This is a genomic window from Pseudomonas algeriensis (assembly GCF_048847255.1).
Taxonomy (GTDB): domain Bacteria; phylum Pseudomonadota; class Gammaproteobacteria; order Pseudomonadales; family Pseudomonadaceae; genus Aquipseudomonas.
Genome location: NZ_JBKKRK010000007.1, coordinates 56,182 through 280,464, shown reverse-complemented (window position 1 = coordinate 280,464; position 224,283 = coordinate 56,182). Strand labels below are relative to the sequence as shown.

At 59.3% G+C, this 224,283-nt stretch carries 226 protein-coding genes, 1 tRNA gene and 7 pseudogenes (2 of these 234 cut by a window edge); 113 read left to right on the top strand and 121 right to left on the bottom strand.

All coding sequences use genetic code 11. The annotated features are described in order from the left end of the window. From tusC to ACLK1G_RS13640, 5 genes are all read left to right on the top strand, one after another. Positions 1-252: the 3' portion of a sulfurtransferase complex subunit TusC gene (tusC, locus tag ACLK1G_RS13660; RefSeq protein WP_420765888.1), read on the top strand. It extends 111 nt beyond the left edge of the window; only the last 252 of its 363 coding nucleotides appear in the window; its start codon lies off the left edge, out of view; the stop codon is at positions 250-252. Further along, on the top strand, positions 252-545 hold the full coding sequence (gene tusB, locus ACLK1G_RS13655; protein ID WP_420765887.1) for a sulfurtransferase complex subunit TusB: 294 nt from the start codon (positions 252-254) through the stop codon (positions 543-545). The genes tusC and tusB overlap by 1 nt, the downstream gene beginning before the upstream one ends. Continuing rightward, positions 542-877: a TusE/DsrC/DsvC family sulfur relay protein gene (locus ACLK1G_RS13650; RefSeq protein WP_420765886.1), complete on the top strand. Its 336-nt coding sequence runs from the start codon at positions 542-544 to the stop codon at positions 875-877. Before tusB ends, ACLK1G_RS13650 begins: the two co-directional genes overlap by 4 nt. Then, positions 874-1,875 carry a glycosyl transferase family protein gene (locus tag ACLK1G_RS13645; RefSeq protein WP_420765885.1) on the top strand — a complete coding sequence of 334 codons (1,002 nt, stop codon included), beginning with the start codon at positions 874-876 and terminating at the stop codon, positions 1,873-1,875. The genes ACLK1G_RS13650 and ACLK1G_RS13645 overlap by 4 nt, the downstream gene beginning before the upstream one ends. Before the next feature lie 88 nt (positions 1,876-1,963). Beyond that, complete coding sequence (locus ACLK1G_RS13640; RefSeq protein ID WP_420765884.1) at positions 1,964-2,950, top strand: glutathione S-transferase family protein; 987 nt, start codon at positions 1,964-1,966, stop codon at positions 2,948-2,950. A 138-nt stretch (positions 2,951-3,088) separates the two neighbouring features. Here the strand turns inward: ACLK1G_RS13640 and cysG are convergent, their stop codons facing one another. From cysG to ACLK1G_RS13610, 6 genes are all read right to left on the bottom strand, one after another. Continuing rightward, positions 3,089-4,483, bottom strand: coding sequence for a siroheme synthase CysG (cysG, locus tag ACLK1G_RS13635; protein WP_420765883.1), 1,395 nt, complete (start codon positions 4,481-4,483; stop codon positions 3,089-3,091). Beyond that, positions 4,484-5,764 (bottom strand): serine--tRNA ligase, encoded by a 1,281-nt coding sequence (gene serS / locus ACLK1G_RS13630; RefSeq protein ID WP_420765882.1) that lies wholly within the window; start codon positions 5,762-5,764, stop codon positions 4,484-4,486. A gap of 15 nt (positions 5,765-5,779) precedes the next feature. Further along, complete coding sequence (gene crcB / locus ACLK1G_RS13625; protein ID WP_207961507.1) at positions 5,780-6,154, bottom strand: fluoride efflux transporter CrcB; 375 nt, start codon at positions 6,152-6,154, stop codon at positions 5,780-5,782. After that, complete coding sequence (locus tag ACLK1G_RS13620) at positions 6,151-7,476, bottom strand: replication-associated recombination protein A (RefSeq protein WP_420765881.1); 1,326 nt, start codon at positions 7,474-7,476, stop codon at positions 6,151-6,153. Before ACLK1G_RS13620 ends, crcB begins: the two co-directional genes overlap by 4 nt. A gap of 173 nt (positions 7,477-7,649) precedes the next feature. Next, a complete protein-coding gene (gene lolA, locus ACLK1G_RS13615; RefSeq protein ID WP_420765880.1) occupies positions 7,650-8,273 on the bottom strand; it encodes an outer membrane lipoprotein periplasmic chaperone LolA in 624 nt (207 codons plus the stop codon). Positions 8,274-8,331: 58 nt separating this feature from the next. Beyond that, positions 8,332-10,740, bottom strand: coding sequence for a DNA translocase FtsK (locus ACLK1G_RS13610; RefSeq protein WP_420765879.1), 2,409 nt, complete (start codon positions 10,738-10,740; stop codon positions 8,332-8,334). Between the two features lie 319 nt (positions 10,741-11,059). Here ACLK1G_RS13610 and trxB point away from each other — a divergent pair, with 319 nt between their 5' ends. From trxB to infA, 4 genes are all read left to right on the top strand, one after another. Next, entirely contained in the window at positions 11,060-12,019 is a 960-nt protein-coding gene (gene trxB / locus ACLK1G_RS13605) for a thioredoxin-disulfide reductase (protein ID WP_420765878.1), read from the top strand. A 69-nt stretch (positions 12,020-12,088) separates the two neighbouring features. Continuing rightward, a complete protein-coding gene (gene aat / locus ACLK1G_RS13600) occupies positions 12,089-12,769 on the top strand; it encodes a leucyl/phenylalanyl-tRNA--protein transferase (protein WP_420765877.1) in 681 nt (226 codons plus the stop codon). Between the two features lie 56 nt (positions 12,770-12,825). Then, on the top strand, positions 12,826-13,533 hold the full coding sequence (locus ACLK1G_RS13595) for an arginyltransferase (RefSeq protein ID WP_420765876.1): 708 nt from the start codon (positions 12,826-12,828) through the stop codon (positions 13,531-13,533). 157 nt (positions 13,534-13,690) lie between these two features. Then, positions 13,691-13,909, top strand: coding sequence for a translation initiation factor IF-1 (gene infA / locus ACLK1G_RS13590; RefSeq protein WP_002553999.1), 219 nt, complete (start codon positions 13,691-13,693; stop codon positions 13,907-13,909). A gap of 237 nt (positions 13,910-14,146) precedes the next feature. Here the strand turns inward: infA and clpA are convergent, their stop codons facing one another. Both clpA and clpS read right to left on the bottom strand, forming a co-directional pair. Then, a complete protein-coding gene (gene clpA / locus ACLK1G_RS13585; protein ID WP_305495539.1) occupies positions 14,147-16,417 on the bottom strand; it encodes an ATP-dependent Clp protease ATP-binding subunit ClpA in 2,271 nt (756 codons plus the stop codon). A gap of 29 nt (positions 16,418-16,446) precedes the next feature. Then, positions 16,447-16,809 carry an ATP-dependent Clp protease adapter ClpS gene (gene clpS / locus ACLK1G_RS13580; RefSeq protein WP_030141336.1) on the bottom strand — a complete coding sequence of 121 codons (363 nt, stop codon included), beginning with the start codon at positions 16,807-16,809 and terminating at the stop codon, positions 16,447-16,449. A 227-nt stretch (positions 16,810-17,036) separates the two neighbouring features. Here clpS and cspD point away from each other — a divergent pair, with 227 nt between their 5' ends. After that, positions 17,037-17,351, top strand: a complete 315-nt coding sequence (cspD, locus tag ACLK1G_RS13575; protein WP_420765875.1) for a cold shock domain-containing protein CspD — start codon at positions 17,037-17,039, stop codon at positions 17,349-17,351. 73 nt (positions 17,352-17,424) lie between these two features. Here cspD and icd read toward each other — a convergent pair whose 3' ends face one another. Next, complete coding sequence (icd, locus tag ACLK1G_RS13570; protein WP_030141334.1) at positions 17,425-18,681, bottom strand: NADP-dependent isocitrate dehydrogenase; 1,257 nt, start codon at positions 18,679-18,681, stop codon at positions 17,425-17,427. Positions 18,682-19,161: 480 nt separating this feature from the next. Here icd and ACLK1G_RS13565 point away from each other — a divergent pair, with 480 nt between their 5' ends. From ACLK1G_RS13565 to ACLK1G_RS13440, 26 genes are all read left to right on the top strand, one after another. After that, positions 19,162-21,387, top strand: coding sequence for an NADP-dependent isocitrate dehydrogenase (locus ACLK1G_RS13565; protein ID WP_420765874.1), 2,226 nt, complete (start codon positions 19,162-19,164; stop codon positions 21,385-21,387). 212 nt (positions 21,388-21,599) lie between these two features. Continuing rightward, positions 21,600-22,046 (top strand): NUDIX hydrolase, encoded by a 447-nt coding sequence (locus tag ACLK1G_RS13560; RefSeq protein ID WP_420765873.1) that lies wholly within the window; start codon positions 21,600-21,602, stop codon positions 22,044-22,046. Between the two features lie 59 nt (positions 22,047-22,105). Then, complete coding sequence (gene mnmA, locus ACLK1G_RS13555) at positions 22,106-23,230, top strand: tRNA 2-thiouridine(34) synthase MnmA (RefSeq protein ID WP_420765872.1); 1,125 nt, start codon at positions 22,106-22,108, stop codon at positions 23,228-23,230. After that, positions 23,227-23,850, top strand: coding sequence for a high frequency lysogenization protein HflD (gene hflD / locus ACLK1G_RS13550; protein ID WP_039592880.1), 624 nt, complete (start codon positions 23,227-23,229; stop codon positions 23,848-23,850). Before mnmA ends, hflD begins: the two co-directional genes overlap by 4 nt. A gap of 124 nt (positions 23,851-23,974) precedes the next feature. Then, a complete protein-coding gene (gene purB, locus ACLK1G_RS13545; RefSeq protein ID WP_420765871.1) occupies positions 23,975-25,345 on the top strand; it encodes an adenylosuccinate lyase in 1,371 nt (456 codons plus the stop codon). Between the two features lie 84 nt (positions 25,346-25,429). Further along, on the top strand, positions 25,430-26,596 hold the full coding sequence (locus ACLK1G_RS13540; RefSeq protein ID WP_420765870.1) for a ribosomal protein uL16 3-hydroxylase: 1,167 nt from the start codon (positions 25,430-25,432) through the stop codon (positions 26,594-26,596). Beyond that, positions 26,589-27,014, top strand: coding sequence for a GNAT family N-acetyltransferase (locus tag ACLK1G_RS13535; protein WP_420765869.1), 426 nt, complete (start codon positions 26,589-26,591; stop codon positions 27,012-27,014). Before ACLK1G_RS13540 ends, ACLK1G_RS13535 begins: the two co-directional genes overlap by 8 nt. Before the next feature lie 293 nt (positions 27,015-27,307). Continuing rightward, on the top strand, positions 27,308-28,069 hold the full coding sequence (locus tag ACLK1G_RS13530) for a secretin N-terminal domain-containing protein (RefSeq protein WP_420765868.1): 762 nt from the start codon (positions 27,308-27,310) through the stop codon (positions 28,067-28,069). Positions 28,070-28,525: 456 nt separating this feature from the next. Continuing rightward, entirely contained in the window at positions 28,526-29,851 is a 1,326-nt protein-coding gene (gene aceA, locus ACLK1G_RS13525) for an isocitrate lyase (protein ID WP_018925513.1), read from the top strand. Between the two features lie 662 nt (positions 29,852-30,513). Next, positions 30,514-30,927 (top strand): NADH-quinone oxidoreductase subunit A, encoded by a 414-nt coding sequence (locus ACLK1G_RS13520; protein WP_030141323.1) that lies wholly within the window; start codon positions 30,514-30,516, stop codon positions 30,925-30,927. A gap of 10 nt (positions 30,928-30,937) precedes the next feature. After that, complete coding sequence (locus ACLK1G_RS13515; RefSeq protein ID WP_039592874.1) at positions 30,938-31,612, top strand: NuoB/complex I 20 kDa subunit family protein; 675 nt, start codon at positions 30,938-30,940, stop codon at positions 31,610-31,612. Between the two features lie 72 nt (positions 31,613-31,684). Beyond that, a complete protein-coding gene (nuoC, locus tag ACLK1G_RS13510; RefSeq protein ID WP_420765867.1) occupies positions 31,685-33,466 on the top strand; it encodes an NADH-quinone oxidoreductase subunit C/D in 1,782 nt (593 codons plus the stop codon). Between the two features lie 2 nt (positions 33,467-33,468). Next, positions 33,469-33,966, top strand: a complete 498-nt coding sequence (nuoE, locus tag ACLK1G_RS13505) for an NADH-quinone oxidoreductase subunit NuoE (protein ID WP_092196990.1) — start codon at positions 33,469-33,471, stop codon at positions 33,964-33,966. Beyond that, a complete protein-coding gene (nuoF, locus tag ACLK1G_RS13500) occupies positions 33,963-35,321 on the top strand; it encodes an NADH-quinone oxidoreductase subunit NuoF (RefSeq protein WP_420765866.1) in 1,359 nt (452 codons plus the stop codon). The genes nuoE and nuoF overlap by 4 nt, the downstream gene beginning before the upstream one ends. A 142-nt stretch (positions 35,322-35,463) precedes the next feature. Next, on the top strand, positions 35,464-38,178 hold the full coding sequence (nuoG, locus tag ACLK1G_RS13495) for an NADH-quinone oxidoreductase subunit NuoG (RefSeq protein WP_420765865.1): 2,715 nt from the start codon (positions 35,464-35,466) through the stop codon (positions 38,176-38,178). After that, entirely contained in the window at positions 38,175-39,182 is a 1,008-nt protein-coding gene (nuoH, locus tag ACLK1G_RS13490; protein WP_039592869.1) for an NADH-quinone oxidoreductase subunit NuoH, read from the top strand. The genes nuoG and nuoH overlap by 4 nt, the downstream gene beginning before the upstream one ends. An 11-nt stretch (positions 39,183-39,193) precedes the next feature. Continuing rightward, complete coding sequence (gene nuoI, locus ACLK1G_RS13485; RefSeq protein WP_215005602.1) at positions 39,194-39,742, top strand: NADH-quinone oxidoreductase subunit NuoI; 549 nt, start codon at positions 39,194-39,196, stop codon at positions 39,740-39,742. A gap of 9 nt (positions 39,743-39,751) precedes the next feature. Beyond that, entirely contained in the window at positions 39,752-40,252 is a 501-nt protein-coding gene (gene nuoJ / locus ACLK1G_RS13480) for an NADH-quinone oxidoreductase subunit J (protein WP_420765864.1), read from the top strand. Positions 40,253-40,256: 4 nt separating this feature from the next. Then, the gene (gene nuoK / locus ACLK1G_RS13475) at positions 40,257-40,565 is read left to right on the top strand and encodes an NADH-quinone oxidoreductase subunit NuoK (RefSeq protein ID WP_003180046.1); all 309 of its coding nucleotides are present in this window, start codon (positions 40,257-40,259) and stop codon (positions 40,563-40,565) included. Further along, positions 40,562-42,415 carry an NADH-quinone oxidoreductase subunit L gene (nuoL, locus tag ACLK1G_RS13470; RefSeq protein ID WP_420765863.1) on the top strand — a complete coding sequence of 618 codons (1,854 nt, stop codon included), beginning with the start codon at positions 40,562-40,564 and terminating at the stop codon, positions 42,413-42,415. The genes nuoK and nuoL overlap by 4 nt, the downstream gene beginning before the upstream one ends. Before the next feature lie 39 nt (positions 42,416-42,454). Further along, a complete protein-coding gene (nuoM, locus tag ACLK1G_RS13465) occupies positions 42,455-43,987 on the top strand; it encodes an NADH-quinone oxidoreductase subunit M (protein ID WP_420765862.1) in 1,533 nt (510 codons plus the stop codon). Positions 43,988-43,994: 7 nt separating this feature from the next. Further along, positions 43,995-45,458, top strand: a complete 1,464-nt coding sequence (gene nuoN / locus ACLK1G_RS13460) for an NADH-quinone oxidoreductase subunit NuoN (RefSeq protein WP_186609337.1) — start codon at positions 43,995-43,997, stop codon at positions 45,456-45,458. Positions 45,459-45,710: 252 nt separating this feature from the next. Further along, positions 45,711-45,983: a CopG family ribbon-helix-helix protein gene (locus ACLK1G_RS13455; RefSeq protein WP_030141313.1), complete on the top strand. Its 273-nt coding sequence runs from the start codon at positions 45,711-45,713 to the stop codon at positions 45,981-45,983. Continuing rightward, positions 45,983-46,258, top strand: coding sequence for a type II toxin-antitoxin system RelE/ParE family toxin (locus ACLK1G_RS13450; RefSeq protein WP_420765861.1), 276 nt, complete (start codon positions 45,983-45,985; stop codon positions 46,256-46,258). The genes ACLK1G_RS13455 and ACLK1G_RS13450 overlap by 1 nt, the downstream gene beginning before the upstream one ends. A gap of 63 nt (positions 46,259-46,321) precedes the next feature. Beyond that, the gene (locus ACLK1G_RS13445; protein WP_420765860.1) at positions 46,322-47,431 is read left to right on the top strand and encodes an NAD(P)/FAD-dependent oxidoreductase; all 1,110 of its coding nucleotides are present in this window, start codon (positions 46,322-46,324) and stop codon (positions 47,429-47,431) included. Between the two features lie 202 nt (positions 47,432-47,633). After that, positions 47,634-48,110: a PA2171 family ribosome-binding persister protein gene (locus ACLK1G_RS13440; RefSeq protein WP_420765859.1), complete on the top strand. Its 477-nt coding sequence runs from the start codon at positions 47,634-47,636 to the stop codon at positions 48,108-48,110. Between the two features lie 51 nt (positions 48,111-48,161). Here the strand turns inward: ACLK1G_RS13440 and ACLK1G_RS13435 are convergent, their stop codons facing one another. Next, positions 48,162-49,040, bottom strand: a complete 879-nt coding sequence (locus ACLK1G_RS13435) for a LysR family transcriptional regulator (protein ID WP_420765858.1) — start codon at positions 49,038-49,040, stop codon at positions 48,162-48,164. A gap of 288 nt (positions 49,041-49,328) precedes the next feature. Here ACLK1G_RS13435 and ACLK1G_RS13430 point away from each other — a divergent pair, with 288 nt between their 5' ends. From ACLK1G_RS13430 to ACLK1G_RS13415, 4 genes and pseudogenes are all read left to right on the top strand, one after another. After that, entirely contained in the window at positions 49,329-50,051 is a 723-nt protein-coding gene (locus ACLK1G_RS13430; protein ID WP_420765857.1) for a pirin family protein, read from the top strand. 94 nt (positions 50,052-50,145) lie between these two features. Continuing rightward, positions 50,146-50,364 (top strand): annotated as a pseudogene (locus ACLK1G_RS13425) (MFS transporter); the annotation flags it as partial. A 139-nt stretch (positions 50,365-50,503) separates the two neighbouring features. After that, the gene (locus ACLK1G_RS13420; protein ID WP_420765856.1) at positions 50,504-50,905 is read left to right on the top strand and encodes a hypothetical protein; all 402 of its coding nucleotides are present in this window, start codon (positions 50,504-50,506) and stop codon (positions 50,903-50,905) included. Between the two features lie 177 nt (positions 50,906-51,082). Beyond that, positions 51,083-51,289, top strand: coding sequence for a hypothetical protein (locus ACLK1G_RS13415; RefSeq protein ID WP_420765855.1), 207 nt, complete (start codon positions 51,083-51,085; stop codon positions 51,287-51,289). Positions 51,290-51,295: 6 nt separating this feature from the next. Here ACLK1G_RS13415 and ACLK1G_RS13410 read toward each other — a convergent pair whose 3' ends face one another. Next, positions 51,296-52,339, bottom strand: coding sequence for a GlxA family transcriptional regulator (locus ACLK1G_RS13410; RefSeq protein ID WP_420765854.1), 1,044 nt, complete (start codon positions 52,337-52,339; stop codon positions 51,296-51,298). A gap of 267 nt (positions 52,340-52,606) precedes the next feature. On the opposite strand from ACLK1G_RS13410, the pseudogene ACLK1G_RS13405 reads away from it, so the two are divergent. Together ACLK1G_RS13405 and ACLK1G_RS13400 are read left to right on the top strand one after the other, a co-directional pair. Beyond that, a pseudogene (locus tag ACLK1G_RS13405) lies at positions 52,607-53,689 on the top strand (cache domain-containing protein); the annotation flags it as partial. Between the two features lie 6 nt (positions 53,690-53,695). Continuing rightward, entirely contained in the window at positions 53,696-54,550 is an 855-nt protein-coding gene (locus ACLK1G_RS13400; RefSeq protein ID WP_420765927.1) for a methyl-accepting chemotaxis protein, read from the top strand. Between the two features lie 138 nt (positions 54,551-54,688). On the opposite strand, the gene ACLK1G_RS13395 is transcribed toward ACLK1G_RS13400, so the two are convergent. Both ACLK1G_RS13395 and ACLK1G_RS13390 read right to left on the bottom strand, forming a co-directional pair. Beyond that, a complete protein-coding gene (locus ACLK1G_RS13395; protein ID WP_420765853.1) occupies positions 54,689-55,552 on the bottom strand; it encodes a DMT family transporter in 864 nt (287 codons plus the stop codon). Between the two features lie 182 nt (positions 55,553-55,734). After that, entirely contained in the window at positions 55,735-56,634 is a 900-nt protein-coding gene (locus ACLK1G_RS13390; protein WP_420765852.1) for a glycine betaine ABC transporter substrate-binding protein, read from the bottom strand. Between the two features lie 481 nt (positions 56,635-57,115). Between ACLK1G_RS13390 and ACLK1G_RS13385 the strand changes: the two genes are divergently transcribed. Then, a complete protein-coding gene (locus tag ACLK1G_RS13385; RefSeq protein WP_420765851.1) occupies positions 57,116-59,152 on the top strand; it encodes an oxidoreductase in 2,037 nt (678 codons plus the stop codon). A 157-nt stretch (positions 59,153-59,309) separates the two neighbouring features. Here the strand turns inward: ACLK1G_RS13385 and ACLK1G_RS13380 are convergent, their stop codons facing one another. Continuing rightward, positions 59,310-60,095: a pyrroline-5-carboxylate reductase family protein gene (locus ACLK1G_RS13380; RefSeq protein WP_420765850.1), complete on the bottom strand. Its 786-nt coding sequence runs from the start codon at positions 60,093-60,095 to the stop codon at positions 59,310-59,312. Then, the gene (locus ACLK1G_RS13375; RefSeq protein WP_420765849.1) at positions 60,092-60,793 is read right to left on the bottom strand and encodes a TetR/AcrR family transcriptional regulator; all 702 of its coding nucleotides are present in this window, start codon (positions 60,791-60,793) and stop codon (positions 60,092-60,094) included. The genes ACLK1G_RS13380 and ACLK1G_RS13375 overlap by 4 nt, the downstream gene beginning before the upstream one ends. 458 nt (positions 60,794-61,251) lie before the next feature. Here ACLK1G_RS13375 and ACLK1G_RS13370 point away from each other — a divergent pair, with 458 nt between their 5' ends. Both ACLK1G_RS13370 and ACLK1G_RS25860 read left to right on the top strand, forming a co-directional pair. After that, positions 61,252-61,515: a hypothetical protein gene (locus tag ACLK1G_RS13370; RefSeq protein WP_420765848.1), complete on the top strand. Its 264-nt coding sequence runs from the start codon at positions 61,252-61,254 to the stop codon at positions 61,513-61,515. Positions 61,516-61,617: 102 nt separating this feature from the next. Continuing rightward, the gene (locus ACLK1G_RS25860; RefSeq protein ID WP_442087941.1) at positions 61,618-61,704 is read left to right on the top strand and encodes a small membrane protein YohP; all 87 of its coding nucleotides are present in this window, start codon (positions 61,618-61,620) and stop codon (positions 61,702-61,704) included. A gap of 36 nt (positions 61,705-61,740) precedes the next feature. Here ACLK1G_RS25860 and ACLK1G_RS13365 read toward each other — a convergent pair whose 3' ends face one another. Further along, entirely contained in the window at positions 61,741-62,310 is a 570-nt protein-coding gene (locus tag ACLK1G_RS13365; RefSeq protein WP_420765847.1) for a TetR family transcriptional regulator, read from the bottom strand. Between the two features lie 202 nt (positions 62,311-62,512). On the opposite strand from ACLK1G_RS13365, the gene ACLK1G_RS13360 reads away from it, so the two are divergent. The 5 genes from ACLK1G_RS13360 (at position 62,513) to ACLK1G_RS13340 (ending at position 66,771) form a co-directional block, all read left to right on the top strand. Beyond that, positions 62,513-63,295: an SDR family NAD(P)-dependent oxidoreductase gene (locus tag ACLK1G_RS13360; RefSeq protein WP_420765846.1), complete on the top strand. Its 783-nt coding sequence runs from the start codon at positions 62,513-62,515 to the stop codon at positions 63,293-63,295. A gap of 136 nt (positions 63,296-63,431) precedes the next feature. Further along, the gene (locus tag ACLK1G_RS13355; RefSeq protein ID WP_420765845.1) at positions 63,432-64,040 is read left to right on the top strand and encodes a LysE family translocator; all 609 of its coding nucleotides are present in this window, start codon (positions 63,432-63,434) and stop codon (positions 64,038-64,040) included. A 130-nt stretch (positions 64,041-64,170) separates the two neighbouring features. After that, a complete protein-coding gene (gcvA, locus tag ACLK1G_RS13350) occupies positions 64,171-65,076 on the top strand; it encodes a transcriptional regulator GcvA (protein WP_420765844.1) in 906 nt (301 codons plus the stop codon). 76 nt (positions 65,077-65,152) lie between these two features. Further along, the gene (locus ACLK1G_RS13345) at positions 65,153-65,980 is read left to right on the top strand and encodes an EamA family transporter (protein WP_420765843.1); all 828 of its coding nucleotides are present in this window, start codon (positions 65,153-65,155) and stop codon (positions 65,978-65,980) included. Between the two features lie 29 nt (positions 65,981-66,009). Then, positions 66,010-66,771: an SDR family oxidoreductase gene (locus tag ACLK1G_RS13340; protein WP_420765842.1), complete on the top strand. Its 762-nt coding sequence runs from the start codon at positions 66,010-66,012 to the stop codon at positions 66,769-66,771. An 81-nt stretch (positions 66,772-66,852) separates the two neighbouring features. Here the strand turns inward: ACLK1G_RS13340 and dctA are convergent, their stop codons facing one another. After that, positions 66,853-68,160: a C4-dicarboxylate transporter DctA gene (gene dctA, locus ACLK1G_RS13335; protein ID WP_420765841.1), complete on the bottom strand. Its 1,308-nt coding sequence runs from the start codon at positions 68,158-68,160 to the stop codon at positions 66,853-66,855. A gap of 100 nt (positions 68,161-68,260) precedes the next feature. Further along, positions 68,261-69,430 (bottom strand): mandelate racemase/muconate lactonizing enzyme family protein, encoded by a 1,170-nt coding sequence (locus tag ACLK1G_RS13330; RefSeq protein ID WP_420765840.1) that lies wholly within the window; start codon positions 69,428-69,430, stop codon positions 68,261-68,263. Positions 69,431-69,529: 99 nt separating this feature from the next. On the opposite strand from ACLK1G_RS13330, the gene ACLK1G_RS13325 reads away from it, so the two are divergent. Further along, positions 69,530-70,405 (top strand): LysR family transcriptional regulator, encoded by an 876-nt coding sequence (locus ACLK1G_RS13325; RefSeq protein ID WP_420765839.1) that lies wholly within the window; start codon positions 69,530-69,532, stop codon positions 70,403-70,405. Positions 70,406-70,514: 109 nt separating this feature from the next. On the opposite strand, the gene ACLK1G_RS13320 is transcribed toward ACLK1G_RS13325, so the two are convergent. The 9 genes from ACLK1G_RS13320 to thrS all read right to left on the bottom strand — a co-directional run bounded on the left by ACLK1G_RS13320 (position 70,515) and on the right by thrS (position 77,971). Then, positions 70,515-70,591: transfer RNA gene (locus ACLK1G_RS13320), tRNA-Pro, on the bottom strand. A gap of 90 nt (positions 70,592-70,681) precedes the next feature. Further along, entirely contained in the window at positions 70,682-71,038 is a 357-nt protein-coding gene (locus ACLK1G_RS13315; protein ID WP_003179985.1) for a MerR family transcriptional regulator, read from the bottom strand. Continuing rightward, on the bottom strand, positions 71,019-71,321 hold the full coding sequence (gene ihfA / locus ACLK1G_RS13310) for an integration host factor subunit alpha (protein ID WP_002553164.1): 303 nt from the start codon (positions 71,319-71,321) through the stop codon (positions 71,019-71,021). The genes ACLK1G_RS13315 and ihfA overlap by 20 nt, the downstream gene beginning before the upstream one ends. 3 nt (positions 71,322-71,324) lie before the next feature. Continuing rightward, the gene (gene pheT, locus ACLK1G_RS13305) at positions 71,325-73,703 is read right to left on the bottom strand and encodes a phenylalanine--tRNA ligase subunit beta (RefSeq protein WP_420765838.1); all 2,379 of its coding nucleotides are present in this window, start codon (positions 73,701-73,703) and stop codon (positions 71,325-71,327) included. A gap of 26 nt (positions 73,704-73,729) precedes the next feature. Continuing rightward, positions 73,730-74,746 (bottom strand): phenylalanine--tRNA ligase subunit alpha, encoded by a 1,017-nt coding sequence (pheS, locus tag ACLK1G_RS13300; RefSeq protein WP_207964006.1) that lies wholly within the window; start codon positions 74,744-74,746, stop codon positions 73,730-73,732. 109 nt (positions 74,747-74,855) lie between these two features. Next, complete coding sequence (gene rplT / locus ACLK1G_RS13295; RefSeq protein WP_039592831.1) at positions 74,856-75,212, bottom strand: 50S ribosomal protein L20; 357 nt, start codon at positions 75,210-75,212, stop codon at positions 74,856-74,858. 30 nt (positions 75,213-75,242) lie between these two features. Further along, on the bottom strand, positions 75,243-75,437 hold the full coding sequence (gene rpmI / locus ACLK1G_RS13290; protein ID WP_002553160.1) for a 50S ribosomal protein L35: 195 nt from the start codon (positions 75,435-75,437) through the stop codon (positions 75,243-75,245). Positions 75,438-75,497: 60 nt separating this feature from the next. Then, a complete protein-coding gene (infC, locus tag ACLK1G_RS13285; protein WP_169432615.1) occupies positions 75,498-76,049 on the bottom strand; it encodes a translation initiation factor IF-3 in 552 nt (183 codons plus the stop codon). Continuing rightward, complete coding sequence (gene thrS, locus ACLK1G_RS13280; RefSeq protein WP_420765837.1) at positions 76,049-77,971, bottom strand: threonine--tRNA ligase; 1,923 nt, start codon at positions 77,969-77,971, stop codon at positions 76,049-76,051. The genes infC and thrS overlap by 1 nt, the downstream gene beginning before the upstream one ends. 373 nt (positions 77,972-78,344) lie before the next feature. Here thrS and ACLK1G_RS13275 point away from each other — a divergent pair, with 373 nt between their 5' ends. Next, positions 78,345-78,647 (top strand): hypothetical protein, encoded by a 303-nt coding sequence (locus tag ACLK1G_RS13275; protein ID WP_420765836.1) that lies wholly within the window; start codon positions 78,345-78,347, stop codon positions 78,645-78,647. A gap of 289 nt (positions 78,648-78,936) precedes the next feature. Then, positions 78,937-79,149, top strand: coding sequence for a cold-shock protein (locus ACLK1G_RS13270; protein WP_003179963.1), 213 nt, complete (start codon positions 78,937-78,939; stop codon positions 79,147-79,149). Positions 79,150-79,214: 65 nt separating this feature from the next. Here the strand turns inward: ACLK1G_RS13270 and ACLK1G_RS13265 are convergent, their stop codons facing one another. Next, positions 79,215-79,529, bottom strand: coding sequence for an I78 family peptidase inhibitor (locus tag ACLK1G_RS13265; protein WP_420765835.1), 315 nt, complete (start codon positions 79,527-79,529; stop codon positions 79,215-79,217). 163 nt (positions 79,530-79,692) lie between these two features. Then, positions 79,693-79,998: a hypothetical protein gene (locus ACLK1G_RS13260; protein WP_420765834.1), complete on the bottom strand. Its 306-nt coding sequence runs from the start codon at positions 79,996-79,998 to the stop codon at positions 79,693-79,695. Between the two features lie 131 nt (positions 79,999-80,129). Between ACLK1G_RS13260 and ACLK1G_RS13255 the strand changes: the two genes are divergently transcribed. Continuing rightward, entirely contained in the window at positions 80,130-80,327 is a 198-nt protein-coding gene (locus ACLK1G_RS13255) for a hypothetical protein (protein ID WP_420765833.1), read from the top strand. A 42-nt stretch (positions 80,328-80,369) separates the two neighbouring features. Here the strand turns inward: ACLK1G_RS13255 and ACLK1G_RS13250 are convergent, their stop codons facing one another. The 8 genes from ACLK1G_RS13250 to ACLK1G_RS13215 form a co-directional block, all read right to left on the bottom strand. Beyond that, positions 80,370-81,398, bottom strand: coding sequence for a nucleoside hydrolase (locus ACLK1G_RS13250; RefSeq protein ID WP_420765832.1), 1,029 nt, complete (start codon positions 81,396-81,398; stop codon positions 80,370-80,372). A gap of 29 nt (positions 81,399-81,427) precedes the next feature. Then, positions 81,428-81,832 carry a D-ribose pyranase gene (gene rbsD, locus ACLK1G_RS13245; RefSeq protein ID WP_420765831.1) on the bottom strand — a complete coding sequence of 135 codons (405 nt, stop codon included), beginning with the start codon at positions 81,830-81,832 and terminating at the stop codon, positions 81,428-81,430. After that, positions 81,829-82,743 carry a ribokinase gene (gene rbsK / locus ACLK1G_RS13240; RefSeq protein WP_420765830.1) on the bottom strand — a complete coding sequence of 305 codons (915 nt, stop codon included), beginning with the start codon at positions 82,741-82,743 and terminating at the stop codon, positions 81,829-81,831. Before rbsK ends, rbsD begins: the two co-directional genes overlap by 4 nt. Before the next feature lie 23 nt (positions 82,744-82,766). Next, positions 82,767-83,786 (bottom strand): LacI family DNA-binding transcriptional regulator, encoded by a 1,020-nt coding sequence (locus tag ACLK1G_RS13235; RefSeq protein ID WP_420765829.1) that lies wholly within the window; start codon positions 83,784-83,786, stop codon positions 82,767-82,769. A 3-nt stretch (positions 83,787-83,789) separates the two neighbouring features. Then, a complete protein-coding gene (locus tag ACLK1G_RS13230; protein WP_039592822.1) occupies positions 83,790-84,767 on the bottom strand; it encodes an ABC transporter permease in 978 nt (325 codons plus the stop codon). Then, complete coding sequence (locus ACLK1G_RS13225; protein ID WP_420765828.1) at positions 84,764-86,317, bottom strand: sugar ABC transporter ATP-binding protein; 1,554 nt, start codon at positions 86,315-86,317, stop codon at positions 84,764-84,766. Before ACLK1G_RS13225 ends, ACLK1G_RS13230 begins: the two co-directional genes overlap by 4 nt. A gap of 55 nt (positions 86,318-86,372) precedes the next feature. After that, positions 86,373-87,332 carry a sugar ABC transporter substrate-binding protein gene (locus tag ACLK1G_RS13220; protein ID WP_420765827.1) on the bottom strand — a complete coding sequence of 320 codons (960 nt, stop codon included), beginning with the start codon at positions 87,330-87,332 and terminating at the stop codon, positions 86,373-86,375. A 134-nt stretch (positions 87,333-87,466) separates the two neighbouring features. After that, positions 87,467-87,913: a hypothetical protein gene (locus ACLK1G_RS13215; protein ID WP_420765826.1), complete on the bottom strand. Its 447-nt coding sequence runs from the start codon at positions 87,911-87,913 to the stop codon at positions 87,467-87,469. Positions 87,914-88,227: 314 nt separating this feature from the next. Here ACLK1G_RS13215 and ACLK1G_RS13210 point away from each other — a divergent pair, with 314 nt between their 5' ends. The 3 genes from ACLK1G_RS13210 to ACLK1G_RS13200 all read left to right on the top strand — a co-directional run bounded on the left by ACLK1G_RS13210 (position 88,228) and on the right by ACLK1G_RS13200 (position 90,466). Further along, positions 88,228-89,316: an asparaginase gene (locus ACLK1G_RS13210; RefSeq protein WP_420765825.1), complete on the top strand. Its 1,089-nt coding sequence runs from the start codon at positions 88,228-88,230 to the stop codon at positions 89,314-89,316. Positions 89,317-89,471: 155 nt separating this feature from the next. After that, on the top strand, positions 89,472-89,771 hold the full coding sequence (locus ACLK1G_RS13205) for a DUF1654 domain-containing protein (RefSeq protein ID WP_420765824.1): 300 nt from the start codon (positions 89,472-89,474) through the stop codon (positions 89,769-89,771). Between the two features lie 5 nt (positions 89,772-89,776). Then, the gene (locus ACLK1G_RS13200; RefSeq protein ID WP_420765823.1) at positions 89,777-90,466 is read left to right on the top strand and encodes an endonuclease; all 690 of its coding nucleotides are present in this window, start codon (positions 89,777-89,779) and stop codon (positions 90,464-90,466) included. Positions 90,467-90,598: 132 nt separating this feature from the next. On the opposite strand, the gene ACLK1G_RS13195 is transcribed toward ACLK1G_RS13200, so the two are convergent. Beyond that, positions 90,599-90,961, bottom strand: a complete 363-nt coding sequence (locus ACLK1G_RS13195; RefSeq protein WP_420765822.1) for an SPOR domain-containing protein — start codon at positions 90,959-90,961, stop codon at positions 90,599-90,601. Positions 90,962-91,208: 247 nt separating this feature from the next. On the opposite strand from ACLK1G_RS13195, the gene csrA reads away from it, so the two are divergent. Further along, positions 91,209-91,403, top strand: a complete 195-nt coding sequence (gene csrA, locus ACLK1G_RS13190; protein ID WP_003179932.1) for a carbon storage regulator CsrA — start codon at positions 91,209-91,211, stop codon at positions 91,401-91,403. Between the two features lie 194 nt (positions 91,404-91,597). Here the strand turns inward: csrA and ACLK1G_RS13185 are convergent. The 3 genes and pseudogenes from ACLK1G_RS13185 to ACLK1G_RS13175 all read right to left on the bottom strand — a co-directional run. Continuing rightward, positions 91,598-91,684: pseudogene (locus ACLK1G_RS13185) on the bottom strand (DUF2214 family protein); the annotation flags it as partial. Positions 91,685-91,961: 277 nt separating this feature from the next. Continuing rightward, positions 91,962-93,344: a cysteine--tRNA ligase gene (gene cysS / locus ACLK1G_RS13180; RefSeq protein WP_420765821.1), complete on the bottom strand. Its 1,383-nt coding sequence runs from the start codon at positions 93,342-93,344 to the stop codon at positions 91,962-91,964. Between the two features lie 21 nt (positions 93,345-93,365). Further along, positions 93,366-95,063: a glutamine--tRNA ligase/YqeY domain fusion protein gene (locus tag ACLK1G_RS13175; protein WP_420765820.1), complete on the bottom strand. Its 1,698-nt coding sequence runs from the start codon at positions 95,061-95,063 to the stop codon at positions 93,366-93,368. A gap of 248 nt (positions 95,064-95,311) precedes the next feature. Between ACLK1G_RS13175 and ACLK1G_RS13170 the strand changes: the two genes are divergently transcribed. Both ACLK1G_RS13170 and ACLK1G_RS13165 read left to right on the top strand, forming a co-directional pair. Next, a complete protein-coding gene (locus ACLK1G_RS13170; RefSeq protein ID WP_420765819.1) occupies positions 95,312-95,815 on the top strand; it encodes a peptidylprolyl isomerase in 504 nt (167 codons plus the stop codon). Continuing rightward, entirely contained in the window at positions 95,812-96,579 is a 768-nt protein-coding gene (locus ACLK1G_RS13165; RefSeq protein ID WP_420765818.1) for a UDP-2,3-diacylglucosamine diphosphatase, read from the top strand. Before ACLK1G_RS13170 ends, ACLK1G_RS13165 begins: the two co-directional genes overlap by 4 nt. A gap of 115 nt (positions 96,580-96,694) precedes the next feature. Here ACLK1G_RS13165 and ACLK1G_RS13160 read toward each other — a convergent pair whose 3' ends face one another. The 7 genes from ACLK1G_RS13160 to ACLK1G_RS13130 all read right to left on the bottom strand — a co-directional run bounded on the left by ACLK1G_RS13160 (position 96,695) and on the right by ACLK1G_RS13130 (position 107,848). Further along, a complete protein-coding gene (locus ACLK1G_RS13160; RefSeq protein WP_420765817.1) occupies positions 96,695-98,224 on the bottom strand; it encodes a DHA2 family efflux MFS transporter permease subunit in 1,530 nt (509 codons plus the stop codon). A gap of 112 nt (positions 98,225-98,336) precedes the next feature. Continuing rightward, positions 98,337-99,533: an efflux RND transporter periplasmic adaptor subunit gene (locus ACLK1G_RS13155; protein ID WP_420765816.1), complete on the bottom strand. Its 1,197-nt coding sequence runs from the start codon at positions 99,531-99,533 to the stop codon at positions 98,337-98,339. Between the two features lie 15 nt (positions 99,534-99,548). After that, positions 99,549-101,018 carry an efflux transporter outer membrane subunit gene (locus ACLK1G_RS13150; protein ID WP_420765815.1) on the bottom strand — a complete coding sequence of 490 codons (1,470 nt, stop codon included), beginning with the start codon at positions 101,016-101,018 and terminating at the stop codon, positions 99,549-99,551. Then, the gene (locus ACLK1G_RS13145; protein ID WP_420765814.1) at positions 101,015-101,488 is read right to left on the bottom strand and encodes a MarR family winged helix-turn-helix transcriptional regulator; all 474 of its coding nucleotides are present in this window, start codon (positions 101,486-101,488) and stop codon (positions 101,015-101,017) included. The genes ACLK1G_RS13150 and ACLK1G_RS13145 overlap by 4 nt, the downstream gene beginning before the upstream one ends. A gap of 239 nt (positions 101,489-101,727) precedes the next feature. Continuing rightward, positions 101,728-105,414 (bottom strand): translocation/assembly module TamB domain-containing protein, encoded by a 3,687-nt coding sequence (locus tag ACLK1G_RS13140; RefSeq protein WP_420765813.1) that lies wholly within the window; start codon positions 105,412-105,414, stop codon positions 101,728-101,730. Further along, positions 105,411-107,138, bottom strand: coding sequence for an autotransporter assembly complex protein TamA (locus ACLK1G_RS13135; protein ID WP_420765812.1), 1,728 nt, complete (start codon positions 107,136-107,138; stop codon positions 105,411-105,413). Before ACLK1G_RS13135 ends, ACLK1G_RS13140 begins: the two co-directional genes overlap by 4 nt. A 65-nt stretch (positions 107,139-107,203) precedes the next feature. Next, the gene (locus ACLK1G_RS13130) at positions 107,204-107,848 is read right to left on the bottom strand and encodes a GNAT family N-acetyltransferase (protein ID WP_420765811.1); all 645 of its coding nucleotides are present in this window, start codon (positions 107,846-107,848) and stop codon (positions 107,204-107,206) included. Positions 107,849-108,023: 175 nt separating this feature from the next. Here ACLK1G_RS13130 and xthA point away from each other — a divergent pair, with 175 nt between their 5' ends. The 6 genes from xthA to ACLK1G_RS13100 all read left to right on the top strand — a co-directional run bounded on the left by xthA (position 108,024) and on the right by ACLK1G_RS13100 (position 114,034). Further along, positions 108,024-108,836, top strand: coding sequence for an exodeoxyribonuclease III (xthA, locus tag ACLK1G_RS13125; RefSeq protein WP_420765810.1), 813 nt, complete (start codon positions 108,024-108,026; stop codon positions 108,834-108,836). A 224-nt stretch (positions 108,837-109,060) separates the two neighbouring features. Further along, positions 109,061-110,395 (top strand): substrate-binding domain-containing protein, encoded by a 1,335-nt coding sequence (locus ACLK1G_RS13120; RefSeq protein ID WP_420765809.1) that lies wholly within the window; start codon positions 109,061-109,063, stop codon positions 110,393-110,395. Between the two features lie 382 nt (positions 110,396-110,777). Further along, complete coding sequence (locus ACLK1G_RS13115) at positions 110,778-111,707, top strand: alpha/beta fold hydrolase (RefSeq protein ID WP_420765808.1); 930 nt, start codon at positions 110,778-110,780, stop codon at positions 111,705-111,707. 137 nt (positions 111,708-111,844) lie between these two features. Next, the gene (gene hglS / locus ACLK1G_RS13110; protein ID WP_420765807.1) at positions 111,845-113,239 is read left to right on the top strand and encodes a 2-oxoadipate dioxygenase/decarboxylase HglS; all 1,395 of its coding nucleotides are present in this window, start codon (positions 111,845-111,847) and stop codon (positions 113,237-113,239) included. A 10-nt stretch (positions 113,240-113,249) separates the two neighbouring features. Next, entirely contained in the window at positions 113,250-113,420 is a 171-nt protein-coding gene (locus tag ACLK1G_RS13105; RefSeq protein ID WP_420765806.1) for a hypothetical protein, read from the top strand. Between the two features lie 95 nt (positions 113,421-113,515). Further along, positions 113,516-114,034, top strand: coding sequence for an Hcp family type VI secretion system effector (locus tag ACLK1G_RS13100; RefSeq protein WP_420765805.1), 519 nt, complete (start codon positions 113,516-113,518; stop codon positions 114,032-114,034). 168 nt (positions 114,035-114,202) lie between these two features. Here the strand turns inward: ACLK1G_RS13100 and ACLK1G_RS13095 are convergent, their stop codons facing one another. The 5 genes from ACLK1G_RS13095 to ACLK1G_RS13075 form a co-directional block, all read right to left on the bottom strand. Further along, entirely contained in the window at positions 114,203-114,376 is a 174-nt protein-coding gene (locus ACLK1G_RS13095; protein WP_420765804.1) for a hypothetical protein, read from the bottom strand. A gap of 30 nt (positions 114,377-114,406) precedes the next feature. Beyond that, a complete protein-coding gene (locus ACLK1G_RS13090) occupies positions 114,407-114,649 on the bottom strand; it encodes a hypothetical protein (protein WP_420765803.1) in 243 nt (80 codons plus the stop codon). A 62-nt stretch (positions 114,650-114,711) separates the two neighbouring features. Then, positions 114,712-115,782 (bottom strand): lipocalin-like domain-containing protein, encoded by a 1,071-nt coding sequence (locus ACLK1G_RS13085; protein WP_420765802.1) that lies wholly within the window; start codon positions 115,780-115,782, stop codon positions 114,712-114,714. Continuing rightward, on the bottom strand, positions 115,772-118,240 hold the full coding sequence (locus ACLK1G_RS13080; protein WP_420765926.1) for an FtsX-like permease family protein: 2,469 nt from the start codon (positions 118,238-118,240) through the stop codon (positions 115,772-115,774). Before ACLK1G_RS13080 ends, ACLK1G_RS13085 begins: the two co-directional genes overlap by 11 nt. Further along, positions 118,240-118,908, bottom strand: a complete 669-nt coding sequence (locus tag ACLK1G_RS13075; RefSeq protein ID WP_420765801.1) for an ABC transporter ATP-binding protein — start codon at positions 118,906-118,908, stop codon at positions 118,240-118,242. The genes ACLK1G_RS13080 and ACLK1G_RS13075 overlap by 1 nt, the downstream gene beginning before the upstream one ends. Positions 118,909-119,156: 248 nt before the next feature. Here ACLK1G_RS13075 and ACLK1G_RS13070 point away from each other — a divergent pair, with 248 nt between their 5' ends. Then, a complete protein-coding gene (locus tag ACLK1G_RS13070; protein WP_420765800.1) occupies positions 119,157-121,076 on the top strand; it encodes an acyltransferase family protein in 1,920 nt (639 codons plus the stop codon). A gap of 8 nt (positions 121,077-121,084) precedes the next feature. Here ACLK1G_RS13070 and ACLK1G_RS13065 read toward each other — a convergent pair whose 3' ends face one another. Further along, on the bottom strand, positions 121,085-122,782 hold the full coding sequence (locus ACLK1G_RS13065; RefSeq protein ID WP_420765799.1) for a sulfatase-like hydrolase/transferase: 1,698 nt from the start codon (positions 122,780-122,782) through the stop codon (positions 121,085-121,087). A 376-nt stretch (positions 122,783-123,158) separates the two neighbouring features. On the opposite strand from ACLK1G_RS13065, the gene ACLK1G_RS13060 reads away from it, so the two are divergent. From ACLK1G_RS13060 to ACLK1G_RS12985, 16 genes and pseudogenes are all read left to right on the top strand, one after another. Beyond that, complete coding sequence (locus ACLK1G_RS13060; RefSeq protein WP_420765798.1) at positions 123,159-124,517, top strand: UDP-glucose dehydrogenase family protein; 1,359 nt, start codon at positions 123,159-123,161, stop codon at positions 124,515-124,517. Next, entirely contained in the window at positions 124,514-125,572 is a 1,059-nt protein-coding gene (locus tag ACLK1G_RS13055) for an NAD-dependent epimerase (protein ID WP_420765797.1), read from the top strand. The genes ACLK1G_RS13060 and ACLK1G_RS13055 overlap by 4 nt, the downstream gene beginning before the upstream one ends. Further along, positions 125,569-126,315, top strand: a complete 747-nt coding sequence (locus ACLK1G_RS13050; RefSeq protein WP_420765796.1) for a sugar transferase — start codon at positions 125,569-125,571, stop codon at positions 126,313-126,315. The genes ACLK1G_RS13055 and ACLK1G_RS13050 overlap by 4 nt, the downstream gene beginning before the upstream one ends. Beyond that, positions 126,316-126,960 (top strand): CpsD/CapB family tyrosine-protein kinase, encoded by a 645-nt coding sequence (locus tag ACLK1G_RS13045; protein ID WP_420765795.1) that lies wholly within the window; start codon positions 126,316-126,318, stop codon positions 126,958-126,960. Positions 126,961-126,980: 20 nt separating this feature from the next. Continuing rightward, entirely contained in the window at positions 126,981-128,003 is a 1,023-nt protein-coding gene (locus ACLK1G_RS13040; RefSeq protein ID WP_420765794.1) for a polysaccharide biosynthesis/export family protein, read from the top strand. Between the two features lie 16 nt (positions 128,004-128,019). Beyond that, on the top strand, positions 128,020-129,612 hold the full coding sequence (locus ACLK1G_RS13035) for a GumC family protein (RefSeq protein ID WP_420765793.1): 1,593 nt from the start codon (positions 128,020-128,022) through the stop codon (positions 129,610-129,612). Beyond that, positions 129,609-130,712 (top strand): glycosyltransferase family 4 protein, encoded by a 1,104-nt coding sequence (locus tag ACLK1G_RS13030; protein ID WP_420765792.1) that lies wholly within the window; start codon positions 129,609-129,611, stop codon positions 130,710-130,712. Before ACLK1G_RS13035 ends, ACLK1G_RS13030 begins: the two co-directional genes overlap by 4 nt. After that, the gene (locus tag ACLK1G_RS13025; RefSeq protein ID WP_420765791.1) at positions 130,709-132,079 is read left to right on the top strand and encodes an O-antigen ligase family protein; all 1,371 of its coding nucleotides are present in this window, start codon (positions 130,709-130,711) and stop codon (positions 132,077-132,079) included. The genes ACLK1G_RS13030 and ACLK1G_RS13025 overlap by 4 nt, the downstream gene beginning before the upstream one ends. After that, positions 132,076-133,035 (top strand): glycosyltransferase, encoded by a 960-nt coding sequence (locus ACLK1G_RS13020; protein WP_420765790.1) that lies wholly within the window; start codon positions 132,076-132,078, stop codon positions 133,033-133,035. Before ACLK1G_RS13025 ends, ACLK1G_RS13020 begins: the two co-directional genes overlap by 4 nt. After that, positions 133,028-134,164 (top strand): glycosyltransferase family 2 protein, encoded by a 1,137-nt coding sequence (locus tag ACLK1G_RS13015; protein WP_420765789.1) that lies wholly within the window; start codon positions 133,028-133,030, stop codon positions 134,162-134,164. Before ACLK1G_RS13020 ends, ACLK1G_RS13015 begins: the two co-directional genes overlap by 8 nt. 12 nt (positions 134,165-134,176) lie before the next feature. Further along, the gene (locus tag ACLK1G_RS13010) at positions 134,177-135,181 is read left to right on the top strand and encodes a polysaccharide deacetylase family protein (protein WP_420765788.1); all 1,005 of its coding nucleotides are present in this window, start codon (positions 134,177-134,179) and stop codon (positions 135,179-135,181) included. Beyond that, a pseudogene (locus ACLK1G_RS13005) lies at positions 135,178-136,479 on the top strand (lipopolysaccharide biosynthesis protein); the annotation flags it as partial. The gene ACLK1G_RS13010 and the pseudogene ACLK1G_RS13005, both read left to right, overlap by 4 nt. A gap of 230 nt (positions 136,480-136,709) precedes the next feature. After that, complete coding sequence (locus ACLK1G_RS13000; RefSeq protein WP_420765787.1) at positions 136,710-138,605, top strand: hypothetical protein; 1,896 nt, start codon at positions 136,710-136,712, stop codon at positions 138,603-138,605. Further along, positions 138,602-139,291, top strand: coding sequence for a GNAT family N-acetyltransferase (locus tag ACLK1G_RS12995; RefSeq protein ID WP_420765786.1), 690 nt, complete (start codon positions 138,602-138,604; stop codon positions 139,289-139,291). Before ACLK1G_RS13000 ends, ACLK1G_RS12995 begins: the two co-directional genes overlap by 4 nt. A gap of 5 nt (positions 139,292-139,296) precedes the next feature. Then, entirely contained in the window at positions 139,297-140,472 is a 1,176-nt protein-coding gene (locus tag ACLK1G_RS12990; protein ID WP_420765785.1) for a GNAT family N-acetyltransferase, read from the top strand. Continuing rightward, complete coding sequence (locus tag ACLK1G_RS12985; protein ID WP_420765784.1) at positions 140,444-141,238, top strand: ChbG/HpnK family deacetylase; 795 nt, start codon at positions 140,444-140,446, stop codon at positions 141,236-141,238. Before ACLK1G_RS12990 ends, ACLK1G_RS12985 begins: the two co-directional genes overlap by 29 nt. Positions 141,239-141,287: 49 nt before the next feature. Here ACLK1G_RS12985 and ACLK1G_RS12980 read toward each other — a convergent pair whose 3' ends face one another. Then, positions 141,288-141,830: a hypothetical protein gene (locus ACLK1G_RS12980; protein WP_420765783.1), complete on the bottom strand. Its 543-nt coding sequence runs from the start codon at positions 141,828-141,830 to the stop codon at positions 141,288-141,290. A gap of 94 nt (positions 141,831-141,924) precedes the next feature. Further along, positions 141,925-142,152 (bottom strand): hypothetical protein, encoded by a 228-nt coding sequence (locus ACLK1G_RS12975; RefSeq protein ID WP_420765782.1) that lies wholly within the window; start codon positions 142,150-142,152, stop codon positions 141,925-141,927. A gap of 186 nt (positions 142,153-142,338) precedes the next feature. On the opposite strand from ACLK1G_RS12975, the gene ACLK1G_RS12970 reads away from it, so the two are divergent. The 5 genes from ACLK1G_RS12970 (at position 142,339) to ACLK1G_RS12950 (ending at position 146,888) form a co-directional block, all read left to right on the top strand. Next, a complete protein-coding gene (locus ACLK1G_RS12970) occupies positions 142,339-143,277 on the top strand; it encodes an alpha/beta hydrolase (protein ID WP_420765781.1) in 939 nt (312 codons plus the stop codon). Between the two features lie 374 nt (positions 143,278-143,651). Further along, the gene (locus tag ACLK1G_RS12965; protein WP_420765780.1) at positions 143,652-143,795 is read left to right on the top strand and encodes a hypothetical protein; all 144 of its coding nucleotides are present in this window, start codon (positions 143,652-143,654) and stop codon (positions 143,793-143,795) included. A 45-nt stretch (positions 143,796-143,840) separates the two neighbouring features. Beyond that, positions 143,841-145,070, top strand: a complete 1,230-nt coding sequence (locus ACLK1G_RS12960; RefSeq protein ID WP_420765779.1) for a YcaO-like family protein — start codon at positions 143,841-143,843, stop codon at positions 145,068-145,070. After that, positions 145,063-146,022 carry a class I SAM-dependent methyltransferase gene (locus ACLK1G_RS12955; RefSeq protein WP_420765778.1) on the top strand — a complete coding sequence of 320 codons (960 nt, stop codon included), beginning with the start codon at positions 145,063-145,065 and terminating at the stop codon, positions 146,020-146,022. Before ACLK1G_RS12960 ends, ACLK1G_RS12955 begins: the two co-directional genes overlap by 8 nt. After that, the gene (locus ACLK1G_RS12950; RefSeq protein WP_420765777.1) at positions 146,019-146,888 is read left to right on the top strand and encodes an alpha/beta fold hydrolase; all 870 of its coding nucleotides are present in this window, start codon (positions 146,019-146,021) and stop codon (positions 146,886-146,888) included. Before ACLK1G_RS12955 ends, ACLK1G_RS12950 begins: the two co-directional genes overlap by 4 nt. A 44-nt stretch (positions 146,889-146,932) precedes the next feature. On the opposite strand, the gene ACLK1G_RS12945 is transcribed toward ACLK1G_RS12950, so the two are convergent. The 6 genes from ACLK1G_RS12945 to ACLK1G_RS12920 are packed head-to-tail and all read right to left on the bottom strand — an operon-like array spanning position 146,933 to position 152,878. After that, positions 146,933-148,675: an ABC transporter substrate-binding protein gene (locus ACLK1G_RS12945; protein WP_420765776.1), complete on the bottom strand. Its 1,743-nt coding sequence runs from the start codon at positions 148,673-148,675 to the stop codon at positions 146,933-146,935. A gap of 42 nt (positions 148,676-148,717) precedes the next feature. Further along, positions 148,718-148,990: a DUF2160 domain-containing protein gene (locus ACLK1G_RS12940; protein WP_030142071.1), complete on the bottom strand. Its 273-nt coding sequence runs from the start codon at positions 148,988-148,990 to the stop codon at positions 148,718-148,720. A 10-nt stretch (positions 148,991-149,000) separates the two neighbouring features. Further along, complete coding sequence (locus tag ACLK1G_RS12935; protein WP_420765775.1) at positions 149,001-149,801, bottom strand: carbohydrate ABC transporter permease; 801 nt, start codon at positions 149,799-149,801, stop codon at positions 149,001-149,003. Positions 149,802-149,811: 10 nt separating this feature from the next. Next, complete coding sequence (locus ACLK1G_RS12930) at positions 149,812-150,678, bottom strand: carbohydrate ABC transporter permease (RefSeq protein WP_420765774.1); 867 nt, start codon at positions 150,676-150,678, stop codon at positions 149,812-149,814. Beyond that, positions 150,675-151,784, bottom strand: a complete 1,110-nt coding sequence (locus ACLK1G_RS12925; RefSeq protein ID WP_420765773.1) for an ABC transporter ATP-binding protein — start codon at positions 151,782-151,784, stop codon at positions 150,675-150,677. The genes ACLK1G_RS12930 and ACLK1G_RS12925 overlap by 4 nt, the downstream gene beginning before the upstream one ends. Next, positions 151,784-152,878, bottom strand: coding sequence for an ABC transporter ATP-binding protein (locus ACLK1G_RS12920; RefSeq protein WP_420765772.1), 1,095 nt, complete (start codon positions 152,876-152,878; stop codon positions 151,784-151,786). Before ACLK1G_RS12920 ends, ACLK1G_RS12925 begins: the two co-directional genes overlap by 1 nt. A 396-nt stretch (positions 152,879-153,274) precedes the next feature. Here ACLK1G_RS12920 and ACLK1G_RS12915 point away from each other — a divergent pair, with 396 nt between their 5' ends. Then, complete coding sequence (locus ACLK1G_RS12915) at positions 153,275-155,125, top strand: sigma-54-dependent Fis family transcriptional regulator (protein WP_420765771.1); 1,851 nt, start codon at positions 153,275-153,277, stop codon at positions 155,123-155,125. A 40-nt stretch (positions 155,126-155,165) separates the two neighbouring features. Next, positions 155,166-155,297, top strand: a pseudogene (locus ACLK1G_RS12910) (metal ABC transporter ATP-binding protein); the annotation flags it as partial. A gap of 16 nt (positions 155,298-155,313) precedes the next feature. Here the strand turns inward: ACLK1G_RS12910 and ACLK1G_RS12905 are convergent. Then, positions 155,314-155,802, bottom strand: a complete 489-nt coding sequence (locus tag ACLK1G_RS12905; RefSeq protein ID WP_420765770.1) for an anti-virulence regulator CigR family protein — start codon at positions 155,800-155,802, stop codon at positions 155,314-155,316. Between the two features lie 129 nt (positions 155,803-155,931). Between ACLK1G_RS12905 and ACLK1G_RS12900 the strand changes: the two genes are divergently transcribed. Both ACLK1G_RS12900 and ACLK1G_RS12895 read left to right on the top strand, forming a co-directional pair. After that, entirely contained in the window at positions 155,932-157,143 is a 1,212-nt protein-coding gene (locus ACLK1G_RS12900) for an MFS transporter (protein ID WP_420765769.1), read from the top strand. A 232-nt stretch (positions 157,144-157,375) separates the two neighbouring features. Beyond that, complete coding sequence (locus tag ACLK1G_RS12895) at positions 157,376-157,582, top strand: hypothetical protein (protein WP_420765768.1); 207 nt, start codon at positions 157,376-157,378, stop codon at positions 157,580-157,582. Positions 157,583-157,630: 48 nt separating this feature from the next. Here the strand turns inward: ACLK1G_RS12895 and ACLK1G_RS12890 are convergent, their stop codons facing one another. Beyond that, the gene (locus tag ACLK1G_RS12890; protein ID WP_186707518.1) at positions 157,631-157,939 is read right to left on the bottom strand and encodes an AzlD family protein; all 309 of its coding nucleotides are present in this window, start codon (positions 157,937-157,939) and stop codon (positions 157,631-157,633) included. Then, positions 157,936-158,646, bottom strand: a complete 711-nt coding sequence (locus ACLK1G_RS12885; protein ID WP_420765767.1) for an AzlC family ABC transporter permease — start codon at positions 158,644-158,646, stop codon at positions 157,936-157,938. The genes ACLK1G_RS12890 and ACLK1G_RS12885 overlap by 4 nt, the downstream gene beginning before the upstream one ends. A gap of 304 nt (positions 158,647-158,950) precedes the next feature. On the opposite strand from ACLK1G_RS12885, the gene ACLK1G_RS12880 reads away from it, so the two are divergent. Next, a complete protein-coding gene (locus tag ACLK1G_RS12880; protein WP_420765766.1) occupies positions 158,951-159,379 on the top strand; it encodes a DUF2628 domain-containing protein in 429 nt (142 codons plus the stop codon). Positions 159,380-159,462: 83 nt separating this feature from the next. On the opposite strand, the gene ACLK1G_RS25855 is transcribed toward ACLK1G_RS12880, so the two are convergent. The 4 genes and pseudogenes from ACLK1G_RS25855 to ACLK1G_RS12855 all read right to left on the bottom strand — a co-directional run bounded on the left by ACLK1G_RS25855 (position 159,463) and on the right by ACLK1G_RS12855 (position 162,119). Next, complete coding sequence (locus ACLK1G_RS25855) at positions 159,463-160,050, bottom strand: PACE efflux transporter (RefSeq protein ID WP_489685932.1); 588 nt, start codon at positions 160,048-160,050, stop codon at positions 159,463-159,465. Positions 160,051-160,262: 212 nt separating this feature from the next. After that, positions 160,263-160,452, bottom strand: a pseudogene (locus tag ACLK1G_RS12865) (P-loop nucleotide/nucleoside kinase family protein); the annotation flags it as partial. A gap of 103 nt (positions 160,453-160,555) precedes the next feature. Next, the gene (locus ACLK1G_RS12860) at positions 160,556-161,167 is read right to left on the bottom strand and encodes a hypothetical protein (RefSeq protein WP_420765765.1); all 612 of its coding nucleotides are present in this window, start codon (positions 161,165-161,167) and stop codon (positions 160,556-160,558) included. 391 nt (positions 161,168-161,558) lie between these two features. After that, complete coding sequence (locus ACLK1G_RS12855; RefSeq protein WP_420765764.1) at positions 161,559-162,119, bottom strand: TetR/AcrR family transcriptional regulator; 561 nt, start codon at positions 162,117-162,119, stop codon at positions 161,559-161,561. Between the two features lie 126 nt (positions 162,120-162,245). On the opposite strand from ACLK1G_RS12855, the gene ACLK1G_RS12850 reads away from it, so the two are divergent. Further along, on the top strand, positions 162,246-162,890 hold the full coding sequence (locus ACLK1G_RS12850; protein WP_420765763.1) for a DJ-1/PfpI family protein: 645 nt from the start codon (positions 162,246-162,248) through the stop codon (positions 162,888-162,890). Positions 162,891-162,914: 24 nt separating this feature from the next. Beyond that, the gene (locus ACLK1G_RS12845; RefSeq protein WP_420765762.1) at positions 162,915-163,439 is read left to right on the top strand and encodes a DUF2867 domain-containing protein; all 525 of its coding nucleotides are present in this window, start codon (positions 162,915-162,917) and stop codon (positions 163,437-163,439) included. A gap of 1,009 nt (positions 163,440-164,448) precedes the next feature. Here the strand turns inward: ACLK1G_RS12845 and ACLK1G_RS12840 are convergent. Continuing rightward, positions 164,449-164,865: pseudogene (locus ACLK1G_RS12840) on the bottom strand (PACE efflux transporter); the annotation flags it as partial. A gap of 107 nt (positions 164,866-164,972) precedes the next feature. On the opposite strand from ACLK1G_RS12840, the gene ACLK1G_RS12835 reads away from it, so the two are divergent. Beyond that, positions 164,973-165,857 (top strand): LysR substrate-binding domain-containing protein, encoded by an 885-nt coding sequence (locus tag ACLK1G_RS12835; protein WP_420765761.1) that lies wholly within the window; start codon positions 164,973-164,975, stop codon positions 165,855-165,857. Positions 165,858-165,981: 124 nt separating this feature from the next. Here ACLK1G_RS12835 and ACLK1G_RS12830 read toward each other — a convergent pair whose 3' ends face one another. The 6 genes from ACLK1G_RS12830 to ACLK1G_RS12805 all read right to left on the bottom strand — a co-directional run bounded on the left by ACLK1G_RS12830 (position 165,982) and on the right by ACLK1G_RS12805 (position 171,609). After that, positions 165,982-166,185 (bottom strand): hypothetical protein, encoded by a 204-nt coding sequence (locus ACLK1G_RS12830; protein WP_420765924.1) that lies wholly within the window; start codon positions 166,183-166,185, stop codon positions 165,982-165,984. 100 nt (positions 166,186-166,285) lie between these two features. Further along, positions 166,286-166,516 (bottom strand): hypothetical protein, encoded by a 231-nt coding sequence (locus tag ACLK1G_RS12825; RefSeq protein WP_420765760.1) that lies wholly within the window; start codon positions 166,514-166,516, stop codon positions 166,286-166,288. Positions 166,517-167,312: 796 nt separating this feature from the next. Continuing rightward, positions 167,313-167,918 (bottom strand): hypothetical protein, encoded by a 606-nt coding sequence (locus tag ACLK1G_RS12820; RefSeq protein ID WP_420765759.1) that lies wholly within the window; start codon positions 167,916-167,918, stop codon positions 167,313-167,315. After that, the gene (locus ACLK1G_RS12815) at positions 167,915-168,295 is read right to left on the bottom strand and encodes a winged helix-turn-helix transcriptional regulator (RefSeq protein ID WP_420765758.1); all 381 of its coding nucleotides are present in this window, start codon (positions 168,293-168,295) and stop codon (positions 167,915-167,917) included. Before ACLK1G_RS12815 ends, ACLK1G_RS12820 begins: the two co-directional genes overlap by 4 nt. Before the next feature lie 780 nt (positions 168,296-169,075). Further along, entirely contained in the window at positions 169,076-170,326 is a 1,251-nt protein-coding gene (locus ACLK1G_RS12810; protein ID WP_420765757.1) for an MFS transporter, read from the bottom strand. Then, positions 170,323-171,609 carry a 3-keto-5-aminohexanoate cleavage protein gene (locus ACLK1G_RS12805; RefSeq protein WP_420765756.1) on the bottom strand — a complete coding sequence of 429 codons (1,287 nt, stop codon included), beginning with the start codon at positions 171,607-171,609 and terminating at the stop codon, positions 170,323-170,325. Before ACLK1G_RS12805 ends, ACLK1G_RS12810 begins: the two co-directional genes overlap by 4 nt. Before the next feature lie 239 nt (positions 171,610-171,848). Between ACLK1G_RS12805 and ACLK1G_RS12800 the strand changes: the two genes are divergently transcribed. Continuing rightward, positions 171,849-172,823, top strand: a complete 975-nt coding sequence (locus ACLK1G_RS12800; protein ID WP_420765755.1) for a LysR family transcriptional regulator — start codon at positions 171,849-171,851, stop codon at positions 172,821-172,823. Between the two features lie 429 nt (positions 172,824-173,252). Here ACLK1G_RS12800 and ACLK1G_RS12795 read toward each other — a convergent pair whose 3' ends face one another. Then, a complete protein-coding gene (locus tag ACLK1G_RS12795) occupies positions 173,253-173,897 on the bottom strand; it encodes a hypothetical protein (protein WP_420765754.1) in 645 nt (214 codons plus the stop codon). A gap of 365 nt (positions 173,898-174,262) precedes the next feature. On the opposite strand from ACLK1G_RS12795, the gene ACLK1G_RS12790 reads away from it, so the two are divergent. Beyond that, on the top strand, positions 174,263-174,472 hold the full coding sequence (locus ACLK1G_RS12790; RefSeq protein ID WP_420765753.1) for a hypothetical protein: 210 nt from the start codon (positions 174,263-174,265) through the stop codon (positions 174,470-174,472). Positions 174,473-174,912: 440 nt separating this feature from the next. Here ACLK1G_RS12790 and ACLK1G_RS12785 read toward each other — a convergent pair whose 3' ends face one another. Next, the gene (locus tag ACLK1G_RS12785) at positions 174,913-175,293 is read right to left on the bottom strand and encodes a response regulator (protein ID WP_420765923.1); all 381 of its coding nucleotides are present in this window, start codon (positions 175,291-175,293) and stop codon (positions 174,913-174,915) included. Positions 175,294-175,313: 20 nt separating this feature from the next. Further along, positions 175,314-175,643: a hypothetical protein gene (locus ACLK1G_RS12780; protein WP_420765752.1), complete on the bottom strand. Its 330-nt coding sequence runs from the start codon at positions 175,641-175,643 to the stop codon at positions 175,314-175,316. Between the two features lie 891 nt (positions 175,644-176,534). On the opposite strand from ACLK1G_RS12780, the gene ACLK1G_RS12775 reads away from it, so the two are divergent. Next, a complete protein-coding gene (locus ACLK1G_RS12775; RefSeq protein ID WP_420765751.1) occupies positions 176,535-177,350 on the top strand; it encodes an alpha/beta fold hydrolase in 816 nt (271 codons plus the stop codon). Further along, the gene (locus tag ACLK1G_RS12770; RefSeq protein WP_420765750.1) at positions 177,340-178,506 is read left to right on the top strand and encodes a PAS domain-containing sensor histidine kinase; all 1,167 of its coding nucleotides are present in this window, start codon (positions 177,340-177,342) and stop codon (positions 178,504-178,506) included. The genes ACLK1G_RS12775 and ACLK1G_RS12770 overlap by 11 nt, the downstream gene beginning before the upstream one ends. Positions 178,507-178,859: 353 nt before the next feature. On the opposite strand, the gene ACLK1G_RS12765 is transcribed toward ACLK1G_RS12770, so the two are convergent. Beyond that, positions 178,860-179,786 (bottom strand): AraC family transcriptional regulator, encoded by a 927-nt coding sequence (locus tag ACLK1G_RS12765; RefSeq protein ID WP_420765749.1) that lies wholly within the window; start codon positions 179,784-179,786, stop codon positions 178,860-178,862. A gap of 138 nt (positions 179,787-179,924) precedes the next feature. On the opposite strand from ACLK1G_RS12765, the gene ACLK1G_RS12760 reads away from it, so the two are divergent. The 3 genes from ACLK1G_RS12760 to ACLK1G_RS12750 are packed head-to-tail and all read left to right on the top strand — an operon-like array spanning position 179,925 to position 182,063. Beyond that, entirely contained in the window at positions 179,925-180,668 is a 744-nt protein-coding gene (locus ACLK1G_RS12760; protein WP_420765748.1) for an SDR family NAD(P)-dependent oxidoreductase, read from the top strand. Between the two features lie 19 nt (positions 180,669-180,687). Then, on the top strand, positions 180,688-181,089 hold the full coding sequence (locus tag ACLK1G_RS12755; protein WP_133337999.1) for a VOC family protein: 402 nt from the start codon (positions 180,688-180,690) through the stop codon (positions 181,087-181,089). Beyond that, positions 181,086-182,063, top strand: coding sequence for a saccharopine dehydrogenase family protein (locus tag ACLK1G_RS12750; RefSeq protein ID WP_420765747.1), 978 nt, complete (start codon positions 181,086-181,088; stop codon positions 182,061-182,063). The genes ACLK1G_RS12755 and ACLK1G_RS12750 overlap by 4 nt, the downstream gene beginning before the upstream one ends. Before the next feature lie 31 nt (positions 182,064-182,094). On the opposite strand, the gene ACLK1G_RS12745 is transcribed toward ACLK1G_RS12750, so the two are convergent. Then, on the bottom strand, positions 182,095-182,697 hold the full coding sequence (locus tag ACLK1G_RS12745; protein WP_420765746.1) for a TetR/AcrR family transcriptional regulator: 603 nt from the start codon (positions 182,695-182,697) through the stop codon (positions 182,095-182,097). 155 nt (positions 182,698-182,852) lie between these two features. Between ACLK1G_RS12745 and ACLK1G_RS12740 the strand changes: the two genes are divergently transcribed. Together ACLK1G_RS12740 and ACLK1G_RS12735 are read left to right on the top strand one after the other, a co-directional pair. Continuing rightward, the gene (locus ACLK1G_RS12740) at positions 182,853-183,593 is read left to right on the top strand and encodes an SDR family NAD(P)-dependent oxidoreductase (RefSeq protein WP_420765745.1); all 741 of its coding nucleotides are present in this window, start codon (positions 182,853-182,855) and stop codon (positions 183,591-183,593) included. Between the two features lie 152 nt (positions 183,594-183,745). Next, a complete protein-coding gene (locus tag ACLK1G_RS12735) occupies positions 183,746-184,156 on the top strand; it encodes a VOC family protein (RefSeq protein WP_420765744.1) in 411 nt (136 codons plus the stop codon). 376 nt (positions 184,157-184,532) lie between these two features. On the opposite strand, the gene ACLK1G_RS12730 is transcribed toward ACLK1G_RS12735, so the two are convergent. Next, entirely contained in the window at positions 184,533-185,963 is a 1,431-nt protein-coding gene (locus ACLK1G_RS12730) for an IS1182 family transposase (protein WP_420765922.1), read from the bottom strand. Positions 185,964-186,658: 695 nt separating this feature from the next. Here ACLK1G_RS12730 and ACLK1G_RS12725 point away from each other — a divergent pair. Further along, on the top strand, positions 186,659-187,447 hold the full coding sequence (locus ACLK1G_RS12725; protein WP_420765743.1) for a hypothetical protein: 789 nt from the start codon (positions 186,659-186,661) through the stop codon (positions 187,445-187,447). A gap of 1,968 nt (positions 187,448-189,415) precedes the next feature. Here ACLK1G_RS12725 and ACLK1G_RS12720 read toward each other — a convergent pair. The 30 genes from ACLK1G_RS12720 to ACLK1G_RS12575 form a co-directional block, all read right to left on the bottom strand. After that, on the bottom strand, positions 189,416-189,673 hold the full coding sequence (locus tag ACLK1G_RS12720; RefSeq protein ID WP_420765742.1) for a hypothetical protein: 258 nt from the start codon (positions 189,671-189,673) through the stop codon (positions 189,416-189,418). Continuing rightward, on the bottom strand, positions 189,670-190,044 hold the full coding sequence (locus ACLK1G_RS12715; protein ID WP_420765741.1) for a hypothetical protein: 375 nt from the start codon (positions 190,042-190,044) through the stop codon (positions 189,670-189,672). The genes ACLK1G_RS12720 and ACLK1G_RS12715 overlap by 4 nt, the downstream gene beginning before the upstream one ends. Next, complete coding sequence (locus ACLK1G_RS12710; RefSeq protein ID WP_420765740.1) at positions 190,041-190,466, bottom strand: cell wall hydrolase; 426 nt, start codon at positions 190,464-190,466, stop codon at positions 190,041-190,043. Before ACLK1G_RS12710 ends, ACLK1G_RS12715 begins: the two co-directional genes overlap by 4 nt. Before the next feature lie 70 nt (positions 190,467-190,536). Further along, positions 190,537-191,199 carry a hypothetical protein gene (locus tag ACLK1G_RS12705; RefSeq protein ID WP_420765739.1) on the bottom strand — a complete coding sequence of 221 codons (663 nt, stop codon included), beginning with the start codon at positions 191,197-191,199 and terminating at the stop codon, positions 190,537-190,539. Positions 191,200-191,513: 314 nt separating this feature from the next. Next, a complete protein-coding gene (locus ACLK1G_RS12700; protein WP_420765738.1) occupies positions 191,514-194,597 on the bottom strand; it encodes a TipJ family phage tail tip protein in 3,084 nt (1,027 codons plus the stop codon). A 60-nt stretch (positions 194,598-194,657) separates the two neighbouring features. Then, positions 194,658-195,233 (bottom strand): tail assembly protein, encoded by a 576-nt coding sequence (locus tag ACLK1G_RS12695; protein ID WP_420765737.1) that lies wholly within the window; start codon positions 195,231-195,233, stop codon positions 194,658-194,660. 461 nt (positions 195,234-195,694) lie between these two features. Further along, positions 195,695-196,588 (bottom strand): hypothetical protein, encoded by an 894-nt coding sequence (locus ACLK1G_RS12690; protein WP_420765736.1) that lies wholly within the window; start codon positions 196,586-196,588, stop codon positions 195,695-195,697. A 242-nt stretch (positions 196,589-196,830) separates the two neighbouring features. Then, positions 196,831-197,616, bottom strand: coding sequence for a C40 family peptidase (locus tag ACLK1G_RS12685; RefSeq protein ID WP_420765735.1), 786 nt, complete (start codon positions 197,614-197,616; stop codon positions 196,831-196,833). A gap of 3 nt (positions 197,617-197,619) precedes the next feature. Then, positions 197,620-198,303: a phage minor tail protein L gene (locus ACLK1G_RS12680; protein WP_420765734.1), complete on the bottom strand. Its 684-nt coding sequence runs from the start codon at positions 198,301-198,303 to the stop codon at positions 197,620-197,622. A gap of 40 nt (positions 198,304-198,343) precedes the next feature. Further along, the gene (locus ACLK1G_RS12675; RefSeq protein WP_420765733.1) at positions 198,344-198,718 is read right to left on the bottom strand and encodes a hypothetical protein; all 375 of its coding nucleotides are present in this window, start codon (positions 198,716-198,718) and stop codon (positions 198,344-198,346) included. Next, a complete protein-coding gene (locus ACLK1G_RS12670; RefSeq protein WP_420765732.1) occupies positions 198,715-200,070 on the bottom strand; it encodes a pyocin knob domain-containing protein in 1,356 nt (451 codons plus the stop codon). Before ACLK1G_RS12670 ends, ACLK1G_RS12675 begins: the two co-directional genes overlap by 4 nt. Further along, positions 200,067-200,399 (bottom strand): phage tail protein, encoded by a 333-nt coding sequence (locus tag ACLK1G_RS12665; RefSeq protein ID WP_420765731.1) that lies wholly within the window; start codon positions 200,397-200,399, stop codon positions 200,067-200,069. The genes ACLK1G_RS12670 and ACLK1G_RS12665 overlap by 4 nt, the downstream gene beginning before the upstream one ends. Positions 200,400-200,438: 39 nt before the next feature. Then, a complete protein-coding gene (locus ACLK1G_RS12660; protein ID WP_420765730.1) occupies positions 200,439-203,405 on the bottom strand; it encodes a phage tail tape measure protein in 2,967 nt (988 codons plus the stop codon). 10 nt (positions 203,406-203,415) lie between these two features. After that, a complete protein-coding gene (locus ACLK1G_RS12655) occupies positions 203,416-203,664 on the bottom strand; it encodes a DUF1799 domain-containing protein (RefSeq protein ID WP_420765729.1) in 249 nt (82 codons plus the stop codon). A 62-nt stretch (positions 203,665-203,726) separates the two neighbouring features. After that, positions 203,727-204,110: a phage tail assembly chaperone gene (locus ACLK1G_RS12650; protein WP_165887409.1), complete on the bottom strand. Its 384-nt coding sequence runs from the start codon at positions 204,108-204,110 to the stop codon at positions 203,727-203,729. A 3-nt stretch (positions 204,111-204,113) separates the two neighbouring features. After that, the gene (locus ACLK1G_RS12645; protein ID WP_420765728.1) at positions 204,114-204,767 is read right to left on the bottom strand and encodes a phage tail protein; all 654 of its coding nucleotides are present in this window, start codon (positions 204,765-204,767) and stop codon (positions 204,114-204,116) included. Between the two features lie 393 nt (positions 204,768-205,160). After that, a complete protein-coding gene (locus ACLK1G_RS12640; RefSeq protein ID WP_420765727.1) occupies positions 205,161-205,577 on the bottom strand; it encodes a phage tail terminator-like protein in 417 nt (138 codons plus the stop codon). Then, positions 205,574-205,996, bottom strand: coding sequence for an HK97 gp10 family phage protein (locus ACLK1G_RS12635; RefSeq protein ID WP_420765726.1), 423 nt, complete (start codon positions 205,994-205,996; stop codon positions 205,574-205,576). The genes ACLK1G_RS12640 and ACLK1G_RS12635 overlap by 4 nt, the downstream gene beginning before the upstream one ends. Beyond that, on the bottom strand, positions 205,993-206,358 hold the full coding sequence (locus tag ACLK1G_RS12630) for a hypothetical protein (protein ID WP_420765725.1): 366 nt from the start codon (positions 206,356-206,358) through the stop codon (positions 205,993-205,995). The genes ACLK1G_RS12635 and ACLK1G_RS12630 overlap by 4 nt, the downstream gene beginning before the upstream one ends. Before the next feature lie 3 nt (positions 206,359-206,361). Further along, positions 206,362-206,865: a DnaT-like ssDNA-binding protein gene (locus ACLK1G_RS12625; protein ID WP_030141970.1), complete on the bottom strand. Its 504-nt coding sequence runs from the start codon at positions 206,863-206,865 to the stop codon at positions 206,362-206,364. 4 nt (positions 206,866-206,869) lie between these two features. Then, positions 206,870-207,178: a hypothetical protein gene (locus ACLK1G_RS12620; RefSeq protein ID WP_420765724.1), complete on the bottom strand. Its 309-nt coding sequence runs from the start codon at positions 207,176-207,178 to the stop codon at positions 206,870-206,872. 52 nt (positions 207,179-207,230) lie between these two features. Further along, positions 207,231-208,178: a major capsid protein gene (locus ACLK1G_RS12615; RefSeq protein WP_420765723.1), complete on the bottom strand. Its 948-nt coding sequence runs from the start codon at positions 208,176-208,178 to the stop codon at positions 207,231-207,233. A gap of 11 nt (positions 208,179-208,189) precedes the next feature. Continuing rightward, entirely contained in the window at positions 208,190-208,918 is a 729-nt protein-coding gene (locus tag ACLK1G_RS12610) for a hypothetical protein (protein WP_030141973.1), read from the bottom strand. 78 nt (positions 208,919-208,996) lie between these two features. Next, a complete protein-coding gene (locus tag ACLK1G_RS12605; protein ID WP_420765722.1) occupies positions 208,997-209,461 on the bottom strand; it encodes a DUF6998 domain-containing protein in 465 nt (154 codons plus the stop codon). Positions 209,462-209,493: 32 nt separating this feature from the next. After that, a complete protein-coding gene (locus ACLK1G_RS12600) occupies positions 209,494-210,579 on the bottom strand; it encodes a phage minor head protein (protein WP_420765721.1) in 1,086 nt (361 codons plus the stop codon). Next, complete coding sequence (locus ACLK1G_RS12595) at positions 210,554-211,972, bottom strand: DUF4055 domain-containing protein (protein WP_420765720.1); 1,419 nt, start codon at positions 211,970-211,972, stop codon at positions 210,554-210,556. Before ACLK1G_RS12595 ends, ACLK1G_RS12600 begins: the two co-directional genes overlap by 26 nt. Continuing rightward, complete coding sequence (locus ACLK1G_RS12590; protein WP_420765719.1) at positions 211,969-213,270, bottom strand: terminase large subunit domain-containing protein; 1,302 nt, start codon at positions 213,268-213,270, stop codon at positions 211,969-211,971. Before ACLK1G_RS12590 ends, ACLK1G_RS12595 begins: the two co-directional genes overlap by 4 nt. Then, positions 213,257-213,718, bottom strand: a complete 462-nt coding sequence (locus ACLK1G_RS12585; RefSeq protein WP_420765718.1) for a DUF2280 domain-containing protein — start codon at positions 213,716-213,718, stop codon at positions 213,257-213,259. Before ACLK1G_RS12585 ends, ACLK1G_RS12590 begins: the two co-directional genes overlap by 14 nt. 32 nt (positions 213,719-213,750) lie before the next feature. Further along, complete coding sequence (locus tag ACLK1G_RS12580) at positions 213,751-214,374, bottom strand: putative metallopeptidase (RefSeq protein ID WP_420765717.1); 624 nt, start codon at positions 214,372-214,374, stop codon at positions 213,751-213,753. A gap of 301 nt (positions 214,375-214,675) precedes the next feature. Beyond that, positions 214,676-215,008, bottom strand: coding sequence for a phage holin, lambda family (locus ACLK1G_RS12575; protein ID WP_420765921.1), 333 nt, complete (start codon positions 215,006-215,008; stop codon positions 214,676-214,678). A gap of 219 nt (positions 215,009-215,227) precedes the next feature. Between ACLK1G_RS12575 and ACLK1G_RS12570 the strand changes: the two genes are divergently transcribed. Then, complete coding sequence (locus ACLK1G_RS12570) at positions 215,228-215,530, top strand: DUF6555 family protein (protein ID WP_420765716.1); 303 nt, start codon at positions 215,228-215,230, stop codon at positions 215,528-215,530. A gap of 76 nt (positions 215,531-215,606) precedes the next feature. After that, positions 215,607-216,191: a hypothetical protein gene (locus tag ACLK1G_RS12565; protein WP_420765715.1), complete on the top strand. Its 585-nt coding sequence runs from the start codon at positions 215,607-215,609 to the stop codon at positions 216,189-216,191. 112 nt (positions 216,192-216,303) lie between these two features. Here the strand turns inward: ACLK1G_RS12565 and ACLK1G_RS25850 are convergent, their stop codons facing one another. The 9 genes from ACLK1G_RS25850 to ACLK1G_RS12525 form a co-directional block, all read right to left on the bottom strand. After that, positions 216,304-216,525, bottom strand: coding sequence for a phiTE_015 family protein (locus ACLK1G_RS25850; RefSeq protein WP_489685931.1), 222 nt, complete (start codon positions 216,523-216,525; stop codon positions 216,304-216,306). Between the two features lie 187 nt (positions 216,526-216,712). Further along, on the bottom strand, positions 216,713-217,258 hold the full coding sequence (locus ACLK1G_RS12560) for a hypothetical protein (RefSeq protein ID WP_420765714.1): 546 nt from the start codon (positions 217,256-217,258) through the stop codon (positions 216,713-216,715). Beyond that, positions 217,255-217,830, bottom strand: a complete 576-nt coding sequence (locus ACLK1G_RS12555) for a recombination protein NinG (protein ID WP_165887392.1) — start codon at positions 217,828-217,830, stop codon at positions 217,255-217,257. The genes ACLK1G_RS12560 and ACLK1G_RS12555 overlap by 4 nt, the downstream gene beginning before the upstream one ends. A gap of 214 nt (positions 217,831-218,044) precedes the next feature. Beyond that, positions 218,045-218,515: a NinB/YbcN family protein gene (locus tag ACLK1G_RS12550; RefSeq protein ID WP_420765713.1), complete on the bottom strand. Its 471-nt coding sequence runs from the start codon at positions 218,513-218,515 to the stop codon at positions 218,045-218,047. After that, positions 218,512-219,294: a hypothetical protein gene (locus tag ACLK1G_RS12545; protein WP_420765712.1), complete on the bottom strand. Its 783-nt coding sequence runs from the start codon at positions 219,292-219,294 to the stop codon at positions 218,512-218,514. Before ACLK1G_RS12545 ends, ACLK1G_RS12550 begins: the two co-directional genes overlap by 4 nt. 4 nt (positions 219,295-219,298) lie before the next feature. Then, the gene (locus ACLK1G_RS12540; RefSeq protein WP_420765711.1) at positions 219,299-220,204 is read right to left on the bottom strand and encodes a helix-turn-helix domain-containing protein; all 906 of its coding nucleotides are present in this window, start codon (positions 220,202-220,204) and stop codon (positions 219,299-219,301) included. A 246-nt stretch (positions 220,205-220,450) separates the two neighbouring features. Next, entirely contained in the window at positions 220,451-220,651 is a 201-nt protein-coding gene (locus ACLK1G_RS12535; protein ID WP_420765710.1) for a hypothetical protein, read from the bottom strand. 19 nt (positions 220,652-220,670) lie between these two features. Beyond that, positions 220,671-220,877: a hypothetical protein gene (locus ACLK1G_RS12530; protein WP_030141993.1), complete on the bottom strand. Its 207-nt coding sequence runs from the start codon at positions 220,875-220,877 to the stop codon at positions 220,671-220,673. A 30-nt stretch (positions 220,878-220,907) separates the two neighbouring features. Beyond that, the gene (locus ACLK1G_RS12525) at positions 220,908-221,102 is read right to left on the bottom strand and encodes a Cro/CI family transcriptional regulator (RefSeq protein ID WP_420765709.1); all 195 of its coding nucleotides are present in this window, start codon (positions 221,100-221,102) and stop codon (positions 220,908-220,910) included. 109 nt (positions 221,103-221,211) lie between these two features. Between ACLK1G_RS12525 and ACLK1G_RS12520 the strand changes: the two genes are divergently transcribed. The 5 genes from ACLK1G_RS12520 to ACLK1G_RS12500 all read left to right on the top strand — a co-directional run. Then, on the top strand, positions 221,212-222,027 hold the full coding sequence (locus ACLK1G_RS12520; RefSeq protein WP_420765708.1) for a LexA family transcriptional regulator: 816 nt from the start codon (positions 221,212-221,214) through the stop codon (positions 222,025-222,027). 751 nt (positions 222,028-222,778) lie between these two features. Continuing rightward, positions 222,779-223,204, top strand: a complete 426-nt coding sequence (locus tag ACLK1G_RS12515; RefSeq protein WP_420765707.1) for a hypothetical protein — start codon at positions 222,779-222,781, stop codon at positions 223,202-223,204. Beyond that, the gene (locus ACLK1G_RS12510) at positions 223,201-223,392 is read left to right on the top strand and encodes a hypothetical protein (protein WP_030142000.1); all 192 of its coding nucleotides are present in this window, start codon (positions 223,201-223,203) and stop codon (positions 223,390-223,392) included. The genes ACLK1G_RS12515 and ACLK1G_RS12510 overlap by 4 nt, the downstream gene beginning before the upstream one ends. Beyond that, the gene (locus tag ACLK1G_RS12505) at positions 223,389-223,586 is read left to right on the top strand and encodes a hypothetical protein (protein ID WP_420765706.1); all 198 of its coding nucleotides are present in this window, start codon (positions 223,389-223,391) and stop codon (positions 223,584-223,586) included. Before ACLK1G_RS12510 ends, ACLK1G_RS12505 begins: the two co-directional genes overlap by 4 nt. 161 nt (positions 223,587-223,747) lie before the next feature. Then, positions 223,748-224,283, top strand: the 5' portion of a protein-coding gene (locus tag ACLK1G_RS12500) for a hypothetical protein (protein ID WP_198795953.1). Its footprint extends 199 nt past the window's final position; the window shows 536 of its 735 coding nt (coding positions 1-536); the start codon lies at positions 223,748-223,750; the stop codon falls past the right edge of the window.

Below are 224,283 nucleotides of genomic sequence, written 5' to 3'. Positions count from 1 at the left end.
CTGCTGTTTCTCGATGACGGCGTGTTCCAGCTCGCCGCCGGTCAGGATGCCAAGGCCGTCCGGCAAAAAGACTTGAGCGCCAATTTGCAAGCGTTGCCGATGTTTGGCGTCGAAGACCTGTTCGTCTGCGCCGACAGCGCCGCACAGCGCGGTCTCGCCGTCGATGCCCTGGCGCTGGACGACCTCAAAGCGCTGGGCGTTGCGGACATCGCCGCGCTCATTGACCGTTACGACCAGGTGATTACCCTCTGATGTCGACTTTGCATGTGTTGTCTCATTCCCCTTTCGGCGACAGCCGCCTCGCCAGTTGCCTGCGGATCCTGGCAAGCCAAGACGCGCTGCTGCTGTGCGGCGACGCAACGTATGCGCTGCGAACCGGTACCGTGCCGTTCGACACGCTGCGGGCCGGCGGCGCCAAGGTGTTCATCCTGGCCGAAGATGCACAGGCCCGCGCCCTGCCCGTTCCGGACTGGGCCGAGGCCATCGATTATGCGGCCTTCGTCGAGCTCTCGATCCAGCACGACAAGGTCAACAGCTGGCTATGAAGACCCTGAACGTGGGCGAGCACAGCATTGCGCTGGACAAGGATGGCTACCTGGCTGATCTCAACGAGTGGTCCGTCGACGTGGCCACGGCCCTGGCCACCGCCGAAGACATCGAGCTGAGCCCCGAACACTGGGAAATCCTCGAACTGCTGCGCGCGTTCTACGCTGAGTTCCAGTTGTCTCCGGCCACCCGCCCGCTGATCAAGTACACCGCGCTGAAACTGGGAGCGGATAAAGGCAACAGCCTGCACCTGAACCGATTGTTCAAAGGCACTCCCGCCAAACTCGCCGCCAAGCTGGCGGGCCTGCCCAAACCGACGAATTGCCTATGACCGATTTTCCAGCATTGACCCTCCAAACCCCTGCCGAACACCCGTTCGCCCAGTTCGTGCGCATCCTTGGCAAGGGCAAGCGCGGCGCCCGTAACCTCACCCGTGACGAAGCGCGGGAGGCCATGGGCATGGTGCTGGATGAGCGGGTCGAAGAAACCCAACTGGGCGCGTTCCTCATGCTGTTGCGGCACAAGGAAGAAAGCGCTGAGGAAATGGCCGGGTTTACCGACGCCCTGCGTCAGCGCCTGGTTATCCCGGCCATGGCGGTAGACCTCGACTGGCCAACCTACGCCGGAAAGAAGCGTCATCTGCCCTGGTATCTGTTGGCCGCCAAATGCCTCGGGCAAAACGGTGTGCGAATCTTCATGCACGGCGGCGGCGCCCACACGGCGGGCCGGCTCTACACGGAACAGCTGCTGGATTTGCTGGCCATCCCCTTGTGCCGCGACTGGCAGCAGGTCGGCGCGGCGCTGGACAACGGCGGCCTGGCCTTCATGCCGCTGGTGGACTGGGCGCCGCAAATGCAGCGCATGATCGACCTGCGCAACACGCTGGGCTTGCGCTCGCCGATTCATTCCCTGGCGCGCATTCTCAACCCGTTGGGTGCGCGTTGCGGCCTGCAAAGCATCTTCCATCCCGGCTACCAGGCCGTGCATCGCGAGGCCAGCGGACTGCTGGGCGACACCAGCATCGTGATCAAGGGCGACGGCGGCGAGATCGAGATCAACCCCGACGCCGACAGCCATTTGTACGGCACCACCGGCGGCGCCAGTTGGGATGAAGAATGGCCGCGACTGTCCGAACAGCGCCACGTCAAGCCCGAGAGCCTCGACCCCGAGCATTTGAAAGCGGTATGGCGCGGTGACCTCGAGGACAGTTATCCGCAGCTGGCGCTGATCGCCACCATGGCCCTGGCCTTGCGCGGCTTGGGCCTGACCCGAGAAGCAGCGTTCGACAAGGCCCGGCAGTATTGGGATGCGCGCGATAGATCGATTTAGTCGATCATCGACGCCCAACCTTTGCGCTATTAGTTCGAACCTATCGGAATAGACTCGTCTCCAATGATTATTGAGAGAGGACGTTCAGATGGGTTTGTTGGTCGAGGGTCGCTGGCAGGACCAGTGGTATGAAAGCAAGGACGGCAGTTTCCAGCGTGAGCAGGCGCAACGCCGCGACTGGATCACCGCCGACGGCAAAAGCAGTTTCCCCGCCGAGGCCGGGCGCTACCACTTGTATGTCTCCCTGGCCTGCCCCTGGGCGCACCGCACGCTGATCTTTCGCAAGCTCAAGGGCCTGGAAGCGCTGATTGACGTTTCAGTGGTCAGCTATCTGATGCTGGAAAATGGCTGGACGTTCGACAAGGCCCACGGCTCGACCGGCGACAACCTGGACAACCTGAGCTTCCTGCACCAGCGCTACACCGCCGACACGCCGGACTACACCGGTCGCGTGACCGTTCCGGCCTTGTGGGACAAACAGCAACGGCGCATCGTCAACAACGAATCGGCGGAGATCATCCGCATGTTCAACAGCGCGTTCGATGGCCTGACCGGCAACGACCTGGACCTGTATCCCGAGCACCTGCGCCACGAGATCGATGGGTTGAACGAGCGCATCTACCCAGCGGTGAACAACGGCGTATACCGTGCGGGGTTCGCGACGACCCAGGCCGCTTATGAAGAAGCCTTCGATCAATTGTTTGCCGAACTGGACCGAGTGGAAGCCTTGCTGCAAACCCGTCGCTACCTGGCGGGTGAATACCTGACCGAAGCGGATATCCGCTTGTTCACTACGATGATTCGTTTCGACGCGGTGTATTTCGGCCACTTCAAATGCAACCTACGCCGCATCGCCGATTACCCGAACCTGTCGAACTGGCTGCGCGAGCTGTATCAGTGGCCGGGCGTTGCCGAGACCGTGGACTTCACCCATATCCAGCGGCACTACTACGGCAGCCACAAGACCATCAACCCGAATGGGATCGTGCCCAAGGGGCCGGAGCAGGATTTCACGGTGGCCCACGATCGAGAGAGGTTGAGCGGGAAAGGGATTTGGCTTCGGGCTGAAAGCTGATCCGCAATCTTTATTGCCTCTGAAGGCCAATCGCGAGCAGGCTCGCTCCCACATTTGATTCGTGTTGAACCACAATCTGTGGCTGCATACAGCCCTCCTGTGGGAGCGAGCCTGCTCGCGAAGGAGGCGACGCGGTCTTCAAACCTGCCCCTGAGCCCCTTCAAACCAAGCCAGCTTCTCGCGTAACTGCACCACTTCGCCAACAATCACCAACGTCGGCGCATGGACTTCATGCTCCGCCACCAGCCGTGGCAGGTCCGCCAACGTGCCGGTGAAAACGCGCTGGTTTGAAGTCGTGCCTTGCTGGATCAACGCCGCCGGCGTGTCCGCCGCGCGACCGTGCTTGATCAGCTCGTTGCAAATCACCGGCAGCCCCACCAAGCCCATATAGAACACCAGCGTCTGTGCTGGCGAGACAAGATCGGCCCATGGCAAGTCGCTGGTGCCGTCCTTTAGATGACCGGTAATGAAGCGCACCGACTGGGCATAATCGCGATGGGTCAGCGGAATCCCGGCGTAGGCCGCGCAGCCACTGGCGGCAGTGATGCCCGGGACCACCTGGAACGGGATGCCATGGGCCGCCAGCTCTTCGATCTCTTCGCCACCACGACCGAAGATAAAAGGATCGCCGCCCTTCAACCGCACCACACGTTTACCTTGCCGGGCCAGGTCCACCAGTTGCTGGTTGATCTGGTCCTGGGGCACGGCGTGCTCGGAGCGGCGCTTGCCGACGTAGACCCGTTCGGCGTCGCGGCGGCACAGTTCGAGGATGGCCGGCGCCACCAGACGGTCGTACAGCACCACGTCCGCCTGTTGCATCAGGCGCAGGGCGCGGAACGTCAGCAGGTCGGGATCACCCGGCCCGGCGCCCACCAGATAGACCTCACCCGGCGCATTCGGCGCCTGGCCGTCGATCTTTTCCCGCAACAGCCGCTCGGCTTCGGCGCCCTGCCCGGCCAATTGGCGGTCGGCGATGGGGCCTTGGAACACTTCTTCCCAGAAGGCCCGCCGTTGCTGGACATCGGGAAACAAGCCTTTGACCTGATTGCGAAAGCGCGCCGCCAAACCGGCCAACTGCCCGTAGGTCGACGGAATCCAGGTTTCCAGCTTGGCGCGGATCAGCCGCGCCAGCACCGGCGCATCGCCGCCGCTGGACACCGCGATCACCAGGGGCGAGCGATCGACGATCGCCGGGAAGATCACGCTGCACAGCGCCGGCGCGTCCACCACGTTGACCGGCACGCAGCGCTTGTGGGCGTCCGCCGAGACCTGGGCATTGAGCGGTTCGTCATCCGTGGCGGCGATGACCAGGCCACAGCCGTCCAGGTCCGCTTCCACGTAGCCCCGCAGGACACATTCGCCGCCGCTGCCACCGACCAGTTCCCGCAACTGCGGTTCGATCTCGGGTGCGACCACCCGCAACAATGCGCCGGCATCGGCCAGCAGGCGAGACTTGCGCAAGGCAATCTCCCCGCCGCCAACCACCAGTACGCGGCTGCCGCGCAGGTTGTGGAACAGTGGCAAATAGTCCATTTAGCCGATGACCTCGATGCCGCCCATGTACGGTTTCAGCACCTCGGGCACACGGATCGAGCCGTCGGCCTGCTGGTAGTTCTCCAGCACCGCCACCAGCGTACGACCCACCGCCAGGCCGGAGCCGTTGAGGGTGTGGACCAGTTCCGGCTTGCCGGTTTCCGGGTTGCGGAAACGCGCCTGCATGCGGCGGGCCTGGAAGTCGCCACAGTTGGAGCACGACGAAATCTCGCGGTACTTGTCCTGGCTCGGGATCCAGACTTCCAAGTCATAGGTCTTGACCGCGCTGAAACCCATGTCGCCGGTGCACAGCGCCAGGGTGCGATACGGCAACTCCAGCAGTTGCAGAACCTTTTCGGCGTTGGCGGTCAGGCTTTCCAGGGCTTCCATGGATTTGGACGGCTCGACGATCTGCACCATTTCGACCTTGTCGAATTGGTGCTGGCGAATCATGCCGCGGGTATCACGGCCCGACGCGCCGGCTTCGCTGCGGAAGCACGGCGTATGGGCAACGAACTTGATCGGCAGTTGCTTGGCATCGACGATTTCGCCCGCGACGATGTTGGTCAGCGACACTTCGGCAGTGGGGATCAGGTACAGGTCGGCTTCGCCGTCGCGACCGATCTTGAACAGGTCTTCCTCGAACTTTGGCAACTGGCCGGTGCCTTGCAGGGCCGGGGCCTGGACCAGGTACGGCGTGTAGGCCTCTTCGTAGCCGTGCTCGGTGACGTGCAGATTGATCATGAACTGCGCCAGCGCCCGATGCAGACGGGCGATCGGCCCGCGCAACAGGGCAAAACGCGCGCCCGACAACTTGGCGGCGGTTTCAAAGTCGAGCCAGCCGAACTTCTCGCCCAGGGCCACGTGGTCCTGCACGGGGAAATCGAAGGTTTTCGGCGTACCCCAGCGGCGTACTTCGACGTTGCCGTCTTCGTCTTGACCGACCGGCACCGACTCGTGAGGCAGGTTCGGAATGCCCAACAGGATCGAATCCAACTCGGTCTGGATCGCGTCCAGCTCGACCTTGCCGGCGCTCAACTCGCCCGCCATGCGCTCGACATCGGCCATCAGCGGCGCGATGTCTTCGCCACGCTGCTTGGCCTGGCCGATGGACTTGGAGCGCGCGTTACGTTCTGCCTGCAGGGCCTCGGTGCGGGTCTGGACGGTCTTGCGCTGTTCTTCCAGCGCTTCGATGCGCGCGACGTCCAGGGCAAAGCCACGGGAAGCCAGGCGGTCCGCTACGTCCTGAAGGTTGCTACGTAACAGTTTGGAATCGAGCATGTCGGTCTCTCGTTATCAAAGTTTGGTCAAGGACAGGCCGGCCCAGGTGGCGAGCAGCCCGCCGAACACGCTGATGGCCGCATAGCCCAGGGCCAGCGGCACCTGCCCGCTTTCCAGCAGGCGCACCGTATCCAGTGAAAAAGATGAAAAAGTCGTCAGGCCGCCAAGAAAGCCGACCATCAACCCCGCGCGCACCTCGATGGGCACCTCGGGACGAATCAAAAACAGGCCGTAAAGAACGCCGATCAGCAGACAGCCCACGATATTAACGGCCAGCGTCGCGGTATAGAAGTGCCGCGGCCAATTTGCACTGATCCAGTTACCCGTGGCGAAACGCAACAACGTACCGGCAACGCCCCCAGCGGAGACTGCGAGAATCAAGGGGATCACGGTTTTCTCCGCTGTCGTGGACTCAATCGGTCCAGCTGGGCCAAATGGTTGAGCTTTTCGCCAATCTTCAACTCAAGGCCTCGAGGTACGGGCTGGTAGAAGCGCTGGGGTTCGAGTTCTTCGGGAAAATAGTCTTCGCCGGCGGCATAAGCGTCGGGCTCATCGTGGGCATAGCGGTATTCATCGCCATAACCTAACTGTTTCATGAGCTTGGTCGGTGCGTTGCGCAGGTGCAGCGGTACTTCGAGGGAGCCGTGTTCGGTGGCGCTGCGCATCGCGGCCTTGAAGCCTATGTACACGGCGTTGCTCTTCGGTGCGCAGGCCAGGTAAGTGATGGCCTGGGCCACGGCGAGCTCGCCCTCCGGGCTGCCGAGGCGCTCCTGCACGTCCCAGGCCGCCAGGCACAGGCTCAGGGCCCGAGGGTCGGCGTTGCCGATGTCCTCGCTGGCCATGCGCACCACCCGCCGAGCCAGGTACAGCGGATCGCAACCACCGTCGATCATCCGCGCAAACCAATACAACGCGGCATCGGGGTTGGAACCGCGGATGGACTTGTGCAGCGCCGAGATCTGGTCGTAGAACGCCTCGCCGCCCTTGTCGAAACGTCGGCGGGTATCGCCCAGCAGGCTTTGCAGCAGCTCGACGCCGATCTCGCTGTTGTCTTCGGCCAGGTCCGAGGCGTTTTCCAGCAGGTTAAGCAAGCGCCGGCCATCGCCGTCGGCGGCGCTGAAGAGTATCTGGAAACCTTCATCGCTGAGGCTGAGCTGGCGCTTGCCCAAGCCCCGCTCTTCGGTCAGCGCGCGATGCACCAGCTTGCGCATCGCGGTTTCATCGAGGCTCTTGAGCACATAGACCCGCGCCCGCGACAGCAAGGCGTTGTTGAGTTCGAACGAAGGGTTTTCGGTGGTGGCGCCGATGAATATCAGCGTGCCGTCTTCCACATAGGGCAGGAAAGCGTCCTGCTGGGATTTGTTGAACCGGTGTACTTCGTCGACGAACAGGATGGTGCGCTTACCGTACTGGCCGGCCTGTTGCTTGGCGATTTCCACGGCCTGGCGGATCTCCTTGACCCCGGCCAGCACCGCCGAGACCGTTTCGAAATGCGCGTCAGAAACCTCCGCCAGCAGCCGCGCCAGGGTGGTCTTGCCCACGCCCGGCGGCCCCCAGAAAATCATCGAGTGCAAGGCACCCTGCTCCAAGGCTTCGCGCAGAGGCTTACCGCGAGCGAGCACGTGTTCCTGACCGACATACTCATCCAGGTTGGTCGCGCGCAAGCGGGCGGCCAATGGCTGGGCAATCGGGGCGCTTCGAAACAGGTCCATGATTACTACAAAACCTCCGCAGGGTCCTGTTGCCGATCAGTTAGTTGATTGAACACCACAATCCCTTGTGGTAGCGAGCCTGCTCGCGAAGGCGGCGGACCAGTTGGATTATCCCCACTGACACACCGCCTTCGCGAGCAGGCTCGCTCCCACAGGTACTGTCCCAGGTTTTTTTATTCCTGGATCACATCCGCACCCTTGGGGATGTCGAACTTGAACTTGGACGCGGCGATCGGCGTATTGGCCTTGACCCCGGTGAACAGGATGTTGGTGCGCTGGCCAACGCTGTCGATCAGCTGCATGTCGTTGACAAGGCCGTTGCGGAACGACAGGCGCAGGCTGTCGAACAGGCTGTCCTTGGTCTTGGGCTTGAGGGTGAAGTCGATCACCCCGCCGGCTTCCTTGGAGGTAATGTCGAAGCTCTGGCTGATCTCCGAGATGTCACCGGACAGCAGCAACGCTGGCGTCTGGGTCAGGCGCTGGTCAAGAGTCTTGATGGTCACCTGCTCCAGGTCCGGGTCCCACAGCGAGACTTTCTTGCCGTCGGAAACCATCAGTTGTTCGGCGGGAGCATCGGTGTGCCAATAGAACAGGCCAGGACGCTGAAGGGCCATTTCACCGGCGGTTTCCTGCAGCTGGGTGCCACTGCCGTCGAGGGTCAACTGGGAAAAACGCGCAGTCAGGGTCTGGGAGCCGCCCAGCAACTGGGTCAGGCGGGCCACGTCCTTTTCGCCGGCGTGGGCCGAAAAAGTAGACAAGGCCAGTACGGGCAACAGCAACATGCGAATCAGGCGCATGGGAGTCCTCATGAATTCGTGGGGGTTCGAGCGACGCATCGTCACGTCGCCCGGGTAATCAGTCGCGCATCGGGCCAGGCGCGAGCACTTCGCGCGAACCGTTGGTGTTCATGGCCGTCACGACCCCAGCCATTTCCATGGCCTCGATCATGCGAGCGGCACGGTTGTAGCCGATCTTCAGCTTGCGCTGCACGGCGGAAATCGAGGCACGGCGGCTTTCGAGCACGAACTGCACCGCTTCGTCATAAAGCGCGTCGGTCTCTGCGTCATCATCACCGCCTCCACCGCTGCTGCCTTCAAAACCGCTGCCTGCTTCTTCGACACCGTTGAGGATGTCGTCGTTGTATTCAGGCGCGCCGCGCAATTTCCAGGCTTCCACCACGCGGTGTACTTCATCGTCGGAGACGAACGCGCCGTGGACACGGATCGGCAGGCTGGTGCCGGGCGGCATGTAGAGCATGTCACCGTGACCCAGCAATTGCTCGGCGCCGCCCTGGTCGATGATGGTCCGCGAGTCGATCTTGCTCGACACCTGGAACGCCATGCGGGTCGGGATGTTGGCCTTGATCAGGCCGGTGATCACGTCCACCGATGGTCGCTGCGTAGCGAGGATCAGGTGGATACCGGCCGCACGGGCCTTCTGGGCGATACGGGCGATCAGTTCTTCGACCTTCTTGCCGACGATCATCATCATGTCGGCGAATTCGTCCACCACCACGACGATGGTCGGCAGCTTATGCAGCAGCGGCGCTTCGTCGTGGATGCTTTCGCGGTGATACAGCGGGTCGCTCAGCGGTGTACCGGCTTCCTCGGCTTCCTTGACCTTGGCGTTGAAGCCCGAGAGGTTGCGCACGCCCATCTTCGCCATCAGCTTGTAGCGGCGCTCCATCTCGGCAACGCTCCAGCGCAAGGCGTTGGCCGCGTCCTTCATGTCGGTGACCACCGGGCACAGCAGGTGCGGGATGCCTTCGTAGATCGACAATTCGAGCATCTTCGGGTCGATCATGATCAGCTTGGCGTCTTCCGGGCCTGACTTGAACAGGATCGAAAGGATCATCGCGTTCACGCCCACCGACTTACCGGAGCCGGTGGTACCGGCCACCAGCAGGTGGGGCATTTTCGCCAGGTCGGTGATGACCGGCTTGCCGCCGATGTCGTGACCCAAGGCCAAGGTGACCGGCGACTTGTGGTTGTCATATTCCGGCGTCGACAGTACTTCGGAGAAGCGCACAATCTGCCGGTCTTCGTTGGGAATCTCGATGCCCACGGTGGTCTTGCCGGGAATCACCTCCACCACCCGCACGCTGGTCACGGCCAGGGAGCGCGCCAGGTCCTTCGCCAGGTTGGCGATACGGCTGACCTTCACGCCGGCGGCCGGCTGGATTTCGTAACGGGTGATGACCGGACCCGGGTGGATCGAATCCACCGAGACCTCCACACCGAACTCCTTGAGCTTGATTTCGAGCAAATGCCCGACGGCCGCCAAGGACTCGGGGGAATAGTTGAGCTGTTTCTTCTCGGCCGGGTCGAGGATCGAGATCGGCGGCAAGGTGCCTTCCACCGCGCTGTCGACAAACAGCGGTGCCTGTTTCTCTTTCTGCACGCGCTTGCTTTGCTCCGGCGGCTTGGCCGGGGCCATGGTGATGACCGGCGGCACCTGCTTTTCGCGCTCGGACATGTGCTTGCTCAGGGCCTGCTCACGTTCGATCAGGCGCTCCTTGACCTTGGCCTGCTCGCGTTTGTCAGTCACCGTCGGCGCCACAACGTCATGGACGCGGTCGTCGACTTCACGCAGTTGCGCCACCAGTTGCTTGCGTTCGTTGCGCGCTGCCCACCAACGGTTCAGCGCGCCCTGGATCAATTCAATGAGGTCAAGGGTGATCTTGCCGGTGACGTCCATCACCTTGAACCACGACAGGTCGGTGAACACCGTCAGGCCAAACAGGAACAAGGCGATGAACAGCAGCGTGCTGCCCTGGATGTTCAGGGCATTGCGGGCCAGGTCGCCGAGGCTTTCACCCAGTGCGCCACCCGCCCCTGCGGGCAGGCCAGTGGGGGCGTGGAAATGAATATGGGCCAGCGCGGCTCCCGACAGCACCAGGAAGACCAGGCCGATCAGGCGCCAGGAGAACAGCCAGCCGCTCCACTGCCAGGGCTCATGGCGCTGGCGGAATATCTGGTACGTCTTGATCGCCAGCAGCAGCGGGAAGATATAGGCGAAATAGCCCAGCACCATGAACAGGATGTCGGCGCTGTAGGAACCGGCCGGACCGCCGAAATTCTGCACGTCTTCGATTTTGCTGTTGTGGCTCCAGCCCGGATCGTCCTTGCCGTAGGTCAGCAAGGCCATCATCAGGAACAGGCACAAGGCACCGATGGCGATCAACGCACCTTCCTTGAGCCGGTAGTGCAATTGTTGGCGCCAGAGCGGAACGACTGTCTTGGGTGCTGCGGTGGATTTCTTCAAAACGCTTCTTTTCCTGCGCCCAAGGCGCGTCCATCTGTTGAATGACTATGAAAAACTGCCCATGACGAGCAGGTAAAAAAAGTGAATGTGCCCAACCGGTACTACTTTTACCACTGTGGCATGCGTCCGGAAAACCACAGGAGTCGCTGAAGATTTGATCTTTTACTCATCCTGCGTTCAAAACCCAAGCATTGTACGGGTTTGTCATGCCCAAGGCATTGCCCGCACGCTTGGCGACAGCATAGCCATGATCAGGGGGTCTTGGGCGCCAATTTGAGCATGCATTCTCTTTTGTGACAAAGGCTTATGAGGTGTTTTTATGAGCGAAGCGAAGCATTCACGCCTGATTATTCTCGGTTCCGGCCCTGCAGGGTACAGCGCTGCTGTCTATGCGGCCCGTGCCAACCTCAAACCCGTTGTCATCACCGGCATACAGGCCGGTGGCCAGCTCACCACCACGGTCGAAGTCGATAACTGGCCCGGCGACGTCGAAGGCCTGACCGGCCCCATGCTGATGGAGCGCATGCAACGGCACGCCGAGCGCTTCGACACGCAGATCGTCTACGACCATATTCACACCGCCAAGTTGCAACAACGTCCGTTCGAATTGATCGGTGACAGCGGCACCTACACCTGCGACGCACTGATCATCGCCACCGGCGCCTCAGCCCAGTACCTCGGCCTGCCGTCGGAGGAAACCTTCGCCGGCAAAGGTGTTTCAGCCTGCGCGACCTGCGATGGTTTTTTCTACCGAAACCAGGTGGTGGCGGTGGTCGGTGGCGGCAACACCGCCGTGGAAGAAGCCCTGTACCTGTCGAATATCGCCAAGGAGGTGCATTTGATTCACCGGCGGGACAAGTTGCGCTCGGAAAAGATCTTGCAAGACAAACTCTTCGAGAAAGCCGCCAATGGCAATATCCGTTTGCACTGGAACCAGAATCTGGACGAGGTCCTGGGCGATGCCAGCGGCGTGACCGGCGCGCGCCTGCGGCACAGCGAGACCGGTGAAACCAGCACGTTGTCCCTGGCCGGCGTCTTCATCGCCATCGGGCACAAACCCAATACCGATCTGTTCCAGGGCCAACTGACGATGCGCGATGGTTACCTGATCGTGCGCGGCGGCAGCGACGGCAATGCCACGGCCACCGACATCGAAGGCGTGTTTGCCGCTGGCGATGTGGCCGATCATGTCTATCGCCAGGCCATTACTTCGGCCGGCGCCGGGTGCATGGCCGCCCTGGACGCAGAGAAGTATCTCGATGACATCCCGGCCGTTTGACGGTTAACCTCTAGGCGGGCTCTGGCTGATCCGGAGCCCCGCCCTCCCCTTCTGCAAGCCCGGACAACGATGCTGACTTGGTTACAACGCAACACTTTCGATTTTCCGCCACTGGAAAAAGCCATGCGCGACCCCAACGGCCTGCTCGCCGCCGGCGGGGACCTGTCCGCCGACCGCTTGATCCAGGCCTATCGCCACGGTTGCTTTCCATGGTTCTCCGAAGGCCAGCCGATCCTGTGGTGGTCGCCGGACCCGCGCACGGTGCTGTTTCCCGACGAGCTGCATGTATCGCGCAGCCTGGGCAAGCTATTGCGCAAGCAGCGCTATGAAGTGACGTTCGACCGGGATTTCGCCGGGGTCATCCAGGCCTGCGCCGCGCCCCGGGATTATGCCGATGGCACCTGGATCACCGACGCCATGCAGACCGCCTATCTGGAACTTCACCGACGCGGCTTCGCCCATTCCGTGGAAGTCTGGGATCAAGGCACGCTGGTCGGCGGCCTGTATGGCTTGGCAATGGGTCAGTTGTTTTTTGGCGAGTCCATGTTCAGTCGCGCCGACAATGCGTCGAAATTCGGCTTCGCAACCTTGGTCCAACACCTCAAGGAGGCGGGTTTCGTCCTGATCGACTGCCAGATGCCCACCGAGCACTTGCATAGCCTGGGCGCGCGGCCGATTCCGCGAACCGAGTTCGCGGCTTACTTGAAGGCCCATCTGGACCAACCCAACCATGCCACCTGGGTTTGCTGAGCGATATTCGCGCTCCTGGCTTACACTTGAATTGAAGTTTATCCCGAGGGTTGATCATGACCGAGTTGGCGCGCTTGAAGTTTTATGCCACTCAACCTCACTCTTGCAGCTACCTGCCAGAGGAGCAGGCCACGACCCTGTTCCTCGATCCCAGCCAGCCCATGGATGTGCATGTCTATGCAGACCTGTCGGAGATGGGGTTTCGTCGCAGCGGCGATCACCTCTACCGGCCCCATTGCCAGCATTGCAATGCGTGCGTGCCGGCGCGCATTCCCGTGGCCCGCTTTACCCCGAACCGGCAGCAGAAGCGTATTTTCAAGCGCAACGCCGATTTGCAGGTGCGCCCGGCCAAACCGCAGTTCAGCGAAGAATATTTCGACCTGTACCAGCGCTACATCGAACAGCGCCACGCCGATGGCGACATGTACCCGCCCAGCCGGGACCAATTCTCGACCTTCCTGGTACGCGACCTGCCGTTCTCGCGTTTCTATGAGTTCCGCCTCGACGGGCGGCTGGTGGCCATCGCCGTCACCGACCTGCTGCCCAACGGCCTGTCGGCGGTCTACACCTTTTATGAGCCCAACGAGGAAAAGCGCAGCCTGGGACGGTTCGCGATCCTTTGGCAGATCAACGAATGCCGGCGCCTGGGCCTGGAAGCGGTGTACCTGGGCTACTGGATCAAGAACTGCAAAAAAATGAACTACAAGACCCAATATCGGCCCATTGAATTGTTGATCAACCAGCGGTGGGTTGTCCTGAACTAGGGGCCGCTCGTAGTTTGCGCCTTATCCATGCGCCGCATTCATTGAGTTACTCCTAAGAACCCCTTGGCTTGCCCCCCCTTTTTCGGGCACAATGCACGCCGCTTTTGCCTGGCGCAGTTGCACCGGGCCATTCACTGGATACCGAGGGCTTTACTGCATGTCGAAAGAAGACAGCTTCGAAATGGAAGGCACTGTCGTCGACACCCTGCCCAACACCATGTTTCGTGTGGAGTTGGAAAATGGGCACGTCGTAACCGCGCATATCTCCGGCAAGATGCGCAAGAACTACATTCGTATTCTTACCGGTGACAAAGTGCGCGTCGAGCTGACGCCCTATGACTTGAGCAAAGGGCGCATCACTTACCGCGCTCGCTAACAAGTCAATACAAAACGCCCGGCTCATGTCGGGCGTTTTTGTTTGCCTGGGTTTTGCTCCAACCATCCACATTACACAGATCCTGTGGAAGCGAGCCTGCTCGCGATAGCGTCGTCACAGTCGGTATTGATGTTGACCGATCCTCTGCCATCGCGAGCAAGCTCGCTCCCACAAGGATTTGAGCTGGACAGCAAAAAGGCGCCTTTCGGCGCCTTTTTATTTTGCTGCAGCTAACGATCAAGCCATCTCGGCCGTGGTTTCGAAGTCGAAGGTCAGCTCGCCGTCCTTGATGTCGATGTGTACCACACCGCCATGCTCGGCCAGTTCGCCAAACAGGATCTCCTCGGCCAGCGGACGCTTGATCTTGTCCTGAATCAAGCGAGCCATCGGCCTTGCGCCCATCGTCACATCGTAACCACCTTCCGCCAGCCAGCTGCGCGCCGCATCGGTGACCTCCAACAGCACACGCTTGTCTTCGAGCTGCGCCTGGAGTTCGGTAAGGAACTTGTCCACCACGCTTTTGATGACCTCATGGCTGAGGCGACCAAACTGGATAATGGTGTCCAGGCGGTTGCGGAATTCAGGCGTGAAGCTCTTCTTGATCACTTCCATCGCATCGGACGAGTGGTCCTGATGGGTGAAACCGATCGAAGCGCGCGCGGCGGTTTCGGCACCGGCGTTCGTGGTCATGATGATGATCACGTTGCGGAAATCCGCCTTGCGCCCGTTGTTATCGGTCAGCGTACCGTGGTCCATGACCTGCAGCAGCAGGTTGAAGACTTCCGGATGCGCCTTCTCGATCTCATCGAGCAACAGCACGCAGTGAGGCTGCTTGGTGATTGCCTCGGTCAAGAGACCACCCTGGTCGAAACCGACATAGCCTGGAGGCGCACCGATCAGACGCGATACGGTATGACGCTCCATGTACTCGGACATGTCGAAGCGCACCAACTCGATCCCCAGCGCCTTGGCCAACTGCCGCGCCGCCTCGGTCTTGCCGACACCGGTAGGCCCGGCGAACAGGAATGAACCGACCGGCTTGTCCGGCGACTTGAGTCCCGCGCGGGACAGTTTGATCGCGGTCGACAGCGAGTCGATGGCCGCATCCTGGCCGAACACCGTGAGCTTCAGGTCACGCTCCAGGTTACGCAGCAATTCCTTGTCGGAGCTGGTGACGTGTTTTGGCGGAATCCGCGCGATTTTCGCGACGATGTCCTCGACTTGCGGCACGTCGATGCGCTTGACTCGATTCTCCACCGGTTGCAGCCGCTGATAGGCGCCCGCCTCGTCGATGACATCGATGGCCTTGTCCGGCATGTGCCGATCGTTGATGTAGCGCGACGCCAGTTCGGCGGCAGCGCGCAATGCCTCGTCACTGTATTCGATGCTGTGGTGCAACTCGAAACGCCCTTTCAGGCCACGCAGGATACCGATGGTGTCTTCCACCGAAGGCTCCGACACGTCGACCTTCTGAAAACGCCGGGCCAATGCACGGTCCTTCTCGAAAATCCCACGGAATTCCTGGAACGTGGTCGAGCCGATGCAACGGATATCGCCCGAGGACAGCAGTGGCTTGAGCAGGTTGGAGGCATCCATCACGCCCCCCGACGCAGCACCGGCACCAATGATGGTGTGGATCTCGTCGATGAAAAGGATCGCCTGCGGCCGCTTCTTCAGTTCGCCGAGCAACGCCTTGAAGCGCTTCTCGAAATCGCCCCGGTATTTGGTACCGGCCAGCAAGGCACCCAGGTCGAGGGAATACACCACGCTGTTGGCCAGCAGGTCTGGCACCTGGTTATCGACGATGCGCTTGGCCAGGCCTTCGGCGATCGCGGTCTTGCCCACGCCCGCTTCGCCTACAAGCAATGGGTTGTTCTTGCGGCGCCGGGCCAGGATCTGCGCAACGCGCTCGACTTCCGCCTCGCGCCCGACCAGCGGGTCGATACGCCCCTGGCGAGCCAGTTCGTTCAGATTGCTGGCATACGCGTCCAGCGGATTGCCTGATGAAGAAGACTCGCCGCCCTCGTCATCCTGCATGTCCTGCTCACCTTCGGAATGATCGCCATGCCCCGGCACTTTCGAGATGCCATGGGCGATGTAGTTGACGACATCGATACGCGCAACGCTCTGTTGCTTGAGCAGGAACACCGCTTGGCTTTCCTGCTCGCTGAAAATGGCAACCAGCACGTTGGCGCCGGTGACTTCGCGCTTGCCCGAGCTCTGCACATGAAAGACAGCACGCTGCAGCACACGCTGGAATCCCAGGGTTGGCTGGGTTTCGCGATCCTCGTCGTGGACGGGGATCAGTGGCGTGGTGGAGTCGATGAACTCCTGCAGGTCATGCTTGAGTTTGTCGAGGTTCGCGCCGCAGGCACGCAAAACGGTGGCGGCAGCCTCGTTATCCAATAGGGCCAACAGCAGGTGCTCGACGGTCATGAATTCATGACGCTTCGAACGAGCCTCCTTGAAGGCAAGATTGAGGGTGACTTCGAGCTCGCGGTTTAACATGGCTTCACCTCATACCCAAGTGGTCGGCGTTAACCGTCCTTCTCGATTTCACAGAGTAGCGGATGCTGGCTTTCCCGGGCGTACTGGTTGACCTGCATGGCCTTGGTCTCCGCAATGTCGCGGGTAAACACACCACATACTGCCCGTCCCTCTGTATGAACGGCCAGCATGACCTTGGTCGCCAGCTCGCGATTCAGGTTAAAAAACACCTCGAGCACTTCGACGACGAAATCCATCGGTGTGTAGTCATCGTTGAACAAAACCACCTTGTACATCGGTGGAGCCTGTAAAGCGGGCTTTGATTCCTGAACAGCAATGCCCGCTGAATCGTCATCATGTTGATCCGGGCGATCCTGATTGAATGTTAGTCGAATCTGGCTGATTGCATGCATGGAAAGAAAGGTTCGTTTAGTTGGCAAATACAGTGATGGGGCCGCTTGCGAGCGATTTCAACCGCTACCGCCCGATCACCTTGACTAACGGTGAATCGGTGTTACAACCAATAGAGCCCACCGTGGGTTAAAAAGGTCCGCAAAGTCAATCCGATTTCTTATTTGATCGACAGCGGATGATCAGGATGATACTCCGTTGCAGGAGTGTGTTGCAGAGGGAAAATGGTATGTCAGGTACCACCAGTATGCGAGTCAAGGGAAAGGTCAAGTGGTTCAACAACGCCAAAGGCTATGGTTTTATTATCCAAGACGGGAAGGACGAAGACCTCTTCGCTCACTACTCTGTAATCCAGATGGAAGGTTATAAAACCCTGAAGGCAGGTCAGCCGGTGACGTTCTGCATGATACAAGGGCCAAAGGGTACACATGCCGTTGAGATTTGCCCGGTTGCCGTGGACGTCGACCCCAACAGCACCGAGGCCAGCGTAAAGCCAGCACCGATCAAGGTCCGCTTCAAGCCGCGGGTAACCGAAGGCCACTAGAGCCCGGCACCAACCCATAAAAAATGCCCGGTTTCGATCACTCGAACCGGGCATTTTTGTGTTCAGGCTTCGCTTACATATGGGAAATCAGCGCATCGCCGAAGCCGGAAGACGACACCAGCTTGGCACCGTCCATCAGGCGTTCGAAGTCATAGGTCACGGTCTTGGCCGAAATCGCGCCGTTGGTGCCCTTGATGATCAGGTCGGCCGCCTCGGTCCACCCCATGTGGCGCAGCATCATTTCCGCCGAGAGGATCAACGACCCCGGGTTGACCTGGTCCTTGCCCGCATATTTAGGCGCGGTGCCGTGGGTGGCCTCGAACATTGCCACGGTGTCGGACAGGTTGGCGCCCGGCGCGATACCGATACCGCCCACTTCAGCCGCCAGGGCATCGGAGAGGTAGTCGCCGTTGAGGTTCAGGGTCGCGATCACGTCGTATTCGGCCGGGCGCAGCAGGATCTGCTGGAGCATGGCGTCGGCGATGGCGTCCTTGACCACGACATTCTTGCCGGTCTTCGGATTCTTGAACTGCATCCATGGGCCGCCGTCGAGCAGGGTCGCGCCGAACTCTTCGGCCGCCACCTCGTAGGCCCATTCCTTGAAGGCACCTTCGGTGAACTTCATGATGTTGCCTTTGTGCACGATAGTCAGCGAATCGCGGTCATTGTCGACGACATATTGCAAGGCCTTGCGTGCCAGGCGCTTGGTGCCCTGCTTGGAGACCGGCTTGACGCCGATGCCGCAATCTTCGTCGAAACGGATCTTGGTGACGCCCATTTCCTCTTTGAGGAACTTGATCACCTTGGTGGCTTCGGCCGAACCGGCCTTCCACTCGATACCGGCGTAGATGTCCTCGGAGTTCTCGCGGAAGATGGTCATGTCCACATCGCCCGGTTTCTTGACCGGGCTCGGGACGCCTTCAAACCAGCGCACCGGGCGAAGGCAGACATACAGGTCGAGCTGCTGGCGCAATGCAACGTTCAGCGAGCGGATACCGCCACCGACCGGCGTGGTCAGCGGGCCCTTGATGGAAACCACGTAATCCTTGACCGCGTCCAGGGTTTCCTGGGGTAGCCAGGTGTCCTGGTCGTAGACCTGGGTCGCTTTTTCGCCCGCATAGACTTCCATCCAGGAAATCTTGCGCTTGCCGCCGTAGGCCTTTTCGACCGCGGCGTCCACCACCTTGATCATGACCGGACTGATATCAACGCCAATGCCGTCGCCTTCAATGAAAGGGATGATCGGATTGTCGGGAACATTAAGAGAATGGTCTGCATTGACGGTGATTTTGTCACCGACGGCCGGAACCTGAATCTTTTGATACCCCATGCTGAACTCCATTGCTTGGATTGAACATCTGGCTGCGTTCGAGCGTACCCCAGTTGTATCGGCACGCAAACCCTACGTTCGGCCCATCCCCGGCAATTTAATCAAGTTCGCCGCGTACAAGCCTGAAAACCAAGGGAAAAGCGCCAAATTCGAGCATAGTCCAACTCCCCGGCCTGCGACGTTTAGACCAATGGACGTGTACGGAAGTCTATGAACCGTCGGCAGATCGCCAGCTACCTATGTATAATGCCGCCGCTGACCACAGGGTCACGACGGCTGACGGCTCTATCACGAGACTTTCCGCCACTTTAAAGCCGGACCGTTACCGCGGCCCGACCGCTTGACGCTCGACTGATGCACCCAACATCACCGCGAAGAAACCTCGACATTCGGCTCACGGATGACTTTGAACGAACGCGCTTACCCGGCGCCCCTCGAGTTTCTGCGCATGCTTTAGCAAAGAAGAGAGTTAATCCGAATATGCCCACCCGCTCGAAGATCATCTATACCTTCACCGACGAAGCGCCTGCCCTCGCCACCTATTCGCTGCTGCCGATCGTCGAAGCCTTCACCGCTTCGGCCGATATCGCCGTGGAGACCCGCGATATCTCCCTCGCAGGACGCATCCTGGCCAGCTTCCCCGAGCAACTGGGTGACAAAGCCGTAGCCGACCACCTCGCCGAATTGGGCGACCTGGCCGTCACGCCTGAAGCCAACATCATCAAGCTGCCGAACATCAGCGCCTCGGTGCCGCAACTGCAGGCCGCGATCAAGGAATTGCAGGCCCAGGGCTACGCACTGCCGGACTACCCGGAAACCGTGACCACCGACGCCGAGAAAGACGCTCGCGCCCGTTACGACAAGGTCAAGGGCAGCGCCGTGAACCCGGTCCTGCGCGAAGGCAACTCCGACCGCCGCGCGCCGCTGTCGGTCAAGAATTATGCTCGCAAGCACCCGCATAAAATGGGCGCCTGGGCTGCCGACTCCAAGTCCCACGTCGCTCACATGAGCGCCGGCGATTTCTACGGCAGCGAAAAAGCCGCCCTGATCGACGCCGCGGGCACCGTGAAGATCGAGCTGATCGCCAAGGACGGCACTGCCACCGTCCTCAAGGAAAAAACCACCGTACAAGCCGGTGAGATCCTCGATTGCGCCGTGATGAGCAAAAACGCCCTGCGCAACTTCATCGCCGCTGAAATCGAAGACGCCAAGCAAAAAGGCGTCCTGCTGTCGGTCCACCTGAAAGCGACCATGATGAAGGTCTCCGACCCGATCATGTTCGGTCAGATCGTCGCCGAGTACTATAAGGACGCGCTGGCCAAGCACGCCGAGGTGCTGGAGCAGATCGGCTTCAACCTGAACAATGGCATCGGCGACCTGTACGCGCGCATCAAGGCCCTGCCGGCCGAGCAGCAGGCCCAGATCGAAGCCGACATCCAGGCGGTCTACGCCGTTCGTCCGGCGCTGGCGATGGTCAACTCCGACAAGGGCATCACCAACCTGCACGTACCGAGCGACGTCATCGTCGACGCCTCGATGCCGGCCATGATCCGTGACTCCGGCAAGATGTGGGGCACCGACGGCCAACTGCACGACACCAAGGCTGTGATCCCGGATCGCTGCTACGCCACCATCTACCAAGCGGTGATCGAAGATTGCAAGCAACACGGCGCCTTCGACCCAACCACCATGGGCAGCGTGCCGAACGTTGGCCTGATGGCCAAGAAAGCCGAAGAGTATGGCTCCCACGACAAGACCTTCCAGATCAAGGCTGACGGTGTGGTTCGTGTTTCGGACAACAACGGTCAAACCCTGCTGGAGCAGACCGTCGAGGCTGGCGATATCTTCCGCATGTGCCAGACCAAGGACGCGCCGATCCAGGATTGGGTCAAGCTGGCGGTCAACCGTGCCCGCGCCAGCGCCACCCCGGCGATCTTCTGGCTCGACCCGATGCGCGCCCACGACGGCGTGATGATCGAGAAGGTCCAGGCGTACCTGAAGGACCACGACACCAGCGGCCTGGACATCCGCATCATGTCGCCTGTCGACGCGATGAAGTTCACCCTGGCTCGCACCCGCGAAGGCAAGGACACCATTTCGGTGACCGGCAACGTACTGCGCGACTACCTGACTGACCTGTTCCCGATCATGGAACTGGGCACCAGCGCCAAGATGCTGTCGATCGTGCCGCTGATGAACGGCGGTGGCCTGTTCGAAACCGGCGCCGGCGGCTCGGCACCCAAGCACGTGCAGCAGCTGCTGGAAGAAAACTTCCTGCGCTGGGATTCCCTGGGCGAGTTCCTCGCCCTGGCCGCATCCCTGGAACACCTGGGCGTGACCTACAACAACCCCAAGGCGCTGGTGCTGGCCAAGACCCTCGACCAGGCGACTGGTGAGTTCCTGGACCGCAACAAGTCGCCTTCGCGCAAGGTCGGCGGCATCGACAACCGCGGCAGCCACTTTTACCTGACCCTGTTCTGGGCCCAGGCACTGGCCGCTCAGGATGACGACGCAGCCCTCAAGGCGCAATTCACCACCCTGGCCAAGACCTTGACCGACAACGAAGAAAAAATCGTTGCCGAACTCAATGCCGTGCAAGGCAAGCCCGTGGACATCGGCGGCTACTACTTCGCCAACCCCGAGCTGACCAGCAAGGCCATGCGCCCAAGCGCCACCTTCAACGCGGCGATTGCTGCGCTGGTGTAAGGTTGTAAGCAAGCACCACAAACCCCGGCCTTGTGCCGGGGTTTGTGTTTCTGGCATACCCTATTTACCTTGACAATATATTCCCCTGTGGGAGCGAGCTTGCTCGCGATTGCGATGTAGCATTCGACATTGATATTGACTGACCCACCGCTATCGCGAGCAAGCTCGCTCCCACAGAGGCCGGCATTCCAACCTGAAATCGAGGACTCCCCATGGACTGGAACCCCCACATCACCGTCGCCACCATTGTCGAAGACAACGGCCGCTTCTTGATGGTCGAGGAATCCAAGGGCGGGCGCGCCGTGCTCAACCAGCCCGCCGGCCACCTGGATCCGAACGAAACACTGATCGAGGCCGCCGTGCGCGAAACCCTGGAAGAAACCGGCTGGGACGTAGAGCCCACCAGCGTAACAGGCATCTATCTGTACACCGCCCCCAGCAACGGCGTGACCTACCAGCGGGTCTGCTTCGCCGCCAAGGCCCTGAAACACCACCCCGAGTATCAACTGGACGATGGCATCCTAGGCGCCAAATGGCTGACCCGCGACGAACTGCTCGAGCAGCGCGACCGCTGGCGCAGCGAGCTCATCATCCGTTGCATCGACGATTACCTGGCCGGCCATCGCCATAGCCTGGAGCTTATCCGCCCTTCTCTTTAGCCTTGCGCGCCCGGGCCTGATAGAATCGCGTCCTTTTTCAAGACACTCATTGAATTCCTATGCGTGATCCAGCCTCTTCGAACACCCCAAAGCAACGCGTCATCGTCGGCATGTCCGGTGGCGTGGACTCTTCCGTTTCCGCCCTTCTGCTGATCGAGCAGGGTTATGAGGTGGAAGGCCTGTTCATGAAGAACTGGGAAGAAGACGACGGAACCGAATACTGCACCGCCATGGACGACCTGGCGGACGCCCAGGCCGTGTGCGACAAGATCGGCATCAAGCTGCACACCGCGAATTTCGCCGCCGAGTACTGGGACAACGTGTTCGAGCATTTCCTGGCCGAATACAAGGCCGGTCGCACACCGAACCCGGACATCCTCTGCAACCGCGAAATCAAGTTCAAGGCGTTCCTCGACTACGCCATGATGCTAGGCGCCGACCTGATCGCCACCGGCCACTACGTGCGCCGCCGCGACATCGACGGCCGTACCGAACTGCTCAAGGGCCTGGATCCGAACAAGGACCAGAGCTACTTCCTGCATGCCGTTGGCGGCGAGCAGATCGCCAAGACCCTGTTCCCGGTCGGCGAACTGGAAAAGCCCGAAGTACGCGCGATCGCCGAGAAGCACCAACTCGCCACCGCCAAGAAAAAGGACTCCACCGGGATCTGCTTCATTGGCGAGCGCCGTTTCAGCGACTTCCTCAAGCAATACCTGCCGGCGCAGCCGGGCGAGATCAAGACGACCGAAGGCGAGGTCATCGGCCGCCACCATGGCCTGATGTACCACACCATCGGCCAGCGCCAAGGCTTGGGCATCGGCGGGTTGAAGGACGCCGGCGAAGAGCCGTGGTACGTGCTGGTCAAGGACCTGGAGCACAACGAGCTGATCGTTGGCCAGGGTAACGACCACCCGTGGCTGTTCTCCGGCGCCCTGCTCGCGTCGGACATCTATTGGGTCAACCCGATCGACCTCAGCGAACCGCGCCGCCTGACGGCCAAGGTTCGCTATCGCCAGAGCGACCAGGCCTGCACCCTGGAAAAAACCGCCACAGGCTACCGCGCCACCTTCGATGACCCGCAGCGCGCGGTCACGCCCGGCCAGTCGGTGGTGTTCTACGACGGCGAAATCTGCCTGGGCGGCGGCGTGATCGAAGTCGCCGAGCCATGGAGCAGCAAGGCATGACGCCAATCCAGGAACAACTGACGGCGCTGGGCGGCGTCTTCCTGGCCGCCGTGCTGGTGGACCGGATCGCCAAGACTGGCCAGGCCACCGAGGCCGGCCTGGGCTGCATGCTCGGCAGCCTGCTGGTACGCGACCCCAAGGACACCCTGGAGGTCTACGGTGGCGACGACTTGAACCTGCGCGAAGGCTACCGCGCCTTGATCGGCGCCCTGGAGCGCGATCCCAGCGCCCTGCAACGCGAACCGCTGCGCTACGCCCTGTCGATGCTGGGCCTGGAGCGCCAGTTGGCCAAGCGTGACGACCTGCTGGAAACCATCGGCAATCGTTTGCCGCAGATCCAATCCCAGGTCGAGCATTTCGGCCCGTCCCACGAAAACGTGATCGCCGCATGCGGCGCGCTGTACCAGGACACCTTGAGCACGCTGCGCCAGCGCATCCAGGTGCATGGCGACATGCGCAACCTGCAGCAACCGAGCAACGCCTCGAAGATCCGCGCCCTGCTGCTCGCCGGGATCCGCTCGGCACGGCTGTGGCGGCAGCTGGGCGGCCATCGTTGGCAACTGGTGATCAGCCGACGCAAATTATTGAAAGAGCTTTACCCGTTGATGCGCAACGAATAAGTCGCCTCGACCTGCTTTTGTACCTCTTTACGCGTAACACGCCGGTCAGTTGGCGACGGACCGGCGCTGATTTTCATGTATGATACGCGCCCCATTTCGTTGCCCGACTGTCCGAGAACACCCCATGCAGCTCTCTTCGCTCACTGCGGTTTCCCCTGTAGACGGCCGCTACGCCGGCAAAACCCAGGCCCTGCGCCCTATTTTCAGCGAGTACGGCCTGATCCGTGCCCGTGTCCTGGTTGAAGTGCGCTGGCTCCAGCGCCTGGCCGCCCACCCTGGCATTGGTGAAGTTCCGGCCTTTTCCGCCGAAGCCAACGCTGTGCTGAACGCTCTGGCCGACAATTTCGCCCTGGAGCACGCTGAGCGCGTCAAAGAGATCGAGCGCACCACCAACCACGACGTCAAGGCCATCGAGTACCTGCTCAAGGAGCAGGCGGCCAAGCTGCCGGAACTGGCCAACGTCAGTGAGTTCATCCACTTCGCCTGCACCAGCGAGGACATCAACAACCTGTCCCACGCCCTGATGCTGCGCGAAGGCCGTGACGATGTGCTGCTGCCTCTGATGCGCCAGATCGCCCAGGCCATTCGCGAGCTGGCGATCCGCTTCGCCGACGTGCCGATGCTGTCGCGCACCCATGGTCAACCGGCTTCGCCGACCACCCTGGGCAAGGAGTTGGCAAACGTCGTCTACCGCCTGGAGCGCCAGATCACCCAGGTGGCCGCCGTGCCCCTGCTGGGCAAGATCAACGGCGCCGTGGGCAACTACAACGCCCACCTTTCGGCCTACCCGGACATCGACTGGGAAGCCAACGCCCGCGCCTTCATCGAAGACGAACTGGGTCTGAGCTTCAACCCGTACACCACCCAGATCGAACCGCACGACTACATCGCCGAGCTGTTCGATGCGATCGCACGCTTCAACACCATCCTGATCGACTTCGACCGCGATATCTGGGGCTACATCTCCCTGGGTTACTTCAAGCAGCGCACCATCGCCGGCGAGATCGGTTCCTCGACCATGCCGCACAAGGTCAACCCGATCGATTTCGAAAACTCCGAAGGCAACCTGGGCATCGCCAACGCGCTGTTCCAGCACTTGGCGAGCAAGCTGCCGATTTCCCGCTGGCAGCGCGACCTGACCGACTCCACCGTGCTGCGCAACCTGGGCGTGGGTTTTGCCCATAGCGTCATCGCCTACGAGGCCAGCCTCAAGGGCATCGGCAAGCTGGAACTGAACGAGCAGAAGATCGCCGCCGATCTGGATGCCTGCTGGGAAGTCCTGGCCGAGCCGATCCAGACCGTGATGCGTCGCTACAACATCGAAAACCCGTACGAGAAGCTCAAAGAGCTGACCCGTGGCAAGGGCATCAGCCCTGAAGCGCTGCAGACTTTCATCGATGGCCTGGACATGCCTGCCGAAGCCAAGGCCGAGCTGAAGAAGCTGACCCCGGCCAGCTACATCGGCAACGCGGCGGCACAAGCCAAGCGCATCTGACACATCGCTTTACCTTTGAGACGCCCGGCCGCGCCGGGCGTTTTTATTCGCGTCTGAAAAGTATATTTTTTCAATAGGTTACACATGAATCCTGACATTCCACTGCAACTCCTGGGCGGCATCACGGCACGGGAGTTCCTGCGCGATTACTGGCAGAAGAAACCCCTGCTGATCCGCCAGGCGATTCCTGACTTCGAAAGCCCGATCGATGCCGACGAACTGGCCGGCCTTGCGCTGGAAGAAGAGGTTGAATCGCGCCTGGTGATCGAGCACGGCGAGCGTCCCTGGGAGTTGCGTCGCGGCCCGTTCGCCGAAGATGAATTCAGCAAGCTGCCGGAGCGCGAGTGGACGCTGCTGGTGCAGGCGGTCGACCAGTTCGTCCCCGAAGTCAGCGAGCTGCTGGAGCATTTCCGCTTCCTGCCGAGCTGGCGCATCGACGACGTGATGATCAGCTTCGCCGCCCCGGGTGGCGGTGTCGGTCCGCACTTCGACAACTACGACGTTTTCCTGTTGCAAGGCCATGGCAAGCGCAACTGGAAAATCGGCCAGATGTGCGACTCCGAAAGCCCGCTGCTACCCCATGCGGACCTGCGCATCCTCGCCGATTTCGAGGCCACCGACGAGTGGACCCTGGAACCCGGCGACATGCTCTACTTGCCACCGCGCCTGGCCCACTGCGGTGTCGCCGTGGATGATTGCATGACCTACTCGGTCGGCTTCCGAGCGCCGAGCGCGGCCGAAGTGCTCACCCATTTCACCGACTTCCTCAGCCAGTTCTTGCCGGACGAAGAGCGTTACACCGACGCCGACGCACGCCCCGTCGCGGACCCGCACCAGATCCAGCACGACGCCCTGGACCGCCTCAAGGGCCTTCTGGCCGAGCACATGAGCGATGAGCGTTTGCTGCTGACCTGGTTCGGCCAGTTCATGACCGAACCCCGCTACCCGGAACTGGTGGTAGGCCCGGAGCTGGAAGAAGACGACTTGCTGGCCGGCCTGGAACAAGGCGCCGTGATCATCCGCAACCCGAGCGCGCGCCTGGCCTGGTCGGAAGTCGATGACGACCTGCTGCTGTTCGCCAGCGGCCAGAGCCGTTATCTGCCGGGCAAGCTGCGGGACCTGCTGAAGATGATCTGCGCCGCCGACGCGCTGCACATCGAAAACCTCGGCCCATGGCTGGACGATGAAGAAGGCCGCGGCCTTATCCACGAATTGGTCAAACAAGGCAGCCTGGGGTTCGCCGATGAATAAAATTCACGTTCGTGTCGCAGACTGGCAAAAGGATAACGCCGAGATCCGGCGCATTCGTGAAACGGTGTTCATTGCCGAGCAATCCGTACCTCCAGAGTTGGAGTGGGATTCGGATGACCAGGACGCCGTGCATTTCCTGGCCTTCGAAGGCGACTTCCCCATCGGTACCGCGCGGCTGCTGACTGACGGCCATATCGGTCGCGTCTCGGTCCTCAAGGACTGGCGCGGCCTGAAGGTCGGCGATGCGTTGATGCATGCAGTGATCGCCGAGGCCGAGAGACGCGGATTGCAACAGCAGATGCTCAGCGCGCAGGTCCATGCCACGCCGTTCTACGAGCGACTGGGGTTTGCGGTGGTCAGCGAGGAATTCCTCGAGGCCGGCATTCCCCATGTGGACATGGTGCGGCGCTCGGCCTGAAACCGCTGGAAGCAGCAACACAATACCCTGTGGCGAGGGGATTTATCCCCGCTGGGTTGCGCAGCAACCCTCAAATCAGTCACTGCGGTGTGTCAGGTTGACGAAATTAGCTTGATTGGGGTTGCTTCGCAGCCCAGCGGGGATAAATCCCCTCGCCACAAGTACATTATCAGCATCACAAAACGCCCCGCCATCCACCGATGCCGGGGCGTTTTGCCGTCTACCATTCAACTTGCCCCACCCGGGGCCGACAAACTGGCAATATCTAGCCTTTGTCTCGCGGAGAAATGGACATGTCCCTACGCACCTTGCTGACCACCCTGCTGCTCGGCTGCAGCCTGTCAGTCATGGCCGCTACCGAAATCGTACCGCTGAACTACCGCACCAGCGCGGATCTACTGCCGGTGGCACAGAATTTCCTCGGCAAAAATGGCCAGGTCAGCGCCTACGGCAACCAACTGATCGTGAATGCCGAACCGGGCAAGATCGAAGAACTCCGGCAATTCCTGGCGCAACTGGACACCGCTCCCAAGCGCTTGCTGATCACCGTCGACACCAACGAGAACAACCTGCAAGGCGACCAGGGCTACTCGATCAACGGCGCCGCGCCCAGCCAGACACGCATCATCAACCGCAGCACCGCCAGCCGTGAGGGCGGCGTGCAGCAGATCCAGGCCAGCGAAGGCCAGCCGGCGCTCATCCAGGTCGGTCAGAGCGTGCCATTCACCAGCAACCAGACCGACGGCTACGGTCGCATGCAAAGCCAGACCGAATACCGCAACGTCACCCAAGGTTTTTATGTCACCGCCAGTGTCACTGGCGAGACCGTTCACCTGAGTATCAGCACCAACCGTGACCGCATGAGCCAGGAACGTCCAGATGTAGTGAACGTGCAAAGCACCGACACAACCGTCAGCGGGCGCCTCGGCGAATGGATCACCCTCGCTGGGGTGAACCGCCAGACTCAAGCCGACAAACAAGGCCTGACCCGCAGCTACTCGACCCAAGGCCGGGATGACATGATTCTGCGGGTGAAGGTCGACACCCTGAACTGAAGCACCAAAAACTGACTGATGAGTCGTATTAGACCAAAGATGTAGTGCTTGAAAAAACGCACTACAAAACGTTTGACGAGCCAAAAAACCGAAGGCATGATGGCCTCGCTCCCGCTAATCAGGGGCCCTGGCAAGGGCCTTCGGGTCGATGCTTGCAACCACCCTGCGAGCCGATTCGTGTCTGTACCGCCCACAAGGTGTGTTTGACGAGGTTGCGACTGGAACGAAGTTGTCCCGAGGGACGGAAGCGTAACTAGGTAACCCGGCATCACTCTGAGTTCGTATAAAGGCCCACGACGCCCGAATGCGCCCGCAGTTCGCCTCTACCTGCTCACTTTCCCCTCGAGCCCATCGTTCATCCCGTCGCCTCCCCGCCTGAACCGACTTGTACGCCAACCCCTGGTCGGCAGGAGCAGGAATTTTCCACCCCAGACCTATGCGACGAGGTTTATCTCCATGGCACTGACACGCGAACAGCAAATTGCAGCCCTTGAAAAAGACTGGGCTGAAAACCCGCGCTGGAAAGGCGTGAAGCGCAATTATTCCGCTGCTGACGTCGTCCGTCTGCGTGGTTCGGTTCAACCTGAACACACCTTTGCGAAAATGGGCGCCGAGAAGCTGTGGAACCTGGTCACCCAGGGCGCCAAGCCTTCCTTCCGCCCCGAGAAAGACTTCGTCAACTGCATGGGCGCCCTGACTGGCGGCCAGGCTGTGCAGCAAGTCAAGGCCGGTATCCAGGCGATCTACCTGTCGGGCTGGCAAGTGGCCGCGGACAACAACTCCGCCGAATCCATGTACCCTGACCAGTCGCTGTATCCAGTGGACTCGGTTCCAACCGTGGTCAAGCGCATCAACAACTCGTTCCGTCGCGCCGACCAGATCCAGTGGAAAGCCGGCAAGAACCCGGGCGACGAAGGCTACATCGACTACTTCGCACCTATCGTGGCTGATGCCGAAGCCGGTTTCGGCGGCGTACTGAACGCCTACGAACTGATGAAGAGCATGATCGAGGCAGGTGCCGCCGGCGTTCACTTCGAAGACCAATTGGCCTCGGTGAAAAAATGCGGCCACATGGGCGGCAAGGTACTGGTTCCTACACAGGAAGCCGTACAGAAACTGACCGCCGCTCGCCTGGCGGCCGACGTTGCAGGCGTACCGACCATCATCCTGGCCCGTACCGACGCGAACGCCGCTGACCTGCTGACCTCGGACTGCGACCCGTACGACCAGCCGTTCGTCACCGGCACCCGTACCCAGGAAGGCTTTTACAAAGTACGCGCTGGCCTCGACCAGGCCATCGCCCGCGGCCTGGCCTACGCCCCGTACGCCGACCTGATCTGGTGCGAAACCGCCAAGCCGGACCTGGACGAAGCCCGTCGCTTCGCCGAAGCGATCAAGAAGGAATACCCGGACCAACTGCTGTCGTACAACTGCTCGCCTTCCTTCAACTGGAAGAAGAACCTGGACGACGCGACCATCGCCAAGTTCCAGCGCGAACTGTCCGCCATGGGCTACAAGCACCAGTTCATCACCCTAGCCGGCATCCACAACATGTGGCACAGCATGTTCAACCTGGCGCACGACTACGCCCGCAACGACATGACCGCCTACGTGAAGCTGCAAGAGCAGGAATTCGCTGACGCCGCCAAAGGCTACACCTTTGTGGCCCACCAGCAGGAAGTCGGCACCGGCTACTTCGACGACATGACCACCGTGATCCAGGGCGGCACCTCGTCCGTGACCGCGCTGACCGGGTCGACCGAAGAAGAGCAGTTCCACTGATCTATCGCGTAAACGGCCCTTGCGGACCGAATAAAAACTAACCGCAAAGCCGACGATTTGAAGCCCCGACTGGTTCGGGGCTTTTTTTTGCCTATGCTTTGGCAGCAATGTCGTCACATGAAAGGATTTTGTGGCGAGGGAGCTTGCTCCCGCTGGCTGCGCAGCAGCCTTTTTGTGAGCGCTTCGCACTCAAGCGGGAGCAAGCTCCCTCGCCACAGGGATCCAGACAAGCCTTAAGGAAGCGCCCCACAGGAAAAGCAAAAAAATTGATCGAACGCAGTATCGGGCAGTCAGAAAAAGAGTAAAACGGCCAGCGCTGACAACTGCCATCACAGCTATATAAGACAAGTTCTCAGTTGTTGCATCGACTACCTGCGGTGCCGCGCAGCCAAACAGTAATAATTATCATTTGAAGGCGCTTTCATTGTTACATATGAAACGAAATTCTTTTGAGGTATCAACAGCCAATCCCCATGGGGCCGGGGCTGCGGGGCGGTGGAGACGTACTATGTCCTTATTCCAATAAATAATTTCGCCATTGGAATTTTACTTGCCCGGTGTTTAGCCATAAAATCACCGCGATTGATTGCTGCGACATATCGTCACTGCGTTATTTCTTTTTGAAGCTCAGAGACCTTTGCTCTCTGTTAAGGATTTCCAGCATGCCCGAAGCGACAGGACTCATGGCCCACAATTGGGGCTTTGCCATTTTCCTTCTGGGCGTCGTCGGCCTGTGTGCCTTCATGCTCGGCGTGTCGAGCCTGCTCGGGTCAAAAGCCTGGGGCCGCAGCAAGAATGAACCGTTCGAGTCCGGCATGCTGCCTACCGGTGGCGCCCGCTTGCGGCTCTCAGCCAAATTCTATCTGGTCGCGATGCTCTTCGTGATCTTCGATATCGAAGCCCTTTTTCTCTTTGCCTGGTCTGTGTCCGTCCGCGAAAGCGGCTGGACCGGATTCGTCGAAGCTCTCGTTTTCATAGCAATTCTGTTGGCAGGTCTTGTCTACCTTTACCGGGTGGGAGCTCTTGATTGGGCTCCGGAAGCTCGGCGCAAGCGGCAAGCGAAGCTGAAACAATGAGGCTTTGGCAATGCAATACAATCTCACCAGGATCGACCCCGATGCTCCTAACGAGCAATATCCGATCGGCAAACGGGAAACCGTCGCCGATCCGTTAGAAGATCAAGTCCACAAGAACATCTTCATGGGCAAGCTCGAAGACGTGCTGAACAGCACGGTCAACTGGGGTCGCAAGAACTCCCTTTGGCCGTACAACTTCGGCCTTTCGTGCTGCTACGTGGAAATGACCACCGCCTTCACGGCGCCCCACGACATCGCGCGCTTTGGCGCCGAAGTGATCCGGGCATCGCCGCGCCAGGCGGATTTCATGGTTATCGCCGGTACGCCGTTCCTGAAAATGGCCCCCATCATTCAGCGCCTGTACGAACAGATGCTGGAACCCAAGTGGGTCATTTCCATGGGCGCCTGTGCCAACTCCGGCGGCATGTATGACATTTACTCCGTGGTCCAGGGGGTCGACAAATTCCTCCCCGTGGATGTCTACGTGCCCGGCTGCCCGCCCCGCCCCGAAGCGTTCCTGCAAGGCTTGATGCTGCTGCAGGAATCCATCGGCCAGGAGCGTCGCCCACTGTCCTGGGTCGTCGGTGATCAAGGCGTCTATCGCGCCGACATGCCGTCGCAAAAGGAACAGCGCCGCGAACAGCGAATCGCAGTCACGAATCTGCGCAGCCCCGACGAAGTCTGATCCAGCTCTGCTCTGTAGAAGAAACGAGAACCTGGCTTCATTCTTTACGTTGACCGAAAGCGATAAATAACCATGACTACAGGCAGTGCTCTGTACATCCCGCCTTACAAGGCAGACGACCAGGATGTGGTCGTCGAACTGAACAACCGTTTTGGCGCAGAGGCGTTCACGCTCCAGTCGACCCGCACCGGCATGCCGGTGCTTTGGGTTGCCCGCGCCAAGCTGATCGAAGTCCTGACCTTCCTGCGCAACCTGCCCAAGCCGTACGTCATGCTCTATGACCTGCATGGCGTGGACGAGCGTCTGCGCACCAAGCGCCAGGGCTTGCCTGGTGCCGACTTCACCGTGTTCTACCACCTGTTGTCGGTGGAGCGTAATAGTGACGTAATGATCAAGGTCGCCTTGTCCGAAAGCGACCTCAGCGTGCCGACCGTGACCGGCATCTGGCCGAACGCCAACTGGTACGAGCGTGAAGTCTGGGACATGTTCGGCATCGATTTCCCCGGCCACCCGCACCTGACGCGCATCATGATGCCGCCGACCTGGGAAGGTCACCCGCTGCGCAAGGACTTCCCGGCCCGTGCCACGGAGTTCGACCCGTACAGCCTGACCCTGGCCAAGCAGCAACTCGAAGAAGAGTCCGCGCGCTTCAAGCCTGAAGACTGGGGAATGAAGCGTTCCGGTGCCAACGAGGACTACATGTTCCTCAACCTGGGCCCGAACCACCCTTCGGCCCACGGTGCGTTCCGCATCATCCTGCAGCTGGACGGCGAAGAGATCGTCGATTGCGTTCCGGACATCGGCTACCACCACCGTGGCGCCGAGAAGATGGGTGAGCGCCAGTCCTGGCACAGCTACATTCCATACACTGACCGCATCGACTACCTCGGCGGCGTGATGAACAACCTGCCGTACGTGCTTTCGGTCGAGAAACTCGCCGGGATCAAGGTACCGGACCGGGTCGATGTCATCCGCATCATGATGGCCGAGTTCTTCCGCATCACCAGCCACCTGCTGTTCCTGGGCACCTACATCCAGGACGTGGGCGCGATGACGCCGGTATTCTTCACGTTCACCGACCGCCAGAAAGCCTACACCGTGATCGAAGCGATCACCGGTTTCCGCCTGCACCCGGCCTGGTACCGCATCGGCGGCGTGGCCCACGACCTGCCGCGCGGCTGGGAAAAGCTGGTCAAGGATTTCGTCGAGTGGATGCCCAAGCGCCTGGACGAATACACCAAGGCCGCCCTGAAGAACAGCATCCTGCGCGGCCGAACCGAAGGCGTGGCCGCCTACAACACCAAGGAAGCGCTGGAATGGGGCGTTACCGGACCGAGCCTGCGCGCCACCGGCCTGGACTTCGACCTGCGCAAGGCGCGCCCGTACTCCGGCTACGAAAACTTCGAGTTCGAAGTTCCGCTGGCCGCCAACGGCGACGCTTATGACCGCTGCATGGTTCGCGTCGAGGAAATGCGCCAGAGCGTCAAGATCATCGAGCAGTGCATGCGCAACATGCCGGAAGGCCCGTACAAGGCGGACCACCCGCTGACCACGCCGCCACCCAAAGAGCGCACGCTGCAACACATCGAGACCCTGATCACGCACTTCCTGCAAGTTTCGTGGGGCCCGGTCATGCCGGCCAACGAATCCTTCCAGATGATCGAAGCGACCAAGGGCATCAACAGTTATTACCTGACGAGCGACGGCGGCACCATGAGCTACCGCACCCGGATTCGCACCCCAAGCTACCCGCACCTGCAGCAGATCCCTTCGGTGATCAAAGGCAGCATGGTCGCGGACTTGATCGCGTACCTGGGTAGTATCGATTTCGTTATGGCCGACGTGGACCGCTAAGCATGAACAGCACGCTTATCCAGACTGACCGTTTCGCCCTGAGCGAAACCGAGCGCTCGGCCATCGAGCACGAGCTGCATCACTACGAAGACCCGCGCGCGGCGTCGATCGAAGCCTTGAAGATCGTCCAGAAGGAACGTGGCTGGGTGCCTGACGGCGCACTCTACGCCATCGGCGAGATCCTCGGCATCCCGGCCAGCGACGTCGAAGGCGTCGCTACCTTCTACAGCCAGATTTTCCGCCAGCCCGTAGGCCGCCACATCATTCGCGTCTGCGACAGCATGGTCTGCTACATCGGCGGCCACGAATCGGTGGTCGGCGAGCTCCAGAGCAAGCTGGGCATCGGCCTGGGCCAGACCACCGCCGACGGCCGCTTCACCCTGCTGCCCGTGTGCTGCCTGGGCAACTGCGACAAGGCGCCGGCGCTGATGATCGATGACGACACCTTTGGTGACGTCAAGCCGGATGGCGTCGCCAAACTGCTGGAGGGCTACGTATGACCCTGACTTCCTTCGGGCCCGCCAACCGCATCCAGCGTTCGGCCGAAACCCATCCCCTGACGTGGCGTCTGCGTGACGACGGCGAAGCGGTATGGCTGGACGAATACCAGGCGAAGAACGGCTATGCCGCCGCGCGCAAGGCATTCGCCGACATGGCCGCCGATGACATCGTCCAGACCGTGAAGGACGCCGGCCTCAAGGGCCGTGGCGGCGCGGGCTTCCCCACCGGCGTGAAATGGGGCCTGATGCCAAAGGACGAGTCCATCAACATCCGCTACCTGCTGTGCAACGCGGACGAGATGGAACCCAACACCTGGAAAGACCGCATGCTGATGGAGCAACTGCCCCATCTGCTGATCGAAGGCATGCTGATCAGTGCCCGCGCGCTGAAGACCTACCGTGGCTACATCTTCCTGCGTGGCGAATACACCACCGCCGCCAAGCACCTGAACCGTGCCGTGGAAGAAGCCAAGGCCGCTGGCCTGCTGGGCAAGAACATCCTGGGCTCAGGCTTCGATTTCGAGCTGTTCGTCCACACCGGCGCCGGGCGTTACATCTGCGGTGAAGAAACCGCGTTGATCAACTCCCTGGAAGGCCGCCGCGCCAACCCACGCTCCAAGCCGCCCTTCCCCGCCGCCGTCGGCGTGTGGGGCAAGCCGACCTGCGTGAACAACGTCGAGACCCTGTGCAACGTGCCGGCGATCATCGCCGACGGCGTCGACTGGTACAAATCCCTGGCCCGTGACGGCAGTGAAGACATGGGCACCAAGCTCATGGGCTTCTCCGGCAAGGTCAAGAACCCTGGCCTGTGGGAACTGCCGTTCGGCGTCACCGCGCGCGAGCTGTTCGAGGATTACGCCGGCGGCATGCGCGACGGCTACAAGCTCAAGTGCTGGCAACCCGGCGGCGCCGGCACCGGTTTCCTGTTGCCGGAACACCTGGACGCACAAATGTATGCCGGCGGCATCGCCAAGGTGGGCACCCGGATGGGTACCGGCCTCGCGATGGCGGTGGACGACAGCGTCAACATGGTTTCGCTTCTGCGCAACATGGAGCAGTTTTTCTCGCGCGAATCCTGCGGTTTCTGCACCCCTTGCCGCGACGGCCTGCCCTGGAGCGTCAAGCTCTTGATGGCCATCGAGAAAGGCCAAGGCCAACCCGGCGACATCGAGACCCTGCTGGGCCTGGTGGGTTTCCTCGGCCCAGGCAAGACCTTCTGTGCTCACGCACCGGGTGCCGTGGAGCCGTTGGGCAGCGCCATCAAATACTTCCGCCCTGAATTCGAGGCCGGCATCGCGCCAACCCGCGCGGACGATCTCAATCAGGTGGTCTCGCCGACCATGGTCGGCGCGTAACGACGCTTAAAAAGGCGAAGGGTCCGTGCCCTTCGCCTTTCGTTCGATGACGCCTCTTTACCGAGGCTGTTTGGATTCGGACGAACGACAAGATTCCATTAGCCACGCCCGCTGACACCGGGCCAACGAAGAACTTTGAACCATGGCCACTATCCACGTAGACGGCAAAGAGCTCGAAGTCGATGGCGCAGACAACCTGTTACAGGCATGTCTGTCGCTGGGCCTCGACATTCCTTATTTCTGCTGGCACCCCGCCCTTGGCAGCGTTGGCGCCTGCCGCCAGTGCGCGGTCAAGCAGTACACCGACGAGAACGACAAGCGTGGTCGGATCGTCATGTCCTGCATGACCCCCGCCACCGACGGCAGCTGGATCTCCATCGACGACGAAGAAGCGAAAGTATTTCGCGCCAGCGTCGTCGAATGGTTGATGACCAACCACCCTCACGACTGCCCGGTCTGTGAGGAAGGCGGCCATTGCCACCTGCAAGACATGACCGTGATGACCGGCCACAACGAGCGCCGTTATCGCTTCACCAAGCGTACCCACCAGAACCAGGATCTCGGCCCGTTCATTTCCCACGAGATGAACCGCTGCATCGCCTGCTACCGTTGCGTGCGTTTCTACAAGGACTACGCCGGCGGTACCGACCTGGGCGTGTTCGGCGCCCACGACAACGTCTACTTCGGTCGCGTTGAAGACGGCACCCTGGAAAGTGAATTCTCCGGCAACCTCACCGAGGTCTGCCCGACCGGTGTGTTCACCGACAAGACCCACTCCGAGCGTTACAACCGCAAGTGGGACATGCAGTTCGCGCCAAGCATCTGCCACGGCTGCTCCAGCGGTTGCAACATCAGCCCGGGCGAGCGTTACGGCGAACTGCGCCGTATCGAAAACCGCTACAACGGTTCGGTGAACCAGTACTTCCTGTGCGACCGTGGCCGTTTCGGCTATGGCTACGTCAACCGCAAGGATCGCCCGCGCCAGCCGCTGCTCGCAAACGGCGCCAAGCTGAGCCTGGACGAAGCCCTGGACAAGGCCGCCGAGCTGCTGCGCGGACGCAACATCGTCGGCATCGGTTCGCCTCGCGCCAGCCTGGAAAGCAACTACGCCCTGCGTGAGCTGGTCGGCGCCGAGCACTTCTACAGTGGCATCGAGGCCGGCGAGCTGGAACGCATCCGCCTGGTGCTGCAAGTGCTCAAGGACAGCCCACTGCCCGTGCCGACGATGCGCGACATCGAAGACCACGACGCAGTGTTCGTCCTCGGCGAAGACCTGACCCAGACCGCCGCCCGCATGGCCCTCGCCCTGCGCCAGTCGGTCAAGGGCAAGGCCGAGGACATGGCCGACGCCATGCGCGTCCAGCCATGGCTCGACGCCGCCGTGAAGAACATCGGCCAGCACGCGCTGAACCCGCTGTTCATCGCCAGCCTCGCTGAAACCAAGCTCGACGACGTGGCCGAAGAATGCGTCCACGCCGCTCCGGACGATCTGGCGCGCATCGGTTTCGCCGTGGCCCACGCCCTGGACGCCAGCGCCCCGGCCGTCGACGGCCTGGACAGTGAAGCAGCCGCCCTCGCCCAACGCATTGCCGACGCCCTGCTGGCCGCCAAGCGACCACTGATCATCGCCGGCACCTCCCTGGGTTCCAAGGCGCTGATCCAAGCCGCGGCCAACATCGCCAAGGCACTGAAGCTGCGCGAGAAAAATGGCTCCATCAGCCTGGTTGTACCTGAGGCCAACAGCCTCGGCCTGGCCATGCTTGGTGGCGAATCGGTCGACGCGGCGCTGCAAGCGGTGATCGACGGCAACGCCGACGCCATCGTCGTGCTGGAGAACGACCTGTTCACCCGCACCGACAATGCCAAGGTCGATGCCGCCCTGAGCGCCGCCAAGGTCTTGATCGTCGCCGACCATCAGAAAACCGCCACCACCGACCGCGCCGACCTGGTGCTGCCGGCGGCAAGCTTCGCCGAAGGCGACGGTACGCTGGTCAGCCAGGAAGGCCGCGCCCAGCGCTTCTTCCAGGTTTTCGACCCGCAGTACCTGGACGCCAGCATTCTGGTCCACGAAGGCTGGCGCTGGCTGCACGCCCTGCGCGCCACCCTGCTGAACCAGCCGATCGACTGGACGCAACTGGACCACGTCACGGCCGCCGTTGCCTCGAGCACTGCGCAACTGGCCGGTGTGGTCGACGCCGCGCCGTCCGCCGCGTTCCGCATCAAGGGCCTGAAACTGGCTCGCGAACCGCTGCGCTACTCCGGTCGCACCGCGATGCGCGCCAATATCAGTGTCCACGAACCGCGTACTCCGCAGGACAAGGACACCGCGTTCGCCTTCTCCATGGAAGGTTACTCGGGCTCCGCCGAACCGCGCTCGCAAGTGCCGTTCGCCTGGTCGCCGGGCTGGAACTCGCCGCAGGCCTGGAACAAGTTCCAGGACGAAGTCGGCGGCCACCTGCGCGCCGGTGATCCGGGCACTCGCCTGATCGAAAGCCAGGGCGATGGCCTGGGCTGGTTCGCCAGCGTCCCACGTGCCTTCAACCCGGCACCGGGCACCTGGCAGGTCGTGCCGTTCCATCACCTGTTCGGCAGCGAAGAGAACTCTTCCAAGGCCGAGCCTGTGCAGGAGCGCATCCCGGCCGCCTACGTGTCGCTGGCCAAGTCCGAAGCCGATCGCCTGGGCGTCAACGACGGTGCCCTGCTGAGCCTGAACGTGGCCGGTCAGACCCTGCGTCTGCCGCTGCGCATCAATGAAGAACTGGGCGCCGGCCTGGTGGCCCTGCCGGCTGGCCTGGCGGGTATTCCACCGGCGATTTTCGGCAAAACCGTCGACGGTCTGCAGGAGGCAGCGCAATGAGCTGGTTCACCCCTGAAGTGATCGCCGTGATCCTGACGGTCCTCAAGGCCATCGTGGTCTTGCTGGCCGTGGTGGTCTGCGGCGCGTTGCTGAGCTTCGTCGAACGTCGCCTGCTGGGCTGGTGGCAGGACCGCTACGGTCCGAACCGCGTCGGCCCGTTCGGCATGTTCCAGATCGCCGCCGACATGGTGAAGATGTTCTTCAAGGAAGACTGGACGCCACCGTTCGCCGACAAGGTGATCTTCACCCTGGCACCGGTCGTGGCCATGAGCGCCTTGCTGATCGCCTTCGCGGTCATCCCGATCACCCCGACCTGGGGCGTGGCGGACCTGAACATCGGCCTGCTGTTCTTCTTCGCCATGGCCGGCCTGTCGGTGTACGCGGTGTTGTTCGCCGGTTGGTCGAGCAACAACAAGTTCGCCCTGCTCGGCAGCCTGCGGGCCTCGGCCCAGACCGTGTCCTATGAAGTGTTCATGGGCCTGTCGCTGATGGGCATCGTGATTCAGGCCGGCTCGTTCAACATGCGCGACATCGTCGAGTACCAGGCCCAGAACCTGTGGTTCATCATTCCGCAGTTCTTCGGCTTCTGTACTTTCTTCATCGCTGGCGTGGCCGTGACTCACCGTCATCCCTTCGACCAGCCGGAAGCGGAACAGGAACTGGCCGACGGTTACCACATTGAATATGCCGGCATGAAATGGGGCATGTTCTTCGTTGGCGAGTACATCGGCATCATCCTGATCTCGGCACTGCTGGTGACGCTGTTCTTCGGTGGCTGGCACGGTCCGTTCGGCATCCTGCCGCAACTGTCCTTCGTCTGGTTCGCCCTGAAGACCGCGTTTTTCATCATGCTGTTCGTTCTGTTGCGCGCCTCGATCCCGCGCCCACGCTACGACCAGGTGATGGATTTCAGCTGGAAGTTCTGCCTGCCGCTGACCCTGATCAACATGCTGGTGACCGCTGCGATCGTTTTGATGAACGCGCCCGCGGCCGCGGTTCAGTGAGGATTTGACCCATGTTCAAATATATTGGCGACATCGTTAAGGGTACCGGTACCCAACTGCGAAGCCTGGTCATGATCTTCGGCCATGGCTTTCGCAAGCGCGACACCCTGCAATACCCGGAAGAACAGGTCTACCTGGCGCCGCGTTATCGCGGGCGCATCGTCCTGACCCGCGACCCTGACGGCGAAGAGCGCTGCGTGGCCTGCAACCTGTGCGCCGTGGCGTGCCCGGTAGGCTGCATCTCGCTGCAGAAAGCCGAGACCGAAGACGGTCGCTGGTACCCGGACTTCTTCCGCATCAACTTCTCGCGCTGCATCTTCTGCGGCTTGTGCGAGGAAGCGTGCCCGACCACCGCGATCCAGCTCACGCCGGATTTCGAAATGGCTGACTTCAAGCGTCAGGACCTGGTGTACGAGAAAGAAGACCTGCTGATTTCCGGTCCCGGTAAAAACCCTGATTACAACTTCTATCGTGTTGCAGGTATGGCCATTGCCGGTAAGCCGAAAGGCGCCGCGCAGAACGAAGCCGAACCGATCAACGTGAAGAGCTTGCTGCCTTAAGGAAGAAAGATGGAATTCGCTTTCTATTTCGCATCGGGTATCGCGGTGGTGTCCACGCTTCGTGTGGTCACCAACACCAACCCCGTGCACGCCCTGCTCTACCTGATCATTTCGCTGATCGCCGTGGCCATGACCTTCTTCGCCCTCGGCGCGCCGTTCGCCGGTGCCTTGGAAGTGATCGCTTACGCCGGCGCCATCATGGTGCTGTTCGTGTTCGTGGTGATGATGCTCAACCTCGGCCCGGCGGCGATCCAACAGGAACGCGCCTGGCTCAAGCCTGGCATCTGGGGGGGGCCGGTGATTCTCGCCGCCCTGCTGCTGGGAGAACTGCTGTATGTGCTGTTCGCCCACCAGAGCGGCCAGGCCATCGGCCACACCACCGTAGACGCCAAGGCCGTGGGCATCAGCCTGTTCGGCCCGTATCTGCTGGTGGTCGAACTCGCCTCGATGCTGCTGCTTGCCGCAGTCGTCACGGCGTTCCATTTGGGCCGTAATGAGGCGAAGGAGTAATCACATGCCTGCTATCCCTCTCGAGCATGGTCTGGCGGTTGCCGGCATCCTGTTCTGTCTCGGTCTGGTCGGCCTGATGGTCCGCCGCAACATTCTGTTCGTGCTGATGAGCCTGGAGGTGATGATGAATGCCTCCGCCCTGGCCTTCATCGTTGCGGGCGCTCGCTGGGCGCAACCGGATGGACAGATCATGTTCATCCTGGTGATCAGCCTGGCAGCCGCCGAGGCCAGTATTGGCCTGGCGATCCTGTTGCAGCTGTATCGCCGCTTCCACACTCTCGATATTGACGCTGCCAGCGAGATGCGCGGATGAACCTTCTTTTCCTGACTTTCATATTTCCCCTTATCGGTTTCCTGCTGCTGTCGTTCTCCCGTGGACGCTGGTCGGAAAACCTTTCGGCGCTGGTTGGCGTGGGCTCCATCGGCCTGTCTGCCATCGTTACCGCGTATGTGATCTGGCAATTCAACGTCGCCCCGCCGGAAGGTGGCGCGTACGTGCAGGTGCTGTGGCAGTGGATGGCGGTGGAAGGCTTCACGCCGAACTTCGCCCTTTACCTGGACGGCCTGTCGGTGACCATGCTCGGCGTGGTGGTCGGCGTGGGTTTCCTGATCCACCTGTTCGCCTCGTGGTACATGCGCGGTGAAGCCGGTTACTCGCGCTTCTTCGCCTACACCAACCTGTTCATCGCCAGCATGCTGTTCCTGGTGCTCGGCGATAACCTGTTGTTCCTGTACTTCGGCTGGGAAGGCGTGGGCCTGTGCTCGTACCTGTTGATCGGTTTCTACTACAGCAACCGCAACAACGGTAACGCCGCGCTCAAGGCTTTCATCGTGACCCGCATCGGCGACGTGTTCATGGCCATCGGCCTGTTCATCCTGTTCCAGCAGCTGGGCACGCTGAATATCCAGGAATTGCTGGTCAAGGCGCCCGAGCACTTCAAGGCCGGCGACTTCTGGATCGTCCTGGCGACCCTGATGCTGCTGGGCGGCGCTGTCGGCAAATCCGCGCAACTGCCGCTGCAGACCTGGTTGGCGGACGCGATGGCGGGCCCGACGCCGGTTTCGGCGCTGATCCACGCCGCGACCATGGTCACCGCCGGTGTCTACCTGATCGCCCGTACCCACGGCCTGTTCGCCCTGGCGCCGGACATCCTGCACCTGGTCGGCCTGGTTGGCGGCGTGACCCTGGTGCTGGCCGGTTTTGCCGCGCTGGTACAGACCGACATCAAGCGCATCCTCGCCTACTCGACCATGAGCCAGATCGGCTACATGTTCCTGGCCCTGGGCGTCGGTGCCTGGGAAGGCGCGATCTTCCACCTGATGACCCACGCCTTCTTCAAGGCCCTGCTGTTCCTTGCCTCCGGTGCGGTGATCGTTGCCTGCCACCACGAACAGAACATCTTCAAGATGGGCGGCCTGTGGAAGAAACTGCCGTTGGCCTATGCCAGCTTCATCGTGGGTGGCGCGGCCCTGGCGGCCCTGCCATTGGTCACCGCTGGCTTCTACTCCAAGGACGAGATCCTCTGGGAAGCGTTCGCCAGCGGTAACCAGGGTCTGCTTTATGCCGGCCTGGTGGGTGCGTTCATGACCTCGCTGTACACCTTCCGCCTGATCTTCATCGCATTCCACGGTGAAGCCAAGACCGAAGCCCACGCCGGCCACGGCATTGCCCACTGGCTGCCGCTGTCGGTGCTGATCGTGCTGTCGACCTTCGTCGGCGCCATGATCACCCCACCGCTGGCCGATGTGCTGCCGCAAAGCGTCGGCCATGCCGGCGGCGAAGCCAAGCACAGCCTGGAGATCGCCTCGGGCGCCATCGCCCTGGCGGGTATCCTGCTGGCTGCCCTGCTGTTCCTCGGCAAGCGTCGCTTCGTCACGGCCATCGCCAACAGCGGCATCGGGCGTTTCCTCTCGGCCTGGTGGTTCGCTGCCTGGGGCTTCGATTGGATCTACGACAAACTGTTCGTCAAGCCATACCTTGCGATCAGCCACATTCTGCGCAAAGACCCGCTCGACCAGACCATTGGCCTGATCCCGCGCATGGCCAAGGGTGGCCACACTGCCCTGAGCCGTACCGAGACCGGTCAACTGCGTTGGTATGCGGCTTCCATGGCGGCTGGCGCCGTGCTGGTTATCGGCGCCATCGTGCTGGTAGCGGTCTGATATGAACCTTGCGAACTTGCGAAAGGAAACGAGCCCGTCATGATTCTGCCCTGGCTAATCCTGATCCCCTTCATCGGCGGCCTGCTGTGCTGGATGGCGGAGCGTTCCAGCTCTACCCTCCCGCGCTGGATTGCGCTGCTGACCATGTCCCTGGAACTCGCGCTCGGCCTCTGGCTGTGGGCGACCGGCGACTATTCATTCGCACCGGCCCCTGGCGCCGATCCGACCTGGGCACTTGAATTCAAGCACGCCTGGATCGAGCGCTTCGGCATCAGCGTGCACCTGGCCCTCGACGGCCTGTCGCTGCTGATGATCCTGCTGACCGGCTTGCTGGGTATTCTCTCGGTGCTCTGCTCCTGGAAAGAGATCCAGCGTCACGTCGGTTTCTTCCACCTGAACCTGATGTGGATCCTGGGCGGTGTCGTCGGCGTGTTCCTGGCGCTGGACCTGTTCATGTTCTTTTTCTTCTGGGAAATGATGCTGGTGCCGATGTATTTCCTCATCGCGCTCTGGGGTCACAGTTCTTCGGACGGCAAGAAGACGCGGATCTACGCAGCGACCAAGTTCTTCATCTTCACCCAGGCTTCCGGCCTGATCATGTTGGTGGCGATCCTTGGCCTGGTTCTGGTGAACTTCAACAACACCGGCGTGATTACCTTCAACTACGCCGACCTGTTGAAAGTGCAGATGTCCAAGGCCACCGAGTACGTGCTGATGCTGGGCTTCTTCATCGCCTTCGCGGTGAAGCTGCCGGTGGTGCCATTCCACTCCTGGCTGCCCGACGCCCACGCCCAGGCGCCGACGGCCGGTTCCGTGGACCTGGCCGGTATCTTGTTGAAGACAGCGGCCTACGGCCTGCTGCGCTTTGCCTTGCCGCTGTTCCCGAACGCCTCGGCCGAGTTTGCGCCGATCGCCATGACCCTGGGCCTGATCGGTATTTTCTACGGTGCGTTCCTGGCCTTCGCCCAGACCGACATCAAGCGCCTGATCGCGTTCTCCAGCGTTTCGCACATGGGCTTCGTGCTGATCGGGATCTACTCCGGCAGCCAGTTGGCCCTGCAAGGCGCGGTGATCCAGATGCTGGCCCACGGCCTGTCGGCTGCGGCGCTGTTTATCCTCAGCGGCCAGTTGTACGAGCGCCTGCATACCCGGGACATGCGTGAAATGGGCGGCATCTGGTCGCGCATCGCCTACCTGCCGGCCATCAGCCTGTTCTTCGCAGCCGCTTCCCTGGGCCTGCCAGGCACCGGCAACTTCGTCGGCGAGTTCCTGATCCTGATCGGCTCGTTCGTCAGCGCGCCATGGATCACCGCGATTGCCACGTCCGGCCTGGTGTTCGGTTCGGTCTACTCGCTGATCATGATCCACCGCGCCTACTTCGGTCCGGCCAAGTCCGATGAAGTGCTGCGCGGCATGGACGGTCGCGAACTGATCATGGTGCTTGGCCTTGCGGTGCTGCTGGTTTACCTCGGCGTCTATCCGCAGCCATTCCTCGACACTTCCGCCGCCACGATGCATGGCGTGCAGCAGTGGCTCGGCACCGCCTTCTCTCAACTCGCTTCGGCCCGGTAAGAGCGCTATGGAATTCACGATTCAACACTTTATCGCGCTTGCGCCGCTGTTGATCACCAGCGCCACGATCATCGTGGTGATGCTGGCGATCGCCTGGCGCCGCAATCACGCACAAACCTTCCTGCTGTCGGTGGCGGGGCTGAACCTGGCCCTGCTGTCGATCCTGCCGGCCCTGAAAGTCGCGCCCCTGGCGGTCACGCCACTGATACAGATCGACAGCTTCGCCTGCCTGTATATGGCGCTGATCCTGGTCGCCACCCTCGCCTGCGTCACCCTCGCCCACGCCTATCTGGGTGATGGGGGCTCGGGTTACCCGGGCAACCGCGAAGAACTGTACCTGCTGATCCTGATGGCCGCCGCCGGTGGCCTGGTCCTGGTCAGCGCACAGCACCTGGCGAGCCTGTTCATCGGCCTGGAACTGCTGTCGGTGCCGGTCTATGGCCTGGTGGCCTACGCCTTCTTCAACAAGCGCTCCCTGGAAGCCGGCATCAAGTACATGGTGTTGTCGGCCGCCGGTTCCGCGTTCCTGTTGTTCGGCATGGCCCTGCTCTACGCTGAAGCCGGCACCCTGAGCTTCGTCGGTATCGGCCAGGCCCTGGCGGCCACCGGCCTGCCTAGCCCGATCGCTCAACTGGGCCTGGGCATGATGCTGATCGGCCTGGCGTTCAAGCTGTCGCTGGTTCCGTTCCACCTCTGGACCCCGGACGTCTACGAAGGCGCCCCGGCGCCCGTGGCGGCGTTCCTCGCCACCGCATCGAAGGTGGCGGTGTTCGCGGTCATGGTGCGTCTGTTCCAGATCTCGCCAGTGGCCAGCAGCGGCGTGTTGAGTAACGTGCTCACCATCATCGCCATCGCGTCGATCCTGTTCGGTAACCTGCTGGCGCTGACCCAGAGCAACCTCAAGCGTCTGCTGGGTTACTCGTCCATCGCCCACTTCGGCTACCTGCTGATTGCTCTGATCGCCAGCAAGGGCCTGGCCGTGGAAGCCATTGGCGTGTACTTGGTCACCTACGTGATCACCAGCCTCGGCGCTTTCGGCGTGATCACCCTGATGTCCTCGCCGTACAACGGCCGCGACGCCGATGCCCTGTACGAATACCGTGGCCTGTTCTGGCGCCGTCCGTACCTGACCGCCGTGCTGACCGTGATGATGCTGTCCCTGGCCGGCATCCCGCTGACCGCCGGCTTCATCGGCAAGTTCTACATCATTGCCACCGGCGTCGAGGCTCACCAATGGTGGCTGGTCGGCTCCCTGGTGCTGGGCAGTGCCATCGGCGTGTTCTACTACCTGCGCGTCATGGTCACGCTGTACCTGATGGAACCGAACCTGCGTCGCCACGATGCCGAGTTGCACTGGGAACAAAAGGCAGGCGGCGTCATGCTGCTGGCCATCGCCGTATTGGCGTTCTTCCTGGGTGTGTACCCGCAGCCGTTGCTGACCCTGGTTCAGCAGGCTGGGTTAACCGGCTGATTGCCTGAGCGTCATTGGTAACAAAAATGCCCGTATCGTGAGATGCGGGCATTTTTTTTGGCTGCTCTATCACAAGGCGTGATAGCGGGCCGGCCTTGGCTCAGCCAGACTCAGGCGATTGATACTGACACCTTATTCAATATGATTTATTTTGCTGCTCATAGCATCAAAACTAATCACCTATACTCAGCCTTCGAGAGTGACCGCTTCAGAAGACTGGCTCTACTATCGATTGCCAAGGAGAAATCCACCATGACTACCACTGCGAAGACCCGATCGGTCACGGCTCATGTCCCGGTCCACCTGGCCGAGAAAGTCGACTTGATGGCCGAGCGACTCGAGCGCTCTAGGAATTGGATCGTCAAACAGGCGTTATCTGCCTGGATCGACCAGGAAGAGGAGCGAAGCCGGCTGACCCATGAGGCGTTGGCGGACGTCGACGCTGGCCGAGTGATTGATCATCAGGCTGTCCAGGCTTGGGCCGACAGTCTCAGCACCGACGCCCCGTTACCGGTACCGCGCTGATGGAGTTGAAGTGGACCAGCAAGGCGCTTTCCGACATTGCTCGACTTTATGAGTTTCTGGCTTCGGTAAATCAACCCGCCGCCGCGCGGACCGTGCAACAACTCACGGCAGCGCCCAGCTCTCTGCTGGTTAACCCGCGAATTGGTGAACGCCTGGAAGAGTTCGACCCTCGAGACGTACGCAGAATTCAGGTCGGCCATTACGAAATGCGCTATGAAATAGTCGGTTCTACCCTTTACCTGCTACGCCTTTGGCACACCCGTGAGGATCGATGACTTGGGCTTGACCAACCAGACCACCGTCGCGCAGAAACTGTTTTCATTTTGGAAGCCGCTGCGTTGAGCGCAGATATCGAGTGCGTAGTGGTCGGCGCAGGCGTCGTCGGCCTGGCCGTGGCGCGGGAGATGGCGCGCGCCGGGCATGAAGTGCTGGTGATCGAAGCAGGCGATGCCATCGGCGCGGGCATCAGCTCGCGCAATTCGGAAGTGATCCATGCCGGGCTGTATTACCCGCCGGGCAGCCTCAAGGCGCAGCTGTGTGTCGAAGGCCGGCGACGACTGTATGACTACTGCGCCAGCCACGGCGTCCAGACTCGCCGGCTCGGCAAACTGATCGTGGCGAAGGATCAAGCACAACTGGCCGAGCTTGAAAAGCTTCTGGCGCGCGGCCTGCTCAACGGGGTGGATGACCTGCGCCTGCTCGATAAAAAGCAGGCACAGGCGCTGGAGCCGGAGCTGTCCTGTGTTGGCGCGCTGTACTCGCCCTCTACCGGTATCGTCGACGCCCACGCCTTGATGTTGGCATTGCAGGGGGATGCCGAGGCGGCGGGCGCCAACGTGGTGTTTCGCACGCCCTTGCTAGAGGCTCGTGTTGTCGACGAGGGCTTCAGCCTGACATTGGGCGGCACGGCGCAGATGACGTTGTCGTGCCGCCGCCTGATCAACGCCGCCGGCCTCCAGGCCCCTGCCCTCGCCCGCCGGATCGAGGGTCTGGCCCGGCAGTGGATTCCCGATGGTTATCTGTGCAAGGGCAACTACTTCCAACTGGCCGGGCGGGCACCATTCCGCCATTTGGTCTATCCGGCGCCAGAAGCCGCTGGCCTGGGCATTCATATGACGCTCGATCTGGCGGGCCAGGCGCGTTTCGGTCCTGACACCGAATGGGTCGAAGCAGAAGACTACCGAGTGGATCCGGCCCGGGCCGAAGCGTTCTACCAGGCCATTCGAAACTACTGGCCGGGCTTGCCCGACCGGAGCCTGCAACCCGCCTACAGCGGCATTCGCCCGAAAATCTCCGCCCCGGGGGAACCGGCCCGGGACTTTCTTATCAGCGCTGAAACCGAGCACAAGGTGCCGGGGCTGATCAACCTGTTCGGTATCGAATCCCCGGGGCTGACGTCCTGCCTGGCACTGGCGGAACGGGTCAGGCAATCGATCGACAACCGCTGACGGCCTTGGCAGCGCAAAGTGCAACGCGTTTTGATGGTGACTCTTGCAGCCTGCACGATAGCGAAACTGGCAGAAAAGATAAGCCACTGATTTTTAAGTAATTAATAAAGCGGCTCGGCTGGCACGACGGATGCACCTGTCATGTTACGTGGCGTCGGCGCTCGAAGCCGGCCCGCATCCGTGAATGACCGAGGAGCAGCACATGAACGCCATCGACCTGTTGAAAGCCGACCATGAACGCGTCAAAGCCATTCTCACTCAACTGAGTGAGTCCACTGATCGCGCGGTCAAGAAACGCACCGAGCTACTGGCGAAGCTGGAAATGGAAGTCACCATCCACACCCGCCTGGAAGAAGAAATCCTGTACCCGGCCTTCAAGCAGGAAGGCGGCAAGGAAGAAGCCGAGATGTATTACGAAGCCAAGGAAGAGCACCGCACCGTCGATTCGCTGGTGCTGCCCGACCTGAAAGCCACCGACCCTTCCCAGCCTGAATTCGCGGGCCGCGTCAAAGTTGTGAAAGAGCTGCTGGAGCACCACATCGAGGAAGAAGAGAAAGAAATGTTCCCTCAAGCCAAGAAGGTGCTGGGCAAGGCCAAGCTGGACGCTTTGGGCGAGCAAATGGAAACCATGAAAGCGCAGTACAAGAAAGAACTGAGCAGCGCCAACCTCGCCGCTTGATCCATGGCCGCGAACGCTTCAACCACCGATCGGGTTGAAGCGTCGCGGCCTTCATATCATCTGCTCGCGCAAGAATTCCACCAACGCCTGCACCGGTCGCGAAGCCTGGCGGTGTTGCGGATAGACCGCCGACAGCGTCAACGGCTCGGTTTCGAACCCCTCCAGCACCTTGACCAGGCGACCATCCTTTAGCGCATCGCCGACGATGAAGGTTGGCAGATACGTGATCCCCATCCCGGCAATCGCCGCATCCCTGAGCAGGTCGCCGTTATTGGCCCGCATCCGTCCCACCACTTCCAGGACCAGCGGCTTGCCATGCCCCTCGAAACGCCACTGCACCTGACGGCTGTGTCCATAAGGCAAACAGTCGTGATTGCGCAGGTCTTCGGGTCGTATGGGTGTGCCTTTGTCTGACAGATAAGCCGGGCTGGCGCAGTACACGCGTTCGATGCTCGCGATGCGCCGGGCGATCAGCGTTGAATCCTCCAGCACGCCGATCCTCAGTGCCAGGTCATAGCCTTCCCCCAAAAGGTCAACCGAGCGGTCGCTCAGGTCCACCTCGACGCTGACATCCCGGTAGCGTTGCAAGAACAGCGGCAGCAGGCTGCCCAGGTGCGCCACGGCGAATGACAACGGCGCGCTGAGCCGAATGGTCCCACGCGGCTCGCTGGTCTGGCCGCTGATGCCCTGCTCCACTTGCTCGACTTCGCTGAGCAGGCGCAACGCCGCTTCGTAGTAGCGCTGGCCGAGCGGCGTGACATCCAGCCGACGGGTCGAGCGATTGAGCAGGCGCACCCCCAGGCGTTGCTCCAGCTCCATGAGCTTGCGGCTGACGAATTGCTTGGACAGCCCGAGCTTGTCCGCTGCGGCGGTGAAACTGCCAGACTCCATGACCTGGGCAAAGATGCGCATCTCTTCGAAGGGGTTCATTGTCATTCCGTGGGTGGACAGTCTGCCGGTTCAGGTGAGCATTGTGATCCGGGTGAGTCAGGTTGCATAGCGGTTGGATGGGCCGACCGTATCGCGAGCAAGGCGCTCCCACAGGGAGTTTAATCGGTTGGCATCATGACCAAGCGAAGCATCCGCTGCGAGATTGTCCACTCAAAACGGACAGTGTTTCCCTATTCCCCTGCTTATTGAACAACCCAATTACCATTAACCTTCTTCTGAACCCGGCGAACGGCCACGGCCACCGCCCACTGAACCAGGAGAACTTCCATGCTCACCCTTCGCAAAGCTTCTGATCGCGGTATCGCCCGTCACGGCTGGCTGACGTCGTTCCACACCTTTTCGTTCGCCAGCTACCGCGACCTCAATCAACAGGGTTTTTCCGACCTGCTGGTGATCAACGACGACCGGGTCGCCGCCGCCAAAGGTTTCGGCCAGCACCCACACCGCGACATGGAGATTTTCTCCTACGTGCTCGAAGGGGCACTGGAGCACAAGGACACCTTGGGCACCGGTTCGGTCATTCGCCCCGGTGATGTGCAATTGATGAGTGCTGGCAGTGGCGTAGCGCACAGTGAATTCAATCACAGCGCCGACGAGCCGGTGCATTTCCTGCAGATCTGGATCGTGCCCAACGTGGTGGGCGCCACGCCGCGCTACCAGCAGGAACATTTCAGTACCGAGCAGAAACGTGGCCGCCTGCAATTGATCATTTCGCCGGACGGGGCCCAGGGATCGCTCCACGTTCGCCAGGACGCGCGGGTTTATGCCGGGCTGTTCGACGGCCAGGAAAGCGCCACGCTGACGTTGGCTGCCGATCGCTATGCCTATGTCCACGTGGCCCGGGGCAGCGTAGAGCTCAATGGCGTGCCGTTGCACGAAGGCGATGGCGTGCGGGTGCGCCAGGAACAGGTACTGATGCTGGGCAATGGCCAGGATGCCGAAGTGCTGGTATTTGACCTGCGGCCGCAGGAACTGCCGCAAATGCCGTGAGGCCAGTGCCCCATGCAACCTGTGGGAGCGAGCCTGCTCGCTCGCACATTTTGCTTATCCGCAGCTATTGGTTTTCCTGGGAAAACGCGACGCTGAACTGGTACCGAACCATCATGGCCAGCAAGTCGCCTGGAGCCGGGCGACCGTTTCATTCGCCACATTTCAGGCGGTGGCGGGTTTTGCGTATTCGGCGCTGTTCAACGCCAGCGGCGGGCATCATGGGCTGCTTTTTTTGATTTCCGCGGGCGCGATTGCCATCGCCTTGCTGGTGGAATGTGTTCCTTCCATTGCGAGTTATGTATCAAAAGATTAAAGTTCCAGATGATCGTCTCCACCCGACCAACGGTAAGCTTTTGTCATCGTCTTGCAATGTTGACTCGGGCCGACAAGCCAAGCAGAATGATCTCACTTGGCCATCACTCTTTGTTGCAGGCCAATCACGGAAGAAAGAAATGAAAAGGATTGTTTCGCTGGTCGCGGTCCTGACGGCTTACCCAGCCGCAGCGGACGTACAAAAAATTCAGTACAACTACGATGATTCGAATGCCGAATACGCCATTGTTTCGTTCGTTGAAAGTGGTTCGGCTGTACAGGCCACGGTAAAAAGAACCGGTGCCTATTTCACCAGTTACACAAAGCTTGAACTTGATTGCGCCGGTCGCAATGTCCGTCACATGGGCATGTATAACAGCGTCGAGGGATTGGAAAAGGCTGATTTCGACCAGATGCAGGGCCGCATCGTCGAGGGCTCGATCGCTGGCGAAGTGGGCAAGGTGCTCTGCAAAGGCACTACCCTGACCGCCTCGCAAATGGAAGAAGTGCCAATCGAAAATCTGCTGGACGACCAGGGCTGAACCAAAGCCGTTTCCTGGAAGCTTTCTGACATGGAATGTCTGCGCAGTTGATCGACGAGGCTCGCAACCGCTCGCCATCCGCCGCCTTAAGACTCTTTTATTTCTGCCCAGACAGAAAAAAAGCCAACCTGACCGATAGCTTGAACACCCGTCTTTCACGACGGGCGGGGAATTGCAATGCACGCAAGAAAGATCTTCGAACTCCTGATGTCGTCCCTGGCCTATGTCCTCATCTCCTTGCTTTGGTTCGCCTACGCCGTGCCGGGGATGGTCGAGCTCGACTCTGACTTCTCCCTGATAACGGCCGCCTGCGGCTCGATTATCTGGCTGTGCGCCACGGGTTGTATCGCCTTGTACTTCGTTCAGAAAATGCGTACCGCCTGACAAGGCTCACGGCGATATCTGCTTGCGTCCAAACGTCGAGCGATAGCTGCCAGGCGGTACGCCGAAAAAATCCCGGAAGCGTCGCTGGAAATGCGGTGAGCTGACGAAACCCGTCGCGACGGCGATCTCGGTGACGGAGCGGTTGGTCTGTTGGATCAGCTGGCGTGCACGGGTCAGGCGCAGCTCCAGGTAATAACGCGTCGGGGTCGCGCCGAGAAACCGGCAGAACCGCCGTTCCAGCTGGCGTTTGGAAACCTTGACGCACGCCGCCAGCTCATCGATCGTCAACGGCTCCTCGACGTTCTGCCACATCAGTTCCAGCGCCAGCTTGAGGCTTTCCGGCAGCGTCGGGTCCGTCTCGACGAAGATTGGCGGCAGGTCCGAGGCGTCATCCCCTGACTCATCGCAGCGAAGGATCTCTTCGATGGCTCCCACCAGCGTCTCCCCGCCCGTGCGGCGGATCAGTTGGAGCATCATGCGCAGCGAACTGTTGGCGCCCGCGCAACTGACCCGCTCACGGTCCACGACATAAGCGCGACTGGACACTTTCACGCCAGGGAACATCTCAGCCATCGTTGCGCGACTTTCCGGGTGGACCGCACATTCGAAACCGTCGAGCAGGTTCGCCTCGGCCACGAAAAACACGCCATTCCACAACCCGCCCAACAACGCCCCGCAAGCCGCATTGGCGCGCAGCTTGCGCCGCAGTAATGGCGTACCCGCAAGCTTCACGCGAAAGCCGCCGGCGACAATCAGCACGTCCAGGTTGTCCGGCAACTGCGCCAGCTCAAGATCGGTTGAGATGACGATTCCCAGGTCGCTCGTCACCTGCCCGCCCGAAGCGCCTACCGTCAGCACTTCATACAGTGGCGTGTCGTTCATCAGGTTGGCGGTGACCAGTGCGTCCACCGCCCCGGTGAAGGACATCATCGAGAAGTTGTCCATCAGCACAAACGCGACGCGCACCGGCGCCTGGCTGACCGACGCAGTCCCTTGGGGCCGATAAGCCATGTTCTTGTTCTTGAGTACGCTTTCGAATGCGCTTGGCATGGGGCCTCGGATGCAGGAAGGCGATCTGGTGGGGAGCCGGCGCAAAGCCCGGAGCATGCCATCTTGCGGATTAACCGCAGGAGCGGCTTGCGTTCCCGCGACATAACCATCGGCATTAACGACGTCCGACAAATGGTGCTCTCAAGGGAATACAACCTTGGTCGATAGCGTGGATGTAGGCATGGGCGCTTTCCGTTTCAGAGTTCGCAATGCTCACCGCTAATGTTTCCGCCGTTCCAATACCGATAAATACCCGCGGGAGAAGTCATGAATATCAAACAGAAGCTGACCTGGGCGTTCGCAACCATTGCCTGCCTCCCGGTTATCCTGGTGGCGGTGCTCGTGGTGATGAACCTGCGCGATGCGGCACAAGCCAACTTCCTGGACAGCAGCGGCCGCGAAATCCGCCAGATCGACAACGGCATGAAGCAGTTCTTCGACGGCATCATGCAGAACGTTGAATTCTTCGCCAAGGACCCGCGGATCGTCGCGGCCAAGGACCTGAAGAACTACTCCGGCGCTGATGCTGCGCAAATTCCTCTTACCGAGAACAACAAACAACTGCTGGATATCTTCGATCGGTTCGCCAAGAGCCACCCGACCACCGCCTACCTATCCCTGGGCCTGGCGGACGGTGGCTACGCCAGTTGGCCGGATGATCCGAAAATCTCCAACTACGACCCGCGCCAGCGCCCCTGGTACAAGGCTGCCGTTGCCGCGCCGGGCACTACCGTGAAGACCGATGCCTATTACTGGGCCCCCGACGACGTGTCGCTGATCGGCATCGTGCACACCGTCGCCGATGCCAGCGGCAAGCTGGTTGGCGTGGTGGGCCTGGACGTGTCGCTCAAGCAACTGACCGAACTGGTGAAGAACATCAAGCTGGGCGACAGTGGCTACCTGATGCTGGTGGAAGGCAGCGGCAACGTCTTGGTGGACCCCGCCGACGCCAAGCACAACTTCAAACCCTTGGCCGACCTCGGTCCCAACTACGCAGCATTGGCCAAGAGCAGCGATGGCGCTACCCAGATCGAGATCGACGGCGTGCCGTACATGGCCAACATCGTCACCTCTAAAAGCCTGGGCTGGCGGTTCATCGGCCTGATCAAGCGTGACGAGGTGATGGCCGAAGCCGCGAGCCTGACCTGGTTGATCGCTATCATCGCCGCCGCGCTGGCCGTGGTCTTCGCAATCGTCGGCGCCAGCTTCGCCAGCGTTATCGTCCGGCCGATCCGCGGCGTTGCCAACGGCCTGCAGGAAATCGCTGAAGGTGAAGGCGACCTCACCCGCCAACTCGCTGTACAGGGCAAGGATGAAACCGCCACCCTGGCAAGCTGGTTCAACCAGTTCCTGGGCATGATTGCGCAACTGGTTCAACGCATCGGCAGCGCCTCCTCCGACCTGCAAACCGCAGCCGCGGACACCCGCGACGTCGCACAGAACATGAACGAAGCCGCCGGGCGCCAGCGCCAGGCCGTGGAGCTGGTGAGCACCGCGTTCAACGAAATGGTCGCCACCGCCAACGAAGTGGCCCGCTCGTGCAGCCAGGCCGCCGTCAGCGCGGACACCGGTTATCGGGATGTACACGACGGCCAGCACCACATCGGCGAAGCCACGGGCAGCGTGTTGAGGCTCAGTGAAGAATTGCAGCAGTCGACCCAGACCATGCAGGCGCTGGAACAGGACAGCAAGAACATCAACACGATCCTGGACACCATTCGCTCGATCGCCGAACAGACCAACCTGCTGGCCCTCAACGCGGCGATTGAAGCCGCACGCGCCGGCGACCAAGGCCGCGGCTTTGCCGTGGTGGCCGACGAAGTACGCGCCCTGGCGCGGCGCACCGCTGACTCCACCGGCGAGATCGACAGCTTGCTCGGCAACCTCGCCCGGCGCACCCAGGAAGTGACGCAACAGATGCAGAACAGCCTGCACGTGTCGCAAACCAGCGTCGAGCGCATCCAGCAGGCCCGCGACAGCTTCGACAAGATCCGCACCTCGGTGGACTCGATCCGCGACCAGAACACGCAGATCGCCACCGCCGCGGAACAACAGCACCAAGTGGCCGAAGACATCAACCGGCACATCGCGCAGATCCACTCCGATGCGCAGCTGGTTGAAGAGTTTGCTCACACCGCACAAACCGGTTCGGGGCGTTTGACGGATATCTCCGGACAGCTCAAGGGCTTGGTGGGACGCTTCAAGTTCTAAACTGGGCTTAAGTCCACTGAAGATCAAATGTGGGAAGCCTGCTCGCGAAAGCGTCGTCACAATCAGCGAAGAAGCTGAATGTGCCGACCTCTTCGCGAGCAGGCTCGCTACCACAGGATTATGGGTTTGATGGAATCACTACCCTTTTGCCTTGATCGCATACATCCCGCCGGCAATTACCAGACAGGCCCCTACGACTGTCCATGTGTCGGGCAGCTCGCCGAATACCAATAGGCCAATCAGCGTAGCGAACATCAGAAGAGAATAATTGAACGGTTGAAGTGTGGCTGCCGTTGCAACCTTCAGCGCCTGAAGCAATAACAGCTGGGCCACCACACCGGTCATGGAGAGCACCGCGATCAGGCCCCATTGCGCCGGGTTCGGTGCTACCCAACTTGGAAGACCCAACAAGGTAATCGCTATCGCGCCGAAAAAACCCATGTGAAGCATGTTCGTGGCGAACGAGTCTCCCCGGCTGATTCGACGGGTCAGCACGCTGAAGATGGCGAAACCCAGGGCAGACAACAGCGGAATCAGCGCCGCCAGTTCGAAAACACTGGAGCCGGGACGAAGGATAACCAGCGTCCCCGTGAAGCCAATGGCGGCGGCAACCCATCGACGCACGCCAATGAACTCCCCCAGGAACGCCCCCGCCAACGCCAGTGTCATCAAGGGGAATACCGCGTACAGGGCATGCATTTCAGCGAGTCCCAGATAGCGCAGCCCCAATCCGAACAAGGCGCTCTCACCCACGCCAATGAGCGCACGAATGATCTGCTGGTAGGGATGGCGGCTTCGGCACGCGGTCCACAGGCTGCCCTGATAGGCGCTATAACCGACAGCAAAAGCCAGGAACACCCAATAACGCACCATCACCAATTGTGCGATCGGGAACTCCTTGACCAGCACTTTGGTGACCCCATCCTGAGCTGCAAAGATCAGCATGGACAGAAGGCAAAGGACGATACCTAAGCGCGGTCGCGGGGCGTCATGATCATGCACCGCGCGCACCAGCCTCGGTCGAGGCTGACTTCAACCTGACGGGCGGTTCTTCATCCGGTTTGATATCCCATGTCGTGACCGTCATCGCTCAGCCTCTGAATAGAACAAGGACTCATCCAGCAGCGCCCTTGGCTCTCGACCAAGGGCACCGGACTGCAACAGCTATCGGACAGCAACGGCCATCACTGGGCTGGTGTCGCGGACGCCGTCTGGCTGCCAAACATCGCTTCGAAACGCGGTTTGTTGGCTGCGTAATATTCTGCCACCACCTTGTCCGCCGAGCTGTCACGGGCGTCCGCCATCAACTTCTCAAGGTCCGCTTTCGGAATCTTGAAGCTGGCGAAGAATCGGGCCACATCAGGGTGCTCCGCGCTGAAACCTTTGCGCGCGACGGCGTGGATCTGCTCAGCGCCACCGAAAATCTGCTTCGGATCATCCAGGTAGCGCAGCGGCCATTTGGCGAACATCCAGTGCGGGCTCCAGGCGTTGACCAATGACCATTTGTCACGCTTGAGGTTGCGATCCAATTCACTCAGCATCCCGGACTCTGAAGAAGCGACCATCTTGTAGCCGTCGAGCTTGTATTGCTCGATGGCTTTTTCCGTCAGCTTGTACTGACCATTGCCCACTTCCGAAGTGAGGATCTTGCCGCCGAGTTTTTCCCGCACTTCAGGCTTGTTGAGGTCTTCGACGCTGGCGATCTCGCTGGTTGGAATGGAGGTGGGCACCGCCATGCCGATCCGGCCTTCGTACAGCACGCCGAGGTCTTCGAGCCTGTCCTTGTACTTGTCATAGAACGACTTGTGGGTACTGGGCAGCCAGACCATCGGGATCAGGTCGATATTGCCGTTGGCCAGGGCCTGGAACTGGATGCCGATATCGGCCAGCACCAACTTGACCGGTTGCTTGAGGTGATCCTGCAACGCGGTGTTCGCCAGTTTCACCGCGATCTCCGTATCCGACCAGTTCACCCAGCCAATGCGGATGGGCGCGGGCTCATCGGCCTGAGCGATCAGACTGCCGCAGGCAAATGCAAGGCCTGCAAACCAGCCGATAAAATTTTTACTGGATAACGTCATCATGTGCATCTCCGCAGACTGTATTAATAGTTATTGGCAGGGCAGCAGAAGCATTCATTTTCCATCACGACCGCACGCGGCCATCCGGTGAGTTCTAGTTATCAAAATACAGGGACTTGTGTTTTCGGCCCTCCTCCGCCCTTTGGCGTTTCCAACCGCAATGACCGGCTCATTCACAACGCTTTCTCGCGTGCCGGCAAAGCCTTGAACGAATCCGCCCTCAGCAGGTAATCCGCCCAGCCTCCAGACCGTTGGGGGCAAACCCTGAATCCACCGCTGCGCGGGAGGCACCCATCGCGCCACCACGCTGATGCAGGCGAGCGGCCGCACGTGCCGAATCCCCCTGTTTCGACTGGATGGTAATCCTGGCTTTCCTGCCACGCAAGAAAAATGTACACCCGTGTCTCACTCGTTGACACACCTGAACATTCAACATACCGTTATGTCAAAACCCAGCCTGATGTTCTGTTCCCGGAGCAACACCATGTCCAGCGATCCTCTGCTGCAGCCCTACAAAATCAAGCATCTGACGCTCAAGAATCGGATCATGACCACCTCGCATGAGCCCGCGTATCCCGTCGATGGCATGCCGAAGGATCTGTACCGTGCCTATCATGTCGAGCGGGCGAAGGCCGGCGTGGCGCTGACCATGACTGCCGGCTCCGCTGCCGTTTCTCGGGATAGCCCGCCGGTATTCAACAACGTGCTGGCGTACAAGGACGAAGTGGTCAAATGGATGAAAGACCTGACCGATGAGTGCCACGAACACGGCGCGGCGGTGATGATCCAGCTCACCCACCTGGGACGCCGCACGCGCTGGGACAAGGCCGACTGGCTGCCGGTTGTCTCGCCGTCCCATCGCCGCGAAGCGTCCCACCGGGCGTTTCCGAAAAAGCTGGAAGACTGGGACATCGACCGCATCATCAAGGATTACGTCGATGCCGCCGAGCGCATGAAAGCCGCGGGGCTCGATGGCCTGGAGTTGCAGGCCTACGGGCACCTCATGGATCAATTCTGGTCGCCACTGACCAATGATCTTGATGGGCCCTACGGCGGTTCCCTGGAAAACCGAATGCGCTTTACCTTCGATGTGTTGCGCGGGATCCGCCAGCGTTGCGGCGAGGACTTCCTCCTTGGTGTGCGCTACACCGGCGACGAGGATCTTCCCGGCGGTTTCGGTTTCAGCGACGGCATCCAGATTTCCCACATGCTCAAGGACAGCGGCCTGGTGGATTTCCTAAACGTCGTGCGCGGTCATATCGATACCGATGCGGGCCTCACCGACGTGATACCGATCCAGGGCATGCGCAACTCGCCGCACCTGGATTTTGCCGGGGAGATCCGCTCGGCAACCGGTTTCCCGACGTTCCATGCGGCCAAGATTCCGGACGTCGCCACGGCGCGACACGCCATCGCCTCTGGCAAGGTGGACATGATCGGCATGACCCGCGCCCACATGACCGACCCGCACATCGTGCGCAAGATCATCGAAAAACGTGAAGAAGAGATCCGCCCTTGCGTTGGCGCCAACTACTGCCTGGACCGTATCTATCAGGGCGGCGCGGCGTACTGCATCCACAACGCCGCCACCGGCCGCGAAACCACCATGCCCCATGAGATTCCCAAGGCATCGGTCAAGCGCAAGGTGGTGGTGATCGGCACCGGCCCGGCGGGCCTGGAAGCAGCACGGGTGGCCGGCGAACGCGGCCATGACGTCACGGTGTTCGAAGTGGCGGATCAGCCCGGGGGGCAGATCCGCTTGACCGCGCAAAGCGAACGGCGGCGCGAGATGATCAGCATCATCGATTGGCGCATGACGCAGTGCGAACGGCTGGGCGTAAGGTTCCACTTCAACACCTGGGCCGAAGCCGAGACGGTCCTGGCCGAAGAACCGGATGTGGTGATCGTTGCCACAGGCGGCTTGCCCCATACCGAGGTGCTCAAGCTAGGCAATGAGCTGGTGGTGTCGACCTGGGACATCATCTGCGGCGACGTCAAGCCTGGCCAGAACGTGCTGATCTTCGATGACGCCGGCGACCACGCGGCGCTCCAGGCCGCCGAGGTCATCGCCAACAGCGGCGCGAAACTGGAGATCGTCACGCCGGACCGGTCGTTTTCGCCGGAGGTGATGGCGATGAACCTGGTGCCGTACATGCGCAACCTGCAAGACCTGAACGTCACGTTCACGGTCACGTATCGGGTCGACTCGGTGGAGCAACGCGACGGGCAGCTGGTTGCCCACTTCGGTAGCGATTACGGCCAGGTGCACAAGCAGCGCGTGGTCGATCAGGTGGTGGTCAACCATGGCACCCTGCCGCTGGACGATCTGTATTTCGAACTACGCCCATATTCGAGCAACAACGGCGCGGTCGAACAGCACAACCTGATCGCAGGGACCCCCCAGAACATCGTGACCAACCCCGAGGGCCGCTTCCAGTTGTTCCGGATCGGCGACGCGGTGTCGGCGCGTAATACCCACGCGGCCATCTATGATGCGCTGCGGCTGGTCAAGGACATCTGAAGCCGTGCCCAACATGATCGTTTCAATTGCTGAAAACTGAAGTGGGAGCGAGCTTGCTCCCGATAGCGGTGCCTCAGTCACAGGATGTAGGACCGGCTGCCGTCATCGCGAGCAAGCTCGCTCCCACAAGGGTTTTGCGGATGCGGGACTCTTGGGGTCAGGTTTGAAGCCCTTTGCGCGCCACGGCGGCGCCCGCTTGCAATGCCCTTCCCACCTGCGCCTCGAAATGCCCCTGGGTCATCGATTGCAAGGCGGCGGCTGTCACGCCGCGGTAGGCAACCAGAGTATCGATCATTTGCTGGGCGTCGCGGGTGGCCAGCAACTGGCTGCTGTTGATCACGACATTGCTTGCGGCAAGCTGCGCAATCTCGCCGGGGATACCGGCTGCCATCGCCTGATTCGCCAACGCTGTCATCAACAAGGCAGGAAAGGCCGGGCCGGTGCCCGAAAGCGCGGAGAGATAATCGATAAAGTCTTCCTGCTGGACCTCCGCAGCAGTGCCCACGCATTCGAACAACTGCTGAATGAGGGTCTTCGTCATCGGTTCCACCGCGCCAGCGCAATACCAAGGCGTAAAGGACTGCCCGATTTCCACCGCCGCGTTGGGCATCGCCCGCACGACTCTTGAGGCCAAGGTCCGTGCGGCGATTGCCTGCGCCGTGATCCCGGCCATCAATGAGATCACCGTCTTGCCCGATGCGTCGAGGGTCAGGCTGGCGAATTGCTCGGGTCTTACTGCGATGATGATGACGTCGCTGCGATCCGCCAGTGCCTGGTTATCGGTGACCAGGCAAACGCCTTGCTTCGCCAATGGATGGGCACCTGAGCGATTGGAAATAACCAGATTACCCGCCGGCAACCAGGCCTTCGCCAACACGGCCTTGGCAATCGCCGCGCCCAACCACCCCGTTCCGCCGACGATTCCCAGCGTCACGTCATTCATTTTTCAGCCGTTTCTTCAAAGGTTTCCATCAGCGGCACGAACACCCCTGGCTCTTTTTCGGCATAGCCGAATTTGCCATAAAACCGATCCAGCTCACGCTGCTTGGGCACCTTGCCAGTGAAAATGCTCACGTAATGCGGGATGCGCTGGAAGCGCACGGTGATCAGCTCGCTGGTGTTCATGGTGATGTAGCCGATCTGCGTCAGATAAATCGTCCGAGCCCGTGCGTCGGCCCCCTGGCTGTCGTAGCCGAAGCGCTTGAACATGCTCGCCAGGGCGCCCATACGTTGCTCGTCGACAATGGCGACCTGTTGCGCGACGTCTGCGGACTGGAGCGCCCAACTGCGCACCGCAAATTCAAACTGAGAATCGAACAATTGCGGATTGAGCCAACATTCAAAAACATTCAGGATCGCCTCGGAGATGCTCTCGGCGTAGCTTTCGCTTTGCCGGATCAAACCCCCGGTGTTGGTTTCGCGCCAGCGCGACAGCAAGGCCGCCAGCAACTGTTCGCGATCCTCGAAAAACCAATAGAAGCTGGTGCGTGACAAACCTAGGCGTTTGGCCAACGGCATGACCCGGACCGCATCGATGCCGGACTCCTTCAAAGCCTCATAGGCCGCTTCCAGCCACCCTTCGGGCGACCCTCGCCAACCCGCGTCCTGGGCCTTGCCACGCGCCTTTCCCACCTGGGGCATCTTGCATCCACCTTATCGAACATACGTAACGCGAATGTACTCGGATGCCCGCTAAATGTACACCTAAGTACATTTGATTGACGAGCCGTTCCCTCCTCTCCCCGAGGTCGCGAAAGGACCAATGAGCGCAAGTCATGGGTCGCCCAAAGTGTCGCCCTGGCCTGGTCGCGGTTGCTCCGCGATCATTTGCAGACGAGCAACCTGGTCCGTCCTACCCCAACCCTCTTACGCACCGATGCCAAACTCTGCCTGCTGGGCCCGTTGGGCCGGACGTCTGAGCGGCAAAGTGTCAGGCGTTTTCGCGAATGGCTGATGACACCTCTGGCCCAAACGAAGGATGTTTGATCGGTGGCGCCTCGACCCGTTTTTTATCAATCTGCTTAAAAAACCGGGCCTGCGGCCGATACCCATGACAAGAGCCCAGCGACTGGGTAGCTGGATGGCGGCGGGAACCGGTAATGACAGACATATATCTGCTGATAGCGAGCGGTACGGACCAGAGCGATGCGTACGTCCTGGGTTGGTTCGATGACCGAACCAAGGCCCGGGAAGTGGCAGAGCAGAAGGAATGGGAAGCTTATCGAGCCAGTCTGAAGGCGGAACACCCTTGGTCAAGCCATAAACCACTGGCACCGGACAAGACCGAATACCGGCGCTACTGGATCAAGACCGTTTCGAAATTCGAACACGTTTCCATCCCGAGGTCCCTCGCGGTGCACTGACAGCCCTGCCCCTCATAGCATCGATTCATTGCGAAAATTTAACGAACCGCGCGCGCTCGCCAAGGGTCTAGAAAACTAAGCCCATCCGATGAGAGCGTTCCTATGTTGAAATTTCTTGGTGGTACCGTTGGGATCATTTTCCTGATCGGCCTGATCGTGGTCATTGCCTTGTTCAAGTTCATTTTCTGATCCGGCCAGCGGTAGCGCATTGCGCTACCGCTGGCTTTACACGGGTTCGGACGCGGGCAATAACGCCAGGATCCGATCACGGCAGACTTGCAGTATCTCATCCGCCAACGGAGCATCATCCGGACAGGCCCGCGACAGCATGACCGCGCCGACGGCCTGGGCGAACAGGTTGATCATCGCTGCCCGGCCCCCTTCTTCTGTCGACCCGAGCTTTTCCTCCAGTGCAGCCAGGGTGCCCTCCAATCCAGTGGCAAACGTGGTTTTCACCTCATCGTCCTGACGCGCCGCGTCGCCGCACAACGCCGCCATCGTGCAGCCGTTGCCCCGCGCATCGCGGTGCTCGCGCGAGACATACATGGCGAAAAAACCCGCGACATTCAGTTTGCTTGCGCTGGTCAATGAGCGCGAAAGACTGTCTGCGGCGGCTTCCGCCATCAGGTCGGCTTTCGAACCGAAATGCTTGTAGAAACCACCGTGGGTGAAGCCGGCGGCGGCCATCAGGTCCGCCACACCGATGCCGTCAAAGCCACGTTCACGAAACAGAACAGACGCCGTCTCGACGATATGTTGCCGGTTTGCCTGTGCCTGAGCCTTAGTCACTCTCATTTTTCATTACCTCGTACCGCTCGAATCATGCCTCGCATCATACATAGATGCCGACCATAATCAAATTCATTGACATCTTAGATTTCGGTCATCATCCTAACAACCAGCCCACACGCCCCCCCTAAGCTCGATGTGGAACGCCAACGGCGGCGAAAAACCCCGCCGTTGATCGCACGTCTTAATCCCTGAAGAGACCGACACCATGACCACTCGCAAAACCGTCCTCATCACTGGCGCTTCCACCGGTATCGGCGCTGTCTATGCCAAGCGCTTTGCCCAACGCGGCCACGATCTCGTGCTGGTGGCCCGTGACAACGCCCGGCTGGAAGCATTGGCAACCGAGCTGCGCAACGAACACCATATTACCGTCGATGTGCTCCAGGCCGACCTCACCCAATCCGCTGACTTGAACCAGGTCGAAGCGCGCCTGCGAGATGACGACCGTATCGGCATCCTGATCAACAACGCGGGCGCGGCCCAATCCGGCAGTTTTATCGAACAGACCACCGACAGCGTCGCGCACCTGGTTTCGCTCAACACCACCGCGTTGGTACGGCTCGCCAGCGCCGTCGCTCCACGCCTGGCAAAGGCCGGCGACGGCGCGATCATCAATATTGGCTCGGTGGTCGGCTTGGCGCCGGAATTCGGCATGTCGGTATATGGCGCGACCAAGGCATTCGTGTTGTTCCTCTCCCAGGGGCTCAGCCTCGAACTCAACCCCAAGGGCGTCTACGTCCAAGCCGTCCTGCCGGCGGCTACCCGGACCGAAATCTGGGAACGCGCGGGCATCGACGTCAATACGCTGAGTGAAATCATGGAAGTGGGCGATCTGGTCGACGCGGCGCTGATCGGCTTCGATCGTCGCGAACCGGTGACCATTCCGCCACTGCAGGACGGCGCTCGCTGGGATGCGTTGCAGGCCGCGCGCCAAGGGTTGCTGGGGCAGATCAAGCAATCGGCGGTGGCTGAGCGGTACAAGGCCTGACGGTTCCAAGGTCACCGCTGCGCCGCCGCGGTTCCCTCTATTGGTTAGCCAAATGGCGGTGAAGTGGATTAAGCGCTTTCCATGATCGCTGTTCACCCGCAGGATGTGCTCGGGATCACCACACCTGGACTGGATCATGCCATTTGAGACTTGGTTGCTCTATCTGCTCACCTGCTGCGGCATTGCGGTAGCGCCAGGCCCCAATGCGTTGTTGGCGCTTACCCATGGGGCAATCCATGGAACCCGCAAGACGTTGTTCACTATCGCAGGCGGCGTACTCGGCTTTTCAGTCGTCCTTTCGCTTTGCGCATTGGGGCTGGGTGCGCTGATCCAGGCATCCGCCACTTGGTTCACAGCACTGAAGATCGTTGGCGGGCTCTACCTGATCTGGTTGGGCTTCGGTCTGTGGCGATCCCCGCCCGTCAGTCTCGACGCGACGAGTAACGAAGGCTTTCGACGGTGGTCGCTGTTCCGCCAAGGCTTGGTATCGGCCATCTCCAATCCCAAGGCGCTGCTGCTGTTCACCGCGTTCATCCCGCCCTTCCTTGATCCGCACCGCAATATCATTGCGCAGACACTCACTATTGCGCTGACTTACGCCGTGGTCGAATTCATCGTTGAATACTTTGTCGCCAGCGCAGCTCACCGGGTCAGGCCTTGGCTGGCTCGAACCGGGCGCCGGTTCAACAAAGTCTGCGGCGGCTTTTTTGTGGCTTTTGGGGTGAGCTTGCCCATTCATAGCTGAATACCTAAACCGCAATCATTGCCTACCCATCGGACCATCGCGTAGAAAGCGCCCCCGACTCCAGGCCTGGCTCTATCATGAGCTAACGTTCATGATTTGCTTTTGCGCCGAATCGCCGGGATACCTATACATGAGAGACCTGCCGCCGACCGCCACATTGCGTGCCTTTGAAGTCGCCACCCGACACCCCACGTTCACCGCGGCCGCGCAGGAGCTGCACGTGACGCAGAGCGCAGTCAGTCACCAGCTCAAGCACCTGGAGGCGCTTTGGGGGTTGCAGTTGTTCGAGCGTGGCAAGTCACTCACCCTCACGGCAGCGGGGGCTACGCTGGCGCCCATCGTGCGGGAGTTTTTCATGAGCCTGGAAGCGACCCTTGGCGATCTGCGCGAGCAGAAAGGCAGGGTCAGGCTCGAAGTCAGCACCACGTACTCCTTCGCGCTGAAATGGCTGCTGCCGCGCTTGCCGGGGCTTTCCCGCCATTATCCGGAACTGTTGGTCGCGCTGGACACCACCGATAAGATCATCCATTTCTCCAACGCCCAAGCCGATGTTGCGATCCGGCTTGGCAAAGGCAACTATCCCGGCCTGTATTCGGAATTCCTGTTCGGCGAGCAGGTGTTTCCAGTGGCGAGCCCCGATCTGCTGCAGCGCTTGGGCATGCCACACAGCCCCGCCGAACTGCTGCATTACCCGCTGCTGACCCGTGACGGCGCCGAGCTGGTACCAAAATGGGAGGACTGGTTTCAGAAGGTTGGGTTGGAATTGTCGCCGCTCAAGGAGAGCGTCAGGTTCGGCGACACCAACATGACAGTGGAGGCCGCGTTGCTCGGCCAAGGTGTTGCCTTGGTGCGTAGCGGCCACGTTGAAACCGAAATCAGCGACGGCCGCCTGGTACGGCTGTTCGATGTGCCGTTTGCGTCACCGCTTGCCTATTATTTTGTCTGTCCCAAGGGCATCGAATCGCAACCGCACATCGTCAGCTTCCGCCAATGGCTGGCCAGCGAGGCGTTGAAGGTTCAACACGTCTACGACTGATACATGAGATTTTGCTCATGAACCAATGAGGAGACTTCTCTGTCGCCCGGCCGTCGCGCTGCCTAGAATGGCGACCATGCCTACCCATATCGTCCTGCTGGTCCTGTTCGCCGCGCTCCTGCATGCCAGCTGGAACGCCTTGCTGCGTGGCGGCGCCGATCGACTCTGGTCAATGACGGTCATGTGTATCGTCATCGCCATCGTCTGTGCCATCGCCGCGATATTCATGGTGCCACCGGCGCCGGCCAGCTGGGGCTATGGGTTGCTTTCGGCGTTGCTGCACGTGGGCTACAACCTGTTTCTGGTGCGCAGCTACCGGGTCGGCGACTTGGGGCAGATCTATCCGATTTCCCGCGGATCATCACCGGCGTTGATCACCCTGGGGGCGGCGATCTTTGCCGGAGAAAACATTACCCCCGGTGAGCTGCTCGGTATCGGCCTGGTGTCCGGCGGCATCATTTCCCTGGCCTTCCGTGGACGCAGCCTGTCGGTTCCCAGCCTGCCCTATGCGCTGGGAACGGGTTGCTTCATCGCGGCCTATAGCGTCGTCGACGGCATGGGCGCCAGACTTTCCGGCGCGCCGCTCGCCTACACGGTGTGGATGTGCGCCGCGTGGGGTGTGCTGATGCCTCTCGTGTACATCGGCCTGCGCGACGCCCGCAGCTTATTCTCCGTCCGGCCCGGGATACTCGCCGCGTCGGTCGGCGGGCTGGTCTCGCTGATCGCCTATGCAATTGTCATCTACGCCATGAACGAAGCGCCTCTGGGCGCGGTATCGGCATTGCGCGAGACCAGCGTGTTGTTCGCGGTATTGATTGGCTACCTGTTTCTTGGCGAGACGCTCACCGCCCGCCGGGTCTTGGCGTGCACCGTGATCGCCAGCGGCACCTTCATCATCGGCTGACCCATCAACTGCCCAGGAGAATATTCCCAATGGCTGACATCCCGCAGGCGCCCTTGATCCTGATAACCGGTGGAAGCCGCGGCGTGGGTGCCGCCACCGCGCGGCTGGCCGCCGCACAAGGCTACGACGTCGCCATCAGCTATATCGCCAACGAGACCGCGGCACTGACCGTGGTGGCGGATGTGGAGGCATTGGGACGGCGCGCGCTGGCCATGCGCGCCGACAGCTCGGACCCCAAGCAGGTCGCCGATCTATTCGCAGCCATCGACCGCTCGTTCGGACGCATCGACGTCCTGGTCGATAACGCCGGGGTACTGTCGGCTCAGTCACGCCTGGAGGACCTCGGCTTCGAGCGCATGCAGCGCATCTTCGCAGTCAATTCCATCGGCCCGATTCTCTGCGCCCAGCAGGCAGTGAAACGCATGTCCCACCGGCACAACGGCCCCGGCGGAGTCGTGATCAATATCTCCTCGGCATCGGCGCGCCTCGGCAGCCCCAATGAATACGTCGACTATGCGGCATCAAAGGGAGCATTGGAGACGTTCACTATCGGGTTCGCCAAAGAGGTGGCCCGAGAAGGCATACGCGTCAACTGCATCCGCCCCGGGCATATCTACACCGAAATGCATGCCAGCGGCGGCGAGCCGGGACGGGTCGATCGGGTCAAGGATTCCATCCCCATGGGGCGTGGCGGTCAGCCGGAGGAAGTGGCGCGGGCCATTCTATGGCTGGCCAGCGCGGAGGCGTCGTTTGTGACCGGGACATTTCTTGATGTGACGGGGGGCAAATGACGTGGATGGCCTCATTGGAACGAAGCCTGGAGGCCAGAGCCGGTCATGCCGCTGAAGCGGAATGACCGGAGGCCTTATCGATTATTTTTGCGCCAACAATGCCTTTCTCGCAGCCTTGTCTTGCTTCATTGCGGCGATTTCACGCTCGCAGGCCTCGACGTCGAAAGAGTTGTCCCACTTGGCAATGGCGATGGTGCCGATGCCGTTACCAATGAGGTTGGTCACAGCCCGCGCTTCGTTCAGGAACCGGTCAATCCCCAAGAGCAAAACGAGGCCTACCAACGGGATGGAGTGGATGGTCGTGAGCGTTGCCGCCAATGTCACAAACCCAGCGCCCGCCACGCCAGCCGAGCCTTTGGACGTCAGCAGGAACACGCCAAGCAGGATCATTTGGTCGACGAAAGTCAGCGGCGTATTGGTGGCTTGGGCAATAAAAATGGCGGCCATGGTGAGATAGATACAAGTGCCGTCAGCGTTGAAGGTATATCCCGTAGGCAGCACCATCCCCACTACTGATTTTTTGCAGCCAAGCTTTTCAAGCTTCACCATCATTCGCGGCAACACAGCCTCGGTTGAACAGGTGCCCAGCGTGATGAGGATTTCATCCTTGAAATAACGCAAAAACTGCATCAGCGGCATGCCCGACCATCTCGCCACCGTACCCAGCACGACCACGATGAATATCAACGTCGTGACATAGAGCGCGACAAGCAGTTGTCCGAGTGAGAACAAGGTCCCAATTCCGTATTTGCCGATAGTGAATGCCATACCGGCCCCAGCACCAATCGGCGCCAAGCGCATGACCATCGCAACTATCTTGAAGAGACCTTGCAAGAACAGGTCAATGGTGTTGATCAACGGCTTGCTGGTTTCGCCCATTTGAACCAGGGCGACTCCCATCAATACCGAAAGCAGGATGACCTGAAGCATGACGCCATTGGAGAACGCACCAATGAAAGTCTGCGGGATGATATTGAGGAAGAACTCAACGGTGCCGCCCTGTTCATTCGCAACTTGGCTGTATTTGCCAATAGCACTTGCATCAAGCGCGCTGGCATTGATGTTCATACCCACGCCAGGCTTCACGATGTTGACGACGATAAGACCGACAACCAGAGCAATGGTGGACAGGATTTCGAAGTAGATCAATGCCTTCACACCGATCCGGCCGACTTCCTTGATGTCGCCCATCTTCGCTATGCCGACCACGACAGTGCCGAAAATAATGGGTGCCAATAGCATCTTTATCAGTTTGATGAAGCCATCGGCAAAGGGTTGGAGCTTGGCTCCGATATCAGGAACGAAGTAACCGATTGCTGCGCCGATCACGATACCGATCAGCACTTGCACGTACAGCTGGCTATACCAGCGGGACTTGGAATTTTCCACGGAAGCACCTCATTTTATTTTTGTGATGGGCTGTGGGCTGGCGCCGGTGGTCGGCGCCTGGTTCTGCGGCCTGCTCTCGCAGGCCGCAGCTTGAGGGTGATCAGCCTTCGCCCAGCTCACGCATGACTGCATACAAGGCAGACTTGGCTTCGAATCCCACACCCGGAATATCCGGCAGACCGACGTAGCCGTTTTCCACCTTGATCCCATCGGCGAACCCACCGAATGGCTGGAACACGTCTGGGTATGATTCGTTACCGCCCAGGTGCAGGCCGGCTGCGATGTTCAGGGACATCTGATGACCGCCATGGGGCACTACGCGACGGGAAGACCAGCCCAGCTCTTCCATGACTTCAAGGGTGCGCAGGTATTCCACGAGGCCATAAGACAGTGCGCAGTCGAATTGGAGGAAGTCGCGATCGGGCCGCATGCCACCGTGGCGCAACAAGTTGCGAGCATCCTGGTGGGAGAACAGGTTTTCACCGGTTGCCATGGGCAATTCATAGTGATTGGCCAGCTCAGCCTGCAATGCGTAGTCAAGCGGATCACCGACCTCTTCGTACCAGAAGAGGTTGTACTTTTTGATGGCTTGCGCGTAAGCGATACCCGTCTGAAGATCGAAGCGACCATTGGCGTCGACCGCCAATCGACGACCGTCCCCCACCACTTCAAGTACCGCTTCGATGCGACGGATGTCTTCGTCCAGTGGCACCGCACCGATCTTCATCTTGACCACATCGTAGCCACGATCCAGATAGCTCTGCATTTCCGCCTTGAGCTTTGTCTGATCCTTGCCAGGGTAGTAGTAGCCACCCGCTGCATAGACCCAGACCTTGTCATCCGCCACGCCATTGCGGTAGCGGTCAGCCAGCAGACGATAGAGCGGTTTGCCTTCAATCTTGGCGACGGCATCCCATACGGCCATGTCGATGGTGCCAACTGCGACGGAGCGCTCTCCGTGTCCGCCTGGCTTCTCGTTAGTCATCAGGGTCTTCCAGATCGCGAACGGATCCAGGTTGTCGTTTTCATGATCGACAAGGGAGTCGGGCTCAGCTTCGGTGACACGCGCCAGGAAACGATCACGCATCAGGGCACCCTGGCCGTAGCGGCCATTGGAGTTGAAACCGTATCCGATCACGGGTTTGCCATCGCGAATCACATCCGTGACCACAGCGACGACCGAGCAGGTCATTTTGGAGAAGTCGATGTAGGCGTTGGCGATTGGGGACGCAATGGAAACGGTTTTTTCACGAATATCGACGATGCGCATGAGAGGTTCCTCTTGTTGTTTGTAGCCCCACGTTAGGCTTTGCGACCTTTCCAGCCCAATGCTATTAATGCCGCACCCTATGCACAGGAGGCATGGCCCTTGGAACTCGTTTGGCTCGAAGACCTTTCAGCACTCGCGGAATATGGGAGCTTTGTTCGGGCGGCTGAAGCGCGGCACGTCACTCAGCCAGCGTTCAGTCGCAGAGTGCGCTCGTTGGAAAATTGGATGGGCGTACAGTTGTTCATCCGCACGCCTCATGGCGCGACGCTGACCGAAGCGGGGAGGCAAATATTGCCGAGCGCCCAGGAAGCCGCGCGGCGCTTGTACCGAATGCGCAACGAGGCTCAGGAAGTGGCGGGAATGGCCGCCAGATCACTGCAGTTCGCTGCAACCCATTCCCTGTCGTTTACCTTTTTCCCAAGATGGCTTCGCGGCGCAGAACACGGCGCCCCCATCGAGGCCGTGCAGTTGCATTCAGGTAGCATGGCCGTCTGTGAGCAAATGCTGATACACGGACAGGTTCAGTTTCTGCTCTGTCACCGCCATCCCGACGTTCCCCCGTTGCTGGCGCCTGACCAGTTCACGGGTAAGAAAGTTGGCGAAGACGTCCTGGTTCCCTTGGCGAGTGCTTCTGCCAACTTTGGCACCTCCCCAGCGGCACTGCCCTACCTCGCCTACACCCATGAATCAGGATTGGGGCGCATCGTTGCTCATCGATTGCAGGGCAAGGAAGACTACCTCCACCTCAAGCCCCTCTTCAGCAGCCACCTCGCGGCGGTGCTGATGTCGATGGCACTGGAAAGCAAAGGAGTCGCGTGGCTACCCAAAAGCCTCACCGAGCAGGAGATACTGGACGGGCGCTTAGTCAGGGCATTGGACGAGAGTTGGGATATCCCACTGGAAATTCACCTGACCCGCCCGACGGCGCCACTTAGCCAATCCGCGGAAGAGTTCTGGTCCAGGGTGGGCGTCTAGGCTTATCACGCATGGCCTGAGATTCATCTGAAGCCGTTGTATTGAGGGGTTGGGAACAACCATAAAAAAAGGGTCGCGAGATTAAATCTCGCAACCCTTTTGGATTGTATGGTCGGGACGGAGTGATTCGAACACTCGACCCCTAGCACCCCATGCTAGTGCGCTACCGGACTGCGCTACGCCCCGACTAGGCGTGAATCTTGTTCCGCTTCTCAACGGAACGCTCAGGAATATATCGCAAGCTTTTGAAAACTGGAAGTATTTAAAAGCAGAAATTTATTTCTTGAGCACCACCAGTACATCTTCGAGCTCGGCGATCATCTGGCGGATCATCTGTTTGTACTGGGTTGTATCGTCCTTGGCCTCGTCACCGGAGAGGCGCAGGCGCGCTCCGCCGATGGTGAACCCCTGGTCGTACAGCAGCGCGCGGATCTGCCGGATCATCAGCACGTCCTGGCGCTGATAATACCGTCGGTTTCCGCGGCGCTTGACCGGATTGAGTTGAGGAAACTCCTGCTCCCAATAGCGCAGCACGTGCGGTTTAACCGCACACAGCTCGCTGACTTCACCAATGGTGAAGTAGCGTTTGCCCGGGATGACGGGTAGTTCGTCGTTATGACTTGGTTCCAGCATAAGCCTCAACTCGGGCCTTCAACTTCTGCCCTGGACGAAAGGTGACCACACGGCGAGCCGTGATCGGGATTTCTTCTCCCGTTTTCGGATTGCGGCCAGGCCGCTGGCGTTTGTCCCGAAGGTCGAAATTGCCGAATCCGGACAATTTGACCTGCTCGTTGTCTTCGAGAGCGTGCCTGATTTCTTCGAAAAACAGTTCGACCAATTCTTTGGCCTCCCGTTTATTCAGGCCCAACTCCTCATACAGACGTTCCGCCATCTCAGCTTTCGTCAGAGCCCCCATACGTCACTTCCTTAACGTGGCGTTCAACCTGTGTTCGAGCGAGGTGAGGATATTCTGCGTTGCGGTATTCACCTCATCGTCATTAAGAGTGCGCGATGGATGCTGCCAGGTCAAGCCGACTGCAAGGCTTTTTCTATGCGGATCAATGCCTTTACCTTGATACACGTCAAATAGCCTGAGGTCCGTCAGCCATTCGCCTGCATTTTCACGGATTACTGCCAGTACGGCACTGGATGCAACGCCGACATCGGCTATCAAGGCAAGGTCGCGACGCACTTCAGGAAAGCGCGATAACTCCTGGAATTTCGGCATTTTTCCTTGGGCGACTTCAGCCAGGACCAGCTCGAAAACGAAGACTGGACGATCAAGACCCAGCGTCTTCGACAACTCAGGGTGGATCGCGCCGACATAACCGACTTCACGACCGTCTCGCTCGATGCGCGCGGTCTGACCCGGGTGCAGCGCCGGATGCTTGCCAGGCACGAAGGTGAACGCGCCGAGCGCACCAGCAAAGCCCAGCACCGCTTCCACGTCGGCCTTGACGTCGAAGAAATCCACGCCATCACGCCCTTGGGCCCAGCCTTCCGGCAGGCGGCTGCCGCAAACGACACCGGCCAGCATTGGCTCTTGCTTCAGGCCGTCCAATTGACCGACAAAACGCAGACCGCTTTCGAACAGGCGTACGCGGTCCTGCTGGCGATTCAGGTTGTGCTGGAGCGACTTGATCAGGCCCGGCCACAGGGAGGAGCGCATCGCGGCCATGTCATTGGAGATCGGGTTGGCCAACAGCAGTGGCTCAACACCTGGGCTGAACAATTCGAACTGACGCGGATCGATGAAACTGTAGGTGATCGCTTCCTGATACCCACGAGCCACCAGCAGGCGACGCAGCTCCGGCAGGTCACTGCGGGCCTCTGCCTTGGCTTGCGGGGCCAGGCGAGCCTGGGGATAGCGGACCGGCAGGCGATTGTAGCCGTACAAGCGGGCCAGCTCTTCGATCAGGTCGACTTCCAGGCTGATATCGAAGCGATGGCTTGGCACTTCGACCTGCCACTGCCCTTCCCCCTCGGCCCGGACGGTCAGGCCCAAGGCGTTGAGCAGACGCTCGACTTCGGCCGGGTCCATTTCCATGCCGAGCATCTGGGTGATGCGCTGGGCACGCAGCGTCACCGGCGCGATCTTCGGCAGGTGCTGTTCGCTGACGGTTTCGATGATCGGGCCGGCTTCGCCACCGGTGATTTCCAGCAGCAGGCCAGTGGCGCGTTCCATGGCTTCACGGGCCAGTTGCCAATCCACGCCACGCTCATAGCGGTGCGAGGCGTCGGTGTGCAGGCCGTAGGAACGAGCCTTGCCGGCGACGGCGATCTGGTCGAAGAAGGCGCTTTCAAGGAATACATCACGGGTCGTGGCGGAGACGCCACTGTGCTCGCCGCCCATCACGCCTGCAATCGCCAGGGCGCGGGTATGGTCGGCAATCACCAGCGTATCGCTGCGCAAGGCCACTTCCTGGCCATCGAGCAGCACCAGCTTTTCACCTTCTTCAGCCATGCGCACGCGGATGCCGCCGTTGATTTCGGCGAGATCGAATGCGTGCAGCGGCTGACCCAGCTCAAGCATTACATAGTTGGTAATGTCGACAGCCGCGTCGATGCTGCGCACGTCGGAGCGTCGCAGGCACTCGACCATCCACAGCGGGGTCGGCTTGGACAGGTCAACATTGCGGATCACGCGGCCCAGGTAACGCGGGCATGCGCTCGGCGCCAAGACTTCGATCGGACGGACTTCGTCATGCACGGCCGGGACACTCGCAACCACCGGGCGAGTGACCGGGGTGGCGTACAACGCGCCGACTTCACGGGCCAGGCCAGCCACTGACAGGCAGTCGCCACGGTTCGGCGTCAGGTCGACTTCGATGCTCGCATCGTCCAGGCCCAGGTATTCACGAAAATCCTTGCCGACCGGCGCATCCGCCGGCAACTCCATCAGGCCGTCGTTGCCTTCGCCAACCTGCAATTCGGCTTGGGAGCACAACATGCCGTTGGACTCGACACCGCGCAGCTTGGCTTTCTTGATCTTGAAGTCACCCGGCAGTTCTGCACCGATCATGGCAAACGGGATCTTCAGGCCGGGACGCACGTTTGGTGCACCGCATACGACCTGGAACGTTTCCCCGCCACTGCTGACCTGGCAAACCCGCAGCTTGTCCGCGTCAGGGTGTTGTTCGGTGCTCAGCACCTCCCCCACCACCACGCCACTGAATGCGCCGGCGGCCGGCGTCACGCTATCGACCTCAAGACCGGCCATCGACAGGCGAGCAACCAGCTCGTCCTGGCTTACCTGCGGGCTAACCCAGCCGCGCAGCCATTGTTCACTGAATTTCATCCTGCTCTCCTAAAGGTTCGTTACGACTAGCGAAATTGCGCGAGGAACCGCAAGTCGTTGTCGAAGAACAGACGCAAGTCGTTCACGCCGTAACGCAGCATGGCCAAGCGTTCCACGCCCATGCCGAAGGCAAAGCCCGAGAATTCTTCCGGATCGATCCCGGACATGCGCAGCACGTTCGGGTGAACCATGCCGCAACCCATGACTTCCAGCCAGCCCGTCTGCTTGCAGACGCGGCAGCCCTTGCCGCTGCACATCACGCATTCCATGTCGACTTCGGCCGATGGCTCAGTGAACGGGAAATACGAAGGGCGGAAGCGCACGGCCAGTTCTTTTTCGAAGAACACCCGCAGGAACTCTTCGATAGTCCCTTTCAGGTCAGCGAAATTGATGTCGCGATCCACCAGCAGGCCTTCGACCTGATGAAACATCGGCGAATGGGTGATATCGGAGTCGCTACGGTACACACGGCCTGGGCAGACGATGCGGATCGGCGGCTGCTGCGACTCCATGGTGCGGACCTGTACCGGAGAGGTATGGGTGCGCAACAACATGTTCGCATTGAAATAGAAGGTGTCATGCATCGACCGGGCCGGGTGGTGGCCTGGGATGTTGAGCGCCTCGAAGTTGTGGTAATCGTCTTCGACCTCAGGACCCTCGGCAATGCCATAGCCGATGCGGGTGAAGAACTGCTCGATGCGTTCCAGCGTCCGGGTCACCGGATGCAGGCCACCGGAAGTCTGGCCACGGCCAGGCAGGGTCACGTCGATGGATTCGGCCGCGAGCTTGGCCGCCAGGTCCGCCTCCTCGAACAGCGCCTTGCGCGCATTGAGGACTTCTGTGACACGTTCCTTGGCGACGTTGATCAGCGCACCAACCTGCGGACGCTCTTCGGCCGGCAGGTTCCCCAGGGTCTTCATCACCTGAGTCAACTCGCCTTTCTTGCCAAGGTAGTGAACCCGGATTTGCTCCAGGGCATTGATATCTTCAGCGCTTTGCACAGCCTCTAGTGCTTGAGCGACCAGCGCGTCCAGGTTTTCCATGTACAGACTCCAGATACAAAATAGGGGAAGAGCTTTAAGGCTCTTCCCCTATTTATGACGTTTGGCACCCGGGCCCACAGAGGTGAGCCCCGGTGACTGCCGGGGGTACTTAAGCCAAGGTGGCTTTAGCTTTCTCGACAATCGCAGCAAACGCCGCTTTTTCGTTCACTGCCAGATCAGCCAGAACCTTACGGTCGATCTCGATGGACGCTTTTTTCAGGCCGGCGATGAAACGGCTGTAGGACAGACCGTAGGTACGAGCACCAGCGTTGATACGAGCGATCCACAGAGCGCGGAACTGACGTTTTTTCTGACGACGGTCACGGTAGGCGTATTGGCCTGCCTTGATTACGGCTTGCTTGGCAACACGGAATACGCGGGAACGCGCACCGTAGTAGCCTTTAGCAAGTTTCATAATTTTCTTGTGACGCTTACGGGCAATGACGCCACGCTTTACACGAGCCATGAGTTACTTCCTCTATTCTTGATCCAAAAATTAACGAAGGCGCAGCATGCGCTCGACTTTTGCCACGTCAGACGGATGCAGCAAGCTGCTACCGCGCAGTTGACGCTTACGCTTGGTCGACATTTTGGTCAGGATGTGGCTCTTGAAAGCGTGCTTGTGCTTGATGCCGTTAGCAGTTTTCAGAAACCGCTTAGCAGCACCACTTTTAGTTTTCATCTTTGGCATGTTCGGATACTCCGCATTCAGTTGATAAACATAATCGCAAGGCCTGCCGTGCCCTGGTGATTACTTCTTCTTTTTCGGGGCGATGACCATGATCAGCTGGCGTCCTTCCATCTTAGGATGCTGTTCGACCGAACCGTACTCGAGCAGGTCTTGTTCAACCCGCTTGAGGAGTTCCATCCCCAGCTCCTGGTGGGCCATCTCACGGCCGCGGAATCGCAAGGATACCTTGGCCCTGTCCCCGTCACTCAGGAAACGTACCAGGTTGCGCAGTTTTACCTGGTAATCCCCTTCCTCCGTCCCTGGACGAAACTTGATTTCTTTTACCTGAATCTGCTTCTGGTTTTTCTTCGCCGCGGCAATCTGCTTCTTCTTTTCGAAGATCGACTTGCCATAGTCCATCACCCGGCAAACGGGTGGGACTGCGTCCGCGGAAATTTCCACCAGATCAAGCTTGGCTTCTTCAGCAATACGAAGCGCTTCATCAATCGAGACGATGCCAATCTGCTCGCCATCAGCGCCAATTAACCGAACCTCGCGTGCCGAGATATTCTCGTTGATCGGGGCTTTCGGTGCAGCTCGTTTATCTTGTCTCATTTCACGCTTAATAATAATTACTCCGAATCTGGGCGACCACGCCGGGAAACCGCTTGCGCGAGAAACTCGGCGAATTCGGCGACGGGCATCGAGCCCAGGTCAGCACCTTCACGAGTACGCACAGCGACAGTCTGCATCTCGACCTCCCGATCTCCAATAACCAAGAGAAAGGGAACCTTGAGCAAAGTATGCTCGCGGATTTTAAAGCCGATCTTTTCATTTCTCAAGTCGGACTTGGCACGAAATCCGCTTTGATTGAGAGTTTTTTCGACTTCGGCGGCAAAATCTGCCTGTTTATCAGTGATATTCATGATCACTGCCTGGGTCGGCGCCAGCCACGCGGGGAACGCACCCTCGTAATGCTCGATCAGGATCCCGACGAAACGCTCGAAGGAACCGAGGATCGCGCGGTGAAGCATGACCGGGTGCTTGCGGCTGTTGTCTTCGGACACATATTCAGCGCCCAGACGGATCGGCAGGTTGAAATCGAGCTGCAAGGTACCACATTGCCAGACGCGGCCAAGGCAATCTTTCAACGAGAATTCAATCTTCGGACCGTAGAATGCGCCCTCGCCCGGCTGCAGCTCGTACGCAAGCCCCGCGCTGTCGAGGGCGGCGGCCAGGGCGGCCTCGGCGCGATCCCACAGTTCGTCGGAACCGACGCGTTTTTCCGGACGAGTGGACAGCTTCATTTCAACTTCGGTGAAGCCGAAGTCCCGGTAGACGTCCATGGTCAGCTTGATGAACGCGGCGGATTCAGCCTGCATCTGCTCTTCAGTGCAGAAAATGTGCGCGTCGTCCTGAGTGAATGCCCGCACGCGCATGATGCCGTGCAGCGCACCCGATGGCTCGTTACGGTGGCAAGCACCGAACTCGGCCAGGCGCATCGGCAGCTCGCGATAGCTCTTCAGGCCCTGGTTGAATACCTGCACGTGGCACGGGCAGTTCATTGGCTTGATGGCGTAGTCGCGGTTTTCCGACTGGGTGGTGAACATGTTGTCGGCGTAGTTGGCCCAATGCCCGGATTTCTCCCAGAGGCTGCGGTCGACCACTTGCGGCGTCTTGATTTCGAGGTAGCCGTTCTCACGCTGGACCTGGCGCATGTACTGTTCCAGCACCTGGTACAGAGTCCAGCCGTTCGGGTGCCAGAACACCATGCCCGGGGATTCTTCCTGGGTATGGAACAGGCCCAGGCGCTTGCCGATCTTGCGGTGATCGCGCTTCTCAGCCTCTTCGATACGCTGGATGTAGGCCGCCAGCTGCTTCTTGTCCGCCCAGGCCGTGCCGTAGACGCGCTGCAACTGTTCGTTCTTCGCGTCGCCACGCCAGTAGGCGCCGGACAGCTTGGTCAGCTTGAAGGATTTCAGGAAACGCGTGTTCGGCACGTGCGGGCCGCGGCACATGTCGACGTATTCTTCGTGGTAGTACAGGCCCATGGCCTGCTCGTCCGGCATGTCTTCCACCAGACGCAGCTTGTAGTCCTCGCCACGGGCCTTGAAGACTTCGATGACTTCGGCGCGCGGGGTGACTTTCTTGATGACGTCGTAATCTTTCTCGATCAGCTGCTGCATGCGCTGCTCGATCGCGGCCATGTCGTCCGGGGTAAAAGGACGCTCGAAGGCGATGTCGTAATAGAAGCCTTCGTCGATGACCGGCCCGATGACCATCTTCGCGCTCGGGTACAGCTGCTTGACCGCATGACCGACCAGGTGCGCGCAGGAGTGACGAATGATCTCCAGCCCCTCTTCATCCTTGGGCGTGATGATTTGCAGCGTGGCATCGCTGTCGATGACATCGCTGGCGTCGACCAGTTTGCCGTTGACCTTGCCGGCCAGGGTGGCCTTGGCCAGGCCCGCGCCAATGGATGCGGCGACCTCGGCTACGGAAACCGGGTGGTCGAATGAACGTTGACTGCCGTCGGGAAGAGTAATAGTTGGCATGGCGCCTCCTCTCCTAGTGGTGACCCCTACCAAAGGTCACGTGGGTTGGGATGAGCCAGTACAAGATCCAGTCCAGGCCATTCAATGACGAACGCCTGCCTTACAGCGGCAGGAGCCTTGCGGCCAACCGGGAAAACCGAACCAGAGTGACTGGGATTCAAATCAGGGTTAATCGAACATTTGCCGCCGCCGGGACCTGTCGTCATCCGGAGCCTGAAAATACCCGACCCCGGCATGCTAACACAGATGAACGGTCATCGCCGCGCTCGCGTTGAAGCGAACGTAAAAGCGGGGCTTTTATGCCAAAGTGCTGAACTGAAGCGCCCGCAACCCCTCAGATACCAAGACATCGACCCGAAAGGAGCATCTCAGCATGCGTCTGAATACGTTATTCGCAGTAGTCGCCCCCCTCGCCCTGCTGCTCCCGATTGCCGCCCATGCCGACTGGCCAAAGGGCGAGCGCGAAAAATACATGGCCCAGTGCACCCAGGCGGCAACGCCACAGATCGGCGCGGCAGCGGCCAAGTCACACTGCGCCTGTGGCGCCGACGCCATCAAATCCTATCCGGCCAGTGATATCCAGGCTCTGATGGACAACAAGGCCACCCCTGAACTGCAACAGAAAGCCCTCGGCCAGATCGCCAAATGCAAGGCGAATCCGCCTGCGAAAAAATGACGGTTTGGGCGTCAGGAAGGCGCCCGACAGGGGTAAAAAGGCTTGAATAAGCGCTTTTTCCTACGATTTTTGCAGGTTTTTCAGCTTTTTTTATCGTCTTTACGTTCGGCTGAAAGCCTTTGAAACCGGGGCTTCCAGCCCGTTCAGACGGTAAAGAAAACACGACTGATTGGCAAACAGCTCGTCCGGGGGGCTCCCAAATCGAACATTTCGACTATGATACCCGGGTGTGCCCAGTTGGCCTGAGCAGCACAGTACACTGAAAATATATGTTTCTTGGAGATACACCATGTCTAATCGCCAAACCGGCACCGTTAAATGGTTCAACGATGAAAAAGGCTTCGGCTTCATCACTCCTCAAGGTGGCGGTGACGACCTGTTCGTACACTTCAAAGCTATCGAAAGCGACGGTTTCAAAAGCCTGAAAGAAGGCCAGACTGTTTCCTTCGTGGCTGAGAAAGGCCAAAAGGGTATGCAAGCTGCACAAGTTCGCCCAGAGTAATTTCCCGGCGCGCTAAAAAAACCCCGTCCATGTGACGGGGTTTTTTATGGTCAGCTTAAAACCAATCAGCCGCAATTGACCCGGTTGACCACCAGGTTGGCATCGGTATTGAGGTTCAAGCGATCGGAGCGGTACTCAAGCGTCACCATGTCGTTGGGCTTGAGAATACGGGCGTTTTGCGCGCCGGAACGGCTCCGCGCCTGCTCCAGCAACTGGGGCGAGGCCTGCTTGCCAATCGCGAACTCGGCAGCCTTCGCCTCGCAGCGACTATGCCCGGTTTCGGCCGTCACGGGATCAGGGGTCGATTCAGAGGTGCTGCTGCAACCGCTCAAGAGCGCAGCGGCCAGCAAAGTACTCAGTGACGCGAGCTTCCAAGGCATGAAGCCTCCTTTTTCAGTGAAATAGCAGAGAGCGTGCGACAACCCAAACGAAACTTGGTTTCAACGCCAAGGCCATCATGGTGCCCTCATCTGGAAAAACGGCAGTTTGCCTGAGCCCTGCCCAGCTGTTCACCGCTCAATCGTGACTGAATATGAATGGCGCTCAGTAGATGTCGATGTAATCGAAGGGCGGGTTCGGCCAGTTGTCTTTCAATGCATTGTAGATTTGCATCACCCAAACCTCATCGCTCGCCGCAACGTTTCCGACATACCCCGAACCCTTCGCCCAGGTTTCAAGCCGAAACAACAAACCTGCGATGTCGGCACCGCCTACGACACCCGAGGAAAGATAGGCAATGCCAGCCTTGGTCACACGCAACTGGGTATGTTCGTCATCACTGGCGGACGCGAGCAAATCACGCACGGCCTCAAGGGTGAACGCCTCAGGATCCTTCAAATCGATCTGCACGTAGGAGCCCCCGGGAAAAATAAAAAACCGAGTGTCGCACAGTGCTCGCCTGATGCCTAAGTCGCACTGCCAAACCCACTCCAAAAATGCTTAACTCAGCCTACAGATTTCCCAACCTGCGAGCCCCCGACATGAGCATCGTCAGCATCGAAGCCACCATCAATGCAAAATGGGCGCAGGGCCACAGCTCGTACAGCCCAGGCAGCCCGGAAGAACTGGCGATCCTCAGCATCGAGTTGCTGGTGAAAGAACTCGGGACGCAGGCCGCGCAGAACTTCGTCAAGCAAGCGTTCGAGCGCTATCCGAGCATCATCGAGACAACTGTATAAGGTTCCCGCAGGCAGACGCCTGCGGGGTTGCCTTGAGATGCGTTACTTGAGCCGCGCCAATCGCTCGGTCAGCAGATCGAAGAACCCCTGGGCATCGCCATCCTTCACCCAAAAAGCGTTTTTTGGCGCTTTCAGGCCGTCGTACCAATCGACGACGGTCTGGCCGAAAGTCAGGCCTTCACGGCTGTCCACCACAAGGTTGACCGCGCGCCCGCTAAACAGCTGCGGCTTGAGAAGGTAGGCGACCACGGTTGCATCGTGCACCGGCCCGCCCGTCATGCCGTAGTGCTCCATGTCGCCCTTGACGTATTCGTTGAGAATATCGCCGACCAACTTGCTCGCGTTGTTGTTCAGCGCAGCGATCTGCTTCAGGCGTGTCTCGCTGGTAAGGATCTTGTGAGTCACGTCCAAGGGCAGGTAGGTCAGCTTCACACCGCTTTTGGCGACGATCTCCGCCGCCTGAGGATCGGCATATAAATTAAATTCGGCCACCGGCGTGATATTGCCGCCGTTGAAGTGCGCGCCACCCATGATCACCACCTCCTTGATCCCCTGAACGATCCCGGGTTCCTGGACCAACGCCAAGGCCAGGTTCGTCTGCGGGCCGAGCATGGCAATGGTGATGCTGTGGGGCTTGGCCGCCTTAAGCGTGTCGATCAGGTAATTGACGGCATTACCCTCGGCCAAGCCTTTCTTCGGCTCGTGCACCGTGACACCCGACAAACCCTCCTTGCCGTGGATGTTTTCCGCGTAGATGGGCGTGCGCATCAACGGTTTCGGCGCGCCGGCATAGACCGGCACCTCTTCGCGACCCGCCCACTCACGGGCCAGGCGCGCATTGCGGGAAGTCTTGTCCAGGCGCACGTTCCCCGCCACGGTGGTCAACGCGCGAACGTGCAACTCCTCGGGGGATGCTAGCGCGAACAACAGCGCAACCACATCATCGGCGCCCGGATCGGTGTCGATGATCAAGTCGATCTTCTCCGCCGCCTGGGCGCTTGTAGCCGTGATGAATGACAAAAGCAGCAGACTCCGCAACAGTTGATGCATTTTTTGAGCATAGCGGTGCATGGCGCACTCCTTGTGCAGGTTGTGAATATCTAGAACGTGACGCCTGCGATCAGCACCACGTTGCAGTACGGTGAGCATTCTCCGGTGCGAATGACCGCCCTCGCTTCGCGAGTAAGCACCTTGAACTGCTCATGGCTGACCAACGCCCGCGCGCCTAAGACGCCTTCGGCATTCAACGCCTCCAACGTCGCCAGGGCTGACGGTTGCTTGTCGATAATTTCCTGCGCCAATACATGGCTTTCGACCTGCATCTCGCTGAGCAGCACGTTCAAGGTACTGACAAAATCGGGGACGCCATGGGTCAACGCAAGGTCGATAAGTTCGACGTGTGGCGGCACCGGCAGCCCGGCATCACCAATCACCACCTTGTCGCCATGCCCAAGGGAAGCGACCAGGCGTGACAGGGCGATGTTCAACAAAGGAGTCTTTTTCATGATTCGAACGCCTGAACTTCCGACAATGCAGGAATAGAGGGCTGGGCGCCCGCGCGAGTGACCGACAGCGCAGCGGCGACCTGCCCGAAACGAATGGCCTCGACTTCGTCCTTACCGTTCGCCAGGGCCGCCGCGAAACCGCCGACGAACGTATCGCCTGCCGCGGTGGTGTCAACCGCCTTGACCCGCGGCGCGGGGAAGTGTTCGAAGCTCGCTCCGTTGGCGAACAGCAACCCTTGGGCACCCAGCGTTACGATGACTTTGCCGGCACCCGCCGCGAGCAACTGCGTCGCGGCGGCTTCGGCGGTCTCCAGGGAATCCACGGCCAGGCCACTGAGGACCATCGCTTCGCTTTCGTTGGGGATCAGGTAGTCGACATAGGCGTACCAGTCGCCCGGCAGGGCACGGGAGGCCGGCGCCGGATTGAGAATGACAATCTTGCCAAGCTCATGGCCGCGCTTGAGCGCATGCCCTACGGTGGCGTCCGGCACTTCCAGTTGGCAGATAATGACATCGGCGCCTTGCAGCACCGCATCAAAACCATCGAGGACGCCGGGCGTCAGCTCACCGTTGGCGCCGGCAACGATGACGATCGCGTTCTGGCTGTTGTCATCGACCACGATCAGCGCCACGCCACTGGAGCCCTCCACCACGCTGACCGCCTGGCAATCGATGCCCTCGGCGAGCAGCGCGCCACGCAACTGCTGTCCATAGGCGTCATTGCCGACGCAACCGACCATGGACACTTGCGCACCCAGGCGCGCGGCGGCCACCGCCTGGTTGGCGCCCTTGCCCCCCGGGATGGTGGAAAACGACTCGCCAATCAGGGTTTCCCCACCACGAGGCAGACGCGGCGCGCGCGTCACCAGGTCCATGTTCAGGCTGCCTATCACCACTACTTTTGCTGGCATACATCATTACTCATCAATTCGGTTCAGCGGTATTGGGCGAATGTACCGGGCACCGGTGCAGTCGATTCTCGCAAGACAATGCTGGGCGTCACGATCCGCTGGTCAGTGGCAAGCCCCGGCGTTGCGATGCGCCGCAGCAACACCTCGGCCGCCATCTCGCCCAGGTCCAGGATCGACTGCCCCACAGTGGTCAGCGCCGGGTAGACATAACGGCTCATCTGAATATCGTCGAAACCGATGATCGACAGCTCACTGGGCACGCGCACATTGCGTTCGGCGGCGGCGCGCAATGCACCGATGCCGATCATGTCGTTGGCCGCGAAAATCGCGCTGGGCGGCCGTTGCCCAAGCAATTGGGCCGCCGCACGGTAACCGCCGATGCTGGTGAAATCGCTCTCGAGCATGCGCTCGACGGGCAGCTCGATCCCCGCCTCCTTCAGCGCACGGCAATAACCCGCCAGGCGCATCTGTGCCACGCTGGTGTCCGCCGGCCCGCCAATGAAGGCAATGTCGCGATGGCCCAGGTCCAGCAGATGCCGGGTGGCCAGGTACGCGCCATATTCATGGTCGATACGGACCAGGTCCGCATCGACGCCATCGAGGCCACGGTCAACGATCACCATGGGCGTACGCACGTTGGTCAGGCCCTCGGCCAGGCCGACATCGCCCCCGGCCGACGCCACGATCAATCCGTCGATACGTTTTTCCAGCAGCACCCGCAGATAACTGCGCTGCTTGTCCGGGTTGTCGTCGGAATTGCATAGGATCACGCAGTAGCCATTGCGCTCGCAGTAATCCTCGATTCCCCGAGCCAGCTCGGCAAAGTACGGGTTGAGGCTGTTGGGCACCAGCAGGCCAATGGTGGCCGTGGTCTTGGCCTTGAGCGAGCGCGCCACGGCGCTGGGCACATAGTCCAACCGTTCGATGGCGGCCTCGACCTTGCGCCGCACCTCGTCACTGACCGGCCGCGTCTTGTTCACCACATGGGACACGGTCGTGTAGGAAATCCCGGCAAGCGCCGCCACATCCTTGATCGTCGCCATGGTTCAAGCCCGCCGACTGGCGCGCTGGCTGCGGTACGTATCGAGCACCACTGCAATCACGATCACCGCGCCGGTGATGATGCGTTTGGTCGGCTCGGTCGCGCCGATCTGGGCCAGGCCTGCCGCCAGCACCGAAATGATCAGCACGCCGAAAAAGGTGCTGATGACCGAGCCGCGCCCGCCCATCAGGCTGGTGCCGCCGATGACCACGGCGGCGATGACTTGCAGCTCGAGCCCCGAGCCTGCGTTGGGGTCCGCCGCTTCCAGGCGAGAAATCTGGAACAGCGCCGCAACACCGGCCAACAAGCCCATCAGGCTGAACACCAGGATCTTGTAGGGCTTGGGGTTGATGCCGGCCAAGCGCACGGCTTCTTCATTGGTGCCGATGCCAATCAGGTAGCGCCCGAACACCGTGCGGGTCAACACCGCTTGGGCAACGAAGATCACCAGTAAGGCGATGATGAACGAAGGCGAAATACCGAAGGCAATCGGATTGGACAGCCAGGCGAAGGAGTCGCCGATATAGGCGGTCCGCGAGCCGGTCATCTGGTACGCCAGGCCCCTGGCCATTTCCAGCACACCCAGCGAAACGATGAACGACGGGATACGCCATGCCACGGTAATCGAACCGGTGACCGTGCCCGCCAATGCGGCCACGGCCATGCCAAGCAAGGCCGATGGCCAGACGCTCCAGCCCCAGCCCAGCACCGCCACGCTGACCGTCGAAGCCGCCAACGCCAGCACCGAGCCCACCGATAAATCGATGCCGCCGATGATCAGGATAAAGGTCATGCCGACCGCCAGCACCATGAGATCGGGGATCTGATTGGCGAGGGTGCTGAAGGTGTCGTAGGAAAGAAAGTGGCTGCTCAGGACCGAGAACAGCGCGACCATGGCGAGCAAGGCGCCAGCCAGGCCCAGGTAAGTGCCCAGACCATAAAAGTTGCCATTGGATTTGCCGACGGCAGGTGCGGTTTTCATGAGAGATCCCTAGGCGCCGCTTCGTTGAGCAGCGCATCACGTTTCTGGTAGCCGGCGAACGCGGCGGCAAGCAAGTCATCCTGGGTCCAGCTGTCGCGCTCGAATGTGTCGATCAGCCGCCCGGCGGAAAGCACACCGATCCGGTCACAAATCAACATCAGTTCCCGCAGGTCACTGGAGACCACGACCAGCGCCTTGCCCTGGCGAGTCAGTTCACCCAGCAACGCATAAATATCGAACTTGGCGCCGACGTCGATGCCACGGGTCGGCTCGTCGAACAGCAGTACTGAGCAATCGCGTTCGAGCCAACGGCCGATCACCACTTTCTGTTGGTTGCCGCCAGACAATTCGGACACCAGCTGCGTCGGGCTGGAACTGCGGATGCGCATGGCGTCGATCTGCCGCTGCGCCAAGGCCTGCTCCGCGCTGGCATTGACCAGGCCCGCACTGGATATCTCCGGCATGTTGCCCAGCGCGATGTTGGCGGCGATGGATTGGCTCAACAGCAAGCCCTCGCCCTTGCGATCCTCGGTGATCAAGGCAATGCCGTGGGCCACCGCATCGGCCGGGGAACGGATGCTGACCACATTGGCTGGCGAGCCCAGTGCCACCGTACCGCTGTCGGCTACATCCGCGCCGAAGATCAACCGCAACAGCTCTGTGCGCCCTGCCCCGATCAGCCCGGAAATACCGAAGATTTCACCGCTGCGAACTTCGAACGACACATCGCGGACCTTGTCGGAACGGGTCAGGCCCTTCACGGTCAGCGCGGGGGCGCCGATCTGGCGCGGGCCCAGGTCGATATGCTCGCCCAGCTCCCGACCGACCATCAGCGTCACCAACTGCTCACTGTTGTAGTTGGCCATCGGCTCGACGCAGACCAGGTTGCCGTCGCGCAGCACCGCAATGCGCTGGGCCACCCGCGCCAGTTCCTCAAGGCGATGGGAGATATAAATGATCGAGACGCCGCGGGCCTGCAAGCGGGTGATCTGCTCGAAGAGCATTTCGACTTCGCGGGCCGTTAGCATCGCGGTCGGCTCATCGAGAATCAGCACATGGCAATCGCCGATCAGGTTGCGGGCGATCTCGACCATCTGCTGATGACCGATGCCCAGTTCACCGACCAGCGTGTCGGGATCGATTGCATCGAGCCCCACCTGGGCCATGGCGTCGATCGCCGCTTTGCGTAATTGCTTGCGACTGATCCAGCCGCCGTGGCTGGGCAGGTTGTCGAGGAACAGGTTCTCGGCCACGGAAAGAGTCGGCAGCAGGTTGAGTTCCTGCATCACCATGCGCACGCCCAGCTCTTCCGCCTGGGTCCGGCTGCCGGGACGGTAATCCTGCCCGTGGAACTGCATCTGCCCCGTCGTCGGCGTGACCAGCCCACCGATGATCTTGGACAAGGTACTTTTGCCGGCGCCATTTTCACCGGTCAACGCCAGCACTTCACCGCGCATCAACGTCAGGTTGATATCGCTCAGTACCGGCTGGGCATAGGTCTTGCCGATACCGCTGACGCACAGGACAGCGTTCGGGTCGCGAACGGACATAACAAACTCTCCAATGCGCCCGCCCGGACGGGCGAGCGCCGTTGTGTCGCCAGGATTACTGCTTGGTCACCAGCTCGACCGGAGTTTCGATAACGCCGTTGGCGCCGCTGTCGACTTTTTCGCCCTTGAGCATTTTCAATGCGGTCTCGATGCCGAACACAGCCTGCTTGGCAGCGAACTGGTCGGCTGTGGCCAGGACACGGCCGTCCTTGAGCATCGGCTTGATGGCGTTGATATTGTCGTAGCCGACCACTTGCACCTTGCCCGCCTTGCCAGCAGCGCGCACGGCCGAGACCGCACCTACCGCCATGCTGTCGTTGCCGGCCAGCAGCGCCTTGATGTTCGGGTATTCGCTGAGCATCGACGAGGCAACCTGGTTGCCCTTGTTGATCTCCCAATCGCCCGATTGCAGGGAAACGACCTTGATCTGCGCGGCCTCCATCGCATCCTTGAAGCCCGCGGTGCGCGCCTGGGCGTTGGTGGTGGTCGACACGCCTTCGATGATACCCACCTCGTCACCAGCCTTGAGCTCCTTGGCCAGGTATTCGCCCACCAGGCGAGCGCCCTTGCGGTTGTCAGGGCCTACGAAAGGCACGGTGATGTTCTTGCTCTTGACCACCGCTGGATCGAGTTGATTGTCGATATTGATCACGGTGATGCCGGCATCGACGGCTTTCTTGATCACCGGCACCATGGCCTTGGAATCGGCAGGCGCGATGATCAGCGCGTCGACCTTGGACACGATCATTTGCTCGACGATGCGGATCTGGTTGGCGGTGTCGGTTTCATCCTTGATCCCGTTGGAGATCAGGTCGAAGTCGGCGGAGTGTTCTTTCTGATAAGCCTTGGCGCCATCCTCCATCGTCAGGAAGAATTCGTTGGCCAGGGATTTCATGACCAGGGCAACCTTGGGTTTTTCGGGAGTCTGGGCGAGCGCCGAGGAGAAAGGCAGCGCAGCGGATGCGGTCGCGAGCATGGCAACGGCGAGCAGGCGACCAGCGAATGGCAGCTTCATGGGTTCACTCCGATTTTATGATTATTGTGAGCAAAAATCGTCATACGACGACTGCGCAAACGTTTGCGTGGAATGAACTATGGTAAAGCATCGGCGTTTTGTCAACGCTCCGATTTTATCCGGAACATTGTGGATCAAGCCGTGGTGTTGACCAGCGTCCCCGAACTGGAATCCTTCGCCAATTCCTTGATCAAGCTGCCCGTGACTTCCTGCAGCGCACCGGTGGTATCGGCGATCTGTCCCTGGATGGCCATGACCGCGGCAGTCTTGGCTTCAGGCGTGGAATAAGGACGCGCCTGCGCAGCGGCGAGCTGCTGCTGTTGCTCACGCAGTTGCTGCTGTAGCTCTTGCATGCGCTTGAGCAGGACTTTCATGGCGATGCTTTGGGTGCTGTCGCTTTTTTCGGTCTTGCTCTCGGCGTCGGTATGCAGGTTCGCGCGCACCTTACCGGGCGCTTGCGTTTCGCCAAGGGCTTGGTCGGCAGCATCGGCGGTTGCCTCGCTCAAGGCATTCAACGTCGCTGCGGATTTACCGCCGATGGTGACGGCGGCGGCATTTGGAAAGCCGATTGAAAAGCTCATGTCTCGCTCCATGAATGAATTCCTACAAGGTAGATCGTCCATTGGCGCGTTTTCTTTAGCCTCACAACCCAACCTTCCTTCAGACCGTTCTGCTCCGGTTAACCGAACAGCAAACAGCATGATGTTCGGAAATCCGGCCATGCATCCACCGAAGGGGCATCTCGTTAAATACACATCGTTTTGATTTTCAAGGCGTTAGAAGGGAGACCCACGCTTGCGCAGCAGTGGTACGGATCGTGCTCTGAGAGGAGTGCTCTCGGCATTCAGGTCTGCCAGAGCATCTAGATGAATCCTCATGACTAGAGAGAAAAATAATGACATCTGCCTTAAAGACTCTTGTTCCGGGCGCTTTGGCCCTCTTGCTGCTCCTGCCCAGCGCCCTTCAGGCGAAAGAAAACCCGGTTGAGCAAAAGCTCTCCAACGTCGTCATCCTCGCCACGGGCGGCACCATCGCCGGCGCCGGCGCGAGCTCCGCCAACAGCGCCACCTACCAGGCAGCCAAGGTCGGTATCGAACAACTGATCGCCGGCGTACCGGAGCTCAGCCGGTTGGCCAACGTGCGCGGCGAACAGGTGATGCAGATCGCATCGGAGAGCATCACCAACGAAAACCTTTTGCAACTGGGACGCCGTGTCGCCGAGCTGGCCGACAGCGAGGATGTGGACGGCATCGTCATCACCCACGGCACCGACACGCTGGAGGAGACCGCTTATTTCCTGAATCTTGTCGAGAAAACCGACAAACCGATCATTGTCGTCGGCTCGATGCGGCCCGGCACCGCAATGTCTGCCGATGGCATGCTCAATCTCTACAACGCCGTGGCGGTCGCCAGCAGCAAGGAAGCGCGCGGTAAGGGCGTACTGGTGACCATGAACGATGAAATCCAGTCGGGCCGTGATGTGAGCAAGATGATCAACATCAAGACCGAGGCATTCAAAAGCCCGTGGGGCCCGCTGGGCATGGTGGTGGAAGGCAAATCCTACTGGTTCCGCCTGCCGGCCAAGCGCCACACCTCCGGTTCGGAGTTCGACATCAAGACCATCAAGAGCCTGCCGGACGTGGAAATTGCCTACTCCTACGGCAACGTCAGCGACACCGCGTACAAGGCCCTGGCCCAATCCGGCGCCAAGGCGATCATCCACGCCGGCACCGGCAACGGTTCGGTGTCTTCGCGCGTCGTCCCTTCGTTGCAGGCCTTGCGCAAGGAAGGCGTGCAGATCATTCGTTCGTCACACGCCAACGCAGGTGGTTTCGTACTGCGAAACGCCGAACAGCCTGACGACAAATACGACTGGGTCGTAGCCCACGACTTGAATCCTCAAAAGGCCCGTATCCTGGCAATGGTTGCCCTGACCAAGACCCAGGACAGCAAGGAGTTGCAGCGAATTTTCTGGGAATATTGATTTCCCCCGCCCGACCGAGCCCGGTCGGGCACCGCTTTTTTCATCGTCCGCCCCACGGGCCCATTACCAGGTCCGGTAAAAAATCACCTTCGTCCTACATCAAAATGAAAAAAGCGCTGTCAGACGATTTTCTTGAAATTTAAGCAGTTGCGTAAATGCCTACGGTTAAATACTGTATGCACGTACAGCTTAATAAGGATAATCCTGTGGCCATGCCCTCCGCTGCAACTGCCCCCTTAGATTCCTATACACGACTCGGTCTACGGGTCTCGAAGATCATCAACGCGCCCACCGCACAAAATGCCAAGGCCGCTCTGATCTTTCGCCTGCCCGATGAGCCGGTGGAGGAATGGGAACGCCTGCTGGCAGAAATCGACGAGAACGACAACGTCACCCTCGCCTATCGCGACGATGGCGGCGTGCAGGTTTTCTGGGTTGTGCCGAAGGAAGATTGAGCATAATGAATTTCCGCTGTCTGGTTTTATTGCTCGTCTTCGTTGCCATGGGCGCACAGGCTGGAGCGCCCCGTACCTTCAACGAAGCCAAGAAAGTCGCCTGGAAGCTCTATGCCCCCCAATCCACCGAGTTCTACTGCGGCTGCAAATACACCGGCAACCGCGTGAATCTCGCCGCCTGCGGTTATGTACCCCGCAAAAACGCCAGTCGCGCCGCCCGCATCGAGTGGGAACATATCGTTCCGGCCTGGCATATCGGCCATCAGCGTCAATGCTGGCAACAAGGTGGGCGCAAGAACTGCACTCGCTACGACCCGGTCTACCAACGGGCCGAGGCCGACCTTCACAACCTGGTGCCCAGCATTGGCGAGGTCAATGGCGATCGCAGCAACTTCAGCTTCGGCTGGTTGCCGGTGCAGAAGGGCCAATACGGCTCGTGCCTCACCCAGGTGGACTTCAAGGCCAAAAAAGTCATGCCCCGCCCTTCCATCCGCGGGATGATCGCCAGGACCTATTTTTACATGAGCAAACAATATGGCCTGCGGCTCTCCAAACAGGACCGGCGCCTGTACGAAGCCTGGGACAAGACCTACCCGGTGCAACCGTGGGAGCGCCAGCGCAACCAGAGCGTGGCATGCGTGATGGGGCGTGGAAACGAATTCGTCGGACCGGTGGACCTGAAGGCCTGCGGCTGACCTGGCCTATACGAACGGCACAGCTCAACTGTGGGAGCGAGCTCGCGACGGCGGTGGACCCGCAACATTGACGCTGACTGGCAATGGCTCTATCGCGAGCAAGCTCGCTCCCACAGGTTTGGTTTTGTCTGATTATCGTGCTGGCGGAAAGTCCACGACCAAGGTCTCGATGTTGCGCTTCTTGGCTCGTACCAGCGCAGCATTGATCTGCTCCTGTTTCGCCTGAGCTTCAGCCTCGGAACCCAACGGCCCGACTAGGACCCGATCCTTGCCATTTTCCCTGACGACACTGGACATGAAGCTGTGCTCGATCAGCCAGCCCGTCAGGTCGCTGACGGCCTGGGGCGTCTGGCCTCGCACCTCGACAGCCCACTGCGGCGCCGCGACTGCCGGCGTGGAGGTCGCCGCCGGCTTCGGCTTGGGTGCTTCGACGTCGCGCCCTTCCCCACATCCCGCCAGCGCCAGTACCGCAATTACCCAAGCCAATTTACGCACAACGATTCCCCCGCAAGACATGAAGCGAGGATTTTAGCATCCAGTTTCGCCGGAAACGCCCTAAACAGTGCGCAAAACACGAGAATCCTCTCCAACGTCTCTGTATAGTCGCACCCTGGGAATTAATGCAGCATCTGCACGTCAGAAAGAGGCACCCACATTGTGACACTTAGCACTAATCTATAAGCAGTACCGACATCTGCACTGTCTGAATCAGGTGCCCTATAAAGCAATCAAGGAGAACACCATGCTGATACTCACCCGCAAAGTCGGTGAAAGCATAAACATTGGTGACGACATCACGATCACCATTCTGGGCGTTAGCGGCCAACAGGTCCGGATCGGCATCAACGCCCCGAAAAACGTTGCGGTGCATCGCGAAGAAATTTATCAGCGCATCCAGGCCGGCCTCACTGCCCCTGACAAACCGCAAACGCCCTGAGCCCTGCCGCAGTCCGCAGCCAGCCCGTTTGCATCGCCGCAATGGCTGGCTAAAGATGCATGCCGACCGAGCCGCACCCTGTCCAATCCCGCCTTGTAAATCCAATCAACCCGGAACCGATACTACTGGCATGCCCCACACCATGGCTGTCAGACGTTTCGTTTTAATGGCGATGAAGCAGGCGCTAGCGCCGGTCAGCCCAAGCGCACGCCACGGGTCATGCCCGTGGCCGCCACGACCATCACGATCAGCAACAACGCTTGCAGGTGGCTGATCCGCGCCACCTGCCAGCGCCGCAGCGCCATGCCGAAGGTCAGCACTGCCCAGAACTCGAAGGCAAACGCCAGCAGATGGGTGGCCGCGACAGATCAACGGAAAAGCATGGGAAGGCTCCCGTCAGGGATGTCGAGCGATCGGTCAGAATCAATTGAAATGCAAAAAACTGTGGGAGCGAGCTTGCTCGCGATGGGATGTATCAGTCGACAAAATTTTCGTCTGACACTTCGCCATCGCGAGCTTGCTCGCTCCCACAGTGGGTATTGCGCGTTCTAAGAGATGTTAGTCCGCCAAACGCCAGGTCGTCCCGCCCTTCCCGTCTTCCAGCACCACGCCCATGGCAGTGAGCTGGTCGCGGATGCGGTCGGATTCGGCCCAGTCCTTGTTGGCCCGCGCCGCGAGCCGTGCTTGAATCAGCGCGTCGACCTCGGCAGCGTCGACGCGGCCTTCGGCACCGGCCTGCAGGAAGTCATCGGCTTCGAGCTGCAACACACCCAGAACGCTGGCCAGTTCCTTCAAGCGCGCCGCCAAGCCGGCCGCCGCATCGAGATCGCTCTCGCGCAGGCGGTTGATCTCACGCACCATCTCGAACAGCACCGCGCACGCTTCCGGCGTGCCGAAGTCATCGTTCATCACTTCGGTAAACCGTGCCACGAACGCTTCACCACCGGCAGGTGGCACGCTCGGCAGGCCTTTCAACGCATGGTAGAAACGCTCCAGGGCACCCTTGGCATCCTTGAGGTTATCTTCCGAATAGTTGATGGCGCTGCGGTAGTGGCTCGACACTAGCAGGTAACGCACGACTTCCGGATGGTACTTATCGAGCACGTCGCGGATGGTGAAGAAGTTGTTCAAGGATTTGGACATCTTCTCGCCATTGATGCGAATCATGCCGCAATGCATCCAGGCATTGGCGTAGGTCTTGCCGGTGGCCGCTTCACTCTGGGCGATTTCGTTTTCGTGGTGCGGAAATTCCAGGTCGCTGCCGCCGCCATGAATGTCGAAAGTCTCGCCCAGGCAGCAGGTGGACATAACCGAGCATTCGATGTGCCAGCCCGGACGCCCGGCGCCCCACGGCGACTCCCAGCTCGGCTCGCCCGGCTTGGCGCCTTTCCACAGCACGAAGTCCAGCGGGTCTTCCTTCGACTCGTCGACCTCGATGCGTGCGCCGATGCGCAAATCTTCGATCTTCTTGCGCGACAGTTTGCCGTAGCCCATGAACCTGGCGACGCGGTAGTACACGTCGCCATTTCCCGGTGCGTAGGCATAGCCCTTGTCGATCAAGGTCTGGATCATCGCCAGCATGCCCGGGATGTGATCGGTGGCACGGGGCTCCAGGTCCGGCTTCTGGATATTGAGGCGCGCCTCGTCCTCGTGCATGGCCTTGATCATGCGCTCGGTCAGCGCATCGAACGCTTCACCATTCTCGTTGGCGCGATTGATGATCTTGTCGTCGATGTCGGTGATGTTGCGCACGTAGGTCAGGTCGTAGCCGCTGAAACGCAACCAGCGGGTCACCAGGTCAAAGGCGACCATGCTGCGGCCGTGACCCAGGTGGCAATAGTCGTACACGGTCATGCCGCAGACGTACATGCGCACCTTGTTGCCATCCAGCGGCTTGAAGACTTCTTTGCTCTTGGTGAGCGTGTTGTAGATCGTAAGCACAGGGTTTCCCTTAAGACTTGATCACTGACCCCAGGAGTCGCGCAAGGTCACGGTACGGTTGAACACCGGAGCACCGGGTTTCGAGTCCTTGATATCCGCGCAGAAGTAACCTTCCCGCTCGAACTGGAAACGGTCTTCCGGCTGTGCGTTGCCCAGCGAAGGCTCGGCACGACAACCAGTGAGTACTTGCAAGGAGTCAGGGTTGATGTTGTCCAGGAAGCTGGCGCTGTCTTCGGCCTTCTCCGGGTTCGGCGAACGGAACAGGCGATCGTACAGGCGCACTTCGCACTCGACGCTCGCGGCGGCCGGCACCCAGTGGATCACGCCCTTGACCTTGCGACCTTCCGGGTTCTTGCCCAGGGTGTCGGGATCATAGGAGCAACGCAGCTCGACGATATTGCCGTCGGCGTCCTTGATGGCCTCGTCGGCGCGGATCACGTAGCTGCCACGCAGGCGCACTTCGCCGGCAGGTTCCAGGCGCTTGTAGCCTTTGGGCGGCTCTTCCATGAAGTCTTCACGGTCGATGTAGATTTCCCGGGCGAACGGCAGGACGCGTACGCCCATGTCTTCCTTCGGGTGGCACGGCAGTTCGAGGTTCTCGACCTGGCCTTCCGGGTAGTTGGTGATGACGACTTTCAGCGGACGCAACACGCACATGGCGCGCGGCGCGCTGTGGTCGAGGTCGTCACGGATGCTGAATTCCAGCATGCCGAAGTCCACCACGCCGTCGGAACGGTTGGTGCCGATCATCTCGCAAAAATTGCGGATCGACTTCGGCGTGTAGCCACGACGGCGGAAGCCCGACAACGTCGACATGCGTGGGTCATCCCAACCGTTGACGTGCTTTTCGTCCACCAGTTGCTTGAGCTTGCGCTTGCTGGTGATGGTGTAGTTCAGGTTCAGGCGGCTGAATTCGTACTGGCGCGGGTTGGCCGGCACCGGCAGGTGCTCCAGGAACCATTCGTACAGCGGACGGTGGCTTTCGAATTCCAGCGTGCAGATCGAGTGCGTGATGCCTTCGATGGCGTCCGACTGGCCGTGGGTAAAGTCATAGTTCGGATAGATGCACCATTTGTCGCCCGTCTGGTGGTGATGGGCATGACGGATGCGGTACATGATCGGGTCGCGCAGGTTCATGTTCGGCGAGGCCATGTCGATCTTGGCGCGCAGCACGCGGGCGCCGTCCGGGAACTCACCGGCGCGCATGCGGGCGAACAGGTCCAGGTTCTCTTCCACGCTGCGGTCGCGGAACGGGCTGTTCTTACCCGGTTCGGTCAGGCTGCCACGGTATTCCTTGGCCTGCTCCGGGGTCAGGTCGCACACGTAGGCGTTGCCGGACTTGATCAGCTCGACCGCCCAGTCATGCAACTGGTCGAAATATTGCGAGGCATAGCGCACTTCGCCCGCCCATTCGAAACCCAGCCACTTGACGTCGCTCTTGATCGCGTCGATGTATTCCTGGTCTTCCTTGGCCGGGTTGGTGTCATCGAAACGCAAGTGCGTGACGCCACCGAACTCCTCGGCGAGGCCGAAGTTCACGCAGATTGATTTGGCGTGACCGATGTGCAGGTAGCCGTTGGGCTCCGGCGGGAAGCGGGTGACGATCTGCGTATGCTTACCCGAATCCAGGTCCGCCTGGATGATCGGGCGCAGGAAATTGACCGGCACGGCCGGGCCGGTCTTGGAATTCGAGGTAGGGTCGACAGTGGGCTTGCTCATAGGATCCTTGAACGTACAAGTGCGCGGCCGGGTGCGGCCTGATAAATCAAAGCCCGTATCATAGCCGATGCTGTCAAGCACCTGACAGGCCGAGCCGGCAAACGATTGAATTTAATCGATGACCCGATGAAAAACAGCCTCGAAATTCGTGCATGGCACGCTAAACTGCCCAACCTGGCGATCGCGGCCAGACCGGTTGCGGGCGCCCGCGCCCCCCAAACCCACGAATTCCTTGAAGAGTAGTAATCATGACCCAAGTCAAACTGACCACCAACCATGGCGACATCGTCCTGGAACTGAACGCCGAAAAGGCACCGATCACCGTTGCCAACTTCGTCGAATACGTCAAGGCCGGCCACTACGAAAACACCGTTTTCCACCGTGTCATCGGCAACTTCATGATCCAGGGCGGTGGTTTCGAACCGGGCATGAAGGAAAAGAAAGACAAGCGCCCAAGCATCCAGAACGAAGCCGACAACGGTCTTTCCAACGACAAATACACCGTCGCCATGGCCCGCACCATGGAGCCGCATTCGGCCTCCGCGCAGTTCTTCATCAACGTGGCCGACAACAGCTTCCTGAACCACAGCGGCAAGAACGTCCAGGGCTGGGGCTATGCGGTATTCGGTAAAGTCACCGCCGGCACCGATGTGGTCGACAAGATCAAAGGCGTGTCCACCACCTCCAAGGCCGGCCATCAGGACGTCCCGGCAGAAGACGTGATCATCGAGAAAGCCGAGATCATTGAGTGATATTGCTGATTTCAGACTTGCATCTGGAAGAGGAGCGCCCGGACATCACCCGGGCGTTTCTGGATCTGCTCGCCACACGCGCCCGTGCGGCGCAAGCGTTGTACATCCTGGGCGACTTTTTCGAAGCCTGGATCGGCGACGATGCCATGACGCCGTTCCAGCGTTCCATCTGCCAGGCCCTGCGCGAATTGAGCGACAGCGGCACGGCCATTTTCCTCATGCACGGCAATCGCGACTTCATGCTCGGGCAGGCGTTCTGCAAAGCGGCTGGCTGCACCTTGCTCAAGGATCCGAGCGTCGTGCAGTTCAACGGTGAACCTGTATTGCTGATGCACGGCGACAGCCTCTGCACGCGGGATATCGGCTACATGAAGCTGCGCCGCTGGCTGCGCAACCCGGTCACGTTGTTCGTCCTGCGCCACCTGCCACTGGGCACCCGCCAGAAACTGGCGCGCAAACTGCGCAGCGAAAGCCGCACGCAGACGCGGATGAAAGCCAACGACATCGTCGACGTCACGCCCGAAGAGATCCCGCTGATCATGCAGCAGTACGGTGTGAAGACCCTGGTCCACGGCCACACCCACCGCCCCGCCATCCATAAGCTGCAACTGGGCGAACACGCAGCGAGACGCATCGTGCTGGGGGATTGGGACAAGCAAGGGTGGGCGTTGCAGGTAGATGAACAAGGGTTTGCGTTGGCGCCGTTCGGGTTTGCCCCGCCGCCACAACTGCCGGCACCCGACGCAATCCCCGATCCGATATAAATCCCCTGTGGGAGCGAGCTTGCTCGCGATAGCGGTGCATCAGCCAACGAAAATGTTGGATATGAGTCCGCAATCGCGAGCAAGCTCGCTCCCACATTGAAACTGCATTACCCAGTCAATGCCCTGCCGAAGCAGGCCCCGCCTTCGCCGTGAACGGCGGTTTCGCCAGCCACACCAGCAGGATCAACCCCATGAATGCCCAGCCCAGCAACGTGAAGTAATCCACGGTGGAGAGCATGTACGCCTGGCTGGTGAGGATCTGGTCGAGCTGGGCATAGACCGGCGTGCTCGCCCCGCCGAGCTGGTTGATCGTCTCGCGCGTGGCCGGCTCGAAGGTGCTGATGCTTTCGCTCAGGTACGCGTGGTGTTGGTCGGCCCGACGGATCCAGATCCATGTGGTCAAGGATGCGGCGAAGCTGCCGCCCAGGGTCCGCAGAAACGTCGCCAGCCCCGCGCCATCGGCGATCTGGTGAGGCGGCAGGTCGGACATGAGGATGCTCAAGGTCGGCATGAAAAACAGCGCCACGCCGATGCCCATGAACAACTGCACCAGGGCGATGTGCTGGAAATCCACTTCGTTGGTGAACCCGGCGCGCATGAAGCAACTCAGGCCAATCGCCAGGAAGGCCAGCCCGGCCAACAGGCGCAGGTCGAACTTGTGGGCGTATTTGCCGACGAAGGGCGACATCAACACCGGCAGGATACCGATCGGCGCTACAGCCAGGCCGGCCCATGTGGCCGTATAGCCCATCTGGGTCTGCAGCCATTGCGGCAGGATCAGGTTGATGCCGAAGAAACCGGCGTAACCGCCCACCAGCACAATGGTGCCGATGCGAAAGTTGCGATAGGCGAACAGCCGCAGGTTGACCACCGGGTGGCCGTCGGTCATTTCCCAGATCACGAACACCGCGAGGGCGATCACCGAAATCAGTGCGCCAATGATGATGAAGTTCGACTCGAACCAATCCAAGTCATTGCCCTTGTCGAGAATCACCTGCAACGCGCCGACACCAATGATCAGCGTGATCAAGCCGACATAGTCCATCGGCTGGCGGCTGGTGACCACCGGCCGCGCCTTGAGCTGCTGGCGCACGACCATCACCGCGAAGATGCCGATGGGCACGTTGATGAAGAAAATCCAAGGCCAGCTATAGCTGTCGGTGATCCAGCCGCCGAGGATCGGCCCGGCGATCGGCGCCACCACCGTGACCATCGCCAGCAACGCCAGGGCCATGCCACGCCTGGCCGGTGGGTACACGGCGATCAGCAAGGTCTGGGTCATCGGATACAACGGCCCGGCCACCAGCCCTTGAAGCACACGAAAGCCGATCAGCTCAGGCATCGATGTCGAGATTCCGCACAGGAACGAGGCCAGGACGAACAACATCGTTGCCCACAGAAACAGCTTCACCTCGCCAAACCGCCGGCTCAACCAGCCGGTCAATGGCAGCGCGATGGCGTTGCTCACCGCGAACGAAGTGATCACCCAAGTGCCCTGCTCCGAGCTCACGCCCAGGTTGCCGGAAATGGTCGGCAAGGCGACGTTGGCGATGGTGGTGTCGAGCACCTGCATGAACGTCGCCAGCGACAACCCGATGGTGCTGAGCAACAGGCTGGGCGGCGTGAAGGACGCGTTATTGCTCATTGCGAGAATCCTATGAAGCGGTGGTGGTGAATCACTGGCGCACCGATGGAATGGAATTACGCCCTGTGGCGAGGGGATTTATCCCCTCGCCACAGAGGCCGATAGCGCTGCTTCAGCGCTGCGCGGTCTTGCCCGCCGCCGCGCTGTTTTCATGAATCAGGCGCGTGATCATCGCGTCGGCGTCGGCCAGCTGGCGGTCGTAGACCTGGGTGCTGAACGTGGCTTTTTGCGGTGGCTGCTGGGCCAGAACCGGCCCGCTCTGGTCATGCAGGTTGACGTCGACCTGGGTCGACAGCCCCACCCGCAGCGGATGCTTGGCCAACTCTTGGGCGTTGATATGAATGCGCACCGGCACCCGCTGGACGATCTTGATCCAGTTGCCGGTGGCGTTCTGTGCCGGCAGCAAGGCGAATGCGCTGCCGGTCCCGGCGCCCAGGCTGTCGACCGTGCCGCTGTACTTCACATCGCTGCCATACAGATCGGTCTCGATGTCCACCGGTTGGCCGATGCGCATGTCGCGCAGTTGGGTTTCCTTGAAGTTGGCGTCGATCCACAACTGGTCCAGCGGGATCACGGCCATCAACGCGGTGCCCGGTTGCACCCGTTGGCCGAGCTGAACGGTGCGTTTGGCGACGTAACCGGTCACTGGCGCGATCAAGGTGCTGCGAGCATTGGTCAAGAACGCCTGGCGCAGTTGCGCGGCGGCCGCTTGCACGTCGGGATGGGACGACACCACGGTGTCATCCACCAAGGCGCTGGTGGTCTTGAGCTGCTGCCGGGCATTGGCCAGGGCGTTCTGCGCCGAGGTCAGGTCATCCCGGGCATGGGACAGCTCTTCCTGGGAAATCGCCCCGCCCGCCGCCAGGTTTTTGCGTCGGTTGTAGTTCTCCTGGGCCTTCTGCACTTCGGCTTCTTGCGCATGGACTTGCGCCTTCATGCCATCGACATTGCTGTACAAGCCACGCACCTGGCGCACGGTGCGGGCCAGGTTGGCCTGGGCACTTTGCAGCGCAACTTCGGCATCGTTCGGGTCGAACTGCACCAGCACCTGGCCTTCGCGCACCAGGTCGCCGTCATCGGCGCCGATGCTTATCACGGTCCCGGTGACCTGCGGGGTGATTTCCACGACGTTGCCGTTGACGTAGGCATCGTCGGTGCTTTCGCTCCAGCGCCCATACAGTTCGTGCCAGGCCCAGACGCCCAGGCCACCGAGAATGACGATCACGGCCAGGGCCAGCAGCATGACCTTGCGTTTGCGTGGGTTGCCGCTGTCCTGTGGCGTTTGTTGCGTTGTTTCGGCAGTTGCCATGACAAATACCTCGAATCAGTGAGCCGGCGCGGTGGCGGCCGGTGCGGCCGAAGCCACGGTTTGGGTGTCGAAGCCGCCGCCCAGGGCCTGCATCAGTTGGATCGACAAATCAATCTGCTCGGCATTGAGCGTTGCCAGTTGGCGCTGGGCCTGGAGCAACTGCTGCTCGATGCTCAATACGTCCAGGTAATTGCCGATGCCGGAGCCGTAGCGCTGGACCACGGTGTCATAGGAGTTCTGTGCGATATCCACGGCGTGCTGCTGGGCGCCGATCTGCCGGCCGATGTCACGCAACTGATTGATGGTGTCGCTGACATCGCCAAGTGCCGCGACCAGGCTCTTGTTGTATTGCGCCACCGCCAGGTCGTAGTCGGCGTCCCGGGCGTCCAGGTCCGCCCGCAAACGTCCACCGTCGAAAATCGGCAGCGACACCGTCGGCGCCACGTTGAAGAAGCGACTCGCTGAACCAAACATCGCGTCACCCAGCAGCGATTGCACCCCGGCCGCCGCGCTCAGGTTGAGGTTGGGGTAGAAGTTCGTCTTGCCGGCCTCAATGTTCTTGCTAGCCGCCTCCACCCGCCACCGCGCGGCGACCAGGTCCGGACGACGGCCCAGCAACTCGGCCGGCAGGTTCGACGGCAAGGCGACCGCGCTGGCCTGCAACACGTGGGGCCGGGCGATTTCGTTGCCACGATCCGGCCCTTTGCCCAGCAGCACCGCCAAGGCGATCTTGGCGCTTTGCAAACGTTTCTCCGCGTCGATCAATGTCGCATCGGCGCTGGCCTCCAGGCTTTCGGTCTGCTGGAACTGATATTCGCTGTCGATCCCGGCGCTGAGACGGCGCTTGCCCAGGTCGAGCATTTGCCGCGTGCGCTTGAGATCTTCGTTGGCCAGGTCATAAATGATATGGGCCTGGCCCAAGTCGCTGTAGGCCCGGGCCACGTCAGCGGCCAGGGTCAGCTGTGCGGCCTGGCGGTCAATCTCGGCGGCGCGGGCCTGGCCGAGGGCAGCTTCCCAGGCAGCGCGCTGGCCACCCCACAAATCGAAGTCGTAGTTGAAATCCACGCTCAGCGAACGCAAGGTGCTGTAGGCGCCGCCCTGCCCTTGCGGGTCCTGGTCGCGAGCCAGGCGCGAACGGCTCACGCTGCCGCTGGCGTCCAGGGACGGCAGACGCGCGGCATTGGCGGCGTAGGCAGCGGCGCTGGCCTGGTGAACACGGGCGCTGGCGATCTGCATGTCAGGGCTGTCACGCAGCGCTTCGCGGATCAGGCTATCGAGTTGCGGATCGCCGAGGCTCTTCCACCAATCGCTTTTGGGCCACGAGGCCGGCGACAACGTGACGCCATTCAGCGATTGTCCTGCCTGGAGGCTTTTGGCCTCGAGGCTGACACCTTCGGTATTCAGGCCACTGTAGCTGGCACAACCGGCCAGGCTCATGGCCAATAGCACCAGGCTCAGGCCGGTACGCAAGGTTTGACGCTTCATTTTTCCCCCAATCGCAGGACGGTGAAGGGATCACCGGCGGCGAGCAGTATTTTCTTGAGGATGTTCTCGAGGGTTTGCAGCTCCTCGCGGCTGATGGCACCGGCCAGTTGATTCATGGCGTCGGCCCCGATGAATGGCAGGCGGTCAGCCAGCGCTTGGCCGGCCTCGGTCAACACCAGGCGGACCTGCCGTCGGTCCTGGGCCGAGCGTTGGCGAACCAGGAAGCTCTTCTGCTCCAGGCGGTCGAGCATTCGTGTCATCGAGCCGCTGTCCAGCGACAGGTAACGACACAGCTCCACCGGCGTGTCGATGCCGTGCTGGGCCATGATGATCAACACCTTGAACTGCGCGGCAGTGATGCCGACGGGCTCCATGTGCGTGTCGATGATCCGATCCTTGAGCATCGCGGCACGGCCGAGCAGCATGCCGAGATGGCAATTGTGGAATTCGTCGGGGGTGAAATGCTTCATCTGACCACCTTTTGCTGCCTAGGCAGTGAATGTATGACGAGATGTTACTGCCTAGGCAGCAAATGTCAAACAAATAGTTAGTTAGCTACGCATGAACACGCAAGGTGCAGGAAGGTGACCCAATGTGGGAGCGAGCTTGCTCGCGATAGCGGTGTATCAGTCAACGAACATGCTGAATCTGATGGCGCTATCGCGAGCAAGCTCGCTCCCACAAGGGGATTCTGTTTTTTGGGAAGGAATCAGAAATCGCGCTTGTAGAAGATATCCAGCGAACTGGCGACGCCGCTCGCGGCTTCGAGGTAGACCTTTTTGCTCAGCTTGTAGCGCAACGCGATGGTATTGGCCGGTTCGAACACACCCACGCCATAGCGCAGGCTGAGTTTTTCCGACAGGTTGCCGCTGGCGACCACGCTGGTGTCGTTGCCACTGCCTTGGGTGTCGAGCTGGAAATCTTCGATCCCCAGATTGTTGGCCAGGCTGGTGGTCACTCCGGAGCTGCCCATCAAGCCCAGGCCCAGCGCTGCCTGGGCGAGCATGTTGTTGTCCTCCCCCGTGGTGCTCAACGGCCGGCCCAGCACCAGGTAGGACAACGCCTGCTCCTGGCTCATGGCCGGCTCCGAGAAAATCTGCGTGGCTGGCTGTTCGGCGCTGCCGCTCAGGCGGATGCCGGCGATCACATCGTCGGTCTGGCGGATCGCCTCGATGTCCAGGTACGGCTGGTCAATCGGCCCGGCGAACAACAATCGCGCCCGACGCACCGTCAGCCGTTGCCCATAGGCTCGGTATTTGCCGTCGTTGAGCCACAGCTCGCCGCGTGTGTCCATGTTGTCGCCGATGTGGACCTGCCCTTGCACATTGGCCGTCAGGCCGAAACCTGAGAAGGCGAGTTTTTCCTGGCCGACGATCACATCGATGTCCATCGCCATGGCCATCGGCACCTCGCCCTGTTCGGTCTGGTGGCCGACGATCACCGTGTCATCCGAGACCTTGACCGTAGACGGCGGCAGCTCGCGTATGGTGATCTCGCCCTTGGGCACCAGGACCTTGCCCGCAACCGAAAGCCGCTCCCCTTGCATCGTGATGTTCAGGTCTGGCGCGACATCCAGCACCGCGTAAGGCTCGACGGTGACCGGCAGTTGCGAGCCCTTGAGCGCCAGGTCCAGGGTCAGGGCCTCGCCCCAGCCGATGTTTCCCGTCAGTCGCCCTTGCCCGCTCTTGCCACTTTTCCAATCACCATCGAGCCGTACGGTTTCGCCAGCGATCATCGCTCGCATTTGCAGGGCTTCGAGGCTGACCGGCAGCTCCGGGCCGGAGACTTCGCCGTCACTGAGCACGAGGTTGCCGTTGACCTGGGGCGCGAGCAAGCCACCGGACAGCGTGCCGCTGCCGTTCAAACGACCGGTCAGGGTTTCCACCATCGGCACGAACGGCCGGGCTACCGACAGGTCCAGACCGCTCAGCCGGAAGGTGCCGCTCAACGGTTTGCTGGCCGGCAACGGATTGATTCGCGCCTGAAGCGTCAGTTCACCCAGCCTCTCGCCGACGAAATTGACGTCCGTATCGATGCGCGTGGGCGTCAGGCGGCTGTTGAGCGTCAGGGTCTGATAGGGGAAATCCAACCATTGCCCCTTGCCCTGCTCTTTGTCTCGAATCCGTAACGTACCGCCGCTGGCATCCACCAACACTCGACCGCTTGGGCCGCTGGCCGGCAAGTCCAATTGCAGGTCGGCATTGAGCCGGCCCTGCCAGCCGAAGTCCTTGGGCATCCACTGGGCCAGGCTTTCGATGGGGAATTGCTTGAGGTGATAGCGCAGCTTCGGCTCCGGCATCAGGCGCTGATCCTCGCCGCAGAGGCTGGCCGGGCCGGATCGCCAACAGTGAGCACCGAAGTTCAGCGTGCCGTTGGCCAGGCGCTCCAATTTGGCCGGCGCCTGCAAGCGCCAGGTTTGCCCGCCGACTTGTACATCTCCCTTGGCAAGGCGTCCGCGCCAGTTGCCTTGGTCGAGCGAACCATCAAGAGCCAAGTTGGTTTCCAACTGGGGCCCTTGCAGGTCGAGATTGAGCCTCTGTTGCTTGATGTCGCCCTGTCCGCTGACCGTCAACACGCCCAGCGATGTTTCGCCGGCCCGGATGCCGCTTGCCTTCAGGTCGACCTTGCCCCGCTGCGCACTGTCGAGCGTCGCGTCCAGGTTCAGGCTTTGCAGGCGGTTGTCCTGAAAAGCCAATTGCGTGCCTTGCACACCGAGCTTGCCTTGGGGCGCCTTGAGCGTTCCGGCCAGGTCGACGCGTCCGAAGACTTTGCCACGCAATTGCGGCCAGAGTTGGGCCAGCCGTGACAGTTTGATGTCGATCTGACCGCTGAGCTTCTGTTGCAGGCTTGCGGTGCCGTTGATGCGATTGTCGCCCAGGCGAATGTCCAGGGCGCCGAGGTTCCATTGCTCGCCTGCACCGTTTGCCTTGGCCTGGAACATCGCCGGTTGGCCGCGCAGCTTGCCCTTGAGGTCCAGGTCCGCGTCGAGTTCGAGGCGGTCGTTTTTCATCGCGCCTTTACTGCGCAACGGCCCAGCCAGCGTGCCGGGAAGCTCGCCAAGCCAATACGCCGGGTTGATGGCCGACAATTGCAGCGCCGTATCCCAAGCGATGCCGTCGGCAAATTGCAGGCTCAAGTGCCCCTCGGCCTTGCCCTCCCCGGCGGCGACCTTGAGCTGCGGCAGGTGGATTTGCGTCAGGTCGCCACTGAACGGGCTGTCGAGGCTGAACGCCCCGGCCGGACCGTCCAACGCCGCCTGGAAGTTGCCGAGGTATTGGCCATCGGTGTACGAGACCTCGCCATTGAAACTGCGCAGCGTGACTTGCGGTTCTTCGATCAGCGGATAGAGGCGATGCCAGGGGAAATCCAGCCAAGCCACTTCCGCTTCGGCGCTCAGGCCCTCGCGCCAATCCAACCGCCCGGTGAGCTTGAGGCTTTGCTGGTCGCCGGCGTCAAGATCAAGGCCGGCGATCTGCGCACCATTGGCGTCCACCTTGCCCTGCAACAGCAACGCCACCGGTTTTTTTTCGGCGCGAAGGCTCGCCTTGCCATGCAACTGGTAACCCTTTTTGAGGTCACCTTCGCCGGTCAATTCCACCTGGTCGAGCAGCAGCGTGTCCGGTAAATCGGCGCTGGCCTTGAAGCCATCGGCAGTGATGCGCACCTTGGCCGGCAGGTTATCCGCCAGGGGTTGCAGCTCGCCGGTCAGGCGGCCTTGCAGATAGCCGCTGCTGTCGGCGGCCAGATTGAGGGTCTTGAGCAACTCGCCATCGACTTTCAGATCCAGCGCCCAAGGCGTCGCACCCGGTGCCGGCAACGTCAGCTGGCCCGCGGCACTCAGCGGCCAATCACCATGCGGCTGCAACAGGCCGGAGAGTTTCAGGCTCAGTTCGTCGCGTTGCAGTTGCACCGAGTCGATCTGCAAACCCTCGGCGGTCCAGTGCGCCGCCAGTTGCAGGCCCTTGAGTTGCTCGCTGCCGTTGAACGACAGGCTGCCCACCTGGACGTCACCCAGCTCGATCGCCAGGGGCAAGTCCAGGTCCGGCAGGCTGATCGGACCGCTGCTCGGCTCGTCGGTAGAGGCCGGCAGTTGCACCGCAACGTTGTCGGCCTTGAGCTGATCGATGCACAGGGTCATGCGCAGCAGGCACGACGGCGACCAGGCGAAGATCGGCTGATGAAGCTCCACCCGGCTGGCGTCCTGCTGCCACAGCACCCGGTCGGCACTCCATTGCCCGCCCAACCGCCCCTGGAAATTCTCCACGGTCAGGCCCGGCACCAGGCCGAGTGCCCAGCGGCTTCCGAACGCCGTGCCCAACACGATGCTCGACACGAGCACGAGCGCCGCCAGCAGCCCGCCGAGGGCCAGCAACGTTATCTTCAAACCGCGATTCACAACTCTGGCCCCATGGAAAAGTGCAATCGAATGCCGCCGTCGTCGTCCAGCGCGTGGGCCAGGTCGAGGCGGATCGGGCCGACCGGCGACACCCAGCGCACGCCGACGCCGACGCCGGTCTTCAGGCTCGGCAGCTCGAGACTGTTGAAAGAGTTGCCCTGATCAACAAAGGTTGCGACCCGCCATTTTTCCGCGACTGAATACTGATACTCGAGGCTGCCGGCCACCATGTAGCGGCCGCCGATACGGTCGCCCTCGGAGTTCTCCGGCGACAGGCTCTGGTAGTCGTAGCCGCGCACGCTCTGGTCGCCGCCGGCAAAGAACCGTAGGGACGGCGGAATCGATTTGTAGCCATTGGTGGCGCTGCCGCCAATCTGGGCGCGCGCCAGCAGGCGATGCTTGTCGAACACGGTGGTCAGGCCCTTGACCATGGCGGTGCCGTACAAAAGGTTATTGTCCGACCCCAACCCCTCCTTGGCGACCTTGGTGTCAAATTGCAGCCGATAGCCATTGTGCGGGTCGATACGGTTATCGCTGCGCAGGTACGAATAGCTCACACCCGGCATCAGCAACGTGCTCAGGCCCGAATCGTCACCGAGACGGTACTCCTCGCGCTGCCATTTGAGCGACACCACCCGCTGCCAGCCGCTGGGCAACTTGCTGTGCCATTCCGGCCCGACGGTCAGCAGTTTGCTGAGGGTGTCGGTGCCGGCCAGTTCTTCATATTGATAGCCGCCGGCGTAGCGCAGCTTGTCGGTCAGCGGCGGGTCCAGCGGCACGTCATACCAGAGGCCGACGTTCTGCCGGGGCGCCGAGACTTCCGCTTCCCAGCCGTAGCTGTGCCCCTGCGGGTTGACCCAGTGACGCGTCCAGTTGGCCTTGGCCCGTGGCCCGACGTCAGTGGAGAAACCCAGGCCCAGGCCCATGGTGCGCGGCTTGCGAGTATCGAGTTTGACCGCCACCGGGATCACGTTGTCGGTGGCCGCGGTGGGTGCTGCATCGACGCGAACACCTTCGAAATAGCCGCTCGATTGCAAAGCCTGGTTGAGTTCGGCAATGAGCTCGGAGTCGTAGGGCGCGCCCGCCTTGAACGGCACCATGCGTTGCAGCAGGTCTTCGTCGAAGGGCGTGTCGCCTTCGAAACTGACCGGCCCCAGGGCGTAGCGCTGGCCGCTGTCGTAGATCAACTCGATATCGGCAATACCGGCCTGCGGATCCACGCGCAACGTCTGGCTGACGAAGCGTCCGCTGAAAAAACCATAGCGCGAGGCCTGGTTCTGGATCGTCCGCTTGGCGTCTTCATATCGACCGTGATTGAGCACAGCGCCTGGCTTGAGGCCCGCGCCGCCGGGCACGCGAAACCCCTCGAGCGATGACGCTGGGCCGTCGATGCGGATCGTGACATGACGCAAGTGCACCGGCTCGCCGGGGTCGATGGTCAGGATCAGGCGCGGCGCCTTGCCCGCCTTGACCTCGCTGTCGATCTGCGGCTGGTAGTAGCCCAGCGCCTGGGCCGCTTTGCGCGCCTGCTCTTCGGCGCCGCGACTGAAGCGCAGCAACGCTTCTTCATCACGGTCGCCCACACCACCGATGTAGCCTTCTATGTTGGCCTTGAGTTCATCATTGGACGGTTTGACCCGCACATCCAATTCACTTTGTGCCAGCGCCACGCAGCTGAGAGACAGCAAGAGCGCGCCACCGGTCATTCGTCCTGGGAAGTTCATGGCGCGGATGCTATCACGAGGTTGGGAGCCTGATAGAGCCAGACGATTCCCAAAAGTTCGTCTGATTAAGCCGTCGCGCTCCGCAGAACCTGCGGGTTCGCATGAAAGAACACATGCTCGCGGATCGGTCCTACGGCGACTTCGCCAATTTCCTCGTAACCCTGGCGTTTATAAAATTCGAGGTAACGGGAGTTTCCCGTGTCCAGCACCACGCCTTGGGAATGCTCGTCCACGGCGCACCAGTTATGCACTGCTTCGAGTAACTGCTCACCGTAGTGTTTGCCCTGGAATTGCGGATGAACCCCCAACAACGGCAATACGTGCACCGCCTCCGACGGCAGGCAGGCCAGCACCGCGGCGTGGTACTCCAAGTACCGCCGGGTACAGCGAAATCCGGTGCTCAAGACCATGCGCAGGCGCCAGGCCCAGCTTTCGGTAATACCCAGGCGGCGCTGCGGTGGGGCAATCAGCGCGATGCCGATCAAGCGATCGTCCACCAACAGACCGATCGCCGGCAGATCCTGGAAGAAATGCTGTTTGACCAGCTCTCGCACGGTCGCCCGCACCCGCTGCTCGTAACCGGGACGCTCGGACTCGAACAGGTAGCTGAAGGTCGGCTCGTGGCGATAAGCCTGATACAGCAATGAACGCGCTTCGCGGGAATAACCGCTGTCGAGCATGTGGATATCAGCAGTGGCGGTTTCAGGCATGGCGTTGCGTCTCCTGGGCGGGCTCGGTGAGGCCCTGCTCTTATTGACTACGAACCCGGCAGGGTTGCGATCGTTCCTACATGCCAAGGACATTAGCAGTGCATTTGTCCTACTGCCACGCTGGCTCCGCTCCCACATGTCAGCTAGCATCGCAGTTTTGCCAGGACAGCCGACCATGAAGATCGTCTCCTTCAACATCAACGGCCTGCGAGCCCGTCCCCATCAGTTGGCGGCACTGATCGACAAGCACCAGCCGGACGTGATCGGGTTGCAGGAAACCAAGGTCCACGATGAACAGTTCCCACTGGCCGAGGTGCAAGCCCTCGGTTATCACGTGCACTACCACGGGCAAAAAGGCCATTACGGTGTCGCCCTGCTCTCTCGCCAGCCTCCGCTGAGCTTGCACAAAGGCTTCGAGACCGACGACGAAGACGCCCAGCGGCGCTTCATCTGGGGCACGTTTGCCGATGCCAACGGTGCGCCGGTGACCATCATGAACGGCTATTTCCCACAAGGTGAAAGCCGCGATCACCCCACCAAGTTCCCAGCCAAGGAGCGCTTCTACAGCGACTTGCAACAACTGCTGGAAGCCCGCTTCAGCAACGACCAACCGGTCGTGGTGATGGGCGACGTGAACATTTCCCCCGAGGATTGCGACATCGGCATCGGCCCGGACAACATGAAGCGCTGGTTGAAAACCGGCAAATGCAGCTTCCTGCCGGAAGAGCGCGAATGGATGGCTCGCCTGAAGAACTGGGGCCTGGTGGACAGCTTCCGCCACTTGAACCCGGACGTCACCGACCGCTTCAGTTGGTTTGACTATCGCAGCCGTGGTTTCGAAGACGAACCCAAGCGCGGCCTGCGCATCGACCTGATCCTGGCGTCCCGGGGCTTGCTGCCACGGGTCAAGGACGCCGGCGTGGACTATGAACTGCGGGGCATGGAAAAGCCGTCGGACCATGCGCCGATCTGGTTGGAATTGAACTGAATCCCAGCCTTCGGATTCCCTCCAAAGGCTGCCCTGTGGAAGCGAGCTTGCTCGCGATAGCGGTTTATCTGCCACATCAATACTGACTGTGCTGCCGTCATCGCGAGCAGACTCGCTGCCACAGTTGCTGCGCCGGTTATTGGCCGGCGTCGCACCGCTGTCATCTTTCAGTAACCCGACTGACTTAATCTTCCGGCATTTCCCAAGGTCAGAAGGTGGCCGGCATGCGGCTGTGCGTTGTGTTTTTCCTGGGCCTCTGGCTGCCGTGCGTGGCATGGGCCGGCCGTTTGCCCATTCCTGAACACGGCCCCGCCCTGCGCCTGCAGGGCTCCAACACCATTGGCGCGGCGTTGGGGCCGGCCCTGGTCCGAGGCCTGATGGAAGACCAGGGATTGCTCAAGGTCAGCACTGAAATTACCGGCCGCGACAACGAGCAACGCATCGTCGGACAAACCGCCGAAGGCCAGCGAGTCTCAGTCGAGATCGCCGCCCACGGCTCCAGCACCGGATTCACCGCCCTCAAGCAAGCCAACGCCGACCTGGCCGCCTCTTCCCGGCCGGTCAAGGACAGCGAACTGCACGACCTGGCGGCCCTTGGAGACCTGAAAAGTCCTACCGCCGAGCAAGTCATCGCCATCGACGGCCTGGCGATCATTCTTCATCCACAAAACCCGTTGCGACAGCTCGACACCCGGCAACTGGCGCGCATTTTCAGTGGCGAGGCGAAAACCTGGGAAGCCGTGGGGAGTGTCGGCGGGGCAATCCACCTGTATGCGCGGGACGAGCAGTCCGGGACCTACGATACCTTCAAGGAACTGGTACTCAACCGACAAGGGAAAAAGCTGGATCCTACAGCTCGGCGCTTCGAATCCAGTGAGCAGTTGTCGGACGCTGTCAGCCAGGACCCGCAGGGTATCGGTTTTATCGGTTTGCCCTACGTAAGGCAGGCCAAGCCCCTGGCAATTGTCGACGGCGATTCCCAGCCGATGTTGCCGCTGAACAACCTGATTGCCACCGAGGACTATCCCCTGTCCCGACGATTGTTCTTTTACCTACCCCCTCTGCAGAGCAATCCCTGGGCCGAGGCTCTGGTCGATTTCACCCAAAGCGAACAGGGCCAGGCCATCGTTGCAGCGAACGGGTTCATTGCCCAGACCGTACAAGCGATGTCCGTCACCCCCAACGCGCTGATGCCAGAGGGTTATCAGGCCCTGAGCCGCCATGCCCAGCGCTTGACGGTGAATTTTCGTTTCGAAGAAGGCAGTGCCAGCCTGGACAACAAGGCCCAACAAGACCTGGGCCGCGTACTCGATTACATCAAGCAGCACGGCAAGGCCGACCGGCGCGTGACCCTGGTAGGTTTCGGCGATCTCAAGGACGACCCGGCGCGAGCCGACCTGCTGTCCAGGCTTCGGGCCATGGCGGTGCGGCGCGAACTGGTCAAATACGGCGTGACCTTGCGCGAGGTACGCGGATTCGGCGCGTTGATGCCGGTGGCGGCCAACAGCGAAGACGAAGGAAGGGTCCGGAATCGGCGGGTGGAGGTTTGGGTATATTAAACGCCACAATCAAAAAGCGAACTCGGTTTTGTGGCGAGGAGCTTGCTCCCGTTCGGCTGCGCAGCAGTCGTTGAACGGCCGACGTGGTGTTCCTGATCACCACGCCAGCCCCTTTTGGGGCCGCTGCGCAGCCCAGCGGGAGCAAGCTCCCTTGCCGCAAAAGCCAGTGCGCTACCGCCGGCCGACTCGACCACTGACGCTTTCAACGTTCTCCATGAATCTTGGCTATACATGAAAAAGGAGATTCGCTGGCCGACATCGCGTGTTTCACAGCAAACCCGCCCCGTCGTCGCGGTATCCCCAGGTTTGAGCTTCACTTACGTAATGACGCCGCCGACTCAGGAGGCGGGTCGAATCCACCATGACCCATGGAGGTAAAGACATGCTGGTGTTGTGGGTGGTCCTCGCCGTGTTCATCGTCTGGAGCTGGCTGACGTATCCAGGCATCGGACATGTGTTGTACGACCTGGGTATGGCCTTGGAAGCGCGCCTTTATCGGCTGCACAAAATCACCGTGCCCATCAGCGAAATGACCGTGTCGACCTGGCAAGGCGGGCCTTACGAAGCCTCCGGCAGCATCCTGATGTTGCATGGCTATAGCGCCGACAAGAACCTGTGGCTGCGCTTCGCCCGGCACTTCGTCAACCAGTACCGGGTAGTCATACCAGACTTGGCCGGCCATGGCGAAACCGGCTTCAAGGCCGGCGGCGGCTACGACATCCCGACCCAGGCCCGGCGAGTCATCGAACTGCTCGATGCCTGCGGCCTGGACAAGGTCCACGTCATCGGCAACTCCATGGGCGGCCACCTTGCGGCGTGGCTGGCGGCGACTTCGCCTGAACGAGTGCTGACCCTCGCGCTGATCGACCCGGCCGGCGTCACTGCTCCCGAGCCCAGCGACATGGAGCGTCACCTTGCCGCCGGCCACAACCCGTTTCTGGTCCACTCCCGGGATGATTTTGCGCCCTTCTATGCCATGACCATGGCATCCCCGCCGTGGCTGCCCAGCGTTGTACTCGCGGCGTTGGCCCAGCGTTACGAGCAGCGCCGGGAGGAATTGGCGGAGATTTTCGTCGACTTGCGCGCCAGCCCGGCGATGGAGCCTCGCCTGGACGATATCCGCGCACCGTCATTACTGCTTTGGGGACGCAAGGACCGGCTGATCGACGTCAGCAGTGTGCCGGTGTGGAGCAAGGGCATCGCCGACCTGCGAGTGGAAATCTGGGAAGGCGTGGGGCACATGCCCATGGTTGAAAAACCCGGCAAGACCGCGGCGCTGTATCGGGACTTTCTTGAGGGATTAGGGCAGTGAGGAAGATGCAGGGCTGAAATGAGCCACCCATCAGTCCTTGGCAGAATGAAGTCCTGAAGATTCTTCGTTTGCCGGCACTGGCGAAGGCTGCGATCTTTCGTCCAACTTTCCCACAGCCCTCGCCAGGAATCCTTACGATGAGCTTCGTCAGCCCCGACTTGATCCGCCAACGCTTCTCCAAGGCGATGTCCGACATGTACCGCGACGAGGTCCCGTTGTATGGGGCATTGATGAACCTCGTGGAGCAAACCAACGCCCAGGCACTGGCCAACGACCCATCACTGGCCGAGCACCTGAGCAGCACCGGCGAACTTCAACGCCTGGACATGGAACGCCATGGCGCGATCCGCGTCGGCACCGCCTCGGAACTGGCGATGCTGGGCCGGCTGTTCGCGGTCATGGGCATGCAGCCGGTGGGTTACTACGACCTGACGCCGGCTGGGGTGCCAGTGCACTCAACGGCCTTCCGCGCCGTTCATGAAAAGTCGCTGCAAATAAGCCCGTTCCGAGTATTTACGTCGCTGTTGCGCCTGGAATTGATCGAAAACAGCGAGCTGCGGACCTTTGCCGAGTCGGTGCTGGCCAGACGGAAAATCTTCACCCCGGGCGCCCTTGAACTGATCGATCTGGCCGAACGCCAGGGCGGCCTGACGCAACCCCAGGCTGACGATTTTGTCCTGCAAGCGCTGGAGACTTTTCGCTGGCATCACAGCGCCACCGTTACCGCCCATCAATACCGACAACTCAGCGCCCAGCATCGCCTGATCGCCGATGTCGTGGCGTTCAAGGGGCCGCACATCAACCACCTCACGCCGCGGACGCTGGACATCGACGTCGTCCAGGCCCAGATGCCGCTGCATGGCATCACGCCCAAAGCGGTGGTCGAGGGGCCACCGCGTCGTCGGTGCCCGATCCTGCTGCGCCAGACCAGCTTCAAGGCGCTCGATGAACCCGTCGCGTTCACTGACCAACCCCAATCCCAGGGCAGCCACAGCGCCCGTTTCGGGGAAATCGAACAACGTGGCGCGGCTCTTACGCCAAAAGGACGGGCGCTCTACGACCAACTGTTGAATGCTGCGCGGGATGCCTTGGGCGGATTTCCCAATGAAGCCAATGCCGAACGCTACAACGCGCTGATGGCCGAACACTTTGCTCAGTTTCCCGATGATCACCAATCATTGCGCCGACAGGCGCTGGCTTACTTCCGCTATTTGGTGACGCCGGCGGGGCTTGCCGCCAAAGGCGCGATGGAACCGAATGTCTCGCTGGAACGCCTGTTGGAACAGGGCTATCTGCGCGCCGAACCGCTGGTCTACGAAGATTTCCTGCCGGTCAGCGCCGCCGGGATATTCCAGTCGAACCTTGGCGACGCCGCCCAGAGTCACTACGCAGGGCAATCCAATCGACAAGCGTTCGAAACTGCACTGGGACGGCCGGCCATCGATGAGTTGGGGTTGTACGCCGAGACACAAAAGCGCTCCCTCGAGGAATGCCTGTTGGCGTTGGGCGCTCAGCAAGCGAGCCACGAATAAAGAGCAGGAAATGGCACAACAGCTCATCGGCCATGCCCTGTCGTTGCTGTTCGTTGCCCGAGGCAGGCGCCCTGCGCTGCGTGGGCAATGGAACGTGGAGCGCGGTGCAACCTTCTGCGTGAATTTCGCGACTTTGTCGCTATACCCAATCGCAGAAAACCTACAACTGATTGATTTTTAAATATTTTCTAAAGATGGCATAGCTCTTGATAACGGTCAGCCGCCTCGGGACGATTCCCGCCCCGGCATCCCGTTATCCAGGAAGGAGAGCATCCATTGGCTACCCCCGCTTACATGTCCATCGAAGGCACCAAACAAGGTCTGATCACCGCCGGAGCGTTCACCGCCGACTCGGTGGGCAATACTTATCAGGAAGGTCATGAAGACCAGATCATGGTGCAGGGTTTCCAGCACCAGGTGACTATCCCCCGCGACCCTCAGTCCGGGCAGCCAACCGGCCAGCGCATACACAAACCCTTGGTCATCACCAAGGTGTTCGACAAGGCCTCGCCGCTGCTCCAGGCAGCCCTGACCAGCGGCGAACGGCTGACAAAAGTCGAAATCCAGTGGTATCGCACCTCGGCCGCGGGCACCCAGGAACACTACTACACCACCACTTTGGAAGACGCGATCATCGTTGATATGAACGACTACATGCTTAATTGCCAGGACCCTGGCAACAGCCACTTCACCCATTTGGAGGACGTCCACTTCACCTACCGCAAGATCACCTGGACTCACGAGGTGAGCGGCACTTCGGGCTCCGATGACTGGCGCACCCCCGTCACAAGCTAAGCCTCACGGGTGTTCGCCCAGTGCGACGGCCTCGGCATTCCATGCACTGGTAAAGAGCCTGGCACTGGGCGAACGCAAACAATGATAGTGGAGCTTGCGAGGGATGTGCGTGAGCCAGGCTTAAATTATTCTTTATGAGGATGGCAAGGCAGCCTGATCCCGGCAGCGTTATTTGCGCCTTGCTGTTTTCTGCGCGTCGGTTTCCTGCGCATCGGGGTTGCCCTGCTGCTGTTCGCGCTTGGCCGGGTCGTTGGGCCGCAAAGCGTCGTTGTCACGCTCCACTTCACCGGGCAAGGCCGGGGCGTCGGGGTTCTGCTGGGTTTGATCATGGCTGGACTTCATCACGAACTCCTTGGGTTGGCTTGAAAGGTATCAAGCGTCGGGGTCTGCCATTTCCTCGGCAACGTTGGCATCTGGCGAGCGTTGGTGGAGCTCCTCAGCCTTGGTTTTCAAATCTTGCCACCGGTCCAGGTCAATCTCTCCCAGGCCGAACAGGTCGTCGGCGAGCCGCATCAGCTCAGTGAAATGAGCATCAGGCGACTCCTGCCAATAAGCCTTGTCGTCGAATAGCCGCTGCCAGTTGGCCAGCGACGGTTGTTTGATGTCATCGCTCATGACGGACTCCCGCGAGGCATTCATAGGTATGAGGGGCGATGAACGCAGGGAGTTCCGACGAATCAATACCCCGTCATTTCCAGATAACCGGTGCCACCATGGCTGCCGCTCAGTTGCACCGGCCCCTCCCAATACGGGATGCGAAGGTTCATCCAGGCATTGGGGTTCAGGGCTCGCGTGGTGATATCGAATTGCTTGCCGGGAATCCTGATTGACCAGCTCACTGGCATGGGCCTTCCCGCAACTTCGGCGGTGTCCAGCGGTGTGAGGCTGATTTGGCTGGCGGCCAGTGTCGTCGCCTGGCCTTGGGCGTCAATCCAGGTGCCGGTGAGGTACGGCTCACCGTCCTTGTGGCGCATGCGGTAGAGCATCACGTGCTCGCCTTTGTCCAGGTGCAAGGAAAACCAGTCCCACCCGGTCTGGTTTTCCGTCAGGGGCTGGCTGCTCCATTCCCGGTCGAGCCAGGCCGGGCCACTGACCTGATAGCGCTGGCCATCGATTTCCAAGTGACCACCGGCTCGAAAAAACGGTTGGCTGTAATAGTACGAGGCCTGGCCTTGCTCGGATTTCTGACTGAAGCCTTGGTTGCCCTGCAGCACCAGTGGACGGCTCGACGTCAGCCGCAGGTCGTAGCTGAAGCGCGGCCCGCGCGCCTGCAACTGCATGTCTGCGAGCGGGTCCGGGCCAGCGGCTTGAGTACCGAATCGCCAGTCGTCGATCCAGGCCTCGAAGGGCGTGGTACGCACCCCGGCCTGCCCCACTCCACCCCGGGCGTAGCGCTCGGCGGCGTGATGGACGGTGGCGGACGTGACGGCGGCGTGGCCGAGCCAGATCGTCTGGTTGCGCCAACCGCTGGCCGGAGGCGAGGCATCCAGGGCGCTGCGGAACAGCGTCCACTGCACACCGAAATCCCGCCCCTCGACGTCCTTGAGATTGGCGGTGACGTACCACCACTCGATGCGAAAGCCTTCATGCGCACCATGATCGGCTGGAAAGCTGAACACGCGCCCAGGTACCACCGGCGTAAAGGCGACAGCCTCGGTACCCAGCCCTGCAAAGCCCTTGTCCGGAGGCGTTGCGTTGTCACAACCGCCGAGCAGTGCCAGCAACACCAGGCCGATTCTAATCCTCATGGGCGAAAGTCCTCAGCAGGTCCGCCGGCCGCGTGCGGTACAACGCATAGAGCGGCCAGGCCGATGCCAGCAGCGTGGCGAACATCGCCAGGCCCAGCAACTGCGCCAATTGCATCGGAAAGATGCGCAATGGCAGGCGCCAACCAAAGGCCTGGACATTGATGACCGCGTCCAGGCACCAGGCCAGGGCAATGCCCAGCGGCAGGGCCAGCAGCAGCGTCAGCAACGCCAGCAGCCAGGTCTGTCCGAGGTTGAGCAGCATTAATTGCCGCCGCGTGATTCCCAATGCCCATAACGGCGCCAACTGACTGAGGCGACTCTGGCTCTGGGTCAGCAGGCTGATGAACAGCGCAACGCCAGCCACCGCCAGCGTCAAGCTGTTAAGCGCCGCCGTGGCGGCAAAGGTGCGTTCGAACACTTGGGTAGACCAGCCCTTGAGTCGAGCCTGATCGACAATGCGGTTGTCATCCAGATTGAAGCGGTCTTGCAACGCCGCCAGCATCGGGGGAATCGCCGACGGCTCGATACGCAGATTGAAGCGATTGGGTGCCAACTGCGGCCAATGCGCCCGTAAATGTTCGGCGTTGATGAGCACATGGCCCTTGGGGTTGCCGTAGTCGGCATAAATCCCGACAACCCTTGGGGTCCAGGGCCCTTGCGGGGTCGGCAAGCTCAAGCGGTCGCCGATCCGCACCTTCAGGCGCCGAGCCAGCTGTTCGCTGAGCATCAGCGTGTCGGCTGTTGCCAGTTGCTGCCAGGCTTGGTCACCGGCGGACTCCAGCAACGGCCAGTGCTGGCGATAGGACGAGTGATCGATAATACCGTAGATGTCCGTCGGCCAACCTTGCAACGGCATCGACACCTGCCAGTTGGGCAACACGGCGGTGATCGTGGGTTGCTGGTTGAGCCAGTCGTGCAGTTCGGCCGCCTGGGCCGGCGTTTGCGGGTTGATGTACAGCTCGGCGGTCAGTCGCTGCTCGAGCCAGTCACTGAACGTCTGGCGAAACCCCGACGTCATGCTGCCAGCGCCGATGTTCGCCGCCAACGCCAGTAGCAGCGCCATCAGTGCCAGGCTCAGCGTCGGCAGTTGTTGACGGCAATCGGCGAGGAACCATTGGCCGAGCACCGAACGGCTGCGGCGCAGCAGTCGGTTCAATACGGCGTTGAGCAACACCGGCAAGGCCAACGCCGCGCCCAGCAACAATGCGGCCATCAGGACAAAACCGCTCGCCAGGCTGTCGCCCCAGGCAAGCGCCAACGCGGCGACCAGCGCCGCCAACAGCGCCACCCCACCTTGGCGCCGCAACCAACGCGCATGGGCCTGGTGCCAGGCCTGGGGATTGGCCAGGGCCAACAACGGCAGGCGAGCGGCGCGCAACAGGCTCTGGGCGCCGGCCAGTACAGCGCCGAGCAGGCCCAGGCCGATACCGCCCAGCCACCACCAGGGACTGAGGTTCAGTTGTCCGGGGACTTCGGCGCCGTACAAACCTCGCAGGCTCGCCGCTACATCAGGCAACAACAGGCTGGCCAGCCAATAACCACTGAGCACGCCGGCGATCCCGCCCAGCAGGGCCAGTGCGCCCAGTTCCAGCGCCAGGCTGCTGATCAGCACCCGCGCGCTGACGCCGCAGGCCCGCAGGGTCCGCAGCAGGCCGCGGCGTTGCTCCAGGGCCAGGCCAATGGCGGCATGGACGATGAACAGGCCCACCACGAAGGACAAAAACCCCAGTGCGTCGAGATTCAAGTGGAAGCTTTCGGTCAGGCGCGACAGGTTGTTTTCGTCCTCGGCGCGCTTGAATTGCAACAGCCCGTTGAAGGCCTCGGGCAAGGCGGCGGTGTAGGTGCTGGGCAGTACCAATCGTGAAAGCTGGTCCGGCATCCGAAGTAGCGCTTGAGCAAAACCGATGTCCATCAGCAGCACGCCCGGGGCCATGTCCGGCTGCACGTGCAAGGGTGGCAGGGCCTGGCCATCAACGGTGCGGGGGCTGTCGCCTTCCTTCAACCCCAGGGCCTGCAATGTCTGCGGTGCAATCCAGGTGTGGCCGGCACCTGTGAAAAATTCCACCACCTCGGCAATCTCCCGCGCCTGCCCCGCCACAGCCGAACCCGGCGGCAGCGACACCGGGTCGATCCCCATCAATTGCAGGCGTAGGTCTTCGTGCCCCTGGAGCGTCACTCGCGCCTGCAACACCGGCGACACCGGCCAGCCCTGGCGGCGCAGGTCGATGAACCATTGCTGCGCGAACGTGCCACCGCCGGGGGCGCTCAAGCTGGCCTGGGGTTCGCCGCCGATCAACTGACTGGCCCGGGCGTAGCTGTCGCGGGCCTGACTGTTCAACGCCTGCACACCAGTCAGCAGGCTGGTGGCGAGCCAAAGCCCGGTCAATACACTGAAAAACTGCACCGGGTGCCGGCGCCAATGGCTGAGCAGCGCCTTGAGGGTCTGGCGAACGATCATCACCCCTGGGTCGCCTCTGCCAGGCGCCCGCCCTGCAATACCACCCGATGGGCCAGGCGCGCCGCTACCCGCTGGCTATGGGTGACCATCAACAGGCTGGTCGGGCTGCCGTCGAGCAATTCCAGCAACAGCTTCAGCACTTCGTCGCTGGTGGCTTCGTCCAGATTGCCAGTGGGTTCGTCGGCCAACAGTAACGGCGGACGTGACGCCAGCGCCCTGCCCAGGGCGACCCGTTGTTGCTGCCCGCCGGAAAGCTGCTCGGGATAACGCCGCAGCAGCTGCGACAGCCCGAGCCGCTGCACCAGATGCGTTTGCCAGGCCGCGTCGAAACGCCCACACAGGCGCGCCTGGAACGCCAGGTTGTCTTCCACCGGCAAGCTGCTGATCAGGTTGAACTGCTGGAACACCAGGCCGATTTCCGTGCGCCGCCAGTTCGCCAACTCATGTTCACTCATGCCGTCGAGCCGATACCCGCCGCTGCGAATACTGCCGCGATCGACCTTGTCCAGGCCGGCAACCAGGTGCAACAAGGTGCTCTTGCCACTGCCCGATTCGCCCATCAGCGCCAAGCTGCTGCCGGGGGGCAAGGTCAGGTCGATGCCTTGCAACACCGGCAAAAGACCTTGGGGGGTTGGGTAGCTTTTGAATACTTCTCGAACTTCAAGCATTGAAAGGCTCATTGGGTAAAACCATTGGCTCTCAGGATAGCGGAATCGAGGGCCACGGCCATTGGCCGACGCCATCGGCAGTTTCCGTTACCACTGGTCGCCACCCCTGCCTGACGCGCCGGATAATCTTGCGCTTCATCAACTTTCTGCTATTGATCAATAACTAACGCGCGCCGTTAAAGGCTGTCGGCGCAATCGTCATTAACATGACGCATCAAGGATTCCTCCTTTCACGGACGATCGCCGCCATGCCTCACACCCAATATCGCCCCGATATCGATGGTCTTCGCGCTGTTGCGGTGATCGCCGTGTTTATCCATCACCTCAACGCCAGCCTCTTACCAGGCGGCTTCGTCGGGGTGGACATTTTTTTCGTCATCTCGGGGTTCCTCATCACGTCCCAGGTGTTCAGCGAGATCCAACAGAACACCTTCTCCATGAAGCGTTTTTATCAGCGGCGCATCAACCGCATCGTACCGGCGCTGACGACGGTGGTGGTGGCGAGCGTGATCGCCGGGATCTTCATCCTGTCTCCGGTCGACCTGACCCGACTGAACATCAGCGCGCTGTCTTCCCTGCTCGGTGTTTCGAATATCTATATCTGGATGAAGTACGGAAATTATTTCGCGGCGGACGCCAGCGAAGCCCCACTTATGCATACCTGGTCACTGGGCATCGAAGAACAGTTCTACCTGCTCTGGCCGCTGCTGATGCTGATGCTGTGTCGATGGGCACCCCGCTACTTGCTGCCGCTGATGTGCATCGGCGTTGTCGTGACGGTTGGCGTTTCGCAGTACGCCACGACCCTCGTTCCCTCTGCCTCCTACTATCTGCTGCCCACACGTTTTTTCGAACTGCTGCTGGGGGCGACGTTGGCGATTTATCTCGCGCAGCCACGTACGTTCAGTGACGGGGTGGGCCGGATCTGGGCGCTGGCGGGAGCCGGATCGATTGCCTATTCATTGTTTGCACTGAGTCCGGAAACAACCTTTCCCGGCCTCAATGCGCTTATACCTTGCCTGGGGGCGGCGCTGTTGATCCTCGCTGGCAGCGGCGGAACACGCTCGCGCTGGCTGACCAACCGGCCGATGGTATTTGTTGGTCTGATTTCCTACTCGCTTTACCTCTGGCATTGGCCCTTGATTGCGTACCTGAGATATCTGGATGTCAACATCACGCTCCCGCTGGGGCTGGGCCTGATGGCAGTGGCGACGCTACTGGCCTGGGGTTCCTGGCATTTTGTCGAAGTCCCCTTTCGACGAACCGGGGCGCTGTTGCCGTTCACCCGCGCATTTGGCCGTCGGTTCATGGTTCCAGCGTTGGGGCTGGCCGTGCTGGCTGTACTGAGCGTGCAATGGCAGGGGTTCCCGCAGCGTTTCGTACCGCAGGTGTCGATCCTTGAAGCGATGAGCCTGACCGAACCGAACAAACTGCGTGAGCGCTGCCACATGCCCAATGCGCGCTACAACGCCGCGCCCGATCCGGCGTGCCACCTCGGGGCACGCAAGGCGCAGATCGACGGCGTGATGGTCGGAGACTCTTTCGCCAACCATTTCACCGGCATGGTCGATGTCCTGGCCGAACCCAACGGCATCGCCTTGATGGATTACACCCTCGACAAGTGCCCACCCATCTTCGGCCACGCCGCCGAGATGTCGGCGGGTTACGGGGCACGCTGCGTGGCGCGCAATGAGCAAGTGTTGCAGTTGATCGAGCGGAACCGGTATCCCTACGTGGTGCTCGCCGGCGCCTGGCCCCGGGACCCGGCAGCAGGAGCTGTCATCGAGGCAAGCATCCGGCAAGTGGCGGACCGGACCGGCCAAGTCATCGTCGTTCTCAGCAATCAGCCAATCGACAACGCCGCGACGTGCCCGGTGCGCCGCTTGATGTTCGCTCCTCTTCGGCAGTGTTCAACGCGGTTGGACGCCGCGGCGCCCTATTGGACGCAGATACGCGCCAGGCTGCCCCAGGTGCGCTTCATCGATCCCAACCAGGTGATTTGCCCGGCCGGCCTGTGCAGCCCGATCATCGACGGACAACTGCTCTACCGGGATGACGCGCACTTGAACGATGTCGGCTCGCGTTTCATTGGCCGCGCGCTCCGCGACCTGGGCTTCACGCTGCTGTACGACCCAGCGCCAACCACGCCGATCGCTACCACCCGATAGGCGCTCGCTCAATGCCCCGCCGCCATCTCGGTCTGGGCCGGTTTCGGTATGACGATGTTGCCCAGATCGATGTGCTTCCAGGCTGGCTTGGCCCCCAGCCGCGCGTTGAAGCGGTAGTTGAACGTGAAGTCGTCCTCGGTGGGTTGGCTCAGGGGTTTTCCATAGCGCGCCACGACCGCCGCCGGGTCGTAGCCCATCAACTCAAGCAGCGTCGCAAAGATGTTGTAGTGGCTGGAACGATCCTTGTTTTGCGCCCAGGCGCCGCGCCAGTCCAAGGTGCGCAGCTGACTGCCCTGGATGACCACCAACGGCACCAGCCCCTCCTCCTCCACCGGGTCGCCGCCGCAATGCGTATTGAGCCCGGGATTGCCACGCTCATGCAGATCCTGGCCATGATCGGAGGTATAGATCAGCACCGCATTCTGAAGATTGCCTTGACGCAACAGGCGCCGGAAGAACTCGCCGACGTTCCATAGGAGCGTGTTCTGGTACGCATTGCGATACAGCAACCAGTCATATTGCTGGCCGTTGAAGCCGTCGCGCTGGCCGGTGTCGGCCACGTCCTGGAACCGCCCCCGGGGCAAGGCCGGACGGTGTTTCATGAATTCGTCGGGGTACTTGTCGTGGACCGGAAAATGCGCCCCCACTTTATTCACCACCACCAGTTCGGCCCGGTCATTGCCCAAGAGCTCGATCAACTGCGCCGCGGCTGCCATGTCGCGATCCAGCACTCGGACCTGGTCGAATTGGATGAATTGGTCGATGTCTTGTTTTTCCTGTTCGGTCATCAGGTTCTGCAAGTTGCCGCCGGTGCGCTGGGCATCGATATAGACGGTATGCAAGCCCGCGACATGGGCGTACTGCCAGATTGACGGCTGCGTGCTGTTGATACGCACGTAATCAGCCCGCGTACCGCCATAACGCAGGGTAATGTTGGTGTCGGCGCTGCAATTGGCGATGGAAGCGGCATAACCGTAATTGAAGATGTCCACCCCAGGCGGCGGGGTCTTGAGGCCGCTGTTCACACCGAACGGGGTGTTGATATCGAGGTAGTTGCCACCGATGCTTTCGTCGATGATCAACACGATATCGTGCTCGATCGCAGGAGAACGGCGAGCCAAGCTGACCGGCTCGCGGACGCCGACGGTGTCGTGCAGCGCCTCGTAGGCAAACAGGTTCAGATAGGCCAGCGGCGTATACATCGCGGGTAGACCACGGGCGCCCTCGCCCGCCCTTGCGAACAGCACACCACTGAGCAGCAATACCCCGAGCAACGGCGCGGCGACCGGTACATAACCGGGCAATGGTAAACGCCGCCGAGGCTTCAGCCCGATGCCCAACAGCAGCAACAGGCCGCCCGCCATCGCGCTGAGGATCACCTCTCGATACTGATAAGCCGCCTCCTGGATAAAGCCGCCCGAATACACCAGCGACACGAACTGGCTGTAGGTCAGGTAACTGTCGGTGACCCGGGTATACACCTCGAAGAACACCGCCGAGGCAAACAGTGTCAAGGCAAACAGATGCCGGACCAACGTCTGGCGGATGTAGGCGCTCATCCACAACGCAAGCACCAGCACAAGGAACATCGCACCGAACAGCACCGTTGCAAAACCAAGACCCAGCGCAGCGAGACGCTCCAGGTAATAGTCATGCCCCCTGAAAAGGTACAGCAACAGCAGCAGTTCCTTGAGGTATCGGGTCATGTTTTTCTCGGCGGTGGCGCGGCGGATGGAAGGTTCGTTTTCTGCACACTAGCAGCGGGATTTCAAAGCGCAAGAAAGAGACTGATCGGTCGCAGCGTCAAAAAAAAGTTACCTCAAAAATGACACCTTTGACGCATCAAAAACATAAAAATCTATGGATATATACCGTTCATCGGTTACTTAAACGTCTCCAAAGCCCTTTAAAAATGGCGCTTTTCCAAGTCAGTCAATGACTTGATATCAAAAAGCCCTAATCCGTCGAGATTTGCCAACACTGACAACTGTCATTTTGCTGACACGTTTTTTTGAAGCTGCGCTATACCCTCTAAACAGTTTCATCCGAGTTACATCAACCGGTTTGCGAGGCGCGCCTAGAATGGACGTGAGCGTATTTGGCACGGGGTATGTGGGGCTGATTCAGGCAGCGGCATTGGCCGACGTCGGGCACCGCGTCCTGTGCGTCGATATCGACCCGAACAAGATCCGTCAACTGCAACAAGCCGTACCGCCCATCAGTGAGCCTGGGCTGTCCGTATTGCTGGAAGACAACATCAAGGCCGGCCGGCTTTTGTTCAGTTGCCAGGCCAGCGATGCGGTCAACCATGGCGAGTTGATTTTTATTGCCGTCGGCACGCCAGCCGACGAAGACGGCTCGGCGGACCTGAGCCATGTGCTGGCGGTGACCCGCCAGATCGCCGACTTCATGGACAGTGACCGCACCCTGATCATCAAGTCGACCGTACCGGTCGGAACAGCCGATAAAGTCGCGGAGTGCGCCCGCCAGGCGCTGGCTCGTCGGGGCCTTAAACAGCTGAATGTGCGTGTGGTATCCAACCCGGAGTTCCTCAAGGAAGGCAGCGCTCTCGCCGATTGCATGCGCCCGGACCGCATCATCATCGGCGCCAGCGATCAACTGGCGCGGGATCAGATGGGCGAGCTCTACGCGCCGTTCTGCCGCAACCACGAAAAACTGATGTTCATGGACAACCGCAGCGCGGAGCTGACCAAGTACGCCGCCAACGCCATGCTCGCCACCCGCATCAGTTTCATGAACGAACTGGCCAACCTCACCGAACGCCTGGGCGCCGACATCGAAGCCGTGCGCAAAGGCATCGGCTCGGACCCACGCATCGGCTATCACTTCATCTATCCGGGCTGCGGCTTCGGCGGCTCGTGCTTCCCCAAGGACCTGCGCGCCCTGCTGCACACGGCCGAACAGAGCGGCATGCCGCTGCGCCTGCTGCGCAGCGTCACCGATGTGAACGACAGCCAGCGGCACATCCTTTTCGAGAAGCTGGCGCAGCAATTTCCTGACGGCTTGGCCGGCAAGTCGATTGCCATCTGGGGCCTGGCCTTCAAGCCCAACACCGACGACATGCGCGAAGCCCCGAGCCGCTACCTGATGGAAGCCCTCTGGCGCGAAGGCGCGCGCGTGCAGGCCTACGACCCGGAAGCCATGTCCGAATGCCGGCGCCTATACGGTTATCGCAAAGACCTGAACCTGTGCGCCACCCGCGATGACACGCTTGAGGACACCGATGCCCTGGTGATTTGCACTGAGTGGAAGAATTTTCGCGTGGTGGATTTCGACCTGCTGGCGAGCAAGCTGCGCGCCCGGGTCATCATCGATGGCCGCAACCTCTACAACCCCGAGCACCTGGCTGCCGCCGGGCTGCTGTACCGTGGCATCGGCTTGCGCCACACCGTGCCCAGCGCCCCGGAGCCACAAGCGTGAACGTCCTGGTGACCGGCGCCGCCGGATTCATCGGAGCCCACTGCGTCTTGCGGTTGATGCGCGATGGCCATCACGTGTACGGGCTGGACAACTTCAACGATTACTACGACCCGCAGCTCAAGCACGACCGCGTGGCGTGGGTGCGTGACCAGGTCGGCGCATTTCCCTTGGCGCGTATCGACCTGGCCGACGCCTCGGCGATCGACGGACTTTTCCAGAGCCATCGCCCGGAGGTGGTGATCCACCTCGCCGCCCAGGCCGGCGTGCGCTATTCGCTGGACAATCCCCGCGCCTATGTCGACAGCAACCTCGCCGGGTTTCTGAACATTCTCGAAAGTTGCCGCCGTCATCCGGTCAAGCACCTGATCTACGCCTCTTCCAGTTCGGTGTACGGCGCCAACCAGCGCACGCCCTATTCGGTACGGGACGGCGTCGATCATCCGCTGTCGTTGTATGCGGCAACAAAGAAGGCCAACGAATCGATGGCCCACAGCTACAGCCATCTGTTCGGCATCCCGTGCACCGGCCTGCGCTTTTTTACCGTGTACGGCCCGTGGGGCAGGCCAGACATGTCGCCGATCCAGTTCGCCACGGCCATCGCGCAAAACCAAGTGTTGCGGCTGTTCAACCATGGCGAGCACGAACGCGACTTCACCTACATCGACGACATCGTCGAGAGCATCGCCCGGTTGATCGAACGTGCGCCGCAGCCAACGCCCCACTGGGATCGCGAGCAACCGGACCCGGCCACCAGCCTGGCGCCATGGCGCATCTACAACATCGGCGGACAGCACCCGGTGGCGTTGCGAACCTACGTGGCGCTGCTGGAAAAACATCTGGGCCGCACCGCCCGGATCGAGCTGCTGCCCCTGCAACCGGGGGACGTGCTCAACACCTGCGCCGATGCCAGCGACCTGGCCCGGGCCACCGGTTTCCAACCGTGCATTGCACTGGATGACGGCCTGGGTCGCTTCGTCGACTGGTTCCTCGATTACTACGCGCAACCCATCGTTAACACGCCGCTTGCGGCCGTACCTCAGCGGAGGAGTCTATGACCCGACACGAACAAGACATTCCGATCAGCACCTCCGGACGCGACAAACGTGTCGACCCCGAGCATCGCCGACGCCTGGATGCCGCCATCCACCGCCAGGGCCGTGGCTGGCTCACCGGTCGGGACGGTGGTCGGCCCTGGACGGTTTCGCGGACCAATCGGGTCGTGGCTTGCCTCGGCGCGCTGGCGATCCTGGTACTGCTCACCCCGCTGCTGCTGGGTCTGGCATTGCTGATCAAGTTTTCCAGCCCTGGCCCGGTGTTTTTCGTGCAGAAACGCACCGGTTATCGCGGGCGCGTGTTCGGCATGTACAAGTTTCGCACCATGGTCGTCGATGCCGAGGCCCTGAAAGAGTCGCTGCGCCACCTCAACAAGCACGGCGCCGACGCGATCGACTTCAAGATCGACAACGACCCGCGCATTACCCCGATCGGCAAGTTCCTGCGACGCAGCAGCCTCGATGAACTGCCGAACCTGATCAATGTAGTGACCGGCGACATGCGCCTGGTAGGCCCGCGGCCCACCTCGTTCAACGCCTATCGCTACAAGGACAACCATTTGGTGCGCCTGAGCATCTACCCCGGCCTGACCGGCCTGTGGCAGATCTCCGGGCGCAGCAATATCGACTTCGACCAGCGCGTGGAACTGGACCTCAGCTACATCGCCGAGCAGAGCCTGCTGTTGGATCTGAAGATCCTGATGATTACCCCCTTCAAAGTGTTCAGCGGCCACGGAGCGAGTTAAATGGACGGTTCGACGAATATCCTGACCATAGCCAGCCCGAGCGAGACCAACCTGACCTCGACCGTGCTCGACCCGGATCTGCGGATCCTTCTCATGACAGCGGCCAACACCGGCACCGGCACGAGCACCAGCGCCATGGCGCTGTCCGCCCAGCTGGCGCAGATGAGCAATGGCCGGGTGTTGCTGGTGGACGCCAGCCAGTCGCCGCGCAACCTCAGCCAGCAGCTCTCGCTGCAAAAAGAGCGCGGCTTCAGCGACCTGTTGTTCAACAGCCTGTCCCCACCGTTGTTGCAGGACTGCGTAGTACAGGTGTCGAGCCTGCCCTTCGACGTGCTGCCCCACGGCCGCCTCGGCCACAACGCCGAACGCCTGAGCCCCGAGCGATTGCGCCCGCTGTTCCGGCAACTGGCGGCGCAGTACCGCTTCGTGGTGATCGACGCCGACGCGGTGTATTCGGCCACCGACACGCTGGTGATCAGCACCCAGGTGGACGGCGTGGTGCTGGTGGTGCGCGGCGAAGACACCCGCTGGGAAGTGGCCCAGGCCACCCGACAAAGGTTGGCCCAGGCCGGCGCGAAAGTGGTCGGCAGCGTGTTCAACCGCCGCAAGTACTACATGCCCAAATGGCTCTACAACAACCTGTAAGCCTGCAAAAGGATGACGAGATGAACGCTAGAATGCTTGTCCTGCTGTTGCTGCCGCTTGCCGGTTGCTCCAGCAACACCGATACCCGCTCGATGCCGGTGCAGATCCTCACCGCGGCGCCGGCCAATGCCCAGGCCACCGACATGCCCAAGGTCGAGCAGACCTTGCGGCCCCAGGATGTGCTGGACGTGATATTCCACATCGGCACCACCTCTTCCCAGGCTTATCGCGTGCAGCCGGGCGACCAGGTTGCCCTGAACTTCACCGCCGCCAGCCAGCTCAACGGCACGCAACAGGTGATGCCCGACGGCAGTATCGAACTGCCGGGCGCCAACACCTCGGTGAAAGTCGGCGGCCTGACCACCGACGAGGCGCGCCTGGCGGTGCAGCGCGCCTATGACCAGAAGATGTTGTTCCAGCCCAATCGCAACCAATTGACCGTACTGGTGACGAGCCCGCTCTCCGGCGAGACGAAGCTGCGCAACACCCTGACTCACCCTGGCACGGGCATGAGCCGGGAAATCACCGTGGGCAGGGATGGCTACGCCAGCTTCCCGGAAATTGGCGCCGTGCCTTTGCAAGGCATGACTGTCAGCCAGCTGGAGACTTTCCTCAACGAGCGCTACGCCCAACTGCCCGGCCACATGACGGTGGACGTGCTGCTCAAGTCCACCGCCGGCAACGAAATCTATGTCCTCGGCGAAGTGGCCCAGCCCGGCTCCTACCCGATCCGCCGGCCGATCTCGGTACTCGAGGCCCTGACACTGGCCAGGGGCACGAACGTCAAGGCCCGGCTCGACTCCGTGGTGATCATGCGCCGCAACGGCAATCAGGTCGAAGCCCGCCACTACGACGTGGAGAAAGCCTTGAGCGGCGACGCGTCGCAGATCGCCTATCTGCAACCGGAAGACATGCTGTTCGTGCCCAAGACCAAGCTTGCAAGTGCCGGTGAACTGGCCAGGCAATTGGCCGATGTGGTGCTGTTCCAGGGCACGGGGTTGAGCTTCGGCTACCGCGTCGACAACAAAGGCAGCGACAACTGAGACTCAGGTGACCGACATGAACCCCAAGGAAAATTATCTGCACGAGTTTTTCAGGATCTTCTTCGCCAACAAGCAGTGGGTGAAGCGCGTCTTCCTGGTTTTCGCCGTGATCGCTCTGGTGTTGCCGTTGATGCTCAAGCAGAGTTTCGACATCACCGCCCAAGTGATCGTCCAGTCGAAAAAACTCTCCCAAGGCGACGCCACTACCTCGTTGAACCAGGAAAACGCGACTTTCATTCCGCCGTCCCTGGCGGACATGGAAACCGAGAGCAACATCCTGCGCTCACCGGCGTTGATTCGCGAAACCATCAAGACCCTGCGCGACCAGGGTGAATACACCCCGAGCCCAGGGGCCCTCAATAAATGGGTGAGCGAACCGCTCAAGCGCTACATCACCCAGCCACTGCGTGAATACGTCATCAATCCGCTGCGCGACGGCCTCGGGCTGGAAGTCGATCCGGTACGCGACACGATGCTCGACACCCTCACCGACGAGGCCATCGCGAACCTGAAAATCGAGACCCTGCCCGGCTCGAACGTCATCTCCATCATCTACAGCTTCGGCGATCCCGCCCAGGGCACCCGGTTCGTCGCGCAGCTGCTGGAAAACTACCTCACCGGCCGCCAGGACCTGCAATCGATCGAATTGCCCCAGACCTTCTACGAGCAGAAAAAAGTCCAATACCAGACGCGCCTCGACGGTCTGGAAGGCACCCGGCTCGGCCTGCTCGAAGGCGTCGGTTCCTCCGATCCCAAGGAAGAAATCACGTTTCGCCTGAACGCCATCAATACCGAAGAACAGGCCCTGAACCTGTACCAGGATCGCCTGCTGCAAAGCCAACGCTGGCTCGATTACCTCAAGACCAGCCTGGCAGCGGCGAACAGCTCGCGGTTCAACGACTACACGTTCCCGTTCACCTTCACCACGACCGTGGACAACATCGCCTTCGAGGACCGGGAAATCAGGCAACTGGGTGAACAGCTGACCAGCCAGGTCAGCCGCTACATGAACGACCTGGCGATCTTCCAGCCCAGCAGCGAACCGATGCTGCTGGCCCGCGAACAGATCATGCGCACACGCCAGCAGTTCCTCAAAGTGGTGAACAACCGCATCCAGGAACGCACCACCGACCTGGCCGTCGTCAGCTCGGTGATCAACCAGAAGGTCGAGCGCATCGCGGCCTTCAAGGAACGCATCCACCAGTTACAGGAAACCCAGAGCAAGCTGCGGCAGATGGACACCGAGATCAACGCACTCCACGCGGCGTTCTCCACCTATGCCCAACGGTTCGCCGAAGCCAGTTCCGCGCGCTCGCTGGACAATGACCTGTCCAACGCCCGTGTCCTGAGCCCCCCGTTCGAACCCACCGCCGCGGTATTCCCCAAGCCGATGCTGATTATCCCGTTCGGCTTGTTCTGCGGCCTGCTGCTGGCGATCGCTCTGGTCTACGTGCGTGAGTTCTTCGACCATCGCTTCAAGCATCCTGCGCAAATCAGCCAGCAACTGGACCTGCCGGTCTTGCTGGTGATCAATGAGCAGTCGCCCGAACAGGTCAATCCGCACCGCAACTGGAGCCTGCCAAGCCTTGTCCATTGGGTGAAAAATTGAACGCGCCGTTCGGCCCGTCCCACCGCAGCAGCCCCCTGTCGATCATTCATCTGCTCGACAGCGGCGGCTTCTATGGGGCCGAGCGGATGCTGCTCGATCATTGCCTGGCGACACCGGGGCAGCACCAAGTGCTGTTCCTGGCGGCGCCGCCGACCTTGATCACGCGGTTTCGCCAGGCCGGGGTGGATTGCCGACACTGCGCCAGCTTGGGCGAATTGTTGCAGCATCTGCGGCAACGTCGCGCGGACCGGCCGCTGATCAACACCCACAACTTCAAAGGCTTGCTGTTCGGCTGGGCCGCGGCCACGCTGTTGCGCCTGCCCCTGGTGATTACCCAGCACGGCTTCACGCCGCGCAGCACCAAGCAGCGTTTCTACACCTGGTTGAGCCTGCAACTGTGCCGCACCGCGCCGGTCAAGCGCGTGGTCTGCGTCGCCGAAAGCATCGCGGCATTGCACCGCAAGGCCAGCGTCAAGGCGGACAAGCTCGACGTCATTCCCAACGGTTTGCCGGCCGTCACGACACCGCTGCCCCATCGCGACGACAGGCAGCGCTGGCGGGTCGGGTACGTGGGTCGCTTGAGCAGCGAGAAAGGCCCTGACCTGTTCCTCGACGCGATGATCCCGCTCTGCCAGCGCCATGGTTCGCTCCATGCGGTCATGCTCGGCGACGGTCCGGAACGCCAGCCGCTGCTCAAGCGCATCGCCGACGCGGGGTTGCCGACGCGCATCGAGTTGCCCGGTTATCAAACCGACATGAATGATTGGTGGAGCCGCCTCGACGCGTTGGTGATCAGCTCACGCACCGAAGGCACGCCGATGATCCTGCTCGAAGCCATGCAAGCCGGGGTGCCGGTGGTGGCGTTTGGCGTCGGCGGCATTCCCGACATCCTGCAGGACCGCCACAACGGCCTGCTGGCCACGCCGGCCGACAGCGACGAATTGGCCCGCCAGATCGAAACGCTGTTCAGCGAACCGCCCCTGGCGCGGATCCTCGCCGACAACGCCCGGCGCACCCAACGCGACCGCTACGATCTGCGCACGCTGGCCGAACGCTGGTCGCAACTTTATATCCGCACGGCACGGGAGGCTCGACCATGATCGTCCCGCTCTCGATCATCAGTTTGCTGGGGCTGGTCTGCCTGGCATTGCTGGCCAGTCCTTATCCGTTCCTGGCGCCCGGCGCGGTGTTCGGCCTGGTCGGCGTCGCCGTGCTGTACCGCAAGCCCGGCTGGGGCCTGCTGGGCATCGCCGCGCTGGTGCCATTCGAAGGGCTGTTCAAGGAAAACGGATTGTCGGGCAGCAAGTTCTTTGGCCTGGCGCTGATTCTGATTCTGGCACTGCAACTGGCCCTGCACCAGATTCCGGCGACGCGCCTGCGCAGCAATATCTGGAAGCCGCTGGTCGGCTTCATGGCGCTGTATGGCCTGAGCCTGCTGCTGTCGGAAAACATGGACCTGTCCCAGACCCATCTGCGGGAACTGACGGTAGGGCTGATTCTGTTCGTGATCACCTTGTTGATCGGACGCGAGCTGAACCTGGACCTGTTTGCCCGCTTGATGACCGTGAGCGTGTCCACCACGTGCGTACTCGCGATGTTCTCGGCCAAATACCAGGACCAGGGCCGCGCGTCCGGACTGCTGGAAGACCCGAACTCCTTTGCGCTGCTGATCGCGTTCACCATACCGCTGGCCTTGTTGCTGGTACTGCGCAGCCCGAACCTGTTGCACCGGCTGTTCTGGGGCGGCGGTTTCATCCTGCTGCTGGGCGGCATGACCAAGACCGAATCGCGTTCCGGGCTGGTGGTGTTGCTGCTCAGCCTGATGATCGGCTTGTACCACTACCGCGCGCAGCTACCGCGGATTCGTCCACGGCACCTGGGCTTCGCCATGCTCGGGCTGGCACTGATGATTCCCCTGGCGATCGCGGTGATGCCCGCCGGCTACGTGGCACGCATCCAATCGTTGAGCATCCTCAGCGCCGGCGCCAGCGCTCACAAGGATGAATCCCTGGGCCGCCGCGCCTCCTACATCCTGGTGGGCAGCCAGATGATCCGCGAGAACCCCATCCTCGGTTCAGGGCCCGGGACGTTTCCCCTGCACTACGCGCCGACCGGTTATGCCAAGGCCTTCTCGGCCAACCGCAAACTGGGCGACCTGTACCGTCGCGCTCACAACACCTACCTGGAAATATTCAGCGAGATCGGCGTACCGGGCGGGTTGATGTTTGTCGGCATGATCGGTCTTGGCCTCTACAACCTGGTGCGCGCGCGCCAACTCTGGCTCCAGCGTCGGGACTGGGCCCAGGCCGACCTGCTCACACATTTGGGGATGAGTTTCCTGGCGCTGGCCTTGTTCCTGATGTTTCTCAGCGCGCCGAACCACAAGTTGCTGTGGATCATGCTCGCCTTGACCAGTGTGTTGCGCTACGACGCCGAACAATCCGCGCCACGGGAGGCCCGCCCATGAGCCGCGTCAGTATCGTCATCCCGATGTTCAACGAGGCCCGCCACATCGGCCGCACCCTGCTGGCCGCGCAGCAAGCTGCTCGCCAGGCGCAACTGGAATGCGAACTGATCGTGGTCGACAACGGCTCGGACGATCATGGCCCGCGCATCGCCAATGAACTGGGCGCCCGGGTGCTGATTGTGCCCGGTGTTCACATCGGCGCCCTGCGCAACCGTGGCGCGGCCGTTGCCAGCGGTGAGTGGCTGGCATTCATCGACGCCGACATGGAAATGCCCGCCGACTGGCTCAAATTGTTGGTCGAAATGGAGGGCCGTCAGGGCGATGTGTTGGGACTGGACCTGGACACGCCCCGACACGCGCCTTGGTTCGCCCAGGCCTGGCAACGCCGCAGCCAACGTCCGGGCGCCCGTCCGCTGCATCGAGTGCAGTGGCTGCCCAGCGCCAATCTGTTGATGCGCCGCCGTTGGTTCGAACAGGTCGGCGGCTTCGACGAGACCCTGCGTACCGGTGAAGACAAGGATTTTTCCCTGCGCTTGCGCCAAGCCGGTGCGCAGTTGTTGCTGGTGAACGAAAGCCTGGCCCTGCATTGGGGTTACGAAGGCAGCTGGCGCGAATGGATGAGCAAGGAGCTGTGGCGCCAGGGCAGCCATTGGCAGTTGCTGCGCAGCCATGGGCCGAGCCTGCGCTTGCTGCGCTTTCCCGCCTTGTCCGTTGGCGCCTGGGGCCTGGATCTGCTGGCGCTCACCGCCCTGCTCCAGGGCCAGGTGCGCCTCGGGTTGACGCTACTGTTCATCAGCACGTTGCCGGCCTTGTTTCTCAGCCTGCGCCAGAGCCAGCGCGACCCGCGCCTGGCGTTGCAACTGTGGGCCTTGCACGGGGTGCGCCTGCACCTGACCGGCGCCGCGTTGCTGCTCAATCTTTTTCAATGGAACGTCAGGAGACCCGCCCGTGGCTGAATTCATCTATTGGTCTTGCCTGTTGCTGCCGGTGTACGCCTACCTCGGCTACCCCGTGCTGTTGACCTTGCTGACACCGTTGTTTCCGCTACGGCGCTATGGCAAGCCCCTGCCGATGGACGTCAGCATTGTTATCGCCGCCCACAACGAGGCACGGCACATCGAAGCGAAATTGCGCACGCTGTTGGCCCAGGATTATCCGGCACGCTCGCTGCAAATCATCTTGGCCAGCGACGGTTCCACCGACGACACGGTGGCCTGTGCGCGCAAAATCGGCGACTCACGCATCACCGTGCTCGACCTGCCACGCCAGGGCAAGGCCGCCGCCCTCAATACCGGCGTGGCCCATAGCTACGGCGAGATCCTGGTGTTCACCGATGCCGACAACCAATGGGCCCACGACACCCTCGGCCACCTGCTGGCGCCGCTGGGCGATCCTGAAGTGGGCGCCTGTGCCGGGCACATGGTCATCCCCGTGCCCGGCAAGGGCCTGAGCCTCGGCGACAGTCTGTATCGGCACTACGAAGGGTGGCTGCGCCGGGTGGAAAGCCGCACTGGCTGCATGGTCTCGGCCGACGGTGCCTTGCTGGCCTTGCGCAGGGCTTTGTTCCAGCCGATTCCGGCCCAGGTCAACGATGATTTTTTCCTCAGCACCTGCGCGCCGGCAGCCGGCAAATCCATTGTTTATGCACCCAAAGCGCGGGTGACCGACCAGGGCGTGGACGAAGCCGACAAGCAGTTTCGTCGTCGTCAGCGCGTCACCGTCGGCGGGTTGCAGAGCCTGGCCCAGCGCCGGGAACTGCTCAACCCGCTTCGCCATGGGCTCTACGCCATTGGTCTGATCAGCCACAAATTGATCCGCCGCCTGGCGCCGGTGCTGCTGTTGCCGTTGCTGCTGAGCAACGCCTGGCTGTGGAATGACCATCCGTTCTATCGCCTGACGCTGGTGGCGCAACTGCTCGGTTATGCCACAGCGCTGATCGGCTTGCTCGACGCAGGCCACCGCTTGCCTCGGCCATTTCGGTTGGCCGCGTTCGTGCTGGTAACACTGGCCGGCATGAGCATCGGGCTCTGGCAATTCCTGCGAGGCCAGCGCTACAGCCAATGGAACCCCGACCAAAACCGCTAAGGAGTGTGGCCGATGTCGATCAAACATGTTTTCAAGCGCACCGGCGGCTGGCTGTACCTGAACACGTCCATGGGTCGCCATCCATTGCGTGGCGCAGGCGTCATCCTGATGTTGCACCGGGTATTGAACAACGACCGCGCCGCCGAGCTGCCCCACCGCAACGAGCTGTGCGTGGGGCCCGAAGCGTTCGAACACCTGTTGATCTGGTTGCAACGGCATTTTGAATGCGTGCCCTTGATGACCTTGCTGCTGGCCGACCCGGAAAGCGTTCCGGACCGTCCTCGGGTGGCCCTGACGTTCGATGATGGCTGGCGTGACAACGCCATGAACGCCTTTCCCCTGCTGCGCCAGTACCAGGTGCCGGCGAGTATTTTCCTGTCCACCGATTTCGTCGGCAGTCGCCAGCATTTCTGGTGGGAAAGCATCGGCGAAACCCTGTGGGGCAGCCACGGGCAAGTGGCGCGGCATTCGCTGATCGAGCACTTGCAGCACGTCGGCCGGCCGTTGCCGGTGCTGCTCGACGACATCGACGACGAGCGCCGCAGCCTGGCGCTGCTGCATTACCTGCAAAGCCTCAAGACGCTCGAACCAAGCACGTTGAGCGATCTCACCGAAGCCTGCCCGCAAGGCTCGCAACCCCAGGCACTGGATTGGCCCCAGGTGCGCATGCTCGAAGATTCCGGGCTGATTCGTTTCGGCCCCCATGGCGCCAGCCACGCGATTCTGACCGGGCTGGACGATCAGCGCCTGCATGAAGAACTGACCCGCAGTTGGACCGCGCTGGAAAATGGCTGCGCCCAGCCGCTGCCGGTGTATTGCTACCCCAACGGTGACAATGATGTGCGCGTGCGCGAGCAGGTGGCGGCCCACGGTTTTCCGTTCGCCCTGGGCACCGAGGCCGGGCTGTATCGCCACGACGGCGACCCGTTGAACCTGCCGCGTTTCGGCGTCAGCCAGCGCAACGCCCATCACCCTGAATTGCTCGCCTGGCGCATTCGCCGAGGAGCCCGTCCATGAGCCGTGCACACTATCTCAAGCATTTGGCGCTAAGCATGGGCACGCGCCTGGCGATGATCGGCCTGCGGCTGTTGCGCAATGTGTTGCTGGCACGAATCCTGGGGCCCAGCGAACGCGGACTGTTCGCGCTGCTCAGCACCCTGCCCGACCTGATCAGCGCCGCCACCAGTGGAGGCCTCAATTCCGCGGTGGGTTACCAGGCGGCGCAGCAGCGCTCCATGGGTCTGTTGCTTTGCCAGGTGTTGGTTTTCGGGTGTCTGCTGGCCGGGTTGCTGACACTGTTGGTGGTGGCGCTGGCGCGTGAGTTCGGCGCTGAGCTGGACATCACCGCGCAGCTGGGATTGCTGGCTTGGCTGTTGTTGCTGGCCGTCCCCCTGACGGTGCTCAAGAGCGGCCTGCTGACATTGCACAATGCTTCCGGCGGCGTAGGCGCGTTCAATGCGCTGCGACTGATGGAATCCCTGGCGCCGTTGCTGCTGTTTGTAGCGCTGTTCTGGATGTGGCAAGACACGGCGCTGGAGGCGGCGCTGATCAGTTGGCTGGCGGGCCTGAGCCTGGTGGTGCTGGCCGGCTGGATGTGGTTGCGGCGCGATCATGTGGTCACCCTGCGCTGGGATCGCACCGGCCAGAACGAACTGTTGCGTTATGGCGCCCGTAGTCATCCGGACCTGTTGTTCCAACAAGTGATGCTGCGCTCGGATTTTTTGTTCATTGGCGCATTGCTGGGCAGCACGGCGCTGGGTCACTACGCCATGGCCAGCGCCGCGGCCGAACTGCTGCTGATCGTGCCCGAAGCGGTCACCACGCCGCTGATGAAACGCCTGCTCCAGCAAGACACCGACATGCAGCGCCTGACCCCGCTGGCCTTGCGCCTGACTGCTACGGTGATGCTCGGTGCCTGCCTGGGCATGGCGCTGATTGGCGAATGGCTGATCATCACCCTGTTCGGCACCGCCTATCAACCGGCGTACCCGGCGCTGTTGGCGTTGCTGCCGGGATTGTTCGGCCTGTGCTACGCCAGCATCTTGCGCCTGGACCTGCTGGGCAAGAACCGTCCCGGCACCGTTTCACTGCTGATGGGCGTGGGCGCGCTGCTGAATCTGGCCCTGAACCTGATCCTGATCCCGCGCTACGGCATCGTCGGCGCTGCCGCCGCTTCCTCGATCGCCTACCTGGGCGTGACCCTGGCGCTGCTGACAATGTACTGCCGTCTCAGCGGTGTGGCGCTGTGGCAGACACTGATCATCCTGCCCAGCGATTTGTTGCCGATGCGCCAGATGTTGTTGGGTAAATCCGCTTTAATAGCGTCGCCCGCCAGCCCGCCAGCGCGAGCAAGCTCGCTCCCACAGGCGCCGGTTGCGTCCAGCCGAGTTCCCCTGTGGGAGCGAGCTTGCTCGCGATGGCGGTGGGTCAGCTTGCTGTGATGATGAAGCTAACCGCCTCTTCGCGAGAAGGCTGGCTCCCACAGAGGAAAATGGCCGCGGGTCTATGTCTTCTGGTATTGGCCACCTCGGCCCATGGCGCGTCCATGCACTGGACCAACATCCGCGACGGCAGCCTGTATCTGCAAACCGATCGCCCGGACCAAGTGACCGTCCGCTGGGTTCCGGCCTGGCAGGCCGAGGCCAATACCGAACACCTGTATCTGCTCAACGGCCAAGGCCGGTTAGTGGGTGAGCGCCTGGTCAAGGCTGCCCAAGTGCGCGGCGAGCAGCAATGGCCGCTGTTGCCCGGGGCGGCCAGCTATAGGTTGGAGATTCCCGGCTACAGTTTCCGGCGCTATACGGTCGAACACGATGCCCGCACCCGCGCGCTGTTCGCCCCGGCCAAAGTGCACTTCAGCTCGGAAACACACGATGGTGATGAGCTTTATTTCAAAGTCGCAGCCGGTGAACAGGCTGTGCTGGCCGGCAAATTCCACGGCGGCGTACGTGCGCTGCAAGCCCGGCGCGTTGCCGATGGCAAGCAGGTGCAACTGAACCTCAAGCCCTACCGGGCCTATTGGCAATTCGACACAGTGGCCCTGCCGGTGGCGGACGCGGACCAGGTCTGGCGCCTGCATCTGCAAGGCAACGGCAAGGCGGCGTTCTGGCTGGACGGCACCGCCAACCTTTTCGCCCAGGACCCGGCGCAACTGCAACCGCTGCGCCAGGATCCGGGGCGAACCCACCTGACGCTTCACGCCGATGTACTCGGCACGACTCCAAAGCTGGGGATGTCCCTGCCCTACGTACTGCCTCCGCCCTCCAGCTACGCCGTGCTCGATGCGCTCAACCCCCGGGCGGCCAGCTATTACAGCCTCGTCGATGTCACGGCGGCCAAGGCCGATCATGAGGACGCGTTTCGACGTCTGTACCAGGATCGCTTTGGCATCACCCAAGACATCACTCTGCTCGCTGGCAGCCAGCGCAGGGCCGATCTGCAAGCCGACCGGACCAGCGGCAACGGCCTGCAAGCCTGGCTCGAATCGACCCGCGCCCTGGGCGGCAAAGGCATCCACTATCTCAGCTTTGCCGATGAGCCGAACCTCAACTATCCCGACTTCGACAGTTTTCAGCAGGTGTTCCAAAGCCTGTCCGCCCAGGTCCGCGCCAACCCTGCCAACAGCCGCGCCGGCGTCCGCATCGCCATACCGGCCAGTTCGCGGTTCACCAACGGTCCATTGGCCGAGAACGCCGCAGACAAACGTGGCATCGACTGGGCACGACGGCTGCTGGAAACATCGAGCGCCCAGATCGACGCCCTGGCCTGGCATGAATGGATGATCCGCGACCTGCTGGCGACCCGCGTCTATCGCAACAGTGTTCGTCGGGCCGCCAACCTGGTGGGACTGGACAACCAGGGCCGGCCGCGCAAAGCCTTGCTGCTGGACCAGACCAATATGTCCAGCGGATCAAGCCTCAGCCCTTACGACCAGGAAACCCATTACGCCGCCCTGTGGTGGACGTCGGTGGCCATCAACGCCTCGGCCGACGGCTGGCTGGACATGCTCAACTGGTTCATGTCCGCCGACGAACCGGAATACCCCAAGGGCATGGTGCGGATACTGGACAATCAACGCTTCGAGCTCAAGCCGGTGGGGTTGGTCCAGCAATTCATCCAACAGCATTGGCTCGGCCAGGTGCTGCGTCTGGACAACGATGCGTTTGAGGTCGATGCACTGGCCATGGCCAACGGCCTGGAGCGCAGCCTGCTTGGCGTGAACAAAAGCGTCCGGGCCCATCAAGTCAGCCTCGACGGCATGACCTGTCCGCAGCCCGGCGCTGCCCTGGTTTATTTCGGCCCGGACAACATCAGCCGCAACGTCCCATTCGAATGCAAAGCCGGCCAACTCGGTTTCCTTTTGCCAGGTGAAACCGTCTTCGCCCTGAGTTGGACGGCCTCTGTTTTTCCTCAACCCGCCACCCGTCAGGAGGCACCATGAAAGCTCTGCAAAAATTGCGCGACCGCATTCAGAAAAAAGGCTTGCGCTCGGTTATCAAACTGCTGGTACGCCGCTTCGTGTTCTTCCATTCGCGACTGGTATGGCTCGAACACGATGTAAGGATCCCGCTCAAACCGCATAACCTGCGGCCCTACCCACCGGTGCGCCGCGAGTTCATCACCGTCAGCAATGCCGATGCCTTCGCCACGCATTTTGGCGACCGTGTCGAAACCATGCGCGAGTTGGCAGCCGAAGGCTATACAGGGTTCATGTACCTGGATGACAAGGGCAATACCGTGGGGTTTGCCTGGGCGAGCACGCGAGACTATTTCGATCGCCATTTCTATCGCTGCTGGTTTCCGGTCAAGCCCGGTGAATACTTTCAGTTCGGTGGAGAGATGACCCGTGCCTACTGGGGTTCGCAGCTGTCGGCGGATGTCCAGGCCGACGTTTGGAAAGTCATGGCTGACCAGGGTTGCAACAAGATGGTCGATGTCTGCGACCTGGAAAACACCCCGGCGATCAAGATGCATATACGCATGGAGTTCGTGGAGCGTGGGCAGATCACCCATGTGTACTGCCTGTTTGGACGCTTTCGGTTTTTCCGCGATACGTTCTACACCGGCTCGGTACTGGACGCCTTCCGTAAACCGGCTCGGCCGGTTGCATCGACTGCGACGGCTTGATGCTCATGGCGATCCGGTTCCAATGGTATGGCTCTCTGAGCGCGGCGGATTTCCCTGTAACGGCTTTTGAACAGCTGCGCGCACAGGTGACCGACGCAACGCCGTTCAACACCTTGGCCTGGCTGCAAGCATCGGAGTTCGCGCTCTTGCCCGACCAGCAGTTGCATGTGCTGCTGGGCTGGCAGGACCAGGACCTGCTGCTGTGCCTGCCATTGATCAGCGGAAAGGAGCGTGTCGGCGGCCTGCGGTTCCGGGTCTTGCATCACCTGGGTTACCCCTTGGCCGACCGTATCGCCTTACTGGCGCGCCTGGACGCCGACGGCATGGGCCAGGCGCTGACGCAGATCCGCCAGTATTTACCGCATGCACTGCTGCAATTGAACGAAGTGGTCGAGCCGGTGGGCGAGCAAAGCGTGCTCAGTGCATGGATGGCGATGAGCTCAACCGGGGAGCGGCGGCTCAGTTGCCGGGTTCCGGTGCACTTGATCAGTGCCAGCGATCACCAGGAAATTTCCGGCGACCCACGCTACAAGTTGCGCCGGGCGCGCAAGCGAATCGCCGCGTGTGGTGCACAGATTCGCCGCATCACGCCGGACGCCATCGGCATGGGGCCGCTGCTGCGGACCCTTGCCGAGGTGGAGGCCGCCAGCTGGAAAGGCGAGGAAGGCGTCGGCATCTTCGCCGACCCCAGGCGTCGGCAATGGATGAACCATGCCTTCACCGCCCTCGCCGCCCAAGGCCTGGTGCGGGTGGTGACGCTGGAGCTGAACGGCGAATGCATCAGCTATCGCCTGGGCCTGTTGGATCAAGGGCGACTATATGACTACAACCTGGCGTTCCTGCCACAGCACGCCGACCTGGGCAGCGGCCGCGTATTACTCGAGGAATGGATTCGCTGGGGGCTGGACGACAACTGGCGGTGGATCGACGCTTCACGGGTCAGCCTGGAAAATTCGAGCCATCAACTGCACGAACGCATGACCGGACAACTGGAACATTGGCGTTGGAGTTTCTATTCCTGGCAGCCCGATGGCCTGCTCATGGGATTCGCCTTGCGGCTATGGAAAAGCCTGAAGCCTTGGCTAGGCAAGCGCCGGGCCAGACCGACCGCGACGACGGCCTCGTCCTCTTCCAAGCGCCAGGAAAACACACATGCCTCGCCAAGTGATCATCAACGCTGACGATTTCGGACTCAGCCTCAGTGAAAACGAACTGATCCTGCGGGCGTTCGAAGCAGGCGTCATCAGCTCCGCCACCGCCATGGCCAACATGCCGGCCTTCGACCAGGCCTGTGAACTGTCCCGACACCCGTTGCTTGAAGGACGCATCGGGTTGCATTTCAATCTCAGCTACGGACCGCCACTAAGCCAGGCAATCAGGGCGCGACGGAGGTTTTGCAATGCCAACGGCGAATTCGACCTCAACCTGTCACGCTACTGCCTGCACTTGGGAGCGGCCGATCTGGCAGCGGTGCAAGCAGAACTTCAGGCGCAATGGCAGCATTGCCTGGACCGCGGCCTGCGCCCCAGCCACCTGGACTCGCATCAACACGTGCATAACATCTGGCCCGTCGGAGAACTGGTGGCACGCTTCGCAGCGCGACAAGGCGTGCCTATGCGCCTGGCACGCAACCTCGGCCCCAACCTGAGCGTGCCCAAGCGCATCTTCAAGATGCTGCTCAACCATCGTCTGCGCCAGCTCTGCGGCGCAACCGCCGATTACGTCTGCACCCCGGCGGACCTGCACTACGCCGCACCGCCGGTCCATGGCTCGCTGGAAGTGATTGTCCATCCACTGGAACTGGACGGGGATTTTGGCGATGCCAGCCTGGCGCCTGGCAATTCATTGACCCAAGTGCTTCAGCGGCGCCTGGCGGGGGTGCCAAAGGTCGGGTATGGCGAGAATGGCCGCAGGTTGGCGCTGGTTGAATTTGGGGATGTGCACTGAAGGGGCACGTGGCGAGGGAGCTTGTTCCCTCGCCACGGAGGGGCGTGTGTCAGTGGTCCAGGCTTGCCCGCGCCAGCGAGGCGCGGCGATCGATGGCTTCGCGCAGTCGACGTTTTTGCTCCTCCCATACGTCGGCGTCGACCCGGGCCGAACGCATCAATGCGAGCATCGCTTGCTTGGCGTTGACGTATTCAGCCCATGCATCCCGAGCCTTGAGCCGGAGTCGTTCTTCATCGCTCATGTCCATGCGACGCAGGGCCAAGGCGCATTCGTCCTTGATCAGGGGGCCCAGGGTCGTCTGGATCTTGTGCGGTGCCTTGAAGCCTGCCGTACCGGCGACGATTTCCCGCGCCCGGCCCAAGCCCCACTCCAACGCCTGGCACAGCGGCTCGCGCATGCTCCGGTCATGGAATTGCTCGACCCAAACGGCGCCGTTTGGACGATAGACACAGACGAAGACCTGCGTGACGGACTGGTGATTGATCCTCGCCTGGACCTCGACATGGGTGCCGTCGTCGAGGATTTCTTCATGGTTGCGGCCCGGCAGCCGACTGTTCACCCAAAGCCAATACTGTGCGCTTCTACGTCGCATCCCGTCGCCCTCCCCTAAGGAACAGGCAGTAAGGCACACGGGTGGAGTAATTTCCAGTTGCGCAAAGGGCCCTCCGGACGAATGACAGGCTTGCCTAGCGGTCGAGCTTTTTCTCCACTTGAGCCACCTCGTCCTGCAGTTTTTCGGCATCCTGCTCGTGGCTTTTGATCGACTTGGGCGTGATGGTCTTATCTACCTTGTCGGTCGCCGGATCGGGGTGGTGAACGTCGCGCTCCACCACTGGCACCGGGGCGCCGGTGGCATCCTTGGCGGGTGCATGATTGTCGGCTTGGGTTTGTCCTTTGGAATGTTCGTTCGTCATGGCGTCGTCCTCGGTAAGGATGGATATTGAGTTTCGAGTGGGACGAAACGGCGAGAGTTCGATCGGCTTGCACTCGCCCTCCCAAGGCAGAGCGAGGCACCCAGTGGCAAGTTGTCCGAAACTCCTGCGCGCCCCTGCGCGAATCTGCTAAAAGGCAACTTCTGTTACCCGTAGCGAATCGCATCGATGCCTTCTTTATTCTCTCGTCTCAAACAGCGCTGGCTGGCCTGGTCGTTCATGGTCGCGATAGTGGCCGGTTTGCCGGTCGGCTGTGCAGTGTTGCAACACAAGGAGCGCGAGCTGGTGTTTCGCATCGAGCCGGGGACGGCGAGCTGGTTCAGTGGCCTTCCCAGCGGTGTGCAGGAATTCGATCTCAAGCCCAAGCAGCTCAGGGCCGGGGAAAACATTCACGGCTGGTGGTGGCCGGCCGAACGCAAGGACGCGCCGGCCATCCTGTACCTGCACGGCGTGCGCTGGAACCTGACGGGCCAGTTGTTTCGCATCCAGCAGCTGAGGGCCTTGGGCTATTCGGTGCTGGCGATCGATTACCGTGGCTTCGGCAAAAGCCAGGGCGACCTGCCATCGGAATCCAGTGTCTACGAGGACGCGCGAATCGCCTGGGAGCGCCTCGAAACGCTGCAACCGGACCCGGCCTTGCGGCTGATCTACGGTCATTCACTGGGCGGTGCCGTCGCGGTTGATCTCGCTGCGGATCTGGCTCAGAAAGCCGCGAGCAGTGGCAGCGCCGTACCGGCCAGGGGCCTGGTGATCGAATCCACGTTTACGTCGTTGGGTGATGTCGCCACTGCGATGGCGGACACATCCTTGCCGGTGCGCTGGTTGCTGTCGCAGAAGTTCGATTCCATCGACAAGATCGGCCAGATCAACATGCCGCTGCTGATTGTCCATGGCGCCGCCGACCGCTACGTACCGCCGCGTTTCAGCGAGCAGTTGTTCAACGCCGCCCGTGAACCCAAGCGTTTGCTGTTGGTGCCAGGAGCCACGCACAACAACAGCATGAGCCTGGCGGGCCGCACGTATCGCCAGGCGCTGGATGCGTTGATGAAATCCACGGCGTCGCCAATTGCCGGACACTCCGGGGCGAGCCCAGCCAAGGCGGGCTGACCGTTTCCGCTCGATTTAACTTTGTAGGAAACGGCTTCAGTTTTCCGCTTAATATCCCCGACGAACGCACGATGCTGGGCCCTGGATTACAACATCCGAAGAAATCACCTCCCCGTACGCCTGGCAGTGTCTTGCTTCGTAGCTAATACAACCCTACATCCAAATCCTTATTCAGCCCCAATCGCATCCTCGCACCAGGGCCCGATAGCGGGATTCACTCTTTCAAGCACCACAATGAAAGCGGATGTGTTCGCCGTGCCCCGCTCCTGCCCTGCTTACAAATCGTCATGTTTGACCCCACCCCCCGTGCTTCATAAGGTTTCCCTGCGCCGCGGAGACGGCGTTCCCTATCCCCTTCAAAAAGGAAATGACTCATGGGCTATATGGCCAGTTGGAATGCTAACGAACTCACCGACCTGGGTAACGAGCTGGACAACCCGGACGCTCTCGTCCCAGAACAACTGATGGAGGACCTGCAACTGAGCCCGGGCGAAAAAACCGAACTTGACGCCGAGTAAATAAAAACGGGGGCACGAAGTGTCCCCGTTCCAGGAGCGAAGACAATGAATGCACCTCCTATACCAGAACGCGAGTTGACCTTGACTCAATCAGCCCGGCAAATCGAAGCGGAGCTGCGAGCCCTTGGACTGGAAAGCAGCCTGCGCACCTTGGGTAGCTGGATCGTGTCGGTTCAGGCTGAAGTCGGCGACTCACGGCGAAAAGCCATGGGTTGCGGCAAGGGACATGCCGAACAGGCCCGGGTCGGCGCGCTGTACGAAGCATTGGAGCACTACCTGAGCGACCCGGCCCTTGTCATGGACCTCGACGTGTTGCCTCTCCGCGACCTGATCGCTGCCCTATCGGGCAAAGAGGATCTTTTGGAAACGCTGCGGGAGCAGCCCGATTGTCGGATCGCGTGCCGCACGTACAGGGCCATCAATGACGGCACCTCGTTTCACTATCCCATCGCCTTGTCGATGCCCCGCTACGCCAACGACCCGTTGCCAACCGATACGACCGATTACCGTTCGTTACGTCGGTACTCCAGCAGCAGCGGGACCGCCATTGGAGCGACCCATGATGAAGCCGTGCTCCATGGTCTCAACGAGTGCCTGGAGCGGGACGCGGTTTCCATATTCCTGTTGGATCACTTTTATTACCGCAATGCCACCGCCCTGCGCATCGTTCACCCCTTGCCCACCGATGAGGCGCTGGGGCGATTGTGGGCCGAAGCCCAGGCAGAGATCGGCGCGCAGATCGTACTGCTGGACATCAGTACTCAATTCGCAGCGACTTCTTGCCTGGCTGTCGCCAAAACCTGCGGCGGACCGCCCAATGTCTTTGGCTCAGGCACCTCATTGGATCCCCATCACGCGGCTTCGCGAGCCCTTGCCGAGCTGGTGCAACTGCACCTTAACGCCAGCGAGGCGCCATTTCGTCAGCACCTGACCAATGCCGAGCGCCATTTGGCGGGATTCGCCCGGTTGCAACGCTGCATGCGTTTTGATTCGAGCCATCTACTTGATACCCGACCGCAAACCGTTGTCACCCTGCCCAAAGCCCTGGAAGCCCGTCCGTTGAAGGCGCAGATTCAGCAGCTGGCCGGGGACTTGGAACAACACGGATACACCGCCGGCTGTTCGACAATTTACCGATCCGAGGCGGGCACCACGCTCGCCAGCGTGGTAGTGCCTGGGCTGGAGCGTTTCTACATCGTATCCAGCGGTAACGTCGTCGTGCCCATGGCCCGGGGAAGACAACGCGCCCTGGGGGGGCCTGCGCCCCATGCATAACCATACGACGCGGCTGCGCCTGCGGCGCGAACTAGGTCTGGAAGCACTCTTGCAAGCCGAACCTCTGGCGCCTGGTTCGTGGGGGCGTTTCGTCGAACCCCCAGGCGCGGGTCTCAACCACATTTTCATCCTGCGTTGCCGGGGCCGCGATTGGGTTGGCCGCAAGACGTTGCAGCAGCACGAACGGGGACGCCCACGCTCGGACAGTCGGATCGAGCCCTGGATGTTGCTCGGCCCACTCGGTCAGTTTCATTGGGGCAATGACGGCCTGCAGCTCGACTATCAAGCAACCCGGCGGGCCGACAAGGTCGCAGCATTCGCGGATGCGCTGGATGACCCGGACGGTGAAATCCATTTTCCTTTTCCCGCGTTTGACAGCGACGGGCGGGAATTCGTATGCCCTGAAAATCACTGGGCGTTCACTGACGCGCTCGCCCGCGAACTCGATGATAGCGAAGCGCACATACGGCATCACTGCTCCACGTTGCTGCGGTCATCGCTGAAGCCTGGCGCGGTGATCCACGATCCAGCGTGCTCCACCGGGACGTTCATCCATCATCTGGCCCAGGCCTTGCCGGGCAGCCGTTGTATCGGGTCGGATCGTTCGTTCTCGATGATAGAAGCTGCGCGCGATCGTTATGGACGCCTGGTGGATTTTCGGCTGGCCGATGCCGCCAACGACGAACCCGTCATCGATTATTGTGATGTATTGGTGCTTCGGTTCCTCAACGCCGAGGTCATGACCCGCGCCCAAGCCGAACAGTTACTGCGCCGACGGGTGTCGACACTCGTCCCCGGCGGCAAGCTTATCGTGTTTGGGCACACGCCCGTACTGCCGGCGATGCGCTATCTGGCTCAACAATGTGCGTTGTCAGTTGTTTCCAGCCTCGCTTCGTGTGGCACCACCGGACAGCTCTTTCAGTTTTATGTACTGGAGAGGGATCGGCCATGACGCGCCCGCTGAACAGCGGTTACTACCCCACGGACGATGGCCACCGGCTGTATTGGGAACGTCATGGCACACCCGGGCGAGAGCCAATGATGGTGCTGCATGGAGGCCCGGGGGGCCGCTTCAATCATCGGTATCTGGAGCTGGTGCATCTGCATGATTTCGACGTCATTGTGTTTGACCAGCGTGGCTGCGGTCGCTCGACGTCGGAAGGTGATCACCTGCACAACAACACGTCGCTGTCCGTTCTTGACATCGAGGCCCTGCGCGAGCACTTCGGTTTCAAGCGAATCAACCTTCTGGGCGTTTCCTGGGGCAGTTGGCTGGCGATCCAGTACCAACGTCGCTTTTCCCATGCGGTGCTCAGGGTGCTACTTGCGTCGGTATTCGTGCCCAGCGCCGTCATCGTCAAGGCGTATGACCGCGACCTGTGCCAATGGCTGGCAAGTGTCGGGCCAGTCAGCCGCGCCACGGACCCACGGCAGATTTTCGACGAGCTTGGTCATGCAGACTCAGACCGCCAACGACAAGCCGCCGTGCATTGGCTACTAACCGTGCTCAAGCCCAGCGGCGTGGGCGTGTGTCCAACTGCCTTGGCGCGATGTGTCGACCACAGTGTCCTGCGAGCCCTGCGCCTGGAGCTGCACTTTCATCTTGAGGGATATTTTTTCACGCTCGCCGATACGCGCCTGGATTCCCAGGCCACCGTGACGGTGGTACAGGGCCTGAAGGACCGCCATGGCATTGAAAGCCTGCGCTGGCTCAAGCAGCACCTGAACGTGCGCAGCATATTGGTCGAGGCGGGCCACAATGCCTTGGAGCCCGCGATAGCCGAGGCCATGCGTCGCGCTTTGACGACTGGAAAATAAAAACGGCACCTTTCGGTGCCGTCTCCTTATTTGCCAGTGCAACGTTATTTACGCGCCGCTTCCCACGATTTCAGCAGCTCGGTGTAGCTCACGGTTTCACCTTTAGGCTTCTCGTTCGCCAGTTTCGGCTTCGGTGCGCCCGGCTGATCGAACCAGTATTGCGCGTCGCGCTCAGGGTTCATCTTAGGTGCGCAGGTGGCTTGAGCCTTGGAGCGTTCCAGACGCGTCATGATGGCGTCCTGGTCCTTGGCCAAGCCATCGAGGGCTTGCTGCGGAGTTTTCTCGCCGCTGGCCGCTTCGGCGATGTGGCTCCACCACAACTGCGCCAAGCGTGGGTAGTCCGGCACGTTGGTCCCGGTCGGCGACCATTGCACGCGGGCTGGGCTGCGGTAGAACTCCACCAGGCCACCGAGCTTCGGCGCCAGGTCGGTCATCGCTTGGGAGTTGATGTCCGATTCGCGAATCGGCGTCAGGCCAACGATCGTCTTTTTCAGCGACACGGTCTTGGAGGTTACGAACTGTGCGTAGAGCCAGGCCGCGAGGCGCTGTTTCTCAGGCGTGGACTTCATGAACGTCCAGGAACCCACGTCCTGATAGCCCAGCTTCATGCCCTCTTCCCAATACGGACCGCGTGGCGAAGGCGCCATGCGCCATTTCGGCGTGCCGTCGGCGTTCACCACCGGCAGGCCCGGCTTGGTCATGTCGGCCGTGAAAGCGGTGTACCAGAAAATCTGCTGGGCGATGTTGCCCTGGGACGGCACCGGGCCGGATTCGGAGAAGGTCATGCCAGCCGCTTCCGGTGGCGCGTACTTCTTCATCCAGTCCACGTACTTGGTGGTGGCGAACACGGCCGCGGGGCCGTTGGTGTCCCCGCCACGGGTCACGCTAGAGCCCACTGGATGGCAGTCCTCGACGCGGATACCCCACTCGTCCACTGGCAAACCGTTGGGCAGGCCCTTGTCGCCGCCGCCGGCCATGGAGAACCAGGCATCGGTGAAGCGCCAGCCCAGGGACGGGTCTTTCTTGCCGTAGTCCATGTGGCCGTAGACGCGCTTGCCGTCGATCTCTTTGACGTCCTCGGAGAAGAACTTGGCGATGTCTTCATAAGCCGACCAGTTCACTGGCACACCCAGCTCGTAGCCGTACTTTTCCTTGAACTTGGCCTTCAGGTCCGCACGCTCGAACCAGTCGGCGCGGAACCAGTACAGGTTGGCGAACTGCTGGTCCGGCAGTTGATAGACCTTGCCGTCCGGCGCGGTGGTGAAGGAAATGCCGATGAAGTCTTTCAGGTCCAAGGTTGGCGAAGTGAAATTCTTGCCTTCGTTGGCCATCAGGTCGGTGATCGACTCGGTCTTGCCGTAGCGAAAGTGCGTACCGATCAGGTCCGAGTCGTTGACCCAGCCGTCATAGATATTCTTGTCCGATTGCATCTGGGTCTGCAGCTTCTCCACCACGTCGCCTTCCTGCAGCAGGTCGTGGGTCAGCTGGATCCCGGTGATTTCGTTGAAGGCCTTGGCCAGCACCTTGGATTCATACTCGTGGGTGGCGATGGTTTCCGACACCACGTTGATTTTCATCCCGCGAAACGGCTCGGCCGCCTTGATGAACCACTTCAACTCTTCGAGCTGCTGCTCGGCTGTCAGCGTCGACGGCTTGAATTCACTGCCGATCCATTTTTTAGCGGCGTCTTCATAGGCGTCGGCCCAGGCCGTAGCGCTCAGCCCGCTGAGTGCCAGCGCGGCTGCCAATGAAACGCTATGTCGCAGCTTATTGTTTTTATCGAACATAGAGACCTCCTGTTTGGGTTTAAGAGCCTGATCGTCGAGCGACTAGCCCCACCGCATCACTGCCAACAGCCACACCAAAGACAACGCGAACGCTATCCAGATGCTCCAGTCGGTGGCGCCGATCACCAGCAGATGCAGGTAGGCGCTACCGAGAAGACCGATAAACAACCGATCGCCACGGGTGGTGGCAATCGGCAGGAAACCACGCCGAGGGATACTCGGCGAACGCAGTTCCCATGTGGTCATGCCTATCAACAACAAGGCGATGACACCAAAAAACGCCGCCGTCGGGACGGTCCAGTTCATCCATTCCATCATCGACTCCTCAGACCCGGCCCAGGGCAAAGCCCTTGGCCACGTGGTTGCGAACGAACCAGATCACCAGCATGCCCGGCAGGATGGTCAACACCCCCGCCGCCGCCAGCACGCCCCAGTCGATACCCGACGCCGACACCGTGCGCGTCATGACCGCCGCGATCGGCTTGGCATTGACCGAGGTGAGCGTGCGCGCGAGCAACAGTTCGACCCAGGAAAACATGAAGCAGAAAAACGCCGTGACACCGATGCCGGAGCCGATCAACGGGATGAAGATCTTGACGAAGAACTTGGGGAAACTGTAGCCGTCAATGTAGGCGGTCTCGTCAATTTCTTTTGGCACCCCGGACATGAACCCTTCGAGGATCCACACCGCCAGCGGCACGTTGAACAAGCAGTGAGCCAGGGCCACGGCGATGTGGGTGTCGAACAGGCCGATGGACGAATACAGCTGGAAGAACGGCAACAGGAACACCGCCGGTGGCGCCATGCGGTTGGTCAGCAGCCAGAAGAACAGGTGCTTGTCCCCCAGGAACCGATAGCGGGAAAACGCATAGGCCGCCGGCAACGCAACGCCCAGGGAAATCACCGTGTTCAGGCTCACGTAGTACAGCGAGTTGAGGTAACCGGTGTACCAGCTCGGATCGGTGAAGATCACCTTGTAGTTCTGGAAGGTGAAATCCTGCGGCCACAGGGACAGGCCGCCGAGGATCTCGGTGTTGCTCTTGAACGACATGTTCAGCAGCCAGTAGATGGGCACCAGCAGGAACAGGATGTAGATCAGCAGTGGAATCAGCTTTCTCTTGCTCATTTTGCGGGCCTCAACGGTTGGCGTCGGCGTGCGTCATGGCGGTATAGAACAGCCAGGACACCAACAGAATGATCAGGAAGTACACCAGGGAAAACGCCGCCGCCGGGCCCAGGTCGAATTGACCGATGGCCATCTGCGTCAGGGTCTGGCTGAGGAACGTGGTAGCGTTGCCCGGCCCGCCGCCGGTGAGGACGAACGGCTCGGTGTAGATCATGAAGCTGTCCATGAAGCGCAGCATCACGGCGATCAGCAGCACGCTTTTCATCTTCGGCAGCTGGATGTGCCGGAACACCGCCCAGTTGGACGCCCGGTCGATCCGTGCCGCCTGATAATAGACGTCGGGAATTGCCCGTAGCCCCGAATAGCACAGCAGCGCCACCAGCGACGTCCAGTGCCAGACGTCCATCACCAACACGGTGACCCAGGCATCCATGGTGTTGGCCGCGTAGTTATAGTTAATGCCCAGCCCATTGAGCGTCGAGCCCAGCAAGCCGATGTCGGCGCGGCCGAAAATCTGCCAGATGGTGCCGACCACGTTCCACGGAATCAGCAGCGGAATCGCCAGGATGATCAGCACCAGGGACGACCACTTGCCTTTGGTCGGCATGGTCAGGGCAATGGCGATACCCAGGGGAATTTCAATCAGCAGCACGCACGCCGAGTAGATGAACTGGCGCAACAGCGAATCGTGCAGCCGTGGATCGAGCAGCACCTGCTTGTACCAGTCGGCGCCGACGAAATATCGGCTGGACTGGTCGAAGATGTCCTGCACCGAATAGTTGACCACGGTCATCATCGGGATCACGGCACTGAAGGCCACCAGCAGGAACACCGGCAACACCAGCCACCAGGCCTTGTTGTTCTGCACCTTGTTCATGGCTGCACCTCGCCCACCGGTTCAAGCAAATATTCATCGGCATAGACCATCAGCCATTGGCCCGGAAAACTGATGTACGCGGTGCCTTCCGGCACCGGCTTGTCTTCGGCCAGGCGCACTTTCAGCGGAGCGCCATCGAGGTTGAGGGTCAGGATCTTGTAGGTGCCCAGGTCTTCGACGTGGACCACGTCAGCGCGCATCGCGTCGTCGTAAGGGCCATCCCAGACGTGGACGAACTCCGGACGGATGCCGACCTTCAGGCTTTTGCCCTCGGCTTCGGCGACACGCCGTTGCAAGGTTTGCGACAGGGGCAAATGGGTCGACCCGAAGCCAACGCCACCGGGCTGCGCCGTGACCTCTATCAGGTTCATTCCCGGGCTGCCGATGAAGTAGCCGACGAAGGTGTGGCTCGGGCGCTCGAACAAGTCCCGGGGTGTGCCGAACTGCACGATCTGCCCGCCGTACATCACGGCGATCTTGTCGGCGAACGTCGAGGCCTCCAACTGATCGTGGGTGACGTAGACCATGGTGATGTTGAACTGCTCGTGGATCTGCTTGAGCTTGCGCCGAAGTTTCCATTTCAGATGCGGGTCGATCACCGTCAGCGGCTCGTCGAACAGAATTGCCGACACATCGTCGCGCACCAACCCACGGCCCATGGAGACTTTCTGTTTCTCGTCGGCGGTGAGGTTGCGAGCCTTTTTATCCAGTAGATTCTGCAGGTCCAGGACCTCGGCGATTTCCTGCACCTTGGTGTGGATCCGCGCCTCGGCCATGCCCTGGTTGCGCAGCGGGAATGCCAGGTTGTCGAACACCGTCATGGTGTCGTAGACCACCGGAAACTGGAACACCTGGGCGATGTTGCGCCGCTCCGGGGACAGTTCGTTGACGACTTTGCTGTCGAACATCACTTGCCCTTCGGAAGGGCTGAGCAAGCCGGAAATGATGTTGAGCAAGGTGGACTTGCCGCAGCCCGAAGGCCCGAGCAGCGCATAGGCACCGCCCTGCTCCCAGATGTGGTTCATCTCGCGGATCGCGTAGTCCTCGGGGCTCGCCGGGGTGCTGGTGTAGCTGTGGGCGAGGTTCTGCAAACGAATTTCGGCCATCAGGCAACCCTCGCAATACGCTGACCCGGGGCTTGGACCAGCTTGCCCTCGGCGTCGAAGACAAACAGTTTGTGGGTCGGAATGTAGATGCGGATCGGCGCGTCCACGTCGTATTCATGCACCCCCGGCAAATGCAGCACCAGCAGGAAATGTTCGTTGCGCACGTGCAGGAATGTCTCCGAGCCGCTGATCTCGGCCACCTCGACGGTCACCGCCAGTTCAAGGTCATCGTCGTTGCTCGGCACCAGGGAAATATGGCTGGGGCGCACGCCGAAACGGAACTCGCCCTCGCCCACCGGGCGAAGGTCGACGTTCAGCGGGAAATGCACGAAATTGGCGAAGCTGACCTCATTGCCGGCGATACGCCCCGGCATGAGGTTGATCGGTGGTTCGGAAAACAGTTCGGCGGCCAGCACGGTTTGTGGCTGGTGATAGACCGAAGAAGACTTGCCGCTCTGGATCACCCGGCCTTCGTGAAGAATGGTCGTGGTGCCGCCCAAGGCCAGCGCTTCGTTAGGCTCGGTGGTGGCGTAGACGGCGATGGTATGACGGGCCTCGAACAGCTCGCGCATTTCCTGGCGCAGCTCTTCGCGCAACTTGTAGTCCAGGTTCACCAGCGGCTCGTCGAACAGGATCAACTCGGCGTCCTTGACCAGGGCCCGCGCCATGGCCGTGCGCTGCTGCTGGCCTCCGGACAATTCCAGAGGATGGCGCTTGAGGAATTTCTCGATCCGCAGCATTTTCGCGGTTTCCAGGACCTTGCCCTGGATGATCTCCTCGGCCACGCCTGCCTGGCGCAACGGCGAGGCGATATTTTCGAAAACGGTCATGGTCGGGTAATTGATGAACTGCTGGTAGACCATCGACACGTTGCGCAACCGCACCGGGCGCTGGGTGACGTCGACGCCGTTCATCAGGATGCGGCCGCTGTCGGGCTTGTCCAGCCCGGCCATCAAGCGCATGAGGCTGGTCTTGCCGGATAGCGTGCGGCCCAGCAAAACGTTGAAGGATCCGGGTTCGAAATTCAGATTGGCATCGTCGATCCAGGTCTGGCCTTCGACGGTGCGACAGATGTGCTCAAGCTTTAATGACATGGCTCGGCCTTTTTATTATTTGGAGTCAAGCGACCCAAGTAAGAAAGCGAAAGCCGTGCCAGAAATCATAAGTCACTGATCAGGCTGGTATTTCGTTTGATTCACTGAAAAAAGACGTTCACTGATGAACACAAGTGAACAACCATGAATGAACAACTGAACAACCAGTCGGTTGACAATGAACATTTTGGAACACCACTTAATAGAACCTGTGGGCGCGAGCCTGCTCGCGAAAGCGATGTGTCAGTTAAATCCATCTGACTGATCCACCGCCTTCGCGAGCAGGCTCGCTCCCACAAGGGCCGTACACCTATGTGGTGTTAGGGCCTGCCCCAGCACAAGGACTCTGTGCGAGACTTGCCACAACAATAAAAACAGCACCTGCGAGAGTGCCCCATGGCCGCACCTGCTCCTGCCTTGTCCCACGAGGCCATCATCCAGGCTTCCTGGTCCCGTTGCCGTGCCTTTGGCCTGAACCACCAGAGCGTGCCCGCGTTCGACCAACTGCCGGCCGAAGGTATTGCCCAGTTGTTGGAGAGTCAGCATTCACTGGTGCAGACCACTCACCAGGAAGTGCTGCCGTACTACGAGAACATCCTGAGCAACTCCAACTGCCTGATCATGCTGGCCGATAATCAAGGACAGGTCCTGACGTCCTGGGGCACCCAGCGCTTCATCGAACCGAAACTGGCCCATGGCTTCAGCGCCGGGGCGAGCTGGATGGAGCGCTGCATCGGGACCAACGCGATCGGCACAGCATTGGCCTGCGAGCAGGCCGTTCACATTGAACACGATGAACACTTCCTCAAGGCCAACCGGTTCATGACCGGCTCCGCCGCCCCGATCTTCGATGCCGAGCGCAAGGTCATCGCCGTGCTGGACGTCTCCAGCGACAGCTACCTGCCGCCCTCCCATACCCTGGGCATGGTCAAGATGATGAGCCAGACCGTGGAAAATCGGCTGATCCTCAACCTGTTTCGCGGTGAACATTTCCAGCTGACGTTCAACACCGGCCTGAACAACCTCGACAGCCAATGGGCCGGGCTGCTGATCTTCGATGAAAGCGGCCAAGTGCTCTCGGCCAACCGCCGCGCAGACAACCTGTTGGGCCTGAGCCTGTCGCGGGTGAGCATTGAAAGCCTGTTCAAGGTTTCACTGATGGAATTGCTGAACCAGCCCGACGGCCTGCCGTTCGCCTTGCAGGCCTCCGGACGCAATCGGTTCCAGTGTGTGCTCAGGCGACCGAAACAGGTTTCGGTCAAGCCGCGCATCTTCGCCGAACCGGCGCCCTCGCCCACGCCAGCACCGGCCAATACCGGCATCAGCCTCAACTCGCTGCACTTCGGCGACAGCCGCGTGGAAAAAGCCGTGCGGCAGGCCGAGCGTTTGCTGGAAAAAGATATTCCGCTGCTGATCCACGGCGAGACCGGTGTCGGCAAGGAAGTGTTCGTCAAGGCTCTGCACCAGGCCAGCTCGCGCTGCCAACAGCCGTTCATTGCGGTCAACTGCGCGGCCATTCCAGCGGAGCTGGTGGAATCGGAACTGTTCGGGTATGAAAAAGGCGCCTTCACCGGCGCCAATCAAAAAGGCAGCATCGGCCTGATCCGCAAAGCGGATCGCGGCACGTTGTTCCTCGACGAGATCGGTGACATGCCCCTGCCGACCCAGGCCAGGCTGTTGCGGGTCCTGCAGGAACGTTGCGTGCAACCGGTGGGCAGCGCCGAGCTGTTCCCGGTGGACATTCGCATCATCTCCGCCACCAACCGTTCGTTGCGTGAACAGGTGCAACTGGGGCGTTTTCGTGAGGACCTGTACTACCGCATCGGCGGCCTGACCCTCGAACTGCCGCCCCTGCGCGAACGCAGCGACAAGCAGGCGCTGTTCAAACGCCTTTGGGAACATCACCGCGAACCGACCCAATGGGCCGGCCTGAGCCGTGAAGTGACGGATTTATTCGAGCGGCATCCTTGGCCCGGCAACCTGCGGCAAGTCAGCAGCGTGCTGCAAGTCGCCTTGGCGATGGCCGAGGAACAACCGATCCGCCCAGAGCACCTGCCCGACGATTTTTTTGTCGACCTGGACATGGAGCCGGTGGAAACGCCCGAACCACTGACGGTGGACCTCAACGATGCTGAAGACTTGAACCGCCAGTTGCAGGCCGTGGGCGGGAATATTTCGCATCTGGCGAGACGGCTGGGAGTCAGCCGCAATACCTTGTACAAGCGCTTGCGGCAGCTGGAAAGCTGATATAAATCCTGTGGGAGCAAGCTCACTCCCGCAGGGGGAAATGCGCTACCCGAGAACACCTGGAAAAAATGTGGGAGCGAGCCTGCTCGCGAAGGCGTCGGGTCAGCCAACCTCAATGCTGAATGACACACCGCTTTCGCGAGCAGGCTCGCTCCCACAGGTTTCATTTCCTAACTGGAAGCTCCGGCTCAGTCGAACGCACCGTTGAGCACTTCATAAATGATGCCAGTGGCAATCGCCACCAGGATCAGGTCCGAGCCGACCTGCTGCCATTCATAACCGTCATAGTGCGGCAAGCGTCCCAACAGCCGGCCATCGAGCTTCTTCGCAATGCCGGGGGGCACCGGCTTGCCTCGGGCCAGGTTTTTCTGAATGCCCGGCGGCAATGCCGGGCCGGGGCTCCAATAATCGCGATAACCGCCAATCACACCCAGGATGCCGCCACGATCGATGCTGGGGCCGTTATGCCAATCGCCACCACCTTGGTTGCCCTTGTTCCCAGGATTCCCTTGCCGCCCCTTGTTGCCCTGCCCGCCCTTGCCTCCTTGCCCTTGACCGGGACCTTGATCAAATTGAGCGTTTCCCTTGCCGTTTCCCGGGTCCGCGACAACAATGCCAGGGCTGGCCGCCAGGGCAAAACAGGTCACTGCGGCAATCAACGAGCGCGATTTGAACATGGCAGTTCTCTCGAAGAAGGGACATCCCCTGTAAAGATATAGAGACTGACGGTGATATTAGTTCCATATCACGCTGCGCGTCGCTTGCCTGGACCGGACAACCCCTGAACACCGCAATCAAGGAGCTTCATGCGCAAGGATTACCTGGCTTTTTTCGTCTCGATGTTCCTCTCGCGGTTGGCCGATCAGATCTTGTTGTTCATCGTCCCGCTGATTGTCTTCCAGACCACCAATAGCGTCTCCTGGGCGGGCCTGGCGTTCTTTGTCGAATCCTTGCCACGCTACCTGGCGTTCCCGATCTGCGGCGCGCTGTGCGACAAGTTTCCGCCGATTCGCATCCTGCATATCAGCCAGGTCTATCGCGCCGCAGCCTGCGGCGTCGCAGTCTTGCTCTATGGCGTCTTTGGCGGTGTTTATTGGATCGTGGCCCTGTCGGCCCTCTGTGGCGTGTTGACTACCCAAGGCATCATGGCCCGCGAAGTGGTCATGCCTTACATCTTCAAGCACTACACCTACACCAAGACACTGTCCTATTCGCAAATCGCCGACCAGACCGGCTTGGTACTGGGCCCGCTGGTCGCAGCGCTGCTGCTTGAAGTGTGGGCGTGGCACTGGGTGCTGCTGGCGATCGCCGGACTGTTCCTGCTGGCAGACCTGGCCATGTTGTACTGGCAACGCACCAGCTCGGTCACCCTTGAGTCCTTCGAGCAACACCACGACCTCTGGTTGAACCCGCTGCGCATTGCCCTGGGTCACATCCGCAACTTGGCGGAACTGAAAAAAGTCATCAGCCTGGCGGTGGGCGTCAACCTGATCATCGGCGTCACCCTCGCCACGTCGGCGGCCATGGTCATCGGCCACTATGGCGCCGGAAAAGATGATTACGCCGGGTTGCAGGCGGCCGGTGCCGTGACCACCATCGTCATCCTGTTTCTCCTGGCCCGGGTCACCTTGCCTCTGAAACTTCTCGGCGCCCTCTCCTACATGCTGATTGCCCTCGGCGCTTTCATCACCGCGCTCAGCCCGAACATCTGGGGCTACGTCGTCGGTTTCCTGCTGATCGTCGGTTTCGACAAGATGTTCAACGTGTACATGCGCAGCATCCGTCAGCAGGTCATTCCCCCACAGGACTTTGGCAAGACCGTCGGCGTGATTACGCTGCTCAACAACCTGTCGCAACCGTTCGCGGGCTTGCTCGTCGCGGTGTTGGCGGCACCGGTTGGGACGCAGGAGGTCATTGTGCTGCTGGCGGTGGTCACCAGCCTGATCGGCATCGGTGTGGTCGTGATGAACAGGCAATCAGCACAGGGGACAAGCGTCTACCGCACCGATTCAGATTAACCCCGCCGGAGCCTCGGCTTGTATTATCAGTGACTTATTCTTGAGGCATGGTTGCATCGTTGCCAGCGTCGATGCGCGTCTACCCACCATTCGTCACCTGTTAAATGTTGGAGTCTACAGGCGGCCATGTCTGGCTCAGGGTTTGCACTGGCCTGTCTCAGCAGCCAAGAACGACATGATTCTGACGCGGCAGCACATTTATCAATGCTTGGTCAGCAAACGGAGATGTACCGTGTCAACTCTCAACGAAATCGCAGCGAACCACGCGAGAATGGCAAAGTTAAAGGAAGAAGAGTCGATGCGGTTGAGTGCGCTTCAGGGACAGGTGGTGGGAAGTTTTGAAATTCCGCCCATCGAGGCGCCACAGGAGATGTCGCTGCACTTCATGACGGGTATACAGGATCACTCGTTCGGGGAAGCGGCTGCGCTGAGTTTTTGACTGTTGACAGGGCGGAGTCGCCCGTTTGTAAGCGGGCGACTCGGCCGTTCAAAACTGTCTGGCTAAAGCCGCTGCAAGTATGCCGGCCGCAATTGCCGGCAGCGGTTTTTTCAGCGTCAGCATGACGATTGCCGTGGCCAGCAAAGCCAGGCGTGCGCCGTTGTCACCTTTAACCGCCAGCGGAGCCAGCACGGCCACCAACACCGAGCCGGACATGGCCGTGATGAACTGCTGCACCCGATAGTTGATCGGCACGAACGACATCACGAAAACACCGCCCCACCGAGTGGCCAAGGTTACTGCGGCCATGATCAAGATGACAAGCAAGGTGCCATAACCCGCCGTTTCAATGTTCATTGTTGTTTCTCCATCCACACTGCGCCCAGAACGCCCCCCGCCAGAGCACCCACCACGACATGGCTGTTAGCCGGCAAATACCAGTAGGCCAATAGCGATGAGCATGCCGCCACGGTCCAGATGATGAACATGCGCAGGTTCTTCTTCCCACCCACGACCATCGCCAACAAGAAACAGCCCATCACCATATCGAGCCCGAAACTGACCGGGTTCTCGATGACGCTGCCAAAATGAAGTCCCAGCCAACTTCCCAGGATCCAAGTGATCCAGAGTGCAATGCCGCCACCGAATAAAATCCCCAGTCCCGGCTTGCCCCGGTTGAACGCCTGCATCGCCATGGCCCAGTTGGCGTCCGAAACAACCAACATGACACCGTATCGTTTGGCAACGGGTAGCTCCCGTAACCACGGATAAAGCGTCGCGCCCATCAACAAATGCCGGGCGTTGATGGCGAAGACAGTGATCATCAGCGGAACGACCGGCACTTGCTGGCCCCACAGATCCAGCGCGGCAAATTGAGAAGCGCCGGCAAAAACCAGCGTGCTCATGAGCACGGCTGACGTGTCACTCAGGCCCGTTTGTGCAGCCGCCAGGCCGAAAGCAACACCGAACACGACGACAAAAAGAGAGATGGGGATCAGTTGCTTGAAACCGTCATAAACTTGCTTCAGCGTCAGCTCATACAGATGGGATTGATCGTTCGACAAAACATCGCCTCTTCTGGTTTTCCACAGTGTAAAACTGGGAGTATGAGGCTGATTCTCTATGCCGAGAACTTTTTAGCGGGCAATCCAGCAAATCAATAGAGTGAAGCCCGTCACAGACCAGGCGACCGCACAAGCGGCCAGTGCGGAATGTTCCACACCTCCAGCCTTAAAGCGGCAAAATGGGCGCCTCTGAAGATTCACGTGCGTTTTCGACAAATAGACCAAAGCAGCCAATGTTCTAAACCAGAGCACAGGATTTCTTGGAAGAAAGAAAAATTAATTATGGACAACAGGAACCTTGAAAATGAGCACGACTGAACAAGTACAAAGCACTGGTAAATACAGCACCAAGTGGCAGGAACGCTTCGACTTCTTTAACACCTACGGTGCGCCAAGCGACCCGCGCTACAAGGAAGCCTTCAAGGCGCTGCCTGGCTTCAAGAAAAAAATACTGATCAATGCAAACGTGATCGCATTTTTCTTCGGCCCTATCTACCTGTTCGTCCTGGGCCTCTGGAAGAAGAACCTGGCCCTGCTGGGTATTTTCCTGGCAATCAACATCGCCTTGAGCGTCATTTTCGCCATCATTGGGATGGAGTTTCCGCGGCCGTTGAGCACGGGTCTGAGCATCGCCATGTCGATGATGTATGCGCTGATGACCAACTACGCGTACTACCTCAAGGAAGTAAAAGGCGAGCAAGGCTGGAACCCGTTCAAAGGCATGCGTCTCTGAATGCAGGCTTGGGTCTCAAGAGCCCGCACCTCGTCATGAGTGTGCGGGCTCTTTGTTTCCGAGTCGTGGAAATTTGGGCAATTTTATTGCGCAGATAGCGCCTCCCAATTGTCTACCCCATGTCGCCTGGCGATACCAGGCCTTACATAGGGAACTCGACAATGGCAGATGACCTGAGCAACCGCGGGCCGCAGGACAGGAACCGCATCAACATTACCGAAGCTTGGGAGTTGAAGTACTGGGCGAATGAGTTCGAAGTGACTGAAGAAGTACTCAAGGCAGCGGTGAAGGCTGCTGGGCCGATGGTGGCCGATGTTCGCGAACAACTTAAAAAATGATGCATTGGCCCTACGGTGCTCCGTAGGGCATGCGTTGGCTACATATTGAGTCTGGTTAACACGAGTCACTTTAAACCACAGGCTGATGCCCAACCATGCGCTAATCACCGGCGTGAGGATCAGCGTCAAGCCGCCTTCAAATCCAAGGGAATGCAGCAACCGCCGCTGCCAGTTGCGATGGCGGCTGGGTTGGCGGCGCTCCCACTCCTCGAACAGGCCGTTGAAAAGCATGTTCCAAGCCAGCGCAACGGCGGAAATCACCAGGGACAGCAGGGTTGAATAGCCCATTCCTTGTTCGTAGGTCAGCGCCAGCGTCGGGGCCACGAACAGCACACCACCAGCTTCATAGAGGATGGCCTGGTTGCGGACGCGGTTACGCGGGGGGAGTTGATTGATTACCGGCCTGAGGTTCGTTTGGCGGGCGCGCGATATACGGTGTGCGTGCCGGGGTGGGAGCGGCAGGTGGAGATGAGGGCTTTTAGTGAGTGGTTATTGGGGTGGAGTATTGGTTGCACCTGATGTTTCTGCCAACCCACCCCAGGCCGATTACTCAGGGCAAGCTCATTGGCGATCCTGTAGCCACTGCGCCCCCACATCTTGCGCAAGCGCCCCCGAGTTTCTAACCGCCCGCTCAATCGTATCGATCCGCAGGTACACGGCGCCTGTCGTAGCGGCGAGATCACGGGCGATAGTGGTTTTGCCGGTGCCGGGAAGACCGCTGAAAACAATGAGCATTCCATGTCCTTTGACCAATGAGCTAACCCAGTGCAGGCAGCCGTTTTCCAAAAAGGGGCCTTGCGGACTACCTCTCCTACAGAAAACCGAGACCGAACGAAACTCAATCGGTGGCTTTATCAACGGCCAAAGCAACCAGCGCAAACGGCAACAGGGCGATGACGAACACAGTCATCCCGACGGCCCCGTAGGCATCGTGGATCTTATCGCCCAGGCTTCGTTTCGAGGGAGCGGCGACGGTGTCCACGGACACGATCAGGGCATAACGATAGGTTTGGGATTGATCATACCGGTCAACATTGCATTGCGTGGTGCTCAAGCTGACATAACGATCACCCATCACTGGCGTACGGTCTTCGTGACTGGCAAGGAGCTGCTTCAACTGGGCGACCTGTACCTCAAATTCAGCCTCACATTCAGGCTGACTGACAAAAGCACGACTCGCCTTTGTAATGAGATCTGGGCGAATCTGATGATCGAGGAAGACCTCGTAGGTATCGCCTTGCTCATCGACGCGCTTGTAAATCTTGGAGCCCGTGAGCGACTCGCCTCCGGTAGCGGAAAGCGCCTTGAACTCATCGCTGGAAAGCGGCTGACCCAAGGTATAACCGTAAATCTGGGGCGCTTTAAACGGTTCCTTTACAGCTTGTGAGGCGCACCCGGCAGATGACGCAGTAATCGAAAGACTCAGAGCGGTACAGAGCGTCCTGTTCATGTCTCTTCCTTGAGTTGCGTGGGTGATCCGGGTTCCGGCGTGAAAGATTATCGGAAATAGACAGCGACCGCCGCTATTGAAGGCTTTTTTCATACGCGCTGGCGTAGAAAGCAGAAACCGCAAGAACGATCAAATGTTCTCCCCATGCATTTGATAACGTCGCATCAGCATTCATGGAGATCGTCATGCTGAATATCGAGAGGGCCCTGTGGTACATCGAATTGGAGCTGGGATCCCAAAGACCAGGTAGCGACCGTTCGTGTAGTTGTACGGCATTAACGGTCCTCATTCCGAATAGACATCGGAACACATGGTTTGCCCATTCAAACGGCCCATTCATGGCCCTTTTACACGACGCTATCAGATCACGGACGTCCCTTGTTTATGCTTCTCACGACCTGGATCGCCACGGTGGGAGAGCCCCTTCGAAAAGTGAAAAAGCTCGATGCACGAAACGGTTGAAACGAGCGGCATCACGCCGCAGCCCCGCCTGTTGCCCCCCAATCAGGCACAGGTGGGCCACCTGCCCCATCACTGCTGCTTCGCCTGGCCTATGGGCCAAGCGACGACACGTCCGTATCGCAAAGTCCAATCGTCGTGTGTCTACACGCTGCAGAAACTCGGCCACCAACGGATCGTGCAGCGACCAGGCTCGGATGGAGACTTCCCGCCCAGGTTGTTTCTCAGCGGCAATATTCAAATAGCGTTTCAAGATTTCGCCCGCGCTACGACCCTGGGCCGCAAAAGCGAGCATGCGCTCCGTGTAGTCTTCTTCCCAAGCGGCCAGCAAGGTGCGGACAAAATCATCGCGATTGCGGAAATGGTGATAGAACGATCCGCGGGTCACATTCAAGCGGCGCGATAGACTCTCGGCTGACACGCCAATATGCCCTGTCTGATCGAGGGCCTCGAAACCTGCCGCGATCCAATGGTGACGCGTTAGTTTTTCCATTCGTTATTTCACTCCCTATTTAGCACCATACAGACTGTGTATGGCGCGCAACCGATAGATACCCTGCGAACACCAGCAAAGATGGCCGTTGCGTTTTGCACGCCAGCACTTTTCATGGAGCTCGCCTTGAAGAAAATCGTCCTGGTTGCTTTCGACCAATTCACCGATATCGACCTATTCCTGATGTGGGACATCTTAGGCCGCAACACCGAGGACTGGCACGTCCGAATATTGGGTTCCAGCCCTGTCGTACGATCGGCGCATGGCCTGCCTGTTTCGGTGCACGGTCCGCTTTCCGAGGCCAATAGTGCCGACGCGGTATTGTTCGCCAGCGGCAACGAAGGAATACCCGCCGCACTGGCCTCCCCGGATTTCCTACCGTCGTTTGAACTTGACCCGAAACGCCAGCGAATCGGCTCCATCTGCGCCGGCGCTTTCATTCTCCAACGGCTTGGGCTGCTCAGCGGCCGAGCAACGACACACCCGGATGCACGATCGGGCTTGCAAGCCCTTGGGCTTGAGCCCGTGGACCAGCCTCTTGTATGCCAGGGCAACGTCGCAACCGCTGGCGGATGCCTTTCGGCGCTCTATCTGGTGGGATGGTTGGTTGAGTCCTGGTTCGATGCCGACAAGCGCCGCGCGACGCTGCTCCCTGTCCTGCCCGCCGGGCAGCAGGCGCTGTATGATGCGCTGATCGGGCTCAGTATCCGACAAGGAGAAGTGGCCGCCTCCCAACAAGAAACGCGACAAGGCATGTCATCTAATTGGTAGTTAGCACTCAGGAAGAGATCTCCGATGCCCCGAGAATTTGAGCTCATTATGTCCGTGCCCGTCCCCTCGAGGTCCGGCGTCACCCACCTTTACAAGTCGACGAACCTGGCGGACGCTTTTGCGATTCGCCTCCCTGCGGGCACATCCAGCGATCCAGAGGTGCTCGCCCGATTCATCCTTTCCCACCAGCCATCCTGGATCGGATGGCTCATGAAAGTCCGAGACACTGTCGTTGCCCGTTTTGGGCTCAAGACAGCGAGGCATTTGGCAACACTTGCTCATCGGATTCAAATCTTCAAGGTCTACAGCACCGACCAGACTGAAATCGTGCTGGGAGAGGACGACAAGCACCTCGACTTCCGCATATCGATCCTGTGCTCTGGAGAGGTAGAGCAGGAAGGTAGTCGCCAACTGGTTTTCTCAACCGTGGTCCAGTGTCACAACCGTCTGGGCCGGGCCTATATCTTCGTGATTGCGCCATTTCATCGCTTGGTTGTTAAGGCGAGCCTGCGCCGTGCAGCGCGCATTGGTTGGCCTTTGGCTGCCTGAGCCGCGACACCACAAACCCCGTGGCGAGGGAGCTTGCTCCCGCTGGGTGGCGAAGCCGCCCCAAAAAGGGATGGCGAAAGACTAGGAACAGACCAGGGTTTTGAGCTAAGAAATTGGCAAAGGGGATTCATACGGCGCGAATGCGAGGATCATGTATCGGTCTTCGTAAAGCTCGCCCTGTACGTAGACTAAAGCGGCATCCAACTGCGGCCGCTTTATGTCGCATTTTCTTTAGGCTTGCCGATCGGAAGCCCTGAACTTTTGGGGTGGTAGAGGGATATGAATATGGCGAAGTTGGCCGGATCGAGCCGCTGCCGGCTCGTGATATGGCTGATCACACCCCATGTAACTGGGAAGTGTCTGACCTTTGCTAACCATGCAGACGGTAAAATCTTTAATTATCCGATCTAGTGCAAAAGGATGGGCTGCGAGTGCCAACTCGATATCAGCTCGCAATTCAGGATGGATTTCGACTCGAATAACCACTATCCGACTTGATCGATCAGACGCTGTGTGTTGCGGGTCGCCAGGGTGGGCCTGATTAGCGCCCTTGAGGACATTTTCAGAAATCCTACGTCGCAGTTTTACAGCAGCGGCAAAAAAATCCGTCCCCTTTTCCCTTCCTCGTCGGCCATTGGTGTGCCCTCTCGCTCATTGGTATGGGGTTGGGCAGACCATGGCGCTGGCACTTCAATCAGAACGCGGTTCGTCCCCCTGCACATCCCCCAATCTCACCTCGCGTATACCGCCGTCTGCAATGAACCGAACCACGACACCCTCTCCCCGCGTCAAGGCAAGAACATGATCGATCAACTCGCCTTGGCTGTCCGCTTGGCGGATCGGTTTGTAGCCATGGGATTTATAAAGTGTCCAACGGTCGTTCTCGAACTCGATCCTGTACACATCCACTGCCGAGCACTCCGATTGTGCGTTTTTCGGTAGATGCGCGACAGTGCTGGTGTGTTCCGGCCATGTGCTGATTGGACTGTTCGGTAACGCCCTGATCCGACTGAGCCGAAAGCGGCACGTCGAACGCTCGATCAAATACCCATTGGAAAACCAACGAATAAAAAAAGAAAAATACAAATAATCCAAGATTCGTCACCAGCGCCAACCACAGGCCGATACCCAACCAGGCTCCAATTACCGGCGTCAGAATCAGGGTCAAGCCGCCCTCGAACCCAAGGGAATGAAGCAGTCGGCGCCGCCAGTTGCGATGGCGGTTGGGTTGACGACGCTCCCACCATTCGAACAGGCCGTTGAAAAGCATGTTCCAGCCCAGCGCAACGGCGGAAATCACCAAGGACAGCAGGGTTGAATAGCCCATTCCCTGCTCATAGATAAGCGCGAGGGATGGCGCGACAAAAAGCACACCACCGGCCTCATAGAGCACGGCCTGAAGAATTTTGCGAGAGGCGCCTTGCATCGATTGTCTCCACGAATGGCGGAAGGGAACCACAGCCTGGCAAGTTGAGCGCCGGCCCACAATTGAGCTAAATTGAGCCTCGCTCAACCTGAGTAACTTCCCCGCCCATGTTCGCCAAACTGCCCCTAACCGCCTTGCGCGGCTTCGAATCCGCCGCACGGCTGGGCAGCTTCAAGGCGGCGGCCCAGGAACTGAACGTCAGCCCGGCGGCGATCTCCCATCAGGTCAAAAGCCTTGAAGCGTTTCTCGGCGTGCGACTGTTCGAGCGTTCCAGTCAAAATGTGCGCCTGAGCGCGGACGGCGAACGCCTCCAGCCCTACATGCACCGCGCGCTGCTCGATATCCAACATGGCCTGCAAACGCTATCGCCATCATGTACCGCGCAATCGCTGGTGGTGAGCACAACGCCAGCGTTCGCCAGCCTGTGGCTGATACCTCGGCTCGGAGATTTTCATCGAAGACATCCTGAGATCGACCTCAGGCTGCACAGCAGCAACGACGTGATCGACCTGCGACGTGACGCCAGCATCGACCTGGCGATCCGTGCGCTCTTCACCTCGGATCCTCAACTGCTCGAGCAAACTCTACTGGAAGAATATTTCGGCGTGTATTGCCACCCCGACTGGCAACCACCCGCAGCGGGCTCGCCCATCGAACTAATTGACGTCCCCTGGCTGAGCAGCACAAAGGTCACGGTGGACTGGGCGGCATGGTGCGCCAAGTCCGGCACCCTGGGTTGGCTGCAAAACGCGCGCCTGCGCCGCTATGACGAGGAACAGCACGCTCTGCAGGCAGCGGTCGCCGGGCATGGGCTGGTGCTTGCCAGTAATGTGCTGGTTGCGGAAGCGGTTGCACGCGGGCAACTGGTTGGTTATCAGCCTGAGATTCGCTTGGCGGGTGCGCGATATACGGTGGTGTGCGTACCGGGGCGGGAGCGGCAGGTTGAGGTGAGGGCTTTCAGTGAGTGGGTGTTGGGGCAGAAAGTTGGTTGAGTCGGAACGCACGAAGAAAGGAGCTATTGGCGGGTCAAGCCTGAACCAATGGGCGGACGAGGTGTTTGAACGAGCGACTCACGCCTGACGATAAAACAAAGTAGCCCGGCATCACATCAGGCCTTCAATGGAGCACTCTACGGCTTTCCCCGATTCTTATACGATCAAGGGCGCGGTTTAACGCATCCAGAGCCTTTAACAGCGCCTGTGCTTCAGCTTCCCGGCCATCTCCCCACAGGCGCTCAGCCATCTTGTTGAGCGCCTGGATAGATCGCTCGATTTCGGCAGCGCTTGCTGTCGTTTTGTTATCTGGCTGTTTCTTTGGCATGTTCATGGACGCTTCTTTCAGGGTGGTTCGAGGCCTTTAGCGTTGCGGCCTATACCACCTGCTAGCCGAAAGCGCGCATAAGCATCGAAGAGCGCGCCACTCAAGCCCAGATGGCCGTCTCTGTGTTGATCTCGGCGACAGAAGTAGCATTAAACTGCCGCTGACGGTGAAGGTCATCGCGCATTTTAGAATAATCGAACTTCTTGTTCTCCAACTCTTTGAGCACAAGACTTGAAATTTTGTAGGTGCCGCAGTCACCGCAGTCGACAAGCTCTCCACTTTGATCCGCTTCGGACCGCTTCGCTTCCATCGCGCATAGATAGCACTTCATGACTGATCTCCTGTTCATTGATGTTTAGGAGATCGTCTCGTAATGGCGGAAGTTTCAACTGGCTGACCTTCGCTCAGTGACTACGCCAAATCAATCGTCCACCCGTCAGATGATAAAAACCCGGCTCCGTGGCCGGGTTCCATGGAATCATCAGCATCCGCTGTAGCTTACTTCGCACCGCCGTTGCCACGATTCGTCTGGGCATCCTGGTCGGATCCGGGGTTCCCAGGCGGGGGATTCCAATCCTCTGGCCTCTCGCCAGTGCCCTGCTTTGGCTCAGACTCAGCCTGATCAAGACCAGAACCATGTCCTTTGCCTGTATCAGGCGCTTCCTCACTTGGCCCTGGGTATGGCGCTTCCGGACCGTTATTGTCAATCACCATAATCTCTCTCCTGTCTGCAGCGCAGTTCTGCGCATACAGTTGAGAGGGCTTGCTTGGACAGGAAGTGCTATGTCTGCGACGAGTGGATGAGCGATCAGGCCAGGACACCTCCGCTCAACTTCTTTCTGTTGCTCGCCAAGCGGCATGCCTTGGGCCCGCATCCTGGAAGAGGTCGTTCGGAAAAGGGGAAGGCTCGATATAGGAGACTGTTAAGGCAAGCGGCATTACGCCGCAGCCCTGCCTGCTGTCCTAATAAACGCTCTATGATGCCTTGACCGGGCTCAGTATCCGCCAAGGACAACCCATCCCCGTGGCGAGGGAGCCTGTTTCCGCTGGGGCGTATTCATACTCTTCCTTGAACTAGCCAAAAACGGCTTCAGCGCAGCTAAATAAATCGGCCCACGTTCCCGTATTCAGCACGTGAAAAATACATTACACCGGCTACACCACCCTTCAGCTGCGCTCCGGTTCATTGGAAAACGCAAGAGAGGATGACTCGTATCGGCAACCGTCAGGATTAGCGAGAACTTTATGTATCTGCGCCGAATTTCGTCGGCTGGAACGCTCATGCCTGCCCCATCGACTATTTGAAGAACTCCGCCTGTCACCCTGCTGTCGATCCGTTGCCACTCAAAATGCCAGCCCGTCACCCACATGAAGTCTCGAATTTGATAATCGCCGGCGGCGCTTTGGCATTGAGCGAGTTTTTTGTTAGAGACGTCAAAGACGAAAAACAGGGGGCTGGGATAGCCGAGCAGCTGAGTATCGTCCAGGCTCAAGCCTTCTTCTAAATTGATGGATGCTACAAGTGCTTTTGCTCGTCTCTTGCGCCGTATCAGATACCCTGTGGCGAGGAAAAAAATAGAAAAAGAAGCCAGCAAGAGCTGACGGCCTTCGACTGTAAGCTTATCGGGCGAAAACCGTATCATGCCCCACAAGAGTCCTATCGTCGTAAGCCCGGACACCCAAGCGGCGGGGATCACTATCCTGCGGAATATGGCTATTTGCCGTCTGCTCATTCGTTAGTCGCCGGAAAAATACATCCACCCCTACGCAATAGCGTCTTCACCTCTTCGATCCCCTGTACGGGATTTAGGCTCAACTGTTCAAAAAGCCTGGAGCCCGGGCGCACGTACGATTGCGAATAGTGCTTGGCGCTCCACATGACGATGTTGAGCAGGATCGGAATAAGGTCGATGCCCTTCTCGGTCAATTCATAAAAGTCCTTGCGTCGGTCATCGGGATTGGGCGCCTTCGAGAGAATTCCCTCCTCCTTGAGGAAGGCAAGGCGAGAAGCCAGGACATTGGTCGCGATTCCCTCATCCGATTTTAGGAATTGGCCGTAGGTCTTTTTCCCAGTGAAGACGATGTCGAGGATGATCCCCGGCCAACTCACATGTCGTCAAGGCGTTCAATACCCTGTTCGGCCACGTCCTTGCGAAGAATGAACGTCTGGACGCGTTTATCGCGACGGACGATGCGAACCCCAAGGCGCTCGTTTCAGCCCTTCTCACGAGCCTCGGCCTGCGTCCGTTGGATGTCGGTGGCTTGCAAGTGGCCCAGTCGCTGGAGTGGCTTGGACTGATGATGATCGGCTTGGCAAAGAACGGTGCTGGAAGCTGGGATATCGCTATGAATGTGGATATTGGGGTCAGGTCGGCATCGGAACCAGCGGTTACATGGCGGCCATTCGCGCCATCAAGGCTCATGTCATAGATGATGAAGAAGCCTCAACTACCTGAGGTAGAGGAGCACTAATGATTAAGGAGGGGTCCAGGCTACGAATCCTGTTCTCGATATGGTAGGCCCCCCTCTCGGTGTAGCGTAAGAAACAGCGACCGCAAATAGAGCACTCAGAAATCTTGCATAGATTGTAGGGAAAGTAGAGCGGTGCAATCGGAGCATCCAACGACCAGTAATTAGTATTGCTCGGATGATACTCGATGAGTGTCATTTCTTCCTCGACGTCATACATGAGCGTACCAATATCGACTAATAACGTCTCCGGCAGGGAAATCAGAGGACTTTCCCACCCTACCAGTGCCTTTTTCGTGCAAATGCAGACGTCACGAACGGAATGGGAGCGTTCTGCTAATGCATAAAGCTCTGAATGACTTAGATATTTGAGAGTATTCAAGCTCGACCCTTTCCTAGCAATGGTCCAAAAAGCCAACGGCTACTTATTACTCAGCGACGGTGATTTCGAGAGGCCAAATGTGCTCCAGGCTGTGCAAACCAGTGCGGTTAGAGTCATGATTATTAATACGCTCCACCCTGGCAGATAACTATGAGACAAGTCCTTCAGGAAACCCAATGCGGGTGGCATTATGACAATCGCAACTTGATTTATCGCCATGGCTAAACCTAATGCGAATCCAGTCTTATCCGGTGGTGCAGAATCAGCAACGTAGGCTACCCAAGGACCATACCAGCCAAAACCGAAGAATCCGAGCCAGCCGACTAATACGCTCAACATCCAGAAAGAACGCATAGGAGCCCAAGCGAGAATGATCAAGCCAAAAATAACTGCGAGCATACAGATCAACACAGGGAAATAGCGGCCCGATCTACAGCGATCACTCCATGCAGCCAAGATGATACGCCCCGCTATGCCCGCTCCCTGGGCAATCAACAGCAACGTGGCAGCGGCAGTGATGCTCAAATCGAGCAAATCATAAAGATAAAGTGCGGTGAATATCAAAATCCCATACTGGACCGAAATAAGGCTAACCCCCGAGAACATAATATTCTTCATCGCAGGATCGTTTAGCATGGATAATCTCGAAGCCAAAACTGCTTTTAATTGCTTTCCTTCAGCTTTCACCGGCGGGGGCTTGTTAGCATTGGCAGACCGATAAAAACTTAAAAAAGTCAGAGCTCCAAACAGCGCAACAAGTCCCCCCGCTAAAAAGGAGTACTGCCACCCCCAATGGGTGGCAATGTAGGGGAGTATCGCCGCTGAAAGCGCACCACCCAAAGGCAAGCCAGCCTGGCGGATACCCATAGCAAATCCTAACTGGCTTTTTGGAAACCAGCTAGAAACGGATTTGCTGCCGCCAGGTTGCGCGGTGCTGTAGCCAGCACCGACCACAATCAAAAACATAAGCAATGACAGGTAACTGCTAGCAAGCGTTGATGCGCAAAGTGCAACCGCAACGATTAACGTTCCCACACCTACAACTTTGCGCTCTTCAAATCTGTCCAACAACTCCCCAGCAACTAGCAAGCCGAGAATGGGGACTAACTGTGCAGCTGAGACCAATAATCCTATTTGCATCGTGGACAGGTTCCAATCCTGCTGGATGAAAATAGCAATAGCACCGATACCTTGTACAAAGAAACAGGCGCTCGCTTGGGCCACCGTGGCGATCAGAAGAATAACCCAGCGATAACTGGCTTTTGGGTGCACACCGTTTACATCAGTCATTGAAAAGCTCCGGCATTTTCTGGTACGCCGAGAGGCCTTTGACGTTGTGCTGTGAGATGTTCATCCCTGACAATATCGAGCCCCATACGGTTGATGATAACTTCTGGATTAAGCTCTGGCGCCACACCATTATAGCTCATCTCTTCAAGCACATACTTCATAAGCTGTCGGTTATCACACATATGCACCTCTCCCTCCGTGCCTACACCATAGGGTGTATCTTCCATGCCTACACGCAAGATATCTACGCCACTTCCGGGTTGGCAGGCGTACGTGGCAAGCCGTCTTAAAGCGCACATCTTGGTTCCTTTCCGCAGGCCAATATCCATCTCTTGGTAATGCAAATGAGCTTGCTGGGGAATAATCGCAGCGCCGACGGTGATAGTTATCTTACGCTTCTTAATATCCGGATTGGAAATATCAGACTCCAGACTCTTGGCCACCTCTATTATGTTGCAAAACTCTTCATATGATGACGGAAACGGAAGGCGGCTGGAAAAACCAAATAACAGAATTATATTTAGCTGACCAGAACTGCCCAGCTGAAGAGATGGGTGTTCAATGGCAAACCGAGTCATGCCGTAGCTCCGGGCAAGTTGTACCCATTCGACTTCATGGAACAGCCCTAGTTGCCGGCGAGCCGAAATCGCATTCTTATATACTTGGAATTGTATTGACGGTGAAGTACTACCGTAGTCAGCCCCCTTACTCGTGGAGTTTGTTTCCATGGTCGCCTGTACAACACGGGCAGACGGCACGTATTTTTTTATATCGTCAAGAAAAGCAGAGCTGTACATATATTCAAAGTCGAGTTTTTGCGTTTTCTTTTCCAACTCACATATGATCTGCAGTTCTATCGCGGCTTGGATGGTGACGAAATGAGCTCCGCCGAAATGTAAAGGCAAAGCACATTGGCTAACCCGTTCCCATTCCCCAAAAGCCCTGATGTTTTCTTGAACCTCTTTACCGTTGCGACTAGCCCCGAAGCTCAATAGAATGTCTTTGCAGGAGCGCTGTACATTTCGGCTCACCGCCTGATAGATATCATTATCGGTGGTTTGCTCCTGCGTGATCGGGTTTCGAGCATGATAGTGATAGTAACGGCACCCGAGATCATAAAGTTCGATTGCTTCGTTAACGATGGCGTCTTGGCCTCCCTTAATAGTCATGCCTGTACAAATAGAGTCGAGAAGCTGATCCCCAGTAAGATAATGGTTGCGAGGCGTAAATTTTGCGCCCGTGGATGCGCACCCTAAGATAAGAGTGTTCTGTGGATTATTCATATTACTTCCCTGTCAAATGGCCAGATACCCTCTAATCGACTGTGCCGGTAGGCTGACTAGTACCTTGTCAGTATCGGCGTCGGCTGGGCCTTGACGTTTTATCAGTTTGCCACTTTCGCACGTTGCGGATTAAGCAAGGTTTTTTGATAAAACCTCATGCCAGAGGGGTTTTTTTGACTTTCAGACCCAGGGTTGCGCATGTCATGATACGACCACCAAAAAATTGCGAGATCAGCAACATGACGGATTTTCGGACCTTAAAGGATTTTATTGTGCTGGCCCGCGTTCGAAGCTTTTCCCAAGCCTCGATACATTGCAATGTAACAACCTCTGGCTTGAGCCGTAGGATCACCGCTTTAGAGGAATGGTTAGGTGCTTCGTTGTTTGATCGTGCACGTCACCAGCTAGAGCTTACCGATGCGGGTGCCGAGTTCCATATCGCTGCTGTCGAAATTGTAGAGCTGTTAGAAAAAACGAGAAACTCGGTTATCCGTACCCAAGAGAAGTTTAGGCGGCAAATTTCTATTGTTGCGCCACATATCATGTCGAGAGCGTTTTTTCCGGCTTGGTTGCCGAGGGCGAGCAAGCAGTTAGAGGCCACTCGTTTTTCCATAGACTTCGCCAATCTTCCTGAATGTTTCAAGCAACTAACCAATCGCTCAGTGGATTTTGTCGTCGCTTTTGATGACAAACATAATGGCATTAACGAACATCTTAATAAAACATTACCACTAGGGGAACTCGAATGCTTGAAAATTGGCCGCGAGTGGCTAGTTCCTGTGAGCGCACCTAATTTGCTAGGAGAACCTCTAAATAGCATTGGTGCACCTAGAGGTGAAATCTCATATCTTCATTACCGCCAGGATTGCTCTTTAAGTTGGGCGCTTGAAAAAATGTTAAAAGTCGCTCCAAACTTACCAGCACTTCGTAAAATTCATGATAGCTCTCTGGCCGATGGTCTTCGTTCTATGGCGATAACCGGATTAGGCGTTGCATGGCTTCCTTTGGAGATCGTTCGGAACGATCTGGAAAGGAAAGATTTGGTTCGGGCGGGCACTGCCGATTTTGATATAGCGTTAGAAATTAATATTTATCGTCGCAAAGAAAAGCTTGGCGCGAATGCTGAGATCTTATGGGACAATCTAAGTAGCATGACAAATGATTCCAGATTTACCGTAGCGAGCCCCGGCACCTCGTACACTTCACTAAGCTAGCCAATTCCTATACGCCATTTATAAGATCAATCATCGCACCATAAAAACGAAAAGCTGATCCACAGGTCATTAGCTGTGTCAGCACCAAGCCTATATGCGAAATGATTGCCCAGGCAAAAGCTACCGTCCCTGAAGAGCCGTTTTGAGCCTGAAGCGGCTCTTTGGTAGCTTCAGCTGCCGGCCCACCAGGGCGAGCGCCATCAGAGGTGCCAAACGAGTTCATAGGTCAAACCTGACTCGAGAAATGATGCTCGCCCATCCAAGAACCCTCAGCGTCTCTCGTCGACTTGCCAGTGCTAAACCTCAGCCTAATTAGATTAAAGACTCCAGCATTGATCTCAACCGCGCGAGCGCCGGCATTCATCGATTTTCTTGTCGATACGTTTGGCGGTGAGCCGTTCTGGGGAATTCGGCAGCCGGCTGAGCTCGTCAGTTTTTGCAAACCACCTGCGGAGGCGCTGCAGGCTCCAACTTTCGGGGAATCACAATTGAGGTTCCAGGCAAAGTGGTAACTTCGAGAACCGCTAACACGCAGAGAAGCGCTTGCTCGCCATCTTTGTTTGGCCTGGTGCCCACCCCAACCAAAGCCTCGTAATCCTTCCCTGGCTCCAGCTTATAAACGAGTGCCTGGCCACCGCAGGACCAGTAAGTGCTGCCATTGCCACCTATGGTCGCGCCCAGGGTCGCAAGTTGAAATGGAAGGTCAGTCCTGACGCGATACTCGGCTACGACCTCTTTGTATGCCCCTTCGCCCATCCGAATGGCAGGGATGTACTGGGCAAGAGTAGGCGAAACTCGTTTCGGCATGCCAATGCTTGCCGAATTAAGAGGGTACTGCGGATAGTTGATGTTCGCCGTCCCGTCACGCCCGAAACGTCCGGCTTGAGCCATCTTGTGCCGGGTAGCAGGAGCACAACTGCCAACGATGCTATCGCCGTACACATCGGAGTTGGTGATGACACGAACACGCGCAATTGCCTCGGATTGAGCAGGCTCTTCGTATGGAACTGAAGGAATTCCAGAACAACCCGCAAGTCCGACACCAAAAAGCGTTACGAGAGTGACAACTCGCATGACCATGTCCCTATGTATTCGAAGCTCGCTGATTGGAAAGAAAACAAACCCAGCCGCAACAGACAACAAAAAAGGGCCCACCTTTCGGTGAGCCCTTCTAGACCGCCCAGCAGAGCGGATTTTGTTTGGTAGGCGCGATTGGACTCGAACCAACGACCCCCACCATGTCAAGGTGACCGTACCTCCATACTAACCTATTGATTTGAAAAGAAAAACTTTCGTCTAATGCACTGCGAAAAACGGCTATAGACCCCTTTTAAAATCAATAAGTTAGCGTTGTATATTCCTACAGTATTTTCCTCCCTCGGCCCACTGGCCCCCATCCTCATGCGCTGCTAATCTGACCCATGAGCCAGGAGCTGCCGATGCCAAATCACGACCTAATCCCTTCGCTGCTACACAAAATCAATGAAAATCAGCTTGCCCTGGAGGCAGCCATTCTTGAACTGTCCAACTGGGTGGAGGCGCGCGGCTCAGTTGAAGTTGCCGACAACGTACGGGGGGCTCTAGACACGATCGAAATGAATGAAGAGTTCATCAAGATAGCACTCGCGGTTCTAATGACGCCTGAATGATCGCTTTCGGCCAATTTTGTTGGAAAAGTCGGTCTGCCCAAACTGCTGCTTAGGGGAAAAAAGCCTTTTTTCGCTGCTGCGTGAAATCCGGGTCCTGGAGCGTCTGCCAAAAATAAAAAATCAATCTCGGAAGCGTACTTTCCTGATGCGCAAACCATAGGCGACTTTTTCAACACAATCGGCCAATCGAGGCCGTTCCGCACGAAGATTGCCTCCTGTCACATTGCGCTCGCTAGCGGCTACCAGATATCGCCTGCATGCGTTCAGACCTATGACCAGAATTCCTGGCTCAAGGCAATACGCCTATAGCCATAAGCAGCTGAGGAACAGCAGCTTTGATTCAACGAAGATATGCGCCAGAGCTGGTTTTTTTGTCAAGCAGTTGCTCTGCGGCCAGCTTCATGAAACAGGCAGCATTGAGGAAAAGGAGAAGTATTGGACTATCGAGGCTCAGCGCAACTAGCTCTCATAGATTTTCCCTGTGTCAATGCCAGCGCAACAGCAATTCTTTCCTTCAGTTCTTCTTGCGAAAACGGCTTTTGCAATACGGGCCGCAAGGCAAACTCGCCCTGGAGTGCGGCGCGACCGTATCCCGAACTAAAGAGGAAGGGAATTTCGCGGTCGCGTAAAATCTCGGCGACGGGGAAGACTAACTGGCCGGCCAGGTTTACATCCAGCATCGCCAAATCCACCTCAATCGAGCGAGCGACGTCGCACGCCTTCCCGAGTTGGGCAACGGACGCAACGACCACGCATCCGAAGTCCTCCAACATATCCTCGATCAACATGGCGACTGCGCCCTCGTCCTCGACAACGAGCACCCTGATTCCATTTAAAGCGTTCACAGGTAGTTCGCTCCGATAGGGAACGAGATGCGGCTAACCATCCCTGCAGCAAGAAACGGGAGCTCAATCCTTTTGTCCTGACGACGCTCTATACAGCGCGTCATCAAACGCAACCCCAATCCATGCCGCGTTAATTCAAAAACTTCACCCAGAATTACACCGTCACAGCTGACGCCGTGCAGGCATACCGTACCGTTGTTGAAGGAATCTTTCGAATCGGTGTCTTTACACACCAGCTCCTCCGTCACGGCATGAAGCGCGGAGGCGTCCTGCAAATAATCGATCACTTCTTGTATTTTGCCATGCCTATCTTCGAATGCGCGCATATTAACCATAGCCACCAGCCGCGTGTCGTCTGGACCTATAATTTACTGCCAACATGCCTAGATTCAACGCAGTTTAGAGCACCGTTGCCACCGGGTCTTCGTCAGCCGGGAGCGGCGCCCCTTCCGGCAAGAGCAGCTATACGAGCCGCGGTCACGATCTCCATTACGCCTGAGTCCGAGCACACTGCGCCACAGCCGAGGCACCTCCGTGATGTATCTGAGGATCCAGCCGTCGCTGTCGCACGAATAGACGGCGCGAGGAAACGTATCGAGCGTGTGCTAATCAAGATTAGCATGTCGTACTCCTGAGCGCTTCGGGAAACTCTTGGAAACCGAAAGCGCATGACATCAGCTCTTCAAGCAAGTTATCAACGTTGACGCCTAGTCACACATGGTGTGCTCCGGATCCCCAGCCTGCGAGCTGCGGGTCTCATTCTAGATTTTAGTAGGAGACTGGTCGCAGGGAAACAATAGGAGTGAGTCGTGTTGACTATTCATTCCTGGTATCGGTTTCATACGCTGGTTTCCGGGGCGCCCCTACAAGCTAAACATCCTTGGTCTGGGCCACTCCCGCGAGCGAATCTGACGCTATCGGGCTACGGTGCGAGCGTCCTGCTGGTACAACCGCCCAAACAGGTTATCTGCCAGCGCCTTTGATCGTGTTGGAGGAACAAGCTATCGGTGCGGTAGAAAATTACCCAGGTCGCTGGGGTACGTACAGCCGCCGCGATAATCTACACCCGACCCCGTGGCCAAACCCGTACCACAAAGGCCAGCGTCTATATCAATAGCCCTTCGCGGACGAGTGCTCGATGAACTTAATAAATGACCTATCGACCCTGCCTATATACACTCCGAGGGACTTGGTCATTACCTTGTCTGGAAATGCACATGGATCTTAAACATCGCAACAACCTGAACGTGATGGGCGAAGGTCCAGCCACGCTGATTTTTTCCCATGGTTTCGGCTGCGACCAAACCATGTGGCGTTATCTCATAGGCCATTTCGTGGACCATTTCAGGATCGTCGTGTACGACCTCGTCGGCGCCGGCCGGTCAGACATCAGCGCGTATGACCGGACAAAGTACAACTCGCTGGACGGATACGCCTTAGACCTTAACGAAATCATTGACCAGTTCGCCATCGGGCCAGTGATTCTGGTAGGCCATTCCGTAAGCGCGATGATTGACGTCTTAGCTGACCGGCAAGTACCCGGTCGCATCGCTGCTCATATCATGGTGGGCCCATCTCCATGCTATATCGACTCCGACAATTATGTGGGTGGGTTCACGCTCGAAGACATCCAATCACTCCTCGACACTCTAGATGACAACTACCTCGGCTGGTCTAGCAATATGGCACCGGTCATCATGGGTGCGCCTGGGCAGCCCGAGCTGGGCGCTGAGCTAACCAATAGCTTCTGCCGTACCGACCCTGAGATCGCCAAGCACTTCGCAAGAGTGACCTTCATGTCGGACAACAGAGGAGACGTTGCTGGCTTGGCTACGCCGACCCTGATCCTTCAGTCTACCGACGACCTGATCGCTCCCGTTGTCGTCGGCGATTATTTACGTGACAGCATGCCCAACAGCACGCTCGTCCTAGTGGATAATGTGGGTCATTGCCCTCACATGAGCGCGCCGGGCGCCTGCGCTGATGCCATGGGTAGCTTTGTACAGCCTTGGAAAGGGTTAAATGCACGGTAAGCCTCCACTGCTCGACCCGCAGAGGCTCTATGATGAGGCGCCATGCGGGCTGGTAGTAACGACAGAGGACGGAGCCATACTGCGCGCCAACCTTACGTTCAGGCGCTGTATCGGTTTCAGCGCACAAGAGCTTCGGAACAAGCGCTTTCAAGATCTGCTCACCATGGGCGGGCGCATCTTTCATCAGACGCACTGGGCTCCACTGATGAAGCTGCAAGGCTCTGTCGCCGAGGTGAAACTCGACCTGCTGCGTCGTGATCGAGGCAAAGTCACGATGCTCGTGAACGGGATCAGGCGCGAGGGGGCCAACGGTGTAGAGCACGAACTTGCGCTCTTCACATTATATGATCGAGACAAGTACGAAAGGGAGTTAATTAAAGCCCGGAAGCTCGCCGAAGAGCTACTGCAGCAGAAAACGGCTGCCGAAACGGAGCTCCGTCTGGCTCAAGCGGCACTGAGCAGGGCTTTCGAGAAAGCCCAGCAACGTGCATCATTTGCCGAGCAAATGGTCGCAATAGTAAGCCACGACCTGAAAAATCCACTGACAGCAATCAAAATGGGCACCGACGCGCTCGCACGCGGCGAGAGCCTCCCTAAGAAAATCAAGATACTCGGCTACATAACGCAGTCAGCTAACCGTGCAGAACGCTTGATCGCGGACCTATTGGATTTGGCCCTGGCCCGGGTCGGACAAGGAATCATCGTCTCTCCTCGTGCCGTGAATTTGCATGATCTTACCCACCGAAGCGTTGAGGAACTGCGCGTTGCGTTCCCCAACGCCAAACTTGTTCACCACGCTAATGGCACAGGCTCTGCGCAGCTTGACGCGGACCGAGTACACCAACTCATCGGTAACCTTATTGGTAACAGCGTGACCTATGGTGACCTGGAGCGGCCGATCACGATTACTTCAACTGTGGATGATGAAACTGCCCATTTATCGGTAAAAAACTACGGTGTTCCAATTGAGCCATCACTGATGACCCGATTATTCGAGCCGATGATCCGAGGCGCGGATCCCGAAGATGGCGTACGCAGCGTCGGTCTTGGGTTGTTTATCGTCCGGGAAATCGCCAAGGCACATGGCGGCCGGGTATCGATCAGCTCCGATGAGAAGGACGGCACTTCATTCACTGTCGCCTTTCCGCTCAATTAAGCTGCACCCTCCCGCAACTTGACCGCGCCTCCTAGCCCCGCTCGGTTTATCTCCGCGCTGTCCTGCTGTACTGCAGCTTAGCTGTCCACGTTCAAGGACGATAGGACAATGGTGCCATGGCATTGGCTGCTTTCCCGAAAGTAATACAGGAACAGACTGGTCTGGTTGGAAGAGAGTGTATCGTTAAATTCAAGGCCGCAGCCCTGCCCCTACAGAGTCGCTCATTGATCGCGGAGGCGACAGGGAGCTCCTGGCCAAAAGCGGACCTTTAAGACTTGTGGATTCTGGGCGAATCCAGTCATCCGCATACGCCTGAAATTGGTCGATTAAACTCTTTCCCAGTTGCTTGCTATCTAAATCTTGAAGGGGGCCAAATTCCTGCGCCTGTTAGATTCTGGAACCTTCGTTTTTCCGAGAATTCTTCCTGCATCCTTCGCAGGTGAAAGCCCAAATACCTTCGTATAGTCTCGACTAAACTGCGTTGGGCTTTCGTAGCCCACCTCGAAAGCTGCCGCCATGACGCTCTTGCCGCTGGCTACCATGAGCATCCGCGCCTGAAGTAAGCGCACTCGTTTTTGATACTGCAATGGACTCAACGTCGTCACCGCTTTGAAGTGGCGATGGAAGGCCGAGACGCTCATTGCCGCTTTCTGAGCCAAGCTTTCCACCCTGATCGGCTCCGCAAAATCTCGACGGATCCATTGAATGGCTGTGTTCACTCTGGCCATGGCGGTATCGGGCGCTGCGATCTCTCGCAGCATCCAGCCGTGGGGGCCTTGCAGCACGCGAAACAGTATCTCGCGTTCATAAGCAGGCGCCAGGGCTGCGATAGCTTCCGGGTTGCCCATCAATCGCAACATGCGCACCCATGCGTCCATTAATTCGGTCGTAACGGCCGCCACCGAAAAGCCCGGGTCGCTTTCATGGCGGCTGACAGGTTTGGGCAGGTCAGCCAGCAAGGTTGATAACACGGTGGGATCAAGAGTGAGGCTTATGGCCAGATAGGGTTCGCCCGTTGCCGCAGGGTGCACTGCGCCCACCGCAGGCAACTGAATCGACATGACGAAATAGGTCGCAGGGTCGTATCGCAGCGTGCGGTCGCCCACGGTCATGGTTTTGCTGCCCTGCAGAATCAAGTTGATCATCGGGTCATAGACTGCCGCCAACATATGCTCGGGGATTTTGCCTTGGACCATAGCGACGCGGGGAATGCCAGTCTCTGTGCGGCGGTTTTCGGCCTTGGCGGCGAGGATGCGGAGTTCGTTAAGTTGTTCGCTCATGCTGGCCATGCTGAATGTCACAGCAGGAGCAACGCAAGCAAAAAGTAGAAACAGGCAGATTTCGAGTAGGAACGGCTGCGTCCGCAGTGACCAGCGCCCTTAATGTGGAGGCTCATTCAATCAATCAAGGAGTACGTCATGGGCGTTATCGTCATTACCGGAGGCAGTCGAGGGATCGGTGCGAGTGCAGCAGAACACGCCGCCCGGTGCGGTATGGGTGTCATTCTTACGTACAACCAGCATCCGGACGATGCGGATGATGTGGTGCGACGCATTGAACGAGCGGGCGGCAAGGGCGTTGCGCTTAATCTCGACGTGGCGGATGTAGAAAGTTTCAAAAGGTTCCGCGATGCCATCCTGTTAGTGCTCCGGGAGACATGGAGCACAAGCACCCTCTCAGGTTTAGTTAACAACGCCGGCTACGGCCTGTTCAACCCGCTGGCGTCGGTCAGCGAGGCTCATTTTGATGGTCTTTTCAAAGTCCATCTGAAAGGCCCTTTCTTCCTGACGCAGACCTTGCTGCCATTACTGGAGGAGAACGCCAGCATCGTCAATCTGACCAGCGCTACTACACGCGTGGCCACCACCGGGGTGGCGCCGTATGCGGCGTTCAAAGGTGGACTGGAAGTGCTCACGCGCTACATGGCCAAAGAGTTCGGTGATCGGCGCATACGTGTCAATGCGGTTTCACCTGGGGCGATTCGAACCGAGTTAGGTGGCGGGCTCAATGATGAGTTTGAGGCGATGCTGGCTGAGCAAACGGCGCTAGGCAGAGTCGGTGAGCCCGAAGATGTGGCCCGCGTCATTGCCATGTTGCTGTCCCAAGACGGGGCTTGGATCAATGCCCAGACCATCGAAGTCGCGGGCGGCTACATCATCTGAACGATCGGGAGACGTTGCCATGCTGGATCATATTTTTCTGTCTGTGAGTGACATTGAGCGCTCTATCCGTTTCTACGAAGCTACGTTGGCGCCGCTGGGTATCACCGCGCGCTTGGACTACGATGGCAAGGACGGTCCGCCTGGGCATCCGGACCTGAAAGGTTTCGGCGCCAAGGGCCGGATGTTTTTCTGGCTGCGTCAGGGTGAAGTCGAAGGCCGAGCGGTACATGTCGGTTTCGTCGCAGACAGTAAAGCTCAGGTTGCGGCGGCCTATGCGGCAGCGTTGGCTCAGGGCGCCGTCGATCAAGGCGCACCGGGGGCGCGTCTGCACTACGACCCCAACTACTACGCGGCCAATGTTCTGGATCCTGACGGATACAGCCTGGAATTCGTTTACAAGAACTGGCAGCACGCCCAATGAAGAAATTGATGATTTATGGCGCAACCGGCTATGTCGGGCGTATGGCGACCGACTATGCAGTGGCGCAGGGACTGGACGTTGTCATCGCCGGGCGCAGCCACGACAAGCTGCGCGCTCTGGCCGTGCAGCTGGACGTTCCTTATCGCGTGTTTACCCCTGATGCCCCGACGACAGGATCCCTGGAAGGCATTGGCGTGCTGGTGAACTTTGCAGGACCCTTCGCGCGGACAGCCGACGCCTTGATGCGGCTCTGCATCAACGCTGGAGTCGACTATCTGGATATCACGGCCGAGATCAATGTATATCGGTTGGCCGAGCAATTGGGTGATGAGGCGGCTGGGTCAGGGGTCATGCTTCTGCCTGGCGTCGGCTGGGACGTAGTGCCGACTGACTGTCTGGCGGTGCATGTCGCTCGCCGGTCTAAAAATCCGCAGTCGTTAAATATTGCACTACAGGTCGCGGGCTCCATGTCACGTGGGTCAGCACTGAGTGTTAGCGAAATTGTTGGAGCGGGGCTGCTGGCCCGGATTGATGGAGCGCTTCTTTCAACTCCCGATGCGCAACCGCGACACTTCGATTTTGGCGACGGCCAGGAGCTGTGCGTACCTTTGTCGTTCGGTGATTTGGTCACCGGCTGGCACTCCACCGGCATTCCCAATATTGCAATATTTGTACATTTTTCCGGTGATCCTTTACCTGACGGAGATCTTTCAAAAATTCCCGAGGGGCCGAACGCGCAACAGCGCGAAGCTCATCGCGCTCGGGCAGTGGCCGAGGTGACTGGCGCTGACGGCACTGTGGCACGTTCAGTGATCGAAACCGCCAACGGTTACACCTATACGCCGATTGCTGCCATGGAGGCGGCACGCCAAGTATTGAACGGCGTGCGACGACCGGGTTTTGAGACACCGGCAAAGCTGCTGGGGGGCTCATTCGCCGAGAGCATCGGCGGTACGACCATCACTGATTACTGATTGATCGGACGATAGTGCAGATGTTGTTTACTCAGGATTCCACTGCGCTGTCGTCTGCCTCGAACTCATGGGCAAGCAACCTGCCGGCAATCCGTGCGACGTTCACCAAGCGCTCGCTGGACATCCCACTGCATGCCGCTGCAGACAGCCCCCGCAGGGTGACCAGGATGTAGTCAGCCCGGGTCTGCGCAGCGTCCGGGCAGACTTGGTCCAGATACCGGCGGATCGCCTGGATTCCAGCGTCGCCGAATTTCTCCGCCATGTTTCGAGCGACCGGATCGTCCGCACGCAGGCCTTCGGTGATCAGGCAACCACGCAAAGCGCTATCTCGCCCGTACTGCTGCGCAGCGGCAATCAGCAGCGAGGTTAGCGCTTCGGCAGCAGGTCGATCCGGTGCCAGCAGTCTGTCCATTGGCAGCGCGTTTTCTGCGGCATAGCGATGCATTGCTCGTTCGAACAGTTCGGCCTTGCTTCCATAGGCGGCGTAAAAGCTCGGCGGCTTGATATTCATTGCCTCGGTCAGGTCGGTCAGGCTGACAGCGTCGTATCCACGCTGGTGAAATAGTGCTTGTGCGATGGCTATCCCTTGCTCCCGGTCAAAGGCGGAACGGCGCTGTCTGGGTTTTTCGTTCATGGCTATTTCTCTAGGTGACACGCCACTGTAGTGATCGCTACATGCAAGTTCAACCGCTTCGGTTGTACTTTTTATTTAGTAGTCACTAAATAATTTGCAGAGGACGTCCTCTCTATGTAGTGTTCACTACATATTCGACAGTTGAGGTTCATCACATGCAATTCAAAAACAAGGTTGTGCTGGTTACTGGCGGTTCTTCGGGCCTCGGCTTCGCAATCGCCGAAGCATTCGTCAGCCAGGGTGCGGATCTGATCATTACCGGGCGCCGCCAGCCTCAGCTAGACGAAGCAGCAAGTCGCCTCGGTGGGAATGTTTCTGCGGTGCGGACTGATATCTCGGACCCAGCCTCCCTAGGGGAACTGTTCAAGCATATCGGTGCGGTCCACGGTCGTATCGATGTATTGATCGCTAATGCCGGGATGGGTGAAATCGAGCCTCTAGGTGCAATCACCGAAGCGGGCTTCGATCGGGTGTTCGCGACCAATGTCAAAGGCACCACCTTTACGGTTCAGGGGGCGTTACCGCTGATGAGCGAGGGGAGCAGCGTTGTCATTATCGGCTCGACTTCTTCGATCAACCCTGGACCTGGTATGAGCGTGTACGGAGCAACCAAGGCCGCACTACGCGCGTTGGTGAGGAGCTGGATTCTCGACATCAAAGGATCGGGTGTACGCATTAACTTACTCAGCCCCGGGCCGGTGGACACCCCGTCCCTACGGGCCGTGCTTGGTGAAAATGCGCCACAGGTAATCGACTTGCTAAATGAGAAGAGCACCCTCGGCCGGATCGGCCAGGCACACGAGATCGGCCAAGCTGCGCTCTTTCTGGCGAGCGAGGCGTCGAGCTATGTCAATGGTGCCGAGCTGTTCGCCGACGGTGGAGCTTCTCAGGTTTGAACGTACATGGATCGGTCGACTCGCCAAATGCTGACCTTCCGCTGAACGACGACAATGCCTTAACTGACAATCCGCAACGGGAAATATCATTCGCTTATAGATGACGAGCGCAACCATCCCGCCGAGTGAATCGGGGATGCAAGGAGTACCAAATGAGAAAGTTTGCTGGATCAGTAATCGATCATGTGGGCATTAATGTCTCGGACATTTTGCATGCTCGCGCCTTTTACGAACGGTCGCTCGAGCCGTTAGGGATCACATTGCTAATGAGCATCGAGACGGACCATCCGCATTCGACGCCTCGCAGACTGGGGTTCGGCTCCGCAGGCAAGCCATTCCTGTGGCTGCACGATGCTCCAGTTCCCAGCTACGGGGCTCATATTGCGCTGGTGGCGCAGAGTCATGGGGCCGTCGACGCATTCCATGCGGCTGCCATCGCCGTTGGCGGACAGGACAATGGCGCACCAGGGATCAGGCCTCAGTACCACTCCGATTATTACGCGGCCTATGTACTGGGCCCTGACGGAGTGAATCTGGAGTGTGTTTGCCAACGGACGCCTTAGTTGCCTGGGCTTTCATTAGGACCTGTCGGTGGCATTCTTCGCCAGCTTTTCAACCACATGAGCGTTTAGCCATGGACGTTTTCACAGGATTGAATGCGTTCATCTTTAGCCGTGGAGCAATGCTGATAACAGATAGCAGCGCCAACTCAAGATGTCTCGTCGCACGGCTGCAATCCTGAGGCTGCTCCTCTAGCCTGGTGCTAAATGGCTGCTCCTGGCCCAGAGTGTGTAAAAACGCATTTGTACACTGTCGGCTCGAAGCGCCGACGGCTGTTAGCTGAGTAATTGCTCACAACAAGTCCTGCGGATCATCACTTGGGCCTGGGAGCCCCCTGCGTCGCTTCTACCTTGCTGGGTGTTCAAAATAAAGACCTCTTCAGGCCGAAAGTGCCTTCATTAAACAGCTGATACCGAGAATTTTCATGACCCGCTTCAAGTTGTAGGCGAGCACATTCAAGCTCATCTCCGCGCTCACCCCGGCCAGCTTTCGGGTCAGGAAGTGCGTCGCACCCATCCATTGCTTGAGCGTCCCGAAGGGATGCTCAACCGTCCGTTTTCGGACTCGCATTATCTCTGGTGCTTTGCTCAGCCGAAGCTGCATCTCCTCCAATACGGCTTCGTGCTCCCAGCGTCGAACTCGTCGTTCCGTGCTCGGTGTGCATTGCAATTTCAACGCGCAGCCCTGGCATTTCGAACTCCAGTAACGATGCAACTTCAGGCCTTTTTCAACGTAGGAGTAGTGCCAGATCAGCGCCTCCCCAGCCGGGCAAATGTATTCGTTTTTTGCCGTGTCATAGACGAAGGCATCGTTATTGAAACGCCCGTCAGCCTTGGCTCCAGAAGTCATCGGTTTGGGCACATAGGCGGTGATGCCAGCATCGTGACAAGCCAGGATTTGTTCGCTTTTGAAATAACCTCGGTCCGCCACCACCGACAACGTTTCTGAGGCTATCGCCTCGCGGGCCTGCTTGGCCATCGAGCTTAGTTGATCGCGGTCGGAACCGACATTGGTCACCTCATGTGCAACGATCAAATGGTGCTGAGTATCGACCGCTGTCTGCACGTTGTAGCCGACGATTCCTGTGCCGCGCGTTATCATGGAACGGGCGTCTGGATCGGTCAGTGAGACCTGTTTATCCGGCGATTCATTGAGCTGGATTTCGATCGCTTGAAGCTCCTTCATTTGAGTTTTGAGCTTGGCGATTTTCTCTTCCAGCCGCACGGCACTGGGCTCGGAAGCTGTGGGTTCTTGCCGATCGGCAGCATCGAGTGCCACCAGGTAACGGTTGATACTCGATTCAATTTCTTCCATGCGCCGCTTCAATTTGGCGTTGGTGAAATTGCGGTCGCGGTTGTTGACTGCTTTGAATTTACTGCCATCAATGGCGACCAGATGTTCTCCAAACAGTCCCAACTGCTGACACAGCATAACGAACTGGCGACAGACGCCTCGGATGGCCTTGCTGTTGTCTTTTCGGAAGTTGGCGATGGTCTTGAAATCCGGCATCAAACGCCCGGTCAACCACATCAGCTCGACGTTGCGTTGAGCTTCTCGTTCCAGCCGCCGGCTCGACTGAATGCGGTTGAGATAGCCGTAGATGTAGATCTTTAGCAGGATCGCGGGGTGGTAAGCCGGCCGTCCAGTATCGGCTGGAATGGCACCTTCAAAACCTAGATTGACCAAGCTGAGTTCGTCGACGAAAACATCAACTACGCGTACCGGATTGGTATCGCTGACGTAGTCGTCGAGGCTTTCGGGAAGTAAGGTGCCTTGGCCTCGGTGTTCACCGTGGATAAAGCGCTTCATAGCAATCCCCGCGATAAAATCCTCAGTAATCATAGCAAGGGATCACGGAGTCGTTTCTACATACGCCGGGGCAATCGCAGACACCAATGGATGCCTATATATAGACGGTCTGGGGGCAGCGACTCTGATTGCTCAGCCTCAGGCTCCGAGATACCCTTTCTCCTCCCGACAGATAGGCGCGGCCGACAAATCATGTCTACTTGCTATTCCATTCAAATCGCGCCAGAAAGACCATTGCCGGCCTTCTATTGCATTGCTGAACATCTATGGGGAACCGGATGTGATGTTGACTCTGACGGTGACTGCGCAGGTTCAGATGATCGCCAATGGACGGAACTGACATTGTCGCTTCGCGGCACATCAGGAGAACGTATCGACATTGACCCGCTCTCGCTCATGCCTCTTACCCTCGTAATCCGTTCATCGCACGCCACCCTCTGCCAAAGAGCGGCCGACTACATCGTATCTGTTTCCGGAGGCACTATCGGCGCAGCTGTTAACGTCAAGACGGTTTGAGTGCGCGGACACGAGGCTTATAGATTTCCGGCAGGTGAAGAATCTAAAAGTGAACCCCTTGGCGTTTTTACACACTCTGGGCCGAAAGCTGCCGTCGACGCGCTCGTCGCCTAGCCCTCGTAAGTATTGCCTTGCCTTGGATACTGTATGCACATATAGAACCGAGCAAGCGACCTCCCATGAATTTTGAACAAGCCAAAGCGCTGGGAATCAAGAAATGGCGCGATACGCTCGATGATTACGACCTCCGGTCACAGAAGCCCGAGGCGTATCGGTCCAGCCTGCTTTCGGCAAGCGCAAGGCTGGCCGAGGAGCGGTTGATTGATCGAGACGAACAGTTTGGCATGGATGAACTAGCGAACTTCGCATACTGGCTCGCAGTAGAAGAGCTGCAATCGACGACGGTCCTGTATCACAGCGCGTCTCAATACGACGTCGTCGCGCGAGACGGCTCCTCAAACCTTGGCACGATTCATCAATCAACCTTTTCGGAAAAAAGCGAGGGCGGCTGCATCCGCCCCTACGACGGAAATGTGTATCGCCAAGGTGGAGAGTTGAAGCTGATTTATAGCGCGGCGCCAACCACGGGCGTGATTGAGAGGTTTGTCCTTACCTTGGATGATGGTCGCCAGTTTGACTTGGTTGAGACAGCCAGAATGATCTTGGGAGTTGTCTATACGCCCGTTGAAGATCCAGACGTCTACCGGTGGCTTGTCGATGCCCTGCAAATCGCGCGCGAAAATCGAAATTTAGTGCTAATGGAAAAGCTTAGGCCGTTTGCGGAACTGGCAAGGTTCGTTCTGTGTTCATCATGCTTGGATCGGTTTGGCGAGCGCGACGATTGCCTATCTTGCAACGGCTTAGGGTTCGTCGAAAGACCGAAATGCCCAGGTAAACTTCCCTTGGAGCGTCGAGGTCCACTGGAAATAACCAGCGAACCCGGGGTGCAAGATGTGCGGCGGAGTTGAGGCAGCGGACAAAAATAGAGCCTATGAACGGGTCAGGGTGTATTTCCCGAACCCCAAAGCAGCAATTCCCGTGGTACTGCAGGACGGGACGGATCTTGGGTGGGTGCGATGGGGGCGCCGTCGAGAGGAGAAAGGCACAGGCCCATCAGGTGGGTGGGCAAAACTAGAGACGGTGGAACGAGGGGGATGGGAAAAGTATCACCCGCAGCGAGCGCTGGGACTTGTGCAGCGATACATGGAGAAAGATGCGGATCGCGTGTCGCACTGGTTCGATATGAACGAGGGCTTTGGGCTTGAATGCCTAATATTAGGTGAAGGCGATGCTCGGCGCGTGTACATAGTCACCACTTCCCCTCCTCCGGAATATGCATTCATACACGACCGCTGGCCGATGATCGGGCGGATTCCCGGCGGCACCGGCTGACCCCAGAGAGGCACCGCGCCACCATATTACTAACTGTTTTTCTGGCTTATCCTCTGGTCCCTACGAACCGAGGCTGCGCCATGGATAGACTAAGTAGGGCGGAAATTGAGGATGCCTTGGGACGCTTGCTACCAGGTAGCATGGTCAAATGTGTTTTATGGGGTGACGGTTCCGCCTCACTTACGGTAACAGGTGAGACCGGGGAATCATTTGCGGTAGTGGGACTGGTCCGAAGTGACTATCGAGGGGGAGCTGGATTGAAAAGCCTCGCTAAGCATATATTTGAGGACATTCAGCTAGCTCGACAGGGATTGAAAACCCACAGAGCGAAACCGTTGTGCAATATTGGTAATCAATCCAGCACCACCGCCCCAGCGCAATACAAAGCCCGCCACTAGGCGGGTTTCTGTTTTTTTTGTTGCTAACCCTTGTTCGATTCATCCTTGATGGACCAGGCGTAGAACGCTACAGCTTCCTCAGCAAGCCTGCGCCATTCAGCGTTATCGATTATCCCCTTCTGCCTATATTCGTCAGCAATTCGGAGGAGAAGGCCGTACTGTCTTTCGGCGTCTGCTCGGCCTTCCGGCCTTCGAAGGAGCTCTCTCCACACATTAAGCGCCTGTTCCTTATTCAATCCAGCCATCCTCTCTTCCTCAACGTCGTCCTGCGGTGGAGCCTATCATCACCAAAATGTTCCATGCTGTGGATGGGTGGGCTAATCGATGTCTGGGCATCAGCTCCCGCATATTGCGTGACAAGCGCGCAAGTTAATTACGGCCCGATCACCGTCGTCGGTGATGGCGATAATTCGTTGAGCATGCGCTGGCTCGAATTGGGCTCTTTTCCTCCATGAATCCGCAGAAACCGCCCGCGGTGGCTGACCCAGCCAAGCCGCAGGAGGGCGCGGAGCAGATTGTGCTGCAGAAGGGCGAACCGGCCGATGCCTTCGAGTGGCTCAAGGTTAGCCACGTTATCGGCAACGCGCGCAACCAAGGGGGCCGAGCTAGCTCGCCCTGTCGCCGGTTTACCCATCTGACACTCGTCGCCAAAACACCCAATCGATCAACCTTGGCTCTAGCAGCGACTACGCTACAAAAGGCTTGATGGCCTGCAGCCTATTTCAAGGAAGATCAAAATGAGAGTCGCCACCTTTTTTCTAACTTCTTGCCTATCGTTCCCTTCAGCTGCAGGTATGCAGCTGGATTACAAATGGTCGTATGATGATGATTCAGAGTACTCCATCATTTCCTCTGTTGAGACCGGGCCTACCGTCCAGGCAGTTATTCGCCGCGTAGGCTCTTACTTTACCTCCTACACCATGATCGAGATCGACTGCACTACTAGGTACGTACGCCAAATGGGATACCACAGCAGCGTTGTAGGTGCTCAAGCTGCTAAGTACGACCTTCACAGCCGCTTTATCGAGGGGATGCTTGCCCACAAAGTACACGCGGTGCTGTGCAGAAGCTCACCTATGACGGAGGAACACTTAACAAACCTACCTGCCGAATAGGTCCCACCTAGTCGTCAGTGATATTAACCTGTTACCGACATGCTAAAACTGCTGCGACAAGCTCCCGCTCATAGCCCATGCGCTGCCGGCGCTCAGCCAGCAGCGCCCGGACTTTCGCCTCGAGCGAGTCGGACTTCTTAAGCCCATCAGTTGCCCAGAGCGGTGCCGCCACCTCCTCGGTCTTGCATGGCACCTGCACGGGAATCTCCACCCGGACCGTTCGAATCTCAGGCTCACGACCGGCGCATCCCGCCAGCGCCAGCACACCAATCAGCAGCATCGCCTTCATAAGCCAAGCTCCCGATCGATGATGGATTCAGCCGCGGTGCACTGGGCGCCGCCGGTTCGCTCCTGCAGGAGGCGATTGGCTACCGCGTAGTCTGGCTGGGCCTCTTCCCTGGCCTTATCCTGCGCCAATGCGGCATTTCGCTCCCGCAACTCACCCGCCAGAACAAGCTCGCCCAGCTTCCGGCCTTGCTCGCCGGCCAACGACTCTAGGTTGTCACGGGCCAGAGTGGCCCGGGATAGGTCTTTGTTCGATGCGTCCAGCAGTGGCCTATAGTGGGCAGCAGCCAGCCACCCACCGAACCCCGCTCCTACGGAGAACAGCAGCAACGCCAGCGCGCCCAGGACCAACAACTTCAGCGTGGCGGGACTCATGGCACATCCTTGAAAAAGATGTGGTGCCGGAGGCGGAAAGTCTGGGTGGCGTCCTTGGCCCAGATCGGAGGATTCGGCAACGTGGTCGCGTAATAGTGGGTCGCGCCATTGGTGATATCAGGCTCCGCGCCGGAGATCACCAGATCCGCCGCCCGCTGTGCCTGGGCGAACTGCTTCGGCGGGATTGGCTTGGCTCCGCTCAAATAGGGATAGTTCGGGTCGTTCTTGTTCCAGCAACTGAACTGGTAGGGTTTCAGGCAAACCCCTGCATAGCCCTCTCCCCACCAGGAGCGGTCCTTGCGATCATTCACGCGATTGCGGATTACGCAGCCCACGGCAACCTGGCCGGCCAGCCCCTCCCCGCGGGCTTCGGCCCACAGCGTGCGCGCGAGGATGTCGCGATCCTTTTCTGTTGTAGTCATTTACATTTCTCCAGGCAAAAAAAATCCCGCTCTCGGCGGGCTTGGAATTGGGTTGAGCGAGATGAACGAGTTAGAAGCCGGTAACGTCTGCGACCATAATCACGGGCATTGGCCCAATCGGTGAATTGGCAGGCGGGCTGGTTGTCGGCGGCCCTTGATTCGCTAGAAGCCCCGACGTGACAGTTCCACCTGACACCCTGACCGACCGAATCATCACCATGAACGCGAGATTTTGTCCTACCTGATTCTGGCGATATCGCGTGTCATAGTTGCTGATCCCACAGGCGTAGGTACGGCCAATCACGACCGGCAATGAGAACGACTGCGTGTCCGAACTGGTTTCATACACTGCGGAAATCCTGAGGATTTTGTTGTTCGAGTCGAAGGTGAGGTTTCCTGCCGAGTCAAAAAGCTGCAAGCCACAACGCGACGGGACAACAGGAGCATCGCCAAAGCAGTAGCACACGACGCTGTCGGCAGTATTCGACCAGAACTCGTAATCAGCGCTGCTGGCAGTAAGAACAACGCTCCTAACTGCAATGGACGATGAAGCCGCCGTCTCACCGAAGAGGACAAACTTGGTTGCCTTGGGCAGGCTTAAAGCAGCCCTATAAATGGTCGAGCCACGGGTCCAACCATATATAGTGAATTTGCCCAAAAACGAAACCGTCAGGACATCTGAATCGATCTGAAGGGTGTTGGTGTCCCTGAATACCTGAAGCCCTATTGGCATCTACCTAACTCCATAGAAAACCTGGCACCCGACCCTAGGGGCATTCGCAGTGGTGCCCTGCCCCCTGAAGTCGGAAAAGCTCCACGAAATGGTGGTCCCATTAATGGTGATGAATGGCACGCAAACAACCGTGGTGTCACCTCCACCTACCCCTTTTGCAGAGAAAAACCATGGGCTTCCCCCTGCAAACCCAGGCACAAAAACAGAACCATTTGCCGTTCCGGTGAAAAACGATCCTAGGTATCGCCCCGTGATCGTGTCGGTTGTGAAGGACACCGAGCCGTCAGCGTTGTAAACCTCTAATCCTGCTGGCATCACCAGATCCCCAGACGCACTCGAAGCTGCCCTGCCTGATCGAAGACCTGAACAACTTGGTTATTGATCGTGAGCTTGCCTCCACCCGAGACCGCTCCATTGAACTCAATTCCCCCCGTCTTGCTGAGCCTCCAACCCGACACCCCAGGGACATAGTTGGTTGATTGAATGGTGTCGCCGATCTTCGCATTGGTGATCGATCCGTCTTGAATAAACGCCGCCTTGATGTAAGCGGTGTTGTTCTGCACCACGAACGGATAGAAGACCTCCGAAGCGTTGGGATCGACTATCGCGAAGCGGCTGGCTGCGATGAGGACTTGGCTGGTGATGATTCCTTCGTCGTTTTCTACTCCAACCCCGATCCCGGCAAGGTAGGGTTTCCCATCAACAGTAAGCCGGGTCTTGATGCTGTACATCGCGGCAAGCTCGCTCTTGAGAGCGTCGATCTCTATCTGGGCGCCGCCGGAATCGATTTTCTCGAGCAAGTGCTTGCTGAGCTGGGTTTCCGTGATCTTATCGTTCAGGTAGTCCAGGATTGGCCCTGCGTCAGCCGACGACTGTCCAAAGACTGGGCCGAAGAAAGCGCCCATATTTCCGACCCGATCAACCAGGCGTGCCCAGAAGAAATAGGTTTTTCCGGGAGCGAGTCCCATGATGGTCAAGTCAGTTTGTGGGTAGGTGTAGTCACCGAATTTGGTGGCATCTACGATCTGGTTGGTTTCGCTATACCAGATCTCCGTCCGTTGCAGATCCGCAGTGCTTACGCCCTGAGGAATCTCCCACTTCAGTTTGATACCGAACACGATCGACTCGGCAATGAACGAGGAGACTTCAGGCGGAGGCGTAGTTTTTCCGTTCAGCACCGTCTCCGCAGAGGTTGCGAAAACAGAGCCGATATCGAGCGAGTTGATCGCTCGCACCTTCGCCGTGTACCTCCCGGCATAGATCCCGCTGACGTCAATTGATGTCGTCCCGGTACGGCCTGCAAAGATCCAATCACCTTCATCTTTGCGCCAATACACCTCATAAGCGATTGCCGCTTCTGGCCTCTCCCAGGTAATTGTCATGACGCTGATCGCGCTACCCTGATCGACGAAATGGTCGTTACTGAGTGTCACGTTCGTTGGCGGCTTCTGAACGCTTGGGGGAACGACGCTGATTGGTGGACGCTCGATACGGCTGCCGTTGTCGATTGCACCGTATTTGCTCGAGTTGTGCCGTACAGCATTGATGGTGAACTTGATTTCCGTGTCCGAAAAATCTTCCGCTACGGACATCACCCGAAACTGTTGCACCGCCAAGGCAGGTGAGTCGATTGCCCACATGGAGTGAAGCGGTGGCAACGCCTCGAGGCTTTCCGACAGCACAACTTGTTGTACCTCAGCCGGAAAACCCGTGGTATCAAAAGTGATGTTGCCGTTGTCCCACGTGATGCCGGAGCTGTCCCAAGTCAGCGGATAACCCACAGACTTGATGGCTCGAGACACAGCCTTACCGTTGGGCATAATCAGGGTGATGGTGTCGCCCGGAAAGGCCGTCACATCCGCGTCGAGGACGAGAGTGTCGAGCGTTGAAGAACGCAGCCGGCCACCAATTCGGCGCCCAGCCCTGTCGTTATCCGCGATCCGGATGATCTGACCAGGCCGCGCCAAGGTGCCATCCAAGCCAACGGAAAAGCTGACGCTCTCTGTCTCCAGACGACTGGTAAGCAATGCCCATTTACCAACGCGCTGCGCCTGAGCCTGAGACGTGCATCCTGTAGCTGTGATTTCGGTTTGCTGGATGCCGTAACGAGCGATTCCGGGCTGGTCGTCTACGTACTCAACCTTCTGCCGGTAAAAATCCGAAGGATCGTTCCAGCTCACCAGGGCAACGGTATAGCGCGTCTTCTTGGCAGATCCGGTGTAGTTGAATTTCCCGTCGATGACGTTGGCATTCGAGTAGGTATAAACAGGATCCTCTGGTATATCGGCCACGGCCATGACGGAACCGGCAGCCCAGTACGCCATCCCACGGAACGCTGTCGCCAGATCCTGGAGCACGCGCAGCGCATCAGCGCGGACCGAAAGGTACAGATTGCAGGTGAAACGCGGCTCGGTGCCGCCCTTTCCGTCGGGGACTGGCTGATCGCAATACTGACCGATCCGATACAGCTCCCATTTATCCACCTGCCCCGCGTTCAGCAGATGGCCGAGCCCATAGCGGAAATGCAGCAGTAAGTCGTAAAAAATCCAGGCAGGATTATCTGTCCAGGCGCTTTTAAAGGTGCCATCCCAGACTCCCGTGTAGGTGCGCGTCTCTGGGTCATAGTTGCTTGGAACCTTGATGATGCGGCCATACAAATCGAACGAGCGAGTCGGAATCGATTGAAACTGCGACGCATCGAATTGCAGGCCGACGATGGCCGAACCTGGGTATCTCAGCTTCGCGTCGATAATCTCTGTAATTGCCTCAACGTTGGTGGTGTCTGATATCGCGGAGCTGGTGGCATTGGCCGTCAGACGGATCACGCGCACGGTCCAGCCTCTGGTCGCGCTAGGAAGGTCGACGCGGTGTGATCGTTCGTATTTTGTCGATGTCTTTCCGCTGAAAGCCGCGTCTAGCACGGACACAAAGGGACCGCCGTCGGTGGACAGCTCAATCCTGTATCGGACCGTGTATCCGTTGGTGTCGCCGTTTGTGGTGTTTGTCCGTGCAAGACGTGGAGTGGAAAGTCTGATCCGGACTGCCGAGAGTTGAAGATTGGTTACCGCGCGCACCCAAGGCTGGTCGGAGCGGAGCTCAACACCGACGGCAATTTCGCTCTCCACCGCGGGGAAGCCCGAGATGTGTAGTTGATCTTGACTGCCGGTTCGCACCTCTTGGCTGACGCCGCTGAAGTTCAGCGTTCCATCCGGGTTTGCCAGCGGTGTTTCATCAAGAAAAATGGACTGCATGCCGTTCGCCAAGCCTCGAATCTCACCTTCACTCACCAGGTCGAGAATTCGCGCGAAAGCGGTGCTTTGCAGGTTGTCCGGAGCCTCAACGGAAGGACGCGGCTTCGACTCACCACCCTTGCGTCCGGCTATGGCTAGCTGGGTCATGACTTTCCTTTGGGCGAAAAAAAGCCCGCTCAATGGCGGGCCTCGTGATGGATGCTTCGGTTACATCTGGTCTTCGGAGTAAATACCCGCGCTGATCACGGCGCTGCCGACAATCATGCGGCCATACAGCAGCGGGACAGGGTTGCCTTGGACGCTGGTATTAACCGGGCCGTTGAAGCTATAACTGGGTCGGTTGTTTGGGCTGTCTTGGGTGCCCAGACCTTTTGCCTGGGGACTGAGCATTTGCATCACCCCACCGGCAACCATGGCAATGCCGACCGGCAGAAGCGGGCTGTAGACGAGGCCAACCACGATAAGTACGGCACCGATTATGGTTTGTAGCGCCCCGGCACGCTTTGAACCCTCAATAACTGGAACGATTCGGATGACATCCCTCCCCGTAGGCTTTCCGAGGTCGTCCTCTCCAATGTTCCTATTGCCATTAAAAATGGCAAAACGAAGGCCCTTATCCTTGCTCTCAAGCATAAATTTTTCGAAACCAGCAAACTGCTTGAAATAACCGATGATGTCGCGCCAGCCTGCTCCGGTCGTAATACGGTGCTCGCGCTTGCCAGTGATTTCAGCTAACTGCTTGGACACAATCACCGTTTGCATCTTCTCAAGCAACTGCGACATTTTTCCTCCGAACGAAAAAAACAGCCCAAGGCGGCTTTTATTATTGCGTGGTGAGTGATACATCCATGCTCATCATTTAGTCTTTGAATATCCTGAACTGCCGCTCCTTATGGTGGAGTCAAGTTCATTCAGGCCGCTTCCGCAGGACGATGCCGAGACAATATATGGTCACCTAGAGCCACACGGAATTACGCGGTCTCGCCTGAGCCGGTTTCTGCAGCTCGGCGTCCGTTGATGTTCACAGGAGTCTTACAGCCAGTGCTAACGCAGCCCTCACCGTGCGTCACTACCAACACAGATTTACCACCAAAGGGCGTCCTGAAATGCGAAAAAGCTTAGACGGCGGCACCGGATCGGCTTCGGTTGATCGGAGTCTGCCTGCTAGCGCAGGCAGACAAGACGATCTAACGGAGCATTAGGGCTAATTTCATTTCTCCTTCATAGAAAGACACGCCCTAGCACTATGGCACGAGCGGAGAAACAATCTCATCGGTGATTACTAGAGGGTCGTAATAGGAATTTGGACTGAACGTGAAATAAGCTGCACGCTTAGTATTTTTATTTAAGAGATTGTCACCTTTGTTAGGCCAAGAAGGATAGAGGGCCTCAGGGTCAGGTTTTCCGAAAATTTTGGTCAGATATTTTTCTCCAGAAACATAACTAGCCTTAGTTCCGGGAATGATGACCGCACTGTAGAAAACGCCATTAAAGAAACAGAGGGTTGCCTTATTTACCGGTTCCGCGCTGAATAAGCCAGTAAGGCCCTCTCCTTCGTAGCATACGTCTAGACCGTTCGCCTTAACTTTTTTCAGCGGCGATGGAACGTCAGAATATTTGCGGCCCAACTCGTACCCTAGCAGCTTTACCGAAGGAGTTCGATCTACGGGGATATCAAGATCGCCGACAATGAATTTGTATTGACGAGTCCCAACTCCCTGCAACTCCACTTCTATAAACAATTTTTTTGCGATCGAAACTGACCCGGCGAACGCCACTACCTGTGATGGGATCAGTTGTTTGCCATCTGTCGTCGCGAAAAGCTCCTCGGTGATTTTTCCCTCGTCAAATTTGACATTCACGTTACAAAAGGAGTTGTTGGCGGCGGGGCACCCCTCAGTTCGACCACTATTCAAGTTAAACACTACACCCGGCTTTCCATCTTTATCATCTAAAACCATTAAAGTAACGCTAGGTCCGTCGCCAGCCAGAGGGGATGATGTTTGGCTGAAGACTATAGTGCTTGTGCCGCGCATTTCGTCTTTGATTTCTGACTTCATCCATTCCGCATGGGCAAGAGATGCAATCATCGACCCCAACCCCAAAATAACCGACAGCAACGTTGCGCCTCTGTTCATCAATACCACTCCTGTGAAAGATGGCAGCAAGATATCACCGGTTGGCCGGTGTACGAATCCCAGCACCGCAACGAATCGCGATGTAGTAACGCGATGCTTCGCTCACATGATTGGAAGATGAAGCGAAATGCCAAGCTATTTGACAGCTCACGAAAAATTTGCAATCAACCCGGGCAGGTGGGTCGATGACCTTTAACCATGTCCTGCCATGGCCCACCATAAACGATGACCTCGTTAGGATTTCAGGGCTGTTTTAGCAAAGGTTTTGCGTCCCGGTGACGCCAGTAACCAACGGTGACTTCAGACCAGTACCCGCCGTACACATCCCGCTTGCTGTCGCGGTTGTAGAGGTGATGAAGAATCGATCCGGGCGCCGGGTAGTGCTCTGGCTCACTCCTCAGCACACCGTCGGCCAGGTATATCCCCGCATGGTTGGGCACCGGTGAACGGATCTGCATCAGCACGATGTCGCCGTGCTGTGGTGCGGATACCTTTTCGAAGCCAGCCGCGGGCAAATTTTCGAGGTAGAGATTGCCTCCCTTATCCCACCAACCGTCTTCCCGCTCATAGCTGCCAAGATCGATACCCATCTCACGACGGTAAAAATCCAGGATGATGCTGAGACAATCATGCACACCGTGGACAAACTTGCGGCCAATCAGAGGTGCCTGATACCCAACCGGCGCGAAGCTCATCAAATTCCCAGCTCGCACTACACCGTCATCGCCTTTTCGCACTTCGAGAATGTGCCAGGGCAAGCCCGACGCTTCGCAGCAGACGCGATCAGCCTCACTCGGTGTGGCAGGATAATCGGGATGGCTGTGTACCACCGCGAAAATGTCGCCCCTGTCTTCAGCGGCTGCGTAATCCTCAGGCGCCAAGCGGAAATGCTCGTTCGGCGTCGAGGCGATGTTGCTGCATGGAACGTAGATCTCTTTCCGACCTACCCTCACCAACAGCCCACACGCCTCGCGCGGATACTCGTCGATGGCGTGTGCCTCGATTGCCGCTCTGTTTGCTTTGTTCATAGATCATGTCCGGAGCAGCCCCGCAGCGGGGAAAGAGCCATATGGGAGGGGGTTATTTTCGCCGAAACGTAGCTTGCAGCTAGTCAAGCGACCGCCGCACTTATCCTTGGCTGCGTCAGTGACGATGACATCGTTCTCGTCGGCAACGGGTGACCCGTTGTAGCCGCAATACGGACCTCGGTAGCCGCCACAGGAAAGCCACCAGCACACGTTGGCTACGATCTGTCTCCGAGGTAGTTGGACTCCAGCGAAATCCAGGGCCGTCGCCAGTTCGAACTGGACAACTTCGTTGTCCTCGGCAGCCTTGCGCTCGACATACCAAATATCTGGTGGAAGTTCTTCCTCTGGGTCCGCTTCGGGCTGCCCATCGAGATACTTGCCCAGGGTTCGATGGCGAATCAGTTTCGCGCCGACGAGATCTTCGAAATACAAAACCAGCGCAGTGATAAAGCCGTCAACGTTGCCCACGGAAAGAGTCGGCGTCGGTTGCGTCCCCTGCCCCGTCATCTCGAAGCCTTCAGCTTTAATCGGCCAAGGCGAATACTCTTTGCCCTGCCAAAATATTGAGGATTGCTGTGGGTAACCATGGAAGCGGTACAGCTCGGCGCCCAGCATCGTTGCATCGAGCTCAAAAAGCTCCACCCAAGCGCCAGGCTCCAGCGTCTGGATATCAGCCGTAATCGGCATGGAGTGTCCTCAGAAAAAATTAAAATCAGGCGAGTGGAGATCAGATGGGCCGTTTTGGGCGCTTTGCTTCGTCTGGGAAATCAGGGTGCCCTTCCTTCCAGGCTCTGAGCGCGATTCGATAGTCCCGCCATTGCCGATCTGTCCCAGGCAAGGCGGCAGGGTCAGAGTCTTCAAGCATCACGAGCTGTTCGGCCACGACGACCATCTCAGAGGATGCCCAATCCGCTTCCCTTTTCATCTGGATCTCCAGCAACGTTCTATCGGAGATTACCCACTCGCCTTTCTCCGATGCGGTGTAAAGCAGGGTCTTCTCATCATCGGGACGCTGACCATTCATTTGAATCCAACCATTAGGGCAGTCCCCACCCACCTGTTGAAAATTGCTGCCAATCTCAGCGTAAACGCACAAGGTCATGCATGGACCCTCCAGACTTTTAAGCGACAAGTTGCGGACGTCAGTCCTGTGGCTGTTTGTCCAAAGGGGTCGCCACTGGCGTTGGATGTGTAGCTAACTCGGCTCGCCCCCGTCTGAACGACCAAGGTGTTCAAGTCCAGTTGTGAGCCCTTGGTGCCGTAGCCGCCAGAGCTGTAGAACCAACCAGCATCGCCCCACTTGCCTCCGATCAGGATCTCCGCCTGTACAATCACCTCGTGCCCAGGGAACGGGTTGGCTACCGTGTAACGGCTGTTGATCGTCACCGTTGCGGGAGCTGCTTCTGTTCCGCCGTTCGGGTAGGCATAGGCAAATCCCACAGTCGCGTCAGTGATGGTCAATCTCCAATCGCTCCAGGCAGCTACATACCTGGATCGCACGTATTGCTCACCTGTGTTGTACACGGTGTACGTCTGAGTGGTGATGCTGCTTCCGAGCTGCACGCTGATAAGTGATCCTGCGGCTGCGACAGGGTAATTCAGGGCCAACGTCGCGTTAGCGTTCGCCTGCTGCATGTAGAAGCCTGTGGCCTGAATATTGTTAAGGTTCGTCCCGGTAGGAAGGTTGATCGCTGAGTTGATCCCAAGTGCAGCTTGAGCGGCTGCGAGCGTAGTCGCCCCGGTACCGCCCTGGGCAATCGAAAGCGCCGTGGTTAGTCCTGATAACGAGGTAATATCGCTATTGGCCCCTTTCGCGGCCTTATTCCCGAGCGAGGCTACTGCATCGCTGATTTGCCGTTGCAGCTTTCCTATGGCCGCAAGGATAGTGTCTGTTGCAGCCACCACAGCCGGGTTTGTCGTGAGGAGTCCGGTGAGCACGCTCGCAACGGTTCTGGCATTGGTCCAATATTTATTGACGCTACCCTCCGGGACTGCATCAGTCGAGCCGGGCGATGCGGAGAGGAGAATGTATTGGGTGCCGCTCCAGCGGTACTGATCATTGGAGTCAGCGGCGACATAGATTTTCCCTGTTTCGCCTGTAGCTGGAAAAGCGGACTCGCTTTCGAACTCCAGTACATCATCGACGTAACTGGGCAACTGACTGGCAGGGACGGTGCCGCTGTCATCCAAAGTGGCAATCCCATTGGGTTGTCCTTTTTCGGCAGCGACTGCGTCAGCCTTCGCCTGGGCTGCGTCAGCTCTGGCTCTGGCGTCCGTTGCTGCTTCCCCAGCGAGCGAGGCTGTCTCACCCGCTTTATCAGCGGCCAGCTGTGCAGCAGTTGTCCGAACATCGAGTTCTGCAAAATTGGAATTGATGGTCTCCCCACCCGAGCGGAGACTCTGACCTGTCCCGTCGTTAGCGCCTCCACCGATGTTGATCGGGACAATGCTCATGGGTGAAATGCCTGTTCAAAAGTTGCGGCCAACCGGTAAACACCACCGCCTGCATGCCGAGGTTGATACTCGCTGCACCGGACCAGCAATGATTCCCCGAAAGGCTCCGTCCAGCTAAAAGCCATAGCGCCTTTATGCGCATCCAGGAATGCCTTGATCTCAGCGATCCGTAACTTTGGTCCAGTGAATGTCAGCGGCCAAGACTGGGTTTTATTGTTCATCCCGTCCTCAGCGACCTGCTCGTATCCGTCGCCAAATTTTGCTGACTTGCGGCGAAAACTCACCGTACCGGAAGGCTCTTTATCCGGAGCCCAGGTGAAAGTTTCCATGCTGTATGTTCCTAAAACACAACCCCGTCGAAGCGGGGATTACCGTTTGTTGATGGCTTGCCAGATTTGGCCGCCAGGCCTCAAGTCGCGAGCAATTTGCTCTTGAGCGCCCTGCTTGGCCGCCCGGGCGTAAGCTTGGGCAACGGCCTGACTGGTGGTCTCATCAGCGCCTCCAGCACCCTGCCCATCCGGCACGGCGATGTTTTGCTGAATTACCACTTGGTTGGTGCTGGAACTCTGGCCGCGACCTACCGCCATTACGGCGAGCTTGCCACCTGCTGTCCTAGTCAGCGGCATGATTGCCTCCGGCCCGGCTTCACCCATGATTCCGGTCTCTCCGCCAGCCATACCGAAGGCGGTCGGCTTGCTGACTACCGAATTGGTGAAAGCCCCACCGTCGGCAAACATCTGCACGCCGCCAGCCCACGCACCGCCCTTGGCCTGAATGCTCCCCGGAGTGAAGCCCGACAAATCGCCGGAGTAACCAGCCTGCGTCGAGCCGGCAGAAGCAGGGCTGCCGAAATAGGAGCCAACAGCGGATGCAGCGATGCCAAACAACGAACTGAGCGCAGAGGACGTAGCCGCTCTGGCAGCCATACGAGCCATGTCAGCCAATACCGATTTTGCGAAGTCCGAGAACGACAGCTTCCCAGTCATGGCGAAGCTGACCAAAGCATCTTCCATGGAGCTAAAAGCATTGGTGAATAGGCTTTTGGTTTGTCCAGCCACATCACGCGCGCTGTCCAGATAGTTGCTGAACGCAGACGTTGCGCCGTTTCTCCAGTTTCCCTGAGCTTCAGACAACTGCTCGTAGTTGCTGAGCACGGTTTCGCTCATCTCCCGTTCGCTTCGATTGATCGCGTCCAGCTTGGCTCTGTATTCCTCAGCGCTCATGTTTCGCGCCTGGTCGGCCTTATCTCGAGCCAGATCTAAGCGTTGCTGATTCGCACGATCAGCGATGCCGTTCAGCTCGCTATTGATCGCATTCTGGCGGTAGCCAAGCCCGACTCCGTCTGCGGCACGGCTTCCAGCACGGCGCAGGGCGGCGTTCTGCTGATCCAACGCGTCGGTATAGGATTTGATGGCCTGGGCCTGCTTCGCAAGCCTCCCCTGCTCATTCGTCGCAATCACCTCAAGCTCGCTGTCAGCCTCCTTTTGCGCCTTGATCATGCTGGCTTTGGCATCGGCAATTTTTTGGTCCAACTGAATGCGCTGGGCGGCTGTAGTGCTGGCTTGGCTCTTCGATGCCTCGAGAGCTGCGATCTCCGCCTGGTAAGCTGCGGTTACCTCATCCCGCTCATTGCCGATAAGGGCTTTACGCTTGAGCAGATAGTCTTCCTGTGTGAGCAGGCCGGCTTTCTGCGCTGCTTCCAGCTCCCTCTGAGCGCTCTTGTATTCGCTGAGGATCAGCGTTAGCTGATTTTTCGAGTCGTTGAAGTCGGTGAGGTTGATGGACGACGTCGCGGTTTTCGGGTCTTTGTTCCGGTCCCGAATGTTCTGGATTGTCTTCGCGACGACAGCTTCCTGAACCAGCGGATCGTCGGGGTTTGCCCTGCGCAGCGCCTCGATCTCCCGCTTGTACTCCTTGATAAGGTCGTTGCGCTTCTCCTCGCTGGAAAGGCTGGAGTCGATGATGGCTTTCACGCGGATTCTCGCGTCGATGCCTTCACGCTGTCTCTGTGCGCTCAACCCCTGAGCTTTGGCGATGGCGTCCTGGGTGTTCTTCTGCTGGATGAGAAACTCCAGTTCCAGCTTTGAATTGGTCAGCTTGGCCTGGGCATCGGTGTCGTCCGGCATGCCATTTAGGGCACTCTGGGCCGCTGCCACACGTTGCTGCGCCTCGGTGATCTGGCTAGCCAGGGTCTGATCACGTCCGATGTTTTTTATGGCATCAGCCGTGGCCGAGATTTCTCCCTTTAGGCTTTTCCATCCACGCTCCCAGATTGAGAGGTTTTCCGTGACCTCACTGCTACGACTCTTGATGGTATCGACATAGGTGTCGGTCAGCAGTTTGGCCGCGCCGATAGTGTCGCCCTGCTCTTTCAGCGCGACGATTTGCGCATACGTCGTTGCCGTCAGGAAGTTGTATTGATCGTTGAGCTCTTTCGCGGCTGCGACTGGGTCTTTTCCGATCTTCACGAACTCGGCGATCGTTTCCTCCACGGCCCGGCCAGTGGCCTTTTCCATTTCCAGCGCCGCGGTCGCAACCCCTTCAAAACTGCTGCTCGCAATCTTGCCGCTGCTAGCAAGCTTTGCCAGTACCTCCGACGCTGCGCCAGTTGTGCCGACGGTTGCGGCCACCTGTTGCGCCATGTTGGACAGAGTGTCAGCCGAAGTGCCCGCAGCGTTTCCGGTAAGGATGATCGATTTCTGAAACTCGACCGCCTCTTCACTGCCTGAAACGAAAGCGTATCCGAGGGTAGCAACAGCCGCAGCGGCAACCGTGAAGGGATTAACAAGGCCAAGGATGTATCCGCCTAGGGCTCGCGCGGCGGGACCAATGCCGCCGAACATATCCTTGAGTTGGCCGCCTTGCTGGAGCAGGACAGTCATCGGAGACTGACCGCCCTGGAGCGACACGACGATATCAGTGAATTGAGCAGGGACTCCACGCAACGCAGCAGCCGTCTGCTTAGCCGTGTTACCGGTGCGAGTGAGCGAGTCGTCGAAGCCCCCGAGGCTCGCCCGAGACTGCTCAATCTTGGCCTGATACTCGCTAAAGGTGGCTGCATCGAGCGCGCCGAGCTTCTTCTGCTTCGCTAGCCTGCTTTCAAGCTCGTCCAGCCGTCCTAGGGCCTTCACCGTCGGATCAATCTCGCCGAGGAGCTCGCTCAGCTCATCCTTCTGCTTCTTGATCGATTCCGATGCCTTGTCCGCGCCCTTGGCAACACCCTCAGCGGCTTTTTCTGCGCGGACACCCGCAGCGGTGAGCCTGTCGAGATCGGAGCTCGCTTGCGCAGCATCAGTCGAATCAACCTTGATGCCGAGTTCAGCAATAGAAGTCATTTAGGCTCCGTTATTTCGATTCGCTCATCACGAGCATGGCTTCTGCTTCCATGACACGGATGTCGTGGAAGGCCTCTGATAGTTCGCGCCGCGTTATGCCCAGCATGCTTGCCACTGACGGGAGTGCGCTGTAGTCCAAGCCAGAGGCTCCGCCCATTCCCGTTCGCCACTGAGTCGACATTGCCTCGAACAGCAGGAAAGCCCGCCAGTTGTCCGGCCAGACCTCGTATTCAGTCTCGGGAATGTCGTCTAACGTCATGCCGAAGGCTGCTAGGGCTGCCTCAGATGGCCCCGGCTCGTACAGGACGCGAGCGGCGCCGGTCAGTTTCCCAGGCGGGCCGACTGATAGGCGTTTTGGTAGGCAGAAAGCACCGCCTGCGGCGCGCCAACGCAGGTGGTGACAAGCGCTGTCAGCGACTCATCTGACAGCTTCTCGTCAAAGGCCCAATTGGCAATGATGTCCTTGAGCTGGCCGACCTGGATGTCTATTTCTGCCACCGTGGCCTCATGCCAAGAGAGACCGTCCTCCTGGACCTTCTTCGCATGATCCTCACGGACGGCGTTCCACTTGTCGAAGTGAGCAGCCAGGGCCAGGCGATCCAGATACTTAAATTCGAACTCAACGCTGACCGGATCAGCGCCCACGCGCGGGATGGCGACCTTCGTTTTGAAGGTCGGGTTTTGAGCAATCTTGATCTTTGCCATGACTTACACCGCCGCAGCGTATCGGGTTGGGCGAGCGGCCAGAGACAGCGTTACAGTCCGGGTCACGATGCTGTTCCGGGACAACGTCGGAGTAGACGTGATCGACACGTATGCGTGGTAGTAGATGACGGAGCCATTGGGCAAAGTCAGCCTCACAACGCGGGGCTCGCGATCTTCATCAGCCGCCTCACAAACCGCAACGTAAGGAAGCGATGGGTCATCAGCAACGGTGATAGCCATGCTGATCGGAGACTTCGTTGTCGGCAGTTGACGGTCGTCCGACTCTTCAAGGAAGCCGAAGGTGGTGAACTGCTGTTCGCCGCCAGAGCTGTTGCTGTCGGTGACTTGGCTGATTTGAGCCCAACCACTCGCAGCACGCACAGATCCTGCGCCCGCTCCAGCGGTATAGACCGTGGTGTTGGTGGTGTTGATGCCTTCCAGTTCGAACGAGCCTGCATCAGAACCGGCGACACGAACAACCTTGTCGTTCAGGCGAGTCCAACCCGAAGTAACCACCAGAATGTCGCCATTCGACAGGCCGTGCGCAGCGGCATTTGCCACCGCAGGGTTAGCGTTACTGATGGCAGTCACTGGAGTCGGTGGGCTGAATGTGGCAGCAATTTCAAGGATGGAGCCGTTGGGGAGAATGGCGCTCATGTATTTCCCTCTGTTTAGAAATGACAAAACCCGCTCAATGGCGGGTCAGGGTTTGCCCAACGGGCGAATTTTGGATGGACTGCTACTCAGGAATTCGACAGCTCTCGTATTCCTCAAGGGGCAGTCCTGATGCGGAGCCAACGACAACACCGGTCAGCCCACAATGAGGACAACAGGCGTGTTTCTCGTTGTGCCACTTCGTGATTTGGTCCGGTTTCGACCATTGGCCGCAGGCGCTGCAAATGCATTTTTCGCTAGCGTTGATCTCCTCACGGTTGTTCCAACCATGATCGTCGGCTGACTCATCCAGCCACTGTAGGCGCGCCTTCGTTACATCATCCATGGAGGAGTCCCGATTACGTCTATTCAGAGATGATTCTAGCGCGACGTCGCTCAGTTGGTGTCGGACCGATATTGGAACGAAGCAGATACCGTGAAACTGTTGCCGTCTGGAATCCCTGGGCCGGGCGCAACCGGCGTCATCACTGACACGACTAATCCGGCGCGAGCAACTCGCAGATTCAAGGGGAACAAAGCCGCCAACTCATCCAAGATGCTGCTTGCCTCGGTCCGGTACTTCCCGGACGGCGTCACAATATTCACCTGAAACACGCCGGTATAGAGGCGGTGATCGCCGCTTAGCGTGTTGCTGGCCGTGACTGACGGCAGCGTGAAGGCTCGGAGATACGTCTCGGCGGCGCCTGGCGTATATGCCTCGTTCTCCACCACGACCTTCATTGGCTTGGCTCTAGCCTTGGCCCAGGCAAGCAGGCGCGACTCTAACGCTGCAGCGATGATGTTGTGGCTCATACTTTATGGTTCCTGATGGCCTCCAGGACAATTTGCTGGAAACGCGCCTGAGTGATTCGCACCATGCCCCCCGGAGCTTGATCGGAATGGCCGTACTCTAGCGGTATCGCATAAGGCAAATTATTCACGATGAATGCCGTGGTTCCTGCCCGGAAGAAAATCGACCCTTCTGCGATGCGTGCTGTTGCTGCCGCTCCGGTCGGATCAACCACTCCAAGCGTCCCTTCCGGCGGCGCATCGATGGACATCTGCCAATTGCCACGGAATCGCCCGGTATCTACCGGAGACATTCGAATCAGCGAGTTACCGATTTCAATGATGATCTCGCGAAGGCTAGCGTCCACCGCCTCTTGGGCCTGTTTGGCAAACTCGGCCAGTTGGAGCGAAAAGCTGCCTTGCCGGCCTGCGTAAGTGTTCATGAACGGACCTGCAATTCGTATATCAGCGGAGTGCCGGCTGGGTTGACCTCCTTAACGTTGATCACCGTCCAGGTATTCCCCTGGATCTCGGCTGTGATCATTGGCTTCGGCTTCCAATCCAAGCCCACCGCCGCAATCTTCAGCTTCTTGTCGCCACGCACTATCAGGGTGTCGGCTTGAAACTCGAAGCCGGTGAAATCGAGCAAGATGCCCTGGGATATTTGCTCGAGGACGACCTCCGCGCCTTCCGGATTGTCAGGATCGTATTCGCCAGGCTGAACATCGCGCAGCGTAACTGCTTGGCCGTACTGTGTGATCAGCCGTAAGGCCGTTGCTGCCATCCGGTCGTAAAACTCGCTCATCGGCTAAGCCCTTACGGCGAACAACCCACGTTTGAGAAGGTAGTCCGCAAATTGCGTGCGGCTTGGCCTATCCGGAGCAGCCGGAAGCAGCCTGCCGCTGGTATTAGAAATCGTCGCGTACTCAGTCTCGACGGCGCCTTCGACCCGCTCCCGAATAACCGCGCCCTTGCGCGTCTCGATAGGATCGATGTCGTCGCGATGAATCTCCGCTGCGAGAGCCATTTGGCCGTAAGGAATGCGCGCCGGAAGGTAGTCGTTCGGCTTGATCTCACAATCCAGTTGAATACCCCGGCGCGGCCACGCCAGGGCCTGATCGCTAGACATCTTCTGCCCTTTCCAGGCCATGCCATTCATCGCCAAGGCGGCCCGGCGAAGCAGCGCTTCTTGCGCGGGGGTATCCGCAGGGATGGCGACGCCGAATTTCGCGGCGTAACGGACTAAATCCTCAGCGCTCGAATAGCTTTCGGCATCAGGCTTACCAGTGCCGTCCTCGATGATGAGTGTCATGGAATCAGCTCGCAGGAATGAGTTTTACGATTTCAGCCTTCGGCGCCTTCGGATCGAACTCAATGCCCTGGGCAGTGAGCCAATTCCTCAGATCCGCCACTCCCATTTTGGCCGGATCTGTTTCCACTGCGCCACCGGCTTCGACAACTTCCACTTGAACCTTGGCGGTCCTGTAGGCATCGACGACGACCGGCCAATCGCCGATCACTGTGACCTTCGTTACGCCCGACTCCGGCTTCTCGAAATAAACGGGGGTGCGATAACGCTTGTCCGGATCGAAGTCCCTGGTTTGTGCCGAATAAGTAAGTTCCATGTCGCTCTCCAAAAGCGGCCCGTTACAGGCCGCTGGCTAAAGGTGAACGCCTTTAAGGCGCGGACAGGTCGATCAAGACGCCTGCGGTAACCTTGTCGCTGGTGGCGTACTTGGTCCAGTTAGCTCCGGTTCCGATAGCAGCCAGGTTAGGGTTCACACCACCGGTAGAGTCATTCCAGCTGTAACCCAGAAGGTCCAGGTTGAATGCCCCTTCGGCGCGGAAGCCCATCGCCAAGTTTTCCTGGGTGTTGATCGGGTACGAACGGAAGCCCGGAGCTTGAGACTCAGTGATTTTGATCGCGCCGGCTTGCAGGCCGAAGATGGTTTCCGCCGGGATCGTGTCCGAGACCAGAACGGGCTTGCCCATGGTTCCAGGTTGGCCGCCGTAGATGACCACACCCGCCTCTTCGTAGACCTTTTCGGTAATGGCCTGATCGACCATGTCGAAGTAGGTCGCCGAGTCCATGGTCCACAGCGCAATACGACCGAAGCGATCGCCAAACTTGCGCATGCCTTTGGTCAGCGCCTTCTTGCCATCGGTGGCGAAGCTGGCAGTGGCAACCATGTTCGGATTTGCACCGATAGCTGCCTTCAGGGCTGCCATCGCGTACTGGATGTATCCTTCGAGAACCGCATCGGCGTAGTCAATCCCCACCAGTTCGGAAAACTCCTCCGGGGAACGCGCTCGGCGCTTAAACGCCTCTTCAGTGGTTTCGTAAGGACCGTACTTGAACGGCACCTTCACACCGACCATCTCACCAGAGCCGATCTTCTGCCCGGCCACCGTTGCAGTCGAATTGACGTCACGGTGTGCGATGGAGCCGCCGAGTTTGTAGAAAGCACGCTTGCGCAAGTCACCTTCGATCAGCTCGTTATCCAGTACCAGAGCGCCGTTGGAAGAAGCGTTGAACACATCGATCACATCCTGGATACGCTCCAGGTAGGCGGTCTGGGCAAGATCGTTGTAAACGATCATGTCCGTGTTGACGGTAGTCGGCATGGGTTACTCCATTATTTAGGCAATTTCAGGTAGGCGTCCTGGCCGTGCTTCGTGATGAACTCACGCTTGGCCGAAGGCGTCATTTCGGAGCGTTTCAGCGCGGCATTACCGCTACCCCCGCCCGGGGCATTGGTTCCTGAAGCCCTAGGCCACAGATGAGGTGCGCTTTCGCGCAAGGATTCCGCCCATTCGAGCGGCGTCAGAGGGGTCTTGCCGTCTTTGCCAAGGATGGCCTGGCCTTCCTTATCGATCGCAACTGCTTCGCCCTCTTCATTGAGCGTGAACTGCCCTTTGGCGCGCAGAATCAGATCCTCCGCTGCCTCAGGAAGCGCTCCAGCCTTGATGGCCGCAGAACGGATGGAGTCGCCCAGGACCTTGTCCCGGAACTTGCTCGCGAAGGATTCGGCTTTGTCAGCACGTTCCTTTTCCGCCTTTAGTTGCTTTTCGAAGTCGCCACGCAAGCGCTCTGTGCGCCTGGAAAACACTTCGTCAATCTTGCCTTCGGTGAGGAGTTTCGTTTCTTCATCCTCGCCGGCTTTGGTCAACAGCCCCTTCACCGCGTTGATGTCCAGGCCTTCGAACTGAGTTTCGAACTGGCTGAGTTTTTTGGTGGTTTCCTTCAGCTTGCCCAGTAACTCCGTGTTCTTGGTTTTCAACCCGGTCACAGAGGCTTCCACGGCAGTCGCGATAGCGGCCTTGATTGCCGGATTTTCCAGGTCGATTTCGTTTTCTTCTGCCACGTTTAGGCCCCCTTGGGTTCGTGCTGCCTGCTTTACAGGCATAAAAAAACCCGGCACATGGCCGGGCTTGTTTTGGAGTTAGCGCTTAGGTATTCGCTCTTCGTCAGGTACTAATTGATTGATCCGCTTTAGCATCGCCATCAATCCGCCATGTAGCCCAGTCTTCGTGGCCTTTCGCCCCGAAAGCTGCGCCTGAATGAGATGTCCCGGCCCATTGTAAATCTCCTCGAACGTACCATCACGATTCATGCGAATACCGAGGTAATAGTCGGGCACATGATGGACTGGAAAAGTAAGACTAGTTCCGAACGTGGTTTTGATTTGCACATTCCGCCCATCAGGCGTGACAGCGTCATGGTGCCTGGTCAGCTTCTCATTCAGCGTGAGGTTATAAGCCAGGCTGGCAATGACTTCGCCGATATCACCAACAAGTCGGCCATCAGGCGTGAAAGGCTTGCCTGGATATGCGTCCCTCAGCATTGAAACCGCGCTAAAAAGCCCTTTCAAAGCCTCTTCAATTTTCTGCTGAATGACCCGATCCATAGTGGCTCCTTGATATGAGCCACAATCCTATATCAGATTTCCGCCAGCTCGAATGCTAACGGCTCCAACTCTTTCATGCGAGCCAGGGTCATAGGCGCGAAATTGCGATCTAGCTGCAACTCCGCAAAACGCTTGATGGTCAGACCGCCCTCACGAAAGAGCTTGCTTCGCGCCGGTCCTAACGCCACGTCCTGAAACGAAGCAGGCTGCTGCTGGAGCCAATGGTAATAGTCGAGGCTTGCATTGACCTGCCCTGCTCCGTCCGCACCCACAGCGGCCCGTGTAGCGCCCTTACCGAAGGTTTCACTGAGCTTGGTCAGCAGAATGAATGTGGTTCGGCAGTTCGGGTGGAACGGCGGACGCGGCCCAGAATCGACCGGAAAGCGCCGCTTATCCATGGATCGGCATTGCTGACGTGTCTTGCTGTCCAGCGTGGCAACCATTTCGACTTCCGTCACGACGTCCATATTGGCCCGTGCCACCTCCATGCGCGCCTGCGACGAGACGTGCTGGATCGCTGTGCGTACCACTGTGCTCGCGTTTCGATTGGTGATCGCCAAAATGCCGTCTTTGTAGTCCGTCGCCTTGGTACCGCGAATGTTGCGGATGATCTGGAAGTTCGTAAGCCCTTCGAAGAAACCCTGGCGTATCGCGCCAGTGACGCGCTCTCGCTCAGCCGCAGCCCAACCCTTGATGAAGGATTTCAACAGCTTTCCGCCACCCGTACCGCGCACGCTGAGAGGGTTTGTCAGCACCGCTGTACGGATCGCAGCTGCTGTCGGGGTAACAACGTCCAAGGCCACGCCGACCGGTGCCGATCTGGCAAGGCTTGTCACCTCGAACTCGGCTTCGTAATTGGCGATATCCACTAAGTCGAGGTTCAGCTGATTGCTGAAGCGATCGAATATGCCCAGCAACAGGCTATCGACCTCCTTGAGCAGGGCTTCCAGACGCCTGACGTTGTACTCGGACAGGTCACTACGCGTGAGCCGGTCGCGGATCGATCGGTCAATCTCCTGGAGGAACGGAGCAAACTTGCCGACTTCCCCTGCCTTTAGCTTTTCGAGAAAGACTGCGTGACGGACCGTGGCATCAAGGATCGCTTGGTTTGCCGCCATTTATTTGTTCCTCGTCATCCAGGCCAAGGCCATCGGCCTGCTCCAGCAGCTCCCCGTCAATCTGCTGATCGGTGCGCTCAGGTGCGATAAGGCCCAATTTGCGGAGATAGGCTCGTAGGTCGGATTTGGCGAAGCCGCCGTTCTGCCATAGCCCAACCAGCGCGGTGATCATCTGAGGATCAGCCGTCAGCTCGACGAACTCTTGGTTGATCTGATAGCTGACCTTCGCATCACTTACCCCCATGTACTGGCAACACCACATAATCGCCTGGGTATAGGCTTCGCTGACGTTTGCCACGCAACCGGCTAGGACCGACGTCGATGCAGACTGGTCGCCCCGGGATTCAGTCGCTGTTTTGGCTGTGAGCGACGCCACAACCATGCGAGCACCGAGCTCGATCATCATTTGGTTCTTGTCGGCCATCGCCTCTTTCACCAGCGTGTTCGGCTGTGGCTGCGCATAGCCGAAGGCACCACCAACTGGCAGCATCATCGGAGCGCGGGAACCGACATAGACGCCGCTCGTCTCCATCCAATCGCGCCACTGCTCATCCAGGCCGGAAATCCAGGGCTGAGCTTGTCCACACCAGAAGACGCTGTCCTCGTAGTCAGCGCTGTTCCGATAGTGGCCGAGGTTGATCATGGCGATGTCGTACAGGGGCGACTCGTCAATGCTAGGGTCGTTGTTCTGCGCACCAACAAAGGTGAACGGGATTTCCTTCAGGCGTCCGTTACCGCCCGCAGGCTTGAACTCCTCAATCACAACCAGCGGCCCGCCTCCCTTTGGCCCGGATCTTCGCCATACACGACAGACGAAACCGTCCGCCTCAAGGACCAGTTCTCGATATTGCTCGATCACTTTGAAGCCGAAACCATCTTCGATTTCGGGCCACTCCCGCAGCACAACCAAGGTGAGCACACTGCGACCGTTCACCATGCCGGTACGCCAGTTGATGATGTCCTCGGCGCAGTACGAGAGAATGACCGCCCGACCGCCGATACCATCATCGGGGTGGTAATCGACGTACAGACCATGCCGGCCAGCCTCAAGCACCTTTTCTAGCGTGCCTTGGGAGTGCTGATAGATGCTGACGCCGGAGCCGTTGGCATTGTCCTGAAGGTACTCAAGCTTCTGCGCAACGGTCAGTGTCGGGTCTTTGTGGAACGCCAAACCGAGTAGCCCATTGCGCGTGTGCCCGGTCGCGTTCTTGAACACGGCTCTCTCGCGATAAGCCTTGTTTCGGTCCACGTTCTCCGGCGACTTGTCGTGAGCGTTGATATACGGCAAACGATCCACTACTCGGTGCTGGCCGGCACAGACGTCGCGTACGGTCGCCCAGCGGTCCAATGCCTCCAGATAATCCGCACGTTTGAAGGAGACGTCGTTGCTCATCGGGCGTATCCCATTTTCATTGAAGTGACCGGTTTAACGATCGGGTATTCGCGGTGAATGAAATAACCGCCGCCGTCGTTGGCGTGGTCGTTTCCTTGTGTTTTGTCAGGCTCACCATTGGCTGCCCAAACCTGTTGCTCCAGACCGTCGGCATAGGTCGGGCATTTGAACGGATTAACCAAATACCTCCGCTCGCCTTGGGCGTTGCAGAACATGGCGTTCATGGCGTTGATCCGGTCTTTCACTGGTGGGTTAGCCGCGGGAGCAATGACCGTGAAGCCGGCCTGCTTGAGCATGGCAATATCCGTCATGCTGGCATTGACCGACTTGCGAGAATCACCGGAGGCGTCCGGGTAGATTCGGATCTCGCAGGTCTTCCTGAAGTCGTTACCGTTGTGCTCCCAGTACCGCTCTTTGATGCGGCGGATCATGTCCGGCGTGTCGTAACCATTTATCAGCTCATCGACTGCTCTGGGCAGGCCCTGGTCGCGCTTAACGTGGGTAATCGCCGCCATCTTGCCGACGTTGAAGTCCATACCGATGAACAGAGGCTCTCCAGGCTGCACGGTGTCGAAGCACTGGTTCAGCTTGCGGTCGTAGGCGTGATACACCGATCCAGATGTCAGGTTCACGAACTGGCCGTTCAGGTAGGCCCTGATCAGTTGCTCGGGATACGACTCCATCAGCGACGGGATGTAGTCGTCTGGCAGATTCAACTCATTGTCGAATGTGCTCGCCTGGACCAAGCCGTACATGCCGCTTAGCGCTGGTTTCTCGCGAAGCTGCTTTACGAATTGCTGATAGACGAATTTGAAGCCCTCAGGCGTCGTGGTGACGTCTACTCCGTTCTTCAGCCCAGGAACGCTATACCGCATCCGCGCGATGATCTTTCGCCAAGCTTGCTGCGCCTTAACGGACGACAGCACATCCAGCTCATCCACTAGCGCATGGCCGATTTTGAAGCCCACGATGGTTTGAGGCTTCTCCATCGACCGGCAAATCACCGTTCCCCGGTACTGCCGACCGCTGTAGATGTGAACCTCATGGTTCGCCTGGTTGATCTTGGTCTTCAGTCCCCAGTCATAGGCCACCTCATCCATGGTCGGATAGAAGATGTCTCGGATCTGGGGATACGTCGGTGCGAAGTAGCCAGCGTTTACGCTCGGCCATTCCATAAAGTGCTTGCTCAGTGCTGAGCAACCCACCCAGGTCTTGCCAGAACCGAACCCAGCAACGAAAGCGCGAAACTTGTTGGGCAACGTGAGGAACTGAGCCTGGGGAACGTTAAGGCTCGGCATTCGGCTTCCTCGCATCCACTACGTCCACCTGGATACGAGTGGGAACCGCCGGCTCGTCGTCCGGCTCTTCCTTGCGCGAGCGGTTGACGTACATATCGCCCGTCTCTTTCGCCGCCTGCTCCAGGATCTGCATCGCGAGGCTGATGTTCTTCATGCTCTCGGCCTTTTCCACGAAGCGGTTCAAGGCGCGAAGGCGAAACGCTCGGTTGGCGATGGGGATCTCTGCCGTTTCTTCTCTGAAGCGCTTGCGAGTGTCCTCAAACACCGTCCGCCACTTCAGCGCTAAGTCGCGCCCTGCGTATTTCGTGGGATCGTAGAACTCGCATTGCTGCCGGCTTACCTCGAGTCCGAAGGTGTCCTTGACTGCTTGCGCCACTTGGCTTGGCGTATCGAAACAGGCAAGGGACTGCACAATGAAGCGCTTTACCTCATCTTTCAGGGCTGCCATATGGGTTTATTCCGTCAAAGTCTGGTCAAGTGTCAGGCCGACTTGAGGAGACAAGTTCCGCAGGCCCTCGCTATGTTCAGTTTCCCCACCTCGGCAGGGTTGTTTGCAGCATCCACCAGAGCTTGAACGTCAGGCGTAGCGCCGTAGCGGCGGACCACACCAACGAACTCTTCCACGTCGTGGCCTCGAAGCTTGATCTTCGGCTTCCCGTCTTGAGTGAATGCTGGTTGACCGTATTTGTCGGTCGCGTGAGCTAGGTGATACAGCTCGTGTTCAATGAGTGCGCAGAACTCTAGATCGCTGCATTGGGCGCAGTAATCGGCGGCCAAGGTGATGATGAAGCTCGGCACATCGCCGAACCAATCACGCATCTGCTGCTCCATCCGGGCCTTCTGCCAGCCACCGGCACGGAACGCCACTAGCTCGGCCTGGCCCAGGACTGTGCGGCCCTGCTTGTTGAAGCTCGACGACGCCCACATAACCCGGACGTCTGCATCCAATAGGTGGGCATGGTCTAAATTGTAAATGCTACCGGTGTCGGCAAGGATCTCTGCTTGGAGCCATTCCCACACTTCTGGCGCAGGGACCAGGCGCATGCCTAGGCCGGGAAGATCGGACAGGTCGAGTAAAGCTGCTGGCGGCATTGGTCGATTCATTTCTCCCCATCCCGCCCGTTCAACTAAGATCAGCTGTGTTCAAAAAGGAAATGAACAGGTGTCCCAGCGCATTGATGAAAAAGCTGTATTGAAGGCAGCATCTGCATGGGCGGAGCGAACCGGGAGAAACACCGAGAAGGTAAGCTCTACCGCTCAGGACGTCATGCGAAGGCTCAGGTCTAAACTCACTGCCTCCGTATATCAGGGCGCTCTCAAGCAGCTTCATGATCAATACACCACGTGGTAGTGGTTTTGCCCCATATCGCGACACAGTTTGCTGATGCGCGAAACGTGTATCGCGCTACTCGGCCTTGCGGCCAGGAAGCTTGAAATCAGTCACCCGGTCAGCAATGGAGCGAATCTTCTCCACCCCAAGGAAACCAACCCAGCCACCAACGAATGTCGCCATGCTCTGGGGCAGCGAGAAGAACTCAAGTCCGCTGATGATCGTCAGGGCCAGGCCGCCACAGATGGCGCCCTCTACGATCATCTGGCGCCTTGTGCCACCACCGTACGTGATTCGCAGGACGGCCATAGCGCAGGACAACGCAGCCGCATAGAGGATTGGCGAATGCTGGCTCAACCACGCAAGCGCTATCGCCCAAGTGTCTGGTTTGTCTGGCATCTTCGGTATCTCAGCTTCCTCCCTTTCGGGGGGATATATACGAAACTCGGCGAAGGCCGAGCTGATCAGGGACTAGTGATTATGCGGAAAGGCGGCCGCACTGAATTTTTTTAAGTTTGCGCAATCTATTTCTGAGCGCGTCGGCCCCTAAGCGGTCGAGCGGTAAAACCCCTAATGGGTCAGAAACTTAAGCATAGCTAGCGACTGCCTAATAGGAGCCAGCTGAAGGTGCAAACTCTTAACACTTACGAGATCCACTATGTGTTCGGCGGCGTAAAAAGGGTCACGCTTCACACTGCAAGCCAGATGAGTGACGGCGATGCCTGGACACTCGCAGCGATAGCATGTGGAGTATCTTTCAGCGTGATGTTGCACGCTCAACTATTGTCAGCTGTCAGAACAGTAGCACGGAGCCATGGAGTCTCAAATGTCCGCTGGAATCTTTCCCCTCGGTACGCAAAACGCAACACATTAGCTGCGCAGGGAATGAGGAGGACAGGTGATCTTTCTTCAGCCGTCATTGGCCAGTAATTGCTCGCGAGAATGACATATTGCCAAGCACACCGCATGCCACCACAGTATCATTCTGATATTAAAGGTCTACATCATGCCTTGGGAACGTTCAGATAAAAAGCGCTACTCCGGAAAGATCGAGGGCATCTTCGCCTCGATCACCGAGGCGTGGGATGTCGAAGATTTTATTGATCAATATCTTGTTCTGCGTGGATTCCAGGTCAACGACATGAACAGGGAACGCATTGCGCTACGGTTGGAAGCGGCTCCAGGGCGACCCCCCTATCGCGCAGTGCAGTTGGTAGCGTGGCTAGACGAGAATTACACGGCTGGTGTCCCGGCCTCTAGTGAACGTTCCGAAGCTGATGCGAGAACGTCTCATGGTCAGCCGGCCAGTACAACTCCCGCGGAAGTTTCAGACCGCTGTCGATTTCAGCCGCGCAGCGTAACTGACTTCGATACGATTTCTGCAGGCGCCAAGCTTAACCATATGGAACTACCGAGCGCCACGTTCCCAGCACCGGTCAACCAAGTGGCTGAGCCTATGGCGAGCTCGACTGAGTCCAGGGTTACTTCAGAAATATACAAGCCTTTTGGAGACGGCCAGCGGGATACAGGTACGAATGAGCCCCCGCAATTTGCGCATTGCCGAAGCAAAAGCCATAGGGACTCTGTGTAAGTCAGCCCCAACGGTACCCACCAGGGCAATGGGTGTGGTGGAGCCGGAAACGAAAAGGCCTCTGCGGATGTAGAGATCCTCGATAGTGCTCGACCTGCTTTAAAGAGGAGGTTCAGTAAACTATTGGAATAGCTTTTTGACGAAAATCAATTTCTTCTTCAGTCAAATTCGCAGTATCTGGTTGTTGCGAGAGTATTGGGCATCTAATTGACATTGCTGCATGCCAAGCCCTCTGCCAGAGGACCCACCCACGCTCAGTTGCTGCGTCTAAATAGCCATGCTTGGATCTAGCGAGCTCATGGGGCTTACGTACAGCTTCAAACTCTTCTCTCATTTTCTCCCGCTAATCGGCAATGTTTCGGCCGAACCATAGTATCGGCGCCAGATTTTAGCAGTCCAACCTATCAACCAGTCAATCTTAAAAACAAAAAGCCCAGCATCTATGGCTGGGCTCTTTTCATCCCTATCAATACGCAGGAACGGCAGGATGGGTAAATAATGGCTCATTGGCTCAAGTCAAGTCAAGCGGCTTTTGTTTCAATAAGTCCCTCTGCATCCAACAGCGTTTGGGCAGCAACTAAAGCCTCATCAACTTCGCGTTCCAGCGCCTTACGTATATCCCTCCGCCACCGCTCCTGCGTCTTGATCGGATGAGGCTCTTCGGACCAATTATCCATCTCGTACCACGCTGCTGGCAGCACGCTTGTCGAACGTTTGCCACTGACTCCAGCTGGCTTGGGTAACGCCCATGTAACGATCGCACAGTGTCTAAATCGCTCAGGTGCTGGTGAGCGCACAGTCTTTGTCAGCTCAGCGATGGCGGTGTGTTTGCGCTCGGTGTGGGTGGAGTACTTCGCCACTAACACACGCCATTGCGCGGGAGAAAGAGATCTATGAAGTCGTCCAAATACCCAGCAGTCAGTGAGAAACGCCGCATCCCTACCCACCATCTCGCCAGTGTGCTTATCACTTTGCACTTTGGGTTCAAAGTCGCATCCCCCTGCTGAGCTGATGGTTTCGGCGGCCAACGCCCGGACGACTGCGGAAATAACGTTGCGATAGGTCATGCTGCGGCCCTCTTCAGTTCTCTGGCCTTTGCTCGATACTCGGCCTTGATGGTCTTCAACTCTTCGATGGTGTACTTGCGGGGCTGATGAGGCCCTTCTAACCAAGCCACCTTTTCTTCACCAATCCGTTTCACCAGCTCGATTCGGTAGTTCACGATGTTGCCGGACTGGTGGTTGTTGCACGGCGCGCACTGACGCCAGACGTTCAGCGGCTCAAAGCGAAGCTCGGGGCTGCCTCCAACTGTGCGGTAATGACCTGCGTGCCATTGCCCGTTGTGGTGCCGGCCACAGCTCACGCAGGGAAGCCTTGCATCGCGCAGTCGAACCCAGGCATTGAACGCGACCTGCGCTTCCTTCATGTGCTGAGAGCGTGATTTGATTCGCTCCTTGGCGGCTTTGATCGCTCGGCGCTCTAGCTGGGCCAGTGACTTACGTTCCTGCTCCCGTTTGACTTGGACCAAAGCGACTGCACATGCCGGGCTGCAAACCACTTGGCCTAAACGTCTTGGCGGAAAGCTGACGCCGCATGCAGGGTTCTTGCACTTCTTCGGCTTGGGCTGCTTTGCAATCATGCAGCCACCTCAAATTGGTCCATCGGCGCCTCCATCCGCATCAGGTATGTCTGCGCGCGGCGATGAGCCTTATTCCTGAGGAACCCGGCGCGCTCCAATCGGCGATCTGCCGAGCTCGCTCCGTTGTATCGATAGCAGGCAAGATTCAAGCGAGCCCTTTCCGACCAGAATCGGTGGTTGGCAGTTGGGCACCGGCAGATTTCCTCGAAAGTCGTCATGCCGCCTCCTCGCTCAGCAAATCGGAGAACACCACGCCTTGGCGCGTGAAATACGTGGCGATGCGATCCGTGTAGGCGATGCCCTGGGCACGGTTGAACAGACTTGTCACTGGAAAGCCGTCAGGACCGAACAACTTGTGGTCGCCCATCATTGCGAGCTTTTCCTCGTAAGGCAGGTGACGCATAACCCGGTACCACGCCGCTTGAAAGCCGGCGTCTTCGTTGAGCAGGATTTGCACGCCAAAATGCAGCTTGCAGTAGCGACGAGCGTCTGCCGCATCGCCGATCTCGGTCATCTCTGCAATCCGCTTGTACATCGCGAACCAAAGGGCGTTCTGGTCCAACGTCCGGTCCTTTCCTGGGCGGAGGGACACGACCACATACTTCTTCTCACGGTACATAGTGGTCAGGCTGGTGATTGCCTCGGTGAGTTTGGATTGGCAATTGACGCTGATTCTGTCGGTCATTGAGCCGCCCTCCTCGCTTCCAACTCCTGGACTTGCCGCATCAACAATGCCCGGCGATCCGCCAACTCACTTGCTGCCTCAATCCGCATTTCATCCTGCTTCTCGGCGTTTGCCGCCCGCATTTTCAACATCGACTTCTTCACCATTCCTAGCTTCTCGCGCAGCTTCGGCGCCGGTTGGGCTACTGCTCCAGTGATCAACCCGGCCAAGGCGCGTCCGTCCTCGGTAATCGGTTCAACACTCAGGTCAGCGAGATACTTCTGTCCCCGCTCCTGCGGTATGCGCTGCATCTGCATCGCCTTGGTGATTGCCTGGATTCGACGGCTCGCGTCAAAGCCCACAGAGACATGCCAGTTAACCGGCTTAGCCTCTTCTCGGGCCTGGCTCACCAAACGCTCGTAGGCGCTGATGAACGCCATCCGGGCACCGATCTTGTCCCCGGCGTCGAGGACAGGCTTCGCAGCGGCCAGGGCGAGCTGGATCTCATCGGTAAGCACCACGGTCTCAAACTCATCACTGGTGGCTATCGCGATGGCCCAGGCTTCGTCCTTGCCAGGACGACCGTCGGCAGCCTGGACGCGTTGGAGGATGGCGGCCAAGGTCAGCTTTCCGCTCAGCTCCCGTCGGCAGGATTTCAGAGCACTGGCGACCACCGGGACGGGGTATTCCGAAAGATCGTCAGCCATCATTTCAGCCGCGTCTGCGGTCAGGGCCTGACCAAGCACTTCGGCAGTGGCGGTGATTGCCAGGGCCAGCTGCGCGATCTGGTCGGAGGTCATGCGCTCACATGAACTCATTGGCTTTCCTCCTTTCGCGATCCATGATCCGGCGAGCAGCGTCCTGGCCGGCGGCGAGGTTGGCCTGCTTGCGCTCGATCTGCTGAGCCGTGGTCAGGTTCATCCGGCGGTTGGTCATCCACTGGGTGTGATAGGCCTCTGCCTTGGTGAGCAGGTCACCGATGCCGTGGCAGCCGTTGATCAGCCGCGAGTCGTCGATGGTCAGGAAGTACGCGGCGACGTGATGAGCGACATCGGCCCCAAGGCGGTCAACCAGCTTGCCGACCTGCCCTGCGACTTTGGCGTTCCACACCGGCCATGCGTCGTACCGCTTGCGGTAGGCCATGGCGTAGTTCGCCCAAGCCTTGAAGGTTTTGCAGGACTGGTCTTTTGGCCCTGGCATGTCGGCGGGAATCTCGCACCGCGGTTGCTGGGGAACGAACGGAACGATTTGGCCCTTCGCGACCTTGGCCGCAGCCTGGGTCGCACTTGGTTCAATGACCGGTTCATTGACTGGTTCAAAAGAGTGACTGGTTCTGGGTGCAGCTCCTGCACTACCCCCTGGTGCAGCAGATTCACTAGGGGGTGCATCTGCTGCACTACCCTGGTGAATTTCTTGCACTACCCCTGGTGCAAAAGGTTCACCACCTAGGGTGAGGTAGTAGACGTTTGAAGAGTTACCCTTTGGGCCACCCTTTCTGACTTCCTTGCGCAGCAAACCACAAGCACAGAGCGCGGCTATGTGGTTCATGACAGAGCGCTTGCTGATCTCGCACTGATCAGCAATATGCTGGTACGAAGGCCAGCACTCCCCCAGGTCACTGGCGTTGTCGGCCAGTTTGATAAGCACCAGTTTGCGCAACGGATTGCCAACACGAATCTTCATCGCGGCAACCATAAGTCCCATGCTCACGCTGCACCTCGCAATGCCCGGCGTTGGGTAACCGGACGCAAGCCACTGTTCAGGGTTCTACGCGACACCTTTTCGTCACCGCCAATATGTGTCGCGACATTGGCCGGAGTATTGATCGAGTGATTTGGATAGCGCATCATTTGCTCTGCTTCTTGTTGTACCGCTGTGAAAAACCACCCTGTCCGGTGGTTTTTTACGTCTGGAGGAAAGTGAGTCCCTCTTCAGGCCCTAAGTGAGGGCCTCAAACTATCCAGTTGAGGGCCTCTTCCGTCCCACCAGGGTCAAAATCGGTGCTTTACGCCTTCCAACGAAGGCCGTTGCGCCTGAGGCGATTGCCTCAAGCAGGATCTCGTTCACCGCCTCTTCGAACGTCCACCCTCTTGCTTCCATGAGTCGATGAACCTTGGCTCGGATCTCGGGCGGCACGTTCTCTTCAGTAAATTGCATCGTGCCCTCCTGAGGGCCTCTAGCCCGCGATATCCTTCAGATCCTCCGGCATCAGTGCTTCGATGGCGCCGTTTACGGCGGCCCACTCAAGCATCTCGAATAGGTAGGTTGCGTACTCGCGGCGGCTTTTGTCGGCGGCACGTTGCAGTTGGCGATCCAAGAGCGGATAGAGACGAATCTTGCGAGCGATGTCTCTGCGTTGGTTGAGGGGGTCTTTAAATCCCATCGGTGCAAAACTCCTTAGTTGTGGGGAGGATTAGGCTGCTGATTTCTGTGAAGGAAATGGGCGCCGCTCAGTAGCGGAATAAGTGCCGTCGTCATGACACGCTACGGTGACGTGCCTACCAGCACGGATGGCCTTACTAAGCCCACCCTGCGTGAGGCCAAGAAGCTCGGCAGCCTTGGTGTGCCCGTGTTTTTCAGCGAATTCAGCAAGGGTCAAATGACGCATGGATGCGCCCTCAAGTTGGGTACACGGGGACAGTATGACCGCCGGTATTGTTTTCGGTCAATACCGGCGATATTGGTCGCTTGAATACCGCAGGTAATATGATTTGGGAATGACTAAAGACTCTCGAAGACTCCCTCTTGCCGAGTGGCAATTGGAAGATAGTGACCGCCTGAAGGAGATCTTTCAGCGCAAGCGCTCGTCCCTGAAACTGACTCAGGAAAAGATCGCAGCCGAACTAGGCGATGGCGTAACACAAGGAGCAGTCAGTCATTTCATGAACCGCCGTACCGCCCTGAGCCTTAAGGCGGCGGTGGTTTTCGCCAGGATGCTCCAGGTACCTGTTTCTGAATTCAGCCCCGAGCTAGCAAAACAGCTCGAGTCAATGACGTCGGATCCGACGACAGTGAACAATAGCCGTCTCAGTACAGACACGCCGCCGAATGTGAAGTCTCCAGCTAGTAGCAATTCCCCTCTTCCCGCTGAGGGTGATATTGGAAACGATCACTATGCCTTCATCCCGCAATACGATGCGAAAGCTGCGGCCGGTTTGGGAAGCGAGAACCCGCACGTAGAAATCAGATCCACTCTTGCCTTCAAGCGAAAATGGCTAAAAGCTAAGCGCCTGAAGCCCGAGCAATTGATCGTGATTTACGCTGACGGTCAAAGCATGTGGCCGACGATTAATCACCGAGATGTGTTGTTGGTAGACCTGTCCATAGTCGAACCAATCCACGGTCAGGTTTTTGTCTTGGCGCACGGCGAAAAGGCAATCGTGAAACGTCTTGTGAAATCGCCTGGTGGCGACTGGATCATCCGAAGTGATAATCAGAACAAGGTTGACCACCCTGATCGGGTGTTCACCGGCAGTGATGCGTACGAACATCGAATCATCGGCAAGGTCATCTGGCGAGGCGGAGATCTTTAGTCCAACCGGCAACCAGTGGTAGTGACGCCGATAGCTCAATAACGAATATCGAAATTGATGCATCGGAAACAAGCCCGCCTCGGCGGGCTTTTTCGTGTCTGGCAGCTCCCCTACCCAAACAGTTTCTCGCTCGCAATCCTCCTGGTGGCCCGAATCATTCGAGTCGAATTTCCGGACGCCCATAAAACACTCGGTAATCACACTGGAGCGAGCCAACCCTTCTACAGACATCCCACCCTTCGACTGCGCTTCGGTAGGGAGCCAAGTGGAAATCAAAAAAACATTACCGGAGGTATTGACGACGCGCATTACCGGCGGTAATTTTACTTCAGCGAGACGTGAACGACTCGCCAGGGCCTGAAGAGACCCGCCGCTCTTTAATAACGCGCGCCATAAACGATTACCCAGCCAACGCTGGGAGGTCAGCCCCGGCCACACCTGTGGGGCGAGAGGAAGTCAGGTGAACAAAATCGCGCCGCGACTACTGGCGACCGGCGATCCGATAGCCCCGAACGGCTACCAACGCGCAGAACTGCGACGGCGGACGAGGTGCTGACCGAACTGGCGAATGACCCGGTAGGAGGCGCGAGCGATACAGCTTTTTTCACTGATGCACCTGGACCTCCGGGTGCATTGGGAAAACAACTGAAAAGTCATCCGGCGCGCCCTCTACAGCGCGCTCCTAGCTACTCCTCGCGCTGCCAACCCGCAGCCAGGTTTCAGTTCAACACCTCGCCAGACGGAGGCCTCTATGACCGCTGCATTGAAAATCAGCCAACCATTAAAAATCGTCCAGTCGCCTTCGATGATTAGCGAGGACAGCTGGGAAAATGCACGAGCCGAGTGGCTGTACAACGCCGTCGAAAGTCTGCTGGCTGGAGTGGACGTTAAAGTCCAACGCCGTATGCGCCGGCCTCGGACGGTAACCAGGGCTCAGCTCGCTCTGGCTATCGATGAGCACGTGAACAACCGGCTCGCAGACTGCGAGGTGCATTCTCCGGCGCTGGGTTGGTTGATGCTCTCTTTGGACAATGGCAGACCCGACAAGAACGCGATCGCTGAGCTCCTTGGCCCGAGCGATCACCCGTTGGGCAAGCGCGGCGAGATCGCTCAAACGCTACTTGAGCCCCTGGCTGATGACGCATTGATTGCTCAAGCAGAGGACAACGAACTGTGAGTCCTCACATCGCAATCGACCAAGCCCTAGCAGCGCTCGAAGAGTCTCAAAGCAAAGATTTAGACGACACGCTCGCCGAGGGCCTGATTGTCCGCCACTTCACGTCAGGCGGGATTACACCCGAAGAATTCCATCACTACAGCGCACGCCTGCTGAAGATCAGTCGCAAGCGCAAGGAGGCACAATGAGCACCGCACCGGTAAAAACGCTGGTCGATGAGCAGTTGGATGACATCCAGCGCAGGATAGCCATCATCGGCTATGGCATGCCGTTCAATGAGGTGATCGGACGGAGTCGTGACGAGCGCGTCGCAGATCTCCCACGGCGCCTCACAGCAACCATGCAGGGCCGGCGAATCGCTGTGAGGGTTCGGCCAAGATGACCAGCCATCAGCGCGCCCGGCGCCTTCTCATCTGGCGTGGATCCTTCTCAACCATCGCCTTCTGCTTCTTCTTGATGTTGCTCAGCGCTCTGGCTGATCGCGTCACCCAATAACTTCAGCTCTGTACGCAGCGCCCCTCGTCGGTGGCGCGGAGAATAGTTATGTCCAATACCCGCATCTGGGATCAGGTCAACGTAACCGATCCCAGCGCAACAAAGAATTTCACTGGCATGGGCGGTTTTAAAGGCACCGCCATTAAACCCACCTACCTGATGCGCAAGGCCACGGAAGTGTTCGGCCCGTGCGGCGAGGGTTGGGGTTGGACAGTCCTTGAGGATCGCTTCGACGAAGGCGGCCCTCTTCAGGCTCCCACCAAGGAATGGCCGGACGCTCCACGCATTAACGCCAAGCTGCACACGTTGAAAATTCAGCTCTGGTACGTGGGCAAAGATGGTCAGAAATGCACCGTCGAGCATTACGGCCACACCCCTTTCGTCCATCTCCAACAGGGGAAGATCGTCACTGATTGGGAGGCCGCGAAAAAGTCGCTGACCGATGCTATCGGCAAGTGCCTCCAACCCCTCGGGTTTGCAGCCGACATCCACATGGGCCTCTTTGAGGACGCCGCCTATGTCGATGCGGTGCGCGATGAGGTAGCGATGATCAAAGCTGAAGACAAGGTCGCGGAAGAGGAACG

Coding starts and splice junctions, on each gene's coding strand:
- tusB (WP_420765887.1), top strand. CDS start 252: ATGTCGACTTTGCATGTGTTGTCTCATTCCCCTTTCGGCGACAGCCGC.
- ACLK1G_RS13650 (WP_420765886.1), top strand. CDS start 542: ATGAAGACCCTGAACGTGGGCGAGCACAGCATTGCGCTGGACAAGGAT.
- ACLK1G_RS13645 (WP_420765885.1), top strand. CDS start 874: ATGACCGATTTTCCAGCATTGACCCTCCAAACCCCTGCCGAACACCCG.
- ACLK1G_RS13640 (WP_420765884.1), top strand. CDS start 1,964: ATGGGTTTGTTGGTCGAGGGTCGCTGGCAGGACCAGTGGTATGAAAGC.
- cysG (WP_420765883.1), bottom strand. CDS start 4,483: ATGGACTATTTGCCACTGTTCCACAACCTGCGCGGCAGCCGCGTACTG.
- serS (WP_420765882.1), bottom strand. CDS start 5,764: ATGCTCGATTCCAAACTGTTACGTAGCAACCTTCAGGACGTAGCGGAC.
- ACLK1G_RS13620 (WP_420765881.1), bottom strand. CDS start 7,476: ATGGACCTGTTTCGAAGCGCCCCGATTGCCCAGCCATTGGCCGCCCGC.
- lolA (WP_420765880.1), bottom strand. CDS start 8,273: ATGCGCCTGATTCGCATGTTGCTGTTGCCCGTACTGGCCTTGTCTACT.
- trxB (WP_420765878.1), top strand. CDS start 11,060: ATGAGCGAAGCGAAGCATTCACGCCTGATTATTCTCGGTTCCGGCCCT.
- aat (WP_420765877.1), top strand. CDS start 12,089: ATGCTGACTTGGTTACAACGCAACACTTTCGATTTTCCGCCACTGGAA.
- ACLK1G_RS13595 (WP_420765876.1), top strand. CDS start 12,826: ATGACCGAGTTGGCGCGCTTGAAGTTTTATGCCACTCAACCTCACTCT.
- infA (WP_002553999.1), top strand. CDS start 13,691: ATGTCGAAAGAAGACAGCTTCGAAATGGAAGGCACTGTCGTCGACACC.
- clpA (WP_305495539.1), bottom strand. CDS start 16,417: ATGTTAAACCGCGAGCTCGAAGTCACCCTCAATCTTGCCTTCAAGGAG.
- clpS (WP_030141336.1), bottom strand. CDS start 16,809: ATGCATGCAATCAGCCAGATTCGACTAACATTCAATCAGGATCGCCCG.
- cspD (WP_420765875.1), top strand. CDS start 17,037: ATGTCAGGTACCACCAGTATGCGAGTCAAGGGAAAGGTCAAGTGGTTC.
- icd (WP_030141334.1), bottom strand. CDS start 18,681: ATGGGGTATCAAAAGATTCAGGTTCCGGCCGTCGGTGACAAAATCACC.
- ACLK1G_RS13565 (WP_420765874.1), top strand. CDS start 19,162: ATGCCCACCCGCTCGAAGATCATCTATACCTTCACCGACGAAGCGCCT.
- ACLK1G_RS13560 (WP_420765873.1), top strand. CDS start 21,600: ATGGACTGGAACCCCCACATCACCGTCGCCACCATTGTCGAAGACAAC.
- mnmA (WP_420765872.1), top strand. CDS start 22,106: ATGCGTGATCCAGCCTCTTCGAACACCCCAAAGCAACGCGTCATCGTC.
- hflD (WP_039592880.1), top strand. CDS start 23,227: ATGACGCCAATCCAGGAACAACTGACGGCGCTGGGCGGCGTCTTCCTG.
- purB (WP_420765871.1), top strand. CDS start 23,975: ATGCAGCTCTCTTCGCTCACTGCGGTTTCCCCTGTAGACGGCCGCTAC.
- ACLK1G_RS13540 (WP_420765870.1), top strand. CDS start 25,430: ATGAATCCTGACATTCCACTGCAACTCCTGGGCGGCATCACGGCACGG.
- ACLK1G_RS13535 (WP_420765869.1), top strand. CDS start 26,589: ATGAATAAAATTCACGTTCGTGTCGCAGACTGGCAAAAGGATAACGCC.
- ACLK1G_RS13530 (WP_420765868.1), top strand. CDS start 27,308: ATGTCCCTACGCACCTTGCTGACCACCCTGCTGCTCGGCTGCAGCCTG.
- aceA (WP_018925513.1), top strand. CDS start 28,526: ATGGCACTGACACGCGAACAGCAAATTGCAGCCCTTGAAAAAGACTGG.
- ACLK1G_RS13520 (WP_030141323.1), top strand. CDS start 30,514: ATGCCCGAAGCGACAGGACTCATGGCCCACAATTGGGGCTTTGCCATT.
- ACLK1G_RS13515 (WP_039592874.1), top strand. CDS start 30,938: ATGCAATACAATCTCACCAGGATCGACCCCGATGCTCCTAACGAGCAA.
- nuoC (WP_420765867.1), top strand. CDS start 31,685: ATGACTACAGGCAGTGCTCTGTACATCCCGCCTTACAAGGCAGACGAC.
- nuoE (WP_092196990.1), top strand. CDS start 33,469: ATGAACAGCACGCTTATCCAGACTGACCGTTTCGCCCTGAGCGAAACC.
- nuoF (WP_420765866.1), top strand. CDS start 33,963: ATGACCCTGACTTCCTTCGGGCCCGCCAACCGCATCCAGCGTTCGGCC.
- nuoG (WP_420765865.1), top strand. CDS start 35,464: ATGGCCACTATCCACGTAGACGGCAAAGAGCTCGAAGTCGATGGCGCA.
- nuoH (WP_039592869.1), top strand. CDS start 38,175: ATGAGCTGGTTCACCCCTGAAGTGATCGCCGTGATCCTGACGGTCCTC.
- nuoI (WP_215005602.1), top strand. CDS start 39,194: ATGTTCAAATATATTGGCGACATCGTTAAGGGTACCGGTACCCAACTG.
- nuoJ (WP_420765864.1), top strand. CDS start 39,752: ATGGAATTCGCTTTCTATTTCGCATCGGGTATCGCGGTGGTGTCCACG.
- nuoK (WP_003180046.1), top strand. CDS start 40,257: ATGCCTGCTATCCCTCTCGAGCATGGTCTGGCGGTTGCCGGCATCCTG.
- nuoL (WP_420765863.1), top strand. CDS start 40,562: ATGAACCTTCTTTTCCTGACTTTCATATTTCCCCTTATCGGTTTCCTG.
- nuoM (WP_420765862.1), top strand. CDS start 42,455: ATGATTCTGCCCTGGCTAATCCTGATCCCCTTCATCGGCGGCCTGCTG.
- nuoN (WP_186609337.1), top strand. CDS start 43,995: ATGGAATTCACGATTCAACACTTTATCGCGCTTGCGCCGCTGTTGATC.
- ACLK1G_RS13455 (WP_030141313.1), top strand. CDS start 45,711: ATGACTACCACTGCGAAGACCCGATCGGTCACGGCTCATGTCCCGGTC.
- ACLK1G_RS13450 (WP_420765861.1), top strand. CDS start 45,983: ATGGAGTTGAAGTGGACCAGCAAGGCGCTTTCCGACATTGCTCGACTT.
- ACLK1G_RS13440 (WP_420765859.1), top strand. CDS start 47,634: ATGAACGCCATCGACCTGTTGAAAGCCGACCATGAACGCGTCAAAGCC.
- ACLK1G_RS13435 (WP_420765858.1), bottom strand. CDS start 49,040: ATGAACCCCTTCGAAGAGATGCGCATCTTTGCCCAGGTCATGGAGTCT.
- ACLK1G_RS13430 (WP_420765857.1), top strand. CDS start 49,329: ATGCTCACCCTTCGCAAAGCTTCTGATCGCGGTATCGCCCGTCACGGC.
- ACLK1G_RS13420 (WP_420765856.1), top strand. CDS start 50,504: ATGAAAAGGATTGTTTCGCTGGTCGCGGTCCTGACGGCTTACCCAGCC.
- ACLK1G_RS13415 (WP_420765855.1), top strand. CDS start 51,083: ATGCACGCAAGAAAGATCTTCGAACTCCTGATGTCGTCCCTGGCCTAT.
- ACLK1G_RS13410 (WP_420765854.1), bottom strand. CDS start 52,339: ATGCCAAGCGCATTCGAAAGCGTACTCAAGAACAAGAACATGGCTTAT.
- ACLK1G_RS13400 (WP_420765927.1), top strand. CDS start 53,696: ATGATTGCGCAACTGGTTCAACGCATCGGCAGCGCCTCCTCCGACCTG.
- ACLK1G_RS13390 (WP_420765852.1), bottom strand. CDS start 56,634: ATGATGACGTTATCCAGTAAAAATTTTATCGGCTGGTTTGCAGGCCTT.
- ACLK1G_RS13385 (WP_420765851.1), top strand. CDS start 57,116: ATGTCCAGCGATCCTCTGCTGCAGCCCTACAAAATCAAGCATCTGACG.
- ACLK1G_RS13380 (WP_420765850.1), bottom strand. CDS start 60,095: ATGAATGACGTGACGCTGGGAATCGTCGGCGGAACGGGGTGGTTGGGC.
- ACLK1G_RS13375 (WP_420765849.1), bottom strand. CDS start 60,793: ATGCCCCAGGTGGGAAAGGCGCGTGGCAAGGCCCAGGACGCGGGTTGG.
- ACLK1G_RS13370 (WP_420765848.1), top strand. CDS start 61,252: ATGACAGACATATATCTGCTGATAGCGAGCGGTACGGACCAGAGCGAT.
- ACLK1G_RS25860 (WP_442087941.1), top strand. CDS start 61,618: ATGTTGAAATTTCTTGGTGGTACCGTTGGGATCATTTTCCTGATCGGC.
- ACLK1G_RS13365 (WP_420765847.1), bottom strand. CDS start 62,310: ATGAGAGTGACTAAGGCTCAGGCACAGGCAAACCGGCAACATATCGTC.
- ACLK1G_RS13360 (WP_420765846.1), top strand. CDS start 62,513: ATGACCACTCGCAAAACCGTCCTCATCACTGGCGCTTCCACCGGTATC.
- ACLK1G_RS13355 (WP_420765845.1), top strand. CDS start 63,432: ATGCCATTTGAGACTTGGTTGCTCTATCTGCTCACCTGCTGCGGCATT.
- gcvA (WP_420765844.1), top strand. CDS start 64,171: ATGAGAGACCTGCCGCCGACCGCCACATTGCGTGCCTTTGAAGTCGCC.
- ACLK1G_RS13345 (WP_420765843.1), top strand. CDS start 65,153: ATGCCTACCCATATCGTCCTGCTGGTCCTGTTCGCCGCGCTCCTGCAT.
- ACLK1G_RS13340 (WP_420765842.1), top strand. CDS start 66,010: ATGGCTGACATCCCGCAGGCGCCCTTGATCCTGATAACCGGTGGAAGC.
- ACLK1G_RS13330 (WP_420765840.1), bottom strand. CDS start 69,430: ATGCGCATCGTCGATATTCGTGAAAAAACCGTTTCCATTGCGTCCCCA.
- ACLK1G_RS13315 (WP_003179985.1), bottom strand. CDS start 71,038: ATGCTGGAACCAAGTCATAACGACGAACTACCCGTCATCCCGGGCAAA.
- ihfA (WP_002553164.1), bottom strand. CDS start 71,321: ATGGGGGCTCTGACGAAAGCTGAGATGGCGGAACGTCTGTATGAGGAG.
- pheT (WP_420765838.1), bottom strand. CDS start 73,703: ATGAAATTCAGTGAACAATGGCTGCGCGGCTGGGTTAGCCCGCAGGTA.
- pheS (WP_207964006.1), bottom strand. CDS start 74,746: ATGGAAAACCTGGACGCGCTGGTCGCTCAAGCACTAGAGGCTGTGCAA.
- rplT (WP_039592831.1), bottom strand. CDS start 75,212: ATGGCTCGTGTAAAGCGTGGCGTCATTGCCCGTAAGCGTCACAAGAAA.
- rpmI (WP_002553160.1), bottom strand. CDS start 75,437: ATGCCAAAGATGAAAACTAAAAGTGGTGCTGCTAAGCGGTTTCTGAAA.
- thrS (WP_420765837.1), bottom strand. CDS start 77,971: ATGCCAACTATTACTCTTCCCGACGGCAGTCAACGTTCATTCGACCAC.
- ACLK1G_RS13275 (WP_420765836.1), top strand. CDS start 78,345: ATGCGTCTGAATACGTTATTCGCAGTAGTCGCCCCCCTCGCCCTGCTG.
- ACLK1G_RS13270 (WP_003179963.1), top strand. CDS start 78,937: ATGTCTAATCGCCAAACCGGCACCGTTAAATGGTTCAACGATGAAAAA.
- ACLK1G_RS13265 (WP_420765835.1), bottom strand. CDS start 79,529: ATGCCTTGGAAGCTCGCGTCACTGAGTACTTTGCTGGCCGCTGCGCTC.
- ACLK1G_RS13255 (WP_420765833.1), top strand. CDS start 80,130: ATGAGCATCGTCAGCATCGAAGCCACCATCAATGCAAAATGGGCGCAG.
- ACLK1G_RS13250 (WP_420765832.1), bottom strand. CDS start 81,398: ATGCACCGCTATGCTCAAAAAATGCATCAACTGTTGCGGAGTCTGCTG.
- rbsD (WP_420765831.1), bottom strand. CDS start 81,832: ATGAAAAAGACTCCTTTGTTGAACATCGCCCTGTCACGCCTGGTCGCT.
- rbsK (WP_420765830.1), bottom strand. CDS start 82,743: ATGCCAGCAAAAGTAGTGGTGATAGGCAGCCTGAACATGGACCTGGTG.
- ACLK1G_RS13235 (WP_420765829.1), bottom strand. CDS start 83,786: ATGGCGACGATCAAGGATGTGGCGGCGCTTGCCGGGATTTCCTACACG.
- ACLK1G_RS13230 (WP_039592822.1), bottom strand. CDS start 84,767: ATGAAAACCGCACCTGCCGTCGGCAAATCCAATGGCAACTTTTATGGT.
- ACLK1G_RS13225 (WP_420765828.1), bottom strand. CDS start 86,317: ATGTCCGTTCGCGACCCGAACGCTGTCCTGTGCGTCAGCGGTATCGGC.
- ACLK1G_RS13220 (WP_420765827.1), bottom strand. CDS start 87,332: ATGAAGCTGCCATTCGCTGGTCGCCTGCTCGCCGTTGCCATGCTCGCG.
- ACLK1G_RS13215 (WP_420765826.1), bottom strand. CDS start 87,913: ATGAGCTTTTCAATCGGCTTTCCAAATGCCGCCGCCGTCACCATCGGC.
- ACLK1G_RS13210 (WP_420765825.1), top strand. CDS start 88,228: ATGACATCTGCCTTAAAGACTCTTGTTCCGGGCGCTTTGGCCCTCTTG.
- ACLK1G_RS13205 (WP_420765824.1), top strand. CDS start 89,472: ATGCCTACGGTTAAATACTGTATGCACGTACAGCTTAATAAGGATAAT.
- ACLK1G_RS13200 (WP_420765823.1), top strand. CDS start 89,777: ATGAATTTCCGCTGTCTGGTTTTATTGCTCGTCTTCGTTGCCATGGGC.
- csrA (WP_003179932.1), top strand. CDS start 91,209: ATGCTGATACTCACCCGCAAAGTCGGTGAAAGCATAAACATTGGTGAC.
- ACLK1G_RS13175 (WP_420765820.1), bottom strand. CDS start 95,063: ATGAGCAAGCCCACTGTCGACCCTACCTCGAATTCCAAGACCGGCCCG.
- ACLK1G_RS13170 (WP_420765819.1), top strand. CDS start 95,312: ATGACCCAAGTCAAACTGACCACCAACCATGGCGACATCGTCCTGGAA.
- ACLK1G_RS13160 (WP_420765817.1), bottom strand. CDS start 98,224: ATGAGCAATAACGCGTCCTTCACGCCGCCCAGCCTGTTGCTCAGCACC.
- ACLK1G_RS13155 (WP_420765816.1), bottom strand. CDS start 99,533: ATGGCAACTGCCGAAACAACGCAACAAACGCCACAGGACAGCGGCAAC.
- ACLK1G_RS13150 (WP_420765815.1), bottom strand. CDS start 101,018: ATGAAGCGTCAAACCTTGCGTACCGGCCTGAGCCTGGTGCTATTGGCC.
- ACLK1G_RS13145 (WP_420765814.1), bottom strand. CDS start 101,488: ATGAAGCATTTCACCCCCGACGAATTCCACAATTGCCATCTCGGCATG.
- ACLK1G_RS13135 (WP_420765812.1), bottom strand. CDS start 107,138: ATGAACTTCCCAGGACGAATGACCGGTGGCGCGCTCTTGCTGTCTCTC.
- ACLK1G_RS13130 (WP_420765811.1), bottom strand. CDS start 107,848: ATGCCTGAAACCGCCACTGCTGATATCCACATGCTCGACAGCGGTTAT.
- xthA (WP_420765810.1), top strand. CDS start 108,024: ATGAAGATCGTCTCCTTCAACATCAACGGCCTGCGAGCCCGTCCCCAT.
- ACLK1G_RS13120 (WP_420765809.1), top strand. CDS start 109,061: ATGCGGCTGTGCGTTGTGTTTTTCCTGGGCCTCTGGCTGCCGTGCGTG.
- ACLK1G_RS13115 (WP_420765808.1), top strand. CDS start 110,778: ATGCTGGTGTTGTGGGTGGTCCTCGCCGTGTTCATCGTCTGGAGCTGG.
- hglS (WP_420765807.1), top strand. CDS start 111,845: ATGAGCTTCGTCAGCCCCGACTTGATCCGCCAACGCTTCTCCAAGGCG.
- ACLK1G_RS13105 (WP_420765806.1), top strand. CDS start 113,250: ATGGCACAACAGCTCATCGGCCATGCCCTGTCGTTGCTGTTCGTTGCC.
- ACLK1G_RS13095 (WP_420765804.1), bottom strand. CDS start 114,376: ATGAAGTCCAGCCATGATCAAACCCAGCAGAACCCCGACGCCCCGGCC.
- ACLK1G_RS13090 (WP_420765803.1), bottom strand. CDS start 114,649: ATGAGCGATGACATCAAACAACCGTCGCTGGCCAACTGGCAGCGGCTA.
- ACLK1G_RS13085 (WP_420765802.1), bottom strand. CDS start 115,782: ATGAGGATTAGAATCGGCCTGGTGTTGCTGGCACTGCTCGGCGGTTGT.
- ACLK1G_RS13080 (WP_420765926.1), bottom strand. CDS start 118,240: ATGATCGTTCGCCAGACCCTCAAGGCGCTGCTCAGCCATTGGCGCCGG.
- ACLK1G_RS13075 (WP_420765801.1), bottom strand. CDS start 118,908: ATGCTTGAAGTTCGAGAAGTATTCAAAAGCTACCCAACCCCCCAAGGT.
- ACLK1G_RS13070 (WP_420765800.1), top strand. CDS start 119,157: ATGCCTCACACCCAATATCGCCCCGATATCGATGGTCTTCGCGCTGTT.
- ACLK1G_RS13065 (WP_420765799.1), bottom strand. CDS start 122,782: ATGACCCGATACCTCAAGGAACTGCTGCTGTTGCTGTACCTTTTCAGG.
- ACLK1G_RS13060 (WP_420765798.1), top strand. CDS start 123,159: ATGGACGTGAGCGTATTTGGCACGGGGTATGTGGGGCTGATTCAGGCA.
- ACLK1G_RS13050 (WP_420765796.1), top strand. CDS start 125,569: ATGACCCGACACGAACAAGACATTCCGATCAGCACCTCCGGACGCGAC.
- ACLK1G_RS13045 (WP_420765795.1), top strand. CDS start 126,316: ATGGACGGTTCGACGAATATCCTGACCATAGCCAGCCCGAGCGAGACC.
- ACLK1G_RS13040 (WP_420765794.1), top strand. CDS start 126,981: ATGAACGCTAGAATGCTTGTCCTGCTGTTGCTGCCGCTTGCCGGTTGC.
- ACLK1G_RS13035 (WP_420765793.1), top strand. CDS start 128,020: ATGAACCCCAAGGAAAATTATCTGCACGAGTTTTTCAGGATCTTCTTC.
- ACLK1G_RS13025 (WP_420765791.1), top strand. CDS start 130,709: ATGATCGTCCCGCTCTCGATCATCAGTTTGCTGGGGCTGGTCTGCCTG.
- ACLK1G_RS13020 (WP_420765790.1), top strand. CDS start 132,076: ATGAGCCGCGTCAGTATCGTCATCCCGATGTTCAACGAGGCCCGCCAC.
- ACLK1G_RS13010 (WP_420765788.1), top strand. CDS start 134,177: ATGTCGATCAAACATGTTTTCAAGCGCACCGGCGGCTGGCTGTACCTG.
- ACLK1G_RS13000 (WP_420765787.1), top strand. CDS start 136,710: ATGCACTGGACCAACATCCGCGACGGCAGCCTGTATCTGCAAACCGAT.
- ACLK1G_RS12995 (WP_420765786.1), top strand. CDS start 138,602: ATGAAAGCTCTGCAAAAATTGCGCGACCGCATTCAGAAAAAAGGCTTG.
- ACLK1G_RS12990 (WP_420765785.1), top strand. CDS start 139,297: ATGGCGATCCGGTTCCAATGGTATGGCTCTCTGAGCGCGGCGGATTTC.
- ACLK1G_RS12985 (WP_420765784.1), top strand. CDS start 140,444: ATGCCTCGCCAAGTGATCATCAACGCTGACGATTTCGGACTCAGCCTC.
- ACLK1G_RS12980 (WP_420765783.1), bottom strand. CDS start 141,830: ATGCGACGTAGAAGCGCACAGTATTGGCTTTGGGTGAACAGTCGGCTG.
- ACLK1G_RS12975 (WP_420765782.1), bottom strand. CDS start 142,152: ATGACGAACGAACATTCCAAAGGACAAACCCAAGCCGACAATCATGCA.
- ACLK1G_RS12970 (WP_420765781.1), top strand. CDS start 142,339: ATGCCTTCTTTATTCTCTCGTCTCAAACAGCGCTGGCTGGCCTGGTCG.
- ACLK1G_RS12965 (WP_420765780.1), top strand. CDS start 143,652: ATGGGCTATATGGCCAGTTGGAATGCTAACGAACTCACCGACCTGGGT.
- ACLK1G_RS12960 (WP_420765779.1), top strand. CDS start 143,841: ATGAATGCACCTCCTATACCAGAACGCGAGTTGACCTTGACTCAATCA.
- ACLK1G_RS12955 (WP_420765778.1), top strand. CDS start 145,063: ATGCATAACCATACGACGCGGCTGCGCCTGCGGCGCGAACTAGGTCTG.
- ACLK1G_RS12950 (WP_420765777.1), top strand. CDS start 146,019: ATGACGCGCCCGCTGAACAGCGGTTACTACCCCACGGACGATGGCCAC.
- ACLK1G_RS12945 (WP_420765776.1), bottom strand. CDS start 148,675: ATGTTCGATAAAAACAATAAGCTGCGACATAGCGTTTCATTGGCAGCC.
- ACLK1G_RS12940 (WP_030142071.1), bottom strand. CDS start 148,990: ATGGAATGGATGAACTGGACCGTCCCGACGGCGGCGTTTTTTGGTGTC.
- ACLK1G_RS12935 (WP_420765775.1), bottom strand. CDS start 149,801: ATGAGCAAGAGAAAGCTGATTCCACTGCTGATCTACATCCTGTTCCTG.
- ACLK1G_RS12930 (WP_420765774.1), bottom strand. CDS start 150,678: ATGAACAAGGTGCAGAACAACAAGGCCTGGTGGCTGGTGTTGCCGGTG.
- ACLK1G_RS12925 (WP_420765773.1), bottom strand. CDS start 151,784: ATGGCCGAAATTCGTTTGCAGAACCTCGCCCACAGCTACACCAGCACC.
- ACLK1G_RS12920 (WP_420765772.1), bottom strand. CDS start 152,878: ATGTCATTAAAGCTTGAGCACATCTGTCGCACCGTCGAAGGCCAGACC.
- ACLK1G_RS12915 (WP_420765771.1), top strand. CDS start 153,275: ATGGCCGCACCTGCTCCTGCCTTGTCCCACGAGGCCATCATCCAGGCT.
- ACLK1G_RS12905 (WP_420765770.1), bottom strand. CDS start 155,802: ATGTTCAAATCGCGCTCGTTGATTGCCGCAGTGACCTGTTTTGCCCTG.
- ACLK1G_RS12900 (WP_420765769.1), top strand. CDS start 155,932: ATGCGCAAGGATTACCTGGCTTTTTTCGTCTCGATGTTCCTCTCGCGG.
- ACLK1G_RS12890 (WP_186707518.1), bottom strand. CDS start 157,939: ATGAACATTGAAACGGCGGGTTATGGCACCTTGCTTGTCATCTTGATC.
- ACLK1G_RS12880 (WP_420765766.1), top strand. CDS start 158,951: ATGAGCACGACTGAACAAGTACAAAGCACTGGTAAATACAGCACCAAG.
- ACLK1G_RS12860 (WP_420765765.1), bottom strand. CDS start 161,167: ATGAACAGGACGCTCTGTACCGCTCTGAGTCTTTCGATTACTGCGTCA.
- ACLK1G_RS12855 (WP_420765764.1), bottom strand. CDS start 162,119: ATGGAAAAACTAACGCGTCACCATTGGATCGCGGCAGGTTTCGAGGCC.
- ACLK1G_RS12845 (WP_420765762.1), top strand. CDS start 162,915: ATGCCCCGAGAATTTGAGCTCATTATGTCCGTGCCCGTCCCCTCGAGG.
- ACLK1G_RS12835 (WP_420765761.1), top strand. CDS start 164,973: ATGTTCGCCAAACTGCCCCTAACCGCCTTGCGCGGCTTCGAATCCGCC.
- ACLK1G_RS12830 (WP_420765924.1), bottom strand. CDS start 166,185: ATGCCAAAGAAACAGCCAGATAACAAAACGACAGCAAGCGCTGCCGAA.
- ACLK1G_RS12825 (WP_420765760.1), bottom strand. CDS start 166,516: ATGAAGTGCTATCTATGCGCGATGGAAGCGAAGCGGTCCGAAGCGGAT.
- ACLK1G_RS12820 (WP_420765759.1), bottom strand. CDS start 167,918: ATGAGCAGACGGCAAATAGCCATATTCCGCAGGATAGTGATCCCCGCC.
- ACLK1G_RS12810 (WP_420765757.1), bottom strand. CDS start 170,326: ATGACTGATGTAAACGGTGTGCACCCAAAAGCCAGTTATCGCTGGGTT.
- ACLK1G_RS12805 (WP_420765756.1), bottom strand. CDS start 171,609: ATGAATAATCCACAGAACACTCTTATCTTAGGGTGCGCATCCACGGGC.
- ACLK1G_RS12800 (WP_420765755.1), top strand. CDS start 171,849: ATGACGGATTTTCGGACCTTAAAGGATTTTATTGTGCTGGCCCGCGTT.
- ACLK1G_RS12795 (WP_420765754.1), bottom strand. CDS start 173,897: ATGCGAGTTGTCACTCTCGTAACGCTTTTTGGTGTCGGACTTGCGGGT.
- ACLK1G_RS12790 (WP_420765753.1), top strand. CDS start 174,263: ATGCCAAATCACGACCTAATCCCTTCGCTGCTACACAAAATCAATGAA.
- ACLK1G_RS12780 (WP_420765752.1), bottom strand. CDS start 175,643: ATGCGCGCATTCGAAGATAGGCATGGCAAAATACAAGAAGTGATCGAT.
- ACLK1G_RS12775 (WP_420765751.1), top strand. CDS start 176,535: ATGGATCTTAAACATCGCAACAACCTGAACGTGATGGGCGAAGGTCCA.
- ACLK1G_RS12770 (WP_420765750.1), top strand. CDS start 177,340: ATGCACGGTAAGCCTCCACTGCTCGACCCGCAGAGGCTCTATGATGAG.
- ACLK1G_RS12765 (WP_420765749.1), bottom strand. CDS start 179,786: ATGAGCGAACAACTTAACGAACTCCGCATCCTCGCCGCCAAGGCCGAA.
- ACLK1G_RS12760 (WP_420765748.1), top strand. CDS start 179,925: ATGGGCGTTATCGTCATTACCGGAGGCAGTCGAGGGATCGGTGCGAGT.
- ACLK1G_RS12755 (WP_133337999.1), top strand. CDS start 180,688: ATGCTGGATCATATTTTTCTGTCTGTGAGTGACATTGAGCGCTCTATC.
- ACLK1G_RS12750 (WP_420765747.1), top strand. CDS start 181,086: ATGAAGAAATTGATGATTTATGGCGCAACCGGCTATGTCGGGCGTATG.
- ACLK1G_RS12745 (WP_420765746.1), bottom strand. CDS start 182,697: ATGAACGAAAAACCCAGACAGCGCCGTTCCGCCTTTGACCGGGAGCAA.
- ACLK1G_RS12740 (WP_420765745.1), top strand. CDS start 182,853: ATGCAATTCAAAAACAAGGTTGTGCTGGTTACTGGCGGTTCTTCGGGC.
- ACLK1G_RS12735 (WP_420765744.1), top strand. CDS start 183,746: ATGAGAAAGTTTGCTGGATCAGTAATCGATCATGTGGGCATTAATGTC.
- ACLK1G_RS12730 (WP_420765922.1), bottom strand. CDS start 185,963: ATGAAGCGCTTTATCCACGGTGAACACCGAGGCCAAGGCACCTTACTT.
- ACLK1G_RS12725 (WP_420765743.1), top strand. CDS start 186,659: ATGAATTTTGAACAAGCCAAAGCGCTGGGAATCAAGAAATGGCGCGAT.
- ACLK1G_RS12720 (WP_420765742.1), bottom strand. CDS start 189,673: ATGAAGGCGATGCTGCTGATTGGTGTGCTGGCGCTGGCGGGATGCGCC.
- ACLK1G_RS12715 (WP_420765741.1), bottom strand. CDS start 190,044: ATGAGTCCCGCCACGCTGAAGTTGTTGGTCCTGGGCGCGCTGGCGTTG.
- ACLK1G_RS12710 (WP_420765740.1), bottom strand. CDS start 190,466: ATGACTACAACAGAAAAGGATCGCGACATCCTCGCGCGCACGCTGTGG.
- ACLK1G_RS12705 (WP_420765739.1), bottom strand. CDS start 191,199: ATGCCAATAGGGCTTCAGGTATTCAGGGACACCAACACCCTTCAGATC.
- ACLK1G_RS12700 (WP_420765738.1), bottom strand. CDS start 194,597: ATGACCCAGCTAGCCATAGCCGGACGCAAGGGTGGTGAGTCGAAGCCG.
- ACLK1G_RS12695 (WP_420765737.1), bottom strand. CDS start 195,233: ATGTCGCAGTTGCTTGAGAAGATGCAAACGGTGATTGTGTCCAAGCAG.
- ACLK1G_RS12690 (WP_420765736.1), bottom strand. CDS start 196,588: ATGAACAGAGGCGCAACGTTGCTGTCGGTTATTTTGGGGTTGGGGTCG.
- ACLK1G_RS12685 (WP_420765735.1), bottom strand. CDS start 197,616: ATGAACAAAGCAAACAGAGCGGCAATCGAGGCACACGCCATCGACGAG.
- ACLK1G_RS12680 (WP_420765734.1), bottom strand. CDS start 198,303: ATGCCGATTACGGCTGATATCCAGACGCTGGAGCCTGGCGCTTGGGTG.
- ACLK1G_RS12675 (WP_420765733.1), bottom strand. CDS start 198,718: ATGACCTTGTGCGTTTACGCTGAGATTGGCAGCAATTTTCAACAGGTG.
- ACLK1G_RS12670 (WP_420765732.1), bottom strand. CDS start 200,070: ATGAGCATTGTCCCGATCAACATCGGTGGAGGCGCTAACGACGGGACA.
- ACLK1G_RS12665 (WP_420765731.1), bottom strand. CDS start 200,399: ATGGAAACTTTCACCTGGGCTCCGGATAAAGAGCCTTCCGGTACGGTG.
- ACLK1G_RS12660 (WP_420765730.1), bottom strand. CDS start 203,405: ATGACTTCTATTGCTGAACTCGGCATCAAGGTTGATTCGACTGATGCT.
- ACLK1G_RS12655 (WP_420765729.1), bottom strand. CDS start 203,664: ATGACGTTAGACGACATTCCCGAGACTGAATACGAGGTCTGGCCGGAC.
- ACLK1G_RS12650 (WP_165887409.1), bottom strand. CDS start 204,110: ATGGCAAAGATCAAGATTGCTCAAAACCCGACCTTCAAAACGAAGGTC.
- ACLK1G_RS12645 (WP_420765728.1), bottom strand. CDS start 204,767: ATGAGCGCCATTCTCCCCAACGGCTCCATCCTTGAAATTGCTGCCACA.
- ACLK1G_RS12640 (WP_420765727.1), bottom strand. CDS start 205,577: ATGAGCCACAACATCATCGCTGCAGCGTTAGAGTCGCGCCTGCTTGCC.
- ACLK1G_RS12635 (WP_420765726.1), bottom strand. CDS start 205,996: ATGAACACTTACGCAGGCCGGCAAGGCAGCTTTTCGCTCCAACTGGCC.
- ACLK1G_RS12630 (WP_420765725.1), bottom strand. CDS start 206,358: ATGAGCGAGTTTTACGACCGGATGGCAGCAACGGCCTTACGGCTGATC.
- ACLK1G_RS12625 (WP_030141970.1), bottom strand. CDS start 206,865: ATGACACTCATCATCGAGGACGGCACTGGTAAGCCTGATGCCGAAAGC.
- ACLK1G_RS12620 (WP_420765724.1), bottom strand. CDS start 207,178: ATGGAACTTACTTATTCGGCACAAACCAGGGACTTCGATCCGGACAAG.
- ACLK1G_RS12615 (WP_420765723.1), bottom strand. CDS start 208,178: ATGCCGACTACCGTCAACACGGACATGATCGTTTACAACGATCTTGCC.
- ACLK1G_RS12605 (WP_420765722.1), bottom strand. CDS start 209,461: ATGGATCGGGTCATTCAGCAGAAAATTGAAGAGGCTTTGAAAGGGCTT.
- ACLK1G_RS12600 (WP_420765721.1), bottom strand. CDS start 210,579: ATGGCGGCAAACCAAGCGATCCTTGATGCCACGGTCCGTCACGCAGTC.
- ACLK1G_RS12595 (WP_420765720.1), bottom strand. CDS start 211,972: ATGAGCAACGACGTCTCCTTCAAACGTGCGGATTATCTGGAGGCATTG.
- ACLK1G_RS12590 (WP_420765719.1), bottom strand. CDS start 213,270: ATGCCGAGCCTTAACGTTCCCCAGGCTCAGTTCCTCACGTTGCCCAAC.
- ACLK1G_RS12585 (WP_420765718.1), bottom strand. CDS start 213,718: ATGGCAGCCCTGAAAGATGAGGTAAAGCGCTTCATTGTGCAGTCCCTT.
- ACLK1G_RS12580 (WP_420765717.1), bottom strand. CDS start 214,374: ATGAATCGACCAATGCCGCCAGCAGCTTTACTCGACCTGTCCGATCTT.
- ACLK1G_RS12565 (WP_420765715.1), top strand. CDS start 215,607: ATGCCTTGGGAACGTTCAGATAAAAAGCGCTACTCCGGAAAGATCGAG.
- ACLK1G_RS25850 (WP_489685931.1), bottom strand. CDS start 216,525: ATGAGAGAAGAGTTTGAAGCTGTACGTAAGCCCCATGAGCTCGCTAGA.
- ACLK1G_RS12560 (WP_420765714.1), bottom strand. CDS start 217,258: ATGACCTATCGCAACGTTATTTCCGCAGTCGTCCGGGCGTTGGCCGCC.
- ACLK1G_RS12555 (WP_165887392.1), bottom strand. CDS start 217,830: ATGATTGCAAAGCAGCCCAAGCCGAAGAAGTGCAAGAACCCTGCATGC.
- ACLK1G_RS12550 (WP_420765713.1), bottom strand. CDS start 218,515: ATGACCGACAGAATCAGCGTCAATTGCCAATCCAAACTCACCGAGGCA.
- ACLK1G_RS12545 (WP_420765712.1), bottom strand. CDS start 219,294: ATGACCTCCGACCAGATCGCGCAGCTGGCCCTGGCAATCACCGCCACT.
- ACLK1G_RS12535 (WP_420765710.1), bottom strand. CDS start 220,651: ATGCAATTTACTGAAGAGAACGTGCCGCCCGAGATCCGAGCCAAGGTT.
- ACLK1G_RS12530 (WP_030141993.1), bottom strand. CDS start 220,877: ATGGGATTTAAAGACCCCCTCAACCAACGCAGAGACATCGCTCGCAAG.
- ACLK1G_RS12525 (WP_420765709.1), bottom strand. CDS start 221,102: ATGCGTCATTTGACCCTTGCTGAATTCGCTGAAAAACACGGGCACACC.
- ACLK1G_RS12520 (WP_420765708.1), top strand. CDS start 221,212: ATGACTAAAGACTCTCGAAGACTCCCTCTTGCCGAGTGGCAATTGGAA.
- ACLK1G_RS12515 (WP_420765707.1), top strand. CDS start 222,779: ATGACCGCTGCATTGAAAATCAGCCAACCATTAAAAATCGTCCAGTCG.
- ACLK1G_RS12505 (WP_420765706.1), top strand. CDS start 223,389: ATGAGCACCGCACCGGTAAAAACGCTGGTCGATGAGCAGTTGGATGAC.